This is a genomic window from Granulosicoccus antarcticus IMCC3135 (assembly GCF_002215215.1).
Taxonomy (GTDB): domain Bacteria; phylum Pseudomonadota; class Gammaproteobacteria; order Granulosicoccales; family Granulosicoccaceae; genus Granulosicoccus; species Granulosicoccus antarcticus.
Map to the genome: position 1 here is coordinate 2,402,427 of NZ_CP018632.1, position 230,686 is coordinate 2,633,112.

General features: G+C 53.2%; 200 protein-coding genes and 4 tRNA genes (2 of these 204 only partly in view). 121 read left to right on the forward strand and 83 right to left on the reverse strand.

Translation table 11 applies throughout. The annotated features are described in order from the left end of the window. On the forward strand, nucleotides 1-1,333 hold the 3' portion of the coding sequence (gene ppk1 / locus IMCC3135_RS10485) for a polyphosphate kinase 1 (protein ID WP_257790422.1). 794 nt of this gene lie to the left of the window's left edge; 1,333 of the gene's 2,127 nt are visible here — the last part of the coding sequence; its start codon lies beyond the left edge, outside the window; it ends in the stop codon at nucleotides 1,331-1,333. Between the two features lie 64 nt (nucleotides 1,334-1,397). On the opposite strand, the gene IMCC3135_RS10490 is transcribed toward ppk1, so the two are convergent. From IMCC3135_RS10490 to hemA, 4 genes are read right to left on the reverse strand one after another with little or no spacing between them, the layout of a single operon-like run. Continuing rightward, nucleotides 1,398-2,915: a Ppx/GppA phosphatase family protein gene (locus tag IMCC3135_RS10490; protein WP_088917562.1), complete on the reverse strand. Its 1,518-nt coding sequence runs from the start codon at nucleotides 2,913-2,915 to the stop codon at nucleotides 1,398-1,400. Nucleotides 2,916-2,919: 4 nt separating this feature from the next. Continuing rightward, nucleotides 2,920-3,801, reverse strand: a complete 882-nt coding sequence (prmC, locus tag IMCC3135_RS10495) for a peptide chain release factor N(5)-glutamine methyltransferase (RefSeq protein WP_205738114.1) — start codon at nucleotides 3,799-3,801, stop codon at nucleotides 2,920-2,922. Then, nucleotides 3,798-4,880 (reverse strand): peptide chain release factor 1, encoded by a 1,083-nt coding sequence (gene prfA, locus IMCC3135_RS10500; RefSeq protein ID WP_088917564.1) that lies wholly within the window; start codon nucleotides 4,878-4,880, stop codon nucleotides 3,798-3,800. The genes prmC and prfA overlap by 4 nt, the downstream gene beginning before the upstream one ends. Next, nucleotides 4,877-6,139, reverse strand: a complete 1,263-nt coding sequence (gene hemA, locus IMCC3135_RS10505; RefSeq protein ID WP_088917565.1) for a glutamyl-tRNA reductase — start codon at nucleotides 6,137-6,139, stop codon at nucleotides 4,877-4,879. Before hemA ends, prfA begins: the two co-directional genes overlap by 4 nt. Nucleotides 6,140-6,259: 120 nt before the next feature. Between hemA and IMCC3135_RS10510 the strand changes: the two genes are divergently transcribed. From IMCC3135_RS10510 to IMCC3135_RS10555, 10 genes are all read left to right on the forward strand, one after another. Beyond that, nucleotides 6,260-8,044 carry a tetratricopeptide repeat protein gene (locus IMCC3135_RS10510; protein ID WP_088917566.1) on the forward strand — a complete coding sequence of 595 codons (1,785 nt, stop codon included), beginning with the start codon at nucleotides 6,260-6,262 and terminating at the stop codon, nucleotides 8,042-8,044. Continuing rightward, nucleotides 8,044-8,760 carry a lipoprotein insertase outer membrane protein LolB gene (gene lolB, locus IMCC3135_RS10515; protein ID WP_088917567.1) on the forward strand — a complete coding sequence of 239 codons (717 nt, stop codon included), beginning with the start codon at nucleotides 8,044-8,046 and terminating at the stop codon, nucleotides 8,758-8,760. The genes IMCC3135_RS10510 and lolB overlap by 1 nt, the downstream gene beginning before the upstream one ends. Nucleotides 8,761-8,808: 48 nt before the next feature. Next, nucleotides 8,809-9,651 carry a 4-(cytidine 5'-diphospho)-2-C-methyl-D-erythritol kinase gene (ispE, locus tag IMCC3135_RS10520; RefSeq protein WP_088917568.1) on the forward strand — a complete coding sequence of 281 codons (843 nt, stop codon included), beginning with the start codon at nucleotides 8,809-8,811 and terminating at the stop codon, nucleotides 9,649-9,651. Nucleotides 9,652-9,680: 29 nt separating this feature from the next. After that, nucleotides 9,681-9,756 (forward strand) — tRNA-Gln (locus tag IMCC3135_RS10525). Between the two features lie 56 nt (nucleotides 9,757-9,812). Continuing rightward, the gene (locus IMCC3135_RS10530) at nucleotides 9,813-10,766 is read left to right on the forward strand and encodes a ribose-phosphate diphosphokinase (RefSeq protein WP_169727439.1); all 954 of its coding nucleotides are present in this window, start codon (nucleotides 9,813-9,815) and stop codon (nucleotides 10,764-10,766) included. A gap of 89 nt (nucleotides 10,767-10,855) precedes the next feature. Then, nucleotides 10,856-11,512: a 50S ribosomal protein L25/general stress protein Ctc gene (locus IMCC3135_RS10535; protein ID WP_088917569.1), complete on the forward strand. Its 657-nt coding sequence runs from the start codon at nucleotides 10,856-10,858 to the stop codon at nucleotides 11,510-11,512. 82 nt (nucleotides 11,513-11,594) lie between these two features. After that, nucleotides 11,595-12,197 carry an aminoacyl-tRNA hydrolase gene (pth, locus tag IMCC3135_RS10540; RefSeq protein ID WP_088917570.1) on the forward strand — a complete coding sequence of 201 codons (603 nt, stop codon included), beginning with the start codon at nucleotides 11,595-11,597 and terminating at the stop codon, nucleotides 12,195-12,197. A gap of 15 nt (nucleotides 12,198-12,212) precedes the next feature. Continuing rightward, nucleotides 12,213-13,304, forward strand: coding sequence for a redox-regulated ATPase YchF (gene ychF, locus IMCC3135_RS10545; RefSeq protein WP_088917571.1), 1,092 nt, complete (start codon nucleotides 12,213-12,215; stop codon nucleotides 13,302-13,304). A gap of 132 nt (nucleotides 13,305-13,436) precedes the next feature. Continuing rightward, nucleotides 13,437-14,375: a LysR family transcriptional regulator gene (locus tag IMCC3135_RS10550; protein ID WP_088917572.1), complete on the forward strand. Its 939-nt coding sequence runs from the start codon at nucleotides 13,437-13,439 to the stop codon at nucleotides 14,373-14,375. 88 nt (nucleotides 14,376-14,463) lie between these two features. After that, nucleotides 14,464-14,540, forward strand: a tRNA-Met gene (locus tag IMCC3135_RS10555). 173 nt (nucleotides 14,541-14,713) lie between these two features. Here the strand turns inward: IMCC3135_RS10555 and IMCC3135_RS34695 are convergent. Further along, nucleotides 14,714-15,835 (reverse strand): hypothetical protein, encoded by a 1,122-nt coding sequence (locus tag IMCC3135_RS34695; RefSeq protein ID WP_205737993.1) that lies wholly within the window; start codon nucleotides 15,833-15,835, stop codon nucleotides 14,714-14,716. A gap of 447 nt (nucleotides 15,836-16,282) precedes the next feature. Between IMCC3135_RS34695 and IMCC3135_RS10565 the strand changes: the two genes are divergently transcribed. Continuing rightward, a complete protein-coding gene (locus tag IMCC3135_RS10565; protein WP_088917573.1) occupies nucleotides 16,283-16,870 on the forward strand; it encodes a hypothetical protein in 588 nt (195 codons plus the stop codon). After that, nucleotides 16,867-17,367 carry a hypothetical protein gene (locus IMCC3135_RS10570; RefSeq protein WP_088917574.1) on the forward strand — a complete coding sequence of 167 codons (501 nt, stop codon included), beginning with the start codon at nucleotides 16,867-16,869 and terminating at the stop codon, nucleotides 17,365-17,367. The genes IMCC3135_RS10565 and IMCC3135_RS10570 overlap by 4 nt, the downstream gene beginning before the upstream one ends. Nucleotides 17,368-17,379: 12 nt before the next feature. On the opposite strand, the gene IMCC3135_RS10575 is transcribed toward IMCC3135_RS10570, so the two are convergent. The 3 genes from IMCC3135_RS10575 to IMCC3135_RS10585 all read right to left on the reverse strand — a co-directional run bounded on the left by IMCC3135_RS10575 (nucleotide 17,380) and on the right by IMCC3135_RS10585 (nucleotide 20,770). Further along, on the reverse strand, nucleotides 17,380-17,904 hold the full coding sequence (locus IMCC3135_RS10575; protein ID WP_088917575.1) for an endonuclease V: 525 nt from the start codon (nucleotides 17,902-17,904) through the stop codon (nucleotides 17,380-17,382). A gap of 129 nt (nucleotides 17,905-18,033) precedes the next feature. Beyond that, nucleotides 18,034-19,635, reverse strand: a complete 1,602-nt coding sequence (locus IMCC3135_RS10580) for an HNH endonuclease signature motif containing protein (protein WP_088917576.1) — start codon at nucleotides 19,633-19,635, stop codon at nucleotides 18,034-18,036. Between the two features lie 103 nt (nucleotides 19,636-19,738). Next, on the reverse strand, nucleotides 19,739-20,770 hold the full coding sequence (locus IMCC3135_RS10585; protein WP_088917577.1) for an acyltransferase family protein: 1,032 nt from the start codon (nucleotides 20,768-20,770) through the stop codon (nucleotides 19,739-19,741). A gap of 185 nt (nucleotides 20,771-20,955) precedes the next feature. On the opposite strand from IMCC3135_RS10585, the gene IMCC3135_RS35205 reads away from it, so the two are divergent. Then, nucleotides 20,956-21,081, forward strand: a complete 126-nt coding sequence (locus tag IMCC3135_RS35205; RefSeq protein WP_257790407.1) for a hypothetical protein — start codon at nucleotides 20,956-20,958, stop codon at nucleotides 21,079-21,081. Next, complete coding sequence (locus IMCC3135_RS35475) at nucleotides 21,051-21,191, forward strand: acyl-CoA dehydrogenase family protein (protein ID WP_088917578.1); 141 nt, start codon at nucleotides 21,051-21,053, stop codon at nucleotides 21,189-21,191. Before IMCC3135_RS35205 ends, IMCC3135_RS35475 begins: the two co-directional genes overlap by 31 nt. 44 nt (nucleotides 21,192-21,235) lie before the next feature. Here the strand turns inward: IMCC3135_RS35475 and IMCC3135_RS10595 are convergent, their stop codons facing one another. From IMCC3135_RS10595 to IMCC3135_RS10610, 4 genes are all read right to left on the reverse strand, one after another. Further along, nucleotides 21,236-21,700 carry an aspartate-alanine antiporter-like transporter gene (locus IMCC3135_RS10595; protein ID WP_257790423.1) on the reverse strand — a complete coding sequence of 155 codons (465 nt, stop codon included), beginning with the start codon at nucleotides 21,698-21,700 and terminating at the stop codon, nucleotides 21,236-21,238. Nucleotides 21,701-21,781: 81 nt separating this feature from the next. Beyond that, on the reverse strand, nucleotides 21,782-22,333 hold the full coding sequence (locus IMCC3135_RS10600) for a hypothetical protein (RefSeq protein ID WP_088917579.1): 552 nt from the start codon (nucleotides 22,331-22,333) through the stop codon (nucleotides 21,782-21,784). A gap of 92 nt (nucleotides 22,334-22,425) precedes the next feature. After that, nucleotides 22,426-23,457, reverse strand: coding sequence for an acyltransferase family protein (locus IMCC3135_RS10605; protein ID WP_088917580.1), 1,032 nt, complete (start codon nucleotides 23,455-23,457; stop codon nucleotides 22,426-22,428). A 146-nt stretch (nucleotides 23,458-23,603) separates the two neighbouring features. Next, nucleotides 23,604-23,852 (reverse strand): hypothetical protein, encoded by a 249-nt coding sequence (locus IMCC3135_RS10610; protein ID WP_088917581.1) that lies wholly within the window; start codon nucleotides 23,850-23,852, stop codon nucleotides 23,604-23,606. Nucleotides 23,853-23,992: 140 nt separating this feature from the next. Between IMCC3135_RS10610 and IMCC3135_RS10615 the strand changes: the two genes are divergently transcribed. From IMCC3135_RS10615 to dnaK, 8 genes are all read left to right on the forward strand, one after another. Further along, the gene (locus IMCC3135_RS10615) at nucleotides 23,993-24,736 is read left to right on the forward strand and encodes a Crp/Fnr family transcriptional regulator (RefSeq protein WP_088917582.1); all 744 of its coding nucleotides are present in this window, start codon (nucleotides 23,993-23,995) and stop codon (nucleotides 24,734-24,736) included. A 158-nt stretch (nucleotides 24,737-24,894) separates the two neighbouring features. Next, a complete protein-coding gene (locus IMCC3135_RS10620) occupies nucleotides 24,895-27,273 on the forward strand; it encodes a phosphoketolase family protein (protein ID WP_088917583.1) in 2,379 nt (792 codons plus the stop codon). Further along, nucleotides 27,270-27,821 (forward strand): class I fructose-bisphosphate aldolase, encoded by a 552-nt coding sequence (locus IMCC3135_RS10625; protein WP_088921792.1) that lies wholly within the window; start codon nucleotides 27,270-27,272, stop codon nucleotides 27,819-27,821. Before IMCC3135_RS10620 ends, IMCC3135_RS10625 begins: the two co-directional genes overlap by 4 nt. Before the next feature lie 10 nt (nucleotides 27,822-27,831). Further along, nucleotides 27,832-29,040: a transketolase family protein gene (locus tag IMCC3135_RS10630; RefSeq protein WP_205737995.1), complete on the forward strand. Its 1,209-nt coding sequence runs from the start codon at nucleotides 27,832-27,834 to the stop codon at nucleotides 29,038-29,040. After that, nucleotides 28,932-29,240 (forward strand): acyl-CoA dehydrogenase family protein, encoded by a 309-nt coding sequence (locus IMCC3135_RS10635; protein ID WP_088921793.1) that lies wholly within the window; start codon nucleotides 28,932-28,934, stop codon nucleotides 29,238-29,240. Before IMCC3135_RS10630 ends, IMCC3135_RS10635 begins: the two co-directional genes overlap by 109 nt. Before the next feature lie 158 nt (nucleotides 29,241-29,398). Then, nucleotides 29,399-30,160, forward strand: a complete 762-nt coding sequence (locus tag IMCC3135_RS10640; RefSeq protein WP_088917584.1) for an SDR family oxidoreductase — start codon at nucleotides 29,399-29,401, stop codon at nucleotides 30,158-30,160. Between the two features lie 104 nt (nucleotides 30,161-30,264). Further along, entirely contained in the window at nucleotides 30,265-30,798 is a 534-nt protein-coding gene (locus IMCC3135_RS10645; protein ID WP_088917585.1) for a DUF1269 domain-containing protein, read from the forward strand. 53 nt (nucleotides 30,799-30,851) lie between these two features. Then, nucleotides 30,852-32,771, forward strand: a complete 1,920-nt coding sequence (gene dnaK / locus IMCC3135_RS10650; protein ID WP_088917586.1) for a molecular chaperone DnaK — start codon at nucleotides 30,852-30,854, stop codon at nucleotides 32,769-32,771. 116 nt (nucleotides 32,772-32,887) lie between these two features. Here dnaK and IMCC3135_RS34010 read toward each other — a convergent pair whose 3' ends face one another. The 3 genes from IMCC3135_RS34010 to IMCC3135_RS10660 all read right to left on the reverse strand — a co-directional run bounded on the left by IMCC3135_RS34010 (nucleotide 32,888) and on the right by IMCC3135_RS10660 (nucleotide 34,482). After that, the gene (locus IMCC3135_RS34010; protein WP_205737996.1) at nucleotides 32,888-33,688 is read right to left on the reverse strand and encodes a hypothetical protein; all 801 of its coding nucleotides are present in this window, start codon (nucleotides 33,686-33,688) and stop codon (nucleotides 32,888-32,890) included. 59 nt (nucleotides 33,689-33,747) lie between these two features. Then, entirely contained in the window at nucleotides 33,748-33,897 is a 150-nt protein-coding gene (locus IMCC3135_RS34700; protein WP_205737997.1) for a Dps family protein, read from the reverse strand. Between the two features lie 105 nt (nucleotides 33,898-34,002). Beyond that, nucleotides 34,003-34,482, reverse strand: a complete 480-nt coding sequence (locus tag IMCC3135_RS10660) for a hypothetical protein (protein ID WP_088917587.1) — start codon at nucleotides 34,480-34,482, stop codon at nucleotides 34,003-34,005. A 113-nt stretch (nucleotides 34,483-34,595) separates the two neighbouring features. On the opposite strand from IMCC3135_RS10660, the gene IMCC3135_RS10665 reads away from it, so the two are divergent. Beyond that, nucleotides 34,596-35,414, forward strand: a complete 819-nt coding sequence (locus IMCC3135_RS10665) for a Crp/Fnr family transcriptional regulator (RefSeq protein ID WP_088917588.1) — start codon at nucleotides 34,596-34,598, stop codon at nucleotides 35,412-35,414. On the opposite strand, the gene IMCC3135_RS10670 is transcribed toward IMCC3135_RS10665, so the two are convergent. Further along, the gene (locus IMCC3135_RS10670) at nucleotides 35,377-36,174 is read right to left on the reverse strand and encodes a PRC-barrel domain-containing protein (protein ID WP_088917589.1); all 798 of its coding nucleotides are present in this window, start codon (nucleotides 36,172-36,174) and stop codon (nucleotides 35,377-35,379) included. The two genes, IMCC3135_RS10665 and IMCC3135_RS10670, sit on opposite strands and share 38 nt — an antisense overlap. A 384-nt stretch (nucleotides 36,175-36,558) precedes the next feature. Between IMCC3135_RS10670 and IMCC3135_RS10675 the strand changes: the two genes are divergently transcribed. Together IMCC3135_RS10675 and IMCC3135_RS10680 are read left to right on the forward strand one after the other, a co-directional pair. Then, nucleotides 36,559-37,512 (forward strand): ferric reductase-like transmembrane domain-containing protein, encoded by a 954-nt coding sequence (locus tag IMCC3135_RS10675; RefSeq protein WP_088917590.1) that lies wholly within the window; start codon nucleotides 36,559-36,561, stop codon nucleotides 37,510-37,512. An 88-nt stretch (nucleotides 37,513-37,600) separates the two neighbouring features. Beyond that, the gene (locus tag IMCC3135_RS10680; protein ID WP_236994767.1) at nucleotides 37,601-38,341 is read left to right on the forward strand and encodes a Crp/Fnr family transcriptional regulator; all 741 of its coding nucleotides are present in this window, start codon (nucleotides 37,601-37,603) and stop codon (nucleotides 38,339-38,341) included. A 216-nt stretch (nucleotides 38,342-38,557) separates the two neighbouring features. Here the strand turns inward: IMCC3135_RS10680 and IMCC3135_RS10685 are convergent, their stop codons facing one another. Beyond that, nucleotides 38,558-39,064: an HAD family hydrolase gene (locus IMCC3135_RS10685; RefSeq protein WP_205737998.1), complete on the reverse strand. Its 507-nt coding sequence runs from the start codon at nucleotides 39,062-39,064 to the stop codon at nucleotides 38,558-38,560. Continuing rightward, a complete protein-coding gene (locus IMCC3135_RS10690) occupies nucleotides 39,061-39,297 on the reverse strand; it encodes a hypothetical protein (RefSeq protein WP_088917591.1) in 237 nt (78 codons plus the stop codon). The genes IMCC3135_RS10685 and IMCC3135_RS10690 overlap by 4 nt, the downstream gene beginning before the upstream one ends. A 242-nt stretch (nucleotides 39,298-39,539) precedes the next feature. Here IMCC3135_RS10690 and IMCC3135_RS10695 point away from each other — a divergent pair, with 242 nt between their 5' ends. Further along, nucleotides 39,540-40,853 (forward strand): hybrid sensor histidine kinase/response regulator, encoded by a 1,314-nt coding sequence (locus IMCC3135_RS10695; RefSeq protein WP_088917592.1) that lies wholly within the window; start codon nucleotides 39,540-39,542, stop codon nucleotides 40,851-40,853. Nucleotides 40,854-40,920: 67 nt separating this feature from the next. After that, nucleotides 40,921-41,139 (forward strand): hypothetical protein, encoded by a 219-nt coding sequence (locus tag IMCC3135_RS10700; protein WP_088917593.1) that lies wholly within the window; start codon nucleotides 40,921-40,923, stop codon nucleotides 41,137-41,139. Nucleotides 41,140-41,354: 215 nt separating this feature from the next. Here the strand turns inward: IMCC3135_RS10700 and IMCC3135_RS10705 are convergent, their stop codons facing one another. Beyond that, entirely contained in the window at nucleotides 41,355-41,768 is a 414-nt protein-coding gene (locus IMCC3135_RS10705) for an alpha-hydroxy acid oxidase (protein WP_269467051.1), read from the reverse strand. Between the two features lie 94 nt (nucleotides 41,769-41,862). Between IMCC3135_RS10705 and IMCC3135_RS10710 the strand changes: the two genes are divergently transcribed. Together IMCC3135_RS10710 and IMCC3135_RS35480 are read left to right on the forward strand one after the other, a co-directional pair. Then, nucleotides 41,863-42,768 (forward strand): hypothetical protein, encoded by a 906-nt coding sequence (locus IMCC3135_RS10710; protein ID WP_088917594.1) that lies wholly within the window; start codon nucleotides 41,863-41,865, stop codon nucleotides 42,766-42,768. Between the two features lie 107 nt (nucleotides 42,769-42,875). Continuing rightward, entirely contained in the window at nucleotides 42,876-43,178 is a 303-nt protein-coding gene (locus IMCC3135_RS35480) for a cupin domain-containing protein (RefSeq protein ID WP_418251439.1), read from the forward strand. 32 nt (nucleotides 43,179-43,210) lie between these two features. Here IMCC3135_RS35480 and IMCC3135_RS10720 read toward each other — a convergent pair whose 3' ends face one another. The 7 genes from IMCC3135_RS10720 to IMCC3135_RS10750 all read right to left on the reverse strand — a co-directional run bounded on the left by IMCC3135_RS10720 (nucleotide 43,211) and on the right by IMCC3135_RS10750 (nucleotide 51,963). Then, nucleotides 43,211-43,729, reverse strand: coding sequence for a Dps family protein (locus IMCC3135_RS10720; protein WP_088917596.1), 519 nt, complete (start codon nucleotides 43,727-43,729; stop codon nucleotides 43,211-43,213). A gap of 306 nt (nucleotides 43,730-44,035) precedes the next feature. Beyond that, nucleotides 44,036-45,808, reverse strand: a complete 1,773-nt coding sequence (locus IMCC3135_RS10725; RefSeq protein ID WP_169727440.1) for an aspartate:alanine exchanger family transporter — start codon at nucleotides 45,806-45,808, stop codon at nucleotides 44,036-44,038. A 57-nt stretch (nucleotides 45,809-45,865) separates the two neighbouring features. Next, a complete protein-coding gene (locus IMCC3135_RS10730; protein WP_088917597.1) occupies nucleotides 45,866-47,248 on the reverse strand; it encodes a glutamate decarboxylase in 1,383 nt (460 codons plus the stop codon). A 35-nt stretch (nucleotides 47,249-47,283) separates the two neighbouring features. After that, nucleotides 47,284-48,195, reverse strand: a complete 912-nt coding sequence (gene arcC / locus IMCC3135_RS10735) for a carbamate kinase (protein WP_088917598.1) — start codon at nucleotides 48,193-48,195, stop codon at nucleotides 47,284-47,286. Further along, a complete protein-coding gene (locus tag IMCC3135_RS10740; RefSeq protein WP_088917599.1) occupies nucleotides 48,196-49,197 on the reverse strand; it encodes an ornithine carbamoyltransferase in 1,002 nt (333 codons plus the stop codon). A gap of 38 nt (nucleotides 49,198-49,235) precedes the next feature. Further along, a complete protein-coding gene (locus IMCC3135_RS10745) occupies nucleotides 49,236-50,465 on the reverse strand; it encodes an arginine deiminase (RefSeq protein WP_088921795.1) in 1,230 nt (409 codons plus the stop codon). Between the two features lie 22 nt (nucleotides 50,466-50,487). Next, a complete protein-coding gene (locus IMCC3135_RS10750) occupies nucleotides 50,488-51,963 on the reverse strand; it encodes a YfcC family protein (RefSeq protein ID WP_088917600.1) in 1,476 nt (491 codons plus the stop codon). 402 nt (nucleotides 51,964-52,365) lie between these two features. On the opposite strand from IMCC3135_RS10750, the gene IMCC3135_RS10755 reads away from it, so the two are divergent. Next, a complete protein-coding gene (locus IMCC3135_RS10755; protein WP_088917601.1) occupies nucleotides 52,366-53,214 on the forward strand; it encodes a fibronectin type III domain-containing protein in 849 nt (282 codons plus the stop codon). A gap of 38 nt (nucleotides 53,215-53,252) precedes the next feature. On the opposite strand, the gene IMCC3135_RS10760 is transcribed toward IMCC3135_RS10755, so the two are convergent. Together IMCC3135_RS10760 and IMCC3135_RS10765 are read right to left on the reverse strand one after the other, a co-directional pair. Beyond that, the gene (locus tag IMCC3135_RS10760) at nucleotides 53,253-54,110 is read right to left on the reverse strand and encodes an anti-sigma factor (RefSeq protein ID WP_088917602.1); all 858 of its coding nucleotides are present in this window, start codon (nucleotides 54,108-54,110) and stop codon (nucleotides 53,253-53,255) included. After that, on the reverse strand, nucleotides 54,097-54,687 hold the full coding sequence (locus tag IMCC3135_RS10765; RefSeq protein ID WP_088917603.1) for a sigma-70 family RNA polymerase sigma factor: 591 nt from the start codon (nucleotides 54,685-54,687) through the stop codon (nucleotides 54,097-54,099). The genes IMCC3135_RS10760 and IMCC3135_RS10765 overlap by 14 nt, the downstream gene beginning before the upstream one ends. Nucleotides 54,688-54,955: 268 nt before the next feature. Here IMCC3135_RS10765 and IMCC3135_RS10770 point away from each other — a divergent pair, with 268 nt between their 5' ends. After that, nucleotides 54,956-56,644, forward strand: coding sequence for a sugar-binding protein (locus tag IMCC3135_RS10770; protein ID WP_157735909.1), 1,689 nt, complete (start codon nucleotides 54,956-54,958; stop codon nucleotides 56,642-56,644). Nucleotides 56,645-56,709: 65 nt separating this feature from the next. On the opposite strand, the gene IMCC3135_RS10775 is transcribed toward IMCC3135_RS10770, so the two are convergent. The 3 genes from IMCC3135_RS10775 to IMCC3135_RS10785 form a co-directional block, all read right to left on the reverse strand. Next, a complete protein-coding gene (locus IMCC3135_RS10775; RefSeq protein WP_088917605.1) occupies nucleotides 56,710-57,993 on the reverse strand; it encodes a TRAP transporter large permease in 1,284 nt (427 codons plus the stop codon). Next, complete coding sequence (locus IMCC3135_RS10780; RefSeq protein ID WP_088917606.1) at nucleotides 57,993-58,478, reverse strand: TRAP transporter small permease; 486 nt, start codon at nucleotides 58,476-58,478, stop codon at nucleotides 57,993-57,995. Before IMCC3135_RS10780 ends, IMCC3135_RS10775 begins: the two co-directional genes overlap by 1 nt. A 134-nt stretch (nucleotides 58,479-58,612) precedes the next feature. Next, entirely contained in the window at nucleotides 58,613-59,584 is a 972-nt protein-coding gene (locus tag IMCC3135_RS10785; protein ID WP_088917607.1) for a TRAP transporter substrate-binding protein, read from the reverse strand. A 298-nt stretch (nucleotides 59,585-59,882) separates the two neighbouring features. Here IMCC3135_RS10785 and IMCC3135_RS10790 point away from each other — a divergent pair, with 298 nt between their 5' ends. Next, on the forward strand, nucleotides 59,883-61,322 hold the full coding sequence (locus IMCC3135_RS10790) for a Do family serine endopeptidase (RefSeq protein ID WP_088917608.1): 1,440 nt from the start codon (nucleotides 59,883-59,885) through the stop codon (nucleotides 61,320-61,322). A 64-nt stretch (nucleotides 61,323-61,386) separates the two neighbouring features. Here the strand turns inward: IMCC3135_RS10790 and IMCC3135_RS10795 are convergent, their stop codons facing one another. Then, nucleotides 61,387-62,013 (reverse strand): YqaA family protein, encoded by a 627-nt coding sequence (locus IMCC3135_RS10795; RefSeq protein WP_169727441.1) that lies wholly within the window; start codon nucleotides 62,011-62,013, stop codon nucleotides 61,387-61,389. A 177-nt stretch (nucleotides 62,014-62,190) separates the two neighbouring features. Here IMCC3135_RS10795 and IMCC3135_RS10800 point away from each other — a divergent pair, with 177 nt between their 5' ends. From IMCC3135_RS10800 to IMCC3135_RS10810, 3 genes are all read left to right on the forward strand, one after another. Continuing rightward, complete coding sequence (locus IMCC3135_RS10800; RefSeq protein ID WP_088917609.1) at nucleotides 62,191-63,138, forward strand: hypothetical protein; 948 nt, start codon at nucleotides 62,191-62,193, stop codon at nucleotides 63,136-63,138. Then, nucleotides 63,135-63,650, forward strand: a complete 516-nt coding sequence (locus IMCC3135_RS10805) for a hypothetical protein (RefSeq protein ID WP_088917610.1) — start codon at nucleotides 63,135-63,137, stop codon at nucleotides 63,648-63,650. Before IMCC3135_RS10800 ends, IMCC3135_RS10805 begins: the two co-directional genes overlap by 4 nt. Nucleotides 63,651-63,840: 190 nt before the next feature. Further along, nucleotides 63,841-64,614, forward strand: a complete 774-nt coding sequence (locus IMCC3135_RS10810; protein ID WP_088917611.1) for a response regulator transcription factor — start codon at nucleotides 63,841-63,843, stop codon at nucleotides 64,612-64,614. A 32-nt stretch (nucleotides 64,615-64,646) separates the two neighbouring features. Here IMCC3135_RS10810 and IMCC3135_RS10815 read toward each other — a convergent pair whose 3' ends face one another. Continuing rightward, complete coding sequence (locus IMCC3135_RS10815; RefSeq protein ID WP_088917612.1) at nucleotides 64,647-66,008, reverse strand: ribonuclease J; 1,362 nt, start codon at nucleotides 66,006-66,008, stop codon at nucleotides 64,647-64,649. Between the two features lie 92 nt (nucleotides 66,009-66,100). Here IMCC3135_RS10815 and IMCC3135_RS10820 point away from each other — a divergent pair, with 92 nt between their 5' ends. Beyond that, the gene (locus tag IMCC3135_RS10820; protein WP_088917613.1) at nucleotides 66,101-67,198 is read left to right on the forward strand and encodes a hemolysin family protein; all 1,098 of its coding nucleotides are present in this window, start codon (nucleotides 66,101-66,103) and stop codon (nucleotides 67,196-67,198) included. Here IMCC3135_RS10820 and IMCC3135_RS10825 read toward each other — a convergent pair. The 4 genes from IMCC3135_RS10825 to IMCC3135_RS10840 form a co-directional block, all read right to left on the reverse strand. Beyond that, nucleotides 67,195-68,154, reverse strand: coding sequence for a DUF808 domain-containing protein (locus tag IMCC3135_RS10825; protein WP_088917614.1), 960 nt, complete (start codon nucleotides 68,152-68,154; stop codon nucleotides 67,195-67,197). The two genes, IMCC3135_RS10820 and IMCC3135_RS10825, sit on opposite strands and share 4 nt — an antisense overlap. A 102-nt stretch (nucleotides 68,155-68,256) precedes the next feature. Continuing rightward, nucleotides 68,257-68,559, reverse strand: coding sequence for a high-potential iron-sulfur protein (locus IMCC3135_RS10830; RefSeq protein WP_205737999.1), 303 nt, complete (start codon nucleotides 68,557-68,559; stop codon nucleotides 68,257-68,259). Between the two features lie 156 nt (nucleotides 68,560-68,715). Further along, nucleotides 68,716-68,895 carry a hypothetical protein gene (locus tag IMCC3135_RS10835; RefSeq protein ID WP_088917615.1) on the reverse strand — a complete coding sequence of 60 codons (180 nt, stop codon included), beginning with the start codon at nucleotides 68,893-68,895 and terminating at the stop codon, nucleotides 68,716-68,718. Between the two features lie 264 nt (nucleotides 68,896-69,159). Continuing rightward, nucleotides 69,160-69,471 (reverse strand): hypothetical protein, encoded by a 312-nt coding sequence (locus IMCC3135_RS10840; protein WP_169727442.1) that lies wholly within the window; start codon nucleotides 69,469-69,471, stop codon nucleotides 69,160-69,162. A gap of 293 nt (nucleotides 69,472-69,764) precedes the next feature. Here IMCC3135_RS10840 and IMCC3135_RS10845 point away from each other — a divergent pair, with 293 nt between their 5' ends. Then, entirely contained in the window at nucleotides 69,765-70,430 is a 666-nt protein-coding gene (locus IMCC3135_RS10845; protein ID WP_088917617.1) for a response regulator transcription factor, read from the forward strand. Continuing rightward, on the forward strand, nucleotides 70,427-71,767 hold the full coding sequence (locus tag IMCC3135_RS10850; RefSeq protein WP_088917618.1) for an ATP-binding protein: 1,341 nt from the start codon (nucleotides 70,427-70,429) through the stop codon (nucleotides 71,765-71,767). The genes IMCC3135_RS10845 and IMCC3135_RS10850 overlap by 4 nt, the downstream gene beginning before the upstream one ends. 9 nt (nucleotides 71,768-71,776) lie before the next feature. Here the strand turns inward: IMCC3135_RS10850 and IMCC3135_RS10855 are convergent, their stop codons facing one another. After that, complete coding sequence (locus tag IMCC3135_RS10855) at nucleotides 71,777-72,094, reverse strand: YhbY family RNA-binding protein (RefSeq protein ID WP_088917619.1); 318 nt, start codon at nucleotides 72,092-72,094, stop codon at nucleotides 71,777-71,779. Nucleotides 72,095-72,191: 97 nt separating this feature from the next. Here IMCC3135_RS10855 and rlmE point away from each other — a divergent pair, with 97 nt between their 5' ends. From rlmE to nuoN, 21 genes are all read left to right on the forward strand, one after another. Next, nucleotides 72,192-72,815 (forward strand): 23S rRNA (uridine(2552)-2'-O)-methyltransferase RlmE, encoded by a 624-nt coding sequence (rlmE, locus tag IMCC3135_RS10860; protein WP_088917620.1) that lies wholly within the window; start codon nucleotides 72,192-72,194, stop codon nucleotides 72,813-72,815. A gap of 67 nt (nucleotides 72,816-72,882) precedes the next feature. Continuing rightward, on the forward strand, nucleotides 72,883-74,844 hold the full coding sequence (gene ftsH, locus IMCC3135_RS10865; protein WP_088917621.1) for an ATP-dependent zinc metalloprotease FtsH: 1,962 nt from the start codon (nucleotides 72,883-72,885) through the stop codon (nucleotides 74,842-74,844). 125 nt (nucleotides 74,845-74,969) lie between these two features. Beyond that, entirely contained in the window at nucleotides 74,970-75,743 is a 774-nt protein-coding gene (gene folP, locus IMCC3135_RS10870; protein WP_088917622.1) for a dihydropteroate synthase, read from the forward strand. Nucleotides 75,744-75,772: 29 nt separating this feature from the next. Beyond that, on the forward strand, nucleotides 75,773-77,110 hold the full coding sequence (gene glmM / locus IMCC3135_RS10875; RefSeq protein WP_088917623.1) for a phosphoglucosamine mutase: 1,338 nt from the start codon (nucleotides 75,773-75,775) through the stop codon (nucleotides 77,108-77,110). Nucleotides 77,111-77,161: 51 nt separating this feature from the next. Further along, nucleotides 77,162-77,941: a triose-phosphate isomerase gene (gene tpiA, locus IMCC3135_RS10880; RefSeq protein ID WP_088917624.1), complete on the forward strand. Its 780-nt coding sequence runs from the start codon at nucleotides 77,162-77,164 to the stop codon at nucleotides 77,939-77,941. Nucleotides 77,942-77,972: 31 nt separating this feature from the next. Further along, on the forward strand, nucleotides 77,973-78,344 hold the full coding sequence (secG, locus tag IMCC3135_RS10885) for a preprotein translocase subunit SecG (protein ID WP_088917625.1): 372 nt from the start codon (nucleotides 77,973-77,975) through the stop codon (nucleotides 78,342-78,344). Between the two features lie 62 nt (nucleotides 78,345-78,406). Further along, nucleotides 78,407-78,491: transfer RNA gene (locus tag IMCC3135_RS10890), tRNA-Leu, on the forward strand. A 209-nt stretch (nucleotides 78,492-78,700) separates the two neighbouring features. Beyond that, on the forward strand, nucleotides 78,701-79,057 hold the full coding sequence (locus IMCC3135_RS10895) for an NADH-quinone oxidoreductase subunit A (RefSeq protein ID WP_088921798.1): 357 nt from the start codon (nucleotides 78,701-78,703) through the stop codon (nucleotides 79,055-79,057). A 4-nt stretch (nucleotides 79,058-79,061) separates the two neighbouring features. Further along, the gene (locus tag IMCC3135_RS10900) at nucleotides 79,062-79,538 is read left to right on the forward strand and encodes a NuoB/complex I 20 kDa subunit family protein (RefSeq protein ID WP_088917626.1); all 477 of its coding nucleotides are present in this window, start codon (nucleotides 79,062-79,064) and stop codon (nucleotides 79,536-79,538) included. A 4-nt stretch (nucleotides 79,539-79,542) separates the two neighbouring features. Next, nucleotides 79,543-80,262, forward strand: coding sequence for an NADH-quinone oxidoreductase subunit C (locus IMCC3135_RS10905; RefSeq protein ID WP_088917627.1), 720 nt, complete (start codon nucleotides 79,543-79,545; stop codon nucleotides 80,260-80,262). Continuing rightward, entirely contained in the window at nucleotides 80,255-81,508 is a 1,254-nt protein-coding gene (locus IMCC3135_RS10910; protein WP_236994768.1) for an NADH-quinone oxidoreductase subunit D, read from the forward strand. The genes IMCC3135_RS10905 and IMCC3135_RS10910 overlap by 8 nt, the downstream gene beginning before the upstream one ends. 21 nt (nucleotides 81,509-81,529) lie before the next feature. After that, nucleotides 81,530-82,051: an NADH-quinone oxidoreductase subunit NuoE family protein gene (locus IMCC3135_RS10915; RefSeq protein WP_088917629.1), complete on the forward strand. Its 522-nt coding sequence runs from the start codon at nucleotides 81,530-81,532 to the stop codon at nucleotides 82,049-82,051. Between the two features lie 69 nt (nucleotides 82,052-82,120). After that, nucleotides 82,121-83,410: an NADH-quinone oxidoreductase subunit NuoF gene (nuoF, locus tag IMCC3135_RS10920; protein ID WP_088921799.1), complete on the forward strand. Its 1,290-nt coding sequence runs from the start codon at nucleotides 82,121-82,123 to the stop codon at nucleotides 83,408-83,410. 53 nt (nucleotides 83,411-83,463) lie between these two features. Further along, nucleotides 83,464-85,812 carry an NADH-quinone oxidoreductase subunit NuoG gene (gene nuoG, locus IMCC3135_RS10925; RefSeq protein ID WP_088917630.1) on the forward strand — a complete coding sequence of 783 codons (2,349 nt, stop codon included), beginning with the start codon at nucleotides 83,464-83,466 and terminating at the stop codon, nucleotides 85,810-85,812. Beyond that, nucleotides 85,812-86,828: an NADH-quinone oxidoreductase subunit NuoH gene (gene nuoH / locus IMCC3135_RS10930; protein ID WP_088917631.1), complete on the forward strand. Its 1,017-nt coding sequence runs from the start codon at nucleotides 85,812-85,814 to the stop codon at nucleotides 86,826-86,828. Before nuoG ends, nuoH begins: the two co-directional genes overlap by 1 nt. Before the next feature lie 15 nt (nucleotides 86,829-86,843). Next, a complete protein-coding gene (gene nuoI, locus IMCC3135_RS10935; protein WP_088917632.1) occupies nucleotides 86,844-87,335 on the forward strand; it encodes an NADH-quinone oxidoreductase subunit NuoI in 492 nt (163 codons plus the stop codon). A 72-nt stretch (nucleotides 87,336-87,407) separates the two neighbouring features. Beyond that, nucleotides 87,408-88,019 (forward strand): NADH-quinone oxidoreductase subunit J, encoded by a 612-nt coding sequence (locus IMCC3135_RS10940; RefSeq protein ID WP_088917633.1) that lies wholly within the window; start codon nucleotides 87,408-87,410, stop codon nucleotides 88,017-88,019. A 17-nt stretch (nucleotides 88,020-88,036) separates the two neighbouring features. Continuing rightward, nucleotides 88,037-88,342, forward strand: coding sequence for an NADH-quinone oxidoreductase subunit NuoK (nuoK, locus tag IMCC3135_RS10945; RefSeq protein ID WP_088917634.1), 306 nt, complete (start codon nucleotides 88,037-88,039; stop codon nucleotides 88,340-88,342). A gap of 5 nt (nucleotides 88,343-88,347) precedes the next feature. Further along, nucleotides 88,348-90,300, forward strand: coding sequence for an NADH-quinone oxidoreductase subunit L (nuoL, locus tag IMCC3135_RS10950; protein ID WP_088917635.1), 1,953 nt, complete (start codon nucleotides 88,348-88,350; stop codon nucleotides 90,298-90,300). Nucleotides 90,301-90,327: 27 nt separating this feature from the next. Further along, on the forward strand, nucleotides 90,328-91,824 hold the full coding sequence (locus IMCC3135_RS10955) for an NADH-quinone oxidoreductase subunit M (RefSeq protein ID WP_236994769.1): 1,497 nt from the start codon (nucleotides 90,328-90,330) through the stop codon (nucleotides 91,822-91,824). Between the two features lie 7 nt (nucleotides 91,825-91,831). Next, entirely contained in the window at nucleotides 91,832-93,268 is a 1,437-nt protein-coding gene (gene nuoN, locus IMCC3135_RS10960; RefSeq protein ID WP_088917637.1) for an NADH-quinone oxidoreductase subunit NuoN, read from the forward strand. A gap of 75 nt (nucleotides 93,269-93,343) precedes the next feature. On the opposite strand, the gene IMCC3135_RS10965 is transcribed toward nuoN, so the two are convergent. After that, a complete protein-coding gene (locus IMCC3135_RS10965) occupies nucleotides 93,344-94,339 on the reverse strand; it encodes an exostosin domain-containing protein (protein WP_088917638.1) in 996 nt (331 codons plus the stop codon). 236 nt (nucleotides 94,340-94,575) lie between these two features. Between IMCC3135_RS10965 and IMCC3135_RS10970 the strand changes: the two genes are divergently transcribed. The 4 genes from IMCC3135_RS10970 (at nucleotide 94,576) to IMCC3135_RS10985 (ending at nucleotide 96,677) form a co-directional block, all read left to right on the forward strand. Further along, on the forward strand, nucleotides 94,576-95,562 hold the full coding sequence (locus tag IMCC3135_RS10970; protein WP_157735911.1) for a hypothetical protein: 987 nt from the start codon (nucleotides 94,576-94,578) through the stop codon (nucleotides 95,560-95,562). Between the two features lie 76 nt (nucleotides 95,563-95,638). Next, nucleotides 95,639-95,715: transfer RNA gene (locus tag IMCC3135_RS10975), tRNA-Met, on the forward strand. Between the two features lie 142 nt (nucleotides 95,716-95,857). Beyond that, on the forward strand, nucleotides 95,858-96,337 hold the full coding sequence (locus tag IMCC3135_RS10980; protein ID WP_088917640.1) for an acyl-CoA thioesterase: 480 nt from the start codon (nucleotides 95,858-95,860) through the stop codon (nucleotides 96,335-96,337). Nucleotides 96,338-96,467: 130 nt separating this feature from the next. After that, the gene (locus IMCC3135_RS10985) at nucleotides 96,468-96,677 is read left to right on the forward strand and encodes a hypothetical protein (protein ID WP_205738001.1); all 210 of its coding nucleotides are present in this window, start codon (nucleotides 96,468-96,470) and stop codon (nucleotides 96,675-96,677) included. A 52-nt stretch (nucleotides 96,678-96,729) separates the two neighbouring features. Here the strand turns inward: IMCC3135_RS10985 and IMCC3135_RS10990 are convergent, their stop codons facing one another. Next, nucleotides 96,730-98,655 (reverse strand): hypothetical protein, encoded by a 1,926-nt coding sequence (locus tag IMCC3135_RS10990; RefSeq protein WP_088917641.1) that lies wholly within the window; start codon nucleotides 98,653-98,655, stop codon nucleotides 96,730-96,732. Nucleotides 98,656-98,902: 247 nt separating this feature from the next. On the opposite strand from IMCC3135_RS10990, the gene IMCC3135_RS10995 reads away from it, so the two are divergent. Beyond that, complete coding sequence (locus IMCC3135_RS10995; RefSeq protein ID WP_088917642.1) at nucleotides 98,903-100,147, forward strand: multidrug effflux MFS transporter; 1,245 nt, start codon at nucleotides 98,903-98,905, stop codon at nucleotides 100,145-100,147. Nucleotides 100,148-100,236: 89 nt separating this feature from the next. Here the strand turns inward: IMCC3135_RS10995 and IMCC3135_RS11000 are convergent, their stop codons facing one another. Continuing rightward, nucleotides 100,237-100,665 (reverse strand): response regulator, encoded by a 429-nt coding sequence (locus tag IMCC3135_RS11000; protein WP_088917643.1) that lies wholly within the window; start codon nucleotides 100,663-100,665, stop codon nucleotides 100,237-100,239. Nucleotides 100,666-101,052: 387 nt separating this feature from the next. On the opposite strand from IMCC3135_RS11000, the gene IMCC3135_RS11005 reads away from it, so the two are divergent. Together IMCC3135_RS11005 and pgm are read left to right on the forward strand one after the other, a co-directional pair. Further along, entirely contained in the window at nucleotides 101,053-104,985 is a 3,933-nt protein-coding gene (locus IMCC3135_RS11005) for a CHASE domain-containing protein (protein ID WP_088917644.1), read from the forward strand. Between the two features lie 175 nt (nucleotides 104,986-105,160). Then, nucleotides 105,161-106,810 carry a phosphoglucomutase (alpha-D-glucose-1,6-bisphosphate-dependent) gene (gene pgm / locus IMCC3135_RS11010; protein ID WP_088917645.1) on the forward strand — a complete coding sequence of 550 codons (1,650 nt, stop codon included), beginning with the start codon at nucleotides 105,161-105,163 and terminating at the stop codon, nucleotides 106,808-106,810. Nucleotides 106,811-106,930: 120 nt separating this feature from the next. Here the strand turns inward: pgm and IMCC3135_RS11015 are convergent, their stop codons facing one another. Then, on the reverse strand, nucleotides 106,931-107,386 hold the full coding sequence (locus IMCC3135_RS11015) for an Lrp/AsnC family transcriptional regulator (protein ID WP_088917646.1): 456 nt from the start codon (nucleotides 107,384-107,386) through the stop codon (nucleotides 106,931-106,933). Between the two features lie 138 nt (nucleotides 107,387-107,524). On the opposite strand from IMCC3135_RS11015, the gene IMCC3135_RS11020 reads away from it, so the two are divergent. The 12 genes from IMCC3135_RS11020 to tadA all read left to right on the forward strand — a co-directional run bounded on the left by IMCC3135_RS11020 (nucleotide 107,525) and on the right by tadA (nucleotide 125,921). After that, entirely contained in the window at nucleotides 107,525-111,007 is a 3,483-nt protein-coding gene (locus tag IMCC3135_RS11020; protein ID WP_088921800.1) for an indolepyruvate ferredoxin oxidoreductase family protein, read from the forward strand. Between the two features lie 37 nt (nucleotides 111,008-111,044). Beyond that, entirely contained in the window at nucleotides 111,045-112,208 is a 1,164-nt protein-coding gene (locus tag IMCC3135_RS11025) for an isovaleryl-CoA dehydrogenase (RefSeq protein ID WP_088917647.1), read from the forward strand. Continuing rightward, a complete protein-coding gene (locus IMCC3135_RS11030) occupies nucleotides 112,205-113,809 on the forward strand; it encodes a carboxyl transferase domain-containing protein (RefSeq protein ID WP_088917648.1) in 1,605 nt (534 codons plus the stop codon). Before IMCC3135_RS11025 ends, IMCC3135_RS11030 begins: the two co-directional genes overlap by 4 nt. Before the next feature lie 5 nt (nucleotides 113,810-113,814). After that, nucleotides 113,815-115,842 (forward strand): acetyl/propionyl/methylcrotonyl-CoA carboxylase subunit alpha, encoded by a 2,028-nt coding sequence (locus IMCC3135_RS11035; protein WP_088917649.1) that lies wholly within the window; start codon nucleotides 113,815-113,817, stop codon nucleotides 115,840-115,842. Between the two features lie 334 nt (nucleotides 115,843-116,176). Next, nucleotides 116,177-116,635: a ribosome maturation factor RimP gene (gene rimP / locus IMCC3135_RS11040; protein WP_088917650.1), complete on the forward strand. Its 459-nt coding sequence runs from the start codon at nucleotides 116,177-116,179 to the stop codon at nucleotides 116,633-116,635. A 94-nt stretch (nucleotides 116,636-116,729) separates the two neighbouring features. Further along, on the forward strand, nucleotides 116,730-118,229 hold the full coding sequence (nusA, locus tag IMCC3135_RS11045; protein WP_088917651.1) for a transcription termination factor NusA: 1,500 nt from the start codon (nucleotides 116,730-116,732) through the stop codon (nucleotides 118,227-118,229). Nucleotides 118,230-118,298: 69 nt separating this feature from the next. Further along, nucleotides 118,299-121,253 (forward strand): translation initiation factor IF-2, encoded by a 2,955-nt coding sequence (gene infB / locus IMCC3135_RS11050; protein ID WP_088917652.1) that lies wholly within the window; start codon nucleotides 118,299-118,301, stop codon nucleotides 121,251-121,253. Beyond that, the gene (rbfA, locus tag IMCC3135_RS11055; RefSeq protein ID WP_088917653.1) at nucleotides 121,250-121,666 is read left to right on the forward strand and encodes a 30S ribosome-binding factor RbfA; all 417 of its coding nucleotides are present in this window, start codon (nucleotides 121,250-121,252) and stop codon (nucleotides 121,664-121,666) included. Before infB ends, rbfA begins: the two co-directional genes overlap by 4 nt. A gap of 125 nt (nucleotides 121,667-121,791) precedes the next feature. Then, nucleotides 121,792-122,769 (forward strand): tRNA pseudouridine(55) synthase TruB, encoded by a 978-nt coding sequence (gene truB / locus IMCC3135_RS11060; protein WP_088917654.1) that lies wholly within the window; start codon nucleotides 121,792-121,794, stop codon nucleotides 122,767-122,769. An 86-nt stretch (nucleotides 122,770-122,855) separates the two neighbouring features. After that, complete coding sequence (gene rpsO, locus IMCC3135_RS11065; RefSeq protein WP_088917655.1) at nucleotides 122,856-123,128, forward strand: 30S ribosomal protein S15; 273 nt, start codon at nucleotides 122,856-122,858, stop codon at nucleotides 123,126-123,128. Between the two features lie 105 nt (nucleotides 123,129-123,233). Beyond that, a complete protein-coding gene (gene pnp / locus IMCC3135_RS11070; RefSeq protein ID WP_088917656.1) occupies nucleotides 123,234-125,342 on the forward strand; it encodes a polyribonucleotide nucleotidyltransferase in 2,109 nt (702 codons plus the stop codon). 111 nt (nucleotides 125,343-125,453) lie between these two features. Then, complete coding sequence (tadA, locus tag IMCC3135_RS11075; protein WP_088917657.1) at nucleotides 125,454-125,921, forward strand: tRNA adenosine(34) deaminase TadA; 468 nt, start codon at nucleotides 125,454-125,456, stop codon at nucleotides 125,919-125,921. Here the strand turns inward: tadA and IMCC3135_RS11080 are convergent. Further along, the gene (locus IMCC3135_RS11080) at nucleotides 125,898-127,904 is read right to left on the reverse strand and encodes an LTA synthase family protein (protein ID WP_205738002.1); all 2,007 of its coding nucleotides are present in this window, start codon (nucleotides 127,902-127,904) and stop codon (nucleotides 125,898-125,900) included. The two genes, tadA and IMCC3135_RS11080, sit on opposite strands and share 24 nt — an antisense overlap. Nucleotides 127,905-128,087: 183 nt before the next feature. Here IMCC3135_RS11080 and IMCC3135_RS11085 point away from each other — a divergent pair, with 183 nt between their 5' ends. Further along, nucleotides 128,088-128,801 carry a response regulator transcription factor gene (locus IMCC3135_RS11085; RefSeq protein ID WP_088917658.1) on the forward strand — a complete coding sequence of 238 codons (714 nt, stop codon included), beginning with the start codon at nucleotides 128,088-128,090 and terminating at the stop codon, nucleotides 128,799-128,801. Between the two features lie 51 nt (nucleotides 128,802-128,852). Here the strand turns inward: IMCC3135_RS11085 and IMCC3135_RS11090 are convergent, their stop codons facing one another. Beyond that, a complete protein-coding gene (locus tag IMCC3135_RS11090) occupies nucleotides 128,853-130,373 on the reverse strand; it encodes a sensor histidine kinase (protein ID WP_169727443.1) in 1,521 nt (506 codons plus the stop codon). 155 nt (nucleotides 130,374-130,528) lie between these two features. Between IMCC3135_RS11090 and IMCC3135_RS11095 the strand changes: the two genes are divergently transcribed. The 13 genes from IMCC3135_RS11095 to IMCC3135_RS11155 all read left to right on the forward strand — a co-directional run bounded on the left by IMCC3135_RS11095 (nucleotide 130,529) and on the right by IMCC3135_RS11155 (nucleotide 144,415). Continuing rightward, nucleotides 130,529-132,208, forward strand: a complete 1,680-nt coding sequence (locus tag IMCC3135_RS11095; protein ID WP_157735912.1) for a BamA/TamA family outer membrane protein — start codon at nucleotides 130,529-130,531, stop codon at nucleotides 132,206-132,208. 25 nt (nucleotides 132,209-132,233) lie between these two features. Continuing rightward, nucleotides 132,234-134,009 carry a phosphoethanolamine transferase gene (locus IMCC3135_RS11100; protein ID WP_088917661.1) on the forward strand — a complete coding sequence of 592 codons (1,776 nt, stop codon included), beginning with the start codon at nucleotides 132,234-132,236 and terminating at the stop codon, nucleotides 134,007-134,009. A gap of 62 nt (nucleotides 134,010-134,071) precedes the next feature. Continuing rightward, nucleotides 134,072-134,569: a YqaA family protein gene (locus tag IMCC3135_RS11105; protein WP_157735913.1), complete on the forward strand. Its 498-nt coding sequence runs from the start codon at nucleotides 134,072-134,074 to the stop codon at nucleotides 134,567-134,569. Then, a complete protein-coding gene (locus IMCC3135_RS11110) occupies nucleotides 134,550-134,939 on the forward strand; it encodes a diacylglycerol kinase (protein WP_169727444.1) in 390 nt (129 codons plus the stop codon). Before IMCC3135_RS11105 ends, IMCC3135_RS11110 begins: the two co-directional genes overlap by 20 nt. Before the next feature lie 74 nt (nucleotides 134,940-135,013). Continuing rightward, nucleotides 135,014-136,072: a Gfo/Idh/MocA family protein gene (locus tag IMCC3135_RS11115; RefSeq protein ID WP_088917664.1), complete on the forward strand. Its 1,059-nt coding sequence runs from the start codon at nucleotides 135,014-135,016 to the stop codon at nucleotides 136,070-136,072. Further along, the gene (locus IMCC3135_RS11120; protein WP_088917665.1) at nucleotides 136,065-136,769 is read left to right on the forward strand and encodes an HAD family hydrolase; all 705 of its coding nucleotides are present in this window, start codon (nucleotides 136,065-136,067) and stop codon (nucleotides 136,767-136,769) included. Before IMCC3135_RS11115 ends, IMCC3135_RS11120 begins: the two co-directional genes overlap by 8 nt. A gap of 427 nt (nucleotides 136,770-137,196) precedes the next feature. Then, complete coding sequence (locus IMCC3135_RS11125; protein ID WP_088917666.1) at nucleotides 137,197-138,513, forward strand: ABC transporter substrate-binding protein; 1,317 nt, start codon at nucleotides 137,197-137,199, stop codon at nucleotides 138,511-138,513. A 252-nt stretch (nucleotides 138,514-138,765) separates the two neighbouring features. Then, on the forward strand, nucleotides 138,766-139,635 hold the full coding sequence (locus IMCC3135_RS11130) for a carbohydrate ABC transporter permease (RefSeq protein ID WP_088917667.1): 870 nt from the start codon (nucleotides 138,766-138,768) through the stop codon (nucleotides 139,633-139,635). 12 nt (nucleotides 139,636-139,647) lie between these two features. Further along, the gene (locus IMCC3135_RS11135) at nucleotides 139,648-140,478 is read left to right on the forward strand and encodes a carbohydrate ABC transporter permease (protein ID WP_088917668.1); all 831 of its coding nucleotides are present in this window, start codon (nucleotides 139,648-139,650) and stop codon (nucleotides 140,476-140,478) included. A 48-nt stretch (nucleotides 140,479-140,526) separates the two neighbouring features. After that, a complete protein-coding gene (locus IMCC3135_RS11140) occupies nucleotides 140,527-141,528 on the forward strand; it encodes an ABC transporter ATP-binding protein (RefSeq protein WP_088917669.1) in 1,002 nt (333 codons plus the stop codon). Nucleotides 141,529-141,733: 205 nt separating this feature from the next. Further along, nucleotides 141,734-141,970, forward strand: coding sequence for an SDR family oxidoreductase (locus IMCC3135_RS34015; RefSeq protein ID WP_157735914.1), 237 nt, complete (start codon nucleotides 141,734-141,736; stop codon nucleotides 141,968-141,970). Nucleotides 141,971-141,974: 4 nt separating this feature from the next. Then, nucleotides 141,975-143,480 carry a mannitol dehydrogenase family protein gene (locus tag IMCC3135_RS11150; RefSeq protein ID WP_205738003.1) on the forward strand — a complete coding sequence of 502 codons (1,506 nt, stop codon included), beginning with the start codon at nucleotides 141,975-141,977 and terminating at the stop codon, nucleotides 143,478-143,480. Between the two features lie 29 nt (nucleotides 143,481-143,509). Further along, nucleotides 143,510-144,415, forward strand: a complete 906-nt coding sequence (locus tag IMCC3135_RS11155) for a helix-turn-helix domain-containing protein (RefSeq protein WP_088917670.1) — start codon at nucleotides 143,510-143,512, stop codon at nucleotides 144,413-144,415. Nucleotides 144,416-144,434: 19 nt separating this feature from the next. On the opposite strand, the gene pdeM is transcribed toward IMCC3135_RS11155, so the two are convergent. From pdeM to IMCC3135_RS11180, 5 genes are all read right to left on the reverse strand, one after another. Continuing rightward, nucleotides 144,435-145,145, reverse strand: a complete 711-nt coding sequence (pdeM, locus tag IMCC3135_RS11160) for a ligase-associated DNA damage response endonuclease PdeM (RefSeq protein ID WP_088917671.1) — start codon at nucleotides 145,143-145,145, stop codon at nucleotides 144,435-144,437. After that, the gene (locus IMCC3135_RS11165) at nucleotides 145,142-147,634 is read right to left on the reverse strand and encodes a ligase-associated DNA damage response DEXH box helicase (RefSeq protein WP_088917672.1); all 2,493 of its coding nucleotides are present in this window, start codon (nucleotides 147,632-147,634) and stop codon (nucleotides 145,142-145,144) included. Before IMCC3135_RS11165 ends, pdeM begins: the two co-directional genes overlap by 4 nt. Before the next feature lie 15 nt (nucleotides 147,635-147,649). Continuing rightward, nucleotides 147,650-149,260, reverse strand: coding sequence for an ATP-dependent DNA ligase (locus IMCC3135_RS11170; RefSeq protein ID WP_088921804.1), 1,611 nt, complete (start codon nucleotides 149,258-149,260; stop codon nucleotides 147,650-147,652). Then, nucleotides 149,247-150,305, reverse strand: coding sequence for a ligase-associated DNA damage response exonuclease (locus IMCC3135_RS11175; RefSeq protein WP_088921805.1), 1,059 nt, complete (start codon nucleotides 150,303-150,305; stop codon nucleotides 149,247-149,249). The genes IMCC3135_RS11170 and IMCC3135_RS11175 overlap by 14 nt, the downstream gene beginning before the upstream one ends. Before the next feature lie 132 nt (nucleotides 150,306-150,437). Then, nucleotides 150,438-151,259, reverse strand: a complete 822-nt coding sequence (locus tag IMCC3135_RS11180) for an alpha/beta fold hydrolase (protein WP_205738004.1) — start codon at nucleotides 151,257-151,259, stop codon at nucleotides 150,438-150,440. Between the two features lie 141 nt (nucleotides 151,260-151,400). Between IMCC3135_RS11180 and IMCC3135_RS11185 the strand changes: the two genes are divergently transcribed. The 8 genes from IMCC3135_RS11185 (at nucleotide 151,401) to IMCC3135_RS11220 (ending at nucleotide 161,675) form a co-directional block, all read left to right on the forward strand. Then, complete coding sequence (locus IMCC3135_RS11185) at nucleotides 151,401-152,123, forward strand: HAD family hydrolase (RefSeq protein ID WP_088917673.1); 723 nt, start codon at nucleotides 151,401-151,403, stop codon at nucleotides 152,121-152,123. Nucleotides 152,124-152,227: 104 nt separating this feature from the next. Further along, nucleotides 152,228-153,085 carry a D-amino-acid transaminase gene (locus tag IMCC3135_RS11190; RefSeq protein WP_088917674.1) on the forward strand — a complete coding sequence of 286 codons (858 nt, stop codon included), beginning with the start codon at nucleotides 152,228-152,230 and terminating at the stop codon, nucleotides 153,083-153,085. Between the two features lie 48 nt (nucleotides 153,086-153,133). Continuing rightward, nucleotides 153,134-155,179 (forward strand): M64 family metallopeptidase, encoded by a 2,046-nt coding sequence (locus IMCC3135_RS11195; RefSeq protein ID WP_169727445.1) that lies wholly within the window; start codon nucleotides 153,134-153,136, stop codon nucleotides 155,177-155,179. Then, nucleotides 155,176-155,607 (forward strand): hypothetical protein, encoded by a 432-nt coding sequence (locus tag IMCC3135_RS11200; protein ID WP_088917676.1) that lies wholly within the window; start codon nucleotides 155,176-155,178, stop codon nucleotides 155,605-155,607. The genes IMCC3135_RS11195 and IMCC3135_RS11200 overlap by 4 nt, the downstream gene beginning before the upstream one ends. A gap of 130 nt (nucleotides 155,608-155,737) precedes the next feature. Further along, entirely contained in the window at nucleotides 155,738-157,774 is a 2,037-nt protein-coding gene (locus IMCC3135_RS34020; RefSeq protein WP_157735915.1) for a hypothetical protein, read from the forward strand. A gap of 26 nt (nucleotides 157,775-157,800) precedes the next feature. Next, complete coding sequence (locus IMCC3135_RS11210; protein ID WP_157735916.1) at nucleotides 157,801-158,412, forward strand: hypothetical protein; 612 nt, start codon at nucleotides 157,801-157,803, stop codon at nucleotides 158,410-158,412. Beyond that, nucleotides 158,409-160,835 (forward strand): thrombospondin type 3 repeat-containing protein, encoded by a 2,427-nt coding sequence (locus IMCC3135_RS34705; protein ID WP_088917678.1) that lies wholly within the window; start codon nucleotides 158,409-158,411, stop codon nucleotides 160,833-160,835. The genes IMCC3135_RS11210 and IMCC3135_RS34705 overlap by 4 nt, the downstream gene beginning before the upstream one ends. Before the next feature lie 117 nt (nucleotides 160,836-160,952). Continuing rightward, nucleotides 160,953-161,675, forward strand: a complete 723-nt coding sequence (locus tag IMCC3135_RS11220) for a hypothetical protein (protein ID WP_088917679.1) — start codon at nucleotides 160,953-160,955, stop codon at nucleotides 161,673-161,675. Nucleotides 161,676-161,679: 4 nt separating this feature from the next. On the opposite strand, the gene IMCC3135_RS11225 is transcribed toward IMCC3135_RS11220, so the two are convergent. Beyond that, nucleotides 161,680-163,635 (reverse strand): glycoside hydrolase family 16 protein, encoded by a 1,956-nt coding sequence (locus IMCC3135_RS11225; RefSeq protein ID WP_088917680.1) that lies wholly within the window; start codon nucleotides 163,633-163,635, stop codon nucleotides 161,680-161,682. Between the two features lie 278 nt (nucleotides 163,636-163,913). Between IMCC3135_RS11225 and IMCC3135_RS11230 the strand changes: the two genes are divergently transcribed. Together IMCC3135_RS11230 and IMCC3135_RS11235 are read left to right on the forward strand one after the other, a co-directional pair. Next, nucleotides 163,914-165,068, forward strand: coding sequence for a hypothetical protein (locus IMCC3135_RS11230; RefSeq protein ID WP_088917681.1), 1,155 nt, complete (start codon nucleotides 163,914-163,916; stop codon nucleotides 165,066-165,068). 14 nt (nucleotides 165,069-165,082) lie between these two features. Beyond that, complete coding sequence (locus IMCC3135_RS11235) at nucleotides 165,083-166,030, forward strand: glycoside hydrolase family 16 protein (RefSeq protein WP_088917682.1); 948 nt, start codon at nucleotides 165,083-165,085, stop codon at nucleotides 166,028-166,030. An 11-nt stretch (nucleotides 166,031-166,041) separates the two neighbouring features. Here the strand turns inward: IMCC3135_RS11235 and acpS are convergent, their stop codons facing one another. The 9 genes from acpS to IMCC3135_RS11280 form a co-directional block, all read right to left on the reverse strand. Beyond that, the gene (gene acpS, locus IMCC3135_RS11240) at nucleotides 166,042-166,422 is read right to left on the reverse strand and encodes a holo-ACP synthase (RefSeq protein WP_088917683.1); all 381 of its coding nucleotides are present in this window, start codon (nucleotides 166,420-166,422) and stop codon (nucleotides 166,042-166,044) included. A gap of 26 nt (nucleotides 166,423-166,448) precedes the next feature. After that, nucleotides 166,449-167,186 (reverse strand): pyridoxine 5'-phosphate synthase, encoded by a 738-nt coding sequence (locus tag IMCC3135_RS11245; protein ID WP_088917684.1) that lies wholly within the window; start codon nucleotides 167,184-167,186, stop codon nucleotides 166,449-166,451. 55 nt (nucleotides 167,187-167,241) lie between these two features. Continuing rightward, nucleotides 167,242-167,577 carry a hypothetical protein gene (locus IMCC3135_RS11250; RefSeq protein WP_088917685.1) on the reverse strand — a complete coding sequence of 112 codons (336 nt, stop codon included), beginning with the start codon at nucleotides 167,575-167,577 and terminating at the stop codon, nucleotides 167,242-167,244. A 97-nt stretch (nucleotides 167,578-167,674) separates the two neighbouring features. Beyond that, on the reverse strand, nucleotides 167,675-167,929 hold the full coding sequence (locus IMCC3135_RS11255) for an FAD assembly factor SdhE (protein WP_088917686.1): 255 nt from the start codon (nucleotides 167,927-167,929) through the stop codon (nucleotides 167,675-167,677). Nucleotides 167,930-167,996: 67 nt separating this feature from the next. Then, nucleotides 167,997-168,782, reverse strand: a complete 786-nt coding sequence (locus IMCC3135_RS11260) for a succinate dehydrogenase iron-sulfur subunit (protein WP_088917687.1) — start codon at nucleotides 168,780-168,782, stop codon at nucleotides 167,997-167,999. A 39-nt stretch (nucleotides 168,783-168,821) separates the two neighbouring features. Beyond that, the gene (gene sdhA, locus IMCC3135_RS11265; protein ID WP_088917688.1) at nucleotides 168,822-170,612 is read right to left on the reverse strand and encodes a succinate dehydrogenase flavoprotein subunit; all 1,791 of its coding nucleotides are present in this window, start codon (nucleotides 170,610-170,612) and stop codon (nucleotides 168,822-168,824) included. Nucleotides 170,613-170,635: 23 nt separating this feature from the next. Then, nucleotides 170,636-171,019: a succinate dehydrogenase, hydrophobic membrane anchor protein gene (gene sdhD / locus IMCC3135_RS11270; RefSeq protein WP_088917689.1), complete on the reverse strand. Its 384-nt coding sequence runs from the start codon at nucleotides 171,017-171,019 to the stop codon at nucleotides 170,636-170,638. Continuing rightward, complete coding sequence (gene sdhC, locus IMCC3135_RS11275) at nucleotides 171,016-171,402, reverse strand: succinate dehydrogenase, cytochrome b556 subunit (RefSeq protein ID WP_088917690.1); 387 nt, start codon at nucleotides 171,400-171,402, stop codon at nucleotides 171,016-171,018. Before sdhC ends, sdhD begins: the two co-directional genes overlap by 4 nt. Before the next feature lie 87 nt (nucleotides 171,403-171,489). Beyond that, nucleotides 171,490-171,732 carry a DUF1674 domain-containing protein gene (locus IMCC3135_RS11280; protein ID WP_088917691.1) on the reverse strand — a complete coding sequence of 81 codons (243 nt, stop codon included), beginning with the start codon at nucleotides 171,730-171,732 and terminating at the stop codon, nucleotides 171,490-171,492. A 134-nt stretch (nucleotides 171,733-171,866) separates the two neighbouring features. Between IMCC3135_RS11280 and ygfZ the strand changes: the two genes are divergently transcribed. Next, a complete protein-coding gene (gene ygfZ, locus IMCC3135_RS11285; RefSeq protein ID WP_088917692.1) occupies nucleotides 171,867-172,940 on the forward strand; it encodes a CAF17-like 4Fe-4S cluster assembly/insertion protein YgfZ in 1,074 nt (357 codons plus the stop codon). Nucleotides 172,941-172,944: 4 nt separating this feature from the next. Beyond that, a complete protein-coding gene (locus IMCC3135_RS11290; RefSeq protein WP_157735917.1) occupies nucleotides 172,945-173,259 on the forward strand; it encodes a putative signal transducing protein in 315 nt (104 codons plus the stop codon). A gap of 68 nt (nucleotides 173,260-173,327) precedes the next feature. Here the strand turns inward: IMCC3135_RS11290 and IMCC3135_RS11295 are convergent, their stop codons facing one another. Beyond that, on the reverse strand, nucleotides 173,328-174,224 hold the full coding sequence (locus tag IMCC3135_RS11295; RefSeq protein WP_088917694.1) for a thioredoxin family protein: 897 nt from the start codon (nucleotides 174,222-174,224) through the stop codon (nucleotides 173,328-173,330). 239 nt (nucleotides 174,225-174,463) lie between these two features. Between IMCC3135_RS11295 and parE the strand changes: the two genes are divergently transcribed. The 7 genes from parE to IMCC3135_RS11330 all read left to right on the forward strand — a co-directional run bounded on the left by parE (nucleotide 174,464) and on the right by IMCC3135_RS11330 (nucleotide 184,063). After that, complete coding sequence (gene parE, locus IMCC3135_RS11300; RefSeq protein WP_088917695.1) at nucleotides 174,464-176,356, forward strand: DNA topoisomerase IV subunit B; 1,893 nt, start codon at nucleotides 174,464-174,466, stop codon at nucleotides 176,354-176,356. Then, nucleotides 176,353-177,429, forward strand: coding sequence for an MBL fold metallo-hydrolase (locus tag IMCC3135_RS11305; protein ID WP_088917696.1), 1,077 nt, complete (start codon nucleotides 176,353-176,355; stop codon nucleotides 177,427-177,429). The genes parE and IMCC3135_RS11305 overlap by 4 nt, the downstream gene beginning before the upstream one ends. A gap of 103 nt (nucleotides 177,430-177,532) precedes the next feature. Further along, nucleotides 177,533-178,687: a glutamine-hydrolyzing carbamoyl-phosphate synthase small subunit gene (gene carA, locus IMCC3135_RS11310; RefSeq protein WP_088917697.1), complete on the forward strand. Its 1,155-nt coding sequence runs from the start codon at nucleotides 177,533-177,535 to the stop codon at nucleotides 178,685-178,687. Between the two features lie 33 nt (nucleotides 178,688-178,720). Then, nucleotides 178,721-181,945 (forward strand): carbamoyl-phosphate synthase large subunit, encoded by a 3,225-nt coding sequence (gene carB / locus IMCC3135_RS11315; protein WP_088917698.1) that lies wholly within the window; start codon nucleotides 178,721-178,723, stop codon nucleotides 181,943-181,945. After that, the gene (gene greA, locus IMCC3135_RS11320) at nucleotides 181,942-182,418 is read left to right on the forward strand and encodes a transcription elongation factor GreA (protein ID WP_088917699.1); all 477 of its coding nucleotides are present in this window, start codon (nucleotides 181,942-181,944) and stop codon (nucleotides 182,416-182,418) included. Before carB ends, greA begins: the two co-directional genes overlap by 4 nt. Before the next feature lie 217 nt (nucleotides 182,419-182,635). Beyond that, a complete protein-coding gene (mepK, locus tag IMCC3135_RS11325) occupies nucleotides 182,636-183,205 on the forward strand; it encodes a peptidoglycan L,D-endopeptidase MepK (RefSeq protein ID WP_157735918.1) in 570 nt (189 codons plus the stop codon). A gap of 162 nt (nucleotides 183,206-183,367) precedes the next feature. Beyond that, a complete protein-coding gene (locus IMCC3135_RS11330) occupies nucleotides 183,368-184,063 on the forward strand; it encodes a hypothetical protein (protein ID WP_157735919.1) in 696 nt (231 codons plus the stop codon). Between the two features lie 47 nt (nucleotides 184,064-184,110). Here IMCC3135_RS11330 and IMCC3135_RS11335 read toward each other — a convergent pair whose 3' ends face one another. From IMCC3135_RS11335 to IMCC3135_RS11400, 14 genes are all read right to left on the reverse strand, one after another. Next, nucleotides 184,111-184,305, reverse strand: a complete 195-nt coding sequence (locus tag IMCC3135_RS11335) for a Trm112 family protein (protein ID WP_088917702.1) — start codon at nucleotides 184,303-184,305, stop codon at nucleotides 184,111-184,113. A gap of 71 nt (nucleotides 184,306-184,376) precedes the next feature. Further along, nucleotides 184,377-184,868 (reverse strand): DUF934 domain-containing protein, encoded by a 492-nt coding sequence (locus IMCC3135_RS11340; RefSeq protein ID WP_157735920.1) that lies wholly within the window; start codon nucleotides 184,866-184,868, stop codon nucleotides 184,377-184,379. Beyond that, nucleotides 184,852-186,531, reverse strand: coding sequence for a nitrite/sulfite reductase (locus tag IMCC3135_RS11345; protein WP_088917704.1), 1,680 nt, complete (start codon nucleotides 186,529-186,531; stop codon nucleotides 184,852-184,854). The genes IMCC3135_RS11340 and IMCC3135_RS11345 overlap by 17 nt, the downstream gene beginning before the upstream one ends. 303 nt (nucleotides 186,532-186,834) lie before the next feature. Continuing rightward, nucleotides 186,835-191,235, reverse strand: coding sequence for a PilC/PilY family type IV pilus protein (locus tag IMCC3135_RS11350; protein WP_088917705.1), 4,401 nt, complete (start codon nucleotides 191,233-191,235; stop codon nucleotides 186,835-186,837). A gap of 67 nt (nucleotides 191,236-191,302) precedes the next feature. Next, nucleotides 191,303-191,800, reverse strand: a complete 498-nt coding sequence (locus IMCC3135_RS11355; protein WP_088917706.1) for a pilus assembly PilX family protein — start codon at nucleotides 191,798-191,800, stop codon at nucleotides 191,303-191,305. Beyond that, nucleotides 191,797-192,972 (reverse strand): PilW family protein, encoded by a 1,176-nt coding sequence (locus tag IMCC3135_RS11360; protein WP_088917707.1) that lies wholly within the window; start codon nucleotides 192,970-192,972, stop codon nucleotides 191,797-191,799. Before IMCC3135_RS11360 ends, IMCC3135_RS11355 begins: the two co-directional genes overlap by 4 nt. After that, a complete protein-coding gene (pilV, locus tag IMCC3135_RS11365; RefSeq protein WP_157735921.1) occupies nucleotides 192,965-193,510 on the reverse strand; it encodes a type IV pilus modification protein PilV in 546 nt (181 codons plus the stop codon). Before pilV (IMCC3135_RS11365) ends, IMCC3135_RS11360 begins: the two co-directional genes overlap by 8 nt. Nucleotides 193,511-193,557: 47 nt before the next feature. Next, the gene (locus tag IMCC3135_RS11370; RefSeq protein ID WP_088917709.1) at nucleotides 193,558-194,187 is read right to left on the reverse strand and encodes a GspH/FimT family pseudopilin; all 630 of its coding nucleotides are present in this window, start codon (nucleotides 194,185-194,187) and stop codon (nucleotides 193,558-193,560) included. A 96-nt stretch (nucleotides 194,188-194,283) separates the two neighbouring features. Further along, a complete protein-coding gene (locus IMCC3135_RS34970; RefSeq protein WP_169727580.1) occupies nucleotides 194,284-194,706 on the reverse strand; it encodes a type IV pilin protein in 423 nt (140 codons plus the stop codon). A gap of 152 nt (nucleotides 194,707-194,858) precedes the next feature. Next, nucleotides 194,859-200,492: a PilC/PilY family type IV pilus protein gene (locus IMCC3135_RS11380; RefSeq protein WP_088917711.1), complete on the reverse strand. Its 5,634-nt coding sequence runs from the start codon at nucleotides 200,490-200,492 to the stop codon at nucleotides 194,859-194,861. After that, on the reverse strand, nucleotides 200,492-200,950 hold the full coding sequence (locus IMCC3135_RS11385; RefSeq protein ID WP_088917712.1) for a pilus assembly PilX family protein: 459 nt from the start codon (nucleotides 200,948-200,950) through the stop codon (nucleotides 200,492-200,494). The genes IMCC3135_RS11380 and IMCC3135_RS11385 overlap by 1 nt, the downstream gene beginning before the upstream one ends. After that, nucleotides 200,947-202,038 carry a PilW family protein gene (locus IMCC3135_RS11390; protein ID WP_088917713.1) on the reverse strand — a complete coding sequence of 364 codons (1,092 nt, stop codon included), beginning with the start codon at nucleotides 202,036-202,038 and terminating at the stop codon, nucleotides 200,947-200,949. Before IMCC3135_RS11390 ends, IMCC3135_RS11385 begins: the two co-directional genes overlap by 4 nt. A 47-nt stretch (nucleotides 202,039-202,085) precedes the next feature. After that, the gene (pilV, locus tag IMCC3135_RS11395) at nucleotides 202,086-202,661 is read right to left on the reverse strand and encodes a type IV pilus modification protein PilV (RefSeq protein ID WP_088917714.1); all 576 of its coding nucleotides are present in this window, start codon (nucleotides 202,659-202,661) and stop codon (nucleotides 202,086-202,088) included. Beyond that, nucleotides 202,658-203,275 carry a GspH/FimT family pseudopilin gene (locus tag IMCC3135_RS11400; protein ID WP_169727446.1) on the reverse strand — a complete coding sequence of 206 codons (618 nt, stop codon included), beginning with the start codon at nucleotides 203,273-203,275 and terminating at the stop codon, nucleotides 202,658-202,660. The genes pilV (IMCC3135_RS11395) and IMCC3135_RS11400 overlap by 4 nt, the downstream gene beginning before the upstream one ends. Nucleotides 203,276-203,776: 501 nt before the next feature. Here IMCC3135_RS11400 and IMCC3135_RS11405 point away from each other — a divergent pair. Next, complete coding sequence (locus IMCC3135_RS11405; protein WP_157735922.1) at nucleotides 203,777-204,241, forward strand: DUF3461 family protein; 465 nt, start codon at nucleotides 203,777-203,779, stop codon at nucleotides 204,239-204,241. A 167-nt stretch (nucleotides 204,242-204,408) separates the two neighbouring features. Here IMCC3135_RS11405 and lpdA read toward each other — a convergent pair whose 3' ends face one another. From lpdA to mtaB, 4 genes are all read right to left on the reverse strand, one after another. Beyond that, nucleotides 204,409-206,232, reverse strand: coding sequence for a dihydrolipoyl dehydrogenase (lpdA, locus tag IMCC3135_RS11410; protein ID WP_088917717.1), 1,824 nt, complete (start codon nucleotides 206,230-206,232; stop codon nucleotides 204,409-204,411). A gap of 82 nt (nucleotides 206,233-206,314) precedes the next feature. After that, entirely contained in the window at nucleotides 206,315-207,685 is a 1,371-nt protein-coding gene (gene aceF, locus IMCC3135_RS11415) for a dihydrolipoyllysine-residue acetyltransferase (protein WP_088917718.1), read from the reverse strand. Nucleotides 207,686-207,695: 10 nt separating this feature from the next. Next, nucleotides 207,696-210,380 (reverse strand): pyruvate dehydrogenase (acetyl-transferring), homodimeric type, encoded by a 2,685-nt coding sequence (aceE, locus tag IMCC3135_RS11420; protein ID WP_088917719.1) that lies wholly within the window; start codon nucleotides 210,378-210,380, stop codon nucleotides 207,696-207,698. 305 nt (nucleotides 210,381-210,685) lie between these two features. Continuing rightward, nucleotides 210,686-211,978, reverse strand: coding sequence for a tRNA (N(6)-L-threonylcarbamoyladenosine(37)-C(2))-methylthiotransferase MtaB (mtaB, locus tag IMCC3135_RS11425; RefSeq protein ID WP_088917720.1), 1,293 nt, complete (start codon nucleotides 211,976-211,978; stop codon nucleotides 210,686-210,688). A 323-nt stretch (nucleotides 211,979-212,301) separates the two neighbouring features. Here mtaB and IMCC3135_RS11430 point away from each other — a divergent pair, with 323 nt between their 5' ends. Genes IMCC3135_RS11430 through IMCC3135_RS11440 form a run of 3 tightly spaced genes read left to right on the forward strand, consistent with a single transcriptional unit; the run spans nucleotide 212,302 to nucleotide 218,200 of the window. Continuing rightward, a complete protein-coding gene (locus tag IMCC3135_RS11430) occupies nucleotides 212,302-216,894 on the forward strand; it encodes an OmpA family protein (protein ID WP_157735923.1) in 4,593 nt (1,530 codons plus the stop codon). A 44-nt stretch (nucleotides 216,895-216,938) separates the two neighbouring features. Next, nucleotides 216,939-217,577, forward strand: coding sequence for a flavin prenyltransferase UbiX (locus tag IMCC3135_RS11435; RefSeq protein WP_257790425.1), 639 nt, complete (start codon nucleotides 216,939-216,941; stop codon nucleotides 217,575-217,577). A gap of 44 nt (nucleotides 217,578-217,621) precedes the next feature. Continuing rightward, nucleotides 217,622-218,200 (forward strand): LON peptidase substrate-binding domain-containing protein, encoded by a 579-nt coding sequence (locus IMCC3135_RS11440; RefSeq protein ID WP_088917722.1) that lies wholly within the window; start codon nucleotides 217,622-217,624, stop codon nucleotides 218,198-218,200. Between the two features lie 29 nt (nucleotides 218,201-218,229). On the opposite strand, the gene argA is transcribed toward IMCC3135_RS11440, so the two are convergent. Continuing rightward, nucleotides 218,230-219,615 carry an amino-acid N-acetyltransferase gene (gene argA / locus IMCC3135_RS11445; protein WP_088917723.1) on the reverse strand — a complete coding sequence of 462 codons (1,386 nt, stop codon included), beginning with the start codon at nucleotides 219,613-219,615 and terminating at the stop codon, nucleotides 218,230-218,232. A gap of 142 nt (nucleotides 219,616-219,757) precedes the next feature. On the opposite strand from argA, the gene IMCC3135_RS11450 reads away from it, so the two are divergent. After that, nucleotides 219,758-222,643: a trypsin-like peptidase domain-containing protein gene (locus tag IMCC3135_RS11450; RefSeq protein ID WP_169727447.1), complete on the forward strand. Its 2,886-nt coding sequence runs from the start codon at nucleotides 219,758-219,760 to the stop codon at nucleotides 222,641-222,643. Nucleotides 222,644-222,737: 94 nt separating this feature from the next. Next, nucleotides 222,738-223,973 carry a UbiH/UbiF/VisC/COQ6 family ubiquinone biosynthesis hydroxylase gene (locus tag IMCC3135_RS11455; RefSeq protein ID WP_205738005.1) on the forward strand — a complete coding sequence of 412 codons (1,236 nt, stop codon included), beginning with the start codon at nucleotides 222,738-222,740 and terminating at the stop codon, nucleotides 223,971-223,973. A 73-nt stretch (nucleotides 223,974-224,046) separates the two neighbouring features. On the opposite strand, the gene IMCC3135_RS11460 is transcribed toward IMCC3135_RS11455, so the two are convergent. Next, on the reverse strand, nucleotides 224,047-224,466 hold the full coding sequence (locus IMCC3135_RS11460; protein ID WP_088917726.1) for a GNAT family acetyltransferase: 420 nt from the start codon (nucleotides 224,464-224,466) through the stop codon (nucleotides 224,047-224,049). Nucleotides 224,467-224,579: 113 nt separating this feature from the next. Between IMCC3135_RS11460 and IMCC3135_RS11465 the strand changes: the two genes are divergently transcribed. From IMCC3135_RS11465 to IMCC3135_RS11475, 3 genes are all read left to right on the forward strand, one after another. Then, complete coding sequence (locus IMCC3135_RS11465) at nucleotides 224,580-225,068, forward strand: HugZ family pyridoxamine 5'-phosphate oxidase (RefSeq protein WP_088917727.1); 489 nt, start codon at nucleotides 224,580-224,582, stop codon at nucleotides 225,066-225,068. 89 nt (nucleotides 225,069-225,157) lie between these two features. Beyond that, entirely contained in the window at nucleotides 225,158-225,748 is a 591-nt protein-coding gene (locus IMCC3135_RS11470) for a LemA family protein (RefSeq protein ID WP_088917728.1), read from the forward strand. An 11-nt stretch (nucleotides 225,749-225,759) separates the two neighbouring features. Next, entirely contained in the window at nucleotides 225,760-227,643 is a 1,884-nt protein-coding gene (locus IMCC3135_RS11475) for a M48 family metalloprotease (protein ID WP_088917729.1), read from the forward strand. A gap of 39 nt (nucleotides 227,644-227,682) precedes the next feature. Here the strand turns inward: IMCC3135_RS11475 and IMCC3135_RS11480 are convergent, their stop codons facing one another. From IMCC3135_RS11480 to IMCC3135_RS11490, 3 genes are all read right to left on the reverse strand, one after another. After that, entirely contained in the window at nucleotides 227,683-228,954 is a 1,272-nt protein-coding gene (locus IMCC3135_RS11480; RefSeq protein ID WP_088917730.1) for a hypothetical protein, read from the reverse strand. A 162-nt stretch (nucleotides 228,955-229,116) separates the two neighbouring features. Beyond that, entirely contained in the window at nucleotides 229,117-230,247 is a 1,131-nt protein-coding gene (locus IMCC3135_RS11485) for an extracellular catalytic domain type 1 short-chain-length polyhydroxyalkanoate depolymerase (protein WP_205738006.1), read from the reverse strand. A 211-nt stretch (nucleotides 230,248-230,458) separates the two neighbouring features. After that, nucleotides 230,459-230,686 carry the end of a glycerophosphodiester phosphodiesterase family protein gene (locus IMCC3135_RS11490; protein ID WP_157735924.1) on the reverse strand. The gene runs 603 nt beyond the window's last position, so 228 of the gene's 831 nt are visible here — the last part of the coding sequence; the start codon falls outside the window, past its right edge — the gene reads right to left on this strand; the stop codon is at nucleotides 230,459-230,461.

Consider the following 230,686-nt stretch of genomic DNA (forward strand, 5'->3'; position numbering starts at 1 on the left):
CAACTTTGGTCAGGCAGTGCGTCTGGAGGTGGCTTCCAACTGTCCCAATCGCATCGTGCGATACCTGCAGCGCCAGTTCCAGCTGGAGCACGAAGATGTTTATCGAGTTGATGGACCGGTTAACCTGAACCGCTTGCTGGCCATCCCGGATCAGATTGATCGACCGGACCTGAAATATCCCTCATTCTCGCCGCATGTGTCACCGGCTTATGATTCAGGGGCCAGTATTTTCGACAATATCGCGCAACGCTCGCCGGTCATCTTTCATCACCCCTACGAATCCTATGTACCGGTGATCGACCTGGTTCGTCAGGCTGCACTGGATCCTGAAGTGCTGGCCATCAAGCAGACTCTCTACCGCACCGGTCACGAATCCGCTTTTGTCAGCGCCTTGATGGAAGCGTCGCGTCGTGGCAAGGATGTGACGGTGGTTATTGAATTGCGTGCACGCTTTGATGAGGCGGCAAACATCGAGCTGGCCACGCAACTGCAGGAGGCGGGCATTCAGGTTGTCTATGGCGTGGTCGGGTTCAAGACGCATGCAAAGATGGTGTTGGTAGTGCGGCGTGAGAAAAAGAAACTGGTGAAGTATGCCCATGTAGGCACGGGTAACTATCATGCAACGACAGCACGTGCCTATACCGATATCAGCCTGCTGACCAATGACAACGCCATTACCGAGGATGTGCACAGGGTTTTTACTCAGCTTACCGGGCTGGGGCAGACACTCAACTTGCGCAAACTACTGCAGGCACCTTTCAATCTGCATTCGTCCGTCATTGTGCGAATACGCCATGAGACAGATATCGCCACCCAGGGCGGCAGCGGACATGTCATTGCGCGCATGAACTCACTGGTTGATCCCGGCGTCATCTCCGCCTTGTATGACGCCTCACAGGCTGGTGTCAAAGTGGAGCTGGTGGTTCGCGGTATCTGCATGCTCAAGGCTGGTGTGAGCGGTCTGTCGGAGAACATCAGGGTCGTGTCGGTGCTAGGCCGGTTTCTGGAGCATTCGCGCATATTCTGGTTCCAGAACAAAGGCAAAGGACTGCTTTATCTCAGCAGTGCCGACTGGATGCCGCGTAATTTCTTCAACCGGGTGGAAATTGCCGTGCCTCTGGAAGGCGCGTCGATGAAGCGTGTCAAAGAGGAATGCCTGGATATCTACCTGAAGGACAATACCTTTGCCTGGCAGCTAGACCCTGATGGTACCTATCGACGCCTGGTTCCCGAGCTGCTGGAGGCATCTGAGAATAGCGACGGGGCTGACAATGCATTCTCAGCTCAGCAATTTCTCATGGATCGTTTCGACGGCACGCATCTGGATCACTAGCATCGAACAAGGCAAGGCCGGGAGCCTGTGCGGGGCAAGCAAGCTCTCGGACAGGTTCCGGTTCCTAGGCTGATTTTTCAGCCTTGAGCCTGATATTGACATGCGTCAGACGTTCAGCTTCTGCGAGTAATTCTGCCCAGGTCAGTGGGTGTTCGTCGAGCCAGCGCTGTGGGGCAATCACGGTGATCTGTCCGTCCTTGATCCTCAGGTTGATATCATCCAGTGGTTCATCATGACGGCCGCGGTGCAGCAGTGCGGCCAGGCGCAGCAGGCCCAATAGTCGCAGCAGGCGCTGACGTTCCTCGTCTGGCAGGGTGCTGAAGGCTTCCTTGTCTATCTTGCGCCGGTGATAACGAACCAGTAAGGACAGAGCCTTTTGCTCGGCGAGTGAGAATCCCAATAAATCGGAATTTTCCAGAATGTAGGCACCATGCTTGTGGTATTGCGTATGGGCAATCACCATCCCCAGCTCATGCAAACGGGCAGCCCAGATCAGCAGTTCACGATCTGTTTCCCGGTCAAGCTTCCACGGTTCGGCTGCCAGTTCGAACAGTTGTGTCGCCGTCTTCTCGACCCGGCTTGATTGTCGTATGTCGATCGAATACCGGTTGCTCAGGTTGGCCAGGGTCTGGCTTTGAATATCAGCATGCTCAGCCTTGCCCAGCATGTCGAATACCAACCCTTCGCGCAATGCGACCTGGCTGGCTTTGATTGAACTGATATCGAGTGTGCGCATGGTGGCGAGAAGTATCGCCAGACCACCTGCAATCACCTGAGCACGGTTGGTACTGATGCTGCGCAGGTTCAAGGCCTGCACGCTGCCAGCCTTGATAGCCCGTCTGGTCAGCTTGTCCAGGCTTTCCTGGGTGATGGTACCGTCGCTAAGTCTGAGCTCGGCGAGCATGTTGGCAGCCGCCTTGATGGTGCCCGAACAACCAATTACCTCATCCCAGCCAGCATGTTGATAGGCCACGATCAGTGGTTGTAACTCAAGTTCTGCCTCCATCATGGCTCTCTTGAAGTTGGCGGATGTCAGCTTGTCGTCGTTATTCAGGTAGAGCGTGCTGTAGCTGACGCAGCCCATATTCACGCTCTCCATCAAGGAGGGGGCGATGCCGCGACCAATAATCAGTTCGGTGCTGCCACCGCCAATGTCGATGACCAGTCGCTGATTGTTGTTGCCGGGAAAAGTGTGAGAGACAGCGAAGTAGATCAGCCGTGCCTCTTCGCGTCCGGATATGATTTCAATCGGCTTGCCCAGAAGCCGGTTGGCTTCGCGCATGAAATTATCTGTGTTTCTGGCTCGTCGCAGGGTGTTGGTACCCACCATGCGGATGTGTTTTCTGGGTACATTGCGAAGACGTTCGGCAAATTGGGCCAGTGCGTCCAGAGCCGCGGCTTCCGTTTCAGGGGTAAGCCGCTTGTTCTTGTCCAGACCGGCACCCAGTCGGGTAGGCATGCGCAAGCTGTCGATTTGCCGTATCGAGTTACCTTCAGCCTCTGCAATCATCATGTGAAAGCTGTTGGATCCCAGGTCGATGGCAGCGTAGATCTGGTCTGATACGGGGTCTTCTGTGTTCACGTTTCTATTCCTGCCTTGTGTCGCCTGCAAGCTCAGTCGTCAGAAACCCGAAGCTCACCCGTTCGTGTCCAGCCAGATCCCGTTCTGTCTGAATGTGTTTGAAATTGTACTGACCCAGCAAGGATCTCACTGCATCGCCTTGTTCATTGCCGTGCTCCAGCAGTAGCAGGCAGCCTGGGCGACCCACACGGCAGGTGGCACTGATGATTGTTTCCAGGTCTTCCAGTCCGCTCTGACCGCTAACCAGAGCGCTGAGAGGTTCGTAGTGCAGGGCAGGCAGGTGCGGATCATTATTGGCAAGATAAGGCGGGTTGCTGATGATCATGGCTGCGCAGTCATCGGCCAGAGCGTCAAGCCAGCTACCTTGTACCAACTGAACACGTCCATTGCCAAAGCGACCGATATTACCTTGAGCTACTTTGATTGCAGCGGTATGACATTCCACCGCAATAATGGCGCGATCGGAAATCTCCTGTGCCAGAGCCACAGCGATGGCACCCGAGCCGGTCCCCAATTCGATAATGCCGCCCGCGGGCAGGGTCGATAAACGGGCCAGGGCCTGTTCCACCAGAATCTCGGTGTCGGGTCTGGGTATCAGCACACCTTCACCCAGTTGCAAGGGCAAGGACCAGAACTCCCGTTGACCGGTTATATAGGCCAGTGGCTCTCCCAGACAGCGTCGCTGCAGCAGCGCATCCAGTGCATCCAGCTGTTCCGGGGTCAGTGTGGCCTCCGGAAATGCAAACAGGGAAGCACGAGATTTACCGGTGACATGCTGGACCAGCAGATCGCTATCCAGTCTGGCGGATTCCGGATCAGCCCCCTGTTTGTCTGAGGCGGCGAGCAGCAGGCGAGCCTGCTCCAGCCAGTGTCCTATGGTGTTCAGTCTCCAAACTCTGCCAGCAAGTCGGCCTGATGCTCGGCAATCAGGGGATCAATGACCTCTCCCAGTCCACCGGCCATGACTTCATCGAGTTTGTAGAGGGTCAGGTTGATGCGATGATCGGTTAGCCGTCCTTGCGGGAAGTTGTACGTTCGAATCCGTTCAGAACGATCGCCTGAACCTACTTGCAGGCGGCGTGACTCGGACTCGGCATCCTGCTGTTTGGACACCTCGGCATTGAGTAGTCGTGCCTGCAACAGCGACATGGCCTTGGCCCGGTTTTTGTGCTGCGAGCGTTCATCCTGGCATTCAACCACGACACCGGTTGGCAGGTGCGTCAGGCGTATGGCTGAATCGGTTTTGTTGATGTGCTGACCACCGGCACCTGAAGCGCGGAAGGTATCGACGCGCAGATCGGAGGCGTTGATGGTGATTTCTTCAATCTGATTGGCTTCGGGCAGAATGGCGACGGTTGCTGCCGAGGTGTGGACGCGGCCTTGAGATTCGGTTTCTGGAACGCGCTGAACACGGTGAGCGCCGGATTCGAACTTCAATCTGGAGAACACACGATCACCGACCAAACGGCACACAACTTCCTTGTAGCCACCGTGATCGCCTGCGCGTTCGGTGATGATTTCACTACGCCATTTGTTCAGTTCGGCATAACGCAGATACATACGTAGTAGATCACCGGCAAAAATGGCCGCTTCATCACCACCGGTACCCGCTCGGATTTCCAGAAAGGCGTTGTTCTCGTCTCGTGGGTCACGCGGCAGCAGTAAGGTCTGTAGCTCGCGCTCCTGGCTGTCGAGTCGGCCCTGTAGTCCGGGTATCTCGTCTTGTGCCATGGCGCGCATGTCCAGGTCACTGTCTTTGGCCATCTCTTTGGCGCTGGCCAGCTCCCTTTCAATGTCCTGAAAGCCTGCAAAGGCTGTGACGATGGGTTCCAGCTGCGCATACTCTTTCGAGAGGTCGCGGAATTTATCCTGATTGTTGATGATATCCGCGTCACCCAGCATTGCTGCTATTTCTTCGTGGCGTTCGCTGATGCTCTCAAGCTTGGACTGAATGGAAGCTTTCATGGTTTGGTGGTTGGCAGGTCCAGTAGCGTACGAGCTGCTTCGAGCAGTGTATGGTTGCCGTTCTCGGCGGCTTGACGCAGACGTGCCGTCGGTTGATGCATGACCTTGTTGCTCAGTGAGTGAGCCAGCTGCTTGAGTACAGCTTCCGGGTCTTGACCAGCTTGCAATTGTTTCAGTGATTTTTCCAGCGAACTGGCCCGAATGGCCTCGATCTTTTCGCGATAGGAAAGAATCATATCCTTGGCGCCCAGCGACTGCATCTTGCGCATGAACAGATCCACCTGAGTGGTGACAATCTGTTCGGCTTCAAAGGCAGCTTCCTGGCGCGATTGCCGGTTCTCTTCAATGACGGCTTGCAGATCATCCACTGTGTAGAGAAAAACGCCGTCTATATCGTTGACTTCCGCTTCCACGTCCCGTGGGACTGCGATATCGACTATCAGTTGCGAGCGAAATTTGCGCTGTTTCAGGGCTCTTTGCACAGCCCCCTTGCCCAGAATGGGCAGTTGGGAGCCGGTGGAGCTGATAATGATGTCAGCATGCGGCAGTGCGTCGGGAATATCCTTCAGCTCGATCGCGGTGCCTCCTACTTCCTGCGCCAGTACTGTGGCACGTTCCAGGGTGCGGTTGGCAATACGGATATTGCCGATGCCAGCGGTTTTCAGATGGCGGGCAGCCAGCTGGATGGTGTCGCCGGCTCCGATCAGCAGTGCAGACTGTTTGCTCAGATCGGCGAAGATCTGTCGCGCCAGGCTGACTGCGGCGAAAGCGACGGACACGGGGCTGTTGCCGATGGCTGTGTCGGTACGTACCTGTTTGGCGACAGAGAAGGCTGTCTGGAACAGGACGGAGAGCTCCTGGCCGAGCATGCCGTGCTGGTCGGCATCCCGGTAGGCACTTTTGATTTGCCCCAGAATCTGAGGTTCGCCCAAGATCATGGAGTCCAGGCCGCTACATACACGCATCAGGTGGTGGACAGCGTCGCGATCCTCATGATGGAAAAGGTACGGTTGAAAGCCCTGATCACGCAGTTCAAAATAATGGTGCATCCATTCCACGACAGCTCCGGTATCCTGATGATCCATACCGCAGTAGATCTCGGTACGGTTGCAGGTAGATACGATAGCGGCCTCATTGACACCGCCGACACGTCGTAAAGTGGCTAGCGCTTCGCCTACTTGCCCTTCGGCAATGACGGCGCGTTCTCGGATGTCGAGGGGGGCGGTGTGATGGTTGAGTCCGAGGGCGAGGATGGGCATTGCCTGATTCTAGCAAAAACAGTAGCAAATCCGACTGTATTGGCATCTGATTCGTATGCAAGTGTCGTTACACTCACTAATTGACGACAGTATTGCGTGAACAAACGCACGGGATTGAGAATGAGCAACAATCTGAACGGCAGGGACAGACTCTTGCAAAGGCTGGTATCCGGCGCTTTACCCTTTTTGATGTTGGGGTGCAGCACGGTGCCCATGGGCCCCGGTACGGCGCTGGCGGCGCAGTCCGATGGCGCCGAATCACTGGCGCAGGCACAACCCGAGCCAGAAGCGGTGTCAACGGCCCCGGTAAGCCAGTCGACCATGGACGGGCAATTGATGTTCGAGCTGATGATCGCCGAACTGGCAGGACGGCGTGGGCAGCTGGATGTGGCCATGGCCGGATACCTGCGCGCCTCCAAGCACACAGACGATCCACGGGTCTCAGAAAGGGCCACACGCCTGGCTATGTATGGGCAGCAATGGGCCGAAGCACAGACTGCAGCTCAAAGGTGGCTTGAGCTGGACCCTGATGCCGCAGAGGTCAGGGAGATGCTAGGCCAGACTTTTCTGCAACAGAACAAGACAGCTGATGCGATTGAGATCTACCAGCAACTGATCACTGAGACAGACAATCCTGAGCAAACGATTTATCAGGTTCAGTCTGAATTGCAGGCGGCGAACAACCCGGTGCAGGCTATCGAGGTCATGCAGGCACTGATCAGCGCTGTACCGGATAACTCTCAGGCCCATCTGGCACTGGCAAACCTGCTGATGGCGACCAACGATGAAAAAGGTGCTCTTGCCTCCCTGGAACAGGCATTAAGCCTGGATGCAGGTAACAGCAATGCCTTGCTGCTCAAAGCACGATTACTGATGGCATCAGGTCAGTCGGAAGAGGCGTTCGCAAGCCTTGAAACCGTATTGGAAAAAAATCCTGACAAGTTACTGTTGCGATTGGGCTATGCACAGTTGCTGCTTGATGCCGGGCGAGCGGACGAGACTGGCGAACAGCTGGACGTGGTTTTCCAGGGGGCTGATAACAACCCTGATACGTTGCTGACCATCAGCCTGCTGGCGCTGGACGCCCGCCAGGTGGATCGGGCTGAAACCTATCTGAAGCGTTTGCGCGAGACGGGTCGCTATACCGAGCAGGCAAACTTCTATGAGGCCCGCATCAATGATCAGCGTAAGGATTACGATGCCGCTATTCAGCTTTATGACGCAGTAGGTGAAGGTGAGCTTCAGCTGCCTGCGCAAATTCGTGTCGCTGAGCTTATGGGGATCTCTGGTGATCTGGACGGTGGTCGTGATCGACTGCATCAGTTGATGGTTGCCGTCAGCGACCCCCAGATTCAGACCCAGCTGTTGACCGCTGAAAGCCGGATGTTGCAGGAAGCAGGGCAAGGCGAGCAGGCGGTAAGCGTACTGACTGAGGCTCTGTTGCGCTTCCCTGGCAATGGCGATCTGCTGTACGCACGTGCGCTGGCCGCCGATTCTGCTGGTGATACCGATCGACTGGTTGATGATCTGAATGAGCTGATCAAATCCGAGCCTGACAATGCCCATGCATTGAATGCGCTTGGGTATCACCTGGCTGATAACAACGTGGAGTTGGGCCGGGCAGAGGAGCTGTTGGTCAAGGCCAACAAATTGTTGCCTAATGATCCTGCCATCCTCGATAGCCTCGGGTGGTTGCGTTATCGCCAGGGCAATTACACAGAAGCTGTCTCCATGCTCAAATCAGCCTACAGCCTCTATCAGGACCCTGAAATTGCAGCTCATCTGGGCGAAGCTCTATGGCACGATGGCAGTGAAGAGGAGGCGAGGACTGTGATCGATGATGCATTGATCGAGAGCCCGAAAGATGATCGCCTGCTCAAGATCAAGCAGAAATATACCGAGTAATGAGCACTTCTTTGCGTCAGCTCCTGCTACCGGCTCTTGTTTGCCTGTCGTCAGTCTTGCTCAGTGCCTGCCAAAGCATGGGAATGACTGCACCCGAAGGCACAGATAGCAAAGTCGATGAGGTGGGGCTGGCGGCAAGTATAAAATTGCGGGAGTCTGTTCTGGGTGTGCGTAACGACTTTCGCGTGGAAGGTGGTCTGGGTATCTGGACTGACACGGAAACGATTTCTGCACGGCTCGACTGGCAGCAGAAATCAGATGAGTTGGATCTGACTTTGTCTGGTCCACTGGGCATTGGAACGATGCAATTGACTGATGATGGATCTTTGGTAACGTTGAGTCGTGGTGGTGCCCGCGTTGGACAAGGACCCGTTGCCGATGATGTTTTGCAAAAAGGACTTGGATTGAGCGCACCGGTGCCACTCGATGAGCTTGGCTTCTGGGTCAAGGGCTTGCCCGGTAACGCCACGGCAGTCAGCCGTGATGCGCAAGGTCGCTTGGTCTCATTGCGTTACACCGACGTTCAGGGGACACGCTGGCAGGCACGTTTTCTCCGCTATGTTACTTGGGACAAAATTGAGGTGCCGGAGCTGATTACCGCCTCTGGAGGCCCTTATTCGGTGCGTTTGCGCTTGAAAAACTGGCGATACAATACTACAACTGTTGTGCCGGACAGGCCCGAATTGAACAATAGGCTTCCGATCCCGGGCCGGTAGCGGTACACTGCATTCCGTTTTCATTTAACAGCGAATCAAAGGACTACGTTGACTACAAGATGGCTGGCCCCTGCCAAGATAAACCTCTTCCTGCATGTGACTGGACGACGCAGTGACGGATACCACACGCTTCAAACCGTGTATCAATTCGTCAACCTGTGTGATGTCCTGCAGTTTGCAGTTCGAGAAGATAGTGAAGTCCACCTGAAGTCGGACTTCAAGGAAGTACCGCCCGAGAGCAACCTTGTGGTGCGCGCTGCAAGGGCGTTGCAGGCACATTCAGGTACTCGGGCAGGTACTGACATTACCCTTGAAAAGGTCATCCCTACGGGTGGCGGATTGGGTGGTGGAAGCTCTGATGCGGCGACTACTCTGGTAGCGCTCAATGAATTCTGGCGCCTGGGTCTTAGTATCAAGGAGCTGGCAGAGATCGGTGTAACCGTCAGTGCTGACGTGCCGGTATTTGTCTATGGACAAGCAAGTTGGGCTGAAGGTATCGGCGACAAGCTGACGCCCGTTGCTCCTCTTGAGCCTTGGTACCTGATCGTGAATCCGATGGTGCAGGTCTCAACGGCTGCATTATTTGCTGCCCCTGAATTGACAAGGAACACAAGTCCAGTCACAATACGCGACTTCATGGACGGGAGAAGTACTAATGTCTTTGAAAAGGTAGTGGTGGCACGACATCCAGAGGTTGGTGTGGCACTTGATTGGTTACGTAACAATTACCGCGGTTTTCGCGCTAAAATGAGTGGCACGGGCAGTTGTGTGTTTACAGCCTTTGATTCTCAAGAAGAAGCGCAAAAGTTATGTGACCTTCTGCCGAAAGGTATGAAAGGTTTTGTAGTAAAAGGCAGAAATGCTTCTCCACTTTATGACTTTTCTGGTTAGTTATAGCGTATAGTGTGCGCTTCTGTGATTGGGCCGTCGCCAAGCGGTTAAGGCACTGGGTTTTGATCCCAGCATTCGGAGGTTCGATCCCTCCCGGCCCAGCCATTTTTTATTTGCACCAGATCAGCTCTCTTTATTGAACGCAACGAGTTACTGATCTTATGCATGAGCGCAAACTGATGATTTTTGGCGGAAACGCCAATCCTCGTTTGACTCAAAATATCGCCTCCTATCTGCAACAGCCTATTGGCAAGTTGCAATTGACGCGATTTAGTGACGGCGAGACTGCTGTCGAAATTCTCGAAAACGTGCGAGGCGGTGATATCTTCATCGTCCAGCCCGTTTGCGCTCCCACCAACGACAATCTGATGGATCTGCTGGTCATGGTCGATGCCATGCGTCGCTCGTCTGCAGAACGCATTACAGCCGTTGTGCCTTATTACGGCTACGCCCGCCAGGATCGACGCGTTCGATCGGCTCGCGTACCCATTACGGCCAAGCTGGTTGCCAACATGCTGAGTGTTGCCGGTGTGGACCGCGTACTTACCGTCGATGTTCACGCAGAACAGATTCAGGGTTTCTTCGATATCCCGGTCGACAATGTTTACGCCTCACCGTTGTTGTTGCTGGATATCTGGCGCAGCAAATACGAAAACCTGGTAGTAGTATCACCCGATGTCGGGGGTGTTGTTCGTGCCAGGGCCGTTGCCAAGCAATTGGATGATGCCGATCTGGCCATTATCGACAAGCGTCGGCCTCAGGCCAATCAGGCGCAGGTCATGCACATCATCGGAGAAGTCGCTGATCGTACCTGCGTAATCATTGACGATATGGTTGATACCGCAGGGACCTTGTGTAAGGCCGCTGAGGCACTGAAAAAGCACGGCGCAACTAAAGTTGTGGCTTTGGCCACACATCCGGTGCTTTCCGGTAAAGCCATCGCCAATATTACCGATTCGGAACTGGATGAGCTGGTAGTGACTGACACGATACCCCTGTCGGAAGCAGCTCGTGCATGCGATCGTATCCGGCAATTGTCAGTTGCGGACCTCCTGGGTGAGACTATCCGCAGAATACATGAGGACGAATCAGTCAGCTCCGTCTATATGGACTAGCTATCTGATATACTCCGCCGGCTCTGCCTGGTCGCGGGCAGTGAAACGATGCACCAATTCCGGTGACATCGCCTTACGGAGATTCCGACATGTCTGACGAAAACATCAGCGTCAATGCCACGTCGCGCAGCGTATTTGGGAAAGGTGCGAGCCGCCGCCTGCGTCGTGACAATATGGTACCAGCCATTCTTTATGGTGCCGATAAAGAACCACAAGCTATCCAGCTGAAAGCTAACGAGGTCTTCAAGCACCTTGAGTCTGAAGCTTTCTATTCACAACTGCTGTCTGTCAGCGTTGATGGTGGCGAGCCAGTTCGTTCATTGCTCAAGGACGTTCAGCGTCATCCATACAAGCAGCAAATTCTGCATATGGATTTCGTACGCGTTGTTGCCGGTGCCGAACTTCAGGTTAGTGTATCTCTGCACTTCACAAACGAAGACGCCAGCGTCGGTGTGAAGAGTGGCGGTATCATCAGCCATACAGACAACGAAGTACTGATTGCCTGTCTGCCACGCCATATTCCTGAATATATCGAAGTTGATATGTCCAACATGAACATTGGTGATTCAGTTCATCTGTCCAGTCTGGTTCTGCCTGAAGGTGTACGACTGGTTGACCTTCATGAAGCAGGCGACGATTCAGATCGTCAGGTTGCTGCTGTTAACGCTCCACGCGTTGAAGCTGAGCCTTCTGAAGATGATGATGCAGCACCTGCTGCCAGTGCCGAAGACGGCGCTGCCGAGTAATCAGTTTTCTGATTACTGCAAGAACGCCTCTCTGGGAGCCATGCTCCTGGGGAGGCGCCTGATGATGAGCCTGTAGCTTCCCATGCCTGGTCAACGAGTCCAATTCGAACTGATAGCGGGTTTCGGCAATCCGGGATCAGAGTATGCTGCCACTCGCCACAATGCCGGTTTCTGGTATGTGGATGAACTGGCCCGCCAACTGGGCGCCAGCTTCAACACCGACAAACGATTTTTTGCCGCCGTTGCCACCGCGCAATTCGAAGGCCGCAAGATCATTCTTGTCAAACCCATGAATTTCATGAATAACAGTGGGCAGGGGCTCGGCGCCGTTGCACGCTTCTACAAGATCGAACCGGGCAAGATACTGGTTGCTCATGATGAACTGGATCTGTCCCCGGGTCATATCCGCTTGAAGAACGGCGGGGGTCACGGTGGGCATAACGGTTTACGTGATTCTCTGGCAAAGCTGGGCAGTAGCGATTTCTGGCGCATGCGCATCGGTATCGGCCACCCCGGACACAAGAGTGCCGTGTCCGGCTATGTACTCAAACGGGCTCCGGCAGACCAGCAACGCCTGATGGATGAAGCCATCGAGCTTGCCCTGCGTGAATCGCCCACCATTATCGACGGTGACATCAATGTTGCCACCAAGGCTTTGCATAGCCACAAGCCTCCAACCACCTAACAGGTACGTACTGACATGGGTTTCAAATGCGCGATCGTAGGCTTGCCTAACGTTGGCAAATCAACGTTGTTCAATGCCCTGACCAAGGCCGAAATAGCTGCCGAAAATTATCCGTTCTGCACCATCGAGCCCAATGTCGGAATCGTTCCAGTGCCAGATCTACGCCTGGACGCACTCGCACTAATCGTCAATCCGCAGCGCACATTGCCGACTGCCATGGAATTTGTGGATATTGCGGGTCTGGTTGCCGGCGCCTCGAAAGGGGAAGGGCTGGGCAACAAGTTTCTGGCCAATATCCGTGAGACGGATGCTATCGCCCATGTGGTCCGATGCTTCCAGGATGACGATGTTATCCATGTCGCCGGCAAGGTTGACCCGCTGGACGATGTTGAGATCATCAACACTGAGCTGTTGCTTGCCGATATGGAAACGATCGACAAGGCGTTGCTCAGAATTCGAAAAACGGCAAAATCTGCCAACAAGGATGCCATGGCTGAGCAGGCATTGCTGCAGAGGCTGGCGGACGCTCTGGCGGAAGGGGTGGCTGTGCGAACTCTGGACATGAATGATTCAGAGCGTAAATTGCTGCGCAACTTTCACTTGCTGACAGTGAAGCCCACCATGTATATCGCCAACGTTGATGAGGGTGGTTTCGAGAACAACCCCATGCTGGATGCTTTGCGCGAATATGCTGCTGGTGAAGGTGCTGAAGTGGTGCCGGTCTGTGCGGCGATTGAAGCTGAAATCGTGCAGTTGGATGATGCTGACAAGAAAGATTTTCTTGATGAAATGAATCTGGATGAGCCTGGCCTGAACCGCGTTATCCGCGCAGGCTACGATCTGCTTGGTCTGCAAACCTTTTTCACTGCAGGTGAGAAAGAAGTGCGTGCCTGGACGGTACATGCAGGCGCCACAGCTCCACAGGGAGCAGGGCGTATTCATACCGATTTCGAAAAAGGATTTATTCGTGCAGAAGTTGTCGGCTATGACGATTTCGTTGAATTCAAAGGTGAAAGCGGTGCCAAGGACGCAGGTAAATGGCGTCTGGAAGGCAAGGAATACATCATGCGCGAAGGTGATGTCGTGCATTTTCGATTCAACGTCTAATCTACTGAATCAGATAAATGTCTGAATCTCACTGCGGCATAGACTGCAGTGAGATTCAGCTAGCTTTGTCAGTGAAGCTATGTGAATTGGATCACAATATGTTCAGATAGTTTTGTATCGACAAGAGCATTGATGCGACACCTACAACAACTCAAATATATTGATGCTGTCGCACGTATCGGTTCGATACGCGGCGCCGCAGACACACTGGCCATCACCTCAACGGCTTTGAACCGCCGCATCCTTGCTGTAGAAGAAGACCTGGGAACGCCGATATTCGAACGGCTGCCCAACGGAGTTCGACTCAGCGTTGCAGGTGAGGTGTTCATTCAGTATGTACGGCAGCAACTGTCGGATATGCAACGAGTGCAGTCCCAGATTGCTGACCTGTCTGGGGAGCGACGCGGACAGATTTCCGTAGTCTGCGGCCAGGCGATGATGCTGCAGTTTCTTCCGGCACTGGTATCGAAATACCGAGCCGCTCATCCGGGAGTCTCGTTCAATATCTTCGTCGGTGGACGTCAACTGGCCGTCAGCTCTCTGATCGATTTTTCGGCAGATCTTGCGCTTATTTTCGAACCAGAGCCAAATACTGGCGTACAGGTTTTGCTGGATGTGCCGCAGCAATTGCATGCGCTGATGGCAACCGACCACCCATTGGCAAAGCAGGGCGTCGTGAGGCTCAGCGACTGTGCACAGTTTCCGTTGGCCTTGCCAAGTCAGAGGGCAGGGATACGACACATACTCACGCTGGCTGCCGCCAGGCGAACTCTACCCCTGCACGTTGCCATCGAATCAGACAATGCCGGGTTCCTGCTGAGCTGCATACGCAGTGAGCCCATGATTGCATTCCAGATTCCGATGGCATTCTCAGCCAAAGGTCCGGGGGAGGGAATTTGCGCGGTACCGATCCACCTCAACGACATCGCACTGGGCAGTCTGCAGTTGGCACAGCAACGCGGACGTACACTCCCCGTGGCCGCAGCACGATTTGCCTCATCCATCAGCGATGGATTGACCACACTGATTGACCAATGGAATGAGGGCAAATCGAAAGAAAGGTCCGAATGAATAAAAGATTTAAAAAAGAAGCAATTTTCTTTCAATTGTTCTTGACAGTTACCGTCAAAACGATCATAATTTTTGGCTGAAGTTCGGCGGCTACATAGCTCAGTTGGTTAGAGCACAACACTCATAATGTTGGGGTCCCTAGTTCGAATCTAGGTGTAGCCACCATTTTTAATAACTTCAGTAAATCACAGCGAAAACACGCGCCTGACGAAGCGGCCTGTAGAAAAATGCGACTTATACGCAACCGCTGATAGATTAATCCAAATTATGCAAAGCTGCCGCGGAGTCATTTTTCTTCCGCGACGCCTTACTTGAGATTTCTTAGGCAGTCCTCCAGATCACCATCGCGAAGTCGGAATGAAAATAAGTTCATTCATCCATAGCGACCAGGGTTGCGTCAGGGTGCTTGTAGCGCCATCGGCAGTAATGGTGATCTGTACAGTATCTATGTCACCTGTATCGGCATCGAGTAGCAATGTGTTGTTTGCACCAGCGCTGAGTTCGAGTTTTCCTGTCTCAAAAAGCACGGTGTTATTGGCCAAGCCTACATCCCTGGCAAGTGTCAGATTTTCGCTGACCAGAGCCGTGATGTCCTGATTCCCAGTCCAATCGGCTCGTACCCTGAACCCACCGCTCAGGCTAGCGGAATCAGAGCTGGTGGAAAGTTCCGTGGTTGAATCTTCTATAGCAAAGGAATTGTCACTGCGCTCCAGACTGAAATTCGTATCATCAGTCCACCATTCACGTCTACTTTCACCGGAGCCAGTGCCATGCGCAGTGCGGTATGTCATACCAGAATAACGAATAATCTGAGTTTGATCATCGCTGAAAAATCCCGAAGAAGTGACAATGATAGCTTCAAAGACTGAGCGCTCTATTTGACCATCCAGAATAGTGATTCCGTCCTGGCAATTATCAAATTCAAAGTTCCATTCCAATATATTATCAATCGGATACCCTTGAGACCAAGGCGTAAAGGTTGCGGTACCCCCATTACTGCAAACAATGTCCGCAGTTGTAGATATCAATGCGCCTGACTCATCAGTCAATGGCAAATCGTCGTAGGTTGGATCTGAATAGTCTGGAGCCGTGAGTATCTGGTCCCCGTAATACTTGCCTGAGTAGATGGCAAATACGTTCGCAATCAGCTCAACATAATTATCACTCGTAATAACAGCCGCCTCTTCCTCAGGCTCAGGAGTAGGCTCAGGAGTAGGCTCAGGAGTAGGCTCAGGAGTAGGCTCAGGAGTAGGCTCAGGAGTAGGCTCAGGAGTAGGCTCAGGAGTAGGCTCAGGAGTAGGCTCAGGAGTAGGCTCGGGAGTAGGCTCGGGAGTAGGCTCGGGAGTAGGCTCAGGAGTAGGCTCAGGAGTAGGCTCTGGAGTAGGCTCAGGAGTAGGCTCAGGAGTAGGCTCAGGAGTAGGCTCAGGAGTAGGCTCAGGAGTAGGCTCTGGTCCAGGCACAAGAGTTGGATCGTCTAGAGGGGCAGCAGGCTCTAGTGTTGGATTTTGAGCCGATGGATCGGACGTTACGACCGGTTCTGCCTCGCCATTGCTTCCGCCGCAGCTTGAGATCGCTAGTAATAAGATTGGAGTAAAAACTGCGATTTTCATATATCTCACGCCCTTGATATTGCCTGCGAAGCGAAAAAGGTAACGCATCGCCAGTAACGAACCATTGTCGGGCAATACCGTACCCCAATTATTAGTTGAGGCCCAGTAACACGGTGTGTACATCAAGCTCTGTTCAATTTGAATCAATTTTGAAACAAACGCAGTCAGGTCACAGTTTTCACCGCCTCTGCTGAATCTCGATTGAACCCTGCCCGATACAGCAGGCTGTGTCGTTGGATTTCTGAAATCGCCATCGACGTGCACCTTCATCTCCAATATCGGGCTTGGAAAAGTTATATGAATTCATCGGCAAATGCAGCTGCACAAAACGCAGTCGAAAATCTTGAAGAGATCAGGCTCGATGCGAACGAAATACAAAAACCGGAAGTGATTGTCTCGATCAAGCCTGATGTGATCGCGCTGGAAGGCAAGGGATCTCCGGACTTGCCATTGGCCAAGGGGGAGTTTGTCCTTCTGGATGTCTCTCAGGGCTGGCGAGATCTGGGGCTGTTAGCCAAGCTTGCCCGACACAAAGGACGCCTGATTGTGACCAATCGTCGTGCCCTGGTCTTCACTAAAAAGACCAGAGATTACGAGATTCAGCAGATGCGATTGACTCATGCGGGTTATTTGAAGATGGGGCACAGATTGATGATGCTCAAATTGCTCGGTGCCATCACGGTGATTGTCGCCGGTATCGCTCTAATGCCTACACAAGCGGTGGCAGGTCTGGTCGTGGTGGCATTTGGCGTTATCGGTTTGTTTACAGCAAGACGGCAGGGCATCAGCATTTTTGGCAGCGGTGGCAATCTTGTCTTTGATACCAAGAGTGTCTCCCATATGGAACTGTCCAAGGTACTGACTGTGCTGAACGGGGCCGCATGATCTCAAGTTCGGGGCTCGCTGTCGCCATCAGGAAGGCGATCAGCGTGCAGGCGGTTGGGCTGGCGGCAGTTTTGCTGTTGGGAATCGCCCTGTATCTTCTGGATATGGAGGTGACTGTTCCGGCCCGTCTGGCAGCAGTGCTCATATCACTGATGTTACTGACTGCCTCTCATCTGTGGCTGCCGGATCTGAAACTTCAGTCCGGTCATACACTGTGGGTTTTCATTCTGATTGCCTTGGTCTGTGCCATGGCGGGATCGTTACTGGTTATTGCATTATTGATTTTTGGCGTGGGCCCGCGAGAAAAATTGTTTGTCTCCTTGCTGGCATTGCAGTCGGTGCACCTGGTCCTATACGCTGTGAATTGGTTCTTCTTCGATGAACGCGAGATTATTTCGCACAAAAGTCCAACGGCCATGGAACTTGCGTCTATGGACCTGGGAACCGGGTCTTTGTCGCCAGCACGACAGGGTGAGTCTACGGGTTCGCCCTCGTAGAGCGAGAGTGAATCATGCCGTAGCAACTGGCGATCCCAGAACCGCTCTTGCCTGGCTGTCTACTTCCTTAAGCAGGGTTGGAAATCGATACTGGCCGTGCATTGAGCTCACTCGCTGTGCGGCCAATTGCACATCGTGGGTGCTGCTGATCCACAGTGATTTATTACTATTGCCTCGAGTCACGGGTAATGCCCCTGATTCTGTAAACGGATTTTTGGCAACACCAATTATCGGAATGGCTTCATCCAGGGCTGCAAAAACGTAGCGACCCAGCCCTGGCTTGTCGGATCCCAGATCTACAAACCCATCAATGATGATGGTATCAACCGAATGCCGCTGACATGCCCGCTTCAATACAGGCATCAGACAAGGCAATTCTCGTCGATAGAAAAAACCTGGCTCATATGGTTCAAGCTCAGTGTGGGTGTTCGTCAGGCATTGCTCAAATGAGGAAGACTGCCAATTGTCGAATAAAACGGCAGCGATACCCGCTCGGTCATTTGTATCATCGTACTGAACATCGATGGCTAGCAGCATCGTCTGATACTCCGCGTGTAACTGTATTTATCCATTTAATGGGTTCACTCAGAGTCGAAGGATACTTGCAAGCATCATCCATGGATACCATAAGCTAACCCTATAGGGAGGTGCCAAGGTCGTTTATTTTCAAAAGCAGAGTTCGCTGACACGATAAGGCGGTGCTTTCTCTGCAACGCCCGGCCACGGTGGATAGAAAGATCGCTCTACGCCTGTAGAGTGAGTGTCAGATGGCGAAGGGTTTTGTCTGCCCGACGAATCATTTGTATCGCGTATATCCTGCCCTTCCTGATTTACGACTCGAAAGCGAAATCGTGTAGGAGATAGTTCTCGTACCTTCTCGAAGGAATCATGGCTATTGCGTAACAAACTCTCAATATCGTTGATGTTCTGCCGGGTTGCCTGTTGACGATGGAAAGACTCTTTATAGCCGTCCGGATGATCGTTGATACGTTCAATTCGGTAGCCACCTTTATGTACGATTGTATGATGAAATGCGCACAGACAAGCGCCGTTCTCTACACTGGTAGTGCCGCCATCGGCCCAGTGATGAATGTGGTGAATCTGCAAATGCCGTGTTTGTGTACACCCTGGATATTGGCAATGTTGATCTCGGTTCTTGATGGCGCGAGCCATCGCCGCTGGCCAGAGACGAGACTTGCGACCGATATCGATGGGTTCGCCGTTTTTGAGCGTGACTGTGGAAACGCTGCAATCGCAAGCGAGTCGGCGGGCTGTGTCGGTGGCGATAGGGCCTGCATTTTGAACGGTTGGACGCTTGCCTGGAGTTGAGGCGTTGCTCGTGTTCAATTCTGATTCGTCCACCGAGACGATGACCTGATAGCGATCAGCGGTAGCCATTTCCCGGCCAGCATTCTGCAGGCTGTTCTCTGCCATGAGTACAGCTGCATCCGCCCGACGTTGTGACATGGAAGCATCGGTTTCTTCCAGCTGCGCCAGCGATTGCTCGATGCCATTTAGAAAAGCTTGGGCAACTTCAGGTGGCAGTGCAAGCTTTATGAGCGTGTTGCCATTACTCACGGTGTTCCAGCTGAATGATCGAGTCTCTATCTGTTGCAGACTCCGTGCGTTCTCTCCATCGCTGCTGTATTGATCCGCATCTTGTTGCCAACGGTATTCATTGCAGAGGCGCTCAACATCTGACACTGCGGCATCCAATGCTGTATGACATAGAAGGGCTTCATTGTCTTCATTCGCAACTCGCGAAAGTAGACGCACGATTGACCAGGTGAGCCTGCCGCCACTGAAAAGCGCTCTGGTGATGGGCAGGGCTTGGAGTTTGCGACCTACACGCAAGTATTCCCAGGCCAGAGCTGGACTGATACCCATTTCAAGGTTCATCCAGGCAACACAATGGCGAGAGCCAGATGACTTCCACCCACCCAGATTGTCAAAGCGCACAAGTAGTTCCAGTTGATCGGCCATGCCTGAGGACAGATCTTGTCCCAATTGTTTCAATCGAAGGGCAATGGCTGGCACTTCGTCAGGCATGGCTTTGCCGGCATGCTCGGTTTGCGGAGCAATGGTAGAGCCGTCCGTCAGCGACATGAAGAGGCGCAGGTTACGACCAAAGGATTCCCGAGCTTCGGCGTCGAATGAATCTGTGCCGAATGGAATGTGCGAATTATCTGTTTCTACTTCGATTTCATCTTGAACATGACTTGTAGTGTCTGCGTGTTCATGATGGCTCTGATTAATTGAATCGTCCATGGATTCATGTCCTCTTGAGAGGATTTCAATATAACATTTCGAGTAGTATAGGTCAAAAATAGATACTGTTAATATATATAGTCTAAGTGGACTTGTTCAGATATTAATCCCGTGAGCTTGCGGAGCGAGGTTCAATGGTTTTGCGAAAGCTGTCCGCAGTGTTCAATAGCATCTCACCGCTTCGGCTGCCCAGTATCCGTAAACTGCGATCAAAGACAGATAAGGAGAGTATATAGATCACTAACCATGTCATCAGTACGCAGATCATTGTGGCGGCAACCGGTCCGTAGTGTTCGAATACCAGACCGAGCAATGGGGTTGCCGGTAGCACGAAGAAGCCATGCAGCAAGTAGATGGCAAGGCTGCGTTTTCCAGCTTTGACAAACACGGTGCGCAGCAGGTCCGCTGATGTGAGCAGAGTCCATGTCATGATCGCAGCAATGCCAATCAATAGTGCACGGACGAATACCCCATGGCTGAATGAGACATCCAGAACAGCGAATCCGTTGCTGCCATACAGCCAGCTGGCACCTATGTTTGAATGCCATAATGCGGCAGCGAGCATCAGGCTCGCCGATAATAATATGATGGTGGTCGATCTTGAAATCATGGCAGCTTTATCGAAGGCTGTCTGACCAATGAGGTAGCCCCCCATGAACCAGGGCAGAAAGTACAGGGCGCGATCGAGCGTCGGCACAGACTCAACAATGGGTAGGGCTCCACTGCCCAATCCAATTGCCACGCTGATCAAAAGAGCCAGGCGTGGTGATGCAGGTGCGAGTGTCAGGGTAATGAGCCAGAAAACCATGGCTAGCAGGAACCAGAGCAACCAGAACGGATCCAGCCATGCGAATTGTTTATTGCTGTCCATGAAGGGCAGGTACAAAGAATACAGGCACTGAAATATCACCAACAAACTGACCAGCACCGCGATTCGTCGCTTCACATTGTCAGGCTTGCTCGTCATGCCGGCAAGAAAGATGAACGCAGGCATGTGGAAGGCGTAGATTGCTGTCAGCAAGTAGCGAATCAGGCCATCATCCCAATAGTTGGTAGCTTCCAGCAGGTGGCCTGAAACCACCAACGTGATAAGCATGCCTTTTGCGCTGTCGAGACGGCTGTCACGTGTGTCCATGAACCGAACCCTGTTTCATCGATACAAAATCAGGGTGAAAGCTATCAGCTGCGCTCGTTATCAAAAACAGGTTTGAAAAATTGTATGGAGCCTGAACTGCCTGGGAGCCTATTCCAGCGTTGGTAGGTTGCCGAATTGTCAGCCAGCTATGGCCTGCGTACTGAATATCTGGTAGGCCTCGGCTTATGGATAGTCATAATGAAATGGCCGATCTGCGTGATGCCGCTATATTTTTTCCACAGAAGCTGCTATCTCGAAAACCCTATGCACAGATGTTGCAATGGCAGTTTCTTCGCGCGCGCTCACTCTGATGGGGTCTTACGGGTATACGAGTGAAATGGGCAAATTGATGCGCGATGTCAAGATCATGCAGATTTACGAGGGAACCAATCAGATCGAGCGTATCGTGATTTTCCGCTGAAGGTGATGGAAGTCTTTTTTTAATCAGCCTCAAGATCATTATCTTCAGGACAATATCATCGAAACATAGCCACCTATCAGTGCCAGTACTGTCGTTAATGCATAACTGACTGGATAAGGTACGGCTGCTACAGAACTGCCTGACTCCTCCATGATGGCGTTCAGACCCGGAGTGCTGTTGCGAGCGCCGGTGGAGGCGCCAGCAGCAATGATGGAATTGAGGCCGAAGAATTTTATCCCTATCCAGAAGGCGATGAACGGTGGTATCAATGCGCCGGCAGTGCCGATCAGAGCTAGCCAGAGGATTGTATCGCCGCCCAGGGCTGTGATGACCTTGGGCCCAACGTTGGCAGACAAAACAGCAACAAAAGCATTCAGTCCGAAATCCTGTAGAAAGCTGCGGGCTCCTTCATGCACGGGACCGCCGAACTCTGGATTGCGGCTACGGAAATAGCTGACACCCACGCCTGCCATGATGACACCAGCCGATGTTCCAAGCGCAAATGGTATGCCCCTTCTCGAACCGCCCGGTGCGGACCCGCATGCCGGGTGGTGTGGGAGGGGCCCGACTTCGGTCGGCCCCTATCCTGATCAAGAGTGTGTTGCCGTTACTAACAGTCTTCCAGCTGAATGATCGAGCTTCGATCTGTTGCAGGCTCCGGCGCTCTCTCCGTCGATGCCGTTTTGATCCGCATCATGCTGCCAACGGTACTCATGGCATAGGCGCTCTAAATCAGAGACGGATGCATTCAATGTTGTGTGGCACAACAGGGCTTCACTGTTCTCATCGGCGACTCTCGATAGTAAGCGTACGATTGACCAGGTGAGTTTGCCGCCTCTGAATAAGGCTTGAGTGATCGGTAGGGTTTGAAGTTTGCGACCTACGCGCAAGTAATCCCATCCCAGTGCCAGGCTGATACCCATCTCAAGATTCATCCAGGCGACGCAATGGCGGGAGCCTGACGACTTCCATCTACCCAGGCTGTCAAAGCGTACAAGTAGCTCCAGTTGATCGGCCATGCCTGAGGACAGGTCTTGCCCCAGCTGTTTCAGTCGACGGGCAATAGCCGGTAGCTCGTCGGGAATGGTTTTGCCGGGGAGATCGGTCTCCGGCGCAATGGCAGAGCCATCCGTCAGGGACATGAAGAAGCGCAAGTAATGATGGCGTATCTCGTGCCGTTAAAATCGTGCCTTTACAGGAGGAGATATTATCTTTTCCTGCATCCCTGAAAGCTTTAGTCCCTTGGGCTTGCAGCCACCGGTTCAATTGTTCTGCGAAGGCTGTCAAGCGTGTTTAGAAGAAGTTTGCCGCCTCGACTGCCTAGTGTCCGCAGACTTCGATCGAAGACTGACAACGAAAGAAGGTAGACCAATAGCCAGGTTGCCATTATGCAGATCAGTGAGACTGCAACAGGTCCGTAACGCTCGAACGCCAGACCGAGCCATGGCGTTGTCGGTAGAACGAAGAAGCCATGCAACAAGTAGATAGCCAGGCTGCGTTTTCCAGCTTTGACAAACACAGTGCGTAACAGGTCTGCCGATGTGAGCAGAGTCAAGGTCATAACTGCAGCGATGGTGATCAATAGCGCGCGGACGAGTACTCCTTGGCTGAATGAGACATCCAGAACGGCGAAACCGTTGCTGCCATATAGCCAGCCCGCGCCTACGTTTGCGTACCACAAAGCTGCGGCGAGTATCAGGCTTGTCAATGACAATACCATGGTGACAGGTCGGGAAATCGTCGTAGCTTTATCGAATGCTGCCTGGCCGATGACGTAGCCTCCTATGAACCAAGGCAGGAAGTACAGGGCACGATCGAGCGTGGGCAGGTATTCAAGAACGGGTAGGGCACCGCTGCCCAGCCCAACTGCCACGCTGATCAGAAGAGCCAGGCGCGGCGATGCGGGTGCAAGTGTCATGGCGATGAGCCAGAAAACCATGGCCAGCAGGAACCAGAGTAGCCAGAACGGGTCCAGCCATGCAAACTGTTTGTTGCTCTCCATGAAGGGCAGATACAAAAAATACAGGCACTGAAATATCACCAGCAGGCTGACGAGTACGGCGATTCTTCGCTTCACATTGTCAGGCTTGCTTGTCATACCGGCCAGAAAGATGAACGCTGGCATGTGGAACGCGTAGATTGCCGTTAGCAGGTAGCGAATCAGGCCCTCGTTCCAGTAGTTGGTAGCCTCCAGCAAGTGGCCTAGTACCACCAGCGCAATCAGCATGCCTTTGGCGCTGTCTAGCCGACTGTCACGTGTGTTCATCAAGCGAACCCTGTTTTATCGATACGATTTTGAGGTGTAAGCTAGCAGTTGCACTCGTTAGCGATAACAGGTTTAAAAAATAGTAGGAATCTTATACTTCCTGGAAGCGTATTCCAGTGTCGTAGGGTTGCCGGATTGTCAGTATGTCACGGTCTACGAACGGAGTTTCCACCCGAGATTATGCTGTTGATCAGCGCAGCCACCGCCCTGTGCGTTTCGACACTGCATTCGGAATTGACATCGGATTCGACTACATTTTCATGCGCAGCCGCTGCATCCTCGAGGATGTCCATGATGGCGCTCTCCGGCAGCACTCGCGCGTCGTTGAGCGCAAGAAGCAGCGACTCGCAAATCGAAAGTGCGGCTATTCCCGAATGCGTGTTATGTTCGGACATTGTATGCGGGCCTTTCAGGTGGCGATGCTTGCACAGAGAGCCTGAGCAACGTTTGAGACAGACTGTCAAATAACGAGCGAGTTCGGGCTAATCGACATCAGTCACCGGCACGATTCGTTGAGCAACGCTCAGCGATACCCATGGGAATAGTGCACAACATCAAGAACATGCCATTGGCGCGAAAACTGGGTGCCTTTGTGGCCTTGTCAGAGATTGAGCATACCGTGCTTGAAGGCTTGCATAAGCGCCGTCGCACTTTTTGCGCGGGACGCGATCTGGTGCATCAGGGGCAATCTGGTCAGGCGGCCTATATCCTTGTTTCAGGTTGGGCCTGTTCTTATAAAATCCTGATGAATGGGCATCGACAAATTGTCGATTTCCAGATTCCAGGCGATTTTCTGGGATTGCGCAGCGTTCTGTTGAAGTTATCGGATCACAGCGTTGAGCCGATCTCTGACATCGAAGTGACAGAAGTCAACGTGTCTGATCTGCTAGAGGCCTTTGCAGAGACGCCTCGATTGGCCGCAGCGGTCCTTTGGGCTGTGTCTCGCGATGAGGCCATGGTGGTTGAGCATCTTGTCGACATTGGTCGCCGCAATGCGGCAGAACGTATGGCTCATTTCCTGTTGGAACTCGGTGCCAGGCTGTCTCTCGTCGGCTTGGGCAGTAAGGCAGGTTATGCCTGCCCACTGTCACAGTACTTGCTGGCTGATGCCCTTGGTTTGAGTTCTATCCACGTCAACCGGGTGCTGAGAAAGCTGCGCGAGACTGGCATGCTCACGTTCCGGGAAGGGTATGTCGCATTCGACAATTATGAACAGCTGATCGAATTTGCCGAGTTTGATCCGGTCTATCTGGATCAGGCTGGACCGCTGTTGCCCTGAAACGCTCAGTTTATTGCTGAATGGGCTCTTACTCCGCTTTCGTCTACGTGCGCTGGCGTACAGACGCAAATCAGTGAGTGATTTCTAATGGTTACTTCCAATCCGGCGTTTCGCACGGGAATTGAACCCACAGCAGCGTATGGTCAAAAAGGAACCCTATGCCTACCGATCATAAAACCCTCACGCCCGATCTGCTCGCTCGTATGGACGCCTACTGGCGCGCTGCGAACTATCTGGCGGTTGGGCAGATCTATCTGGGTGAGAACCCTCTACTGAGGCGGCCGCTTGCACTTGCAGATGTGAAGCCCATGTTGCTCGGACATTGGGGGACGACTCCGGGGCAGAACTTCATCTACGTGCACCTGAATCGGGTCATCAAGAAATACGATCTGAATATGATCTATGTCTCGGGTCCGGGACATGGAGGTCCGGCAGTGGTTGGCAACACCTATCTGGAAGGTACCTACAGCGAGGTCTATCCCGACATCAGTCGTGATGTGGAGGGTTTGCAAAAACTGTTTCGTCAGTTCTCGTTTCCCGGCGGAATTCCGAGCCACGCATCGCCCGAGTGTCCGGGGTCGATCCACGAGGGTGGGGAGTTGGGCTACTCGCTCAGCCATTCATTCGGCGCCGCGTTCGACAACCCCGATCTGATCGTCGCCTGTATTGTTGGTGATGGCGAAGCGGAGACCGGGCCGTTGGCCACGGCGTGGCATTCAAACAAGTTTCTCGACCCAATGACTGATGGTGCCGTGTTGCCGATACTGCACCTTAACGGCTACAAGATTGCCAATCCGACATTGTTGGCGCGCATCACGCGCGAGGAGTTGGATCAGTTGCTGCGTGGCTATGGGTGGACGCCATTGTTTGTTGAAGGCTCTGATCCGGCTTTGATGCACGAGGCTATGGCCACAGCTTTGGACGATTCGGTGGAGCAGATTTGCAAGATTCAGCAAGAGGCGCGCGCCAGCGGTCACGCGGTGCGACCACGTTGGCCGATGATTGTACTCGATTCACCCAAGGGTTGGACCGGACCCAAAGAGGTCGACGGCTTGCAGATAGAAGGTACCTTTCGCGCCCATCAGGTGCCGATCAAAGACCCAGCCACGCACCCGGGCCATCTTGCGCTGCTCGATGACTGGTTGCGCAGCTATCGTGCTGAGGAGCTGTTCGACGAGCAGGGCAGGTTGATTCCGGAGCTCGCCGAACTGGCACCCATCGGTACGCGGCGTATGGGAGCAAACCCGCATGCCAATGGCGGACAGTTGCTGCGCGATTTGCATTTGCCCGACTTTCGCGAGTACGCGTTCAAGGTGCCCGAACCCGGTGTTCCCGGCATTGGCGATACGATCGTACTCGGGATGTTTCTGCGCGACGTGATGAAGTGGAACGAGGGGCAACGCAATTTTAGGGTCTTCGGTCCTGATGAGACGCTATCCAACGGCCTGGGGGCTCTCTTCGAGTTCACACCCCGCCAGTGGGATGCCGCGACGGTCGAAGGTGATGAATTTCTTGAACCGACTGGACGAGTCATGGAAATGCTCAGCGAGCATCAGTGCGAGGGTTGGCTTGAAGGCTATTTGCTGACGGGGCGCCACGGTCTCTTCAATTGTTACGAAGCCTTCATCCACATTGTCGATTCGATGTTCAACCAGCACGCGAAGTGGCTCAAGGTGACATCAACGATCCCGTGGAGGCGCAATATCGCTTCTCTCAACTACCTGCTTGCCTCGCACGTGTGGCGCCAGGATCACAACGGTTTCACACATCAGGATCCGGGCTTTATTGATCATGTTGTCAACAAGAAGGCCGAGATCACGCGTGTCTACCTGCCGCCTGATTCGAACTGTCTACTCTCGGTGATGGATCATTGTCTACGCAGTCGTCACTATGTGAACGTGGTGGTGGCTGGAAAGCATCCGGCACCGCAGTGGTTGACGATGGACGCTGCTGTCAAGCACTGCATCAAGGGCATCGGTATCTGGGAGTGGGCCAGCAATGAGGGTGATGAAGCACCCGATGTTGTGATGGCTTGCTGCGGTGATGTACCAACGCTGGAAACACTGGCCGCGGTGTCGATTCTGCGTGAGCATCTGCCGACGCTGAAGATTCGCGTCGTAAACGTCGTCGATCTGATGCGGCTGCAGCCGCAAAGCGAGCACCCGCATGGCCTGATCGATGCCGATTTCGATGCGTTGTTCACGAAGGACAAACCGGTCATTTTTGCCTTCCATGGTTATCCGTGGTTAGTCCATCGACTGAGCTACCGCCGCTGTAACCACGGCAATATTCACGTGCGCGGCTACAAGGAAGAGGGCACGATTACAACGCCCTTTGACATGACGGTGTTGAACGATCTTGATCGTTTCCATCTTGCTATGGACGTCGTCGATCGTCTGCCACAGACCGGCGATCGGGGCCTGGCCTTGAAGCGAAAGCTCCAAGGCAAGTTGATGGAGCACAAAAAGCATATTCGCCTGCATGGCCAGGATATGCCGGAAATACGCAATTGGCGATGGGAGGCGGCTCCGGCATGAATGCGAAGATACTGCGCGCCACGGCGGCTGCTCTGATGGCCGATGACAAGGGCTTGTTGGCAATGGATGAGAGTAATCCAACCTGCAACAAGCGCTTCGCCGCTCTAGGCATTCCACAGACCGAAGAGGCGAGGCGTGCGTGGCGCGAACTCATCATCACGACGCCGGGACTGGCCGACAGCATCAGCGGCGCGATTCTCTACGATGAGACGATCCACCAGTTCTGTCAGGCTGAGGTCACCGCGCAGTTGCTGAACGAGGTCTTCGGACAACTATATGCTCAGGGCGTACTGCTGGAAGGTATGTTGCTCAAGCCGAATATGGTGCTCTCCGAGCTGGCCTGTTCCCACCAGAACAGTGTGGACAGGGTGGCCGATGCTACCGTGATTGCTCTATTGCGCGCCGTGCCCGCGGCCGTACCAGGCATCGCGTTCCTCTCGGGTGGTCAGAGAGTCGAGCTGGCGTTCTGCCGGTTGAGCGCGATGAACCGGTGCTTCGAGGCGCGCCTACCCTGGCCGCTGAGGGCCTCTGGGTCAGGGGTTGGATAATGCTGTTGGCATGGCGATCGCCGAGGCGCACCTGGCGGCACGCTATAACTGCGACGGTCATATGCCCATCGATCACCGCACTTGGGCCCTCGTCAGTGACGGTGATCTGATGGAAGGCGTGGCTGCCGAGGCTGCCTCACTGGCCGGTCATCTGCAGCTCAGCAAGCTCGTTTGCCTGTACGACGACAATCGTGTCACGCTGTCGGCAGGCACCGACATCACGTTCAGCGAAGATCGTGCTCTGCGCTTCAAGGCCTACGGCTGGCATACGTTGGTAGTCGACGACGGCAATGACCTGGATGCGGTGAATGCGGCGTTGGAGCTTGCACGTGCCGAGCAGTTGCGACCTTCGCTGATTCTCGTGCGCACGCACATCGGCTTCGGCTCGCCGCAACAGGACAGCTTCAAGTCTCACGGGGCGCCGCTGGGTGCGCAGGGTGTCAAGAGTACCAAGGAGGCGCTGGGCTGGCCGCTCGATCCACCGTTTCTGATCCCGGCGACGGCCCTCGTACATTTTCGACAGGCACTTGCACGCGGCGCGCAGGCGGAGGCCAATTGGGATACGCGTTGGAAATCCTACGCCCAGGCCTTCCCGGAGCTTGCTGCCGAGCTGCAAGGCCGACTGAACGGTGACCTGCCTGCGGACTGGGATGCTGATATCCCGGTCTTCGCCGCCGATCCCGAGGGCATGGCCACACGGGTCGCTGGTGGGCAGGTGTTGAACACAATCGCGAATCGACTGCCTGCGTTGTTCGGCGGTTCTGCCGACCTGGACCCGTCGACGCACACAGCGTTGCAGGGGCAGGGCACCTTCAACTCGCCGCTGCGCATTGGTGAAGACGCACAAGGCAGCGATGTGGGTGGCTGGAGTCGGGCTGGGCGCAACCTGCACTTCGGCGTGCGAGAGCATGCGATGGGCGCCATCGTAAACGGTCTGACGGTACACGGTGGTTATCTTGTGTTCGGATCGAGGTTTTTAATTTTTCCCGACTATATGCGCCCCGCCATACGTCTGGCTGCTCTCATGGGTTTGCATGTGGTGTATGTGTTCACGCACGACAGTATCGCGGTGGGTGAGGACGGCCCGACGCATCCCAGGCGGTCCAGACAATGCTGGCAGAAACGCAAAGTAACTGCCATCTGGCTTGCCAGGGTGTATATCAGATTGGGCGGCTTGTTGATGCCGGTGAACCGTTCGAGAATGAAGCCGACATGCTGAAGTCTTTTCTTGCACGTTGCGGGTCGAAAATGCTGATTGACTGCTGTCAGGTGGAGGGCGGTCTCGGCATCAGTGAATCCTTACCCAAGGGGGTTCAGGGATCCTTGCCGCTTGCTCGCATGTTCAGGGATATTGTCGGTACGACTTTGCTGGACTCACCGAATGACTTCCCGGAAGAGTTTATTGCAACGAACATTTGATTGAAGAAAAACGTTTTTCTGCGATATCCAAATATGTCAACTATTCGTAGTGTCTGCTGAATTCTGCGGATATCCACAATATGAATGATATTAACCAATCACCATAATAAGTGGGTCAGTGATTCAGCTGACGCGAAGTTATTTTTGAGAACCGGAAAATGGATCTGAAAGGAAAAGTCATTGTGGTAACTGGAGCAGGCCGTGGGCTTGGTCTGAGTATGTCGCAGGCGTTCGCTGCCAAAGGTGCGAAACTGGCACTTGTTGATCTTGACGAAGCAGCTCTTGCTGATGCGGCAAAGCTGTGCCAGCAAGCGGGTGGCGAAGCCCGTTGTTATCGAGCCAACGTAGCTGATGAATCCGAAGTAGTACAGCTGTATACGGACGTGGTGAATGACTTCGGCAGGCTCGATGGTACCGTCAATAATGCTGGCATCACCCGCGATGGGTTATTGGTGAAGGTGAAGGATGGCAAGGTCGTCAAGAAAATGGAATTGAAAGAATGGCAATCAGTTATCGATGTTGATTTGACGGGTGTTTTTCTATGTGCTCGCGAAGCCGCGGTGAAGATGATCGAACTCGGCAAGCCCGGCCTCATTATCAATATCAGTAGTATCTCTCGAGCGGGAAATATAGGCCAGACGAATTATTCTGCGGCGAAAGCCGGAGTCGCAGCCATGACCGTAACCTGGGCAAAAGAGCTTGCTCGCTATAACATCCGTGTTGTGGCGATTGCCCCGGGTTTTGCCAACACGCCGATGGTGGCAGGCATGAAATCTGAAATTCTGGAGAAGGTTAAAAGCGGTATTCCGTTGAGACGCCTCGCAGAAGCTGATGAGATCGCCCTCACATCCGTGTTCCTGTTTGAGAACGACTATTGTACAGGTCGCGTTATTGAAGTTGATGGTGGCCTGCGCCTGTAAGCGGGTTTTATGTGTATGCACTTGCATTGTGCTAGGTGGTGCAGTCGGCTTTTACGATTACCACTAATTCAAAAATATAATTCTACAATCGGAGTATTAATAAAATGAGTGATTTAATTGCGATCGTCCTTGAATCCAAGGACAAGGCACGAGAGGCACGCGCGGCGTTCGTTGCCATGCAGCGCGAACACTTGGTCGAAACAGAGGACAGTGTGGTGGTTTATCGAGATGCGAAGGGCCATATCAAACTCGATCAATCAGTCAATCTGACAAGGACGGGTGCGGCATCCGGAGGGTTTTGGGGTTTGTTTATCGGTATTATTTTCACCATACCGTTCGGAGGCTTTCTAGTACCGTTGCTTGCCAGTGTTTTCGGAGCCAGCATGGGGGCGCTTTCTGGGAAATTGTCAGACTACGGTATTGAGGATGAAATGATGGTTGAGCTCAGTAGCGGCTTGGATGACAACAAGGCGGTGCTCTTCGTATTGCTCAGAAAAGCAACAATGGACAAGGTGTTGGAGCATCTTCAGCCTTTTAACGGAAAAGTATTGAAGACCTCTTTGACACATGAGCTGGAAGACAAGCTGCAGCAGGTTCTGGATAAATCACACGCGGCTACGGCGACGGCTGAAGCTTGATACGACCTTGATATGTACACAACAATGTATTTCTATGCCTGAGGGTAAAAATCATGAGTACAATTATCGGTATCGATCTGGGTACAACCAATTCCTGTGTCGCCGTTATGGAGGGCAAGACGCCTCGGGTCATTGAAAACAGTGAGGGTGCCAGAACAACGCCTTCCGTAGTGGCCTTTAGCGCTAGTGGGGAGACCCTGATTGGTCAATCTGCCAGGAGACAGGCAGTTAGTAATCCAAAAGATACATTGTTCGCCATCAAGCGGTTGATCGGACGACGCTTTGATGATGAGGTGGTACAGAAGGACATCGAGTTGGTGCCTTTCAAAATAATCAAGAATACGAACGGTGATGCGTGGATTGAAGCGGCTGGGAAAAAATTGTCACCTGCTGAAATATCAAGTCGAATTCTTGCGAAAATGAAGCAGACGGCTGAAGACTATCTGGGCAAGCCGGTTACGGAGGCCGTGATTACGGTGCCAGCCTACTTCAACGACTCGCAGCGTCAGGCGACCAAGGATGCTGGTCGTATTGCTGGTTTGGAAGTCAAACGCATTATCAATGAGCCAACAGCCGCTGCACTCGCCTATGGCCTGGACAAGAAACGGGGTGATCAGAAGATTGCCGTATTCGATCTGGGTGGAGGTACGTTTGATATTTCCATCATTGAAATTGCACAAGTGGATGGTGAGCAGCAATTTGAAGTATTGGCGACTAATGGTGATACGTTTTTGGGTGGTGAGGATTTTGATCGAAAGATCATTGCCTATCTCAGTGAGGAGTTCAGGAAAGAGTCCGGTATTGACCTGACAGGTGATCCACTGGCGTTGCAACGATTAAAGGAATCTGCAGAGAAAGCCAAGGTGGAGCTGAGTTCCAATCAACAGACTGATATCAATCTTCCCTATATCACGGCAGATGCGGGCGGTCCCAAACACCTGAACATGAAGCTGACTCGCGCCAAACTTGAATCGCTGGTTGAGGAGTTGGTTGGCAGAACCGTCAAACCGTGCGAGGATGCATTGAAGGATTCTGGACTGGCACAATCGGATATCGATGAAGTTATCCTGGTGGGTGGGCAATCACGTATGCCGCTGGTTCAGAAAATGGTCAAGGAGATATTCGGTAAGGATCCTCGCAAGGATGTTAACCCGGACGAGGCCGTGGCCGTAGGTGCCGCCTTGCAGGGCGCTGTGTTAGCAGGTGATGTCAGTGGTGTCTTATTGCTTGATGTCGCACCACTATCATTGGGCGTCGAGACAATGGGAGGAGTTACGACAAGGCTGATCGAAAGGAACACGACTATACCCACCAAGGCAACGGAGATATTCTCGACCGCTAAAGACGATCAATCTGCGGTTACGGTACATATATTACAGGGCGAGCGTGAACGGTCCGTTGACAACAAGTCACTCGGCCAGTTCAACCTTGAAGACATTCCCCCTGCACCACAAGGAACACCACAAATTGAAGTTACTTTTGATATTGATGCCAACGGTATCTTGAATGTATCTGCAACAGATAAAGCCAGCGGCAAAGCTCAGTCGATTATCGTCAAGGCATCTTCAGGGTTGTCAGAAGCTGATATTCAACGCATGGTTCGAGACGCAGAAGAAAATGCGACGGAAGATCTGAAGTTTCGTGAGCTGGTCGGTGCGCGTAATCGCGCAGATGCGCAGGTACATGCTGCGCGTACCTTTGTGGAAGAGCAAGGTGCGAGCCTCCCGCAAAATTCGATGACGGAAGTTGAGGCGTTGATAGAATCAGCGGAGCATGCTGTCAAAGCTGATGGCAAGGGGGTTATTGAATCTGCAACCTCCAAGCTTGAAGCACTGATATCAAAGCTACTTCAGCAAGCGACGGAAAAACAAGACCAGAAAGCTTCTTCGGATAATGAAAATTCACCGGAAAGCGATGTGGTTGATGCTGAGTTCAAGGATGTCACCAACGACGAGCCTGAATCAGCTCACTAACGGATCATGAGTTGATTCAACACCAACTCTGGTGCGATGAGTAAGAGTGATGTTGAAAAGCTACCTCGTATGATTACGAGGTAGTGGTACGCGTCAGTAAATTACACAGTAAGCCATCAGGTCTCGACCAATTTGATGCCGTAGTAGTTCAGGAAATTCACCTCGAAGTGCTGATCAATCAACACTGAGGCATCGTAGTCCGGGTTACCTTGAATTTTACGACGGTCGACGCCGACATTCACCTGGCGATCGCTCCAATCGATATTCTCTATTGACCGTGGTGATACCAACACCTTCTTGCCTGGCCACCAGTTATTCGTATCGACGACAAGGTAACGAATGTTCCAATCCGTATCGTTGATGAGAAAGTCTTCGACGTGGCCGATCTGGCCATCACTGGCATGGATGTGATAACCGGTGATCGCATCCATGCTACGCAGGTGTACGTCGTCGTGGTCCCGCCGGGCATCGATGATTTCCTCCTCGGCTCGCCAGCCAGATGAACAAGGCAATGCACCACCCATGCCCCCCAGGTAGCTGTAACTACCCAGGTTGCCGATATCGCCCATACAACCGTAGCCGCTGTTCCAGTAAGGGTTGTAGCCGTAGTGATTGTATATCCCGAACTCCATCTGCCTCGAGACTGATCGCTCGGTGTCTACATCCGGGCTGTCCTTGATCTGCTGCATGGTCAGATTGATCGAGCATTGCTTTTGCTCTGAATCGAGATGCACCAATGCTGATGAAGGCAGAAGCTCATCTATCCATTCCTCAATCCGGCTGGCACTGGTGATGTCGCGGTGCTCGTTGCAAAGGTCGTGAACCTCGCGCAAGCTTGTCGCAAGCTTCTTGTTGTCGTCGCGTAACTCGGCCAGCATGCCGTTGGGCTCTACGTACTCCGTATCGTTGTCGAGCACGCGTTGGGTGCGATGTGTCCGATCGAGCGGAGTGTCCGCCCGCCCACTTTGCGAATATGCTAGGCAATCGGATCGCTCATGGCGAAGAGTTGCTCGGCCTGTTCATTGAGCAACAGGTGATAGTCGCAAAAGTGCGAGCCGCTCATGTGCCAGTGGAAGTTCTTGGTCTTCAGATACAAGGCGAATACATCAGCCAAAACTACGTTCATGGCCCCGGATAAGTCCCTTGTGGCGTCTGTCGTTAAATCGGTAGGGGTTGCGAGTGGCATGTTACGCCTTCGCTTGAGTTCCTTAATTTTAGGGTGTAGGCATTTTCATCGTTTTCTCCATGAATTCTGACAGCATGCCCCGAAGACGTCTTTGTGTGGGGCACAGACATTCGCCGTGTGCGAGTACAAGGATGATGCTCTTTTGATAGCCCCGCGTATGTGCGCTGGCAAACAATGAACCTCAAGAGGATCGAGTTCGCGAACCAGTCTGCGGGCAAGGACGCTGCCAGCTGTTTTCTGCCGACGCATCAGAAAGATCGACCTGCGTTCAGCATTCTTGGAAGTATCATACGGCGGGAAAATTGCCCCGATCTTCAGAAACAGAGTGATTGCTGCCGTTATCAGGGACAACACGATCACTCCCATGGCAATCAGGATGACCAGATCGCGTTCCACAAATACCTGCCCAGCCGACAAGGCAATGGGCAGGGTTAGAATGCCTGCGAATGCGACGGTACCGCATTGTCCGACATTTTGTTCTGACTCTTTAGATGTCCATGCCCGCGCGTATGTGTGCTGGCGCACAGACGAGCAGACAGTGAGCGGGTTTCAATGCTGGGGTTTGAGCCGGCTGCTGAATACAACCTGATCGATATCAGTCCCAGCACGTTCTTGTTCACAAACGTTCAGCTATATTCATGGAAGACGAACACATCATCAAGAAGACGGCATTGGCTCGGAAACTGGGGGCCTTTGTTGACTTGTCAGGAGCGGAACTTTCGGTGCTCGAAGGCCTGCATAAGCAACGTCGTACTTTTGTCGCAGGTTGCGATCTGGTGCGTCAGGGGCAATCGGGTCAGTCTGCCTATATTCTTCTTTCAGGATGGGCCTGCGCCTATAAAACCCTGGTGAGTGGTCAGCGACAAATCGTCAATTTCCAGATTCCGGGTGATTTTCTGGGGTTGCGCAGCGTCCTGTTGAAACTGTCAGATCATAGTGTCGAGCCGGTCTCAGACATCGAGGTGACAGAAGTTCTGTTGACTGATCTGCTAACGGCATTCACGCAGACACCTCGGTTGGCCACCGCGATCTTCTGGGCCGTATCGCGTGACGAGGCAATGATTGTGGAGCATCTGGTTGATATCGGTCGCCGTAACGCGGCCGAACGCATGGCGCATTTTCTGCTGGAACTCGGCGCCAGACTCTCCCTCGTCGGCATGGGCAGCAAGGAGGGTTATGCCTGCCCGCTGTCGCAGTACATGTTGGCTGACGCTCTCGGTCTGAGTTCAATACACATCAATCGAGTGCTGCGACAGTTGCGCGAAGCCGGCATGGTCACGTTCCGCAACGGTTTCGTCGCATTCCAGGACTATGACCAGCTGGTTGAGTTTGCCGAGTTCGATCCGGTCTATCTGGATCAGACCAGACCATTACTACCCTTGCAAGCAGCAGGCAAAGTACACCGTACTCACGGCCTGGCTAGCCGGCCCAGTATTTGGCGTGCCCATAGTAATTGAGAAGTCGGTCTTCAGCTTCGCGGCTCATTTTGGCCTGTGATTTGTAGGCAGGAGCGTCCTTGATGGCCTGGCGTGTCATCGAGACCGCAGTCGTCTTGTCAAACCAGTTCACGGCTCCAAACCACTGTGGCGCGATCAGAACCTGGTGTCCGAGCCACCAGTTGCTTGTGTCGACAATGAGGTAGCGCACGGCCCACGTTTGCTCGTCGATCAGCATCCCCGCGACGTGACCGATATCGCCATCGCTTGCGTGGATGTGATAGCCGATGAGGGCGTTGCAGCTGCGCAGGTGTGGATCATCGTGCTCATGCTGGTCTGATTCGGCTTGTTCTATTTCGTGCTGTTTTTTGGCAATTTCTGTGGGTGATCTATGGAATCCAGCGTAACTTGGCATCATCAGGCCAGGATCCATCCCGCCGCCCCAATATCCGTCACCGCTCCAGTAGTAGGGGTAGGCGTAGTAGGCCGAGAAGGTAATCTCGTGCTGTCTGGATACAGGCTTTTCCGTATCAATGTCTGGACTCTTGCTGAGCTGATCCCGGGTAAGCGAAACTGGCAGCAGCCTTTGCTCCCGATTCGGTGTGCCAGCAGCGATCGGTGAAACCAAGACTCTTCGACCCGACAGCCAGCCACCGGTATCGACGACCAGATAGCGTATCACCCACTGTTCGTCGTCGAGGTAGAAATCCTTGACATGACCTATGTCGCCGTCGTTGGCGCCGACGGAATACCCTTCCATTTCCTTTGCGCTGATCAACATGTTTCGATCCTCTTGCTTTTGATGAAAAGACTTTGAGCCGATGATGCCGATCCGTCTGTCTGCTAGCGCACATGCAAAGCGCGCGTAAGCGGGTTCCTGTTCGAAAATGACGTTACTGATACGCCATCTACGAAAGTAGCTAACTTCGGTCAGTGCGTGCCAGGTGGTCTGGATACAGACTCAATGGCGTTCAACATGATCATTTACTGTATCGCCGCGTGTGTGGCGCGACGATAAAACAAATCAGGTAAGCAATCATGACAATGAGCAATCGACTGGCATACATACAAGCGATATATCCTGCATCATTGCAGGTGCGACAAGGACCACGAGGCTATCGATCTGGAAGGCAAGAGGCCTTGCTTGCTAGCACGGGGTTTTGCAATGTCACAGAAAAAATCACTCCATTGGGGTGTTTTACTCGGCATCTACTGTCTGATTGCGTTGGCGCCACTGGCGATGAGTATCGCAGTTGGCATCCCGCCGCCCTTGTCTGGTCTTGAGGAGGCGTTGCACTATCCACCGCGAGCCTGGTACGAAAACCTGGCCAGCGGGCTCGCCCTGGTTGCCTTGCCGATGCTGTTGATGGAGTTCGCGACATCTGGCCGCGTTCAGTTTTTGACTGGGCGTGTCTCCTACCAACGGGTAATCAGGTTACATCGAATCACCGGCATCGTTCTTGGTGTATTCGCACTTGTACATCCATTCATCTACTACATCCCCAGAAGCGTCAAGCCGGTCTATCGGCCAGAGGATCTTTCCCATCTGGCCCTTGAAGGCTCGTCAGGATTGACAGGATATCTGGCGTGGGGCCTGCTCGTCATTCTGATCGCATTCGCACTGGGTCGACGCTCTATCAACTACAGATACGAAACGTGGCGAATCACCCACGTTGTGTTGTCCGTGGCTGTTAGTGGCTTGGTGTTGCACCACGCACTCGTTGGTGGCTTTTATAGCCAGTCGAGAGATCTCTCGATCGTTTGGCTTGTTCTGACGTGCCTGGCAGGCCTGTTGCTGGTCTATGTGTTTCTATGGCTTCCCTTGAAAATGTCACAGCGACCGTTTCGTCTGATGGATAGAAGCGAGCAGGGGAGGGGGAGGTGGCTATTGACTTTCGAACCCGAAGGCTTCGATCCGAAGCCGTTTCAAAAAGGTCAGATGGTCTGGATAAGCTTCAACTCGCCCTTCAGTGTTCTGGAACACCCGTTTACGATTGATTCCGATCCGGGTCAGGGCCCGGGTATCCAGTTCTCGATCCTGGAGACGGGCGACTGGACAAAGCACATCGGTGATCTTCCGCTTGGCTCACACGTGTACTTGAACGGTCCCTGCGGCTGACGAATTCAGGTTGGCCAAGTACCAAGAGCGCTATCTATCTCGGTTTATTCTCAATTACCCACCCATCAACCCCACGGAGGGAAATATCTTGACTATCGCGTATAACTTGCTGGAGAAACAATTACATCCGTTAGACAACCAGCTGCTGGCCTCTCTGCCGCCTGAAGAATGGGCTCGCTGGCAGCCTCTGCTGGAGTGGTCTGACATGCCGCTGGGTCGGGTCCTCTATGAATCCTCGAATCCTCAAAGTCACGTCTATTTTCCAACCACAGCGATCGTCTCCTTGCTGTATGTCATGGAAAATGGATCGTCGGCTGAAATTGCTGTTGTCGGTAATGAAGGTGTGGTCGGTATCTCATTGTTCATGGGTGGCGAAACGACACCGAGCCGCGCTGTGGTGCAAAGCGGCGGTCAGGGCTATCGCCTGAAGGGGCAGGCGATCAAGGACGAGTTCGGTCGCTCCGGGCCGGTCATGCACTTGATGCTGCGCTATACGCAGGCGCTGATCACGCAGATGGCACAGACCGCCGTGTGCAACCGTCATCATTCGCTCGACCAGCAATTGTGTCGCTGGCTGTTACTCAGCATTGATCGTTTGCGTGGCAACGAGCTCGTCATGACCCAGGAGCTGATCGCCAATATGTTGGGGGTGCGGCGCGAAGGGGTGACGCAAGCGGCGCTCAAACTCCAGAGTGCAGGGCTCATCCGCTATTCTCGTGGACACATCACGGTGCTTGATCGTGAGGGGCTGGAAAAGCGAACTTGCGAATGCTACAGCGTGGTGAAAAAGGAGTACGAGAGACTTCTTCCGGGACGGGTTGCGACCTGAGTGTTCCACCCAACTCCAAGGATTTGAGCATCATCTCGTCGGCCGGATCGTTGGCTATATCGCTTGTCACGATGAGGCAATCGGGCTGCGGCGTCGATTGTGCTGGCCGTGTTGTCGACCAGCAGTGGCGAGGTAGCGCTCGAGCGTTCCCGTTTTAAGAGTTTCACGGCTGATGTTGTTGACCCAAAAGCACTGACTGAGTTCTGGTATTGGTGTTCATGGCATCTCCGGAGTCGTGCACGCCTCGTTGGCGGCTTGCTTGATAAGGGGCAGGAGATCGAGATCGGCGAGTTCGCTGATGCTCTCGATTGTGACGTCGGCTGCCGGTTGACCGGTGACCACTGCCGGATCCAGCGCGTAATGGTCCTGGCGCACGAATATGGTAATGAGCTGCTCCTGCCAGATCACTTTCATGGCCGTCAGAATACACAACTTGTCGTCGACTATTACGTAGTGGCGAGCAGGGTAGTCGCGTTTAATGGCGTGCAGCATCTGCTCCTTGTGCACACAGACGAGCGCACGACCCTCCACAGCTTGCCATAGACCCGAACGCTGTAGTTTGCGCGGCTGGAGCACGACGTCGCCATTGGTCAGGAGCACCGTTTGGCCAACGCGGCCCAGGTGTTTGATGACCTCCAGCGCACGCGAATACAGTCGATCGGCGAACGGGTAGTCGATGAGGAACGAGGACACCATTAGTAGTCGTTGCTCATCGACGCTCATCGTTTTTCCTCCGCGGGCTTCTCGAGATGGCCGCCAAAGGCATCGAGCTGCGGGTCCTTCAATAGCGCACCAGCCGTAAGATCGAGCAGGCACGAGTCGATGAGGCTGCCACGGCGCCAGACCTCGGCTACTTCGGGCAGATCCATCTTGTATTGGTAGAGCTCGGGAGCACGCAGCGGTGTGGTCTCAGCATCGCTGGTTTGTAGTTGCTGGCCGATCATTCCCAGTTGCATCAGTTTCTCCTTTGCATAGTGGGTTGATCAACGGCGATAATAATGCGCTCGACACGCGGCACAGTCCGTACGCTGGCGAACAGACTGTGGCGAGTGAGTGGGTTCCAATGGTCGTGCCTGATCCGGTCCCTGTAAACGGGAAATCAACCTGCGAGGGAGCGTAGCACCAGGACAGGCAACAACGCCGCGATCGCCTGCAAGGCTGCCGTCAAAGCCTTTATCAATAGGTCAAAGCCAAACTTATGAACAACTTCGATCGAGATGTCGACATGCTTTCCGACAACACCCAAGCAAAGCCGAGGTTGTCTGGGCCTGCCGAACCTGACGCCTCCGATGATTCGCTGAAGCGGTGTTGCGACACGCTCGCGATGACCGGTCATGAGCTTCGCAATCCGATTGCAGCCATGCATGGCGCGTTGAGTCTGATACGTGACATTAACTTCGAGGCACCTGCCTGCGAGATCCTGCCCCTCATGTCCCTGGCTTTGCAGATCATGGAGCGCCAACTTGAAATACAGACCAGACTGGCATCCGATCTACAGGATCTGGCAGGCATGGAAAGGGTCGAGCTCGACGTGCGTTGCGAGTCGCTCGACCTATTTGATCTGATCTCGCACACAGTGAATGACCTGCGTCCACAAGCTGAAGAGCTGGGCCTACGGCTGAATCTGTCACTTGCTGAATCACCGGTAGGATTGAAAGGTGACCCTGTGCGATTAACTCAACTGATCGGTAACCTGCTGGGCAACAGTTTCAAGTTTACACCGCGTGGCGGAAGCATCAGAGTCGTGATGCAAAGGGAGGCATCGACTGTCATGATCTGCGTGGTCGACACTGGTATCGGCATTGATCCATTACTTCTGCCTGGCGCTTTCGAACTGTACAGCCAATGCAGGAAGGCCTCGAGTAGCAGTCATGAGGGGCTGGGGTTGGGGCTCTATCTCTCGAAACGCATTGTGACCTTGCACGGAGGCACCATCACGATCGAGAGTGCGGGTCTTGATCTGGGCACGGTGGTGTCAGTATGTCTGCCGATTCTCGATGAACACGACCTCGTGCCCTTGCCCTCTTCAGTTCTGGCCTCCTCGAAAGTGCCAACTTGGTCGAAATCGATGATCGATGTTCCAGATCAGGGCGCATCGGGCAGAGCGCGAGTTCGCAGGCGGCAATTCCAGTCCTTTCGTATCATGGTGGTGGAGGACAATACCGATCTCGCATCCACTATGGCGATGGTTCTGACTCGACGTGGACATAGCGTTCTAGTCTGTTGCTCCGGACATGAGGCCTTGCGCCGCGTCAATCACTTCCGCCCACAGGTCGTGCTGCTCGATATTGGCTTGCCCCGCATGAGCGGGCTTGAACTCGCCCGGCAGCTTCGTCGACTGCCGGCAACCGCCACTGCATTACACATCGCACTCAGCGGTCAAGGCTCGGCAGAGTCGCGGCAGCATTCGCTTGCCGCTGGTTTCGATCACTATCTCGTGAAGCCTTGCTGCCTTGGTGAGATCGATGCTTTGCTCGACGATTTTTGTCCAGCGGTGGATTGTGGAGTCTGAAGTTTGGATGATCAAACCGGAAATTCTAAATTGGTGTTAGATCACCAAACGTTGAGGGGAAAATTTCATGGAAAAGATAGAGCAAATCGAGATGGATGCGCATCGCGAACAGCTGACTTCGGACGTGAAGGCACTGGTTGAACGATATCGTTCGGTCTTTGGTTGGGATGTGCCGGAAATCGACCAGGCGCTGGCGGACCTGCTGATTCTCAAGGCTATTCGCGAGGCGGTGGATGGTGTCGAGAGCACTCTGATAAGCAGGGCAGAGCGATGTGTACGTAACTGACGTATGTCGTTTATGTCAGTACGACGATAAGTGATATGGATCTACGCTGTTTCGTGTAGGTTGATTCTGGCGTTTTTGGGCAGTAGTAGTAGGAATGCAGTGTTCGAAATGTATCGACGCATCACCAATGAAAACCCTTATAAGCTGCCGATGCGAAATTACCCGGCAGCGATGGAGATGGAATATGCATCGGTCATTTCACTTTCGATTGTTATTCATGTCGGGTAGGTACCTGGCAGGAGTATGTCTTTGTCAACTGTGCGGATGTCGGTGTGACCACAAAAGGCCATGGTGATATCGAACTCCTTGTGGATGATCTCCAGCGCTTTCGACACGCCTTCCTCACCCATGGCACCCATGGCACCCAGGCCGTAGACCATAGCGCGGCCGATCATGGTGCCGCGCGCGCCCAGCGCCCAGGCTTTCAGCACGTCTTGTCCGCTGCGGACGCCGCCGTCCATCCAGACCTCGATCTGGTCGCCCACAGCCGCCACGATGGCGGGCAGCGCTTCGATGCTGCTGGGTGCTCCATCGAGCTGGCGGCCACCGTGGTTGCTGACCACGATGGCGTGGGCACCACTGGCCACCGCGAGCTTCGCGTCTTCCACATCTATGATGCCCTTGAGAATGAATTTGCCACCCTACTGCTGCTTGACCCAGGCGACATCTTCCCAGTTCAGGTGCGGGTCGAACTGCTCGTTGGTCCACGATGCCAGTGAGCTCATGTCGCTGACGCCGTCCACGTGGCCCACCAGGTCGGGGGCCAGCCATGGGGATGAGACTATTATCGGTAATCTGCGACAACTCTATCGACTCGACAAAGTTGCTTCGGGTAGCCAAATAAGCAACCTCCTCGATCTGGTCAAACCGAGCGAGCTACGCAAGGCATTTCGTGCCCTCCATTCCAGCGCCCAACGTGACAAGGTGCTCGAAGATTTCGCGATTTTCGACAATCGGTATCTGTTGTCCATCGACGGCACCGGACTGCACACCTCGACCAAGATGAAATGTTCGCAGTGTGGTGTCACGAAGCACCGTAACGCAGAGATCGAGTACTACCAACAGTCGCTGGTGGCGGTGATCGTGGATTCTGAGAAAAAGAGCGTGTTGCCACTAGACTTCGAGCCCATCGTGAAGAGTGACGGCGATAAGAAGAATGACTGTGAGAGAAGCGCCGCCAAGCGCCTGCTGCTGGCCATTAACCAGCAGTATTGCAATCGCCCCTTTGTCGTTCTGGAAGATGCACTGGCTGCCAATGACCCGCATATTCAGACACTTATCGGCTACGGCATGGATTTCATCATTAATACCAAGCCCGTCGGTAACGCGCCGCTACCGAACGATGTGAAAAGTTTATTATGTCTCTTAACAGTAATTATAAGGATACCCCCCCCCTGCAGAATACTGATTTATGTTGGGCGTCGAGGTGTTCATCCCTTTCGTTGCTACGAGAAAGGCCCTGATGGTATGCATCCTTCTATCGATCAGATCGAAAACGATGGAGGCGCGGATTTCAATCATTTCATCTCTCACTTGCAAGCAGTCAATGTTGTATTTCTAGAATATTTCTTCGTCAATTTCGGTGTCTGTGATATTGAACGTAGTAAGGAAATGCAAGATCTTTTTTAAGAATGGTTGACTATTTACATGACCTTTGAAGTGGCCTGGTGAGATCAGGCAGCTAACCTTGATTAGTGCGCGCCGAACGGGTGTGATAAAAGCTGAACGTCATAGCCATTTCAGGCGATGCCATTTTCAGGATCGACAGCAAGACCCACAAGGCCAAGGCGGGCAGCGGAATTGTCGTGCCCGCGGGTACGCATCACAACGTGATCTGTACGGGTCATCACGCCCTGAAGCTATACACGATCTGCGGCCCCCCACATCATCGCGACCAGCTGATTCAGAAGACGGAGGTAGAGGCCGAAGCATCTGAAGAGGCGTTCGAGGGGCAGACCACTGAGCCAAGAGCCGAGGTGGTGCGGCTCTGGCACCTTGTGCTTGTGTTATTTTTGATGGAGATACGGTCGTCCCTATAAGGAGCAGGTTGAGCTTATTATTGCACGAGCTCTCAAGATTGCGCGACGCCTCTGTCGTCGTGCTGCGTTGCCTCGACCAGGAACCAGGTGCGCAGTTCCGCCTCATCAATCCACGGCTCAATCAGACTGGCACTAACGATGTCATGATGCTTGTTGCAGAGGTCGTGAACGTTGCGCAAAGTCGTTGTTAGCACCTTGTTGTCGTCACTCAACTCGGCCAGCATGGCAGAGGGTTTTACATACACGACATCGTCACCCAGCTGGGTGCGTGCTTTGTGGCTAATGGAGCATAGTGTTCGCCCACCGACGTTGCAGATACGCTCGGCAATCGGGTCGGTCATGAGGAAGAGTTGCTCGGCCTGTTCATCGAGCAGCTGTTGATAGTTGGCAGAATCCGGTCCAGTCATGTGCCAGTGGAAGTTCTTAGTAGTAAAATACAAGGCGAACACATCCGCTAGAACCGAATTCATGGCCCCGGAGATATCCCGAGTAGCATCATCAGTAAGATTGGCTGAACTCGTGAGTGGTTCGCCAAGCGTAACAGTGGTCATTGGGCTTCCTTATTAGACTGGATAGAGTAACTCGAGCATAGCCACTAGGCTGAACTGAGCTCTTGAAGACTTTCCTCTAAGGGGAAGCTACTATCCTGAGACGTGCCGTCTAGCTCGGTCTGTGCGTTGGCATACATAAACCGAATACAATGTCGCCCGGGACGCGCATCCAGACAAGGGCCTCATGACAGGGCTATGCATGAACTTGGCTGACCGGGCGAAGAGTATCCATACTTTATGAAAGAGCCTGAGCCGGAGTTGACACTCCGCTCAGGCAGGGGGACGTACTGATAACAGGCTGTTATCTCAAGACAAAATCATCGACAAATAGCCACCTATTAACGCCAGTACTGTCGTTAATGCATAACTGACGGGATAAGGTACGGCGGCGACAGAACTGCCAGACTCTTCCATGATGGCGTTCAGACCTGGAGTGCTGTTGCGGGCACCGGTGGAGGCACCGGCAGCAATAATGGAGTTGAGGCCAAAGAATTTGATCCCGACCCAGAAGGCGATGAACGGGGGTATGAGTGCTCCGGCAAGACCGATCAGCGCTAGCCAAAGGATCGTATCGCCACCAAGCGCGGTGATGACCTTAGGGCCCACGTTAGCCGACAGGACGGCAACAAAGGCGTTCAGTCCGAAATCCTGTAGAAAGCTGCGCGCCCCTTCATGGACGGGGCCGCCGAAGTCGGGATTGCGGCTACGAAAATAGCTGACGCCAACGCCTGCCATGATCACTCCAGCCGATGTTCCAAGCGCAAACGGGATGCCCGAGATCGTGACGGTGACGATACCGACCAGATATCCCACCAACATGGCGAGTGAAAGGTAGAGAACCTCGGACTTCATGGTTGGCAGAATGGCGTGACCACCCAGATGTTTTGCCGTTTTCTGGATCGCGGCATCCGGGCCTGTCAGACGTAGTACATCGCCAAACCGGACGTCACTTTTCGGACCAAGCGGCATTTCATTGCCGGCACGAAAAACGGCTTGTACGGTAACGCCTCCGGGTATGGTTTTGCCAAGTTTCGACAAACTTTGTCCGGAAAACTTGTGCGAACCGATATGCACATCGGCAACCTCTAGCGGAATATTTCGCGCCAGCGGATCGTCGGATTCCGGGCCAATCAACTCGCCTTCTTTTAGTATGAGCTGATGTACGTCCGCACGCACCGTGACAATGTCATTCATTTCTACAGTGGGGTCGCTGCTCAAGTCCAGAACTTCGCCGTTGCGGACCAGACGCAGAACAGGGGCTTCGGGGAAATTCTCAGACAGCTGCGATACAGTGCGTCCTATGAAACTTTCGTGCGTGACGGTAAAGGCGCGTAGATCGAAAGGTGAGAAGCCCAAAGTCAATGCGTCAGGAGCGCCAGGCACGGGATGTGTCGCACCACCGCTGAAATCTGATTCTGCCAGTTTCGCATCAGCGACGGCATCACGGCCGAAGATACGCGGAAGATAGCGGATCAACAGAATGATCCCGACAGTGGACAGCACATAGCTTATTGCATAGGCGGCCGCCATGTTGGCACCGACCTCTTCGATAGTCATACCCGCTGGTGGTGTATAGGCCCCACTGGTCAGCGCGCCCTGACCCACGCCCAGGATCGCTGTGATGGTATAGCTACCCGAAATAAGCCCAGTGGCATAGCCTGGCGCCAGTCCTGCGAGGGCGGCGCCGAAGTAGCAGATGACCCAGTTCAGAACCCAGACAATCAGTCCGATGCCGACAAATGCCAGTCCGCCCTGACGCAAGCCTGAAAAGAACTGCGGCCCCACCTTCAGCCCGAGGGCATACATGAAGAGCAGTAGCATGAAGGAGGACAGAATGCTGGGTACCGCGTAGGTGATGCCAAACGAGGCTTCAGCGAACATCGAGAGTACGATGCCGACCAGCAGTGTGCCTGCCGTAGAACCCAGAGAGATGGTCTTGAAGCTGAACTTGCCGATCAAGGTGCCCAGTGTCAGTGCAAGCAGAACGAAGGCAATCGGCTGGTTACCCAGAAGCTGGAAAAAACCATGCAATCCCGCTTCCGTCACGGGCTCGAGTTTTTCAAATATCTGGCCAATCATTCGCAACCTCCAGCGGGCGAGGTCGCCCTTGGGATTGCGGCGTCACAGATGAGCGAATCATCCATGGTGGAAGCCGGGTTTTGCGCTGGAGTTCGGGACAGGGTTTTTCAGCAGATGTTCGATGGCCCGCTTGATATCGACGAGAAGCATTTTAGCCAGATCGCGACTGACTCCATGACGGATCAGAATGCGTTGGACCACGATTTCCTCGCGGTTCGAGGGCAAGGGGTAGGAGGCGATCTGCCAACCCTTCATCCGTACTCGTTCTGACAGGTCATAGAGCGTGAAACCATGATCGGCCTTGGTCAGCTTGTAAGCCACTGCAGGCAGACCGCCATGGCCGTCATAGACCATGTCGAGCTGTTCGAGTTTGGCAAGTTCAGCACCTAGCCATTGAGCGGTGTCTGAGCAGGCCTGTTGAACTGCCGTATAGCCTTCACGTCCCAGACGCAGAAAATTATAGTATTGCGCGATAATCTCGCCACCGGGTCGCGAGAAGTTCAACGCAAAGGTCGGCATGTTGCCACCGAGGTAGTCGACGTAGAAAATCAACTCCTCAGGCAGATCCTGCTTTGATGCCCAGATAATCCAGCCCACACCCAGAGGTGCCAGTCCGTATTTATGACCTGAAGCATTGATGGAGCGGACCCGTTCCAGCTGGAAGTCCCAGACGATGTCGCGTTGGATGAAAGGTGCGATGAAACCACCTGAAGCAGCGTCGATATGCATAGGAATATCAAGCCCCAGGTCACGCTCGATCTCATCCAGTTCACGTGCTAATGCTTCGACAGGTTCGTAGATTCCGGTGAATGTGACGCCCAGTGTTGCCACCACACCGATCGTGTTCTCGTCGCAGTACTTGCGCAAGTCTTCGGGTTTCAAGCCTAGAGCATCGCCTTCTAGTGGTACTTCACGGATTTCAACATCGAAGTAGCGGGCGAATTTTTTCCAGCAAATTTGTACGGGACCGGTGACGATGTTCGGCTTGCTTGTATCCTTGCCCTCAGCTTCACGCCGTTTGCGCCATTGCCACTTGAAGGCGAGGCCTCCGAGCATGGCAGCTTCGCTTGATCCTGTCGTTGAGCAACCGATTGTCTCCCAGGATTTTTCGGCGTGCCAAAGATCAGCCAGAATGTGTACGCAGCGATTTTCCAACTCTGCGGTCTGCGGATACTCATCCTTGTCGATCATGTTCTTGTCGACGGCATCCTCCATCAACTGCTTGACTTCATCTTCGACCCAAGTGGTACAAAAGGTTGCAAGGTTCTGACGAGCATTCCCATCCAGCAGGAGCTCATCGCGAATAAGGGAATAGGCGGCATGCGGCGCTGTACGGCCTTTGGGCAGTCGATACTTGGGAAGGCCTTCTTGCGAGGCCTCGGTGGCATAAATGTCCTGCAGGCTGGATTCGTCGGTTAAATCGACGTGATGGATAGGCATGTCATGGTCTCAATGTATGGGTGATTTGTTTGAAGTCAGTCGGTGTTTTCAATGCGACTACCGGCAACGCCTGTCAGAATGCGCATGGCATCATCAAGGCGTCCGATGCCGGTAAATCCGCCGGTTTGCGCAAATCTGCAAGCGGCTTCTACCTTCGGTTTCATGGATCCTGCTGGCAAGTTCAGAGCTTGTGCTGTCTCAACGTTCAAGCTTGGGATAGGCGCAGAATCTTTAGTGCCAAATCCCTGGTAGATTGCGTCAACATCGGTGAGCAACAGCAAAGCGTGTGCACCGAGCTTTTCTGCCAGCAAAGCACTGGCTGCATCCTTGTCGATCACCGCTTCAACACCATACAGGCTGCCATTCTCACGACGCACAACCGGAATGCCACCACCACCCGCACAAACGATGATTACTCCTTGGTCGTGCAGGAGTTGCAATACGTGCAAATCCGGAATGTCTTTGGGTGCAGGAGAGGGCACAACGCGACGCCAGTGTTCACCGTCTTGCGCGATGCTCCACCCTGCGGCGTCAGCGAGCATCTGTGCTTTTTCATGGGTATAGATCGGACCGATGAATTTGGTTGGGTTCTGAAAAGCCGGATCGTTGATGTCGACAATAATCTGGGTTAATAGTGTTGCTACAGGTTGTTCCTGATCAAGCGCATTTTCAAGTTCTTGCTCAATCATATAGCCGATCATGCCCTCAGACTCTGCCCCGAGCACATCAAGAGGGTAGAGTTCATCCGGCTTGTATGCCGAACCCTGAAGTGCCAGCAATCCTATCTGCGGACCATTTCCGTGGGTGATTACCAGTTGGTGCCCGGCGCGCACGATGTCAGCCAGCGACTTAACCGCGGTGATGACGTTGCTGCGTTGCACGTCCGCCGTCAGCGGCTCGCCGCGCCGCAGCAGCGCGTTGCCACCAAGTGCTGCCACGACGAGCATCTAGGCTCCCAGAGTAGCGACGAGTACCGCCTTTATCGTATGCATGCGATTTTCTGCTTGATCAAAAACGATAGATGCTTCACTTTCAAAAACCTCATCGGTTACTTCCATGCAATCAATGCCAAACTTCTCCTTCATCTCTGCACCTACAGTGGTTTCGGTATTGTGAAAAGCGGGCAGGCAGTGCATGAACATGGTACGCGGATTACCGGTACTGGCCATCACTTCGGTGGTGACCTGATAGGGCGAAAGCAATTCAATTCGTTCGGCCCATTTCTCCTGAGCTTCGCCCATAGAGACCCACACATCGGTGTAGATGAAGTCCACATTTTCAACGGCCGTATCCACATCCTCGGTAATGGTGATCCGGGCCCCGGTTGTCTGGGCAATATCACGCGCCTCTTGCTGGATCTGTGCTGAGGGCCAGCAGGCCTTGGGGGCACACAGGCGTACATCCATACCCATCTTGGCACCGCCAATCAACAGACTGTCACCCATGTTATTGCCCGCATCGCCCAGGAAGGCGTAACGGACCTGGTGCAGCGGCTTTTCTGCATGCTCCATCATCGTCAGAAAGTCTGCGAGGATCTGGGTCGGATGGAATTCATTGGTCAAGCCGTTGTACACCGGCACACCTGAGAAGTCGGCGAGCTGTTGCACTATCGATTGACCAAAACCTCGATATTCGATCGCATCATAGATCCGGCCCAGAACACGTGCCGTATCCCTTACCGATTCCTTGTGACCGATATGACTGCCTGTCGGGCCAAGATAGGTTACGCGTGCGCCTTGGTCGTAGGCGGCAACCTCGAAGCCGACTCGTGTACGAGTCGAGTCCTTTTCGAAGATCAGGGCAATATCCTTGCCCTGTAGCTTCTGGACTTCCGTCCCTGCATACTTGGCCGTTTTCAGATCAGAGGCAAGCTTCAGAAGGAATTGTATTTCACGCGGCGTGTAGTCACGAAGCGTCAGAAAATGTCGGTTTTTAAGATTGAATGCCATGGGGGGTTGTGTTCTCGTTAGGGTTATCTGGGTTCGACTCAAACAGCGTCGCGAATAGTGGGGCAGCTCATGCAATGGCCGCCGCCGCGTCCACGCCCCAGCTCTGCCCCGGGTACGGCCAGCACCTCAATACCCGCAGCTTTGAGTGCCGCGTTAGTGTCGTCATTACGATCATAGCCAACCACCACACCTGGGCGTAGTGCCAGCACGTTGTTGCCATCGTTCCACTGTTCGCGTGCGCGCTCCTCTTCGGAGTTTCCGCCCGTGGATACGACTTGCAGTGTCTTGTACCCCAGCACTTCGGCAACAATGTCGAAGATGTGGCGTGAATCGCGTTGAAATTTCAGAGGCGCGCCTTTGTCTCCAGCACGGATGTCATAGCAGATCAACTCATCCGCTACTTCCTTGAAGGAGGTGACTACGTCGCCACCACATAAGGTAAATACCGTATCCAGGTGCATGGCTGCACGTGATTGGGGAATCTGGAAGGCGAGCACACGCTCAACTGCGCGTGATTCAAGTAGTGCCGTTGCCATCTGCCCAACACCCTGGGGTGATGAGCGTTCACCCATGCCCACCAGAACCGTGCCATTGCCGACAGGCATGATGTCGCCACCCTCCACAGTCGCCAGACCATGGTCGACGGTTGGGTCTCCCCAGTGAATCTTTGCCTTGTTGGCAAATTCAGGATGAAACTTGTAAATCGCGGTGTTCAACAATGTTTCTGGGCGACGGGCTGCCCAATGCATGGGGTTGACCGATACCCCGTCATAGATCCAGGCTGAGTTATCCCGGGTAAACAGTGCATTCGGAAGCGGTGGCAAGATAAACCCGTGATGACCCAGATACCCACCAAAAAGACCCGATGGCTTGAAAGGCAGATCATCAGCGGCCAGGCCGCCCAGTAGGCACTCAGCCAGTGTGTTCCCGGGTAGCTCATCCATCCAGCTGCGTAGCTCAGCGATCATTCCTACACCGATCTGATCTGCAACTATGCGCTGATCCAGCACCCAGGTACGAGCCTGTTTGTTGTTCAATGTCTCGGCCAGCAAGTCATTGACATCGAGTACCTCGACACCTTCATTCGTCATCAATTGCACAAAAACATCGTGATCCTTCTGCGCCTGCTTGACCCAGAAGACGTCATCAAACAGTAACGATTGACAGTTGCTGGGTGTCAGGCGGCGATGCGCCAAACCGGGGCGGCAGACTATTACCTGACGCAGAATTCCGGTCTCCGAATGTACTCCGAGCTTGTATTCACTCATGATTTTCATCCTGAAGTAGGGTTTAAAGAAAGGCGGCGAGGCTGATGACGACAGTAATGAATACCGTGAGAATCAACAGTAGCGGCCAGATAAAGACAAGCCAGCGATCGTAGGAGACGCGGCCAATCGCCAGGCCACCAACGACGACTGCAAATGTAGGGTTGATCAGATTGACCAGGCCGTTGGCGGATTGATAGGCGGTCACCACCAGATCTCGACCGACTCCTGCGAAGTCGGCAAGCGGTGCGAGGATAGGCATCGACAAAACCGCAAGACCTGATGAGGAGGGTACGAAAAAGCTCATGCCCACCTCGATCCAGAACATCAAGTTAATGAATGCCAGCTCAGGCAGCCCACCAAGAGACTGTTCTGCGCTATGCAGAATGGTGTCGGCAATCATGCCTTGTTCCATGATCACAACAATGCCCCGTGCAAGTCCGATGATCAGCGCAACACCCAACAGTTCCCGTGCACCATCAACAAAATTTGCGGTGATGTTTTTCTCTCCCATGCGGGAAACCAGACCAACAAGGATGGCCGAGCCTAGAAACAGGGCGCTCATGCGGGCCATGTACCAGCCTTGTGAGGAGACACCCCAGATCATCACGACGAAGGTCATCGCAAAAATCACGAGTACAATTTTCTGAGTGGTATTGAGCGTGGCGCCTTGTTGATCCTGTTCGTTGTCTTTCAAGAACAACTTACGGTGTGCCTCTGCCTGCTTGGCCACCACCGAGTTTGCAGGATCCTGCTTGACCCGTTTGGCGTAGCGCATGACATAGGCAGCGGATATGGCCAGGCCACCAAGCGCCATTATCGAGCGCAGTACAATTCCGTCGGTGAATGGGATGCCGGCAGAATTTGCGGCAATAACGGTGGCAAACGGATTGATGGTGGAGCCTAGTACGCCGACACCGGCACCAATCAGTATGATGGCTATGCCGGTGACAGCATCGTATCCGGCGGCAATCATTACTGGCACAAGAATGCCGTAGAAGGCGAGGGTCTCCTCGGCCATACCATAGGTTGTGCCACCAATTGCGAACAAGGACATCATGATCGGGATCATCCAGATCTCATGACCCTTGAGTCTGCGCATCGCACTACGGATACCGGTATCGATTGACCCGGTGGCATTGACAATGCCGAGAAAACCACCCAGAAACAAGACGAATAGCGCTACATCTATCGCACTGGCAGCATAGCTGTCAGGATCGTAGAAGCCTGCAACGGGTGCCAGCATGACATCAAAAAATCCCTGAGGATTGGACTCAACCGTCTTGTAGGTTCCGGCAACGGCTATTTCACGACCAACACTGTCGCTCATCGCACGGTCATAACTGCCAGCGGGAATGACCCAGCTCAAAGCAGCAACAAAAATGATCAGCAAAAAGAGGATGGTGTAGGCGGTCGGGAAACGTGATGCGAGTCCAGTATCAGCTTCAGGTTCGGTACTAATGGCATCAGGCTCTTTATCGCTGGACGAAGTGGTATTCATAAGATGCGCTTGTCTGGTTGGTCGAATGGCAAGACTTCTAATGGGTGAGGATGCTGCAGAAACTCGAAAGGCGGTATCGGGAGATGGACGTAGGTGTGGTTCGGGTACTACGTAGAGAGGTCAGGCACACACGTGCGTAACACATGAAAATCATGGATATAAAAATACAGTCATGACCCTGGTTTTCGCAGCTGGCTGCCAATCGTGGGAGACACCGTCGTATTTGGTGAATGTGTGTGGTAGCGAACAGACTGTATTGCGTTCAGCGTTCAGTCTGAAAATCAAGCAACAGCCCTAATGTCAACGCGGAGCACATTGGTGTTACTACCACGAGTGGCTTCGTTTCACTGGCTCGCCAAGTTTTGCGTTGAACCGATAAAACTTTTATCAGGAGAAAAATCGATGAACATCAGAAATACTGTCCTGACAGCCTGCCTGGTCGGATCCGGCTATTTCGCTCCGGCTTTGGCAGCCACTCCGGATGTGACCGGCCTTAGAGCGGATATCTACTCGACGAACTCAGCCGAGCTCTTCTGGGATCGGGTGCCGAACCAGGCACTGACGTATGAAATACTGCGCAACGATGGGCAGTTGAGCACCACCGATGGCACTAGTTTCTACGATTCCACTCGGTCGCCAGGGGTGACGAGCGACTATGCCGTAACGGCGATCGATTCAGACGGAGTACGTTCAACTACAGCGACCACGACGGTGGCGCCCTTTGACCAGGTCAGTTTGCAACCACTGCACCTGCGCGGGGATGTCTACTCCAGCACCACAGCGGAAATTTTATGGGTTCGCGTTCCAAATCGTGATCTCAGTTATGAGGTAGAAAGAGATGGCGTTGTCATGAGCGTCACCCACGGCAATAGTTACTACGATAGTGCGCGCACATCGGGTGCTCCCAACACCTACACAGTGACGACGATCGATGAGCTGGGAATCCGACATCTGCCGGCCACTTTGACGCTAGGCCTGTTTGGCACAGAATCAATCGATAGTCCTCCGGCAACCGGATTGAAGTCTTCGGTGTATTCAGCCACAGCGGCCGAGATTCATTGGGATCGTGTGCCCAATCGAGATCTACGCTATGAACTGCTGCGTGATGATGGTTTGTCGAACATCAGCAACGGCACCAGCTACTATGATAACAAGCGCTTTCCAGGCACCAGCAACACCTATATCATCACCACTATCGATGAAGAAGGTAACCGCTCCAGCGCTGTATCGATCGATGTGCCGGCTGGCTAGTTTCTGCACAATCGTGATGACGTGCTTTGTAGGGAACTCTAGATTGCCTCACTGACTTTTGGAGTCACGACAAAAGTACGTGTCACGACGGGTCCGTGTTCAGGCCCTGGAACGCCGCCCTTGGCTTCCAGGCTGACGGCCAGCTCTGCCGCATCCGACAACGGTCTGGGTAATACCAGACGTCGAACTTCACCGGTTGTATCAGGTAGCAGTCCTACTGATTGCACTCCTTGGGAGTCCTTGAGAACCATCCACATCTGATGGCTTTGCGTGTCGGCAATAGAGGGTTCTCCGACAACCGTGATCAGAAGTTCACCGTACTCATCATCTGCTTCCTGTCCGGTTTTGCGCAGGCTCACAGCCCATAGCGGTACACTCTGTTCATTCTGCAAAACAGCGACCGTGATGGGTACTGTACTCATATCCTGCTGCTGCATGGGTGATGGCTTGAATACAAGAATCGCTGCAAGACAAGCCATTGAAACGACAGAGAATACCGTTGCCATCTGCCAGTACCGAGCCCTTTGACGCAAGAGTTCGACGGTTTCCTGAATCAGCCCTGGCTTCTCCTGCCTGACTTGCTGGCTCACTCGCCTCTGGGCGCTTGGCTGACGGGGCTCGCTGACAGGTGCCCCAAGATTGATATCAGGAATATCAATGGCGGATAGATGCCCATCAAGTTGATCCTGAATTTTATTCCAGACTGTATTGGGTGGCGATACCGGATCAACAAGCTGTGTCAGCGGGTCAAGTCGCTGCTGCCACTCGCCCAGCAGGGATTGCCACTCCGAATCTTGTTTGTATAGCAGGTCCGCTTCCAGACGTTCTGATTCGCCGAGTGCACCTAGTGCATACAGAGCTGCCAACGAATCCTTGTGCTCATCAGTTGTGTTCAACGAAGCACTCCTTGAGACTCTTCAATCCACGCAATATCCAGCTTTTCACCGTGCCTAGTGGGCGATCCACCGAGGTGCTGATTTCCTCTTGCGTGTAGCCTTCGCAATAAATGGCGACAATACATTGTTGTACTTCAGGTCGAAGTCGTCCAAGGCACAGAGAAAGCAGTTCGGATTGTGCAAGTTGCTCGTGTATGGCCGGTAGCTCAGAGGTGAAGGTTTCCACGTCAAGAGAGGAGCGCTTCGAGAAGTCTCCCCCATGGCGCACCAGCTCCCGACGACGCATGTCAAGCGCCTGAAAGCGCGCCAGCGAATTAAGCCAGGCCATCGGAGTGCCTTTGTCTGGATTGTATGTTCCGGAATTTTTCCATACTTTGACGAATGTCTCCTGCAGCGCTTCTTCGGCGAGTGCCTTGTTATTCAGAATACGCAGCTGAAGGCCAAAAAGACGCGCGGAGACTTGTTTGTATAGCAAGGCAAGCGCCTGCCTGTCCCCTGAGGCGACGTCGGCAAGCCACAGGCCTACGCGCTCATCACTGAGCGTTGGGAGGTCGTTCTCGATTGCCGGAGAATTCATTGCAGATTATATGATCGAGGAAAATAACTTATATTGCATCTTTTGTGAAGCTAATTGGGCAAGCACAGCCGCTATCAGCCAAGACTGCCTTCGAATCATATCCCAGAATGAGACCGAGCCGAGTGACCGTGCATAACAGACAATCAATCTGCAAGGCAACGTGAATATTACGCAGTAAGCAGGGTGATTGTTGACAGTTTGTAAGCAAGTGTTCGCTTCATACTGGTGCAACTGCCACGTAATGGCCATTTGTCAGGAACAAATTGGAATGAAAGAATCAGCAACAGTGCAGTCGGGGACAGGCTCTGGAACAGGTAAACATGCATTGACTCTGTTACGGACGGCTGTGGTCACACTTTCACTCGCCTCGCTCGCCGCTTGTGGCGGTGGATCTTCGGATTCCTCACCTGCTGATGCAGGCGATGCTTCGGGTATTGATCCGACTTCACCACCACTGGATGACTCGCAGAATCTGCGAGCACTGAATGTCTCTTTTACAGTCCCGGACAGGCTGCAATTGATTGGATCTGCGCTGACAGCGACAGTTACCGCGGGTGGCAGTGAGCAGAGTATGCAGACAGTAGGTGCAGGCTTTGAGTCCACTCTGAATCTGCCTAAAGAACAGCAGCTTCAGGTGTACGTCGGGATACGTCGAGCCGAGGATGGCCTGCTGTTAGCAGCGGCGGACACCACTGCCTGGCTGGGTGATCAAAGTGCTGCGGTCAGCATGCCCGAACAACGTTTCAGTTACGAGTTCGATGACGATGGAGATGGAGTCGACAATATTGTAGAAATTGAACGTGGCACTTCGCCAACCACTATCAGTCTGGATTTCGATGCAGATGGTCTGCCGGATGATAGTGATCAAGACGATGACAATGATGGTATTGCCGATTCTGCCGATGCGTTTCCCTTCAATGGGCAAGAATTCGAAGACACCGATGGCGATGGCATCGGTAATAATTCGGACAACGACGATGATGGCGATGGCGTACTCGATGAGAACGACGCATTTCCAACTGATGCCACTGAAATCAGGGATAGTGATCTCGATGGCATAGGTGATTCTCGGGATACAGATGCTGATGGAAACGGCATTGAAGATGATCAGGAAGATTCAGATTACGACGGTGTACCTGATCCCATTGATTTGTTTCCAAACGACTACAGCGAATCGGCGGATGCTGATGGCGATGGTATCGGTGACAACGCAGATCAGGATGACAACAACGACGGTATTGAGGATTACAGAGAAGGATCACAGATCATCGTGCCTTATGTTGACAATGCCAGCATCAGTATTGATGGTATTTGGGACAGCGGCTATTCAAACAACACCTATTACGATGAGTGGGGCAAGGCCGCTGACAATGACAACTATGGCTATAGCCTCAGGTTTGGAAATCTGCTAGTCGATAATACGGACCGCTATAACTACAATAACTACAGCAGTAATTATTTCGAGATGATGCACGACGGTGAGTATCTGTATATCAAGATCACGATCGGCGGTGAAGAGCTCGAGAACTGGTTCAACGATTCTGCAGATATCTGGGAAGATGATTCGGTCGAGCTGTACTTCGACGTAGGTTACGACCAGTTGGACGCTTATGGTGACGATGATTTTCAGCGACTATTCCGCTTTCGGGACAGTGCCGATGATCCGACCATTGATGGCTTCTACTCAGCCAGCGGTATGGAGACGAGCTATGCGACCAGCTATCGGCATGAGAATAATGCAAGCTCGGTCTACCAGCATCTCTACGAGATAAAGGTAAAACTGTCATCAATCGGTCTTGAGCCCGGCGACACCTTCGGTTTTGAAGCCGGATCCAACGACGATGACGACGGTGGTATACGTGATACGAAGTGGGGCTGGTTTGCTCCGATCGGTACTGATGAAGCCTGGCAGCGTCCTAGTGTCTTCGGCAAGGCCAAGCTGCAGCCTAGTGATTGATAGGAGGTAGGAATTTGAGTTCAGGCGCAAGGATGCGCCTGTCTCGAATGCCATTCAGCCTGTTTTCAATACCCCAGTAAACGTGGCAAGCCCAGAGATACGACTGGAATATAGGTTGTCAGCAATAGCGCTACAAGAATGGCCAGGTAGTACGGCCAGATGGTTCCGATAACATGTTCGATCCGAACCTTGGCAATTGCGCAACCTACAAACAGGCAACCGCCTACCGGAGGTGTGGTCAGACCCAGCCCCAGGTTCATCATCAGCAACATGCCGAACTGGACGGGGTCCATTCCCAGAGAAATGGCAACTGGCAGAAATATTGGCGTGCAGATCAGAATCAGTGCTCCCATATCCATGAACATGCCCAATGCCAGAAGCGACAGGTTAATCAGCGCAAGCAGTACGTACTTGTTATCTGAAATATTCTGTAGCCCTTCCAGAATGGCGGCGGGAATCTGATACAGGGCAATGAAGTAGCTGAATGCCTGAGCGGTACCAACCAGAATCATGACCATGGCTGTGGTACGAATGGCTTGCACCACACTTTCCCAGAACAGGGCGAAGGTCAGAGTGCGGTAGAAGAACACGGTGACGAAAAGAGCGTAGATGACGCCAATGGCAGCCGACTCTGTCACAGTGAATATGCCAGACACAACACCACCAATGATGACCACCGCGGTGAAAAAACCCGGTATTGCAGAACCAGCGGCAAATACGACAGCGCGCCATCCGGGGAAAACCCCAACAGGGTACTGACGTTTGACTGCCACTGTGTAGGCGGCAACGGAGAGGCATATGCACAGCAATATTCCGGGCACAACACCGGCCAGAAACAGGGACGTTATCGATATGCCGCCACCTGCGGCAAGAGCGTATAAAATCATATTGTGACTCGGCGGTATCAGAACTCCGGCTATCGAGGAGGTGACCGTCACATTGACCGAATAATCATCGTCATAACCGCGTTCGCGCATCATCGGAATCATCACGGAGCCCAACGCCGAGGTGTCTGCAACGGCAGAGCCGGAGATGCCTCCGAACAACATGGACGTCAGCACGTTTACAACGCCAAGACCTCCACGCACCTGTCCTACCAGAGTTTCGGCAAACCGGACCAGGCGAATTGCGATGCCGCCTCGCATCATGATCTCCCCGGCAAAGATGAAAAATGGAATGGCGAGCAATGAGAATACGTTGATGCCTGCCACCATTCGCTGGAAGACAATGAGCGTGGGGATTTGCTCGTAAAGTGCGGTTGCAATGGCTGCCAGACCCAGTGCAAATGCGATGGGGATGCTAAGCGCTGTGGCTAGCGCAAACACCAGAATCAGTATGGTCAGGCCCATCAGGATTTCTCGTCTGTTTCTGTCGTTTTAATGGCAAACCAGATTCGCTCCAGCATGAAGGCGGTGATGAGAGCGCCACTGAGCATCAAGGGAGCATATTGCAAGCCCTGAGGTAAACCGATCAGTGGTATATCACGTCCCCAGGTACCTTTGACCAGAGGCCAGGAACCGAAGATCATCATCATGCCGAAGCCTCCCAGAACAAAGGCATTGAAGATCTCGCACCAGCGTTGTAATCGAACTGGCAGCAGCTCGACGAGGTAGCCTATACCCAAATGAAAGTTTTCTCGCAGGCCTACTGCGGCCATAGGTAAGGTTACGAACAGGATCAGCAGCAAGGCCGCTTTCTCTGTCCAGGTTGGCGTGTCGTTGAGAACGTAGCGCCCCCATACTTGCCAACCGGTGAAGCACACAAGCAGAATCAATGCGTTTGCACTGATGAATATGACTGCCGTGGACAGGTAGTCGAAGGCTTTCCAGCGCATAAGCAGGTTCTATAGGCAGGCAATACCGGGAAGTATCCAATGCCGGAAGGGTTTGAAGAGATAACTGTCGCGAGAACATTCAGAGCATTAACCGACTGACTCTTCGGGAGTTGCTCGCGACAGGTAGTGGACTGTCAGTCAGTTGCCTGGATACGCTTGAGCAGGTCCGCTATGACGGGATCCGAAGCAAATTGCTCATAGACAGGCTGCATGGCATCGCTAAATGGCGTTTTGTCGTCGACGGCGACAATGATCGAGCCCGCTTCTTCCACGATTTTCCGAGATTCGGCTTCGCGTGCAGCCCATAGTTCTCGCTGATAGATCGCTGCTTCCTGAGCGGCTGTCCGGATAGTTTCCTGATCCTCTGCGCTGAAGGTATCCCAGGTCGTTTTCGCAAAGATGATGCCTTCCGGAACAATGGTGTGTTCATCGAGAATGTAGTATTTGGCTACTTCAAAATGACGCGTCGACTCGTAAGACGGCCAGTTGTTCTCAGCACCATCGACAACGCCTGATTGCAGCGCTGTAAATACCTCACCAAATGGTAGAGGCGTGGCATTCGCACCCAGTGCTTCAACCATGGCCACATTGATGTCGCTGTTCTGCACGCGAAATTTAAGGCCAGCAATATCTTCCACTGTATTCAGTGGTTCATTGGCATAGAAGGAGCGAGAGCCACTGGCAAACCAGCTTAGAGGAACCATGTTGGCCTCGTTCATGGCGGTTGCGATGTCCGCGCCTACTTCACCTTCCATGACGCGAAACTGGTGCTCGGGTGACTTGAAAACATAGGGTAGGGAGGCAACCCCCAGTTCCTTGACTGTATTGACCATGGGTGCTGTGGAGAAAATGCCGTAATCGAGCGCACCAAATTGAAGTTGCTCAGTCGCAAATTCACCTTCACCCAGTTGTGCCGAATGATAGTTGGTCAACGTAATGCGATTATCGGTGCGTTCGGCCACCAATTCACTGAAACGATCGAGAGCAACCGAAACCGGATAGTCAGGCGGATGAGTGTTCCAGCCGCGATATTCCTTGGCTGTTGCGGTAGTGGCGATACCGCAGAAGATTGCCGCCAATACCAGCGGCTTGCTTGCTAACTTCATTGTTCAACTTCTCCATGAGGACCTGCACAAGGCAAAGGCCACACATACAAAGCCAGAAATGAGAGTTAAGGTCAAGAAAATTATCGGGCGATGTTCTTGTTGACAATCAATAGTTCACGATGTACCTGATGCAATGCACTTCTGTATCTTGCCGGCTTGAGCAGGCGAATTAATCTCTGGCAAGGCGCGGCATTCCAACATTATCCTTGCAAATTAGTAATGCGGCTGCAGTGGAACCTTGTGCCGGTTCGACAGGTCAAGTCTATCGAGTTGAATAAACCGCTAACAGGAAACAAGTATGTGGGATTCATCAGAAAGTAGATTTAAACAAGGCGGCAGTGCCGTCAAACGAGCCATTGCCTCTACGGTGATTCTGGGTGCAGTGCTGGGTAGCTCCGTATCGGATGCCGCAGGACTTCCGGATTTCGAGAAGCTGGTTGAGGAGCAGGCAGATACCGTGGTTAGTATCGCGGTGCTGCGTGAGAGTCTGCAACCGACAGCGGCGGTGAATCCGCAGTTGCAGCAGTTGCCGGAGGAGCTACAACGATTCTTTCAGCAGGATCCGCGTAACGCTCCCTCCGAGCCTCGATCCGGTCGTGGTGTCGGCTCAGGTTTTATTGTCTCTGAAGATGGCTATGTGGTGACCAACGCCCATGTCGTTGAGGGTGCCTCCGAGATGATTGTAACGCTCGATGATCGTCATCAGTATCCAGCCACTCTGGTCGGTCTGGATGAGGCGACTGATATTGCCTTGCTGAAGGTGGATGCAACGGGTCTGCCGGCGGCTGAGCTGGGTAATTCCGATGATGTAAAGGTAGGGGAATGGGTGCTTGCAATCGGCTCACCCTTCGGGCTTGACCATACGGCAACCCAAGGGATCGTGTCGGCCGTCGCGCGCAACCTGCCATCGGGTGGTTATGCGCCTTTCATACAGACTGACGTGGCTGTTAATCCGGGTAATTCCGGAGGACCTCTTTTCAATACAGAGGGTGTAGTGATTGGTGTTAACTCGCAAATCTACTCAAGCTCAGGTGGTTATCAGGGGCTGTCTTTTTCCATTCCCATTAATGTTGCCAAGCATGTTGTCGATCAGTTGAAGGCGACCGGTCATGCAAGTCGTGGCTGGTTGGGTGTTGCCATTCAGGATGTGGATCAAGGGCTGGCTGATGCATTCGGGCTGGACTCTCCCACTGGCGCCCTGGTTTCCAGTCTGGCCGATGCAGGGCCGGCATTGGCGGCTGGTATTCAAACTGGCGATATCATTGTCGAGTTCAACGGAGCGCCGGTCAATCGTTCAGGTGATTTGCCGCCACTGGTCGCATTGGTGGCGGCCGGACAGAATGCTACGGTTTCGGTATTGCGTAACGGCGAGCCACAAGAGATTGAGGTGAAAATCGGCGAATTTGATTCTGAGCAAGTAGCCTCTAATGCTCCTGCAAGTTCAGCTGCCGATCAGTTGGGTCTGGTGGTCGGTAAGTTGGATGAGCAAATGATGCAGGAGCTTGGCATCGATCATGGTGTTCGTGTCATGCAGGTGTTGCCTTCGGGGGCTGCGGCTAAAGCATCCATCATGACCGATGATGTTATTCTGTCACTCAATGGCAAGGCGGTTTCTGATCCGTCTGAGTTTGTTGCACAGCTCGGCAAACTGGAGGCGGGCAAGAGCGTCGCGGCACTGGTCATGCGTGGGCAGAATTCTCGCTATATGGCCATTGAAATTCCTGATTCTCACGAGTAAACGCTGAACAGTAGTTACGATTCGACGGGGTCATCGTCCATAAAGGTTGATGACCCCCGGTAATTCAGGCTTGCAGGTAGTAGAACAATGCTGCGCCGACAGCAAGCATGACCATGGCCCAGCCCACACGCTCCATATTGCGTTCGATTAGCGGTGCAACGGCAGGTCCGGCGCGTGCAACCAGGTAGGATTCCAGAAAGAATCGTGCCCCGCGTCCAATCACGGATGCTGCCATGAAGGGGGCAAAAGCCAGCCCCAGAACGCCGGCTCCGATGGTGAACAGTTTATAGGGAACCGGTGAAAACCCTGCGATGAACACCGCCCAGAAACCCCAATGTGAAAACCAGCTCAGCACCAGGTCAAATTGATGTTGCCAGCCGATTTTGACAATAAATGGTCGTATGAGATCGCCTCCGTATATACCGATCATGTACCCCAGAATGCCACCTAGAACGGAGAACAAGGTAGCGATCAAGGCGTATCGCATGGCACGTTTCGGTTTGGCCAGCGTCATGGGAATGAGCATGGTATCGGGTGGCAATGGGAAGAACGAGGACTCGGCGAAGCTGACCAGTGCCAGCCATCGCTCGGCATGTCGGTGACCTGCCCATTGCATCATTTTGCGGTAGATCGACCCGAACAAACCGGCATTGACGCTGGTTGAGGGAGTGGGGCCTGGTAGTGCGGTCATTATGTGGGTAAGGTCTGGTTGTAAAGCGGCATTCTAGGGCATCAAACTGACGAAACGCTGACGATTTCATCTGTATTTCGTCATTTCCGGGCTTTTTCAGGTAACCGGATTATCCTTCAAGTGCCGTAAATATTTATAGTATGATGTGGGCTCGTTCACAAACTGGAATAGACGCAGGTGTCTGACAATTCCAAATCCAAAACACTGCACTATCTGCGCTCCGTGCACGATGGTCAGCCCCGCAATATAGAGGCATCCATTCGTCTCATGCTGCGCCGCCGGCGTGTCTGTAAAGACACGGAGCTGGATCCTGGCGATCAGTCGATCATGCGCATTCAGCACCGTCGGGTGTCTACTTCAAACAATCCGGTTCTTTTGCATCTGGTCAAGTATGTGCCGGGTGAGAAAGCTGCAACGCTGGATCCTGAGCCCGAAGGAGCCGAGGATGAAGAAGGTGCTCAGCGACCACCTCGTGGCAAGGAGTTCAAGGCCGGTGAATGTTTCATGCTGGTCAACGATGCCGACGTCATCTTTTGTGCCAGTGGCATTACCCAGGCTGCAGCCAGAGTGTATTTTCGGCAATTCTTTGCGGAGTGTGGTGTCGAGAAAGAAATGTGCCTGTTCGATTTGCTGCCTGCCGCAGATCTGGACCGGCTCGCGATCATCCGCAAGCACGGCGTGGGGTCCATACAGTTGGGAAGCGTTGCCTACGAGGCCAGTCGCAAACTGTTGCCGGACAACTCGACCATGGGGCGACGTTTACTAAAGAGCGTTTCTGATCAGGTAGCCGCTCTGGTTGCCAAGGATGACACCGTGCTTGAACAACGCGCCATGGAGGATCTGATTGTGAACGTGGAGTTGAAGCTACAGGGCAATACTCATGCAGATATCGAAGCGCAGCGTTCGATTGACAAAATCGCGGTTGCCATGTTGTCTGATGAGCAAGGTAGCGAGGGTTTTACCATCGTGACGCGCGATGGCAATCGCCTGTCAGATCTCTCGGTCAAGCTGCACAAACGCATCAAAGTGACGTCATACAATAACTCTGTAGAGCATACTTCGGTCTGGACGGCATTGAGCAACTATTACGATGAGCTGAAGGAGGGTAAACTGCTAGAGACATGAACCTATCTGACATCACGATTGACTGGCCGCGCATTTCCGGTTTTGTACTGGCTGCGGTGGCGTCGTGTGTGGCTGGTTGGTACGGACAGCCATTGGTTCATGGCAACGCCGAAGCGTCACGCATCATAGTCAACGTGTTCTCGATCATGGCCGGGGTTCTGATAACCATCATGACCTTGTTGGGAGAACCCAGCCTCTATCGTGGCAGAAACTGGCGTGCGGATGCGGTGCGACGCAGCAATGTGTATCGTCGCCTTGTTCGCCAGAAAATTCTGTTCGTTCTCTATCTGGTCACCCTGGTGTTGGTATTCCTGTCCAGTCTGTTCAAAGGGGAGTACAGCAGCCTTGCCGTGTTGCGATACATTGAGATTGCCTACTTGTCCTGTGCCTGTATGGCATTCATTCTGTCGATGAATCTACCGGGGCGATTGACCAGTTTGCAGCTGGCCAGATTTGACGAAATGGTAGAAGCACGCCGCAAGGCGGAGAAGCCTCGCAAAGAGGAAGGTTGATCGTTCCCGGCATTTGTAAACCAGCGTGACATGTCATGCTCTGCTGCGGATATGCTCTAAGTGATGTGTATACTTCGTCACATATAAATGCGCACGCGCAGTTGCACTCCAGGCTTTTGCTGACTGTAAAAACCATCAGTTTATTTTAGATGAGTTGCGTCTTTTTCTCACCAGATGCCTTGAATCACCCATGGTTGACAACGGTATACATCGATTGGCCAGCGAGTCCGGATCAGTAGCATCAATGAGTGACAATGGCGAGGTTCTGGTCGTTGCCACAAGGCAGGCCGATGCCATCAGATTATGCGATATTCTTTGCCTTGCCGGTTACAGGCCGCACTGGTGTCCCGATTTTTCTTGTTCTGAGCGACTGCAATCCAACGGCAAACTGGCTACCAGCATCGTAGCCATTGTGCTGTGCCACAGGGTTCAAGCGCAACCAACCGGAACAGGCCCCAGTGGCATCAATCTTCCCAGCGAGCTGCCTAATCAATTACGCTGCCGAAGGATCATTGCGGTATCGGATTGCACGGCTGAGCAGACCGTTGTTTCCTTGCTGGATGATGGCGCGCATCATTGCTTCAACTTGTTGGAGAGTTCCTCTGTACTGCAAGTGCGGTTGGAGGCAGCACTGCGTCATCATGGTCGTCCCATCAACGACATTCTGACGTCCGGGAATATCAGCTTCGATCTGCTGAAACGTCGAGTGACGCACTCCGGTTTTGTTGTCGATCTTTCACCGAAGGAATATGAGCTGGCCTACTACCTGTTTTCGAATCGGGACCGCCTGGTAGAAAATGGAGAGTTGCTGACTTCAATATGGTCTTTGCCAGCGGGAATGGAGACGCGTCGTATCGATACGGCAGCGTGCCGCGTGCGCAAGAAACTCAAGCTGACAGCAGAGCATGGCTGGGAGCTGAAACGTCAGAGACGTCTCGGCTACCGCCTGGTTCGAACACACTAGTCGTTCTTTCTGTGCCGTGCAATGATCGCTTGTCAGGCGATCTTCTCAAGAGCCTTCTGGCCTACGCCGAGTCGACCGACTGGAACGGCATTGCGTCGAATCGACGTATTGGGGCCAATCACGAAAAGATCACCATTGCGGCCATTGAGTTGGCGGGCAATACCAGCTGACTTGGCGACATCGACCTGGGCATCAAGATGAGCGGGCTCGCCGTGTACCGGAATTACCAGAGATGGTCTGACCCAGCTGTAGAGTTTTTCCAGTTCCTGTCTGCCCGGATGTCCGGATGCATGGATAGGCAGCTCAGAGGTGTCCGGTGTCACGATGATGATGCCCCGAGCTTGTAGGCGCTCGATAAGCATTTCGATAGAACTTTCGTTACCCGGAATAGCTCTGGCGCTGAAGATAACGGTATCTCCTTCCTGCAGTGCCAGGTCCCGGAAGCTGTCGTGGCTGAGTCGATGCAGTGCCGTGCGAGGCTCACCCTGGCTACCTGTTGCCACCAGTAGCAAGGATTCACGAGGCAGATAGCCCAGGTGGTCCGACTCGACCAATGTGGGAATGTCCGGCCACAAGCCGCTAGCCTTGGCGGCACCCGCCGTATTGATGAGAGATCGGCCCAGCAAGCCCAGATGTCGTCCGGTCTCTTTGGCTATTCTTGCGAGCGTGTGCAGGCGTGCAATGTTGCTGCCGAAGCAGGCGACAACCACTCGGCCAGTCGCGTTAGTGACATGATGATGCAGTCCATCGTAGAGCGCGCTTTCAGATAGTGAATGTCCGGGCTGATCTGCACAGGTTGAATCACAGACCATGGCCTGAATCCCCGAGTCGCCCAATGCCCGGTAGATTGACTCATGGTAGTGATGGCCAATAACAGGGTTGGGGTCCAGCTTCCAGTCCGCGGTATGGAAAGCGCTGCCTGCCGAGGTACGAATTGCAACACCGCATGGGCTGGGGATTGAGTGGGTGTTGGGAATCCATTCCACGTCGAAGGCACCGATACGCATGCGGTCTCCGGGCTCGACTAGCGTGATCACGGCCTTGTTGACCAGACCGTGCTCTGCCAGCTTGCGTCGTAACATTTCTGCCGTGAAAGCCGTCGCATAGATTGGACAACGCAGCTTGCGCCATAAATGGGCTACCGCGCCGATATGATCCTCATGAGCATGTGTGAGCAGCAGGGCTTGGAGTTGCTCACGTCGCTCTGTAATGAAGCCAGGGTCGGCCATCTGTACGTGATAGCCACTGCGGTTGCTACCATCAGCGTCACGGAATGTGACACCGCAATCCACCATGAGCCACTGGTCGTCGTGACCGTAAAGGTTCATGTTCATTCCGATTTCGCCGCAGCCACCCAAGGGCAGAAACCAGAAATCACTTGCATCAGGTGTCATGTATTCAGTAGTTTCCCGGAAAAGTGTTGGCAGACATCAGGTACCATCGGTGCCTATACGCATCTGCTAAAGAATAGGTTTGAACTCGTTTCATGTATACCCTACTGATTGTATTTCTGCTGTTGTCCATCATCTTTTCGTTCCTGTGTTCCATCTGGGAGGCGGTGTTACTGAGTGTTACCCCCTCGTTTACCCAGATGCAGATCCAGGAAGGTAACGAGCTTGGCGATTCATTGCAGGAGTTCAAGTCAAATGTTGATAGGCCGTTGGCGGCTATCCTGACGCTCAATACCATAGCGCATACAGTCGGTGCTATTGGCGTCGGTGCTCAGGCAACGAAGATCTGGGGTGCCTCTTTCATGTCAACCGCCGTTGTTCCGGTGCTCATGACGCTGGCCATTCTGGTGTTCTCTGAAATCATACCCAAAACCATTGGTGCAAATTACTGGCGTGAGCTGGCTGGCTTTACGGTTCGCAGTCTGAAGCTCGTCATGTGGGTGTTGGCGCCATTGGTCTTTGTCAGTCAGATTATCACCAGTGCTCTCAAGAAGGACAAGGAAGCATCGGTGTTCAGTCGTGCGGATTTTGGCGCCATGGCGGAGCTGGGCTCCCAGCAAGGCGTGTTCGATGAAGATGAATCCAATATTCTGCGTAACCTGTTGCGCTTCAATACCATCTTTGCAAAGGATGTCATGACGCCTCGCACGGTGATGATCTCCGCAGACGAAAGTACGACGATTAGTGACTTTCACGATCAGCACCCGCATTTAAGGTTCTCTCGCGTACCGGTTTACGAGGGAAGTCAGGACAAGATTACAGGCTATGTTCTGAAGAATCAGGTGTTGAAACACCTGCTGGACGGCAAGGGTGACGAGCCTCTGTCTGCTATTCGACGCGAGGTGCTCGCAGTCAAGGAGTCTTACCCCATTCCGGAGTTGTTCAGCCACTTCACGGCCAAGCGCGAGCATATTGCCGTGGTTGTCGATGACTTTGGCGGCACGGCTGGAATTGTCTCGATGGAAGATGTCATCGAGACGCTATTGGGATTGGAGATAGTGGATGAGACCGATAATTCGTCAGATATGCAAGAGATGGCGCGCAAGCAGTGGGAAGAGCGGGCACGTAATATGGGCTTGCTGGAATCTGGTGATGACTTGAAAAGTGATCTTGACCCGAAAGAGCCGGTCTAGTCTTTCTTGCCCCGTAGTTTCTGGTAGCCCATGAAAAGTACCAGAGCTGCGATTCCGGCTAGAACGCCAACAGTGGTATTCAGCAGAGTGGTTGTCAGCTGCTCTGCGAGGCTGCCGATGCCTTTGATGTCTGTAAATACGGGTAGTCCGGAGACGCCATCTGCTGCGCTCTGGATTTTGACAGCCAACCAGTGAAACCCGTGAGTGAGAATGCCGCCTCCAACGATGAACATGGCGGCGGTGCCAACGACTGAAAGGAATTTCATCAGCTTCGGTGCAAACCACAAAATGCCTCTGCCTACCGCCTGGCTGAAGGCGCTGGGCTTGCTGCCATCAGCAGGGGCCGTCAAGTGAAGACCCGCATCATCAAGCTTGACGATGCCAGCGACCAGGCCGTAGACGCCGATAGTCATGATGGCGGAAATAGCAATAAGGGTTGCGACCCTCACGCCGAACGTGGCGGCACCGACGGTACCCAGAGTTATGACAATGATTTCTGCGGAGAGGACAAAGTCGGTACGAATGGCGCCCTTTATCTTGGTTTTCTCAAGTTCAACAAGATCTACTTTCTCGTCGGCCAGGGCTTCGAGTAATTGTTTTTTCTCGGCGTCGGCTTCTGCCGGGTGCAGGAACTTGTGAGAAAGCTTTTCCACACCTTCGAAGCACAGGTATAGCCCACCCAGCATCAGTAAAGGGGTGATAAGCCATGGGGCGAGGGCGCTGATGGCAAGGGCAACGGGAACCAGTATCGCCTTGTTCATGGCAGAGCCTTTGGCCACCGCCCAGACAACAGGGAGCTCACGATCAGCTTTGACACCTGTCACCTGCTGAGCATTCAATGCCAGATCATCGCCCAGGACGCCAGCCGTCTTCCTGGTGGCGATTTTCGTCATGGCAGCAACATCGTCGAGTATCGATGCAACATCGTCAAGCAGAGCAAGCAGGCTGGTTGCCATGAAATAGGTCTCAAAGGTTCAGATCATTGGAAACGGTACTGTACAACCAAAAACGCCCGCCACAAGGGCAGGCGTTCAAGTTACATCGTGCGGATGTATTAGTTATGCTTTTGGTACAAAAGCACTACACCAGCCAGCGGAATGTACAGCACTTCCTGGAAACAATGGGCAAGGGCCCATTTCTGAGTCAGCAGCACCGGTATACAGTGTGCATGTGCCACAACTCTGGTCAGCCTTCTCGCTTACAGCAACATATTGTAACGCTTGAGCCTGTGCTGACTCTGGGTCTACGGCAGGTGTGTCGTCGGCACGACTGGGCAGGCTGGCTACCAGTGCGCTAACAGGAATTACTGCCGCACTCACACCCATCAGTGAGACGAATTTACGACGTTTGATATCAGTCATCGGATTTTTACCTGTTTCCAGAGAATAGAGACGTGTACAGCTGTCGTCATAATATACGAGCAGCTTTATCTTTGGATGTGTAAACCGAGAAAGATTGCAACGTTAATTGATAAAAATCAATCGCTTAACATGATTGATAATCATTCTCGTTAGCATTCAGCCGGCGACGGGCGTCGTTCGTGCCGCCGCGATCAATTGATCGTATTGTCGTTGGAAGTGGGCAATGAGCTGCACATGTCGAGTCAGTACCTCGGCGCTGCAATTGGCTTTGACAGCAGGCAAGGTCTTGATGAGGTTGCGCAAATTACGCGTAACATTCTGCAAATTGTTTTTCATGGGATCACTCCGTACAGATCTGGGCAGTTTTCAGGGCCGCAGAAACAGTTTTTATTGGTCTTGGCCAAAGTTATAGATCTATTCTGTGCGAATACAACGCAAAAGAATGCTCTATTGGCGACCATTACGTTAGTGAAATGGAGTTACTTACGGAAATTTTCATTCAAAAATCCGAAAATGAGCAATCTGCGTAGACCCCATACTGTCTGAACAAGACTTATTGCAGTATGGTTTTGGTGGCCATACTGCGTTTGTCTCGGCAGATCAGTATTCATCCTCGGATCGAGGATCATCCATGACATCGTCCAGAATGAAGGCTTCCCAGTCTTCCAGTACTTCCCGAAAATGCTTGAACGCCAGTGTGTAGCTGGTGGGCTCAGCAGCAGGGCTGCTGTTGTCATCCTCGCTCTCGACAATCGGTGTCAGCGTCACGCCTTGTGGGCCGATCAGCACCTGATGAGCGTTTCCTATGAATTCACGGGATTCATCTGAGCCATCTTCGATGGCGGTCAGATCATCCATGAGGTCGCCACAGATGTGGTCACTCCCCTGGACGTCAGTTTCCAGAAAAGTCATTAGCATCTTTTCAGCTGCAGGTCCGCGAGCTTTGGGATTGCCGTCCTTGTCAAAAAAAAACTTGTGATTACGAGCCATCTTTACCGAGGTGCTGTTCGTTAGACATAAGGTGTGCACACGAAGAGACTATCCTACTTAATATCCAAGGAAATACCAGCGCTATTGATAGGGGTTTGAAAAATAGTAGTGTTACAGGTGGGCAGACCGCAAGGTAATACATAGTAGGGCAGGGGGTAAAGGCTCCAACAGGTCTATACTGGGCTAACTTGCTGTTTGCTGAGTAAATCCTAATAGTGCGGCTTCTGGTTGTCGAGGACGATCCCGAACTGGTGTCTTATGTGCGCAGTGACCTCATGCGCGCAGGGTTTGCTGTGGATGTCTCAGACAACGGTGTCGATGCGGAGCATCTGGGTAACACCGAACCTTACGATGCGATCGTACTGGATCTGGGCTTGCCTCAGAAACCAGGTATGGAAGTGCTGCAGGCCTGGCGCCAGGCTGGCAATCGGGTACCTGTCATCGTGTTAACGGCCAGGGATGCCTGGTACGAGCGGGTTGATGGGTTCAAGGCTGGCGCCGATGACTATCTGGGCAAGCCCTTTCATGTGGAAGAGTTGATTGCACGGATTCGCGCACTGATCTACCGTCGGCATGGCAGGAGTTCTCACAAGATCGAGACCCGCTCACTGCGACTGGACGAAGATGTTCAGCAAGTAGAAGTGGGAGAGGTTACGCATCAGCTGACAGGCACAGAGTTTCGTCTGCTTCGTTACATGATGCTCAATAGTGGTCGGATACTCTCCAAGACTCATTTGTCCGAGCACGTCTATGATCAGGATTCCGAGCGCGACAGTAATCTGATTGAGGTGTATATCCGTCGGCTGCGCGAAAAAATCGGTAATCAGATGATTCTGACCAAGCGCGGTCAGGGTTATATATTCAACGACCCCTCCGTGTGAACTCGCTGGAGCGCAGCCTGCAGATAGGGCTGATTGGTAGCCTGTGCGTCATCCTGTTCGTTTTCTGGTGGACGGCGACTCTGAGTAGCCGCATGCTCACGGAGAGGTTTGTTTTTGGTCGACTGGCAGTCAAGGCCAGTAATATCGAATCTATTCTTGAGTTTTCCGATGTCCCTGAGCCCTCTGTCCAACTGGGCCGGTACAAGCTTGATCCTGCGTATGGGCTTCCAGCGTCCGGACATTATTTTGTTGTGCGCACAGACGATCGGTTGCTGATGTCTCGATCGGCCTGGGAGCAGTTTTTCGAAGTACCGGTGCTGGTTCCCGGGGAAAAGCGCCTGCTACGGACAACAGGTGTCAGCGGAGAGGCCTTGCTGCTCTGGTATGGCGGTTTCTCTGAAGGTGGGCAGGAATTCACGATTGCTGTGGCTGAGAATGTAAGCCCGATCAAGGCCAAATTGCAGGTGTTTCAGTGGTTTAGTGCCATTGTCGCGTTCGTGCTGCTGGTGGGGATGCTGAGTGTGCAGCGATTGATCGTCAAGCATTCGGTAGACAAACTGGAAACCATTCAACGTGACATGCAGCGCCTGGAGCATGGCCAGGCAGTCTCGTTGTCAGAAGATGTTCCCGACGAAGTCTTGCCGCTGGTACGTGAGTTCAATCGGCTGCTACGTCGTTACGATCAGCGATTACGTCAGTCTCGCAATGCTGCGGGAAATCTTGCACATTCGCTCAAGGGGCCATTGAACTTACTGTTGCGTTGCACCGAGTCAACCCATATTGGCCGCGCTGAACAGACGCTCATTGGCCAGAATGCGGAATCCATTCGGCAATTGATTGAGAGTGAATTGAAGCGAGCCCGGCTGGCCGGGCGGGGTACCGTCGGGCAGCGCTTTGTGGTGGATGAGGAATTACCGGCTTTGATCGGGTTGCTCGAGCAGGTCTATTCCGACAAGACAGTGGATGTGCGCTACAACATCGGTCCCGGGGTTGAGCTGGTGCATGATCGGCAGGATATGCTGGAGCTGATCGGCAACCTGCTGGATAACGCGGTCAAGTGGAGCCGCTCTGTGGTTATCATCAATCTTCGCAGTGCCGACGGCATCTTGATGGATGTCGAGGACGATGGACCAGGATGCTCCCCTGAAGAACTGGGAAGACTGACGGAGCGAGGTGTCAGAATCGACGAATCCGTTGCCGGGCACGGACTGGGCCTGTCGATTGTCAAGGATATAGTGGACTCGTACGAGGGGCGCCTGGAGCTTGCGACCTCAGCCCGGCTGGGAGGGCTGCGCGCCAGTGTCTATCTGCCCTCTCGCAGCTTGTCCAGAGATTAGCGTTCGGGACTAACGCTTGGCAAGAGAGAGGTCGATGACCGGCTTCTTGTCATTTCGACGATAAAGTGTGGCCGTGTGGCCTATTTGCTGCACACTGATAGCTCTGACGGATTGACACAACAGATTCAACTGGTTCAGGCGAGCCTCCTTTTCCGATTCACTCAGTTTGACCTTGACCAGCTCGTGATGACTGAGTGCGCCATCGAGTTCTTTGGTAACCGCTTCGGTCAGGCCATGCTGGCCCAGACGAACAACAGGCTTGAGAGCATGCGCCAGAGAGCGCAAGTATTTGAGGGCTGCCTTGTCCAGTTCGCGTTTTTTGTTCATTGAGTACGTCGGGTTTTGTGGCTATTGACTAGAAACGCCCTACAATCGGAAGCTGTAGGCCGTCGTCGGAGGGTCATTCTAATAGGGTAGGAGTATTGTGGGTCGAGCAAACAGCAAAAGCAGCAGTCGCTGGTTGCAGGAACATGCCAGTGATCAATACGTCAAGCAGGCAGCCTTGGATGGCTACCGCTCGCGGGCTGTCTACAAGCTCATCGAGCTGAACGAGAAGGATAAACTGATTAGGCCCGGTAGTGTGATTCTTGAGCTCGGAGCTGCACCCGGTGGCTGGACTCAGTATTTGTCACGCCAGGCGGGTGAATCGGCCCGAATCGTTGCCTCTGATATTTTACAAATGGATTCATTGCCAGATGTTACTTTCGTTTTGGGCGACTTTACCGAACAGTCGACGGCCGATGACATCAATTTGGCGATGGAAAATCGCAAGGCAGACCTTGTTTTGTCTGACATGGCTCCCAACTTGAGTGGAGTAGGTGTGTCCGATCAAGCCCGAGCAATGGGTCTGGTCGAGCTGGCATTGGTTGCCGCAACGGAATTTCTGGCACCAGATGGTGCCTTTGTGGTCAAGGTTTTCCAAGGTGAAGGCTTTGATGCCTATATTAAGGAAATACGAAAGTGCTTTCGTAACGTAAAGATTCGAAAGCCGGCTGCTTCCCGGGCGCGTAGTCGCGAAGTATATGTAGTAGCAAGGAACTTGATATGATGATGGAAACCCCGTCATCTAGTAGTTAACGGAACAAGCGGCAATCGCCGAATTGCGAGGTAAGTCTTTGAGCGATCTATTGAAAAACGTGTTGCTGTGGGTTGTGATTGCGGTCATTTTGATGACTGTCTTTCAGAATCTGGGCGGCGACCGGCAGGCAACGGATACCATCGCGTATTCGGACTTTCTGCAAAGCGTCAACAGCGGCCAAGTCGACCAAGTCAAATTTGACGGCGTTGAAATTACCGGTAACCGAAATGGTGGTCAGGCATTCACCACTTACAGCCCGGAAACTGATTACAGCTCGCTGATTGGAGAGCTTAACCGTGCGAAGGTGAATTTCGAGCGAGTGCCGCCTGAAAACCCAAGCATGCTGTTGAGTATTCTCATCAGTTGGTTCCCCTTCATCCTGTTGATTGGTATCTGGATTTTCTTCATGCGACAGATGCAAGGTGGCGGTGGCGGTCGAGGGGCTATGTCCTTTGGCAAGAGCAAGGCACGTTTGCTGAGTGAAGATCAGATCAAAGTGACGTTTGCTGATGTTGCAGGTGTCGAAGAAGCCAAGGCTGAAGTGTCGGAACTCGTTGAGTTTCTGCGCGATCCAGGCAAGTTTCAGAAACTGGGTGGCAAGATTCCACGCGGCGTTCTGATGGTGGGTTCTCCGGGTACAGGTAAAACGTTGCTGGCCAAGGCCATTGCGGGCGAGGCTAAAGTGCCTTTCTTCACCATCTCGGGTTCTGACTTCGTCGAAATGTTCGTCGGTGTGGGCGCCAGTCGTGTCCGTGACATGTTCGAACAAGCCAAGAAGCATTCCCCTTGCATCATCTTCATCGATGAAATTGATGCCGTGGGTCGGCATCGTGGTGCCGGTCTGGGCGGTGGTCACGACGAGCGTGAGCAAACCCTCAATCAGTTGCTGGTCGAGATGGATGGATTTGAAGGTAACGAGGGCGTCATCGTCATTGCTGCAACCAACCGTCCTGACGTGCTGGATCCAGCGTTGCTGCGTCCCGGTCGTTTTGATCGTCAGGTTGTTGTTCCTTTGCCTGATGTGCGCGGACGTGAGCAGATTTTGCGTGTCCACATGCAGAAAGTGCCGGTTGCAGATGATGTGCGTCCAGAGCTGATTGCTCGTGGTACTCCAGGGTTCTCCGGTGCCGACTTGGCAAATCTGGTTAATGAGGCGGCCTTGTTTGCGGCTCGTGCCGACCAGCGACAGGTCGACATGGGTGACTTCGAACGGGCCAAGGACAAGATCATGATGGGCGCCGAGCGCAAGTCCATGGTCATGAACGATCAGGAAAAGAAACTGACTGCCTATCATGAAGCTGGTCACGCCATTGTCGGGCGTCTGGTGCCTGAGCACGATCCGGTCTACAAGGTCAGCATCATTCCTCGTGGACGGGCGTTGGGTATCACTATGTTCTTGCCTGAAGAAGATCGTTACAGCCATAGCAAGCGCAAGCTGCAAAGCCAGATTGCGACCTTGTACGGTGGTCGTATCGCGGAAGAAATCATTTTCGGTGCAGACATGGTAACTACCGGTGCCTCCAACGACATTGAGAGAGCGACAGAAATCGCTCGTAACATGGTGACCCGTTGGGGCTTGTCCGACAAATTGGGACCTCTGGCTTACAGTGAAGAGGAGGGTGAAGTTTTTCTTGGTCGTGCCTCTTCAAAGCAGAGCCCCATGTCTGGTGAGACAGTCAAGTCAATCGATGAGGAGATTCGCAAGCTGGTCGATGATAACTATATCGCTGCTGAAAAAATCCTGAACGACAACCAGGACATTCTTCATGCGATGGCTGATGCATTGCTGAAGTATGAAACTATCGACCTGGGGCAGATTGACCGCCTGATGGATCGTCGTGAGCCAGGTCCACCGGCTGATTGGGGCGGGGATGATTCCAGCGGAAAGTCAGCAGGCAAGAAGGCTTCGCCTTTGGATAAAGAGTCAGACAAGAAGGCTAGTGATGACTCTGATGAGGATGTAAGCGATCCAGCTGATCCATCGCCAAGTCTGCATTGATCTGCTCGTAGTTTCCATCAAGGCCCGTCACTGTTGACGGGCCTTTTTCATTTCAGGACGTCCTTTTCGTGCATTTTGCCCTCCAGTGTGGTCCCCGTTTGTTGAGTCTTGAGAAGCCTCGAGTCATGGGTATTCTCAATGTCACCCCCGATTCCTTTTCCGATGGTGGTCGGTTTGACACGCTGGACAAGGCACTGGCGCAGGTAGAAAGCATGCTGAGCGCTGGTGCGGATATCATTGATATCGGCGGTGAATCCACGCGTCCCGGTGCCGCGGCGGTGAGTGAGCAGCAAGAGATGGATCGCGTGTTGCCTGTGATAGAGGCTATCAGCAATCGCTTTGATACGATTGTCTCTCTGGATACCAGCAGACCCACATTGATGCGCGAAGGTGCTGCTGTGGGTGTTGGCATGATTAACGATGTCAGGGCCTTGTGTATGCCGGGTGCGTTAGCGGCTGCAGCCGCAACGGGATTACCGGTATGCCTGATGCATATGAAAGGTGAACCGCGGACCATGCAGCAGGAGCCGGTCTATGCTGATGTGCTGGTCGAAGTGGGGCAGTTTCTTGCTGAGCGTCGACAGGTTTGCATTGCAGGAGGTGTTGCAGAGTCGTCGATTGTTCTGGATCCGGGGTTCGGATTCGGCAAGACTCTGAAGCATAATCTGACCTTGTTGAAATATCTGAGCAGGCTCGGTAATGGCTCGCCATTGCTGACGGGCCTGTCCAGAAAGCGTATGTTTGCGCAGATACTGGGTAGTGATTCGGTAGATAGAGTAACGGCTTCTGTGAGTGCTGCCCTATTGTGTGTGCAGAACGGAGCATCTATCGTGCGTGTGCATGATGTGGCGCCGACTGTACAAGCGCTGGCGGTTTACCGCGCCGTGCAAGAGTGTTGATAGTCTAGACAATTGGATTGAGTAAAATAATGGCAAGAGAATTCTTTGGTACTGACGGCATACGTGGACGCGTAGGCCAGTATCCGATGACTGCGCAAACCGTGATGAAGCTGGGTTGGGCTGCTGGCAAGGTGTTGGCATCCAAGGGTAATCGCGAAGTGTTGATCGGCAAGGACACCCGGATTTCCGGCTACTTGTTCGAATCAGCGCTGGAAGCCGGTCTGGCCTCGGCAGGTATCAATAGCCGCATGCTAGGCCCCATGCCGACACCGGCAGTGGCCTATCTGACCAGTACTTTTCGCGCGGCGGCCGGTATTGTCATCAGTGCTTCGCACAATCCGTTCTATGACAACGGGCTGAAATTTTTCTCCACAGAAGGCAGTAAATTGCCGGATGAAGTCGAGCTTGAAATAGAAGCCATGATGAAGGAGGAAATGACGACCGTTGATTCCAAGGATCTGGGGCGTGCCCGTCGGGTTGACGATGCATCTGGTCGCTACATCGAATTTTGTAAAAGTACGTTTCCTTCCACCCTGCGGTTGGATGGATTGAAAATCGTCGTCGATTCAGCAAACGGTGCGGCTTACCATATCGCTCGAGAAGTTTTTGACGAGCTGGGTGCCGATGTTGTGTCCGTTGGAGCCGATCCAAACGGCATGAACATCAACAAGGATTGCGGTGCCACGGCTCCTGACAATCTGCGAGCCCACGTTTTGCTTGAGCGGGCAGATGTCGGTATTGCGCTCGATGGTGACGGCGACAGAATCATCATGGTGGATCATCGCGGTGAGATTGTCGACGGTGATGAAATTCTTTATGTTCTGGCGAGCGCCTGGCATGCCAAAGGCACGCTAAAGGGCGGTGTGGTCGGTACTCTGATGACCAATCTGGCTCTGGAGCACGCTTTCGAAGAAAAAGGGATTCCGTTTGCTCGTGCCGGTGTTGGCGATCGCTACGTCATGGAGCTGCTGCGTGAGAAAGGCTGGCAGCTGGGTGGTGAAAACTCTGGGCACGTGATCTGCCTGGATCGCGTGACGACGGGTGATGCGATTGTTGCAGCTCTTGCCGTGCTGGCAGTCATGCGCGAAAGTGGAGAGTCGCTAGCCGGATTGCGAACGGGGATGAAGCTGTATCCACAGGTTCTGATCAACGTGCCTGTGTACAGTAAGGTGAATCTGGATGGTAACGATAAAATTCAAGCTGCTCTGCTGCAGGCCGAAACCGATCTTGCAGGAAGTGGACGAGTATTGTTGCGTCCATCAGGTACCGAGCCATTGGTGCGTGTCATGGTCGAGGGTAAGGTTGCCAACGATGTGCAGGCAATTTGCCAGCGCGTTGCGACAGCTGTCGGTGACGCACTGGACTAAATGGTGACTTGCGGGTATCCTTCTTCGGTTATCGTTCAGGGGTAGGAAGCATTGGTCAATCGACAGCCACTTATTGCAGGCAACTGGAAGCTTAACGGTTCACGCTCATCGGTAGTGGCACTTGCCAAAGCCGTTGCTGCGGGAGTTACGTCTCCGGTAGTTGAAGTTCTGATCTGCCCGACATCCGTCCATTTGGCGGATGTGCTGGGAGTTGTCGGAAATTCTCCCGTTCACTTGGGAGCGCAGAATTGTTCTGATGCCATATCCGGAGCCTTTACCGGTGAAGTGTCGGCTGAAATGCTTGTTGAGTTCGGTTGTGAGTACGTCATTCTGGGTCACTCTGAACGACGGGCGATGTTTCACGAAGACAGTGCATTGGTTGCGGCGAAATGCCTGACTGTGCAAAAGGCCGGTCTGACGCCCATTCTGTGTGTCGGTGAAACGCTGGAACAGCGTGAAGCCGGACAGGTAGAAGAGGTCATTGCCGGACAGCTGGATGCATTGCTGGACGCAGGTGGCGTTGATTCATTTCGTCAGTTGGTAGTAGCGTATGAACCTGTCTGGGCCATCGGTACCGGCAAGACAGCAAGTCCTGAAGAGGCGCAGGCAGTCCATGCGCTGATTCGGGAAAGAATTTCTTCGCACGATGCCGCTATTGGTGAGGCATTGCGTGTTCTGTACGGTGGCAGCGTCAAGGCCGATAATGCGGCTAGTCTGTTTTCACAGGCTGATATAGACGGTGGCCTGATTGGTGGTGCTGCACTTGATGCGGCGTCATTTTTAGCGATTTGTGAGGCTGCTGCCTCTACTGTTGGTTCTTCTGCCGCTTAAGAGCGGTTTTTAAAGAGATATTTGATCAAGTATGCAATCCTTGGCGTTAGTTATTCACGTGGTGTTGGCCGTTGGTGTTATTGGCCTGGTTCTTATCCAGCATGGCAAGGGTGCCGATGCGGGTGCTGCGTTTGGTAGTGGTGCTTCAGCCACTGTTTTCGGCGCGAGTGGATCTGCCTCTTTTCTTACCCGTGCGACGACCATCCTCGTAGCATTATTTTTCACGACCAGTATTTTTCTGTTCTACCTCGCAGCTCATCGTGAGGGTGGTGTTCAATCGGTAACTGATGCTCCAGGCCTTGTAGAAGAAGCTCCAGCTCCTTCCACTGACCTGCCAGGTGGCGTTACAGAACTGCCAGCTGCTACAGAAAATGAAACTGACTTGCCAAAAGCTGCTGAGTAGCACCACTTTGCCGCAGATTTGCGTTATTATCTGCGGCTGGCCTGGTTAGGCTTTTTCTAATTGCCGACATGGTGGAATTGGTAGACACGCTATCTTGAGGGGGTAGTGGCGTAAGCTGTCCCGGTTCGAGTCCGGGTGTCGGCACCATTAGAAAATTTAGGTTTTATTGTGAGTACGAGAATAAAATTTCTCATTTACCGAGAACGTTCAGGTGATGAGAATATCTGCGATAATTCACAAGTTCTTTCAGTTCATGTAAACGTCTGCTACGGTTCAGTGGCAGGTGCAAATACCTCTGTATCTAACCACATTCAGCCAGGTAGCCGCCTATCGGTGGCTGCATGCGGAGCCCAACGATGCTAGCAAACTACTTTCCAGTATTGCTGTTTATCCTGATAGCACTGGGTATAGGTATTGTTTTGCTGACCGCCGGTCGCCTTGTCGGCCCGTCAAATCCTGGTAAAGACAAGAACTCCCCTTACGAGTGTGGATTCGAAGCGTTCGAAGATGCGCGCATGAAGTTCGACGTGCGCTATTACCTCGTCGCCATCCTGTTTATTATTTTTGACCTGGAAATCGCCTTTCTGATTCCGTGGGCTGTCACGCTTGACGCCATCTCTGGCACGGCGTTCGCGGCCATGGGTATTTTCCTGTTCATCCTGGTTATCGGTTTCATCTACGAGTGGAAGAAAGGCGCACTCGAGTGGGAATAGCATCATGGGAATAGAAGGCGTACTTGAGGAAGGGTTTGTTACCACTTCCGCTGACAAGCTGATCAACTGGGCCCGAACTGGCTCCATGTGGCCTATGACCTTTGGTCTTGCCTGTTGCGCGGTAGAAATGATGCATGCCGGCGCGGCACGCTACGATCTGGATCGTTTCGGAATCATTTTCCGTCCGAGTCCAAGGCAGGCTGACGTCATGATCGTCGCAGGCACACTGGTCAACAAGATGGCCCCGGCTTTGCGCAAGGTCTACGATCAGATGCCCGATCCAAAGTGGGTCATCTCCATGGGCAGTTGTGCCAATGGCGGCGGGTATTACCACTATTCTTATGCAGTGGTCCGAGGTTGCGATCGAATCGTACCGGTTGATGTCTATGTGCCTGGTTGCCCGCCGACGGCGGAAGCGCTGCTTTACGGCATCCTGCAACTGCAGAACAAGATTCGTACAACCAATACCATCGCGCGCTGAGACCATGACAACACGTGCAGACAGAATGCTGGAAACGTTGCAGGCCGCGTTTCCTGACAATGAAACGATCGCACCTTCACTCGATCTGATCGTCATGGATGTAGCTCCGGCGGAGCTCATAGAAGTTGCCCGGAAGTTGCACGATGACCCGGCGCTGTCCTTCAAGCAAATGAGCGATCTGGCTGGCGTTGATTACGCAACTTACGGCAAGGACGAGTGGGCTACCGATACAGAAAACATGGCCAGCTTCAGTCGTGCGGTCAACTCTGCATCGACGGGAAGTCTGACCTTCAATACAGGTCTGGACCTGCCCGAATCTGATCGTCCTCGGTTCGTGGTGGCTTATCATCTGTTATCGCTTGATCACAATGTGCGACTCAGATTGCGCTGTGCGGCCGCCGACGATGCCATGCCGATCATTCCTTCGATCATACCTGTGTGGAACAATGCGGATTGGTATGAGCGCGAAGCGTTCGACCTGTTCGGCATCCTGTTTGACGGTCATCCGGATCTGCGTCGTATCCTTACAGATTATGGTTTCATTGGTCATCCTTTTCGCAAGGATTTTCCACTGATCGGTAATGTGGAAATGCGCTACGATTCAGTCAAGGAACGGGTGGTGTACGAACCCGTGAGCATTGTGCCTCGAGTACTGGTCCCGCGCGTCATTCGTGAAGATTCACGCTATGTCGCTGGCGAAACACCGAAGAAAAACGATGCCTGAGATACGCAATTACACGCTGAACTTTGGTCCGCAGCATCCGGCAGCGCATGGCGTTTTACGTCTTGTGCTGGAGATGGATGGTGAGGTTGTAGAGCGAGCTGATCCACACATTGGCTTGCTGCACCGGGGAACCGAAAAGCTGGCAGAATCCAAACCATACAATCAATCTATTGGTTATATGGATCGTCTGGACTATGTCTCGATGATGTGTAATGAGCACGGCTATGTGCTTGCTATCGAAAAGTTGCTGGGCGTAGATGTGCCTTTACGGGCCCAGTACATTCGGGTCATGTTTGATGAGATCACTCGCATCCTGAATCATCTGATGTGGCTGGGAGCTCACGCTCTGGACATTGGTGCAATGACTGTTTTCCTGTATTGCTTTCGCGAGCGGGAAGATCTCATGGATTGCTATGAAGCTGTGTCAGGGGCACGACTGCATGCCACCTATTATCGTCCTGGTGGTGTTGCGCGCGATTTACCTGATCACATGCCACAGTACGAAGCCTCACGGTTCACCAGCAAATCAGCTGCAGGAAAGCTTAACGAGGCCCGGCAGGGATCCATGCTGGATTTCATCGAAGACTTCGTTCAGCGTTTCCCGAAATACGTTGATGAGTACGAGACCTTGCTCACCGACAACCGTATCTGGAAGCAGCGTACCGTTGGTATCGGCGTTGTGACTCCAGAGCGTGCCTTGCAGCTAGGTTTTACGGGACCGATGCTACGTGGCTCCAACATCGAGTGGGATCTGCGAAAAAAGCAGCCTTACGAAGTCTATGAAGAGCTGGATTTTGACATTCCGGTCGGAACCAACGGTGACAGCTATGACCGTTATCTGGTTCGCGTCGAGGAGATGCGCCAAAGTAATCGCATCATCAAGCAGTGTATCGATTGGCTGCGTGTCAATGATGGTCCGGTACTGACCGAAGATCACAAGATAGCACCGCCTCGCCGCAGTGAAATGAAAGGTGATATGGAATCCCTGATTCATCACTTCAAATTGTTTACTGAAGGATTCTGTTTGCCTGAGGGTGAGGCTTACGCAGCCGTGGAACATCCTAAAGGCGAATTTGGTTGTTTTCTGGTATCTGACGGTGCGAACAAGCCTTATCGCCTCAAGGTACGGGCGGCAGGATTCCCGCACCTGGCAGCGCTGGATGAGATGGCACGCGGACATATGCTGTCCGATATCGTGGCGCTGATCGGTACCCAGGATATCGTGTTCGGTGAGATTGACCGCTAGTATGTTTGCCGGAGAATATTGATGAGTTCTGTACCTGCTGATGTCAACTTGCCCGATCCAGAATCGGTGTTGAGTGAGCACTCGATCGAAGAGATCAATGAGTGGATGACACGATTCCCGGATGAGCGAAAGCAGAGTGCTGTGCTGGCTGCACTGAGCATTGCTCAGCACCAGAATCAAGGCTGGTTGTCTACCGAATTGATGGATGCGGTGGCAGCCAAGCTGGAAATGCCACCAATTGCTGTCTATGAAGTGGCCAGCTTCTATTCCATGTTCGAAACCCGGCCTGTGGGTCGCCACTGTGTGGCGATCTGTACCAACATCAGTTGCATGCTGATGGGCTCTGACAACATAGTGAATCATGTCGAGAAGAAGTACGGCATCAAACTCGGCGAATCTACCGAAGACGGAAAGATCTACCTGAAGGTCGAGGAAGAGTGTCTCGCGGCTTGCTCGGGCGGTCCGATGATGCAAGTGGATCACGTTTATCACACCCAGCTCGATCCGGGAAAAGTAGACGAGATTCTGGATGCGCTTGACTGAAACTTCGACGAACAGGACAATCAGGATTACGCCATGAGCGATCAACAATTGCCTGCATCCCTGGCCCCGATGAACCAGGTTTGCTATACGACTTTACAGTTTGACGAGCCCTGGACCTATGAAAACTACCTGAAGATCGGTGGTTATCAGGCGTGGCAGAGAATTCTCGATGAAAAGCTGTCCCCCGATGATGTGGTGCAGATCGTCAAGGATTCTGGCCTTCGTGGTCGTGGTGGAGCAGGGTTTCCGACAGGCTTGAAGTGGAGTTTCATGCCCAAGAATGGCGGGCAGAGCTACTTCGTCATTAATTCTGATGAGTCCGAGCCGGGTACCTGTAAGGATCGCGATCTGATTCGCTTCAATCCGCATGCGCTGGTAGAAGGCATGTTGATCGGCAGCTATGCCATTCGCGCCTCGGTCAGCTACAACTACATGCGTGGCGAATTCATGGATGAGGTTTATAGAAACTTCATGCAGGCCATCAAGGATGCCTACACCAACGGTTGGGCCGGTAACGATATAAGAGGTAGTGGCATTGATATCAAGGTAGTTGGTACCTTGGGTGCTGGTGCCTATATCTGCGGCGAGGAGACCGCCTTGCTGGAATCACTGGAGGGCAAAAAGGGTCAACCTCGTTTCAAGCCGCCTTTTCCAGCAGGTTTTGGACTCTACGGTCGTCCGACCACCATCAACAACACCGAATCCGTTGCCAGTGTGCCGGCGATCATTCGCAATGGTGCGGAATGGTTCAAGGGCATGGGTATTGAATCGGCGGGTGGACAGAAATGCTTCTCCGTGTCTGGTCATGTTGCCAAGCCCGGAAATTTCGAAATCAACCTCGGGACGCCATTCGCTACTCTCATGGAACTGGCTGGCGGAATGAAGGATGGTATTCCTCTGAAGGCGGTCATTCCGGGTGGTTCTTCTGTACCGGTTGTGCCCGGTGAAATCATGATGGCGACCAATATGGACTACGATTCCATCTCCAAGGTTGCAGGCTCCATGCTGGGCTCTGGTGCGGTCATCGTCATGAATGAAACGACTGATATGGTGCTGGCTCTGCGTCGAATCTCACGTTTTTACTATTCGGAGAGTTGTGGCCAGTGCACACCTTGCCGTGAAGGCACGGGCTGGCTATATCGTATGCTGAGCCGCATTGTCGACGGCAAGGGTCTGCCTGAGGACATCGAAAAACTTGAAGACGTTGCAGGCAAGATTGCCGGACGCACCATCTGTGCGTTGGGTGATGCCGCGGCCATGCCTGTGCAGAGCTTCGTGAAGCATTATCGTCACGAGTTCGAGTATTACATCCAGAATGGGCGCAGTATTGTGTCCGACCAACTAGGGGCGGTTGCCTGACGTACAATCAGGTCCAGTCCCACCTCTCGTGTTATCCCGACGAAATACCTTAAATGAGTGACGACACAATCCAGATTACCGTCGACGGCACATCGCTGACGGCGAAGCGTGGTCAAATGCTGATCGAGGTTACCGATGCTGCGGGCATCGATGTGCCGCGTTTTTGCTACCACAAGAAGCTTTCGGTTGCGGCCAACTGTCGCATGTGCCTCGTGGAAGTCGAGAAGGCACCCAAGCCATTGCCGGCCTGTGCGACACCGGTCATGCCTGACATGATTGTGCATACCGCCTCGAAGCTGGCGCGTGATGCGCAAAAAGGAACCATGGAGTTCCTGCTGATCAACCATCCGCTGGATTGCCCTATCTGCGATCAGGGTGGTGAGTGCGAACTGCAGGATGTGGCCATGGGCTACGGCAGTGGCGCTTCTCAATATACCGAAGGCAAGCGGGTCGTCTTTGACAAGTACATTGGACCTCTGATCGCAACCGAAATGACTCGTTGCATACACTGCACGCGCTGCGTTCGGTTTGGCGAGGAGATTGCCGGCATTCGTGAGCTTGGAGCAACAGGGCGCGGCGAGAATGTCCGTATCGGCACCTATATTGAAAAATCAGTGGTTTCTGAAGTCTCGGGCAATGTCATCGATATCTGTCCGGTAGGAGCCTTGACTGCCCGGCCTTCACGCTACACAGCACGTGCGTGGGAATTGTCGCAACAGCCCTCTGTATCGCCGCACGATTCTGTCGGTTCCAACATTTACGTACATATGGACGGCTCTACGGTCAACCGTGTGGTGCCTCGCGATAACGAGTCTATCAATGAAGTCTGGATTGCTGATCGCGATCGATTCAGCTATCAGGGATTAAAAAGTGCCGATCGATTGCAGTCACCCATGGTTCGCATTGATGGGGCTCTACAGGCGACTGATTGGCCAACCGCTCTTGCGGCCGCGGCGCTGAAATTGAAAGATACCGATCTGGGTGTGCTGGTTTCGCCCAGTATCACGCTGGAAGAGATGTATCTGGCTCAGAAGCTGGGTCGTGAGCTGGGCAGCAATAATATTGACCATCGACTTGGGCAAGCAGATTTTTCTGCTCAGGATGCAGCCCCCGGTATGCCATGGCTGGGTATGGGACTGAATGATCTTGAAACTCTGGATGCAGCTTTACTGGTCGGGTCCAATATTCGCAAGGACCAACCGATAGCAGCTCTGCGTTTGCGCAAGTCGGCGCTGAAAGGGGCCTCCATCAGTTTTATCAACCCTCGACACTTTCCGCTGCACTTTGATGCCGCCGAAAACATTGCCACTCGTTATGACAGCATGGTGTCAGAGTTGTTCTATGTCGCCAGCGCGGCAGGTGCTGAACTGGGCAATATGCAGAACAAGCCTGATAGTAAGGGTGATGAACGTCATCAGCGCATCGCAGACGCCCTGAAGAGCGGTGAACGTGCGGCGGTGTTCCTCGGAAATATATCGGTTCAACACCCGCAATTTGCACAACTGCAGTATCTGGCCAATGCACTGGCCCGTGCAACGGGTGCCACTCTGGGCATGTTGCCAGAGCGCGCCAATACCGCCGGTGCCTGGTTGGCCGGTGTGGTGCCGCATCGCCATGCGGGTGGAAAGTCTGCGGCTGGTGCTGCGGGGCTCAATGCTCGCCAGATGCTGGATACACCATTGAAATCCTATCTGTTGGTAGGAGCCGAACTTGAATTCGATGCAGTAAACCCATCTCAGGCCATGAAGGCGCTTGAAGGTGCAAACGGTGTGGTTGCCATCAATTCCTATATGAGCGACAGTCTGTCGCAGTACGCTGATGTCGTACTGCCGGCGGCAACGTTTACTGAAACGTTTGGTACCTATGTCAACGCTACCGGTAACTGGCAGAGTTCTCGGGGTATTACCAATCCGCCTGGTGAGGCCCGACCTGCCTGGAAAATATTTCGGGTTCTGGCCGACGAGCTGGAGCTGGATGGGTTTGGTTACGATAGTCCGGAAGATATCACGCGCGAACTGCAGGCCAAGTGTGGCGATATACAGCTGGGCAACCTGACTGATTTTGCAACGGTGCCAGATTTCACCGCGCCACAGGATGGCGTGATGCTCAGGGCAGGGGAGACACCAATCTATGCAACTGATCCGATTGTTCGTCGCTCGCAACCATTGCAGAAATCACTCGATGGCAAACAGGCTTTCGCCTCGATGGCGAGCTCCGAATTGCAGAATTTGTCGTTGAACGAAGGTGACTCGGTCAGCGTTCGACAAAATGGCTCAGCCGTCACGTTGCCGGTGAAGCTGGATAACAACGTACCCGTTGGCTGTGTCTGGGTGCCGATCGGATTGCCCGAGACCGCTGCATTAGGCGAAGTATTCGGCGCAATCGAGGTGAGTAAAGTCTGATGGATGCACTGATTCTCACTATCTGGACGCTGTTCAAGATCGTTCTGATTCTTGTGCCTCTGATTCTGTGTGTTGCCTATCTGACGCTGGCAGAACGCAAAGTCATCGGCTCAATGCAAGTCAGAGTCGGCCCCAATCGAGTCGGTTATAAGGGACTGGGGCAGCCTTTTGCAGATGTATTCAAATTGCTGTGCAAGGAAATCATCATTCCGACCAATGCATCGCGATTTCTGTTTCTGACAGCCCCCATCCTTTCGCTGGCTCCGGCCTTTGCAGCCTGGGCGGTTATCCCGTTTGCGGATGGCATGGAGCTGGCCAACGTCAATGCCGGTCTGCTCTATGTGCTGGCGATGACCTCTATCGGGGTTTACGGCGTCATCATCGCAGGCTGGGCCTCCAATTCGAAATATGCGTTTCTTGGTGCCATGCGTTCCGCGGCACAGATCGTTGCCTACGAAATTGCCATGGGTTTTGCGCTTATTGGTGTACTGATGATGTCAGGTAGCCTGAATTTAGGAGATATCGTGCGTTCTCAGTCAGGCGGTTTCTTCTACTGGAATCTTTTTCCATTGCTGCCTCTGGCTGTGGTGTATTTTATATCGGGTGTTGCAGAGACTAACCGGGCGCCCTTTGATGTGGCAGAAGGCGAGTCTGAAATCGTCGCCGGTTTCCACGTGGATTATTCAGGCTTTGCCTTTGCCTTGTTCTTCCTGGCTGAATACGCGAACATGATCATGATCGCAGCATTGACTGCGATTCTGTTCCTTGGTGGCTGGATGTCACCGATCGATGGTGTCGGCGATGGCATCCACTGGTTTCTGATCAAGACCGCAGCCATGCTCTTCATGTTCTTGTGGCTCCGGGCAACATTTCCACGTTATCGCTATGACCAGATCATGCGTCTGGGTTGGAAGGTTTTCATTCCGGTTACCATCGTCTGGATTGCCGTGGTCGGATTTGCCATCTACTTCGAAGTAGGTCCCTGGTTCAGCACTGTGCGCTCTGGCGTTCTGTAGAGTCGAGAGTCAAACATGACAGGACAAATCAGTAAATACATCAAGAGCTTTACCCTTTGGGAGCTATTGAAAGGCTTGAGCCTGACGGGCAAGTACTTCGTGTCCGGCAACATCACCATTCAGTACCCGGAAGAGAAGACTCCTCAGTCGAACCGTTTTCGTGGATTGCATGCTTTGCGTCGCTATTCAAATGGAGAAGAACGGTGTATTGCCTGTAAGTTGTGCGAAGCGGTCTGTCCAGCGCTGGCTATCACCATCGATTCAGAGCAGCGTGACGATGGAACTCGTCGTACCACTCGTTATGACATTGATCTGTTTAAATGCATTTTCTGCGGATTCTGTGAAGAGGCCTGCCCGGTTGACTCGATCGTTGAAACACGAATATTCGAATATCATTTTGAAAACCGTGGTGAGCAGATCATGACGAAGGACAAGCTTCTGGCGATTGGTGACAAGTACGAAGCACAGATTGCTGCCGATCGGGCTGCCGATGCGCCGTTCCGGTGAAAAGTTCATACTCATGCCCAACCAGTGCCAGCGAGCTTTACTCTGCATGGCCAGACCTGAAGGACCAAACCAGTGACGTTTGAACTGATCATTTTTTATGTGTTTGCGGCGATCATGGTTTTTGCTGCAGCGCGCGTCATAACGGCCCGTAATCCTGTGCACTCGGCCTTGTTTCTGGTACTGACATTCTTTACCTGTTCGGGTATCTGGTTGTTGCTGGAAGCTGAATTTCTGGCAATCGTGCTGGTAGTGGTTTACGTCGGTGCCGTCATGGTGCTTTTCCTTTTTGTCGTCATGATGCTGGATGTCAATGTCGAGCCACTGCGCGAAGGCTTTGTAAAATACTTGCCGGTTGGTTTGTTCGTCGGAGTGATCATGTTGGTAGAAATGGTCTTTCTCATCACACAGCGCTACTTCAAGAATGATCAGTACCCTATCCCTGAGCGTGCGACTGCTGAAGCCATGAGCAACACCGAGTCACTCGGGCGTTTGCTGTATAGCGAGTATCTCTTCCAGTTCGAAATTGCTGCCATCATTCTGCTGGTAGCCATTGTTGCCGCGATCGCGTTAACCATGCGTCGTCGGCCGAATACCAAGTATCAGTCGCCATCAGAGCAGGTTCAGGTACGCAAGCAGGATCGATTGCGTATCGTTCAGATGCCTTCCGAAAAACGTTCTTCCTGAGGCCAAAACAGACACTCATGATTACTCTGTCGCACTATCTGGCCCTTGGCGCCGTGCTGTTCTGTCTGAGCGTGGTCGGTATATTCCTGAACCGGAAAAACGTCATCATTCTGCTGATGTGCATCGAGCTGATGCTACTGTCAGTCAACATGAATTTCGTGGCGTTCTCTCATTTTCTCGGTGATGGGGCAGGGCAGATCTTCGTCTTCTTCATCCTGACCGTTGCGGCAGCGGAGGCAGCTATCGGCCTCGCTATACTGGTGGTGTTGTTTCGCAACCGTTCGACCATCAATGTTGCCGATCTAGACGCACTCAAAGGCTAGCCAACGTGAAGTTACTCTACACACTCATTCCGCTGGCACCGCTTCTGGCAGCAATCGTTACTGGCCTGTTTGGTCGACGTATCGGTCGTGACAATGCTCACCGTGTGACCATTGCAGGTGTTGCTTTCTCTTTGCTGTTGTCGGTGTACGCCTTCTTCCACGTCGTGGTGGGTGAGGCTGCACCGTTCAACGAAACGCTGTACACCTGGCTGGTCAGTGGCAACATCAAGTTTGAAATCGGTTTTCTGGTCGACAATCTGACGGTGATGATGCTGCTGGTTGTCAACTTCGTCTCACTGATGGTGCATATCTATACCATCGGTTATATGCATGACGATGACGGATATCAGCGTTTCTTCAGCTATATCTCGCTGTTTACCTTTTCCATGTTGATGCTGGTCATGTCCAACAACTTTCTGCAGTTGTTCTTTGGCTGGGAAGCGGTGGGTACGGTGTCCTATTTGCTGATCGGTTTCTACTACAAGAAAGAGACTGCCATCTTCGCCAACATGAAAGCCTTTCTGGTCAACCGGGTTGGGGATTTCGGCTTCGTTCTGGGTATCGCCGGTATTGTCATGTATACCAACAGTCTGGCTTATACCGATGCGTTTGCGGCAGCCCCCGGGCTGGTCGGTCAGACCATCAACATTGTGGGCAGTTCAGAGTGGGATGTTCTGACTGTGCTGTGCATCCTGCTGTTCATTGGTGCGATGGGTAAGTCGGCACAGGCGCCACTCCATGTCTGGCTGCCAGATTCCATGGAAGGACCTACACCTATCTCGGCACTGATTCACGCAGCAACCATGGTGACTGCCGGTATCTTCATGGTGTCGCGAATGTCACCACTGTTCGAACTCTCGGAAACTGCTCTGAGCTTCATCCTGATCATCGGTGCATTCACCGCCTTCTTCATGGGGCTGATCGGCATGGTGCAAAACGACATCAAACGGGTCATCGCCTATTCAACGCTGTCACAGTTGGGCTATATGACCGTAGCACTGGGCGTTTCTGCGTACTCGGCTGCCATGTTCCATCTCATGACGCACGCCTTCTTCAAGGCTCTGCTGTTCCTGGCCGCTGGTTCTGTGATCATAGCGATGCATCATGAACAGGACATCCGCAAGATGGGTGGACTGCGCAAGATCATGCCGACCACTTATTGGACATCTCTTATCGGATCGCTGGCACTTATTGGCTTTCCGGCGTTCTCCGGATTCTATTCCAAGGACATCATTATTGAGGCAGTGCACGCCTCGAGCATTCCAGGGGCACATATTGCTTATTGGGCGGTGCTGGGCGGCGTCTTCGTGACCGCGTTCTACTCTTTCCGTCTGTTCTTTCTGGTTTTCCATGGCAAGACACGGATGGATAAACACACCGAAGAACATGCCAAGGAATCTCCGAAAGTGGTTACCGTACCGTTGATCCTACTGGCCATTCCATCGCTTATCATCGGCGCGTTGACTGTGACGGCCGTGGTGTACGGTGATTACTTCAAGGATGTTATCTATGTGGCACCGGAACATGCCGTACTGGAGCAACTGGGTGAGGAGTATCATGGTCCCTTGCAGTTCATCATTCATGCATTTAATGCCCCTGCGGTTTATATCGCGGCGGTCGGTGTGGCGACGGCCTTTCTGTTCTATATCCTTGCTCCGTCCATTCCGACATTTCTTGATTCAAAGCTGGGTTTTTTGCGTCGCATACTGGACAACAAGTACGGTTTCGACGATTTCAACCAGGCGGTCTTTGCCCGTGGCAGTGTTGCCCTTGGTCGTCAGCTTTGGCAGAAGGGTGACATCAAAGTGATTGATGGTGCTCTGGTTAATGGAGCGGCCAACAGTGTGGGCTGGCTGGCTGGCATTTCGCGCAATATCCAGAGCGGTATGTTGTTCCACTATGCGTTTGCCATGATCCTCGGATTACTGGCTATGCTGACCTGGTTTCTTTTCGTCTGATTATCACGCCCGATTGAGATCGATACATTGAGCTTTCCTATACTGAGTCTGACGATCTGGTTGCCCATACTGGCTGGGGTGCTGATCATTGCCCTGGGCGATCGGCCGGCACGCAAGCTGGCGGGTGTGGCCTCCATACTGACCTTGCTGGCCAGCCTGCCTCTTTACTTTGGTTTTGATTCCGGTACGGCTGAGATGCAGTTTCAGGAGTCGTTGGCGTGGTTGCCGAGTTTCAATATCAACTATGCGCTTGGCGTGGACGGTATCTCCATGCCGTTGATCATCCTCACCACGATGATCAATGTGATCGTGGTGATTTCGGCATGGCAGGTGATCAAGGATCGTCCCGCGATGTACCTGGGTGCCTTCTCGATCATGACGGGTCTGATGGTTGGTGTTTTTTCCTCATTGGATGCGATGTTGTTCTACATCTTCTTCGAGGCCACACTGATCCCGATGTTCCTGATTATCGGAATCTGGGGTGGTCCAAAGCGTGTCTATGCAACCGTAAAATTCTTTTTGTACACCTTTCTGGGCTCGGTCTTCATGCTGATCGCCCTGATTTATATGTACAAGCAAGGCGGCAGTTTCAGCATCCTGAGCCTGCATGATCTGCCACTGAACCAGGACCAGCAATACTGGATATTCCTGGCTTTCCTTGCAGCTTTCGCGGTCAAGATACCCATGTGGCCGGTACATACATGGCTGCCAGATGCTCACGTTGAAGCGCCGACTGCAGGCTCTGCCGTTCTGGCTGCTGTCATGTTGAAGATGGGCGGTTATGGCTTTCTGCGATTCAGCCTGCCGATCACACCTGATGCCAGTGCCCATATGGATACCTTCATGATCGTCATCTCTCTGGTCGCGGTGGTGTATATCGGATTTGTGGCTTTGGCGCAGCGAGACATGAAGAAGTTGATAGCCTATTCATCCATTTCGCATATGGGGTTCGTCACGCTCGGTATCTTCATTGCCTTCCGTCTCATTGCCAAAGGCGATGATGCGGGTGTAGCGCTGGGACTTGAAGGCGCCATGATCCAGATGATTTCACATGGATTCATCTCTGCTGCCATGTTCCTGTGTGTCGGTGTCATGTACGACCGTGTTCATAGTCGCGAGATTGCGGATTACGGCGGTGTCATCAACACCATGCCTATCTTTGCAGCTTTCATGGTGTTCTTTGCCATGGCCAATGCAGGCTTGCCGGGAACCTCAGGTTTCGTGGGGGAGTTCATGGTCATACTGGCAAGTTTCAAGACTAACTTCTGGATTGCGTTCCTGGCCTCACTGACCCTGATACTCGGTGCTGCCTATACGCTCTGGATGGTCAAGCGCGTCATCATGGGGCCGATTGGCAACGACAAGGTGGCCGCATTGACTGATATTAATTCCCGCGAGTTCTGGATGCTGGCGCTGTTGGCAATGATGGTATTGCTGATTGGTGTCTGGCCGAATGTTATCGGTGGCGTCATGCACGCCTCGGTGGAGAACCTCGTGCAACACATTTCAACCTCCAAGTACTGAGCGCCTCATGGACAACCTGCAGATCGCGACGCCCGAGATCTTTCTGCTGGCGGCCACCTGTGCGGTGTTGGTCGTCGGCCTGTTTGTACAGGCGAAATCAAACACCGTTTACTGGCTGTCACAACTGACACTGGTTATCACACTGATCATGTCGTTATCGCAAATAGGCGATGATGCGGTGACTGGTCTGAGTGGTGCCTATACGGTTGATGTACTCAGCGCCAGCTTGAAAAGCTGGGTGCTGGTCATTGCCATAGGCATCTTCTTGTATTCACGCGACTATGTCGGTAACCGCAAGATTGCCCGTAGCGAGTATTTCGTACTGGGTTTGTTTGCTGTCGCCGGGATGATGATCATGGTGTCAGCCACTCATATGCTCAGCGTCTATCTGGGACTGGAGCTATTGGCATTGTCCCAATACGCCATGGTGGCCTTGCATCGTGACAACGGTCTGGCATCAGAGGCAGCCATGAAGTATTTCGTGCTGGGAGCTCTGGCTTCGGGCATGTTGTTATATGGCATGTCCATGATTTACGGGGCAACCGGTTCACTGAATCTCACCGTTATCGGTGACGTTCTGGCGGGCAACTCGGAAACACTCTCTGCAGAGCGCACTATCGGTGCACGCTTCGGCCTGACCTTTCTGATTGTCGGTCTCGCCTTCAAGCTGGGAGCTGTGCCATTCCATATGTGGGTACCAGACGTATATGAAGGTGCCCCCACCTCGGTCACCATGTTCATTTCGACAGCACCCAAGATTGCCGCATTTGCCATGTTGGTTCGTTTGCTGGTCGGAGGGTTGGAAACGCTGAGTGCTGATTGGCAGCAGATGCTGGCGATTCTCTCCGCACTATCGATGGTGGTTGGAAATCTGATTGCCATCGCGCAGACCAACATCAAACGCATGTTTGCCTACAGTACGATTTCGCATGTCGGCTTTCTGTTGATGGGGATCGTGGGTGCGACGAACGAAGGGTATAGCGCGTCCATGTTCTACGCCATTACTTATGCGTTCACCACACTGGCAGCCTTTGGCGTCATTCTGGCAGTATCTCGAGCAGGATTTGAGGCCGACCAACTGACAGATTTGTCCGGACTGGGCAAGAAGAACGCACTGTTGGCTGGTGTCATGTTGCTTGCCATGATTTCACTGGCAGGTGTTCCGCCGGCTGTTGGTTTTTACGCCAAGTTGAGCGTGTTGGAATCAGCGGTGGGCGCCGGTTTTACCTGGTTGGCCATACTCGGGGTGATCATGTCAGTGGTTGGCGCGTTCTATTACCTGCGTATTATCAAGATCATGTTCTTTGATGATCCGGCGGATGATATCGAAGTCAATCCTGCAGGTGATGTGACTGCTGGTCTGGCAATAAATGGTCTGGCTGTCATTGGTCTGGGTCTGGCCCCGGGTCTGATCATGGGGGCTTGTATCGCGGCCTTTGCCTGATTAAGGGTCTGCTTGCCTTTAGTGATGAAAACCCCTGGCTAGTCCGGGGGTTTTTGTTTAAGCCCTTAAGTAAACTCAGGCTTTTCGAGAGAACATTCTGCCAAGAAATGAGGGGCGCGGAGCAGGGTCGCTCGGTGTCGGTTTCAGTTGATTCCGAAGCTTCTGCTCTGCGACAACCGCCCATTTCATCGTGTTTGCTCGCAAGGTGGGTTCAGGAAAAGGTGATTGTTTGCGAATACTCTGTATTGCCAGGCCCATCGTATTGAACATCCTGTTCGGCGCATAGGACGTCTCCCAGGCGCGACGGGCTGCTTCGCCTCGTTCTTGCCACTGTGGTTCCAGCTCCAGCAGTATCTTTGGTATATCCGAAGTACGGGATTCGGGAACGCGTACAGCGAAACTCCAATCGACTTGCGGTGGTGCGACCCAGGAATCAGAGATGATGACGGGAACCCGACCTGATTCCATCGTTTCATAGAGGCGTAGCGAGGCCGGTCCGATACCCCTGGGGCAGAGGATGAACTTACTGCCAGCCATGGTTTGTGTATACAGTTTCTGGAAAGCGTACTTGGACGTCTGTATGGGATCCCATGTGCAGAAGTCCGATGTATCGATGATCCGGGCATTGTCATCCTTGAGCCTCAACACAGGTTTGCGGCAGGCGTGACTGGCAGAGCCAACAAAAGAGTAGAGCCATTGGCGTTCTGCCTTGCTGTGATAGATATCTTGTACACCTGAGTTGGTTGCTGTCAGGTAGGGGAAGGCGACTTGCTCTTCAGGATTGGTCAGTTCGCTCCCTAAGCTGCAGTAGAGTCCATGTAGTAAGGGCCATGCGCGGTCCATTTCGTTGTACATGAATATTTTTTCAGGATACATCCGGATCAACGGATGCTCCATGAGTGTATTGAAGCTCATATCCTGAAATTGAGTATTTTCGACAAATACGATGGCATCCGCCTTGTCGGGGTTGCGGGTCACCGTAAAGTTGCCTTGATCATCCAGCCTCTGCAACTGACGTACACGATCGAGGCAGGGATGGGTCGAGTAGGCAGAGGTGAAAAGCAGCTTCATCAAATCCTTCCAAAATGTAATGTTCAGTGCAATTTAGCACTTAGCCACTGAATTGGGCTCGGTATAGTTACCACTCGAATTGAGCCGTGAGATTTGCAACTATCCCCACTGCAGACGGTCGTCAGTAATTTTCAAACAAATACGAGCTGTCTTTTTGTACAGTTCTGGCAGCTCCTGCTTGTCTCTTTTGCTCTGGATGTCCTTACATTGGTAATCCGGTTACACAGGAAGCTCACATGGAGCGTAGACATTCAAATGCTGCAGGACAGGTTCGGGGGGTTAGCCACTTGTTGCCAGGATTGTTGGGCATCCTGTTGCTAGTCGGATGCTCGGAGGGTGAATCAGAGGTCGATACAGAGCCAGATAGCGATACTGAGGCCGGGTTTGATATGGCTGTCTCCAGCCGGTATCCCGCTGATAGCGAAGGGGATGATCCCGCCGGGATGATCGTGACTGGACTTGACGAACTTGATGCCTCGCAAACAGTGTCTCCATGGCTTGTCTCTATTCGTCAGTTTCGCAACACATCAACTACGGCTACTTTCTCGGTAGAACTGACGCGCTATGCCGAAGATTTTCCTGTGTCAGCGCATATTCGGTTTTTTAGTGAAAGCCTGGATTCCTGTCTGATTCGAGACTCGCTGGATGAAGAGAGCCTGGATCTGGGCAATCCTCCCCCTGGAGTTATCGACGGGGGCACTTCGGTCGTTTTCAATACAGCTTCAGGTCCGCAGTTTTCGATGCCTAGAACACGGCTGTCAGATGGACAGTTCATGTACGGCCCGCAAGATGAACTGTCTGGAACACTGCCAGATGGAGCAACACTCTCCATCCCGGGTGGGGCGTTTCCAACGGTGGCGGCCTATTCGGTATTTGAACCAGAGCCGGTGGTGCGTTTATTACCCGATTCTTCGCAGTTGATCACGGCAGAATCGGACTTCAGCTGGATCCCGCTCAATCAGTCGGACCATGTGAAGATCGATTTCATGGCCTTTGACAAATCAGGTGAGTTCCTGGAGTACCCGGTTAGCTGTTGGGTCGAAGATGACGGTGCTTTTGAATTGCCGGATCTGGTTGTTGAGGCATTGGAACCTGAAGAATCGGGAGATGATTCGAGTGTCGCTATTCGCGTTCGTTACTCTCGTGTCTATTCGCGTGTGGACGTAAAGGACGGTATTGTCTTCCATCAAGTGATGGAGGTCACAGAAACAGAGGCAATGTGAAAATAAATCGAATTATTTGATGCCAAAGGTTGTGAAGACGACTTTAACGCGATATACTTCTTCGGGTCAGCACAGGTGCGGGGTGGAGCAGTCTGGCAGCTCGTCGGGCTCATAACCCGAAGGTCGTAGGTTCGAATCCTACCCCCGCTACCAATTAGTGATGACAGTCAATTTAGCCGCTTAACTGCGGCTTTTTTGTGTCTGATGAAAATGTCCGGTCATCATCACCGGTTCCTTGTTCGATATACAACAGACTGGCGATTGAGATAACAATCTGTTCGGTCAAGGAGTGGTAATGGATTCACGTCAATTGGAGATGACCGTGCTGATGACGCCGGATATGGCGAACTTTAGCGGCAAGGTCCATGGTGGCGCTCTACTGAACTTGCTTGATCGAGTGGCGTTCTCTTGTGCCTCCCGGTTTTCCGGTATGTATGTTGTGACCTTGTCAGTTGATCAGGTAACTTTCAAGCAGGCGATCAACGTTGGAGAACTGGTGACTTTCCGGGCTAGCGTGAATCACGCCGGGCGTACGTCTATGGAGATCGGTATTCGGGTCGAAGCGGAAGACATCCGCAAGGGCGTGCGGCGTCATACCAATTCGTGCTATTTCACGATGGTTGCTGTTGACGATGATGGCAAGCCCGTCAAAGTGCCACCCTTACAGATATCATTGCCGGTTGAGCAGCAACGCCAACGAGCCGCCAAGGCACGCAAGGAGCTCAGGCTGCGTTTCGAACAGGAAATGCGACAGGCGTCTGAGGAGAGTAAGTAGGCATCAGTGATGCGTGGTGCTGTTGTTCAGTGTTGCAGGATACCTCGCACCGGGTAAGTGCGTGAATGTGTTCAATGCACATTGAAAGAGCAGGTGTGGCAGTAGATCTCTGGCTGTTGAAGGTGCGCTGTTGAGTGCTGCTGATCCGCACGCAGCTCAAGGTGATTCAGAGCTGTCAGGAACTGCTATCGAGACCTCTATGACAGGTCTTGTCCAGGTCGTACTGCACAAGGCGGACGAAACCGCAGGATCACCATTAGAAGGGCTCGATTACCCCTTGCTTGAAACAGACACTGAATGGGTGGGTGCATGGTTTCAGCTATTCCAACTATCTGGATGAGTTGGGTGAAACGGCTCAGAGCGATATCTATGTATATGAAGGATGGGGTCTTTCACTCTTTCAGACGCCCTTGTCTGAATTCGGTTTCTCCGTCGTCTGCATTCAGCTGGCGTATACGCACTGGTCTTCCCGCCCGGTCCAGCTGTACATCGCCGATTCCCGAATGGTTCCACAGCCGCTCGCCAGCATTACGCCCTTCGGGCAGGCGAGGGTAGATGTGGAATGATCGCCGCTGGGTCAGCAGATTCAGCGGCGACCAGGGTGCGAACAGCCATCGGTTCAGGCGGTCCAGCCATTCAAGCAATGTTGCTGGAAACTCGTTCTTGATGCCACTGCTGGTGATCTGCCAGATATCGGGTGAATTCTGCTGGTGACGCAGATGGACATCGTAGGCGAAGGAGTAGTGCACATCGCCGGATAGCAAGACGAAGGTCTGCGGGGTTCGACGATGATCGAAGATACTGAGCATGACCGTGGCGGCTTCGTGATGGGCCATCCAGTTCTCGGCATCAACCATCAGTGACTGGCCGAAGAATGTGAAGATTCGCTGGACGATCTCGATGATCTTGACACCGAATACGGGGGCGGGTGAGACGACGATGACGGCGGAATGATCCAGAATATGATGCTGGAAGTCGCTCAGTGCTTCCCAATCCATAAGTCCTGATGGTCGGGAGGGTTTGTCAGGGCGGCGCCAGCGGTGAGTGCGGGTGTCGAGTACCACGACGGGAGGTGTTGTCGCCAGGGTGTACTGCCAGCCGCGAAAATCCAGCAGCTTGTTGATCAGTGCGTCTTGTAAGTCGGGGCTAAGGCGTCGCTGGTTATAGGCTGCTTGTCGAAGTACGTTTTCACAGTCAGGCATGATCTGGGACAGAGACGCGGGGCCATTGCCCCAGCCTTGGCACAGTGCATAAGCGATCAGGGCGTTGCCAACTATGCGTCGTGAAAACGGGTGCTCGTAGGCAGTCTGTTCCCATAACAAGGACAGGTTCCAGTCATCGGTAATGTCATGATCATCGAACATCATATAGCCAGGCACATGACACAGTGCACGTGCGGCTTCCGGAAGGCCTGCCACGAATTTGTTGATGTGATCGGTTTCGCGCTGATAACGTTTGAGTAAAGGTTGCGGCAGGTCGGGTTCTTTTATGTCCACTAAGCTCCAGGGAATAGGGGACCAGACCAGCAGGTACATGGCCAGCATCTCCGATAACGAAACCAGGTGATTCTCTGCGCTGGCGGTCGTGAAAACAGGTTTGCGTGCGCCACCGAAGAACCGGTCAATTAACGTGGCATTGGATCTGGTGTTCGGCAGCAGGCGAGTCCGCCCGTAATAAGTATGTTCGTGTTGCATCAAAGCGGCACCACTATCGATAACAGCACCGCTGATGACCTCATCGATCAATCCGAGCCGGTCACCAAGTTGATGGATGGCATATAGCATGGGGCCAGCTACATCATCCACATAAACCTGGTCGCCACTCATCATCAGCAATGCGGGTCTGTTTTCGCTGGACGTTCCACAGGCTCTTATTTCGGCATCAACACGACGCAGTCCGTCAACGGCTGGATGGTGTGGTTTTCGACAAGAGCCGTGCAGAATGCGATCGATGTGACTCTTGATCACCATATGCGGTGACCGCTGCCCCTCGTGGCACAGGTGAGGTGCCCAGTTGCTGATCCATCGCCAGTTGCTCTTGCCCTCAAAAGCAAGGTCGTAATGCAGTATGCAATCTGTTGGCCACGGAGTATCGGCGCGAATATCGAGTAACTGGATAAACGCATGCTTGCCAATGGGCAACTCTGTTTGCTCCTCAGTCGTCAGGTCACGTTCCTGAAGCGGACTGTTTGCGTAATGCAGGCGAAATCGCCAGGTGGTGGGGCGGGTCGTAATCAGCCACAACAATAGTCTGTCGGTATGCACATGTCGCAACAAGGGTCCGACCAGTACCTGGGGTAAATCGGGGACAGATTTCATGCTTCTGATAGAGGGTCATGCGCTTGCCCTGCGCCTTGTTGATGAAGGCGCCGACAATCTGTTGTGGGGGGGGAGCAGAGGCTTTACACGCTAAAGTGTAGCGCGCATTTGCCTGTCGTTAGCCTGACAAGCCAACTATACAAGGGGATGTTGCTCTTCGATCATTGCGCTTGTGATGACCCTGAAAGTGGCTTGACAAGCACCGTTAGGGTGCGCACTATTTCGCTGTTATTGACAAGGCCTCACCATGACTACCCAAAACACTGCCAAATTGCCACATCCCGGGCTTAGCTTTGCTGCGTTCGTGACTCTGATGGCAGGCTTCATGGCCCTCAACGGCTTGGCGGTGGACACCATGTTGCCAGCACTGCCGGCAATCGGAGATGAGCTGGGTGTTACGGATCCCAATGACAGGCAGTGGGTGATTACCGCCTATTTCCTTGGCTTCGGTATCTTTCAGCTGTTCTACGGTCCTTTGTCTGATCGCTTCGGACGTCGTCCGGTTTTGTTATTCGGTGTATCGGTCTACGCTTTTTTCAGCATTGTTACTGTCTTTGTCAGCACTTTCGATGGCGTTGTCGTTACGCGTTTTCTGCAGGGCGCCGGGTCGGCTGCGACCCGCGTGCTGGTGGTTGCCATTGTGCGTGATTGCTACTCGGGCAGGCAGATGGCCAAAGTCATGTCGCTGGCCTTCATCATCTTTCTGACTGTACCTGTGCTGGCGCCAGCCATTGGGCAAGGCATCATGCTGTTTGTTAGCTGGCACTGGATATTTCTGGGTCTGGCATTGTTTGCAGTTGGATTGACCGCATTTGCATGGGTGCGTCTGCCAGAAACTCTGCATCCTGAATATCGATTGCCTCTGTCGATGAAACGTGTACTGACTGCTTTTAAAGTGGTTACCACAACGCGGCAGTCCATCGGATATTCCATTGCCATGACACTGGTTCTGGGCCCCTTGTTTGGCTATATCGCGTCGGTACAGCAGATTTTTGCCGATGTATTCCAGGTAGAGGCACTGTTTACCGTCTATTTTGCAGTGACAGCCATCAGTATGGCGATAGCCTCCTTTGTCAATTCACGGGTTGTGGAGCGTCTGGGAACTCGCCTTGTATCTCATTCGGCAATGTGCGGGATGCTGGTATGTGCGTTGCTGGGAATTTTGCTGGAGACGCTGGGTTATCAGAATCTCTACACATTTGTCGTACTGCAGTCGGCCATCATGTTCTGTTTTGGACTGACAGCTCCCAATTTTGGATCCATGGCAATGGAGCCGGTAGGTCATATTGCGGGTACGGCATCATCGGTTCAAGGCTGTATCACAACGGTAGGAGCCGCGGTGCTGGGGTTTCTGATTGGTCAGGCCTTTGATGGCACAACCTTACCCCTGATCGGTGCCTTTGCCTTGCTCAGTGCATCAGCAATCGTTGTTGTGCTGATAACGGAAGGGCGGTTGTTTCAGCCGCTGCATGAGGCGCCCGTTGAGAGGTAGTGCAAGCGGGACTTGCTGAGCACTTGTCAGTGCTGAATGCTTGTCAGTGTTTCAGGCATTCGGGTCTGGGAAATCGATGTGCAGGAGAATCAGGAAGCATCAGGCAAGCGGCATAACTCAGGATTGTTCAGAGTGTTGATCAGAGTCGACACTGTCGCAACGGTTATGGGCTTGGTGACGCAGTCGCTGGCACCTGCTGCGATGAGTCGTTCATGGACCTCACTGGGTACATCACAGGACATCATGACAATCGAGAGCTGCGGAAATGATTTATGGATGATGCCCAGTAGTTCTTCGCCGTCACTCATGTCGGGCATTCTGAGGTCGCAGATGACCAGATCAAAGGTGGTTGATGAAAGGGCTGCCATTGCCTCTTTGGGGCCTTTGGCGGCCTCTACATCACAACCACTACGTTGAATGATGCGTGTAAAAAGCGACAGCATGATGTCGTCATCGTCAATCAGGCAAACGTTTGGACGTCGTTGAGTCGAACTCTCATCAGTGTGTTCAATATGCATTGTGGCCTCCAATGACCTTGAAAAAGCCTTGCTCAGGCTGCTTCTCTTCCTTGTGAGTCGTGTGATTTCACCCGCTCAATCAGCTATCGGATGACAATCAGAATTGTTTCAGGAATGAAACAGTGAACAATCTCTATGAAATGCATTTGTGTGACGGGCTTATCGCAGTGTCCGTAATTACAGCGTGAACTGGCCCGTCTTGAGGTGTTGAAGGTTAGCTTTGTAACAGTTGCAAAACAATAATCTAACCATTCGGAGCCTGTAAGTGATTGAACCATAAGGGGGCAGGCATATCAAATGCTAACGACTAGGTACAAACGCTTTAGCGATGCTATTTAACGAATAGGTTTTTCGCTTATTGAAGCCAGGTAGCGACGGAAGCGAACCATGTCAGAATTCAGTGCCCGAAAACTGTTTATACCGGTGGGTATATTCATCCTGCTAGGTACCATGACAGTCGTTGGTTGGCATTTTGCTCGTGAAACGCTTGAAAGCCAGTCTCGCGGGCGGTTCGAGCTGGAAACCAACTATCTTCAAGATCAGATACAGTCGCGCTTTGATACCTATGCTCAGGTTTTGCGTGGTGGAGTCGGGTTGTTCTACGGTTCCGAGTACGTCAATCGTCGCGAGTGGTATCACTATGTCAATGGATTGAATCTTCCCAAATATTTTCCGGGCATTCAGGGGGTTGGATTCAGTGAGTGGATAGGATCGAGCAGAGATCTCGTCTCACATGAGAAACGGATGGTGGCCCAGGGGTTTCCGGACTACTCGGTAACACCTGCCGGGAATCGTGACGAATATACCGCAGTGGTTTTTCTGGAGCCGTTTGACTACAGGAACAAAAAGGCTTTTGGGTTCGACATGTATTCAGAAGATACACGTCGTTTGGCGATGGAGCGTGCAAGAGATAGTGGTGAGGCTGCCTTGTCAGGCAAGCTTGAGCTAGTGCAGGAAATATCGTCGAACAAGCAGGCTGGTTTTCTGCTCTACCTGCCGGTGTATTCAACCGACGAAACACCCACGACAGTCTCTAAGAGACGCACTAACTTGTCGGGTTTTGTTTACAGCGCCTTTCGTGCCAATGACCTGATGAAGGGCATATTACTGCCCGGTTTTTCAACGATCAGCTTTCAGATATACGACAAATCATCAGAGTTTGAAAAATCCATCCTCTATGACGGAGAGGTACAACTCCAGTTTGATCGTCAAGGTGTTCCACCTCAATTTCAAGCCTCCAGGATACTTCAGATCGCAGGTCGACCCTGGCATATCAAATACTCATCAACCCCGTTGTTCACGAAAACGACTGACTCTGTGCTTCCCTGGGTATTACTGGCAGCTGGTTTTACTCTGAGTCTGCTGTTATCTATTGTTGCGTGGATGCTACTGTCAGCCAGAAGGAGGGTGGAGCAAAGAACGGTTGAGCTACGCAAACAGGAAGATATAAATTCGGTACTTCTGGAAAATCTGGCGGGTGGTGTGGCAGCCTGCGATGCGAATCACAAGGGCATCATTTTCAACAAGAAATCGCGGGAGTGGTTTGGCGTGCCGTCTGGCACTCCTGATGATCTGATTGAAGCGGGGCGAACCACGCTATTCGAAAAGGATGGGGTGACGCAGATTCAACCCGGCAAAAGCCCTCTCTTGCGAGCGGCTGCAGGAGAGATAATAAGGGATGAAGAGATCTGCATTATTTCAGTGGGGCAGCCGCTACGATACGTGCTCGCGACCGGTGGGCCGTTGCCAGACAGGGATGGTCGGAAATCAGGTGCTGTTATTTCACTGCGGGACATAACCGAGCATAAATACGCGCTGGAAAATATCAAGCGACAGCAGAACTTTCTGCGCGATGTTATTGATAATATCCCGAACCTGATCAATGCCAGAGATCGAAATGGAAATTATGTATTGGCCAACAAGGCGTATTCCGAGATTGTTTATGGAATATCGCCAGAGGAATTGATCGCCAATGGCAGTATGGAGATGCTGAACGGGCTTTCGGACGATGATAGTGAAAGACGCGAAAATCTGGTCGTCATTGATGAAGGCACCGAGCTGAATTCAGTCAGGCAGAAGTCGGCGTTCAATGGAGAAATGCACTGGTTCAGTATTGGCAAACTACCCATAGGATCCAACGAGAGTTCTGAGCTGATTGTACTGACTGTTGCTACTGATATCACTCAATTGAAGGTCAGCGAAGATCGGGTCAAGACCATGAATTTGGAACTTGAAAGCCGGGTTTTGCAAAGAACTACAAGTCTGGAGGAAGCTAATCAGCAATTGGAGATTGCCAAGCAGCTGGCTGAGAATGCCAACCTTGCAAAGTCATCCTTTCTTGCAGCGATGAGTCATGAGATTCGAACTCCCATGAATGGTGTCGTGGGGATGGTCGAAGTGCTGATGAACGAATCGCTGGATGTGGAGCTGAGGAAATCCCTGCAAATGGTGCTGGACTCGGCATTCTCCTTGTTGGGAATAATTGACGATATCCTGGATTTTTCGAAAATTGAAGCAGGCCACTTCGAGCTGGAAAAAACAGAAGTCAATCTGACCGAACTGGTAGAGAATGTCACCCGAGCGACGGTGCCGCTGGCAAGAAAGAGCCATGTCACATTGACTTTGTATATCGACCCGGAGATGCCAGAGTGCGTGTTGACAGATATCACTCGTATTCGTCAGGTGATGACCAACCTGATTGGTAACGCGATCAAATTCAGCGGCAACCAGGTTGATCGGCAAGGGCAGGTGAAGGTGCGGGCAGCTGTGAAGCAGAGCCAGCCCCTGATCCTTCAGCTGGATGTCCTGGACAATGGTGTTGGCATGTCCTCTGATACCGTTGAGCATATCTTTGAATCCTTTGTGCAGGCGGAATCATCCATCACACGGCGCTTCGGCGGATCCGGTCTTGGGCTTGCGATATGTAAGCGGATAGTTGCCATCATGGAAGGCGAGATATTGGTGGAAAGTGAGCTGGGTCGGGGGTCCAGATTCACCGTCATGTTGCCGCTGGAGGCGTTGCCTGACAAGGAATCAACTGGCAGTGACAAAGCTCTGGATGGCGTCAGCTGTATTCTGATTGACTCTGATGAATACGACACCTCGGATATCACGGTGTACCTGGAATCTGACAGGGCAAGCGTACATCGTGTGGATGATTTTCTGGCGGCTGTCGAAACAGTGGCAACGCTGGGTAGTCCGGTTGTGATTCTGCATTCAGCCGCACATTTGAAGCAATCGGACATCGGTTCGGAATGGTCCTTGCCCGCTGATACGGGTCATGTAGTGCTCAGTAGTAACGAGAGCACTCTGGGGATTGATATGAGGCGCGTATCCCTGATCTACGGGGAGCACAACAACTACATCAGTGCGGTTGTGGTCGACTACAATGCGCTGCGAAGAAGTACTCTGATAGAGGCAGTTGCGATCTCCATAGGTCGCGCTTCACCTGGGATTCTGCATGCTCATGCTGAAGCGAGCATGACGGTGGAGCAGGTTCCTTTGTCTGTGGAAGAGGCCATGGCCGCAGGTAGTCTGATTCTGGTCGTCGAAGATGACTCGGTAAACCGGATGGTCGTGCAGCGACAGTTGAAATTGCTGGGCTTCACTGCCGATTTTGCCAACAACGGAAAGCAGGCATTGAAAATGTGGCGTGACCGGCAATACGGTCTGGTGTTGACAGACTTGCACATGCCCGTTATGGATGGCTATTCACTGACACGGGCTATCAGAAAGGAGGAATCAAAGGGCAGCCGAATTCCGATTGTCGCCTTGACGGCTAATGCGATGAGTGGCGAACCAAAACGAGCAGCCGATGCGGGTGTCGATGGATATTTGACCAAACCACTGCAGTTATACACCTTGAAAGATGCTGTTGATCGCCATCTGGTGTGTTCCGAGGGTGTGGTAATTGAGCAGGCGGAAGCGATTCAATTCAATACTGGCGAGATCAAGGAGTTTGATCCGAAGGTGCTGCCGCGTCTTTTAGGTCAGGATCGGGAGATCATTGTCGAATGTCTTGAGGAGTTTCTGATATCTCTGGGAAAAGTCGGGGATGAACTGGTGAATTCAATCCGTCAGGGTGACTGGGTCTCGGTAGATCAGCTTGCTCACCGGCTCAAGTCATCTTCTCTGTCGGTAGGGGCATTGGAGGTCTGGTCACAGTGCAAGGCGGTCGAGTCTGATCGAGTGGACGGTGTCGATATGTTAGCTGCTGGCCACGCAGACATGCTGTCTCAGACGATTGAAAGAACAAATGCTGTCATCACGGAGTACATTGCCGAGAACCTGTCTGACAAGCCGATACTGAAGGCCTCCTGAAGGTGGGCAGTGTCCGAAAGGTTCGCCCAATGCCATGATCAGATTGAATTGAAGGTTTGACGAGGTGAGCAGGAGCTGCTGTAATCCTGAGGGAGACTCCAAAAGACTCATAATTCGTTATAACCAAAGCGCAAGTTCGGTGTCCCGACCAACGGCGTGATCAGGGAAATACAACATGGCACAAAACATCAGTCCTCTGGCCGGCAAGCTGCCACCGGAATCAATGCTGGTCGACGTTGACAAGCTGATTGCCGCGTACCATACGCTGCAACCCGACCCCTCAATTGCAGCGCAGCGTGTGGCCTTTGGTACCTCAGGTCATCGCGGCTCTTCATTTCAGACATCGTTTAACGAACACCACGTGCTGGCCATTACGCAGGCAATGTGCGACTGGCGTGTGCAAAACCGGATTACCGGTCCGTTGTTCATGGGTATCGATACCCATCCTCTCTCAACGCCAGCCTGCATCACTGCTCTTGAAGTGCTGGCGGCCAACGGGGTTGAAGTGATGCTCTCCGAAGGCGATGAATACACGCCAACGCCAGCCTTGTCTCATGCGATTCTCACCTATAATCGTGGCAGGACGTCAGATCTTGCCGATGGAATTGTCATCACTCCATCACATAATCCGCCCGAGGATGGAGGCTTCAAGTACAACCCCACTCATGGCGGACCGGCTGGTAGTGATATTACCAAAGCGATTGAGCAGGCGGCCAATGTCATTCTTGAAGGCGGATTGACTGATGTCAAGCGTATGCCACACGCCCAGGCGCTGCGTGCGTCGACAACGCACCGGCATGACTACCTGAGTGCCTATGTCTCCGATCTGGTCAACGTTGTCGACCTGGATCTGGTGCGTGATGCCGGCTTGCATTTAGGCGTTGATCCACTTGGTGGTGCCGGTGTGAACTACTGGGGGCGCATTGGCGAGCAATACGGGCTTGATCTGACGGTAATCAACAAGGGGGTAGATCCCACCTTTCGCTTCATGACAGTGGACTGGGATGGTCGTATCCGTATGGACCCATCCTCGTCGTATGCCATGCAAAGTCTGCTTGATGTGCAGGACAAATTTGATATTGCATTTGCCTGTGATACCGATCACGACAGGCACGGCATAGTGACTCGCGGAGCGGGCTTGCTTAAACCCAATCAGTATCTTTCTGTTTGCATCGATTATCTGTTCCAGAACCGGCCACAGTGGTCAGATAAGGCGGCAGCGGGCAAAACAGTGGTCAGTACATCATTGATTGATCGTGTTGTCGAACGTCTGAATCGCAGACTTTACGAAGTGCCGGTCGGTTTCAAATATTTTGCACCGGGACTGGAGGACGGCAGTCTGGGATTTGGCGGCGAGGAAAGTGCCGGAGCATCGTTTCTTCGTCGTGACGGTAGTGTCTGGACGACTGACAAGGATGGTATTGCAACTGCACTGCTGGCTGCCGAAATTACCGCGCGTAGTGGGCGTGATCCTGGTGAGTATTATGCGACGCTGACCGCCGAGCTGGGCGAATCTTTCACCGATCGTGTTGATGCACCTGCAAACACGGCGCAAAAGAAGTTGCTGGGAAGTATCAGTGCGGACCAGCTTCAGGATACCGAGTTGGCGGGTGAGAAAATTACCAGAGTGCTGACTAAAGCGCCGGGCAATGATGAGTCCTTCGGAGGTATCAAGGTCATGACGGACAAGGGCTGGTTCGCAGCTCGCCCATCAGGCACCGAGGATATTTACAAGATTTACGGCGAAAGCTTTGAAAGCGAGCAAAGCTTGCAGCGCATATTCGATGATGCTCAGAAAGTAGTGGATCGAGCTATCGGCAAGTAACACGGTTGTATTGACACTGCATTGCAGAGGCCGGCTTGAATAACAGGCGGTCTCTGCAGCTACGAAGAAGCCTGTCGAGTGGCTTCCAATCACAAGTCATGTATCGAGTGATGCCAAACTTCAAATTGGCAGGATAGAGCTGTTCTTGATCTCGCTCATTGCAAACGATGAGTTTAGCGTGCCGATATACGGCAAGCTCAGAAGATCCTTTTTGAGTAATCTTTCGTAGGCTTTGACTGAGCCAGCGACGACTCGTAATAGATAATCCTGTTCACCAGACATGGTGTAGCACTGCAAAATATTGGGATGTGCGCGTGCTCCCTCTTCAAACGCTTCCATGCTGGCTCGATCGTGTTGCTTCAAGCGGATGAAGCAGAAGACCGTTATATGTAGACCCAGGGCATCGGCATCCAGTACCACATTACGTCCGCTTATCAACCCATCCGCTTCCAGCTTCTTCAGACGTCGCCAACAAGGGGTGTGGCTAAGGCCGATGCGTTCACCCAGTTCGGCAACGCTTAGTGAGGGCTCGCTCTGCAGCACTCGCAGTAGTTTCAAATCTATTGAGTCTGGCATGGTTTTAGGAAAATATTTCTTTATATGATTATTCAGTAGGATGCAGTATGCGTGAGTCTGGTTTTATTTCGTGAAATAGCATCACTTTTCCTATGAATTGGGTGCAAACTGATGACAAGTATTGTTAAGGAGAAAATCATGGGTAAATCACACAACCTCGACGATAAATACACAGCGCAAAGCGGTAGTGTCTTTATGACAGGCACTCAGGCGCTGGTGCGTTTACCCATGTCGCAAGTCCGACGCGATCGAGCCGCAGGTCTCAATACGGCCGCTTTTGTCACCGGCTACCGAGGATCGCCACTCGGGGCCTATGATCAACAGTTGGAGCGGGCCAAAAAATATCTGGATCCCTACGATGTACGGTTTCAGCCGGGAGTCAACGAGGACATGGCAGCCACGGCTATCTGGGGTACCCAGCAAGTGCCTCTGTCAGCCAAGGCCAATCGGGACGGCGTGGTTGGATACTGGTACGGCAAGGGGCCGGGTGTTGATCGATGTGGTGATGTTTTCAAACACGGCAATGCCGCAGGCTCCTCGGCTCACGGTGGTGTGCTGTGTCTGGCAGGTGATGATCATTCTGCCAAGTCCTCCACGCTGCCGCATCAGTCGGATCATGCTTTCATGGCGGCTGTCATGCCGGTTCTGTATCCATCGTCGATTCATGAGTTCATTGAAGTCGGCTTGTTTGGCATAGCCCTGTCACGCTATTCGGGGTGCTGGGTCGGCTACAAGGTGATATCGGATACGGTAGAAACCAGTGCCGTGGTCTCCCTGGGTGATGAGCTCAAGCCCTTTGTCATGCCAGAGGATTTCGACATGCCAGAGGGCGGATTGAACCTTCGCTGGCCCGATCCTCCGCTGGTACAGGATGACCGACTGCAGGAACACAAGGCCTATGCTGCACTGGCATTCGCCAAGGCCAACAAGATCGATCGAGTCATTCTGGACTCACCACAGGCTCGCTTCGGAATTGTTGCCACAGGCAAGGCGTTCGAGGATGTTCGTCAGGCGCTACAAGAATTGGGTATTCATGAGGCCGAGGCTCGTGAAATTGGTTTGCGACTCTACAAGGTGCGCATGCCATGGCCGCTTGAACCTTCGGGTATTCGTGCTTTCTCCGAAGGTTTGGATGAGGTACTGATTATTGAAGAGCGTCGCGAGATCATCGAGAACCAGATCAAGCAACAATTGTTCAACTGGCGGCCGGATGTCCGGCCACGCATAATTGGCAAATTCGATGAAAAGGATCGACCTTTTCTGCCACTCTCCGCAGCCTTGTCCACCTCGCGTGTGGCGCGTGCCATTGCAACGCGGCTGCTGTTACTGCCATTTGATGAGTCGCTCAAAAAGCGTATACAGGAACGACTGGCTTACCTGCAACGTCGGGCCGATGAGCGGGCGAACCACAAGGCTCCGATCGAACGTCAACCCTGGTTCTGTTCAGGCTGTCCGCACAACTCCTCAACCAAGGTGCCGGAAGGTTCGAAGGCGATGGCTGGCATCGGTTGTCATTACATGGTGCAATGGATGGAGCGTGATACGGATACCTTCACGCAGATGGGGGGCGAAGGTGTGCCCTGGACTGGGATCAGCCACTACACAGATGAAAAGCATCGCTTTGTGAACCTGGGTGACGGCACTTATTTTCACTCAGGACTATTGGCCATACGGGCCTCGAAAGCTTCGGGTGTGAATATTACCTATAAGGTTCTCTATAACGATGCGGTTGCCATGACGGGCGGGCAAACCGTTGATGGAGAGTTGTCCGCAGAAATAATTGCGCATCAATTGCATGCTGAAGGCATTGCCCCTATCTACATCGTCAGTGATGAGCCAGAACAGTTCTCTGCAAAGGAGCTGCCACCGGGCGTACAGATTCGTCATCGGGATGATCTGGATCTGGTGCAGCGTACACTGCGAGAGTGCCAGGGTTGCAATGTAATTATTTATGCTCAAACTTGTGCAGCGGAAAAGCGGCGTCGTCGCAAGCGTGGTCTGATGGTTGATCCGGCTCGTCGCGTGGTCATCAACAGCGATGTGTGTGAAGGCTGTGGTGATTGCTCCGTTCAATCCAACTGTGTCTCCATCGAGCCGCTTGACACCGATATGGGGCGCAAACGCAAAATCAACCAGTCTTCATGCAATAAGGATTTTTCCTGTCTGAACGGTTTCTGTCCTTCATTTGTCACGATTGAGGGAGGGCAGCTACGCAAGAAAAAGGTGGTGGTCCCGGAAGCCGGACTGGAGCAATTACCATTACCGGTCATCCCCTCACTGGCGGATAAGCCCTGGAACATAGCCATTACCGGCGTGGGTGGTACCGGTGTGTTGACTATTGGTGCGTTGCTGGGGATGGCTGCACATATGGATGGTCACGCCTCCATGATTCTGGATATGGCAGGACTCGCTCAGAAAGGCGGAGCTGTGATGAGTCATGTGCGGCTGGCTCGAGAGCCCTCCATGGTCACCAGTCCGCATATCGTGGCGGGCAGTGCAGACTTGATGATTGCTGCAGATGCGGTCGTGGCAGCTTCTCGTGACGGTGTTGTTCTGTGTGATCCGGAGCGAACGGCTGCTGTCATGAACACCACGACCGCGCCGGTGGCAAGCTTTGTACGGCATCGTGATATCGACTTCAAATACAGTGCCGTTGAAGCTCGAGTCGCGCAGCACGTGAAATCGGCTTCGCATTTTCATCGCTTTGGTTCGGCCGCCGAACAACGCCTCGGAGATTCGATTGCAACGAACATCATGATGCTCGGGTATGCCTGGCAGTGTGGTTTGGTGCCATTGAGTTTCGAGTCTCTGGATGCGGCACTGGCTTTGAACGGGGTGGCTGTGGAGGCCAACCGTCGGGCATTCCATTGGGGGCGTAAGCTGGCGCTTGAACCATCACTGTTTACCGTTGATGTGCAGCCGAAAAGTAGTGCCGTGGTTGAAAGCAAGGCGTTGGATGTCAAGACGCTGGAGGGTTTGATGGCTCACCGAGAGCGTCATCTGACAGCCTACCAGGGTGCCTCCCTGGCCAAAAAATATAGCGAGCGTGTCGAGCGGTTTCGCCTGCATTGTGAATCCTTGGGGCTCGATGATACTTTGCCATTACAGGTGGCCGCCGAATATGCTCGATTGCTGGCCTACAAGGATGAGTATGAAGTGGCGCGCTTGTATTCATTGCCCGAGTTTCGTGAGAATCTTGAGCGTTCATTCGAGGGGGAATACGCTGTCAAGCTGCATCTTGCACCGCCATTTCTGGGAGGCACGGGAACGGATGGTCGACCGAAGAAACGAGCCTTTGGTACTTGGATTCTGTCAGTGTTCAAGCTATTGCAGCATGGCAGCAAGTTGCGTGGAACGGCATTGGATGTGTTCGGATACACCACAGAGAGGCGTGCCGAGCGTGAATGGATAACGCACTACGAGCAGGATATGGATACGGTTCAGGAAGGCCTGAGTGCTGACAATGTGGAATTGGCCATGCAGGTCTTGTCGGTATCGGTTGCCATTCGTGGTTTTGGTATCGTCAAGCACAAGGCAATGGACGAGGCTGGGCTTGCTCGTTCAGCAGCATTGTCCGGGTTTGGTGCAAAGCAGAAAACTGCAGCTCGACGTGCAGCGTGATTTTGCATAGGCTATCGATAAACAAGAGGTCGTAAGCATGTTTGATTCTGGAATGCGGTTCGGTTTGGGCGAGGAGATTGAGGCGCTGCGCGAGATGGTTTCCCGGTTTGCACGTGAGCAGATTGCTCCACGGGCAGCGGAAATCGATCGCAGCAATGATTTTCCTTCCGATCTGTGGGAGGCCATGGGCGAGATAGGCTTGCATGGTATTACCGTCCCTGAGGCGGATGGCGGGGCGGGCATGGGCTATCTTGCTCATTGTGTGGCGATTGAGGAAATCAGCCGTGCCAGTGCATCGGTAGGTCTGTCCTATGGCGCCCATTCCAACCTGTGTGTCAATCAGATCAATCGTAACGGTACGGCTGCACAGAAGGCCCGGTATCTGCCGGATCTTCTCTCGGGCAAGGCGGTTGGTTCACTCGCCATGTCCGAATCAGGTTCGGGTTCGGATGTGGTGTCCATGAAGCTGAGTGCCACGGCAGACGGGGATGACTATGTGCTCAATGGCAACAAGATGTGGATCACCAATGGTCCGGATGCCAGTACCCTGGTTGTCTATGCCAAGAGCGATGCGGCCGCAGGTGCACGTGGGATTACAGCGTTTCTGATCGAGCGTGATATGCCCGGTTTTTCCACCGCCCAGAAGCTGGATAAGCTTGGCATGCGTGGTTCCAATACCTGTGAGCTGGTATTTGATAACTGTCGGGTGCCTGCTGCCAATGTGCTGGGTGGCGTCGGCAAAGGGGTCAATGTTCTGATGTCGGGCCTTGATTACGAACGTGTCGTGCTGGCCGCCGGGCCATTGGGCATCATGGCCGCCTGCCTGGATGTCGTCGTGCCCTATGTGCATGATCGCAAGCAGTTCGGTCAGGCAATTGGAGAGTTCCAGCTGATGCAGGGCAAGCTGGCAGACATGTACTCGACCACAACAGCCTGTCGAGCCTATGTCTATGCGGTGGCTGCCGCGTGTGATCGTGGAGAGACCAATCGCAAGGATGCAGCGGGTTGCATTCTTTACGCCGCTGAAAAAGCTACCTGGTGTGCGCTTGAAGCCATCCAGACGCTCGGTGGAAACGGATACATCAATGACTACCCGACAGGCCGCTTGCTGCGTGATGCCAAGTTGTACGAAATAGGCGCAGGCACGAGTGAAATCCGCCGTATGCTGATCGGACGTGAACTGTTCAAGGAGACTCTGTGAAGCTTCATTCTGCGGTTGATACTCATGGCTCCGAGTATCAGGTAAATCGACAGGCGCTACTCGATGCTATTGCAGGGGTCGAGACCGCAGCGCAGCAAGTCAGTCTGGGTGGTAATGAGCGCACGCGCGAACGACATGTCTCGCGCGGCAAGCTATTGCCTCGTGATCGAATCGCTGCGCTGATCGATCCGGATTGTGCGTTTCTGGAGATTGGCCTGTTTGCCGCGTGGGGTCACTACGATGATGAAGTGCCTAGTGCTGGCATCATTGCAGGGGTTGCGCCGGTCTGCGGTCAGGATTGCATGATCATCTGTAATGATGCCACCGTGAAGGGGGGCACCTACTATCCCTTGACGGTAAAAAAACATTTACGCGCACAGGCGATTGCCGAACAGAACAATCTGCCCTGCATCTATCTGGTTGACAGCGGTGGTGCGAATCTGCCTAATCAGGATGAGGTGTTCCCTGATCGCGAGCACTTTGGGCGCATCTTTTTCAATCAGGCTTCAATGTCGGCCAAGGGCATCGCGCAGATAGCGGTGGTGATGGGCTCGTGCACGGCAGGAGGCGCCTATGTTCCGGCCATGTCGGATCAGACCATTATCGTCAGAGAGCAGGGCACTATCTTTCTGGCAGGTCCGCCGTTGGTCAAGGCTGCCACCGGAGAGGTGGTCAGCGCTGAGACTCTGGGTGGTGGGGATACTCACACCCGCTTATCCGGGGTCGCTGATCACCTTGCCGAGGACGACAGTCATGCCTTGCAGCTGGCTCGCGATTGCATTGCCACGTTGAACCAGCGCAAGCCTGAGACGGTGGTAACCCGGCCGGTCATCAAGCCTGCTTATGATCCTGATGAATTGTTGGGGATCGTGTCGGCTGATGCGCGCAAGGCGTTTGATGTTCATGATGTGATTGCCCGGCTGGTGGATGGTTCGGAGTTTGATGCCTTCAAACCTCGGTATGGCGCTTCTCTGGTCACCGGGTTTGCGCATCTGCACGGTATGCCGGTGGGCATATTGGCGAACAATGGTGTGCTCTTTTCCGAAAGTGCCTTGAAGGGGGCACACTTTGTGGAGCTATGTTGTCAGCGCCGCATTCCTCTGATTTTCCTGCAGAACATCACCGGCTTCATGGTGGGGCAGGCGGCAGAGGCTGGTGGTATTGCGAAGGATGGTGCGAAGCTGGTCATGGCTGTGAGCAATGCGGCGGTTCCCAAGCTGACGGTCATCATCGGTGGTTCCTACGGTGCCGGTAACTATGGAATGTGCGGCAGAGCCTTTGATCCTCGTTTCTTGTGGATGTGGCCGAATGCGCGTATTTCCGTGATGGGCGGCGAGCAAGCTGCGGATGTACTGGCCAGTGTTCGAGAGGCTGGTATCGTGCGTCAGGGCAAGCCGTTTGGAGATACTGAACGCCAGGCGTTCAAGCAGCCCTTTGTCGATCAGTTCGATGCTCAGTCACGTCCCCTCTATGCCTCCTCACGATTGTGGGACGATGGGGTAATCGATCCACGTGACACTCGCGATGTGCTGGGCCTTGGCCTGTCCATCAGTCTGAATGCTCCCATACCCGAGACACGCTTCGGCGTGTTCAGGATGTAGCCCCCATGCGATCACTTCTTATCGCCAATCGTGGCGAAATAGCCTGCCGTATCATTCGCACTGCGAAACGTCGAGGACTGCGTACCATTGCGGTCTATTCGGACGTTGATGCCGGTGCTCAGCATGTGCTGCAGGCCGATGTGGCTGTTTGTATCGGTGCCGCAGCGGCAGCCAGTAGCTATCTTGATATCTCTCGCATCATCGCTGCCGCCAAGGCGACTTCGGCGGATGCCATTCATCCCGGATATGGATTCTTGTCAGAAAACCCGGCGCTGGTGGATGCCTGTGTCGAGGCCGGAATTATTTTCGTCGGCCCTGACAGCCAGGCGATGCGGGCCATGGGCCTGAAGGATGCAGCCAAGCGGCTGATGCAGGAGGCTGGTGTGCCTGTTGTGCCCGGCTATCACGGCGAGTCTCAGGAGGACGGATTGCTGTTGCATGAGGCGCAGTCAATCGGTTATCCGGTTCTGATCAAGGCTCGGGCCGGTGGGGGCGGCAAAGGCATGCGGCGTGTCAATGCGCCCGAGGATTTCCCTGCTGCGCTCGCTGCCGCCCAGCGTGAGGCACAGGCCAGTTTTGGTGACGCCCACGTGCTGATAGAAAAATACGTTGCCGCACCCAGACATATTGAAGTTCAGGTGTTTGGTGATTCTCATGGCAATGTTGTGCATTTGTTTGAACGAGATTGCTCGTTGCAGCGCAGGCATCAGAAAGTGATCGAAGAGGCGCCGGCGCCTGGTATGAGTACGGCTGTGCGTGCGGCCATGACGGATGCTGCGGTAAAGGCGGCTCGAGCCATCAACTATCAAGGGGCCGGGACAGTCGAGTTCATTGTGGATGGCAGTCAGGGTCTGCGTCCGGATGGTTTCTGGTTCATGGAAATGAATACGCGCTTGCAGGTGGAGCACCCCGTGACGGAGGCCATAACCGGTGTCGATCTGGTGGATTGGCAATTGCGAGTAGCCGCTGGTGAAGCGTTGCCGTTACAACAATCTGAGTTGCAGATAAATGGACACGCTGTTGAAGCCAGGCTATATGCCGAAAACCCTGCAACCGGTTTTTTGCCGGCCGTGGGTGAGCTGGCTCGATTTCAGCTATCGGACATCGGTCGCACCGATAGTGGTGTGGTTGAAGGTGATGTTGTCCTTCCCTATTACGACCCTTTGCTGGCTAAATTGATCACGCATGCTGACAGTCGAACCACAGCCTTCAATGCTCTGGCCCGACAGTTGGCGGATTCTGTTGTTCTGGGGGCTGTGACCAACAGAGAGTTTCTCTGGCAGTTGGTCAGTCACCCGCAGGTGCTTGACGGTCACTTTGACACTTCTTTCATCGAGAGCCACCTGGCGGATCTTTTGTACAGCGAGCAGTCATATGGCTTGCTTGCTGTGGCAGCTGCCAGTCTTGTGGCGGCAATGGGCGAGGTTGCACCCATTGCAGACAGTGGCTCCGTGGCTCGCAAGCTGGGATCCTGGCAGATTTGGGGTGCAGCGCGACGACAGGTTCGCATCGAGCTGCCCGAGGGTTTTCTGAGTGGCGCCCCGGACAGTTTTCTGACAGTCGAATTGCAGGCGCTTGCCGGTTTGCACGGTAGTGATGGTTGGTGTGTGCGTTGCCCGGAGCTGGAAGGTTTTCCGGAATCTGGAATCACGGTCATGCCCGCCGGTGCTGGTCGTATTCGTGTCGATGAGTGCGATTACCGACTGGACCTGCACCGTCAGGGCGCTGAGCTATCTGTGCAGCTAGGGCCATGCGCGGCACAGTTCACAGTGGTAGTGCCTGGGCTTGCCGGTGCATCTGGACCTGCGGGCGACACCATCACCTCTCCCATGCCGGGTCGAGTGGTCGGTGTCAATTGTGTGTCAGGAGAGGTTGTCAAGGCGGGACAGTCGCTCATCATTGTGGAGGCCATGAAAATGGAGCAAGAGTTATGCTGCGAACGTGATGGTGTCGTTGATACAATTTCTGTGAGAGTGGATCAACAGGTGGCGCAGGGTATGGAGCTTTTGCGGTTAAAGCCTGTGGATGCTTGATTTCAGACGCTTTGGGCTGTCTGATTGTCAAGTGGGTGGTCGGTAAATGTGTGCAGATTAACGCTATCTGATGCTCGCTGGGCATCACCCTTGCAGCAAGGATTGTTGTTGTGAAGGTTTAAACGGTGGCGAGGTTCAGATCGTGCTGTTATAATCCGTGCAATTGCTGACAGCGAACTCCCTGCGTGGATACTTCTGTATCCATCACTAGTAGCGTTGTCCCAGCCGGCTGTGAAGTGTTTCAGTCGAGTTAGTCATCTCCAAGTTTGATATAGGGGCTCCCAAGGGAGCCTTTTTCATTGGTCAGGTTTCAGAAGTCAATCGGATTCAAGGCATGCAACGAGCCAGTACACAAGTAGTGAACGTGATCGAACCGGTCGTTACCGGGCTCGGTTACGAGCTTGTGGGCGCGGAATTCGGGCAGGCCGAAAACGGCACTACCCTGCGCATCTACATAGACAAGCCTGAGGGTATCCTCATGGAAGACTGTGCAGCAGTCAGTCGGCAGCTCAATGCCGTGCTGGATGTTGAAGACACCATCAAAAGTGCCTACTTATTGGAAGTGTCGTCACCCGGAGTCGACAGGCCTCTGTTTACAGAGCCTCAGTTTGCTGCGCAGATCGGCCAGGAAGTCAAAGTGAAGTTGACTGATGCCGTAGGTGGCAGACGTAATTTCAAAGGACCACTGATTGCTGTCAAAGATGGTCTGGCAACTGTGGAAGTAGATGGGATCGACTACGATCTGGCTATTTCCGATATTGAACAAGCTCATATCAAGGGGCGTCTGACGTGATGATTGCGCAGGCGAACACGAATTTTCCAATTGATAGTGTGAACGTTAATCAGGAACGCATTTGTGTGTTCTTCCGTATTGAGGCTCAGTTGAAATGAGTAAAGACATCCTGCTCGTCGTTGATGCGGTGTCCAACGAGAAAGGCGTTGACGAGGGCATCATATTTGAAGCACTCGAAGCGGCTCTGGCATCTGCCACTCGTAAGCGCCACGGTGGTGATATCGAAGTTCGTGTAGCCATTGATCGAGAGACTGGCGACTACACAACCTATCGTTGTTGGGAAATTGTGGCAGATGATGCCCAAATGGAATTTCCTCTGCGCCAGATTACAATTTCCGCTGCTCAGTATGATGCGCCGGAACTGGAGCTGGGCGGATTTGTTGAAGAAGAGATTGACTCGGTAGATTTTGGTCGGATAGCCGCCCAGACAGCCAAGCAGGTTATCGTGCAGAAGGTTCGCGAAGCTGAGCGTGAGCGTGTGGTTGACGCCTACCGAAGCCGTGTTGGCGAGCTGGTCATGGGTATTGTCAAGCGTCTTGAGCGCGGCGGTGTCTATCTGGACTTGGGAAGTAACGCGGAAGCCTATATATCCCGCGAAGACATGATCCCGCGAGAGGCCGTTCGTCCGGGTGATCGATTGCGCGGTTATTTGCGTGAAGTGCGTAGCGAGCCCAGAGGGCCGCAATTGTTCGTCACACGTACAGCACCAGAATTTCTGATCGAGCTGTTCAAGCTTGAAGTGCCGGAAGTCGGACAGGGTGTTATCGTTATCAACGGTGCTGCCAGAGATCCCAGTGCACGGGCCAAGATTGCCGTGTCATCGCTGGATCCACGTCTGGATCCCGTTGGTGCATGTGTTGGTATGCGTGGTTCGCGTGTTCAGACAGTCTCCAACGAGCTGGCTGGAGAGCGTATTGATATTATTTTGTACAACGAAAATCCGGCGCAGTTTGTTATCAACGCCATGTCGCCTGCTGAAGTCAAGGGCATAGTGGTTGACGAAGACAAGCGCAGCATGGATATCGCTGTAGAAAACGACAAGTTGTCTCTGGCCATCGGTCGGGGCGGGCAGAACGTACGCCTGGCTTCTGAGTTGACGGGTTGGAATCTGAACGTCATGGATGAGTCCGCGGCGGAAGAAAAGAGCGAAGAAGAATCGAAAGTCACATTGCAGATATTTGTCGACCAGTTGGACGTTGATGAAGAAGTTGCTTTGATCCTGGTTCAGGAAGGCTTTACCACCGTAGAAGAGGTAGCCTATGTACCTCGGGACGAACTCCTTGATATTGAAGAGTTTGAAGAGGACATCGTTGACGAGCTGAGAAGTCGCGCTCAGGATGCGCTTCTGACCAGGGCTATTGCTACTGAAGAGAAGCTGGGAGGCAATACGCCGACTGCTGAACTGATTGCGATGGCAGGTATGAGTGAAGAGCTGGCGTTGGAAATGGCAGCTCATGAAATATTGACAATAGATGATCTGGCCGATCAGTCGGTCGATGATCTGATGGTTGTGCAGGGAATGGACGAAGAACTTGCAGCAACCTTGATCATGAAAGCACGTGAGAGCTGGTTTGCCGATGCCGAGACTGAATAGGTAACTGGTAGACGCAGACAGGTAGCACCTTCCGGGCGACCGGTCGTACGGGAACATACAAGAGAAGCTATGGCTGAAGTTACAGTAAAACAGCTCGCGCAAGTCGTTGGTACGCCAGTGGACAAGTTGCTTGTGCAACTTGGTGATGCGGGCATCGCCAAGACGAGCGACACCGACATGATCTCCGATTCGGAGAAACTGACCCTGCTCACTCATTTACGTGAGTCGCGCGGGCAGGGTGCCGCTGGGGGTGCAAGTAAGAGGATTTCCCTCAAGCGCAAGCGCGTCAGTGAGCTGCAAACGGATGCTTCTGGCCGCAAGAAGGTCAATGTTGAAGTGCGGGCGCGACGGACCTATGTGAACCCTGAGACGGGTGAAGCTGTTGCAGGTGAGGCATCTGAAGCGGCTGAAGTGCCGGCTGGCGAAGCGAGCGTGTCCGATGCGGTGGCTAGTGCAGAGTCGGTCAGTGTGACGACAGATGACAGTACAGTTGATGCTGGCAGCACTACAAGCTCGGAAGAGATCGTGGCAGAAGCTCCGGCAGCTGCCGCACCACCGGTGAAAGTCGTCAGTGCAGCAGATGCAGCAGCAGCGGCAGAACAGGTGGCAGCGCAAGTTGCGGCTCAGGCATTGCAGGCAAGCAAGCGGGAAGCTGCGGCTGCCGAAAGTGCTGCCAAGGTGTCGGCGGCAGATGCCGCTGTTGAAGCAGCACGCCAGGCCGAAGCTCAGGCAATGGCTGCAGTAGCTGCTGCTACGGCAGAGGCTGCCAAGGTGCCAGAAGCAGCGGCACCTGAAGCGCCCAAGGCTCCTGTGAAAGAACAGAGTCCGGCAGAAAAAGCCAAAATGATCCGCGAGGCTGAGAAGCGCCTGGTGGCTGAAACTGCAGCACGTGCTGCAGCTGAGCGAATGGCTGAGAAGCAGGTTGCTGCACAGCGTCGCCAGGAATCTGATGACAACGCCAAGCGTGAGAAAGAGCGTCGTGAGCAGGAGCGAGTCGCTGCTGAACTACAACGACGTGCTGCAATGGAAGCTCAACAGGCTGCCAGTAGCAATGATCGTGGTGGTGCTCGTAGCCCTGACAAGCCGAAAGGTAAAGGTCGCGGCAAAGGTGCCGGTGGCGGCGGTGGTGGAGACAACCGTTTTGGTGGTCGCAACCAGCTGCATGTTGCCAAAGGCAAAGGTGGTCGGCGCAAGGGTGGCGGTAAGGCTCGTCGTGCGCAGGGTAATGTTGAAGCCAAGCATGGCTTTGAGAGACCAACAGCTCCAGTCATACGTGATGTAGAAGTTCCAGAAACCATTACGGTTGCTGAACTTGCCAACAAGATGGCAGTGAAGGCGGCTGAAGTCATCAAGGCGATGATGACCATGGGCGTCATGGCAACCATCAACCAGCTCCTGGATCAAGACACCGCGATTCTGGTCGTGGAAGAAATGGGCCACAAAGCCATTCCAATGGGTGCGGATGATGTTGAAGCTGCACTGGCAGCGCTGGTTGCAGGAGATCGTGAGGGTGATGCGGTACCAAGACCGCCAGTTGTCGCTGTCATGGGTCATGTCGATCACGGTAAGACCTCACTGCTGGATTACATCCGACGTGCACGAGTAGCCTCTGGCGAAGCCGGTGGTATCACGCAGCATATCGGTGCCTACCAGACAGAAACCGAGAATGGTGTCATCACCTTCCTCGATACACCGGGACACGCGGCATTTACATCCATGCGTGCACGAGGTGCTCAGGCAACGGATATCGTTGTTCTGGTTGTCGCTGCTGATGATGGCGTCATGCCTCAGACTGTTGAAGGTATTCAGCACGCCCGGGCAGCCGGAGTGCCGTTGATCATCGCGGTCAACAAGATGGATAAGGAAGGCGCTGATCCTGAGCGTGTTCGCAATGAGTTGTCACAGCACGAAGTCATCTCAGAGGAATGGGGTGGGGACACGCAGTTTGTTCCATTGTCAGCCCTGACCGGTGAAGGCGTCGATCAATTGCTGGAAGCATTGATTCTGCAGGCAGAATTTCTTGAGCTGAATGCCGTACCTGAAGGTAATGCTTCCGGTGTCGTCATCGAGGCATCATTGGACAAGGGTAAAGGCCCTGTCGCCACCATCCTGGTTCAGGAAGGTACGCTCAAGCGTGGTGATAGCTTTATCTGCGGTCAGGAAACCGGTCGTGTACGAGCCATGTTTGATGAAAATGGCAAATCGGTTGACGAAGCAGGCCCATCTACACCAGTACAGGTGCTGGGACTGTCTGCAACTCCAAACGCCGGCGATGAAATGCTGGTGGCAGCTGATGAGAAGAGTGCGCGTGAACTGGCAGAACTTCGTTACGGTAAGCACCGTGATGCAAGACTGGCAGAGCGTCGTCCGGCTCGAATGGAAGACGTGTTCTCACAAATCAAGGGTGTTACACCGGTTGTCAACTTCGTTGTCAAGGCCGATGTGAAAGGCAGCTTTGAAGCCATTCGTGAATCACTCGAGAGATTGAGTACCGATGAGGTAGAAGTCCGAATCGTCGGTGGTGGTGTCGGTGGTATCAACGAGTCTGATGCAAATCTTGCATCCGCCTCTGGTGCGATTCTGGTGGGCTTCAACGTCCGTGCAGATACGGCAGCTCGTCGATTGGTGCAGGAACAGGAAACTGATCTTCGCTACTACAGTGTCATCTACGAACTAATCGATCTGGCCAAGCAGTTGGCTGGTGGTCTGTTGGCTCCGGAAGTACGCGAGCGCATCATTGGTAACGCCAAGGTGGGTGAAGTGTTCACATCACCGAAGTTTGGTCTTATCGCCGGTTGTATGGTTGTTGACGGTGTGGTGCGTAAAGACGAGCCCATTCGTGTTCTACGGGAAAACGTGGTTATCTACGAAGGCGAGTTGGAATCATTGCGTCGCTTCAAGGATGACGTCAAGGAAGTCCGTATGGGTACCGAGTGTGGTATCGGTGTCAAGAACTACACTGATGTCAAACCGGGCGACATAATCGAAGTGTTCGAGCGTACTGAGGTAGCACGTACACTGTGACCAGCGATTACCCACGAAGTCACCGAGTGGCGGATTTCATCCAGCGAGAAATCGCTGGATTGATCCGCACAGAGGTTAAAGACCCGCGAGTCTCACCGATGCTGACGATTGCATCGGTAGAGGTCTCGCGCGATCTGTCGGTTGCGAAGATCTATTTCTCCCTGTTCGATCCGGAAGAACGCAAGGAAACTCAGGATGCGCTGGAACGTGCCTCCGGTTTCCTGAGACGGAAGCTGGCCAGACAGATGAATACGCGTTCTGTACCTATTCTGCGTTTCTACTATGACGACTCTGCCGAGCGCGGTGCGCATATGTCGGCAATAATCGCCGATGCAGTCGCCAGTAATACAACAGACGATGAACAACCGTCAGAAGATGATGATGTAGCCGGTAAGGCAGCCTCTTCAGACTGAGAGCCAGACGTGACAGGTGGGCACAGCCGTGGACACAGTCGTGGACAGTGCTCATGGCAGTGCCCGCCTTGTCAGTTTTCTCGCTTTCCTTCCCCCCCCCCCCATTTTTCTAGTGAGTTTCCATTGTGAGTCGTCGAAATCGCAAGGGCCGTGCGGTTCACGGCATCCTATTGCTGGACAAGCCTGCCGGTGGCAGCTCGAACCATGCATTGCAACGAGCCAAGCGGGTATTCGGAGCGAAGAAGGCAGGTCATACCGGCAGTCTCGATCCGTTGGCAACCGGCATGCTCCCCATCTGTTTCGGGGAAGCAACCAAGCTCAGTGCGTTTTTGCTTGATGCTGACAAGGGCTATGAGACCACTCTGCAACTGGGTGTGACAACGAATTCGGCAGATGCTGATGGTGAGGTGCTTGAGACACGCCCGGTACCCACTGAGTTGACGCTGGAATCCTTTACCGAAATCTGTAATCGTTTCAAGGGGCCTCTGCAGCAGATACCGCCAATGGTGTCCGCTATCAAGATCGATGGTCAGCGGCTGTACAAGCTGGCGCGCGAAGGCAAGGAGGTGGAGCGACCACCCAGAGCCATCACCATTCACGAGCTTGAAGTGCTTGAATTCACCGGCACCACTGCACGCCTGGCTGTTCGTTGCTCGAAGGGCACCTATATTCGATCACTGGTGACAGATATTGGTGAGGCGATTGGCTGTGGAGCTCACGTAGCGGCACTGCGACGCACTTTCGTATCACCGTTTGATGCCTCATTTCCGATGGTTACGCTTGAGACGCTTGAGCAAATGGCAAGTGCGGCTGGGACCGATGATGAAGCGAATGTCGAGCAGTTCGATGAATTGCTGTTGCCGCTGGATGCAGGTCTGGCTCATTTGCCGTCTGTTGCCATCGATGAGACAGGTGAGGCAGCCTTTCAGCGCGGGCAATCCGCTATTTGCCTCGTCAGTGATCTGACACATTCCAATCAGTCTGCACTGGATGTTGACGTGCCTTGTCGGGTTTATGACGCGGCAGGTCGACTGGTGGGACTGGGAGAGTTGACAGAATCTGGTGAACAAGTCGCACCCCGTCGAGTGCTTCAATGGGAGTGAACTGTTATAATGACGGGTTAACTGCCGTTAACTCTGTCAGTTGAACCACATCTATTTTTTAACCCGTATTTGGAAATTTATACTACATGTCTTGTCTTAGCCCAGAACGAAAGGCGGAAATCGTCAAGGAACACCAAGTTGACTCTACGGACACAGGGTCTCCAGAAGTACAAGTAGCATTGCTGTCTGCGCGAATCTCTCATCTCACAGAACATTTCAAAGAACACAAGCATGACCACCATTCACGTCGTGGTTTGCTGAGAATGGTCAATCAGCGCCGTAAGTTGCTCGATTACCTGCACCGCAAAGATGCCAGCCGCTACCAGAACCTGATCAAGCGCCTGGGTCTGCGCCGCTAAGGGCGGCTCCAAAGGAGTCCATCGCCCATCAGCTGGCAGCGACCATCTGGTGGCAGTGTAACGAGGCCTCTTCATTGAGGCCGCTTACCTTCTCAGGAACACTTTGTGACCATATATTCAAAAACTTTTCAATTCGGTAATGAGACCGTTACCTTGCAGACAGGCGAAATCGCCCGTCAGGCAAGTTGCGCAATCGTTGCCAGCATGGGCGATACCGTCGTTCTGGTAACCGCGGTTGGCCGTAAAGAGGCCAAGCCGGGTCAGAACTTTTTTCCTCTGACTATCAACTACCAGGAAAAGACTTACGCTGCGGGCAAAATCCCCGGCGGTTTTTTCAAGCGTGAAGGTCGTCCAAGTGAATCAGAAACTCTGATTTCACGACTGATCGATCGACCGCTGCGTCCATTGTTTCCAAAAGGATTCATGAACGAAGTTCAGGTCATTGCAACAGTTATGTCTCTGGATCCTGAAATCAGTGCTGACATTCCGGCTTTGCTGGGTGCTTCAGCCGCACTGGCTTGCTCAGGCATGCCATTCGCTGGCCCTATCGGTGCAGCAAAAGTCGGTTACATCGACGGCGAATATGTACTGAACCCTACGGTTTCCCAGATGGAAGAATCTCAACTGGATCTCGTGGTTGCCGGTACTGATTCAGCTGTCTTGATGGTGGAATCAGAAGCTGATCAGCTGTCTGAATCCATCATGCTGGATGCGGTCATGTTCGGACATGAGCAAATGCAGACAGCGATCACAGCAATCAACGCTCTGGCCGCTGAAGTCGATGCTCCTTCCTGGAACTGGTCTGCGCCTGAAGCAGACGCAGCTCTGGCTCAAAAAGTTGACGACGCCTCTCGGGCTGATCTGACGGCTGCCTATCAGGTTGCTGACAAGATGGCTCGTCAGGATGCTGTTTCTGCTGCGAAGGACAAGGTTGTTGCAGCGTTGGCGGCGGCTGAAGGCGAAGAAGGCTATAGCTCAAGCGATGTGAAAGCAGCGTTTGGCAAGCTGGAAAAATCCATCGTACGGACTCGCATCATTGCCGGTGAGCCGCGCATCGATGGCCGTACAACCGATACTGTTCGTCCTATCTCGGTTCACACTGGTATTTTGCCGCGTACTCACGGTTCTGCCGTGTTTACTCGTGGTGAAACTCAGGCTATTGTTGTTGCAACTCTGGGTACTACCCGTGATGCACAGATCATCGACGCGCTGAGCGGCGAGACTCGCATGGCGTTCATGCTGCACTACAACTTTCCTCCGTACTCGGTTGGTGAGACGGGTTTTGTCGGTTCTCCGAAGCGACGTGAAATCGGTCACGGCAAACTGGCCAAGCGTGGCGTTCAGGCAGTTATGCCATCTGACGAAGATTTCCCATACACCATTCGTGTTGTATCAGAGATCACTGAGTCAAACGGTTCAAGCTCCATGGCGTCTGTGTGTGGAACCAGTCTGGCGTTGATGGATGCTGGTGTTCCTTTGAAAGCTCCGGTTGCGGGTATCGCGATGGGTCTTATCAAGGAAGACAACGGCTACGCAGTTCTGTCTGACATCCTGGGTGATGAAGATCATCTTGGCGATATGGATTTCAAGGTGGCAGGTTCTGCTGGTGGTGTTACTGCATTGCAGATGGACATCAAGATCCAGGGTATCACTCGCGAAATCATGGAAAAGGCACTGGAGCAGGCTAAAGGTGGCCGTATCTGGATCCTCGGTGAGATGGCTAAAGTCCTTGACGAGCCTCGCAACGACCTGTCTGAGCATGCACCACGATTTATCACTATCAAGATCAACCCTGAGAAAATCGCAGCGGTTATTGGTAAGGGCGGAGCTGTTATCCGTGCTCTGACTGAAGAGACAGGCGCCACCATCGATATCGGTGATGACGGCATGATCAAGATCGCTTCCAGCGATCGTTCAGCCGGTGAAGAAGCTCGTCGTCGTATCGAGCTGATCACTGCTGATATCGAAGTGGGCACTATCTACGAAGGTCGTGTGCAGAAGATCATGGACTTCGGTGCATTCGTCAACATCCTGCCTGGCAAAGATGGTCTGGTTCATATCTCTCAGATCTCTGAGCAGCGTGTACAAAACGTTGCTGATGAGCTGTCTGAAGGTCAGATGGTCAAGGTCAAGGTTCTGGAAGTGGACAAGCAAGGACGTATTCGTCTGAGCATGAAAGCAGTTGAAGAAGGTGAGTCTGTCAGCGAGGGCTAAATAGCCCTGCGGCAAGTCTGACTTGCCGGACAGTCGTTGGAAAAGGAGGCTTCGGCCTCCTTTTTTATGTGCGATAGAATAGTAGTCACGATATTTCAATAGCAAAGCAAGATGATCTCGGCTAATCAGCAACGCATAGATGCAGGCTATATGGCGCAAGCCCTGGAGCTGGCAAAGCGTGCCGGAGAGTCAGATGAGGTGCCGGTTGGAGCTTTGGTTGTGCTGTCTGGCCAGGTTCTGGGGGTTGGCTATAATCGCTGCATTATCGACCATGACCCCTGTGGGCATGCTGAAGTGCTGGCATTGCAGGCCGCTGCAAAAAAACTGCAAAGCTCACGACTGGACGGCGCGACACTGTACGTCACCCTGGAACCGTGTCTGATGTGTTGTGGTGCTCTGTTGCAGGCGCGTGTCGCCAGATTGGTATTTGGTGCCAGGGAGCCTCGTACCGGAGGTGTTGTGAGTATTCATGAGGCCTTGCGGCTACATGGCGTGGATCACCATATAGCGGTCACTGAAGGCGTTGCGGCAGACGAGGCAGCGTTGATGATGCAATTATTTTTCCAGCGCCGGCGTTAAGCCAGCTTCTGCCAATACATCGTGGTTGTCGCCAGTATCTGCGCTGTTTGCAAGCAGTGATTTGTAGCGCCCGTTTTCATAGGTTGCCGACGCCCAGCTCGAATGAGCCACAGCGATGTTACTGATGCGTGAGTCAGGCTGGCGTTCGTCTACCAGGTGCGTACCGTTAAAAGTAAAGCATTGAGGATCCATGCCTTTTTGCAAAATGACGACCTCATCATCTTCCATATACGCTTGTATGGCGTTGAACTGCATGATTGCTCGCCCTGGAACATCATCGGCCAGTTGTGTCAGGTCTCGCCCAGGCATGGGGTTAAGACCCTGAATGCCTATCAGGGATAGTAGAGTGGGTGGTAGATCTGACTGGCTGGCAACTTTGTTGTAGTGCTGAGGTTTGATGCTGCTGCCCAGAACCACCGCGGGGATATGAAATCCGTTGATCGGTACCAGATCAGCTCCGTGTACTCGAGAGTTGTGGTCGGCAACGACCAGGAAAACAGTATTGTCCCAATAGCTTGATTGACGAGCTTTGGCGAAGAATTCACCGACAGCGTAATCTGCGTATTTGACAGCATTGTTGACTGTCTGTTTTTCCTTATCGAAAGGCTCAATGCGCCCATCGGGATATTCAAACGGCGTGTGATTGCTGGACGAGAAAACCAGTGAGAAGAAGGGTTTGTCTCCCATGGCTTCGAACGTCTGGTGAGCCTTTGTCAGCAGGTCCTCATCCGATACCCCCCAGGAGCCGGTAAATACCGGATCGATATAATCCTTCTCATCAATAATGGTATCGAAGCCGTTGTTGACGAAAAAGCGTCTCATGTTGTCAAAGTGCGCTTCACCGCCGTAGATGAAACTGGTGTCATAGCCCTGTTCCTTGAGCATCTGTCCAAGGGTGAAAAAGTTGCGCTGGGATTTGCTGAGTTTGACAACGCTGCGTGAAGGGGTTGGCAGAAAGCCTGTGGTAACTGCTTCGATGCCACGAACCGACCGGGTACCGGTCGCGTACAGTCTGTCAAAGCTCAAGCCTTCTTCTCGTAATGCATCGATATTAGGTGTCAGGTCCAGACCACCCATTGAGCCGACGAACTCCGCGCCCAGACTCTCTTGCAAGATAATGACAAGATTAAGTGGGCGTGCTTTTGCATTGCCTGCGCCGGCCTCATGCCATGTTGTGTATTCATCAACAAAGGCTGATTCTGGTATGTGCGACTCACGACGCACAATTGCCAATGCGTCTTCATCAGACATGTTTCCATAGCGTGCACCGCCTTGTTCCTCGTGTCGCATTTCATAAGCGGCATAGGCAACACTGTAGGTTGAATTGAGTGCCAAATCATTGATCAGAGCATCATTGGTTCGAGCAACGGTGGAAGGGTTCACCGCTCTGTGAGCAAGTGTGGAACGAGCCGCCATCACGCAGATGAGTAATAATACGAATGCCAGAGGCATAGCTACGAATGGTGACAAAGGCACTGCAGCCTGCATTGATTTTTTAACGACTAATTGCGCGCACCAGCCTAATGCCAATACGGAAGGTATGCCGAGTAACAACTGTCCGCGATAGGCACCCCAAAGAGTTGCGAATATTTCTTTGGGGTGTTCGAAGTATTCAAAAAACAGGATATTGGGACGGGCATCGAATTGTTCGGCAAATGCCGGTGTCGACATTTCCATGAAAGCAATCAACGAGAATGTCAGGGTTGCATAAATAATCAGCACCATGCGCCAGGCAGGAAACATCAGAGAAGAGGTGCTCAGCAATGGCATCAGTAACACCAGTGGCACGAGCAGCATTCCGAGTAATACCGCATCAAAACGTAGCCCCTGGCCAAGGATGAACCCGAAAGCATTGCTTTGTTCGACACGGGAGTACCAGAGACTGATCAATGCCAGTCGCGAAATACTGAGCAGCAGCAGGATCGATACGATCATCAGAGCGAATGGACGCAAGTTGTTAAGGATATTGCTGATGTTGCCCATTTCACTTTGATGACTCTGCTTGTTGAACCATGGAAGATAGATTCGCTAGCTGAGGTCTTGCTTAAGGGCAACTGAGGTTTGGCTGAATATCAGTCTGGGTATTTGAGTTGTTCAGACTGATGACTTGATCTGTTCGCTGTGACAGGGCAAAGTGCTGTCACTGTTTATTGAATAGACGAGATCATGAAGCTGCTTCTGGTTGAGGATTCGCACCGACTACAACGTTCTCTGGGTGCGGGTCTGCGTAATTCGGGCTATGTACTGGATCAGGCTTATGATGGTGAGCAAGCCTGGGCATTCCTGTGTGGTTCCGAATACGACATTGTGGTTCTGGATCTGATGATTCCCAAGATCGATGGTCTGACTCTTCTAAGTAAGCTTCGACGTGGGGGCATTCAGGCTCAAGTCATCATTCTGTCGGCCAGGGATACCACTGAGGATCGCATCAAGGGCCTGGATGCTGGCGCCGATGATTACCTGGTAAAGCCTTTCTCTTTTGACGAGCTTTTGTCTCGATTGAGAGCGCTGTCCCGCCGGCCAATATCGGCACAGGCTTCTCTGAACTCAGAGATCCAGATACTCGGTGTGGTCATCGACATGAAAGATCGAACCGTGATGTACGATCAGCAGCAAATCATTCTGACGCCTTCCGAATACAATATCGTGGCTTTGCTGGCTCAACGTCGGGGGCAGATTCATACACACGATCAACTGATTGATCGACTATACGACTCTAGCTCTGATGTTACCCGCAATGCCATAGAGGCACATGTCAGTGCATTGCGACGCAAGCTCAAAGCGGCTGGCGCCCCGGCACTGGTGGAAAACCGGCGAGGGTTCGGATATTTCATTGCGGCCAAGACGGCGGGGGAGTCAGCTGCAAATCAGGCGGAATAAGGGCGTTGGCAATCAGTTGCACACAGCGAACTTATAAACGTTCCACTGTTGTTACGCAAGGGCAGGTGCAACAACCAGGATGGTCAGTTTGTCCTGGCTCAACGTCGCTTTAACCTCGCCACCGATCTGTTTTGCACAGGAGCGTACCAGCGCCAGGCCCAAGCCACTGTGCAGGCTTGAAGTTCGTGATGTGTCTTTTTGCCAAAGTCGTTCGAACATATTGTCCAGATCCGACTCGGTGAGGTTGCTCGTCTGGTTGGTGACGCTGAATTGAATCAGTCCGTCAGTGGCTGGCTTCAGCTCAATGTCTACCTGGCTGCCTTCAGTGGCGTATTCAACGGCGTTTTCCATCAGGTTGCCGCAGATCGACTGCCATTGATCCAGACCGATACAGCCTATGGCAGTGTCAGTCATATGTACTTGCAATGTGATGCGTTTGTCCTGTGCGGCTTGTTCGAGTTTGCCTGCGCAGTGACGGACCAGCTCGGTCAGATCCTGGCAGTTTATGAGCAGGTCGAAGCCCTGTTCGCTCCTGCTTAATTGCAACAGCGTTTCCACGATACGTTGCATGCGATCAGTCACGTCTCTGACGTCGGTGCTGAATGTCTGTTTTATGGCAGGATCGTCGGGCCAGCGCTCGGTTACATCCAGCAAGGTGCGCAACTCGGCGAGCGGCGTTCTCAGCTCGTGAGCAACGTCGCCTGAGAAGCGGCGCTCACGCTCGAATGCGGCATCAACGCGGCCCAGCAGTACATTGACGCTTTGCGCCAGATCATGCAATTCGTTCACATTACTGTCAGTGCGTAATCGCTCATTGAAACGCTGCTCGTCAATGTCGTGAAGCTCGACTGCCATGACTCGAAGGGGTTTGACCGCTTTGTTAATGCTCCTGCGTGCAAGAAGCACGATCACCAGCATGATGCTTAGCCCTGTGAGCAGTAGTACCGAGTGAACCTTGTAGAGCAGGGAGTCCAGAGAGGCACGTCCAACCGCAAGCTGCAGGGTCAGAGGCTGGCGTTCGATGGTGATGGGTTTGTTGTCGGGTTCGACAAGCTGTTGTATTCGAATAATGCCGGGTTCGCCCGGGAAGTCCAGAAACTGGGCATCCATTTCCAGTGGAAATCCGAATGCACCGTCTTCGTCATAATCCAGTCGTGGCACAAAACGTTTTCTCAATAGTCGTCCTGGACGGCCATCTGGCAGCGTGACGCTGAGTAATGCCTGGTTATCTCGCTCATTGAGTCCGGGAAACGGATGACCGGAGTCTTCCCAGTAAGACAAGGAGGCAGAGTTGATCAGCGCCTTGCCACTATCATTGACCAGCTGAAAGTACTCGGCGTTTTCTGCCAGAGCATAGTTTGGCAAGGTGACTTCGTAGTTCTCCATTTCGACACCGTCATCACCATCCTCAGCCAGCGCTATCAAGCCCAGTGCTTTGGCAATCATCAGTTCGTCGAAATCTTCTTCCAGCCCCTCGGTAATCAGTACATCGAGCACCACGCCACCGGTCAGCAAGACCAGCAAAATCGTCGGCACGACGGATCGGAACAGTGCTTGGGCGAAGTCTTTCATGCGCTGATAGTACAACACAGATGACGTACTGCGCTGGCTGGTCATTCAATCCGGTGGCGCTTGAGCTCAGATCTTCAGCCAGTCTTCAGTTTGGTTTCAGCGAGTTCTCAGTTTCGCTTCAGCCGATGCTCAGTCAAGGAGTCGATCATGGTGACATGAAAGATACATTCTCCCTGCACATCGTTACTCGGCACTCCTTGCAGCCTCTCAGGCTGTCTGTTGTGCTGTTGGCGGTATTTATCAGTCTGTCCAGTCACGCAGATGATAATCGCTGTGTTGCCTGGCAGCCAGGTGGTGCCGAGGCTCTGGAAAGCAACTCCGGGCAAGCTCTGGTATTTGGTCGCATCACGATAAGAACGGGCGACTTGTTTGATTTGAGTCGTGAGTCTGAAAATGCATTTGTGCATTCTGCGGCAAATTCCCTGCACCTGAATACTCGACAGGGCACGGTTTTCAATGCGTTACCGTTTGCCGAAGGCGATGTTTTCTCTGTCGAAAAAATGCTGGAAGCCGAGCGTATTCTGCGTGGAAAACGCTACCTTCGCGATGCACTCGTCACAGCTCACAGGCTGTGTGAGAACCGGGTCGACGTCGAAGTCAGGACGGTGGACAACTGGACGTTGACACCGTCTGCCTCATTTGGCTCTGCCGGTGGACAGACACGCTATTCATTCGAGATCCAGGATATGAATGTACTGGGTCTGGGAAAGGAATTTACCCTGCGTAACTCTCGTTCGGGAGATGAACAGAAAACCTTATTCCAATACGGCGACGACAATGTATTGGGTAGTCGATATCGGCTGGGTGTCCAGTTCTCGGACATGGACGGTGAGCCGGGGTATTCGTTGGAGTTCGGATTACCGTTTTATTCCCAAGTCGCTACACATGCCTGGCAGATCAGTGCCAATGAGTCGACACGTTCACTTTCCAGTAGTGGTGCTTACGACGATCAGCAAGTGCCCGAGCTATCGCTGCAGAGCACGCGCTTCGAGCTGCAATTTTCAAAACGTCTGCCAGATTCGGATCTGCCTACAGCCCGACTCGGTGGGGGTATTCGTATTGATCAGGAGCAGACTCTAGCGGCGATTGATGGGCAGGACATTGACAGTGCGACTGACTATCAACAGGCATATCCCTTTCTGAGCGCTCAATGGAGTGAGAGTCGCTGGGTGAAGCGACAGAACTATATCGGCATTCGCAATATCGAGGACATTGATCTGGGGCTGAGTGTGTCTGCTGAAGCGGGTCTGATACTGCGGGGGCTAGGTAATGAGGAGGATACGTTGCGTTTGTCGATTGATCTTGACAAGGGCTGGTATGCCGGCAATTCATCGCTTCACAATTTCAGCTTTCATCAGCTGCAGTACTTCGGTAGCCGCGAGCTGGAGCGCAAGGAGATCAGTGTGCGTTATCAGTTCTTCTACTGGCTGAGTGATGTCGATCAACTCGATCTGCGGCTGAGTGCGCAGATGCGAGACGGTTTCTCAGCTTTCGATAACTTCGCCGTCGGTGGTGCAGATGGGCTGCGAGGATATCCCACTCGGTTCCAAGTCGGCGGCCGACGTGTTCTCGGGGTTGCAGAGTACCGCCATATCACAGCCTGGTCGCCCTGGTCGTTGGTTAACACCGCTGTCACCGGATTTATTGAGGGTGGGCGAGCCTGGTCTGAAGATGAGCAGGCAGACACGCTTGCCAATATTGGCGTCGGCCTGTTACTGGCTCCTACCCGAAGCTCACGTTCTGCGGTCAACCGGTTTGATATCGCAGTGCCCTTGAGTAGCAATGAAGATCTGGATGCTTTTCAAATCTTCATCGGCACACAAATCAATTTCTAATTAATACAGTCAATCAACAGGAATAATGAATAATACAACTGCAGTGTACTCGGGCAAGCTCGAAAATCCGTCGGCGAATAATAATCGAGGCCAGAAGGTCTGGCGATTGAGTCTGTCAGCACCGCAACTGATCGTACTGATTGTTTTATGGGTATGCCTGGTTGATAACGTTGCCTTGTGGTCCGAGCTGTACAGTCGTCTTTCACCGATCGGTGCGAGTGCCATCGGTTATGGCCTCAGTCTGCTTGCACTAATGGTGATGCTGCTGGTCATACCGATGCTGCTGCTCGGGCAGCGCTACGTGCTCAAACCCATACTTGTTCTGTTACTGATTGTATCGGCCATGCTTGCCTACTTTACCCGCAAGCTGGGCGTTGTCTATGACATGGAAATGATCAGAAATATCACAGAGACAGTCAAGGACGGAAATACGCAGGAAGGTATGGAGCTTCTGTCGTTTTCCATGGTTCTGTTTCTGATTCCAACTGCGCTTGTTCCGGCGATGTTTGTTTTGTTCACGAAAGTAGACTACGGATCATTCTGGAGAGATAGCACAGGACGGATAGGGTGGGCGGCCGCGGTGGTTGTAGTGGCGGTGGTCATGGTGATGTTCAACTTCAAATATATAACTTATTTTTCTCGGGAGAATGCAGATCTGGAAGTGTATCTGACGCCGTTTTTTCCGATCAAGACAACTTCGCAATTAATTCAGAGAAAGCAGGAAGCCAGTAAGTTCGTTTTTACAGAGCTTGGTGATGATGCCCTCAAGCCGGTGACCAGTGCCGCTCGCAAGGTAGGTATCATGGTGGTTGGCGAGACAGCACGCAGGGGCAATTTTTCACTCAATGGCTATCCGCGAGAAACCAATCCCGAGCTCTCTCAACGCAACATCATCAACTTCGATAATGTGACCTCTTGCGGTACATCAACTGCCTTCTCGGTACCTTGCATGTTCTCGTTTCTGGGGCAGAGTGAGTACACGCCAGAGAAGGCTGCTCAGCAGTCCAACGTTCTGGATGTTCTGGAGAAGGCGGGTGTCAAGACGGTCTGGGTTGATAGCAATTCGAGTTGTAAAGGGGTCTGCAATAGAATCGAGAATACCAACTTACTGAAAAATGCCGATGTCAGTAATCCCCTGTTTGTCGATGGGGCCTGGCATGACGAGGTACTGCTGGAAAATGTGGATCAATACCTGGATTCAACTCAAGGGGATGTGCTACTTGTCTTGCATACCATGGGAAGTCATGGGCCAGCCTATTATCGACGGTATCCGGAATCCTTTGCACGCTTCACACCTTTTTGTCAGAGCAAGGCACCTCAGGATTGCAGCTCCGAAGAGATAGTCAATGCCTATGACAATACGATTCTCTATACCGACTACATACTGGCTTCACTGATAGATCGTCTTGATGCCAGAAATGACAGTAGTTTTTTGCTGTATGCCTCGGATCATGGAGAATCGCTTGGGGAGAATGGTATCTACCTGCATGGGCTTCCAAGGTTTATCGCACCCGCAGTACAGCAGGAAGTCCCCATGCTGGCATGGCTTTCACCTGAGCTGATGCGTGAGCGAAACTGGTCGATTCTGCCCAACGGGGTAACTCAGGTGCAGCTTCCCTTGACGCATGACAATATCAGTACAAGCTTGCTGGGTCTGTATGAGATCAGTAGTTCACTGTACAAGCCAGAACTGAACCTGTTCAACGATGATTTCATGGGACAAGATATGAATAAGGTTGCATCGGATAACTGGTCTGATAGTGAAAGGGCGCAATCGTACAGTCCCGTTGTCAGTCAATGACCCCTGGCTCCCTCAAGGAGTGTGCTGGAGAGGCTGTCCGACAGAGTTTGTCAAATACCTCAGTGAGATTGTTGAGATGGCAGCGATGGCGATTGCGGCTCACCAGTGAGCGTGGCTTGATGGGGTGGGCGGCATTGGAGGCCAGTGTTCCCATGTTGCCCGTCGAGCTTGTACTGGTACGCTTGACACAATCGCGGCCCGCGGCCGCCATATACCTTGCCATGCTGGCAACGGTGTTTTCAGGTATTGGTGCCATCTACGGTTACGCTCTGGGCTTTCTTGCAGAGAGCTATCTGCCGTGGGACAAAATGTATACGACAGGTACATGGCTTGAGCGCTTGATACATGGCATTGATCACTGGGGGGAAGGGCTTGTGTTGTTGGCAGCCTTTGTACCTGTACCATTGGGTGTTTTTTCTTTAGGGGCGGGACTTCTGCATATAGGTCTGCTCCCGTTTATTTTCACTGTCGTTCTGGGCCGGGCATTGCGCTTCTATCTGGTGACCTTGCTGACAGCTCATTTTATTTCCGGAAAACCGAATGTCAATTCAGAAAGTTGAAAAGTGCGTGCCACCAAAACACTCGGGCCTGACCCGTATCATCAAGGCAGGGGGCTATTCGTTCAAAGGCATGTCATCTGCCTGGCACAGCGAGGCGGCATTCAGGCAGGAGTGCTTACTGGCATTGCTTCTCGTTCCCGCCTTCCTGTTAATGGACTTGAGTAGCATGGATCGTTTCATGCTGATCATGGCTACCGGCTTTGTGCTGGTTACCGAGTTGCTTAATAGTGCTCTTGAATCGGTTGTCGATCGAATTGGTGCTGAATATCACGAGCTTTCGGGCAAGGCCAAGGATATTGGATCGGCTGCTGTTTTCATCGCTCTGTTGGTCTGGGGTTATACCTGGTTAGAGGTGCTGTTTTTCTCATAGACCAGTCAAAGTAAGACAAGGTGGGAGTGCGATGGCATCATTGCACTGTGTTCCGTGTTGTACTGAAGCCTTGCATGACTGTACTCAAGATAGCTGTTGTAGGAGCTGGGCTTATTGGTAAAGCCCATATACAGACCATAGTCAACAGCTCTGAGTGTTGTCTTGCAGCCATCGTTGAGCCATCCGACTCGGTGGGTGAACTGGCGGCACAACACGGGGTTCCGCATTTTCTTTGCCTGCAGGATTTGCTGGATGCTGCGCACCCCGATGGGCTTATCCTTGCGACACCCAATCAGTTTCATGTCAGCCAGGCTGGCTTCTGCCTGAACGCCGGTATACCTACGTTACTGGAAAAACCAGTGGCTATAAACTGTGAGGAAGGCTTGCAACTGGCGGCTCAGGTCAGGCGTACCGGCATACCTTTGCTGGTAGGGCATCATCGCGCACATAGCGCAATTATGGCTCGAGCCTGCGCTATTGTTGCCAGCGGGCAGTTGGGACAGCTGGTCTCCATGATGGGAAGTGCGCAGTTCCCCAAGCCAGCCGACTACTTTCTGGAAGCACTCTGGCGTTCGCAGGCAGGCGGTGGGCCCATTCTCATCAACATGATTCATGAAGTTCATAATCTGCGGATGCTGATGGGCGAAATCACCCATGTGCAGGCGATGAGTTCCAGCGTCGTCCGAGGCATGCCGGTGGAGGAGACGGTTTCCATGAGCTTGCGCTTTGCCAGTGGTGCACTGGGTACATTCCTGCTCTCCGATGTTGCTGCCAGTAGCCACAGCTGGGAGCAGACATCAGGCGAGAATCCTGCCTACGCTCGCTATCCTGACAATGATTGTTATTTCATTGCTGGCACTCGCGGTAGCTTGTCCATACCCACGATGAGAATCAGACGTTGTATTGAGGGGCAGAACGCATCATGGTGGGATCCGCTGGAGCAGGAGATAGTCACACTCGATAGCATCGATCCTCTGATGTCTCAGCTTGCTCATTTTCTCCAGGTGATACGCGGAAAGGTGAGTCCAGCGGTGAGTGTGGTTGATGGTCTCAACAATCTGCGAGTTGTGGAAGCAATTGCCCAGGCTGTACAGACAGGCGCGCTGGTAGAGTTGGAACAAACCCATGATTGATATTGCAATGAAAAATCCGACGGTTCCTGATGCTGCGCTTTTCGATATGGACGGGCTTCTGATTGACACAGAAAGATTGTCTCTGGAGAGCTTTGCGCAAACCTGTACCGAATACTCACTGGGCGATCAAAGAGCTCTGTTTCTGTCTCTGGTCGGCAGTAATGAGGCATCTCTGATGTTGATTCTGCAGCGTGGTATTGGAGACAGGGTTGATGTCAAAGGTTTTCGAGGTCATTGGGCAGAGCGTTATCATGTGCTCATTACTGAGGGCGAGCTTCTGTTGAAGCCAGGTGTGCCTGAGTTGCTGGCATGGCTGGCCCTGAATCGCGTGAAACTGGCGGTGGCAACATCCAGTGCCACCTCGATTGCCACGATGAAGCTCACCCGGACGGGCATCATCCATTGGTTTCAGGAGATTGTCGGTGGAGATACGGTTCGAAACAGTAAGCCTGATCCCGAAATTTTCCTCAATGCGGCGGCAGTCGTGGGGGCGGACAAGACTCGCACCATCGTATTCGAGGATTCAAGCAATGGCGTGAAGGCTGGCGTTGCTGCTGGCTTTGCGGTCTTTCAGGTGCCTGATCTGGTTGAACCGACAGCAGAGCTGTTGTTGTTGCAACATCGCGTCTGCAAAAGTCTGCACGAGGTTCTGGATATTCTGAAAAGTGGCGAATTTCAGTTCAGTGGTCAGGTTTAGATCCGCTTGACTCGTGTCGTCCAGGCGAGCTGTCGAGGATTGATTCCGACCTATCCTGCAAAGAAGGGCGCATGAGTGAAGGTCACATCAGTTTGTGCAACATGATGCCGATACCGTCATCTGATTCATCACTCTAGTGTTCGTTATTCAGCTGGCACGATGTTTCTGTCAATCCGTGCCGCGTCCTTGATACAGATGTGGTCATTATGTATAAATGAGTAACAGGTATCATTCCATTGCAGTGATTATGTATTTACCTTCACAATTAAACCTAACTCGAACTGCGCGTATTTGTATGTGTTTTTTTAATAGTGCAAAAAAAACATAGAAACTAGTTACTTTTGTACTGTTCAAAGACTTGTGACGGACGTACATTGGTCCTGTTGCAAATACCGCAGCAATCTCATGTAACTCCCGGAGGAGAACTATGCGAATGCAGAAAAACGTCATCGCTTTGACCGTAGCCGCCATGGCAGCAAGCGTCTCGTTGGCAGCTAGCGCAGAAACACTGACCATCGCTACCGTTAACAACGGTGACATGGTCCGCATGCAAAAATTGTCAGGCGAATTCACCAAAGCCAACCCGGACATCGATCTGGAATGGGTAACACTGGAAGAAAACGCACTGCGTCAGAAGGTCACGACTGATATCGCTACTAAAGGCGGACAGTTCGACATCATGACTATCGGTACATACGAAGTGCCTATCTGGGCCAAGCAAGGCTGGTTGCTGGAACTTGACGGATTGCCTGATGACTATGACACCGACGACATCCTGCCAGGTATTCGTGGTGGTCTGTCAATGGATGACAAGCTGTTTGCAGCACCATTTTACGGCGAATCTTCCATGGTCATGTACCGCAAGGACCTGATGGAAAAGGCCGGCATGGAAATGCCTGAAGATCCTACCTGGGAATTCATTGGCAAAGCAGCTCGAGCCATGACAGACAAGGATGCTGGAACCTACGGTGTCTGCCTGCGTGGTAAAGCTGGTTGGGGTGAGAACATGGCGTTTCTGACTGCAACAGCCAACTCTTTCGGTGCACGCTGGTTCGATATGGACTGGAAAGCTCAATTTGATACTCAGCAGTGGGCTGACACACTCAACTTCTACGTTGATCTGATGAACGATGCAGGCCCTCCAGGTGCTTCTTCCAACGGCTTCAACGAAAACCTCACATTGTTCCAGAACGGCCAGTGCGGTATGTGGATCGATGCCACGGTAGCGGCTTCTTTCGTTACTAATCCTGATGATTCCAAAGTCGCTGATCAGGTAGGATTTGCATTGGCACCGGACAACGGTCTGGGCAAGCGCGGCAACTGGCTGTGGGCTTGGTCTCTGGCGATTCCTGCCGGTACAGAAAAAGCCGAATCTGCGAAGAAGTTCGTAGCATGGGCAACCAGCAAGCAGTACCTGGAACTGGTAGCGTCCAACGAAGGCTGGGCTAACGTACCACCGGGAACTCGTAAATCTCTGTACGAAAATCCTGAATATCAGAAAGTACCTTTTGCCGCCATGACGCTGAAAAGCATTGAGGCAGCTGATCCAACTAACCCGACTGTTGATGAAGTGCCTTACGTTGGTGTGCAGTTCGTCGCTATCCCTGAATTCCAGGGTATTGCAACTTCAGTTGGACAACAGTTCGCAGCAGCTCTGGCCGGACAAGTTAGTGTCGAAGATGCACTGAAAAGCGCTCAAGCACTGACAACACGCGCCATGTCCAAAGCCGGCTACCCTAAGTAAAAAGCTAGTACCCCTACAGTGCGCCGGTTACCACCGGTTGTATTGTGAGTGATGCGGATGACACCCTAAAGGGGTGAGGGCAGGGATGCCCGTTTCGTCCTGTCGCGTTCCGTCAGAAGTGCATTAAGCAACGATAGATGCAGTTGTTACAGCATGATCGAGTTTCGAAAGCACAAGGAGCTTGATCGAATATATGTATGAGCATCCCCTAACAGGTTTGCTTCCTATTCGAACGGATTGACGGAGGAAATCATGTCAACCACTCACTCGCGCACCGCTGGGAAGGCGATGCTCTCGCCGGCGGTCATCCTGCTTTTTCTATGGATGATTGTGCCTCTGGCGATGACTTTGTACTTCTCGTTTCTTCATTACAACCTGTTGACCCCCGGGACCTCTTTCGCCGGGATCGCAAACTATCAATACTTCCTGACTGATCCGGCTTTTTTTGAAGCCCTGGGCAATACGCTCGCCATTGTCGGAGGTGTACTTATCATCACCGTAGTTGGTGGAACGTTGCTGGCACTTCTATTGGACCAGCCCATGTTTGGCCAGGGTATTGTTCGCCTCTTGTTCATCGCGCCTTTCTTCGTCATGCCCACTGTTACGGCGCTGGTATGGAAGAACATGTTCATGAACCCCACCAATGGACTGTTTGCCTGGTTGGCGAATACTCTGGGTGCGACACCCATCGACTTTCTGGGACATCACCCGCTCGCCTCGATCATCATGATCGTGTCCTGGCAATGGCTGCCCTTTGCCACATTGATACTGCTGACTGCCATGCAGTCGCTGGACAGTGAGCAGATAGAAGCAGCCGAAATGGATGGTGCGAGTGCTGTATCGCGTTTCTTCCATATCATTGTGCCGCATCTGGCACGTGCCGGAACGGTTGTCATCCTGATTCAGACAATCTTCCTGCTATCGATCTTTGCTGAGATTCTTGTGACCACCAATGGTGGACCAGGCTATGCCTCAACGAATATCCCCTACCTTGTCTACATGCAATCGCTGCTGCAGTTCGATGTGGGTGGTGGTTCAGCAGGCGGTATTGTCGCTGTCGTTCTCGCCAACATCGTTGCCATCTTCCTGATGCGCATGGTCGGCAAGAACCTGGACCTATAGGAGAATACAGTCATGGCAAGACAAGTCACACTCAATAGACGTTTGATTAATACGGGCGTAGCCTGGGCATTCGGGATACTGATATTTTTCCCGATTTTCTGGACTATCCTGACGAGCTTCAAAACCGAAGCAGAGGCGATATCGCTGTCGCCATCGCTGTTCGATTTTGATTGGACGCTGGAGAACTATCAGGAAGTCAACAGTCGTTCCAACTACCCGCGCTACTTCATGAACTCGGTCATCATTGCTGTCGGCTCAACGCTGCTGGGTCTGATCATCGCAGTACCTGCGGCCTGGTCGATGGCCTTTGTGCCATCCAAGAAGACACGCGGCATTCTTTTGTGGATGTTATCGACCAAGATGTTGCCACCGGTCGGTGTTCTGATTCCTATCTACCTCATCTTCAGGGATTGGGGCATGCTGGATTCACGAACAGGTCTGGTTATCGTTTTGACGATGGTGAATCTACCTATCATTGTCTGGATGCTGTTTACCTACTTTCGTGAAATACCGGGTGAAATCCTTGAGGCGGCTCGCATGGATGGTGCCGGTCTGAAGTCCGAAATATTGTATGTGCTGACTCCCATGGCACTTCCAGGGATTGCATCAACACTGTTGTTGAACGTGATACTGGCCTGGAACGAAGCGTTCTGGACCTTGGTATTGACGACAACAAAAGCAGCACCGTTGACGCAGTTCATTGCCAGCTATTCCAGTCCGGAAGGTCTCTTCTACGCAAAGTTGTCGGCGGCCTCCACCATGGCAATAGCGCCAGTGCTCATCCTTGGCTGGTTCAGCCAGAAACAATTGGTCCGCGGCCTGACATTCGGCGCGGTTAAGTAGTTCTTTGCCGGCGGCAAGGAACGAATCGGATAATTCGAGGAAAATTTCATGGGAAGCATTACACTCAAGCAGGTTGTCAAACGTTTTGACGAGACAGTCGTCATTCCTCCGTTGGACCTGACAATCGAAGATGGTGAGTTCGTGGTATTCGTCGGCCCATCTGGCTGCGGAAAATCCACACTGTTACGCCTCATTGCAGGTCTGGAAGATGTCACAGAAGGCGTCATCGAAATTGACGGTGTCAATGCGACAGATCTGCCACCTGCAAAGCGTGGTCTGGCGATGGTCTTTCAGTCTTACGCACTGTATCCGCATATGTCGGTGCGCAAGAACATCGCCTTTCCATTGAAGATGGCAGGGATGGATCAGGCCGCAATCGATGCCAAGGTCAACTACGCAGCATCAACGCTCAACCTGGCTGATTACATAGACAGACGGCCCGGGCAGTTGTCGGGTGGTCAGCGTCAACGTGTCGCCATCGGTCGAGCCATCGTACGGGAGCCCTCAGCGTTTCTGTTTGATGAACCTTTGTCGAATCTGGATGCAGCTCTGCGCGGCAATATGCGCCTGGAGATAACCGAGTTGCATCAGACGCTGGCTACCACCATGGTCTACGTTACACACGATCAGGTTGAAGCCATGACCATGGCCGATAAGATTGTTGTGCTGCGAGCCGGTTACATCGAGCAAGTTGGATCGCCACTGGATCTGTACCGTGAGCCTGCGAATGTCTTTGTTGCCGGTTTTATCGGTAGCCCTGCCATGAACCTCATCACAGGGAAGAATGCAGAAGATCATGGCGCGACGACGATCGGAGTTCGCCCCGAGCATTTTTCACTGTCCCACGAAAGCGGTCAGTGGAGTGGTGTCGTTGGTGTCTCCGAGCATCTGGGGTCTGATACATTTTTACGTGTGAACGTGGAAGGTATTGGCTACCTGACTGCCCGGGCGGATGGTGAATTTCCAGCCCGTCATGGAGACACGGTCTATCTGACACCGGATCCTGAGCGTATACATCGCTTTGATGAGGCAGGTCTTCGTATCCGTTGAGGATGTAGCAGGCAGCGTGGAGCAGCGCGCGAAGTAGATCGATTGCAGGGAAGGTTGCAATGATTACGGGTGCTGCTCGAGAGGTGTAGGTCTGGCGTTTGCCGAGGCCTATGCCCGATAAGGATTCGGGGTTGTAATCGCAGGTATCAATGAGAAGGCGGCTAATCAGGGCTGCCTTGTCCAACGCTGATCAGACTGATTTTTTGTGACACGAGATGTCGCAGATCAGGTCTGCATCGAAGCTGCAGTTGAGGCTCGGCATAGCCGTATCGATATCCTGCAACTTGGTGAAAAAAAACGCCAGGCCGGGGCTTCTGTGCCCATTGGCCGAATGGCTACAGCGTCCGACCTGGTCGGCATGGCTGTTTTTCTGGCATCTAGGGATGCCGACTACATCGTCGCACAGACATATAACGTCGACGGTGGAAACTGGATGAGCTGACAAAGTGATTGACACAGATAATAGAACAGAGCAGAGCGTGAAGCTGTCACTGGACACACTGTCGCAAATACCTGCAGATGTCAGCAGACCTCTGTATGAACGCTCGTCACTGAGCAAAGGTATTCTGCATTTTGGACCCGGAAACTTCCATCGCTCACACCAGGGCGTCTATCTGGACCGACTGCTGAATCTGGGCCTGGATCTTGATTGGGCGATCGTAGGAGCCAGTGTCATGCCTGGGGATGCGCGCTTGCGCGACGTCATGATGCAGCAGGATCTGCTGTCAACGGTTGTCACGCAGTCAGCAACAACCAGTGAGGCTCATATTTCCGGCTCCATGATCGATTATCTGCCTGTGGGTGATACGCAGGCAATTCTTGACACCTTGGCGGATCCTGCTATTCGCATTGTTTCATTGACCGTGACGGAAGGTGGTTACTTTGTAGATGCGGCCACCGGCAAGTTTGACAGTGGTCATGTGGCCATTGTTGCTGATGCGGCTAATATCAGTGCACCCAAAACGGTTTTCGGATGTATCGTTCAAGGCCTTGCGGGCCGACGCGATAGAGGCGAGGCGCCGTTTACGGTCATGTCCTGCGACAACTTGCCGCACAATGGTCATGCCGCCCGAGCCGCTGTTGTTGGTCTGGCAAAACTGGTTGATGAGTCTCTGGCCGAATGGATCGATACCAATAGCCGGTTCCCCAATGGCATGGTAGATCGCATTACACCAGCAACAGGGGATTTCGAGCGTAGTCGTGTGCGATCACTGTTCGGTGTTGCCGATGACAGTCCCGTATTCTGCGAGGACTATATTCAGTGGGTACTGGAGGATGATTTCGTAGCGGGGCGTCCGGCTCTGGAACGTGCCGGTGTGCAGATCGTGCCTGATGTGGCACCTTACGAGGCCATGAAAATTCGTATCCTCAATGGTGGGCACGCTGTGCTTGCCTATCCTGCGGGATTGTTGGGTATCGAATATGCTCATGAGGCCATGCAGAATGAACTGATCAAAGGTTTTCTCGAGAAGGTACAGCTGACAGAAATAGTGTCTGTGGTACCTCCGGTACCGGGTGTTGATCTGGGTGAGTACCGCGCAAGTGTTATTGAGCGTTTTGCCAACCCTGCGATCGGCGATACGATCACTCGTTTGTGTCTTGATGGGTCCAACCGACAACCGAAGTTTATCGTGCCCACCCTGGCTGACCAGCTTGCTGCTGGTGCCAGTATCGATGGCCTTGCCTTGTCGTCAGCGTTCTGGTGTCGGTATTGCGAAGGCGTTACCGAAGCCGGGGAAACGATCGCGCCTAATGATCCTTCATGGGACCTGTTGCAAGCGACGGCCAAGGCATCCGTGGAGGATCCAGTGGCATGGTTGAAGATGCGCGATGTCTACGGAGATCTGGGCAATGATGCGCGTTTTCAGGAAAGCTTCACACGCGCGCTGACCGGTATCCGACGCGATGGCGTGGTGGGCATGTTGACCCGTTATATCAAGGGTGCGGAGTGAATACTCATGAGGCTACCGGGTAGCATTTAATGTCGTTAGCAGTACGAAGCGGAACCTCGACGACCCCCGAATTCGAGTTGACTGATGGCACCGATCGTTCGGTTCATTATCTCGAGCATGGTTTCCCGTGTCCTCTGGTGCGCTGGCATTATCATGATGATTATGAATTGCATCTGATTGTTGCCAGCACCGGTAAGGTTTTCATTGGGGACCATGTCGGTCGTTTTGGGCCTGGTCATCTGGTGCTGACCGGGCCTCGTCTTCCGCACAACTGGATCAGTCAGACCGAGGAGGTCGTCGAGCTGCGTGATCTGGTGGTGCAGTTCCGCATGAATCTGGTCTCCAGCATGGCAAAATATGCACCTGAACTGAGTGCCATATTGCCATTGCTGGAGCGGGCTCGGCACGGCATTGAATTCATGTCATTCGGAACCGAGCACGCGGAGCAGGCGCTGCGTGGAATACGTGATTCGTCGGGTGCTCTGCGCATCAGTCGTTTGCTGGAATTACTGCATGCTCTGGCAGCTGAGCAGGAATATGTACTGCTGTCCACTCTGGCCATTCGATCGCGCGCCGACCAGGCCTCGCAGGACAAGATTCAAAAGGTAACGCAGTACATCAGCGAGAACTTCTCCAATGAAATCACGTTGAATGACATGTCCACTCTGGTGGGAATGAACGACAGCGCATTCTCGCGTTTCTTTGCGAAGGCTACCGGCAACAGTTTTATCCGATTCGTCAATCGGGTTCGTATCAGCAAGGCCTGTGAGTTGTTGTCAGAAACAAAAATGCCCATTACCAATATCTGTTACGAAACCGGCTTCAATAATGTCGCTAATTTCAATCGTCGTTTTCGCGAACTCAAGGACATTACGCCACGCGAGTATCGTCAACAATCGCGGTTGAGGCACGGTGCACGTACTTTGGGTGACTGAACCTCAGAAGCAGTGCTGATTACCTGCGGCGCTGAGCTTGGCCGATGTTCAGGGCGTTGGCTGGAATGGGGAGCACGCAATCCTCGCCAACCATATACAGCTGATCTTTCTTGCTGTCAGGCACTATGTTCATGCCTCCGGTGAAAGCTCCATAAGCAGGTAGTACCGCGTATTGCTCGCGAAACCAGAATACGGGTGCTCTTACACTGCCATGGCCGGTCGCCATCAAACGCCATGTTGGGTGCAGGTGGCCTGAGAGCACATATCCATCGACATTGTTCTGGGGTTCGTGCTGCAATATGAACGGGCCGTATTGCAAGGGGTTCTGGTGCCATACGATGCGTTTGTCAATCATCGACTGACCCGGCGCTTTGTCGTGATTGCCGGTCATGATGTGCATGTCCAGCTGGGGCCGCTTTAGCAGCAGCTCACTCAGCGTAGTGAGCCAGCTTTCGTCTGACAATGGCGTGGTATGCATGAAATCTCCCAGCACCATCAGTGTGCTGGCCTGAACAGCATCACACAGCGTGAACAGACGATATAGTCCCTCATCGCTGATTCCACCGGGTATTGCGATACCCGAGCGTGCAAAGGCGTGTTCCTTTCCTGCATGTACATCGGCGACAAACAGAGTGCTACGTGCTGGCCAGTACATGACGCGTTGTGGGTGTAGCCACAGTTCTTCGCCAACACAATTGATCTTCAACGATTTGCTTTCAAAGTCGTTCATGTTGTCTGCAGCGTATCATCAGAGGCACTTTCCAGCGCGTCGAGCATGGCTTGAATGCGTTGCTGAAAACTTTGCGATGTGATGGTCTGGCTGTTGAGACTGTCCGCCCAGAGTGGGAAGGAGAGAGGCGTGAGCCGCTCCGGGCGCTCCAGTCGCCATTGCCGGCCTTGCAGGTTTTGCATCGTCGTTTTAAGTCTTTCAAATTCCAGTTGCTGATCCAGAACTTCGCGTCGGGCCTGATCCAGTAGCAGATTGTCCGGATCGTGGTTCTCGAGTACGTCGAAAATCAAACCGCTGGAGGCTTGCAACTGTTTTGCCGTCTTGGCCCGGCCCGGGTAGCCATCGAAAACCAGTCCCGAGATTCGGGCAATGTCACGAAAACGCCGTTTCGCTATCTCGCTGGTGTTGATCGAATTGAGTATGTCTGCAAGCAGATGATCGACACTGAAGGCTTGCCGCAGCTGATCGAGATCAAACTCGACAGGCTCCGGGCTTTGCAGCTCGAAGCCATAATCATTTACCTGCAGCGTGAAGGTTGAGGGCGTCAGAGCTGACAGTCGTGAGGCGACCACCATGGCCAGGCCTTCATGTGCCAGGCTGCCGGCGAAGGGGAAGCAGAACAGGCTATAGCCTTCTTGAGTACGAATATATTCAATTAGAAAGTCGTTTGGCCCGGGGAGGTATGACCACTGCTGTTGCAGTTTCAATGTGGCGTCGATGCTGAGTAATTCTGGTGAGCTTAATTCACCTTGCTGCCAGAGATGCAGAGTCTGAAGCACGCTATCAGCCAGAGCACTGGTCAGCGGTAACTGCGTGCCTCCCCAGCGAGGTACGACGCGACTTCTTTTAGTGGCCTTGCGCACGTAGGCCGTCATTTCACGGATACGGATAAATTCAAGGTGACGCCCGGCGAATTGAAAGGTGTCTCCTGGCTTCAGGCGCGCGATGAAGCTCTCTTCAGCAGTGCCGAGGCGTTTGCCTCCCTGAAAAACCACGCTAAGCTGTGCATCACTGTTGATGGTGCCGATGGCCATGCGATGGCGTTGTTGAATCTGCTCATTCATGACACGATGCACACCGGCAACTTGCAGCACCTTGTGGTATTGCGGATACCCCTTGAGTGCCTGGCCGCCGCGGGTAATGAAGTCCATGACCCACTGCCACTGGGCATCTGTCAGCTCGGCAAAACTATAGGTATCGCGAATTTCATTCAACATGTCCTGTTCGATGAATCCGCTTCCCATCGCTATCGTCACCAAGTGTTGGCACAGTACGTCCAGTGAAAGCTGCGGTGTCTGGCGAGCTTCGATTCGCTTCTCTGCCAGTGCATTTCTGACGGCAGTGATTTCAACCAGTTCCAGTGCATTGCTAGGCACACACAGAATGCGAGAGACGGCACCGGGTCGGTGTCCCGATCGGCCCGCCCGTTGCAGTAGTCGTGCAATGCCTTTCGGACTGCCAACTTGCATTACCTGGTCCACCGGGCTGAAATCCACGCCCAGATCAAGCGATGATGTGCAGACCACGCAGCTCAGTTCACCTGAGCGAAGTTGATCTTCGATGCGCACACGGAGTTTTCTGTCAAGCGAGCCGTGATGAAGTGCAACCGATTCGAGCCAGTCAGGCCGAGCATTGAGCAAGGCCTGAAACCAGAGTTCTGCCTGTGAACGGGTGTTGGTGAAAAGCAGCGTTGTGCCCGCATTGTCTATCGCTTGAATGACGGGCTTGATCAATTGCAATCCCAGATGCCCGGACCATTTGAAGCTGGCAGGGTCTGTAGGGAGAATGCTGCATACTTCGACAGAGCGTGGCACCACGCCACGAATCAGCGTGCCCTCCTTGCCTGGCCCCAGCAGGACGTCACGGGCCTGGTCCAGGTTTGCCAGAGTGGCCGAGACACCCCAGATGCGCAGGTTTTTACACAACTTGCGCAATCGGGCAAGGCACAATTGCAACTGCACGCCCCGTTTGCTGCCCAACAGCTCATGCCACTCATCAACGACAACCGTATGGATGTTGGCAAGTCCGATTTCAGAACCGGGATAACTGAGCATGACCGACAGACTTTCAGGTGTCGTGACCAGTGCAAAGGGTGGCTGCTGACGTTGCCTGGTTCGACGACTGCTGGATGTGTCACCGGTTCGGATCTCCACGCTGAGTCCAGCTCCCAGAGCATCACTGACTGCTTCCAGATTATTGCGCGTATCGCTCGCAAGTGCTCTGAGTGGCGTGATCCACAGTACGCGCAGCGCGGGATCGCCGCCGGTTGCCTCCGCGGTTGATCTGCTCATTGCATCCTGTACAGGCCCGAGCCAGGCTGCCAGTGTCTTGCCACTTCCGGTTGGAGAATGGATCAGACCGGATTGATTCTCATGCCAGGCCTTCCATGCCTCTCGCTGGAAGTCGAATACCGTCCATCCTCTGGACTCATACCAGCGTTCGGTATGATCCATGGCCTGCTGCAGGTTCATGCTTGATCTGTCAGGCATTGTTCATGAAGGTTGTTAAGTCTTGCTGTCGGGCGAAGGCTGGTTGATGAGTCGTTTTATATCGTCAAGGGTATCTGCATCGGCAGGTGCCAGATCTTTGCGCCACCGGGCGATGCGAGGAAAACGCACGGCAATACCTGACTTGTGGCGTGTGGACAGGTTGATGCCTTCAAATGCAAGTTCAAATACCTGTTCGCTGGCAACTGATCGTACCGGGCCGAAGCGTTCAATCGTATTGCGGCGAATCCATTTGTCCAGGGCATTGATTTCGCTATTGTCCAGTCCTGAGTAAGCCTTGGCTACCGGCACCAGAACTCCTTCCTGCCAGACACCAAAAGTGTAATCGGTGAACAGATTGGCGCGTTTTCCGTGTCCTGCCTGAGCGTACAACATGACAGCATCAATAGTGTAGGGCTCTACCTTCCACTTCCACCAGAAGCCACGCTTGCGACCAGTCTGGTAGGTGGCGTCAACGTGTTTCAACATCAAGCCCTCGACCTGGCGTTCACGTGATTGTTCGCGCTGTCGTGCCAGTTCGGCCCAACTGCGAGCTTCCAGAGCATTCGACATCTGCATCTTTGACGGTGATAGAGAACCTATCATGGATGTCAGCAGTTCTCGGCGCTTAGATAGCGAAAGATTGCGTATGTCCTTGCCTTCATACTCCATCATGTCATAAGCCAGAAACAGACAAGGCACATCATGAAGCAACTTCTTGCCGACTGTTTTGCGGCCAATTCTTTTCTGTAACTCGCTGAATGGCATAACGCCGTCATCGTTCCAGGCAAGTATTTCGCCATCCAGCACGGTTCCCTCTGGTAGCTGTTCGGCAACATCCGTGATTTCCGGGAAACGAGCGCCGATCAGTTCTTCGCCGCGTGACCACAAGTAGGTTTGCGACTGGCGACGAATCAGTTGTGCGCGAATTCCATCCCACTTCCATTCCGCGATCCACTCCTCTACCGGGCCCAAAGATTCTGTCTCTTTTTCCAGTGGTGATGCCAGACAGAACGGGTAGGGGCGTGAGCTTACTGTTTCACCGGAATCTTCATCAATCAGTGATTGCCAGAATTTTTCATCTGGTGTCCATTCACCCATCAGTCTATGCAAGACCAGCGCTCTGGGTAGATCGGCATGGGCGGCAACTGCCCTGGCCAGCAGTATCTGTGAGACGCCGACACGCAGGGCACCGGTCATCAGCTTGTTGATGATGTAGCATTGCTCGTAACTTTGCTGGTGCCACCATTGCACTACCTTTTTACGCTGCTGCTCCGAGTCCTGGTTGCGCAGACTTAGCAGACCTTGTTCAATCCAGTCTGCCAGTGAACGAGATTCGAGGCTCTTTCCAGGTTTTGCAACCAGCAAGGCGATAGTCTCTGCAAGATCGCCGACACTGGCATAAGCATCATCAACCAGCCATTCAGGCAGATCGCATTCCTGTCTCAACCACTCTCGCAATAGTGCGGATCCCACCAGTCGCTTGACTCGGCGACCACTCAGAAAATAGACCGTCCAGGCTGCATCGCGCGCGCTGGCCTTGTCGAAGTAGCTGACCATGGCAGCTACCTTTGCGTTGGTGGATGTTGTCTGGTCCAGTGTTTGATAAAGCGTACTAAACGCTTGCATCGCCATCTTCCTCCTCACTGAAACGGGTTTCCAATGCCGCCGCATCCATGCCCCGTTCGCGCAGTAGTCTGACCAGAGCTGTGGAGTTGCCATGAGTGGTGAGAATGCGGCGTGCCCCCGTCTGTTCGATGGTCTGCAGCAAGCCTGGCCAGTCAGCATGATCGGATAGTACAAAACCGCGATCATAGCCTCGGCGTCGCCGGTTGCCTCGAACACGCATCCAGCCACTGCAGAACCCGGTAGATGCCCGCGGGAAGCGACGCATCCAGGTAGAACCGCTAGCTCCCGGTGGTGCAATGATCAGTTCACCGGAGTAGTCACGTTGCTTGTCATCCAGGTCAATAGGCAGACCCGGCAACATGCGGATGCCGGCTGCTCGGTAGATCTCAGTCAGTGGGTGGACGGCGCCGTGCAGATAGACAGGTTTGTCACAAAAAGCTGTTAATTCGCTGAGTACCCTTTGTGCCTTGCCCAGGGAATAGGCAAACAGTACGGCCGGGCGTCCTTCGGATTGCATGTCTTGCCACCATTGTGCGATCTCTGCTGCGACCACGGCTCCGGGTTGCCAGCGGTATACCGGCAATGCAAAAGTGGCCTCAGTGATAAAGGTGTCGCAAGGCACTACCTCGAAGGGTTCACAGCTCGGATCGTGATCTCGCTTGTAATCGCCGCTGAAGACCCAGACTTCGGAATCACTTTGTACCCGCACCTGAGCTGAGCCAAGCACATGTCCTGCCGGATGAAACGAGACGCGAGTCTGACCCAGTTCAAAGGTCCGGGAATAGGGTACACCCCGAATGTCCAGATTTTCCCCCAAGCGTCGTTTCAGCAGTGGTACTGATGATTCGCTTGCATAGTAGACTTGGGCTACCGGTCGAGCATGATCAGCATGCGCGTGTGAAATGAGCGCTGTGTGGGTCTCTTTCCAGGGGTCGATGACAAAGTTGCCACGGCGACAGACAAGGCCCGTTTCCGTGGCTTGTATCAGGTCATCTTCGCTTGGCTCAGTGTGCAGGCATGCGCCCGCCTGAATTCTGGAATGCATCGGCCCACCAAATGCAGGCAACTCCACCTGCCTCCTGTTCAAGTGGTTCGAATATACGACAGAGCGATGCGGTTTCGAGCGCTTTGTAGATTCAAGCCCAGAGGCCAGTTGAACTGGCAGGTTGATCTACGGCTATTTTCTCAAGCTTGCAAGATCCATGAGCTCGGCTGCAAGCATGCGCAATGATCGTTCATCCGACAGGCGGTGATCTGCGCGATGCAGCAAGGTCAGGCGTGCATCATCATGCGTGATGGCATCCATCAATCGTATGGATAACTCATAGGGCACATCTTTGTCGCGGGTGCCATGCAACAAGCGGACGGGGCAGGATAATTCAGCCAACGAGGGCTGATCGGGGAGTGCCGGTGAGTTGAACAGGGAAAGTTCCCGGCCACTGTTCAGCAGCGCCTGAGTGATAGGGTGAGGCTTGTCGTAGTCGTTCTCAATCAGCACTACTTTGTTCTGCTGCAGATCCCAGGTCTGGGACGGGCCGAGCCTGGGTGTTATCAGCTCTTGCAGGAAATCCGGAGCCGCCGCCAGTAGCACCAGGCCCTTGACCTTGTCGGGTCTGCGCAGTGCCGCCAGCGTTGCCAGCCAGCCTCCCATCGAGGATCCCACCAGCAGCACAGGGCCCGGCAAGCTGTCCAGAACATTCAGGGTGTCCTCCAGCCAGTCCTGCAGCGTCAGATCCTGTGGTCTGCCATCAGATTCGCCATGTCCGCGATAGTCGAAGCGTGTAAAGGACCATTGTCGAGCCTTGCAGAAATCTGCCAGGAAATTTGCCTTGGTTCCCAGCATGTTGGAATGGAAGCCGCCGCAGAACATCACATTCAGGCGCGCGGATGCATCCTGTTGAGGGTCAGGTTGCAGGGAGAGATGACGGATTGCCACACGTTGCCCCTTTGATCCCTGATAATCTGGAGGGCCGGCGTCCACTGCTATGTTGGTATTCATCAGCGAAGTATAGTGTGTTGATCTGAGTTAGGGATTTATGGAGTTTGTCATGCCTTCAGTCGATTTGCTCGTAATCTGCCTTGTGGATCTGCATCGACCCATTGTCGGGTTCGCCGCTATGTGTTTATCTGAGCACGTGGCATGAGCGTGTTAGAGGTTGATATTGCCCCCGCGTCGTTGACATCTGTCAAGGCGATCTCTTTCGATCTTGATGACACTCTGTGGCATTGTGCGCCAGCCATTGCCAAGGCTGATGCGGCTCTGTTTGACTGGTTTCGAGAGAAGACTCCGAGTATTGTCGCAGTACATAGCCCTGGCAGTCTGCAGGCCTACCAGTCCACAGTACGGCAGGCCAACCCTGACGTCACACGCTGTGTTACGGCCACCAGAATGGTGGGCCTGCGTACGCTTTTACGCGAGTTCGGGTATGCAGAATCACTGGCGGAGGAGGCGTTTGCCGTCTTCTACCGGGCGCGCAGCGAGGTGGAGCTGTACGAGGGGGCGCTGGATATGCTCAAACTACTGAAAAGTCGGTACTTGCTGGCAGCGATTACCAATGGAAATGCGGATCTGGGTCTGATCGGTATTTCAGATTATTTCGATGTGGTTTATGCTGCCAATCTCCAGCTGGCACCCAAGCCAGAACCCGATATGTTTCATCGCTGCCTGACAAAACTGGATCTTCCCGCATCGGCCTTGCTTCACATAGGGGACAACCCTGTGACGGATGTGGTCGGCGGACTGAACGCCAGCGTGCAGACACTGTGGTTCAACCAGTATAATGTGGACTGGCCGGAACATTTACCCCAACCGCACTTTCAGGCGCAAACATTGTCAGATATCGTGACACTGCTCATACGCTAGATTGTCAGTACGGCATCCTGACGATGCTGTTCATGCCCACGTCTGGTAGCGAGCCAACGATTTTCTGCCATCCATCAAATCTGTGACAAGGATCAAAGGTCATCATGAGTCGAACGTTTTATGTGAATGGGGACTTTGTCGCCGAAGAGAATGCCAAGATATCCGTTCTGGATCGAGGCTTTCTATTCGCCGACGCTGTGTACGAAGTATCTACTGTCCTCAAGGGCAAGCTGATCGATAACAAAGCGCATCTGAAGCGTCTGGCAAGATCCATGTCCGAACTGTCTATGGCGCCGCCTTGTTCGGAAGCGGAGATAGAGGCTGCACAGCTTGAACTGATAAAGCTTAATGAGTTGGATGAAGGCCTGTTGTATTTACAGGTATCCAGAGGCGTGGCAGATCGCGACTTTGCTTATCCTGCTAAGTCCAAATCGTCACTGGTCATGTTTACTCAAGTCAAGAATCTCCTGAATTCGCCCATGGCGGAGCAGGGACTGCATGTTATTTCCATACCTGATATGCGCTGGAAACGTCGCGACATCAAAACAGTCGGACTATTGGCGCCTAGTATGGGTAAGCAGGCCGCGCTGGATGCCGGAGTGCACGATGCATGGATGGTAGAAGACGGATTGGTAACTGAAGGCACGTCCAATAATGCTTATATAGTTACAAAAGATCGAAAAATACAGACTCGGCATCTAGGTCATGAGATCCTCAGCGGAATAACACGGCATGCCGTACTCAAATTTGCTGCTGAGGCAGGTTACACAATCGTAGAGGAGCCTTTCACCATCGAGGCAGCGCGGCAGGCAAGTGAAGCCTTCATTACCAGTGCTTCCACCTTTGTCATGCCTGTCGTCAATATCGATGGCGTAGAGCTGGGTGATGGCAAGCCGGGTCCTGTGAGTAAACAATTGCGACTGATCTATATCAAAGCAGCGTTAGAGCATCAAGACCTGTAGAGTTCTTTCTGTCACTGTAGGGATCAGGAGTACATGGAGTCCTTTTGTATGCGTCCGCGTTTCTTGAATTCGCTGGTTATAGCTATCGCTGGCATTTTGCTAAGCGCCTGCGGTTCCGGAGGATCGTCCGGCAATCCGGTGGTGGACACTGATCCTGTCGTTCTGGATGAGCCTGTGCAGACAGTTTCGCCCGTTTTTTCGGGATCACTTGAAACTGAGGGTGCGCAGAGTTTTCGTCTGAATGAAGATGCAGTATTGCGTGGGCTTTTCTACAAGTCGAGTGACAGCCCGGATACGTCAGCAAGTATCAAGTCCTTGCCTCAGCACGGCTTGCTGACTCTGGAGCCTGGTGGTGAAGTATTTGTCTACACGCCAGAGGCTGATTTCTGGGGCGAGGACGGCTTTGTTTACGAAACATCCGGTGGCGTCAGGCTAACGGTGAGTTTCGAGGTAATGGCAGTCAACGATGTGCCCGTAATATCAGCTGAATTGCCTCGGGTTGCTGCCCAGGGGCAGCGATTCACACATCAGCTGATTGCCTATGACAGCGATGGCGATGAGCTGAGCTTTTTTGCTACCGGTTTGCCATCATGGCTTTCTCTGGACTCAGCCACTGGTGTTCTCTCTGGTTTGCCGACGCAGGCGGACATCGGGTTCTCGAATGGGATCACACTGACGGTTACCGACAGTAGTGGCTTGAGTGCCGAGTTGCAAAAGGTCACCTTTGAGGTTATCGATGTCAACGATGCTCCGACACTGAATCTGACTCAGTTACCTGCAGAGCTAAAGGCCCGTGAGGTCATTTCCGTGCGGCTTTATCCGGATGATGCGGACGGTGAGCCTGTAACGCTGGATGTTGAAGAAAACGACTTCATAACGGGGGAGGCCAAAGGGGGCACTGTGACGCTCACTGCCAGTGACGTCAATGAGGTCATGGATGTGAATATCGTGATCAGGGCAACTGATGACAGAGGACGCATTTCCAGAGAAATCGTACCCTTCACGATCTATCCTCTGACAGCCTCCGGGCGAGGTCTGACGCTCGCTGGCATCAAGGATGGGCGTGCGGTGCATGTCGTCATACTGGGCGATGGTTATACGATCGATCAGCAGAATCTGTTTCGCGAACATGCCGACACGCTGATAGAAAACCTGCGTGAAGACGCTGGTATCGTTGCGCATTTTGATGCGTTGAGTTTTCACACCATTTATACCGAGTCGAAGTCAACTAACGCGGATGACAGTGACCTGGTTGATGCTCGTGATACCTACTATGACAGTGCCTATGGCTGTGGCTCTATTCAACGGCTTATCTGCGCTAATAATCTTACTTTGCTGCAGACAGCAATTGAAGAGTATCCCGATTTTGATCAGGTAATCCTGCTAGTCAACGACGTTCGATTTGGTGGAAGCGGCAACAGTGGTAGCAGTACCGCCATAACCTCTGCGTATTTCCCCGAAATTGCATTGCATGAAATGGGGCACAGTCAAGCTAATCTGGCCGATGAATATATCGATAATCTGATTGTGGAAACGGCGGGTTTGCCAGCGTTTGTTGAAGGCAATTTTGCCAATGTGACGGCAATTTCAGATCCTGAACTGGTGCCTTGGGCACACTGGATTGACCCGGCAGAGCCGTTGCCGCAAATGGACGGCGACCAGGGCGTTGGTATATTTGAAGGCGGACTCTATCGTGACAAGGGGATTTATCGTGCGACTTATGACAGTCGCATGCGTAATTACAACGCAGAGTTCGGACCGGTCAACAGTGAACGCTGGATCTTGAGTCTTTACGAAGATACCGATGGCGGAATCCATGGGTTCCTGCCGGTGACTCGTTCTGTCAAGCTTGCAAGTGGTGAGTCTCAGACGTTTGTGGTCAGTCCGATATTCGAGCAGAATGTACAGAAGGTCGAATGGGTGCTGGATGGAGAAATTCTGGAGCCAGGGCTTGACCCTAACAGTCTGACCCTGACGCCAGCCACAGGCCGCCATGTATTGAGTCTTACCGTGAGTGACATCAGTGGTGCCATTCGCAAACCTGCGCCTCATCCGGGCGTGTTCAGCTGGACCTGGGTCGTGGAGGTCCAATGATGCGTCAATGGACATTGTTGGTACTTTTCATGGGTATGTCTTTGTGTGGTGCTGCCCATGCTGATCTCAAGGTACTGCTCACATTCGACAGTTCGGGTGTCAAGGTCAATCGAGTGGTGGAAATTGCAGACTCTGGGGAAAATTACCTTGCCTCGTTGGCAGAATTGGCGGATGCCGCTCCAGTAAACATGGTTATCATGAAATGGCTTGGTGCGGACGGACAACCATTGGCGATTACACGGATAGCTGATCCCCGTGTGGCTAGTTCGCCTGAGCATATGAATCCATCGGTACGATCCAGAGTCGGATTGAACGGAGGGGCCTGGGTATGCGATGGACCCGATGGCACAGAGTCAATTATTATCGATTTTCCAGAGAATGCTGCTCTGGGGTTGGTAGCAGAAACGTGGCCCGTGTCTCTTCATTAGGGCGAATAGGGAATTAGACTGCGCTGAACCGTCACAATATTCCAAATATTGAGGGCGCCCTTTTCGGCTATTATGGCCGTTCGTCCCAAATAGGGCCATCTGCCTACCCGATGGCGCCCATGTACAGCTTATGTCGGAACCAGAATCAGATCGCAAAGATCCGGACGCAGAGTCCATGTTCGACTTCCTCGCGGAAGAGGGCGCAGAGAAGCAACGTCGAAAAAAGCGTTCAGAAGCCGCGACTGAAAGGCCTCTGCCTATCATCCGCAGACCTGTGCCGGTGTCTCAATCCGGTCCGCTATTGCCTCCAAAGCCAGGTGCACCGGTAGCACCACCGCCTGAACTGACCAGTGGCTCCAGCACTACGTCTGATACAGACGATCTGGATTTTCTGGACGATATGCCCGCGCGCAGGCCGGTCGCCAAGACGCGTAAACCCAGAGCTCCGGAATCTGATTCGGACAGCAATATTACGCGCCTGGACTCGCGCAGCAAACGAACAAGAACTGAGGCTGATCCGACTGCGGTAACTCGTCGGGTCTCCAAACCCGCTCGATTCAATGAGAGTGATGACTTCGACGACATCCAACTGAATCTGGATGACAGTCCAGAATTTGGCAGAGGCCGAGGGGTTGGCCGAACCGTTGTCGAACCGGATGATTTTGACGAAGAAACAAGACCCGGGCGAGGACGTTGGCTGGCTCTCGCACTGGTGCTGATTGCGGCTGGTGCCGGGTCGTTTGCCTTCACCAACTCCCCTGAACTGCGCGCTTTGCTGACCGGTTTCGGCCTGCCGGATGGTTCATCCTCTGGAACTGACGATGTAATCGTCAGCACAGACGATACCGTTTCGCCGGACGATAACAGGGTGGTTTCCGAACCTTCTGAAATGATGCAACGGTTCAGTGAGCAGTTGAGTCTGGTCGAAGGCTTGATTGACAATGGTGATCTGGATGATGCCGAGCAGGCATTGTCCTCCATGGATAGAACGGTCTATGGATACGGCGCTAGAGAATTTGGAGAGCTTGAAAACCGAATCGAACAAGTGAGATCCGGAGTCGTTGAGCCGGCAGTCAACGAGACCAGTGCTGATGATCAGCTTGCGGAAGCAGAGGCTGCACGACTCGCTGGTGAACGGGCGGCGCAAGCTGAACGTGAGCGGCTTGTCGCCGCAGAGCAAGCCTCCAGAGATGCCGCCGAAAGAGCGAGGATTGCAGAACAGACCAGAGTGGCAGAACAAGCCAGAGCAGAACAGGCTAGAGCAGAACAGGCTAGAGCAGAACAGGCTAGAGCAGAACAAGCCAGAGCAGAACAAGCCAGAGCAGAACAAGCCAGAGCAGAACAAGCCAGAGCGGAACAGGCTAGAGCGGAACAGGCCGCACTTGATGAGCAAGCTCGTATTGACGCGGAGCAGCAGGCTCAGGCTGAGCAAGCAGAAGAAGCGCGGATTGCTGCGGCGGAACAATCCGTCAGGCAAGAGCAGTCCAGCACGGCGGCGACTCAGGTGGAGCAGGCTGCTGCTGCTGCCCGACAGGAAGCGGCACGCCTGGAACAATTACGCCAGGAGCAGCAAGCGGCTCAGATTGCCAGAACATCCGATTGGCCAGCTCCAGATAGAGATCGGCAGGCTACGGATAGAAGAATTGCCGAAGAGCGTGCAGCATTACAGCGTCAAGAGGCTCGTGAACAGCGTCTGGTAGAGGCCAGAGAGCGGGAAGCAGCTCTTGCTGCTCAGGCAGAGAGTGCTGTCCAGACAGAGAGTGAGGAGTCGACGGAGGCATATGTTGATATTCCACCCGTGGTCGATGCTCGCGAGGAGCAGACAAGCAAAGCCATTGATGATGATGAGCTACAGATCGTGTATCGTCGGTTCATTGAATTGCAGCGAGCTATCAGCGGTCGCGATATCAATGCGGTCGTAGGTCTGACCGAGCGCTCAGGAGTACGAGTGCAGCAGTTCATGCAGATTTTCGAAAACAGTACTCAGATAGATGCCCGTATTCGTAACGTTTCAACAAACAATGCGACTGGCGAAATCAAGGGTACTTTGCAGATCAACAGAATCCAGCGCGCTAATGGTACGTTTGTAGAGCCACCTTCGGCTTTGTCATCCATACCTTTGTCGAGTACGCGGGAAGGTGATGGCTGGTCGGCCATCGTCTGGTAAACAGATAACAGTCCGAGATATTTACTATGCAGTTCTTGATTCGACAGCGGATGCTGACGAGCGCAGTGGTTGCCTTGCAATTGTTCATGCAAGTCATGCTGGTGATGCCTTCATCCTCCTGGGCACAAACTCTGGACACGGATCCACCGCGGATCGATTTCAAGCCGGTGGTGGAGGGCTTGAAAGGTGATAGCCAGGTTTTTTCCGCAACGGTCAGTGATGACCAGGAAGTGTCAGCTGTCATGTTGCACTATCGTCTCGATAATGAGTCGGTGTATCAGAATCGCACGATGTCGCCAATTGGTTCGACGGGTATTTTTTCAACCACGTTGAAGGTCGACAAAACCGTCGAAGTCATTCAGTACTATATCGAAGCGACTGACAAGGCAGGTAATCGCACATTGCAGGGGTTCGCATTCGATCCAATCGAACGCAAGCTGCTTGATCGTCAGGTGCCAGCGGCACAAACGACGGACGTTGTACCTGAGCCAGGAATGTCTACCGGACGCAAGATTCTGTATGGCGTGCTAGGACTGGTCGTTGTCGGCGCAATTGCTTCGGCTGCCGGTGGAAGTGATAGCGGTGGAAGTAGTGCCCCGGACGTGCCCGTAACCATTACCGTGAGCCCTTTGCCATGATTTGCCTCGACTCGGTGTCAACAGGTCAGTCAAACTCGTACCTGAAGGGAGCTTTGCGTTCGCTGGGCGTGCTTGCCTCAGTGGCTCTTCTGAGCGCTTGTAATCAGTCAGATGATAGCGGGAAGGTGGATGTAGTCGATGGGCAGGCCAGCATGGCCTTCAGCGCACCGGTATTTCTACAGACGCGCAATATTGATCGAAGTAATCTGGTGCTCGAGGTGGCTTTTAATGGCGTAGCGTTCCCGGCAGCTTTTCCTGGTGAAGGCGAAGAATATGTTCTGGAGGCGACTCGTCCAGCCAATTCATCCACTGAGGTGAGCGTCACGTGGTCAGAAGACATTGGTGAGTTGCGCCTGCCTCTGGCAACTGCAACAAAAACACTGTTAGTCGGATCCGAGTCCAGTCCTGCTTCACTGGGATTTGCCAGTGAAGAGTTCAAGCGTGATGAGTTTGATCTGGATGAGGATGGCTATTCGAACTACTTCGAACGGCAATCAGGTGATGGAACTGCCTTCAATGACGACACAGTGCCTGAGAATCCTCCAGGAATAGTCACCCTGAACGTCGAGTTTCAGATGCCGCAAGGTGTTGCTAACGCTTCCGCCGACATCCGTGCTCTGATCAATGCCAAGGCGGAAGTCAATGGCATCTCTCTGGAACTCACCCGTGATAGTGATCGTGATCTTTGGCGTGGCGCAACACAGGTGGCACAGAGTACGTCGCCGCTGATTACGATCGGTTTTTTCTCAACGCCTGAGCGTTCTATCCAGATTGCCTTCAGGCAACGCAGTGTGGAGGATGTGGGAAGTGGTGTGACATCCATCTTCGAGGCAAATATTTATGAGACAGAGCAGTATCAGGATGATGCTGATGGAATCAGCAATATTGATGAGATTGCCAACGGAACCGATCCGAGAGATACCAGCGATCCGGCACCGGATAGCGATAATGATGGCGTGATCGATGTCAGTGACAATTGCCCGGCGATCGCCAATCCTGATCAGGCAGACAGCGACCGTGACGGTACAGGCGACTTGTGCGACGACAGTAATGGTCTGGATCCGGATAACGACGGGATCAATTCTGCTGAAGATAACTGCCCGTCTGTAACGAACGCTGATCAGGCTGACGTTGACAGTGATGGAGTGGGCGATGCCTGTGACAATACCAATGGTCTGGATGCCGATGGTGACGGTATCAACAATGCTGATGATAATTGCCGGAACGCGGCCAATCCTGATCAAAACGATTCGGATGGTGATGGTTTTGGTGATGCCTGCGATCAGTCAGATGGAAACGATGTAGACGATGATGGCGTGGAAAACGGTGTCGATAACTGCCCTGTTGATGCGAATTCGAATCAGGCCGATAGTGATGGTGATGGCGTAGGTAATGTCTGTGACGATACCAATGGTCTCGATACAGATGGTGACGGCATCGAGAATGATGACGACAATTGTCCCGCTGTCGCCAATTCGAATCAGGCCGATAGTGATGGTGATGGTGTCGGTAACGTGTGTGACGATACCAATGGTCTCGATATGGACGATGATGGTATTGACAATGATGACGACAACTGTCCCGTTGATGCCAATGCGAATCAGGCCGATGACGATGGTGATGGTGTCGGTAACGTGTGTGACGATACCAATGGTCTCGATACTGACGAAGATGGCATCGAGAATGATGACGACAACTGTCCCGTTGATGCCAATGCGAATCAGGCCGATGACGATGGTGATGGTGTCGGTAACGTTTGTGACGATACTGATGATTCGGCTCCGGATGTAGATGGTGATGGAGTCGACGATGCCGATGATAATTGCCCGAGTGTGGCCAATGCCGATCAGAGCGATGAAGATGAAGACGGCGTGGGTGATGTCTGTGACGTGCCTGATGGCTCGACTGATGGAAGCACAACGGGCTCAGGCACCGGCACTGATTCGGGAACAGCCGGTGCGACCGATGGAACCACGGGTACCGAGACAGGGGCTGACACGACAACAGCCGGTGCGACCGATGGAACCACGGGTACTGAGACAGGGGCTGATACAACAACAGCCGGTGCGACCGATGGAACCACGGGTACTGAGACAGGGGCTGACACGACAACAGCCGGTGCGACCGATGGAACCACGGGTACCGAGACAGGGGCTGATACGACAACAGCCGGTGCTACTGATGGTACGGACACGACGACAACGGCAGGTAATACCGATAGTGGAACAGCGACTGCCGGAGATGATAGTGGACTGGCGGATGCGGGCAATACCAGCGCTGGCGCGACGGACGGTAGTGTGACTGGCGGAGCGACTGATGGTGGTGCTTCTGATGCCGGAACGACGGGTGGCGACACCGCCATGACGGGTACGACGACAGCCAGAGCATTTATAAGTGGTGTGGTTTTCCCACTTACAGCCTGAGTGCTGCGGAAAGCAAGTACCTTGCAGTTGGTAGGCAAACTGCATTTTTTACTCCCGGTTTCGTATTCTGAGTGACCGCTCTCGGTATGAATCCGCCGCAATTGTCATCCTTACGACATGCGAAGCCTAGTTATTATCCCGATTTTCATAGCCTGCCTGGCCACCGGATTGTTTGCAGCCGGAGTGGACGTCAGCCAGTTGCTGCCCGAGCGAATACAGTCCGTCTGCTGTAGCGCCGGTGTGTCAGATGATGACAATACCTCGAACGATCTACAGGGAATCCTGAGCGGCACGAGTATCGAATTGTTGCTCGATATCGAGCCTTATGAAGATGCCGGCTATGGTTTCAGCATGGCGATACCGGCGGGGTGGCGCAGAATTGTCACCGCGGAGGTGTCGGATGCCGTTGATTCTCAGACCGAGGTAATTGCAAGTATGCAGGCCGCGGAAGCGGGCTTTGATTCCCTATGGCTGGAGCCTGGCTACGCTGTCGGGTTCGAATCAGCACAGCAGCATGCTGACGATCAATTTGCAGATTATATTCTGGTAGAAATACTACCAGGCGATGCATCCGGTCTGTTTGCCGCTGATGCGAGCCGTCGCAAGCGGGTGGTTATTGATGGACGGCCTGCCTCATATGATCGCTTGGAGATCAAGCAAGCCAGCTCCGGCCTGACAGATGTGGATCTTGTCATCTATCAGGCCGAACTGTCCGGGGTGGGCTATACCGTGGGTTTGTATTCCATCGGCGAGCGTGGCAGTGAGAAGATCATGGCCATCGCGTTTGAAGTCATGCTGCAAACATTCCGGATTGATAATCCCCCGTTTTCAATCAGCTAAGTCTCTATTGCGCGTGAGGGTATCCAGCTGGCCATTGTGCTGGCGTTGGTCGGTGATTGGGGATGGCAGATCCTGGAATCTCATCAGCGAAAGGAATACCCGTCATGTCATCATTGAATAGCACGTCGTCATAAGGTGTGGTTCTTTGATACACACGAATGTAATCGATCATGAACTCGCCAGGAAATGGCGTTGTCTCATCCGGATCGCCAGCCCACCATCCGCCCATCGCGGTATTGGCAATGACATACATCGTCTGCTGTGAAACCTTGGGATCAACGACACGGTGTACTTCTATACCGTCCACGTAATAGATGATTGTTCCCGGTTTCCATTCCACTCCGAAGGTGTGGAAGTCCTCGGAGTAGTCGACTCCCGGAGTCGGCTGTGATTTCGTTGAGCGTAGCTCGCCATTCTCATCGTAGTAATGATAGGTGTGGTAAACCACATCCTGATCATGACCAATGAATTCCATGATATCGATTTCCGGGTCATCACCGCCTTGGCCATAATAGGCGTTGAGCAACCAGAATGCTGGCCAATAGCCTCTGCCGAAAGTGACTTTGGCCCGTGTTTCCGCATAGCCGTAGATGAATTGCAATGCGTCATAGCTGGTAATTACGCCTGAGAGGTAGGGTTGGCCTTTCGCTTTTTCTGAAAGTTCGCTTGGCGTTTTTATGGAGTTGATGGTCAGGTGTTCACCATCGAATGTAAACGGATTGAATCCGAAATCCGGTTTGTTGTTGATGTCGACATAAAACTGTACTTCACCGTTGATGATGATTTGGTCTCCCCAGAGAAGTGCAGTATTCCATTTACTGGTATCCAGAGTACTGCCGGTGAATTCATCTGAGAATATCAGCTGGTAGTCGTTCAGGAGGTCTGCTTTCGCTGTGGCACGTGATGAGTCGACTCGGCCAGCGGATCGTACTTTGACGGTCAGTCCGGTTGCGTTGTACCAGTAGATTTTCTTGGTCTCGTCGAACGACTGAATCTCATAGTAGTAGTTCTGATCGTAGAGATCGGTTTCCACGTAGCTGTTTTCCCAGACTGTGGTGACATACTTTCCTTCGAGGTAGACGTTATAACCAAGTGCTCCAGGCTCTACCTCCCAACTGACCTGAATACTGTCGTCAACTATTTTTCCAATGAAGCCTGCCGTGGTGTGTGAAGAAAAGTTGTTCTCCGCCTCGGCTTTCGACTGCTCGGTTTCACCAGAATCAGCCGGATCGATGGCAACTATGCTGTCAGTGCTATCTTGTTCGGCAGTGTCGTCTGAGGATTCCTCAGCAACATCTGTTTCCGGAGCGCTGTCGTCCGTTGTTTCCGCATCCTGGGTATTGTCGTCCGTGGATGCCTCCGTGTCAGTGGCTGCGCTGTCGCTGTCATCTACATCGGTTTCCGCTAGGTCTGTATCGCCATTATCGGTTGGTGAACTCTGTGAATCCGCCACGCCCGTTTCAGGTGTTTCGGTTGACTCCGGAGAGTTGTCGGCTGTGTCGAGCTCAGCTTCGCTATCGGCTCCAGCGTCTGAGCCGGTGTTGCCATCTGTATCCGAATCACTGTTTGCCACCACTTCGTCCGGACTGTCATCCGGCTCACTTTCCTGTTCTTCATCAGGCTCGCTTGTCGGTTGTGGCACAGGCGTAAATGGATTAACCACGATCGGGGTCGGTTCGGGGGTTGCTGCAGCCACGTCGGGGATTTCCACGACAGTAGGGTTAGCCTGAGCAACGACAACACTTTGGGGCTGGCTCAAAGAATCGGAACCATCGTTAGTTTGGCTCGTAGGACTAGAGGGGGTAGCGCTTGAGGTTTGGGTGTCAGAATCTGCAGTTTCGCTACCTGAGAATGGCGATTCGCTACAGGCCGTCAGACTTCCCAGAATTGCAATGTGAACGGCGAATACCGACGCACGACGCCACATCGGGGTCGTGTGTGTCTGTTTCGAATTGTTCATAAGTTGTTACCAGAATGCCATCGCAGGCGTTGAAAGATGCACATCCTTTGCATGGTTCGCGAGATGAATCCGAATGTGCTGAGAGCTGAATAAAAAACCCTTGCTCATGTATCGGATAGGGGAACAGGTGCTTGATTCGGCAAAGCAATTATTGGACTTGGTTCCGTTTGCCTGACTGGCATGTTTACTGAATTGTGATGGGGTGTACTCGATTTCTGGAAATTTCCATGCGGCTCTATTTAGTGAAATCCGCTGTTGCGCTCGTTTTGTATTCCTCGATGAGCATATCGGCTGCTGATGGCTCATCGAATGAGACAGTTGGCAGTAACGTTGTAACCATTGGTGGTCAGCGATATGTACGGGCGAATGAGCAGGCCAGCGCAGCAGGCGGCGGCATCTCCAGTCGTATCATTCTGGATGGCAAACTGTACCTGTTGGATGATGGCAAGCTGGACCCCGCCACGGTTTTCAGGGAAACCACTAACGGGTCTTTGGCTGCCTCTGCAAAAAACATCAAAGCCCCGGTAATTGCTTCTGAGGGGGCAAAGAAGGCAGCTTCGAGCGAGCAACAGTCCCGCTCACAGGCCTTTGATGAGCAAAGACGACGGGATGCCCGTGCTACATCTTTGCAGATTGCCGTGGAACGACAACGAGTGAGCCGCCTGCGAGCTGAATTGTATAAAGATCAACAAGTGATCGATGTCGAAGCACTCAACATTGAAAAAGCAAGGCTGGAACAGATGTCTGCCAGTAGGGCCATGGCAGCACTCAAGGCGGCCAATGAGCTGGATGTTGAAAATGCTCGTACCGAGCAGTCTGTATCAATCGTGCAAGTATTGCCAACTGAGACGACAGACACCGATCATTCACTGATACCCACTTTAAGTGCGGCCTCTCCGCTCACTGAAACTGCCCATCACAAGCCACTCGCCCCGATCGAAGGGGGGCAAAAATTCAGATACCTGGAAGTATTGCTGGTGAACTATGACGTCGGTGGCAATGGCGTATTGCTGGAGGCCAGTGGTTCTGGTGGGTCACGAGTCAACTTCTTTGGCAAGTTAGGTGTTACTGACGAGTATCAGGAAATACTGGTGGGTGGTGGTTATTATCTGAAACCTGCAAGAGTTGATCGACTGACCTTGGCTCTGTTAGCTGGTATCGAGTATGGAAGCTTTGAACTCGTCGATAAACAGTCACCCAGTGTCGCGATCGATTTCAGTGATTCAGGTTTCTATCTGGCGGCCATGTCGCGACTGATGCTCACCAGGCGATTCGAAATCAATGCCGGTGTCGGCTACAGCAGTTTTTTCGAAGGTGATGCCTTGTTATTCGGAGGTGCGAATTACCAGATCGGCCGGAAACTGGACCTGCTTACCCGGTTTGAACTTGGCGATAACGACTTGCTCGGTATCGGCTTGCGTTACTACTATTGATAAAGGAATCAGAGATGAACAAGCATCAAACGGCTTTATCAACATCAGCGGCTATCTGTCTGGTAGCACTGTTGCTATCAGGTTGTGGGGAGAGTGACCTTCTGAGTCTGCAGGAGCAGGAGCTGGAGGCGGCACGGTTGGAATCCGGTGAGCTAGCCGCTGATCCTGCAAATCCTGATGTGGAAAATGGTAGTCAGGAAGATGTGAGTAATCCTCACATGGAGCTGAGTGACTATGAACTGGTTTTTGCGGACGATTTTCGTGATGACTCACTGGATCCGAGCAAGTGGAATACGACCTTGAGCTGGGGGCCGGATTTGCTCATCCATGATCAGTTGCAGTATTACGTTGATAGTCAGACGAATCCGGGTTTTGGCTACGATCCATTTTCCTTCGACGGTGAGCAGTTAAGCATTCTGGCCAGTGAAACACCTGAGAGTCTGCGAGCAAGTGCTAACGAGCAGCCGTGGTTATCAGGAGTATTGACTACTGCTGGCAAGTTCGACTTCCAGTATGGTTATGTGGAAGCGCGTATGCAGGTTCCGCAGGGGCAGGGAGTCTGGCCTGCTTTCTGGATGCTGGGGTCAGACTACACTGACGTAAAGCCGGAGCTCTATGTGATGGAGTTCGATGGTTCCAGGGCTGAGAGTATCTTCCTCAACTACCGTTACGAAGACGAGAGCGGCCAGATCAACGACACCCTCAGATGGGAGGAGTCATTTGTAGCAGCAGCGACCGGTTTTCATCAGTATGGCGTTGCCTGGAGTCCCGGGGAGCTGCTGTTCTATATAGACAGGCAACCGCGTTACCGGATTATTGGTGAGAGGGTTGCCAGTCAGGATATGTATCTGATTCTGAATCTGGCAATGGGCGGTGTCTGGCCGGGGCCAGTGGGCCAGACTACGGGTTCACCAGTGGCGCTGGTGATCGATTATGTCAGGGCCTATCAACTGAAAGAGTAGGGCGCTCGCTCTCATCCCAGTTCCAGCACGACAAAGGCGGCAACGGTGTCGCCTTCGTCGCTCAGGCTAACCCAGAAACCTGTAATGCCCCTCTGTTCGCAGAGCTGCTGCGCGGTGCCGCTCACTCGCAGCAGGGGTTTGCCCAACTTGTCGTGTTGCACATAGAAATCTTTGAGCAATACACCCTCTCGCTCTCCAGTGCCCAGTGCCTTGACAGCCGCCTCCTTGACAGCGAAGCGCTTGGCAAGGAAACGTTCCGGTGCTGCATGTTTCAGATACTGCGGTATTTCTGATTCGTGAAGAAAGCGACGGGCAAAACGTAGTCCAAAGCGTCGATGCACTCTGGCAATGCGACTGACGGTTGCCAGATCTACACCAATACCAGCGATCATGTGAAGTGTCTCTTGTGGCGCATGTTTTAGCGATGACGGGCTTCCACCATCAAGCGTTTCATCTTGCTGACTGCTGTTGGCAAGCCCCAATATAAGGCGCGTGCGATCAGGCTATGGCCAATAGTCAATTCGCTGATGGATTCGATTTCGGCGATCGCTTGCACATTGTCATAATGCAGACCATGACCGGCATTGACAGTCAGTCCCAGGCTGAAGGCGTAGTCGCAGCACGAGACAATACGTGCCAGTTCTGCCGTTCGTTCTGCTGCGCTGACAGCCATTGAGTACCGACCCGTATGCAGTTCAACTACCGGAGCACCAACTCGGGCTGCCGCTTCAATCTGTGCCTCTTCCGGGTTGATGAACAGGGCTGTCTGTATGCCAGCCTGCTGCAGGCTGCCTACGTATTCAGTCATGAATGAGAGATTGCCGACTATATCCAAGCCTCCCTCAGTACCGAGTTCTTCTCGGTTTTCAGGCACCAGAGAGACATCTCTGGGCATGACTCTCAAAGCGATTTCACGCATTTCGTCTGTTGCTTCAACCTGCAGAATCAACTTGGTCTGGCAGCTCTGTGCAAATCGTTCAACATCGTGATCCTGAATATGATGGCGATTTCTGCGCAGTTGCATGGCGATTCCGTCAGCGCCTGCCAGTTCTGCCTGCAACGCAGCATGTACCGGGTCAGGCCAGGTGGACTGGCGTGATTGCCGGACGGTAGCTACGTGATTCACATTGACGCATAGATGGATCGGTTGCTTCACGGGTAATGCTCCAAGGCGGTGTGAGACGAGCAGTCTAGCGTACTCTTGATCCGGATCAGCTGATCAGGTCATTGAGCCAGGCTCTGGGAGTGCGCCGGACAGGTGGTTCGGCTGCGAAGGCTAACTGCTGATGTAGGTAGCTGAACTGTCGAGCGGTGAGCTGGTCCTGCCAGATGGCAACTCGGTGCAGGCATGAGTCCTCGGACTGGATGACGGCAATGATGAGCCATGCACTGCGATAACCTGCCTGGACAAGCACGCCTGAGTGGCTGCTTGCAGAGTGAGTGTGTCGCATGATCCAGCCTTCGCTGAAGTGAGACAGTTGCAGCTTGCCCTTGCGGTAGTTTACGGCCAGCTGGCCGAGTAGCAATATGAGCAGCAGGGCCGCCAACAGCAGGCAGACCCAGAGTTCGAACGGCAGACAGAGCAGGGCAAGAACTGCGCTAGCACCTATGATCAGAAACAGGCAGTTTCCTATCCGCCCGTGACTACGTTCGGCTTGCCAGAGTAAAGGACATCTTGTCGAGAATGATCTGATAGCGGGCCTCCTTGGCCTTGCCACTGATAAGCTTGAACAAATCGGGATCCTGCAAGTCCTGCAGTTCCTCAAACAGCGCCTGCTCATCGGCAGACGCTGCTACGTAATGATCATCCAGATAGGCACGCATGGCCTGATCCAGCTCGCGCATACCGCGCCGGCAACGCCAGCGCAGTTTGGAGAGCTTTTCTGCCTCGACGTTCATGAACAATGCTCAGGATTCATATTGCTATGGCCATGGGTAAGGGGGCGTGTCTGGATGCAATCAACAACTACAGGCGACGCTTGACCAACATCTTCTTGGTCTCGGCGATAGCCTTGGCAGGGTTCAGGCCTTTTGGGCAAACCTGCGCGCAGTTCATGATGGTATGGCAGCGATAGAGCTTGAACGGATCTTCCAGATCATCCAGGCGCTCGCCTGTTGCATCATCTCGACTATCAACCAGCCAGCGGTAGGATGCCAGCAGAGCTGCAGGGCCCAGATAACGTTCCGGGTTCCACCAATAACTAGGGCAACTGGTAGAGCAGCAGGCACACAGAATACATTCGTAGGCACCGTCGATCATTTCGCGATCTTCAGGTGATTGCAGACGCTCTCGGTCAGGTGGCGCAGGTGTATCTGATTTGAGCCACGGTTCGATCGAGGCGTACTGTGCGTAGAAGTTAGTCAGATCTGATACCAGATCCTTGATGATAGGCTGGTGCGGCAATGGGTAGATAGTGATATCACCCTGGATATCCGCGATTGCCGTGGTGCAGGCAAGGCCGTTAGTGCCATCGATATTCATGGCACAGGAACCACAGATGCCTTCCCGGCAGGAGCGCCGGAAAGTCAGAGTGGAGTCCAGTTCACTCTTGATCTTGATGATGGCGTCGAGCACCATCGGACCGCATGAGTCCATGTCGACATCAAATGAATCGACACGTGGGTTTTCACCACTGTCTGGGTCGTAGCGATATACCTTGAAGCGTCGAGTGTTGGTGACACCGGCAGGTGCAGCGAACTGCTTGCCGTTCATCTTGACGATCGAGTTGGTCGGTAGCTTGAATTCTGCCATGGGAAATTTCCGTAGTGTTCTGGATGGACGCTCTGCGGATCAATACACGCGTGGCTTGGGCGGTACGACTTCGCACTCGTCCGACAGTGTGTACATATGAACCGGGCGGTAATCGATGGTGACGTTGGCACGTTCGTCAGTCCATGCCAGTGTGTGCTTCATCCATTCTTCGTCGTTGCGATCCGGGTAATCATCACGAGCCTGAGCTCCACGACTCTCCGGACGGTTGTGTGCGCCATGGATGATGGTCTGGGCCTGCATCAACAGATTTTCCAGCTCCAGCGTCTCGACCAGGTCGGTGTTCCAGATCAGGTTCTTGTCATCGACCCTTACATCGTCGAATGAATCAACGATGACGCGCATCTTGTCGATGCCTTCTGCAAGGCTGTCCCCAGTACGGAATACCGCGGCATGCTTTTGCATGGTGCGTTGCATGTTGTCACGGATATCAGCAGTACCCGTGCTACCTTTATTGAAGCGAATACCGTCAAGATGACCGAGGATCGGATCCATGGCATTGTCTTTCAAAGGCTTGTGCGGAGCACCGGGCTTGACCAGCTCTGCGGCACGAATGGCAGCAGCACGCCCAAAGACGACGATGTCGAGCAGGGAGTTACTGCCCAGGCGATTGGCGCCGTGAACCGACACACAAGCAGCTTCACCGATGGCCATCAGACCAGGAACGATCGAGTCAGGATCACCATCTTTCAAGGTGACGACTTCACCGTGATAGTTGGTTGGAATACCGCCCATGTTGTAGTGAACGGTAGGTATGACCGGAATCGGGTTTTTTGTGACATCGACATCAGCAAAGATTCGGGCTGATTCTGAAATGCCCGGCAAACGCTTTTCAATGACTTCACTGCCCAGATGCTGCAGGTTCAGGAAGATATGATCGTTGTCCGGACCTACCCCACGACCCGCATTGATTTCCATGGTCATGGAACGACTGACGACATCTCGTGAAGCCAGATCCTTTGCGTTGGGTGCATAACGCTCCATGAAACGTTCGCCTTCGCTGTTGGTCAGGTAGCCACCTTCACCACGTACGCCTTCAGTGATCAGTACGCCTGCACCGTAGATGCCGGTGGGGTGGAACTGGACGAATTCCATGTCTTGCAGTGGCAAGCCCGCACGCAGAGCCATGGCATTGCCATCACCGGTACACGTATGAGCCGAGGTAGCAGAGAAGAAGGTACGACCGCAACCACCGGTAGCCAGAACAACCTGGTGAGCGCGGAAACGATGCAGTTCGCCAGTGGCCAGATCCAGAGAGACGACACCACGGCAGACACCGTCATCCATGATGAGGTCGGTGGCAAAATGCTCGATGTAGAACTCGGCGCCGTGTTTCAGAGACTGCTGATACAGGGTGTGCAGAATCGCATGGCCGGTTCGGTCAGCCGCTGCACAGGTGCGTTGCGCGGGGGGGCCTTCGCCAAATTTGGTGGTCATGCCGCCAAAGGGGCGTTGATAGATCTTGCCTTCTTCGGTTCGAGAGAAAGGCACACCGAAATGCTCCAGTTCGACGACAGCAGGGACTGCCTCGCGACACATGTACTCGATAGCATCCTGGTCGCCCAACCAGTCAGAGCCCTTGATGGTGTCGTACATATGCCACGTCCAGTGGTCTTCGCCCATGTTACCCAGTGAGGCACTCATGCCGCCTTGAGCGGCAACAGTGTGCGAGCGGGTCGGGAATACCTTGGTGACACAGGCTGTGGAAAGGCCTTGAGCAGCCATGCCCAGTGTGGCTCGGAGGCCTGCGCCGCCAGCACCCACGACAATAACGTCGTAGGTATGATCGATGATTTTGTATGCGTTGGTCATAGTTGCTTGTCAGTGAATACCAGTCAAGAGGCCAATGCGATACGCAGGACCGAGAAGACACCGGTAACCCCAAGGGCTGCCGCTGCGAAGTTCACACCGATAATGGCGACGGTGCGTGGCCCATGCGAGCCGATGTAGTCTTCAATAACGACTTGAAGACCCAGGCGAGCGTGATAAAAGCCTGCAATCATGAACAAAATCATGACAATGCTGTTGAACGGTTGTGAGAGCCATTCGCGGATGGCGATGTAATCCATGCTGGACAGAGCTGCCACTGAAAAACCCAGCCACAGTACCAATGGAATCAGTGCAATGCCCGTCAGGCGTTGCATCCAGAAATGACCGGTTCCTTCTTTGGCTGATCCCAGACCCTTGACGCGGGATAACGGAGTTCTGAAGTTGCTCATGCTGCTAGTGCCACCATCCAGGTTATAACTGAAAGTACGCCTGCGACTGCCATGCATGCGATGCCGGACTTTCTTGCTGTTTCCAGCTCGAAGCCGTGACCGACGTCCCAGAAAAGGTGTCGTATGCCATTGGCCATATGGTAGTAGAGGCTCAATGTGAAGCCGAACATCGCAAGCTTGCCGAACCAGGAGTTGGCTATCCCGGACATGAATTCGTAATTTTCAGGAGTACCTGCAGCGCTGGCGATGAGTAAAACCAGTAAGGCAATGGCTACGCTGTTGATTATTCCCGCCGCACGGTGCGCAACGGAAAGGTAGGCGGTGAGTGGCAGTTTGTAGTGCTGAAGGTGGGGAGAAAGCGGTCGGGTGTCGTTCCAGGCCATGATGAGGTTCCAGTTTGTTGCTCGGCGGCAGTAAATCGCGTAAGAAAGTGTTATTTTCGCTTTTGAATGCAGAACGTCCGGTCAGTACTAAAAATCGGTGCAACGACCTTTCTTTTCCCAATCTCCATAGCGGGTAGGCTCGAGTCCGGCTTGACCGCCATGCTCTACAGGACGTTCGTCTGACAGGTCGTGTTCGGGTGCGACAGCATTCTGGGCGACATGCTGATGTTCTTTCGGAGAGACAGGGTCCGTCTGGGTACTGTCATTGCCCGCGATAGCCACAGAAGTGGCGTTTTCAGGGGCTGAACGGTTATTTCCAGATGTTGTCATATAGTGCTCTGCATTAGGAAAACGTTAGTTGCGTAGCAATTGCCACAATAATAACAAGGGATTATGGCTCATTTCACTCTAATACGAGAAATGTGTCGTAATTTCTGTGACTTCAAGGATCAGGAATTGTTCACATGAGTAATCAATGGGCGGAAGCACTGCAGGCAAATGGCCTGTCTGACAAGGTCTGCGACCAAGCTGTAACACCGGTCGTGGCGAATGATTTGGCCGATAAATCGCAGTTGGTGGATCTGACATCACTGAGTATCATCGACTTTACCGGTACTGATGCTGCCGCATTTCTGCAGGGGCAGTTCTGCAATGATCTAACCAAGGTCTCTGTTACCAGGGCGCAAATAACCGGTTACTGCACCCCTAAAGGCCGGCTGCTTGCTCTGCCTGTCATTGTTGGCATCGCCGATGGGTATCGTTTGCTGGTACCGGCATCCATTAAGGATGGATTCCTCAAACGACTGACAATGTTTATCATGCGCTCCAAAGTCGTGGTCACAGAGCGCACTGACTGGGCTTGCCTGGGACTGATCTCCGATGCCGCAGGGCACACAGGAGAGGCGGGACAGCAGCTGGGTGCCTTGCCACCTTCTGCCATGGATGTGGCTACCAGTGAGGCGCAGCAGCTGATCTGCTGGCCGTCGGGTAGCGATTCACCGTCGGCGGTACGTTACCTGGTCATGGCCAGCATCAATGATCAGATTGCACTGTGCAAAAACTCTGGCATAGCGTTGCAGGCCAGCAATGCTGTGTGGCGTCTGGCTGATATTGGCGCTGGAATGCCAAGCGTGACGACGGCAACGCAGGAATCATTTGTGCCGCAAATGATGAATCTGCAGCTGATCGATGGGTTGAGTTTTACCAAAGGTTGTTATCCGGGCCAGGAAATTGTGGCGCGTATGCAGTACTTGGGAAAGCTGAAGCGGCACATGCGCCGGTTCAGCGTATCCCCGGACGCCTCCGGCAAAGTGGCAGTGCCGCTGGCGGGTGCCTCGTTGCAGGCGGGTGAGGATGTTGATGCAGGCGTTGTGATCGATGCGGTTCTGGCAGCTGATGGGCGGGCGCAACTGCTGGCGGTAATCAAGGTTTCCGCAGCGGCTACTGCTTTCAGTATCGACGGACAGCCATTGCAGCCGCTGGAACTGCCTTATGAGCTTCCTTCTCAGCAGGCCGAAGCAGCCACAGGGGCGGGTTGACACCATGCCACTGATATATCGGGCCGCCAGTCTGGTTGAGGCGCAGCTGGTGGTTGACGAGCTGAAAGCGGGTGGCATGCAGGCGCATGTGACCGGCTCCTACCTTAGTGGTGCGATCGGTGAATTGCCACCCTCAGATGTGATCGGTGTCTGGCTGGACGAGAGTCAGCATCGTGATCGTGCACGTGCGCTCATCGACGATTTTGAGGCGGCTCGCCGGCATCCGGAAAAAGACTGGTGTTGCGCAGGCTGTCAGGAATGGGTGGGCGGCGCGTTTGGAGCGTGCTGGCAATGTGGCCAGGCACGCCCTGTCGATTAAGGCGGTCGTGAACTGATTATTTCACGACCTATGACCCGCGAAATCAGATCGCAGGGTCAGGGGTTACATCAATGCAGCAAGGCAAACAATTTGCGGCGGTACTGGCCGACCAGAGGGTCATCACCGAGAACATTGAATAACGCCAGAAGCTTTTCTCGTGGTGCACCTTCATTGTAGCCAGGCTCGGTCTGCACCAGCTTGAGCAGGTGATCCATTGCCGCTTGAATATTACCTGCCAGCGCCAGAGCAATGGCCAGCTTGTAGCGGTTCTCGCTGCTCGATGGGTCTTTTTCCAGTTCGGCCTCCAGTGTTTGTGGGCTGATGCTGGCATCACTTTCCTTTGCCAGTTCCAGAATGCCAGCCAGTCGCAAGCCCTGAGCACCGGTACGATCCGACTCTGGTAGAGCATTCAGGCAGCTCTCTGCGGTTTCCAGATCACCCATGCTGATGCAAACCTGACCCAGTGAGAGCAGAACTTCAACATTCTCCGGGTCTTCGGCTTGTGCCTGTTGTAGCAAGGTACGAGCTTCTTCGGCCTGGCCTTGTTCGAACAGGTTCATGGCAATACTGACCTGGCTGTCGTCGGTATCTTCTTCGGTTTCTTCAGGGGTTGCAGGCAGTGCCGGGCCAATATTGGCCTCGATGAAAGCACGTACTTCGCTTTCTGGCAGGGCGCCCATGAACTCGTTGACGAGTTGTCGATCTTTGAACAGTTTGACCGTTGGCAGGCTGCGGATGCCCAGTTGCTGGGCAATGCCGGGGTTGGCCTCGGTGTCCAGCTTGGCCAGAATAAAGGCTCCGTTGTACTCGATTGCCAGTTTTTCGAGTATCGGCATCAGTGATTTGCAAGGGGCGCACCAGTCAGCCCAGAAATCGACCAATACCGGTGTGGTGTCGGATCCCTCAACCACAACCTGCATGAAATTCTGTTCGTCCAGTTGGACGATATGGGGAGAGTCGGCCATGTGTTTTTGTTGTCAGCTCGTAATTGAATGATGCAAGTGTGTCGTCTTGCTCGCCTTAATTCAAGGTAGGCGAGCATCTGATACGAGCAGGCAAGAGGGTAAGGCCGCACGCAACGCTGCCCACACAGGGCAATGGCATACGCTACACTTCAGGCTTAAGTGCTCGTGAGACGATAATTTATCAGTTTCAGTCGCTCTTTGCCCTGCCGACAATCAACAGTTAACAGAAGCCCTCAATCGTGAGTGATCAATACAACGCCTCCTCGATCGAGGTGCTCAGTGGTCTGGACCCGGTACGCAAGCGTCCCGGCATGTATACCGATACGCAGCGTCCGAACCATCTGGCGCAGGAAGTTATCGACAACAGTGTGGACGAGGCGCTTGCCGGTCATGCCTCCGACATCCGTGTCACTCTGTTCAAGGATGGCTCGCTGGAAGTGATTGATGACGGGCGCGGTATGCCTGTCGATATGCACCCCAAGCTGAAGAAGCCCGGTGTCGAGGTCATTCTGACCACGCTGCACGCTGGCGGTAAGTTCTCCAACGACAATTACCGTTTCTCTGGCGGATTGCACGGGGTGGGTGTTTCGGTAGTCAATGCCTTGTCGAAAAAGCTGGAAATTTCCATACGCCGTAACGGCAAGGAATACCTGGCAACGTTCAAAGGTGGCGAGGTCAATGACAAGCTGAAGCCTGTGGGCACGGTAGGGCAACGCAATACCGGTACCCGCATTCGCTTCTGGCCAGACAAGAAATACTTTGATACCGACAAGATGTCGCTGACTCGCCTGCGGCATCTGCTGCGTGCCAAGGCGGTTTTGTGTCCGCGCTTGCGCGTACGTTTGCTGGATGAGGCCAGTGGCGAGAAAGATGAATGGTTCTATGAAGATGGGCTGGTCGATTACCTGACAAGCGCCGTCGAAGGTTTTGATCGCCTGCCAGAGCAGCCGTTGTCCGCGAGTATGAGCTCCAGTACCGAAATGGCTGACTGGGCCGTTGTCTGGTTGCCAGAGGGTGGCGATGGTGTGCACGAGAGTTATGTAAACCTGGTGCCTACGGCGCAGGGCGGCACTCATGTCAATGGTCTGCGCACGGGCCTTACCGATGCGATCCGGGAGTTTGCGGATATTCGTAACCTGTTGCCACGGGGGGTGAAAATCGCCCCTGAGGATGTCTGGGACAAGGTCAACTATGTCTTGTCTGTCAAGCTGGAAGACCCGCAGTTCTCAGGCCAGACCAAGGAGCGGTTGTCTTCGCGTGAGTGTGTCGTGTTCATAGCCGGTGTGGTCAAGGATCATACGGCTCAGTGGTTGAACCAGCACTCCGAGACGGGAGACCAGATCGCGCAACTGGCGATTGCCAGCGCTCAGGCACGAGCACGTTCAGGCAAGAAAGTGGTGCGCAAGAAGCTGACTAGTGGGCCGGCTCTGCCTGGTAAGCTGGCAGATTGTTCGTCAACCGATCTGAGCCGGACCGAGCTGTTTCTGGTCGAAGGCGATTCTGCCGGTGGCTCGGCCAAGCAGGCACGGGACCGGACCTTTCAGGCCATCATGCCGCTGCGCGGAAAAATTCTGAACACCTGGGAAGCTGATAACGATCAGATTCTGGCTTCGCAGGAGGTGCACGACATCTCTGTGGCGATCGGAATGGATCCCGGCTCGCAGGATCTGAGCAAGCTGCGTTACGGTAAAATCTGTATTCTGGCCGACGCAGATTCGGATGGGGCGCATATTGCCACGTTGCTATGTGCGCTTTTTGTTCGTCATTTTCGCGAACTGGTGCAGCAAGGGCATGTTTATGTGGCCATGCCGCCGCTGTTTCGCATTGATGTCGGCAAAGCGGTGTTCTACGCGGTGGATGAGGATGAGCGAATTGGCATCATGTCTCGCATCGAGGCTGAAAAACTGAAAGGCAAGGTCAGTATTACTCGCTTCAAGGGCCTGGGTGAGATGAACCCCTTACAGTTACGTGAAACGTCGGTTGCCCCTGATACCCGCCGACTGATACGACTGACCATTCAGGACGGTGACGATACCAACAAGACCATGGACATGATGTTGGCCAAAAAGCGTGCCCCGGATCGTAAGCGCTGGCTGGAAAGCAAGGGTGATCTGGCGGACGTGCAGCTGTGAGTGTTCCGGATATCAGTCCCACATCGCCTGACTATCTATTTGATTCTGTGCCTGCGCCTGCGGAGATTCGATCAGTTTGCGAGGGTATTCAGTGGATACGACTGCCACTGCCTTTTGCGCTGGATCATGTCAATTGCTGGTTGCTGGGTGAACCAGGTGAGCAGGTGCTGGTGGATACGGGGGTGGCGACATCAAAAAGCCGGGCCTTGTGGCAGCAACACTGGGGCGCCAAGGGTGCTGATGGATTGGCGAGCGTGCCGGAAAAGTTGCTTGTTACGCACTTTCACCCGGATCATGCGGGGCTGGCAGGCTGGTTTGGTGAAGCGGGGTCACAGTTGTATGGCAGTGCCGTGGAGATTGCCCTTTCACGCTCAATCTGGTCAAGGGACGATAGCGAGTATGCTCAGGAATATGCTCGCTGGTATGCCGAGAACGGAATACCGGAGGAGGCCATCTCACAGGTGTTGCAAAAGCCGAACAGCTATCGCCTGATTGTCAGCGAACCGCCAGCCGCAGAGCTCTGGACATGCCTTGAGGCGGGCCAGGTCGTGGAACTGGGTGGGGCGCAGTATCGCGTACTGGTTGGACGGGGGCATGCTCCTGATATGCTGATGCTGTATCGCGAATCGGATCATGTGCTGATTGCAGCTGATCAGATTCTGCCGCGCATTTCGCCTAATGTCAGTGTCTCGACGGTGTTGGCAGATCAGAACCCCTTACAGAGTTTTCTGGATACTCTCGACGAGCTGAAGGTGCTGCCTGAAGATACGTTGGTGTTGCCTTCGCACGGCATTCCTTTCAGAGGTTTGCACGCTCGCATAGGCGCATTGCAAGCACATCACGAGGACCGGCTGGCGGAGGTTTACCAGGCTTGTCGGCAGCCCGCCTCGGCGTATGACATGTTCAGTGTGTTGTTTGCGCGCAAGCTGGATGCTCAGCAGATGTCGTTTGCATTGGGCGAGAGCCTTGCTCATTTGCATTTTCTGGAACATCAGGGGTCTTTGACCAGGCAGAGCTGCGATGGTGTCGACCAATTTGTCCAGGTTGAGCAGGAAACGAAGCTAGACAAGTAGGGTTCAAAGCCCTTATAATTAGAGAAATTTGGTGACGGGGAAAACTGGCTAATCAAGCAGTTTTCCCCGTTTTTGTGTGTGCAACGCTGGAACCCTCAACGCCGTGTCCCGACCTGCCATCCTAGTACTCGCCGACGGCACCTGTTTTGATGGAATTGCCATCGGTATCGATGGGCTGTCAGTAGGTGAAGTCGTATTCAATACAGCTATGACCGGTTATCAGGAAATCCTGACAGACCCGTCATATGCCCAGCAGATTGTCACGCTGACCTATCCCCATATTGGCAATACCGGCGCCAATACGGAGGATATGGAATCTGACTCTGTTCACTGCAAGGGGCTGGTTATTCGTGATTTGCCGCGATTGCACAGCAACTTCAGAGCAGAACAAAGTCTGGAAGCTTTTCTGGAGCAGCACAAGGTCGTCGCTATCAGCGACATCGACACACGTGCACTGACGCGTCATCTTCGCGACAAGGGGGCTCAGAATGGCTGCATCCTCGCCGGTGATCATCTGGCTTCCGAGCAAGGCCGCGCTGCAGGTATCGCAGCGGCACGCGAGGCAGCAACGGGCTTTCCCGGATTGGCGGGCATGGATCTGGCCAAAGAGGTGACCTGTGACGCTCCTTACGAGTGGACGAAAGGCACCTGGTCGCTCGATCCTTCGACTCATACACCGCCTGTCAGTTTGCCTGGCCGGCATATTGTTGCCATGGACTTTGGCGTCAAGCAGAATATTCTTCGTCTGTTCATTGATCGCGGTTGCACAGTCACCGTGGTACCTGCGACCTGGACGGCGCAGCAGATTCGCGAACTGAAGCCAGATGGGTTGTTTCTATCCAATGGTCCGGGTGATCCAGAACCTTGTGATTACGCGATTCAGACCATTACCGAACTGCTGGCAGAACGCTTGCCTACGTTCGGTATCTGTCTGGGGCATCAGCTATTGGCTTTGGCCTCCGGTGCGCGATCGGTCAAGATGAAGTTCGGTCATCACGGTGCCAACCATCCGGTTCTTGATATTGCCACCGGGCGAGTCATGATCAGCAGTCAGAATCACGGATTTGCCGTCGATGCCGACTCTCTCGACAATACTCTGGCCATTACACATACTTCACTTTTCGATAATTCGTTGCAAGGTATCCGCAGACTGGACGTACCCGCATTGGGATTTCAGGGGCATCCCGAAGCGAGCCCCGGTCCGCATGATGTGGTCGAACTCTTCGACGATTTCCTGAAGCTGCTACCTGCCGCATAACGCGCAACCTCGACTGACGGTCTCAAGTTAACCATGCCAAAACGCACGGACATCAAAAGCGTCCTGATCATCGGTGCCGGTCCCATTGTTATTGGGCAGGCGTGCGAATTCGACTATTCTGGCGCGCAAGCATGCAAGGCGCTGCGCGAAGAAGGTTACCGGGTCATCCTGGTGAATTCCAATCCGGCTACGATCATGACGGATCCATCGATGGCGGATGCCATCTATATCGAACCTATCGACTGGCGTGTTGTACGCACCATTATCGAGAAGGAAAAGCCCGATGCACTGCTACCCACCATGGGAGGGCAGACAGCTCTGAACTGTGCGCTTGATCTGGATCGTGAAGGCGTCCTGAAAGAGCATGGAGTCGAGATGATCGGTGCTCGTCCCGAGGCCATCGACATGGCTGAAGATCGAGACAAATTTCGCATGGCGATGGCAGAAATTGGCTTGGATACGCCCAAGGCTGCGATTGCTCACACGCTTGAAGAAGCTTGGGCAGGACAGGCAGATATCGGTTTTCCCTGCATTATTCGCCCATCATTCACCATGGGTGGCAGCGGCGGCGGTATTGCCTACAACCGTGAAGAATTTGAAGAGATCATCACGCGTGGGCTGGATTTGTCTCGCACCACGGAAGTGTTGTTGGAAGAGTCCGTTCTTGGCTGGAAGGAATACGAGATGGAAGTGGTTCGCGATAACGCGGACAACGTCATTATTGTCTGCGCGATCGAAAACCTTGATCCAATGGGAATTCATACCGGTGATTCAATCACGGTAGCACCTGCCCAGACACTGACGGACAAGGAATACCAGATCATGCGTGACGCCTCCTGTGCGGTGCTGCGCAAGATTGGCGTTGACACGGGCGGTTCGAACGTACAGTTCGCAATCAATCCGGAAAACGGTGCCATGATCATCATCGAGATGAATCCAAGGGTGTCCCGTTCATCAGCGCTGGCATCGAAAGCGACCGGTTTTCCCATTGCACGCGTTGCTGCCAAGCTGGCTGTTGGTTACACACTCAACGAGCTGAGAAACGAGATAACAGGTGGTGCTACGCCGGCCTCGTTCGAGCCCAGCATCGATTACGTTGTTACCAAGATTCCACGCTTCACATTCGAAAAATTTCCGACCGCTGATAATCGACTGACCACGCAGATGAAATCTGTGGGTGAGGTCATGGCGATCGGGCGTACCTTCAAAGAGTCATTCCAGAAAGCCTTGCGCGGTCTGGAGATCGATGTCTATGGCCTGGATGAAGTGTTGCCATCGGACATGCCGGCGACTGAACGCTCTGCCATTATTGATGCTGAAATGCGGCAGACTCGTGAGCGACGCATCTGGTTTGTTGCAGAAGCATTTCGTGATGGGCTGTCGATAGACGATGTTTTCGATGCCACGGCAATTGATCGCTGGTTCCTTTGCCAGATCAAGGAAATTGTCGATGATGAATTGGAGCTGCGAGGCAAGGCTCTGGAGTCTGTGGACGCAGCCGGCATGCGCAAGCTCAAGCGTGATGGTTTCAGCGATGCTCGTCTTGCGCAGTTGCTGAATGTGACAGAGCTGGAGTTTCGTACGCGACGTAAATCACTGGATGTCCATCCTGTTTACAAGCGAGTGGATTCCTGTGCGGCTGAGTTTTCCAGCAATACGGCCTATATGTATTCCTCGTACGAGCAGTTCTGCGAGTCTGATCCTTCTGACAAGAAGAAGATCATGGTGCTGGGCGGCGGGCCGAACCGAATCGGGCAGGGCATTGAATTCGATTATTGCTGTGTGCATGCGGCACTGGCGCTGCGCGATGATGGCTATGAAACCATCATGGTCAACTGCAACCCCGAGACTGTTTCGACCGACTTCGATACCTCTGATCGTCTGTATTTCGAGCCGTTGACACTAGAAGACGTGCTGGCTGTGATCGATGTGGAAAAACCGGTTGGAGTCATTGTGCAATACGGCGGACAGACTCCATTGAAACTGGCTCGTGACCTGCTTGCTGCGGGCGCACCCATTATTGGTACCTCCCCGGATTCCATTGATCTGGCGGAAGACCGTGAACGTTTCCAGCAACTGATCGAGGAGCTGGGTCTGAAGCAACCGCCAAATCGTACGGCACGTACCCCGGAAGATGCTTTGCGTCTGGCCGAAGAAATCGGTTACCCCCTGGTGGTGCGACCCAGCTATGTGTTGGGTGGGCGAGCCATGGAAATCGTGCAGGAACCCAGCGACCTTTCCCGCTATATGACAGAAGCGGTGAATGTGTCCAATGACTCTCCGGTGTTGCTGGATCGATTTCTGAATGATGCTGTTGAAGTGGACGTGGATGCCATCTGTGATGGAAAAGACGTCGTCATTGGCGGCATCATGGAGCACATTGAAGAGGCGGGTATTCACTCCGGTGACTCAGCGTGCTCACTACCACCATTCACTCTGACCGAAGAACGTTGCGCGGAGCTATCAGAGCAGGTCACAAAAATGGCCAAGGCGCTTGGCGTTATCGGTCTCATGAACACGCAGTTTGCGATTCAGGGAGAGACTATCTACGTACTGGAAGTCAATCCTCGTGCTTCACGTACTGTGCCGTTTGTTTCCAAGGCGACAGGTGTGCCATTGGCCAAGGTGGCTGCGCGCTGCATGGCGGGTCAATCGCTGGCTTCGCAAGGTATGCTGACACTGCCAACTCCGAGTCATTTCAGTGTCAAGGAGTCTGTATTCCCGTTTGCAAAATTTCCTGGGGTTGACACTCTGTTAGGGCCGGAAATGAAGTCCACGGGTGAAGTCATGGGCTCTGGGCGCACCTTTGGTGAAGCATTCTATAAAGCATCACTGGGGGCATCATCCGAGTTGCCAGAGTCAGGCGTGGCGTTCATCAGTGTGCGTGATCAGGACAAGTCTGGTGTTGTCGATGTGGCACGTAGTCTGGTGCGGGCAGGTTTTACCATCATTGCAACAGATGGTACGCAGAGTGCCATCAGTGCAGCGGGTATCGAATGCAAACGCGTCAACAAATTGCAACAAGGTCAACCGCATATTCTTGATGAAATCAAGAATGACGCCATCAGTCTGGTCATCAATACGACTGGCGGCAAGCAGGCCATTGCTGATTCTTACTACATTCGCCAGCAAGCTTTGGGGCGCAAGGTTCCCTACACGACGACGTTGTCGGGAGCTATCGCGATCTGTGCGGCCTTATCGTACAGCGCGAGTGGACCGGTTTACCGGCTCAGTGACATACATTCGGAGTTAGCATGATCAAGGTTCCCATGACCAAGCGCGGCGAAACATTGCTGCGGGAAGAGTTGGCTGATCTGAAGGGAATTCAACGTCCACGAGTCATTCAGGCAATTGCCGAGGCGCGTGAGCACGGAGACCTGAAAGAGAATGCGGAATACCATGCCGCGCGTGATCAGCAGAGTTTTATTGAAGGTCGTGTAAAAGAGCTGGAAGCCAAGTTGTCGACGGCTCAAGTGATTGATGTCCTGCAATTGCCTAAGTCAGGCAAGGTGATTTTCGGTGCAACCGTGAAATTGCTTGATCTGGATAGTGATGAAGAAATCACCTATCAGATAGTGGGTGATGATGAGGCGGATCTGAAAGCACGTCGTATCAGTGTCGGATCACCTGTGGCCAGGGCTCTGATCGGCAAAGAAGCCGGTGATGAGGTCAGTGTGACCACGCCTAAAGGTATTCGTGAATACGAAGTTCTGGAAGTCAGCTACATCTGAATCCAGTCACAACCCGGATACGCTGTTGTCGCATGAACAAACGGTCATGCGACGCAGGCCCGCTTGTCTGGCAGACGTTTTATGGCACAATGCCGCGTGGATTTGACTGACGAACCGCAAGTACTCCGTCCGATTTCCTTCGAGTAGTCAGGTAGTGAAGTGTATTGACCTTATGACGCCCAGTTCAAAAGCCCGAGTATCTTCAAGACGCCGTTTCATGAAACAGGCAGGAATGCTTGGAGTGGCAGTCTCGTCAACGTCCCTGACCAGCACCGTGCTGGCTGCCGTGGGAGCCAAGCAGAATCTTGTGCCACCGATTGCCGTCATAGATCCCATGGCCTCACGCCGTATCCATCTGGTCAATGCGCACACCGGGGACGATCTGAATGTCGTGTATTACACGCACGGCATCTATATTGATGAAAATATAGAACAATTGAACCACCTGATGCGAGATCGTCGGGCCAACGCCACCATTGATATGGATACTGCGTTGTATGATCAATTGCTGGGCGTACAAACGATACTGGGCATCCAGAAGCCTGTGCATATATTGTCCGGCTATCGAACGGCTGAGACCAATGCAAAACTACGCCGCAGGTCCTCAGGTGTCGCCAAGTTCAGCTTGCACATGGAAGGTCGTGCAGCAGATATCTTCATCCCCAGTGTGCCCGTGGACAAGCTGCACGAAGCCGCTGTAAAAATGCAGGCGGGTGGCGTCGGTCTGTACAGCAACTCCAATTTCGTTCATTTGGACACTGGTGCCTTGCGCCATTGGGGCAGTTAAATGAGGTACAGGCAGCAAACCTGTACTGCTGACTGTGAATTGTCCCGCAGCTGAGTTCGATACAAAGTCACGCACAATCCCGACTGTCATAGTATTGGCAGTAGAACGTGAATGGTCAGAATGCTGACGTTTCACGATGACTCAAGTCGTTGGGAGAAAGCTGTGAATACCAGGAATACACCACGGACGCCGGTTCGTAATCGAATTGCAAGCCACCTCAAGCCACTAGCACTGTCCGTGCTGGCAGCATCAGCTCTGGTGGCCAGTCTGTCAGCCGAAGCCACTCAGTTCGGGGTGAGGGTGGTTAACGATTCAGGCAAGCCGGTGTCTGGCGCTTCTGTCTGCATAGGTCTGCCGGGTAACTTCAAACAATTCGGGGCACTCTTCACAGATGCCGATGGTATGGCTCGGGTTGATGTTCCCAACGTGCCTCTGGTTGTCACCATATCCAAAACACGCTTCAGCGGAATGCGTATCAGTGAGCCTGCTCGCGGTTTCAATCTGGTCAAGCAAGTGACACTCAGTGACGGAATACCAGGCCCCAGGTGTCGTGCAGGTAGTACCACCGCGGGTGGCCCGGCCATTGCGATCGACAGTGTCGATGTTATCGAGGTTGCAGATACGACAACACTGAATATAAGCGTATCCGGAGCACCTAGTCATTATCGGGTGGCGACTACTGATGCATTTGATGGCGCACGCTGGCAGCAATACCAGCCGTCAGTTGAATTGCCTCTTTCGCTGGCAGAGCAAGGCCAGATATTCCTGCAGCTGCGTCGTTACGAAGAGGTATCAAAGGCCTGGCTCGAAGCTCGCTCTACGGTTGTCGAGGTGCGTCTGCCCATCGCAGCGCGCTGATCAAGGGCATATAGAGCTTTGAGAGGGAAAAAGGGCCCTGCCTGTACTCAGCGAGCGTCCTTTTCCAGCGTTTCAATCTCGGTAACAGTCAACGAACGGGCTTCACCTTCGAGCATCACGGGAATGCCATCACGGATGGGGAAGGCCAAAGCGGCCTGGCGCGACCACAGCTCGTCATCACGTTTGATCAGTTTGCCCTTGGTTACCGGGCATACCAGAATATCCAACAGTCTCTTGTCCATATCGCAGAGTCTAGCGTAACTCTGCGATATTGGGGTGGATCCTCACCACCACATTCAGGCTTGTTCTGAACTTATCCGGCAACGGGCAGAGCATAGCTGGGTTGATAGTTGACGCGAAAACGCGACAAAATCTGTTTCACCAGCAATTCGTCCGGAGCCTCGGTAAATTCGAAGGCGTCGATACCGGCACGTGCCATGAACAGCAATTGGTCAGGTCTGATATCGCCACTGGCACGCAGTTCGCCGGAAAAGTGAAAGTGATCGCGCAGCATTCTTGCCTGACTGTAGCCGCGACCGTCAGTGAATTTCGGGAAATCGATGACAATCAGCTGAATCCGGTGCAGATGACCGGCAAGCAGTTGCACGTCATCTTCCGGAGCCAGGTAGACGCCAGAGACCGTGTGACTACCGACGGCTTGCAGCGCCAGAAAACGCGTCAGACTGGCAAGTACAGGCGCTTGTGCGGCTGATGCATCTGTTGACTGTAGAGGGTAGTCTGCATCGTCTTCGAGGCGGACCCATGGGTTCTTGGACACTAATTGGCCATTACGCAGCAGTGGCATAAACTCTCTCCTTGAATGGGGTTGTACCCAGACGCATGACGACGTCGTGAAATGATTCTTCAGGTTGGCGGCAGGCCACATAGGCCTCCAGCAATTGTTCAATGGCATTGGCCACTTCAGACTTGGCAATGGCCTTGCCCAGGCGTAGACCTAAATAGGCCTTGTTACCCGCATGTCCACCGATGGTGAGCTGATACCACTCAACACCGCCTTTATCGACACCCAGTATTCCGATATCGCCGACATGATGGTGGCCGCAGGCGTTCATGCAGCCAGATATCTTGATGCTGATATCGCCCAGTTCGTGCAGATAATCCAGGTTGTCGAAGCGCTGGTAGATCTGGTCGTGAATTTCCAGCGTGCCTGCATTGGCCAGAGAGCAATAGTCCAGGCCGGGGCAGACGATCATGTCGGTCAGCTTGCCCAGGTTGGGGGTCGCCAGCTTGATCTGCTTGAGTTCAGTCCACAGCTCGAACAGTGAATTGACGGGCACATGAGCCAGCACCAGGTTCTGTTCATGCGTGCTGCGGATTTCTCCCAGGCTGAATTGCTCTGCCAGTTCGGCAACCTTTTCCATCTGATCGGCGGTGATATCACCAGCCGGTTGATCGGATGACTTGAGCGACAGGTAGACGATGCGTCTGCCACTGTCACGATGAGCCTTGGTATTGGTCTGGTACCACTGATTGAACAGAGGGTTGCTGAACATCTGATCTGGTTGTTCGCTGTTGCCTGCGCCTTGCTCGTCGGTGACATTCAGGGTGCCGAGCAGAGGTGCTGCAGGAAACTGAGCCTTGAGTGCTTCAATCTGTTCTGTTGTAAACGTGTCATCAACATTGCGTGACTGAGCCCATTGCTGTTCAACTTTTTCACGAAAGACATCAATACCCAATGCATTAACCAGGATCTTGATGCGCGCCTTGTAGAGGTTGTCGCGTCGACCTTCCAGGTTGTAGACACGCAGAATGGCTGATATGTATGTCAGCAAGTGTTCCGTTGGCAGAAACTCGCAGATCACCTGGCCGATGTAGGGGGTACGCCCCAGACCACCGCCGACAAGCACTTCGAAGCCGGTTTCGCCAGCTTCATTCTTGACAAGGCGCAAGCCGATATCGTGTACCTGAACAGCGGCGCGATCACTTAATGCGCCAGTCACCGCGATCTTGAACTTGCGCGGCAGCCAGTTGAATTCAGGGTGCAAAGTCGACCATTGTCGAATGAGTTCACACCAGGGGCGCGGATCTTCCAGTTCATCACCGACTGCACCTGCCAGAGGGTCAGTAGTTGTGTTGCGGATGCAGTTGCCACTGGTCTGGATGGCATGCATATCCACATCGGCAAGCTCTTGCAGAATGTCCGGAACCTGTGCCAGTTCAGGCCAGTTGTACTGGATATTCTGACGTGTGGTGATATGCCCATAGCCTTTGTCGTACTCGCGTGCGATGTGACCCAGGGTCTTCATCTGCACACTCGACAACATGCCGTAGGGGATAGCCACGCGCAGCATGTAGGCGTGACGTTGTTCGTACAGGCCATTGCGCAAGCGCAGCTGTTTGTATTCATCTTCGCCCAGCGCGCCACTGAGGCGTCGTTCAGTCTGGTCGCGAAATTCGGCTACCCGTGCCTGCAGGAAATCACGGTCATATTCTGTGTATTGGTACATGATCAGGCGGCCTCGGTTTCGTTTAACTGAAACAGAGCGCAGGGTCGTGCACCAATGTATGCGACATCGGTTTCGATTGCCATGTTCTGCCTGTTAGCCCCGTAGTTCATAGGGCTATTGGAGCAGGACTTGACGGGTTTGTTTAAGGCTTTTTCGCTATGTCCTTATACGCTTTTTGCATAAGGCTTGATGAGGCTGTCAAACGCAGGAGCTGAAAGGGCTGATTTGTTGATTCCAGAGGCTCTCAGGCGGTCAGGGTCATGATTCTGACCGTCTGAGAAAGAGAGAAGGCGTAAGAAAAAACTACTCTCCGACTTCTGCCGTGATCTCGTCGGGGCTCAGATTGCCTTGTCCATTGTCCTGCCAATAGGTGCGTTGTGTCAGATTGTCGAAGTCCACATCAACTTTCTCGGTGCTCACCAGGACTGTGGTGCCTATATTTCCATCGGTCTCTGTGATCAATGCGGTGGGTGAGGGTGGGATACCATCCTGTTGCAGTGTCACTTTCCGATCCTCCTTGGACAGGCTGCTGCTGCTGTAGTTGGCCAGAACATTCGAGTCGTCATCCTCGTCCGTTTCGTCGGTTTCATCAGTGTCGCTGCTGTCCTCGTCACTGTCATCCAGATCAACAGTGGGAGCACCGTTCAAGACGTTGACTACATACACAGAGCCACCACCAATGGCAACTGAACAGGAGTCCCCAGTGGCCGTGGGTTCATAGGATGTGAAAATAATCTGATTGTTGATGGTTATGCTGCTGCTGATGACCTTTTCGCCGCTGTCTTCCATCTCCAGCATCCAGCCGTAGTCGTTGAGTTCCGGGTCCAGATCGTCGGTCACATTGACCAGGTCGGCTTCTGTAATCGGTTGCCAGGAAGGTGTGGCCTCAGTGCCTGTATTCTTGCCGTAATCATCCGGTCGTAAATAGATGCTGTTGGAACGAATCATGTAGAAACGATCCTCGACGCGCTCGTTCAGAGGGTGGGCCCGCCATCCCGAACCAAAACTGACCGACAGGAAGCGTTCTCCCTCACTAGAGACCAGCGCGACATCTGGCTCGTTATAAAAGCGACGTGCCTCGCTGGCACTGCCGCCATTGAGTTTGGCCATGACTCCCCCATACACCAGCGTCCCGGATTGATGGTAGGGCTGGAAGTCGAAGCGCCATAGTTGGCCACCCATATCTCCGACATACATCTGATCGGCAAGACCATTGCCGTCTATGTCAATGATGCGAATGTCGCTGGGTATGCTGTAATCCATATCGGTAAACAGCGCATCACCACCGGCGCTTCCCTGGCCGACCCACAGTCGCTCGCCCGTATCGGCGTCGACGATGTATATCGCATTGCCGATTGAATCTTCTGTTTGCGTCGCAGCCAGGTTGGCTGTATTCGGATCCTGATTGGTGTCATAGCCACCGGCAAAGATGACCACTGCACGCTCATCACCATTGTAGGAGATAGTGGTGGGAATCGGTTTTGACCAGCTTTGTCCCAATTGCTCGAAGTCACCCGTGCCACCGTCGATTTGCCAGAGTAATTTCGGATTGAGCCGGTCAGATACGTCAAAGGCATAGTAATGATTACCACCACGACGCATGCCCAGGTAGAGTTGGGTTTTCTCGCCTGCATCAATCAGCACATTGTTGTTCTGATCATCGTGCAAGACAGATATGGACCCATCGAGGCCGTAGAGGTGATTGGTTGCCTGCTGGTTTTCGTAGAACTCATTGAGGTTCGGCAACAGTTCCTTGGGTATGAAGGAAAATAATTCTGTGCCGTTTTCATGCTCGATGGCGTGCAGAAAACCTTCATTTGTTCCCATAAAAATGGTGCTTTTGGTACCGCCTGTTTCATTGTAATTGAGTATTACTGGTTGCGAGTGCATGGGATCACCGAGGTGTTCTCGCACATCGTTTTCATAACCATCGTTATCCTCATCCTTGACATCGACTCCGCGTGCCCATTTCAGAAGCTGGATTCGGCGCAAGGTGTCGGTTATTGTATTACCGCTGTTCAAACCAAGATCACCGGTCGTAATTCTTGAGTTGTTCTCATCCAGCTGCTGGGCACTGGCGTTCAAGATCGCGCCATTGGCAGGTATATCATCGTCCACGAAAGTGAAAACCCTGCGATCGGAATAACCTTCCGGGCCATCAAGAGAGACTTGTTCGGCGGCGCCACCTAATTCAACGGATCCACCATCAACTGTATCGCTCCACCAGCTATTGGCGGTATCCAGAAAAAATCCGGACTCATCATCCACAGCGGCGTTCTCGTTTGAATCCTGAATGACTACATTGCCCTTGTCGTCGGCACCGACGTAATAACGTTTCAGGTTACCGGACCAAGTCGGTGTAGAGTCTGGTTTGAAAAGCGCAAAGTAGACATCGTTTCTATTGGTCAGCCTGTTGAACTGATTGACTGTTGCACCCGGGGAGACAAAGCTGGTATCAACTGCCAGTACATTGACCAGAATATTCTGGAATGCAGAGACCAGATCCTCGGAAGAAGAGGCATCGTAATACCTTCCACCGCCTGATGCTGCCAGATCGGCCAGAAAGCTGCTTTCGATATTGAAGCCGACGGTATGGGTGCTGATATTCTGATTGCGAGACATGTTCTCATTGTGATCTGTCTCGTTCAGCCAGGTCGCCAGCTCACGGCCACAGGTTTCGAGTCCTGTCACGCCTGCGCTGGTGCAAGAGTCGGCGCCAATCAGATTCTTGATCTTGGTGGTAGCTGTATTACTTGACGGTTCACCATCTGAAAGGAACACGATATGATTGGCCTGACAACTTTCCGCCAGTGGTGTTATGTAAACGGGGTCACCCTGGATATTCTCGGATATGCAATTTGTACTTTCAGGGTTGGATTCGGTGCAGCCCGGGTCAGCCGACACCGTGCCGCCGGTATAACTGTCCGGATGAGATACGCGATGGTACTGCCTGCCGGGGCGGGAGCTGTCGCCGCGCTGCCTGCCGTAGTCAACTTCTTTCCCGAGCATGTATTGCACAGCCTCATAGTAGGCTGACACGATCGGGGTGCCGTCGTAAGCGGTCAAGTTATCGACTATTGTTTTCATGTCGTCGCGGGCAGTCCGGAATGCCGCATTACTGATCACGTCGTCACCCAGATTGGCCTTGTACGTTACCCGTAGTTTGGGAGCTGCCGCTTTTTCATCGTCATACGATTTGAATTGACGGTAGTTGCTGGAGTAACCAGACCTGCTGATGACGATGGCGATGTCGTTATCCATCTGCCAGCCAGGGCGATTGATTATGCTTTGCACCTGCGCGGCAAGATCCGGCGAGGTGACCTTGGTATCGTCTGCCCATTCATCCGTGATTGTCCAGGTAACCGGGTTGGAGACCAGGGACTGGCCGCTGATCCAGTAGGAATTCGCCTGGAAATCAGGAGCGCTGTCTGTATTTTCGGCCTGCAGGTTCAACGCAAGACTGCCGGTTCTTCTTTTGTCGACCTCGAATTCCAGTACGGCACTTTCGACTACTGCTCCTGTCGGGATGGATAGCTCTCTGAAGTGCAGGCGTGTCAGTACAGGTGTGCTGCTGTTTTCGCCTCCGCTCATCGGCAGTTTGACGGGCTTGAATGAATCGACGGATCCACCGCTGACGACTTCATAGGCATCATCAGCAGAATTATTGATCTGCGCCAATGCGGAAAATTCACTACAGCCTTTGTCTTCCGGGATGGTTGTTGAATCGTAGGTGATCCGCAACCGCGGGGCTTCACTGGTGCTGTTGGAGGAGTAGGCGTAGGCAGCTCTCTCACCGCTGCCGTCGACGATGAAAGCCATTGACTGGCCACCACACCAACCCGGACGATCGACAATCTCCTGCACGATATTCTTGATATCGGGTGATTGATATTCGTTGTCAGTAAACCAGTAGCTCGGTTGCCAGTCTATATGGGCAGTGGTTACAGGAAGGTCGCGCAGATAGTAATCCGTAGTACCGATCGTAGGGGCATCGTCAGTATCATGGCCTCTTATCGTAAGGTTTGAATTAGTGTAACCGCCCGAATAAGCCGTAAACTCCAGTTCTGCCGCGGTGATCTGGACACCCGCCGGAATATCCAGGTCCTGAAACCTGACGCTGACAAGTTGAGGATTTGAGGTTGTGGTTTCGGTGGATCTTCTCCTCCCCCTATTGTCGTAGTAATAGGATGTCGAAGTTGTTGTGTAATCACCCAGGCTCAGAATCGTACCGTTAGGTGTCATCTCTCCATCGGATATGGTCTGCTCCATGTCGTCATTGTTGGCCTTGACCTGACTCGACAGGACAACGTTTCCGCAATCATTAATGGTGCAGGTCTGCTCGTCGATGCCTGTGACCGGGTACAACACGGCACCACCGCCCAAATGACCATTGAACCTCATGAGGCCGACGTTTATGTTCGAGGAACTGTCCAGTATCTCGTTGAGAGCAATTCTCATACGTTCCAGGCGCGTTCCTGTGTAGCCAACATCGGAAAAATCCATGGAACCAGAAGTATCCAGAACGAACATCACATTCGGATAGATATTTGTCGATGAATCAACCTGTCCGAAGAAGACTTCCGTATCGTCTGCGTAGGCACTGGAAAATGCTGTCACAAGCCCCAACAGTCCGCCTTTGAGCAGGCCACTCAAGTTCTGGCCCTGGCGTTGATATCTGACGGAGTTGTACTGATTGTTGTTCATGCAGATACCTGGATGACGTTGGGATCCCAATACAGGAGTTGTGGGTTTACCTTGTTCGGAGAAAAGATCAGTTGGCCGGGACAATTCGATAAGCTCCTTGTTCAACAGTAGATTGCGAACGCACTGCCTCAATTGCACTGACGCCCGTTGATACGTAATACAGACCTTCAAACCCTGAGGTGCCTACGCCCATCGAGTAGCCCGGGGCTGCGCCGGTACCGACCCACTCCAGGACTGAGCGCGATTCCAGTCCGATATCGCTGCGCACTCCGTCGATATCCAGAACCAGCTCTTCGTTGACACCTGCCACGTAGGCTCTGGTCAGATAGCTGGATTTGTTCAAGGCAAGATTCGAGGCAGATTCGGCAGCCTGGAACGTGGTTGCAGTCTGAATGGCATTGCTTGCCATGCGCTTCTCAAGTGTAGAGCTACGCATGACTGAAGCGCCCATGATGGATAGCATGAAAATCATCACCATCGCAACGAGTAAGGCTGCGCCGCGCTGTGTGGCGGGCCGTCGGCCCGGGCCACACGCAGCGTCGAAAGTATTCTGATGTTGTATCACTGTCGAGTACGCCGGTTACGAACCTTGACGGTTGTGTTGAAGGCCAGGCGAAAACGCTTGTCACCGGAGTGGGTGCCAGCAGCATTGCTGGAGGAGCTGTCTTCGGGTTCAATCAATTGGCCGGCGATCACATAAGTATTGGTGTCGTCGTTCTGGGAGATGCGATCAAAGGAGTTGAGCAACAAGCCGATTCGAATGCTCTCTACCTGTCTCGGGTTGTACAAGGAGTCTGATGCAAGAACATAGGTCAGGCTCTCGGTGCCTGTGCGAATACCGAATGAAATGCGCATATCTTCCACACCTCTGACAACCTCGATTGCCGGGTTATCAGGGGTGTTGTAGGGCAGAGATTGCCGGTAGAGCGAGGTAATGGGGTCACCATTGCTATTCGTCAGATCAGTCTCGCCTACGTAATAGACGCTGGACACAAAGCGCATGAATTTACTGGTCGAGTTGCTACCACCTGCGTAGATACGGCTAAATGAGCCGCTACTGTTGGCGCTAGCCCCATGCTCGATAGTGGCGGTATTGCTACCATTGGTCACCTTCGTTATTTGAAAGATATCGGCACCGTTGCAGTCGCTTATGATGCCAAATTCGCCACTGCTCAGATTGAATTCTTCACGGCTGATACCCGGTGTGGTGTCAACCACTACCGGACCGACTGTATCGGGCACGCCGGCGCTGCCCACCGCTTGCACCAGAGGGTAGGTGGCTGGCGATCCGAACTGCAGGGTCAGTGCATGGGTGCCGGGTATGGCTTCATGGTTGCCCGGCACGAAACCTGTTGGCGGAGAGGGCGCCCACAGGTTGCCATTGCCAATGATCGAACCCATGGCAGCGGTCGCTTGAAGGTCTGTCGTTGGAAGCCCGTTGCCAAGTAAGGTTGGCGTTACAAAGTTCAGATCCATACACCCCTGAAAACCAGACATGCGAATTTCACTGGCAATACTGTTCATGGCAAAGCGTGCATTTTCCTGAATATCAGCCATGGCAGAATTGAGGTCTGAACTGCGTTTGTTGCCTGAAAATACGGCGATCATGCCTGCGATCAGAATCAGGCCTATAGCCATGGCAAGCATGAGTTCAACCAGCGACAGACCTCTTGTCTTGACGGGCGACGGTCGGCCTCGGGCGATTATTGGCATTTCATGAGTCAAGTGATCAGTCATGGCTTTCTTCCAGCGCAAACTGAATCCTTAATTCCTGTTGGTTGTTTTCGCCCTGTATGACTTCACTCCAATTCATGACAACGGCGTAAACACCGTCGTCCATTTTCTGGATCGTGCCGCTGGCTGGTGTGGTATCGGTGCCAGGCAGGGCAGGGATAAATGAACTGGCACCTTGCAGGGAGTGCAGGCTGGAACTCCAATCATGAATATCCTGGAGTGATAAACCCCGAGGATTGCAGCGGTTGGTATTACAGCCAGGGTCGTCGGCATCAGCACTGGTCGTCTTGCCATCGTAGAAGCCTTGCTCGACGCCCGGAATATTGCTGCGCATTCTGTCAATCATGTCGCTGGCCATGAAGTAGGCCTGAGACTGGAAGTAGGCACTCTGGCTGAAGCGCATGCCTTCGACCTGCATCCGGGCTGCGGCCAGAAATCCGACCGACATGATCACGACGGCAATCAGGATTTCCAGTAGTCCGACGCCACGCTGGTGCGCGGGCAGCAAGACAGAGTCAGGCTTGCAAGTTACATTGCTCAAGAGTGAGGGTTTGAGTTGGATGTCATCGACGAGCTTGATCGGATACATCATGGTGTATCGCAATAGTGGCTGATGGAGCGGTTGAAGACGTCGCTTGGGGCCGTATTGTCGCCAGCGACGCGACCACGCCGAATATCACCGGTAAGCACAACGTTGATTGAGCGAGAAAAGTCAGCTCCTCGTTCCGTATCGCAAACGACTACCGAGCCACTGGACCATTGGGCGCCGCCTGTCTGCAGGTAACGAACGAAACCCACCTCACCGGCATTGCTTGCTGTGTTGGTTGGCGAGCTAATGGCCATGATGGTGTTGCCACCTTTAAGCTCTGACTCCACCGCAATGATCTCGTCGTCAGCATCTATTTTTGCGGTGGTTTCTCCCTGGACGGTTGTGCGATCAATGAACACCAGCCATCCGTTTTTCCAATCGTCCTTGTCACCGCAAATCTGGGCCCCTGCAGTTTTGCGCGGGCAAACAGTGATTTGGGAGGCACCTTTGACCGCTTCAGAGCGCGCCAGGTACAAGGAACCAACCATGGTGTTGTATTGGGAGCTGATGCGGCTTTCCTTGATGGCGTTGGCAAAGCTGGGAACACCAATGCCAAGCAGAATGCCTGCAATGGCAATGGCTACCAGCAGCTCGATCAGCGTAAATCCATGGGTGGGTTTTCTATCCATGTTCTGAGTATCGGCATGGTTAGATGTAGGTTAAGCGAGCATCTTGCACCAGCTCACCAGATAGAGACATAGCCTCCAGTTTCTCAGAACTTCACTTTATCCCGGCCAGCAAGTGCTGGTGTCCGGGTCGGGTGTGCGTACCCCCAGATTGCTGATTGACATCACCTTACACTCAGTATCGTCAAGCTGACGATTCTGGCCTGTCGCTGTGACAGTGAACGTGCTGCTCGTGCTTTCGAGTGAAATCAGGTAGTAGTTTTCTGGTGAGTGGCCCAGCGAGACAGTGCAGTTGGCGTATGAGTAACTGGTTGATTTACAGCGCTCCAGTGACTGGATTTCTTGCATCAATGCCAGATGTCCATCAGCTCTGCGACTTTTCTGCACAAAGCTTCCGTATTGCGGATAGGCAATACCTGCGAGTATGCCGATGATTGCCACTACGACCATCAATTCAATCAAGGAGAAACCACTTTGAAATGGCTTGCCTGTTTTCTGCAGTTGTCTGACGGGGTGCAACATGAAGCTCTCCAGCCTCTCAGGGCAGGTGATACGATCCCTCAACATGAGGTGTTTCTGTATAACCTATCGGCCGTGTAAGCAATTAGCTTGAAAATACTGACGATGTCAGACTCCATAAAAGATAAAGACGCAGCAGGTGCACTGTTTTAAAACTACAGGCTGTTTTCCTCTATTTTTTCCTGCCAGAAAGTGCGGCGTCGTAATTCACCAAGATTGAATTCATCGATTTTTTCGGTACCTATTACCAGACTGGCGTTACCGCTCTCCGGAAAAAGAACAGATGCCGGTGGTGGAATCCCGGCATGTAAAAGCAGGCGTGATCGGTCGTCAGCTGTCAGGTCGGTATCTGAACCAGAGTTATTCAGGTCAAGAACGGGTGAGCCGTTCATGACATCAAGGGCATACACCGCACCACCACCTTCCGCCGCAGAGCAGGCTACGGAATCCACTTCAGGTAGGTAGGAGGTGAACAGGACCTTGTTGTCCGCGGTCACACTGGAACTGAGAACCTTTTCGCCTGTTCCTTCAAGGTCGATGAACCAGCCCTTGCTATTCACTGGCAATGTGGGGCTGATGATGTCGCTGACATCCACCAGGTCAGAAGTGGCATGAGTTACAGTCTGATACTCGACCTGGCCAAAACTGTCGATCGGCTTGCCATAGACGTAGGGTGAACGCAAACTGTAGAAGCGATCCTGTACAACATCGTCCAGTGGATGAGCACGCCATCCGGAGCCAATGGAGATGGCAAGTTGCTGATACCCATCAGTTGCGATAATAGACACATCAGGGGGGTAGTAGAAGCGCCGTGCATCTTGCGCAGCAATGCCAGCCAGCTCGGCAATCCGGCCTCCGTCAATGCGCTCGGCGAGAGAGTCTGTCAACGTTGAGTCATTGTTAATATCGAGGCGCCAGATCTGCCCCCCCATATCGCCGACATAGAGCTGATCTGCCAGCCCATCGAAGTCGATATCGATAACACGAACTTCTGATGGAATACTGTATTCCATGCTGGGGAAGTCGGTCGTACGGTTGGTCTGCCACATGTGGGCACCGGTTCGAGCGTTCACGATGAAAATCGCGCGTCCAACACCATCAGTGGACCTGCTGCTACTGGTGTCGCTGTCGGAAGTAGAGACTGTCGGGTCCTGGTTCGGATCATATCCACCGCCGAATACCAGCACATCAACGACAGATGAGCCGTCACGGACGCGTGTCTTGATGGGGCGTGACCAGGTATCTCCGAGCTCTACAAAATCGCCATCGGCGGTGCTCAGATCAGTATCAAGTGTATTGGTTCGACCCTGAATGCTCCACAAGTATTTGGGATTATTGAAATGAGATACATCGAGCGCGTAATACTGGCTGCCACCGCGTCGCATGGCGACGTACAGATAGGCTTTATCGCCGTCGTCGATAATGCCATTGTTGTTGTCGTCCTGAATCCAGGTAGTCATGCCACCGTCGAGACCATAGGGACGACTTAATGTGGGCTCATTGGCCATGAGCTTGTTCATGTTCTTGAGTAGTTCTTTCGGCACGAAGGCGAATTTCTCTTTGCCGGTATCGGTGTCTATGGCATGCAAATAGCCATCATTGGTCGAAACGAATACGATACTATCGACGTCGGTGCCGCTGGCATAGTTGAGCAGCAAAGGTTGAGAGTGCATGGGGTCGCCCATCTGCCCGCGAGGCTCGTCAGTATTCTCGTCTCCGTCGACGTCCAGAACGTCCTTGCCGTGCGCCCAGTCAACCAGATTCCGGTAGTAGTCGGCATCGGCGGCCAGACTGGGAGAAAGAGAAAACCAGTCAGGATCAAGCTCGTCATTGTCTGGCAACAGCTGATTGTCGCTGTGTGTCAAATCGGTGGTTTTGCCTGTATATGTATAGACATTCCGAGACAGATGCGAGCTGCCATTGTTTCTGATCTGCTCAGCCGCACCACCGAGTTTGACACTGCTGCCATCGACGATACTGGACCAGAAGCTCTTTGATCCAGGTTTGATGTTGCCAGTGGTGTCATCGATGACGGGTTCAAGCTCTTGATCCACAATGCTGGTCAGTTCATTCTCATCGCCTTTGAGCTTGTATTTTTTCAGATTGCCATTCCAGCGGGCGGTGGATTCGGGTTTGAATACGGCATAGTACAAATCGTCGCGATTCTTCATGCGATTCTGTTGACTCAGTGTCACAGCAGGTGCAACAAAGCTGGTGTCGGTCTTGCTGACGTTCAGAAAAATACTCTGAAAGGCTGTCAAAAGTGAACTTGTCGAGTCGGCTGAATAAGCACCACCGCCACCTAGCTCGGCCAGATCTGCCAGATAGCCTCGGTCCGATTCTGCAAGATTGAACGCAATGGTATGGGTCGTTATATTCTGTAATCCGATCAGAGTACTGGAATGATCTGTAGTGTTCATCCATGCGGCTAATTCTCTACCACACTGTTCGGCACTGGAGTAGCTGTTGTCGCAACTGCCCCCCGTCATTGCCTGGATTCTGGAAGAGGCAGAATTGGAGGTGGCAGAACCATCTGAGAGCAAGACAATATGGTTAGTCTGGCACTGGCTTTCCAAAGGGGAAATATAGGTGGCAGTTGAGCTGTTGTTGTAAATGATCTCTTGAATGCAGGCATCTGAATCGAGATCTGCGTCCGAACAGCCTGCAGGTCTTGACAGCTCACCGCCGGTGTAGGAAAACGGATGACTGACTCGGTGGAATCTGTCCGCCCATGCACGTTTCCCACGCTGTGTGCCATAATCCACCGGCTCTCCACGAAAGTACAGAGCGGCCTCGTAGAGAGAGGAGGTGATGGGAGTACTTCCCATTGCGACCAGCTCGTTCACATGTTGCTTCAGGTTATCTCGAAACCGGGTGCCGGGACTGGTCCTTTCAGATTCGAAATAGATGATCAACTGGGCAGAGTTCGCCTCATTGACATCAAAGGATGCGAACGATCGAGGTTTGTCGAGCTGAGAAGGTTCAAGCAGAAAAGCCATGGCATTGCCACGCTGCCAGTTGGAGCGAGTCACTACCTTCGATACCAGTGACTTCAGGTCGCTGGTAAAGATACTTTCATTGGCAGCTACTGGAGGGGTGCTTTCCCATGTAGTGTCGCCGGACCATTTTCTGGAGCTGATATCCTTATTGCTTGTTGAGAATACACTCGCATTATCTTCATCCTCCACACTGATCTTGAACTGGGCTGTGTCCGCAATTTCCTCGTTGGTCGTCAGTCTCAGTGTCGCGCTGACGATCCTGGTATCGTTAGGGATATTCACATCGTCAAATCGCAGGCCCAGGATCTGCTTGTCCCCGGTGCCGTTATTGTTGCTGTCGCTGTTTAGTGATGCACCGTTCAGAGTGACCACGTTGCTACTGATGTTTTGCACGGCATCACCACGTGCTTCGCTGAGCAATGAGACAACGGAACTGTTGGAGCAATAGGCACCCGTAGGAACAGAATCCGGGGCATAGGTGATTTGTAGTGTGGGAGCATCAATGGAATTTGCATCAGCGCTGACAGCGACACGCTCACCCGAGCCTGAGAGTATGAATGTCATCGGGTTTCCGCCACACCATTCAGGCTGGTCGGTAAGCTCCTGGACGATACGGGTAAGGTCTGGCGTGTCGTAAGCGGTACCGACTGTCAGCCAGGGGTCGACCTCCCAGGTTTCCTGTGCGGTAGTACGATCGCGTGAACCGATGTTGTTCGAGCTGACAGTCAGCGGTTGCGAGCTGGCAATTTTCTCGGCAGAAATGTCCAGACTGGTGGCTTCATCATTGGCTTTGGCTGAATGAAAAACGATCTTTGCACTCTTGATCTGTGCGCCAGGCGGAATATGAACATAGGAGAAGCGAATCGCTGTCTTCTGAGTTTGACCTTCATCATCGGTGTCCGTATCGCTGGGTTCCCAGGTAATGCGCAATTCAGGTTTTTCGCTTGCAACGGCTGTGAGTAAATGGCGGCTGTTATCTGCTGAGTTGCTGTAATCCTCGGTGGCGCTCAAGCGCAGGGATATCGAATTGCCTGAATTCCAGTCTTCCAATGCAATAACATCAGAGACCAGTGCTGAGATATCCGGTGACGACATGCTGGTGTCAGGTGCATCAGGGATGTTCTCCCAGGGGATGAAGGTAGAACTGTGTGTACGCTCATCCAGTACGGTTGAACCATAATTTTCGGGAGACGCACTCAGTTCAGCATGAATATTTATGGAAAGAGTCGGGTTGGCTGCGGCAGAGTCTGGTTCGTCGGGAGCGGTAACGACTGACGAATCAGCGGGGTCTGTATCGGTTGATAAATCAGCAGGGTCTGTAGAGGGATCCACACTGGATGAATCAGTTTCGTCCGGTATCACCTCGTTGCCACTGCCCTCTACCGTGGTCCAGTCATCATCAGGAGACAGGCTTGCACTTTCAGAGGCTGATGTCATTGTCAGATAGGCATTTTTTATGATGGCATCTTTAGGAATGGAAATATTGTCAAAGCGCAATGCCAGTTGCCTTGGATGATTGCTGGAGCCAGCATGAAACAATTGTGATACTTCGTTTTCGCTGTTGCGACTGACGACTTCTGTATTCTGTTCGGTCACCTCATCGACATGCGCAGAAGCATTCAGCACGCTGGTCATGAGGTCAGGGTTGGGAGCTTCATGGTAGGTATAGCTGAGGAGCGGTACCCGGTTGGCGGCGGCTACACTGCCATAGAATTCGCGTATATCTGCACCAGTGGCCGAGTAGGAGTCTACCGGGGAGAGCAGAAACGACATGCTGCCGCCTTCAGCCCAGCCCGGCTGGCTAACAAGTTCAGCCACCACCGAGGCAATCTCGGGGGTGTCAGCCTTGATGTCGGTACCTGTTGCCGGAGGGGTACTTGAGGCGCTGTCCGGAGGGATAGGCTCCCATCTGACCAGTGCCTTGGTTCGTCGCAAGGGATCAATACGCTCTGCCAACGACAAAGTTCCATTGGAACTTGTCGGGTATGCCTGTGGGAGCGGTGTTGCTTCGGCACTGATGTAGGCTGCCACATCACCTGACTGGTTTGCTGAGTTGGTCTGGGTGAAGGTAATGGTTGCGGATGTGACCGTGGCACCTGTTGGAATTTGCACATCGTCGAAGCGATACGCAAAAAGAGAAATACCATGTTCGGCAACGCCGTCGTGGAACCAGCGATTGGTTAGTTGGTCGTGCTCGTTTACAAGCGTGCTGGCATCAGTCGGAGAGTACTCCACAACTTCTGTGGACGCTGTGGCAGTCCCTGTGGTTTCAATGACTTCTGCTTCGCTCGTATCTTCTGTTGCACTCTCGACATTGGCCATGACCAAAGTTGCAGAGTGCAAGGATATTTCTTTTGAAATATCGTTTTCAGTACCATCGTTGCTACCGCCATCCGGGCGTGCCACGATCAGTTCATCAGGGCATATACCGTCGCATAGTTCAGTGCTTTCGGCCTCCAGATAACCGATTGGATAGCGGATTGCTCCGCCATGATCACGACCCTGAAAAGCCATGAGCCCTACGTTGAAGCTACTTGATTGGTCAAGCAGGGAACTCATGGCCGTTTTCAGTCTGTCCATCCGACTGGTGTCACCGAATCCGGCATCCTTTGCGGTCATTGACCCGGAGTTGTCCAACACAAACAGTATGTTGGGGTTGTTGTTGAAAGCGTCGTCGGCCTGGCCGAAAAATATTTCAGTGTCGTCAGCCTGCAAAGTACTCAGTGCAGCACAAGAGAGCAGCAAGCCAGCCCAGAACGCTCCGGTATGGCGATGTTTCAGCGAATTCATCAACAGTCTCCAGTGCTGTCGGCAGCACCGATCAATAGCATGCCCTGCGCAATGCTCGTAGATGTATTGACGTCGGGAAGTGTGGAGGTGCCGGTGACGACAAATCGCCTGGCACTGATGCCACTGCCCAGTGAGTAGCCCAGCACTGCAGCCTGACCGGCGTATTCCAGCACCGATCCGGTATTCTGTCCCGTGGCTTGACCAAGCGCATTCTGCTCGAGGTTTTCCTCGATATCGCTGCAAATGATGGATTCAAGTTTGCCCTCCAGGGCCAGTACCGAATCCGAGGCTGATTCGGCAGCCTGGAAGGTCATCTCCTTGTGTACCGCATTGCTTGCAAGTTGTCCCTCTAACGATGCCTCACGCATAGCTGAGACACCCAGGACAGACAGCATGAGAAGCATGATCATGGCAATCATCAAGACCGCGCCACCTTGTCGTTCGAAAGGGTGGTTCATCGTCTATTCCTGATGCTGACGGTGGAGCCGAACGCCAGGCGCAAGCTTCGATCCGCGATATAGTGAGTGCTTGCACTGGAGCTGCTGCTTCCGGGGGACAGAGTAGTACCTGCCAGCAGGTAGGCTCGGTTGTCTGTATCTGCTGCAACCTGTTCAAAGGATTGCATCAGAATACCGATTTCGACACTTTCGACTCTGCCACTGGCTGCAGCTGAGTCTTCGGGACTGACGTAGTTCAGATTGCTGTTACCGTCAGGGTTGCGAAAGCCGAGACGTACCTTCATGTTGGATACGCCTTCAACCATCTCTACGGGAGGGCGATCGTAGGGCCAGCTCTGTCGATACAGTGCGTAGACCGGTTCACCAGCAGCATTTGTTCGCTGAGTATTGCCGACATAATAGATATTGGCTTCAAAACGCATTATGCGTGCACGTTCATTGCTCGTTTGGCCGTAAGGGGCGGACAATCTGTTGTTGCCACCATTGCCAACTGCGGCATGCTTCAATACGCCATTGGCTGCATTGGTAACCATGAAAATATCAGCCACCTGACAGTTGGAAATAAGAGCGAGGTCCCCGGTAGTCACGATCGCAGGATCAGAGCCTGCTATAACGACATCGGTGGACACATTGGCCATGGCCTGAATCTGGCGCGTCTCAGGACTGCCGAACTGTACTGATAGAGCATAGGTGCCCGGAAGCGGACTGCCTGCCGTTGTCGGGGGCACAAAATTCAGGGGTGCCGCTGGAGCCCAGCTGCCATCGGCATTGATCAATGAGCTGGAAATATTGCTCAAAGAGAAGTCACTGGTGGGTGCCAGAGTTGCGCGAATTCGCGCCTTGATCCGGCTGTCGGTGCAACCTTGAAAGCCAGCCAGGCGCACATCACTGACCATCGAACTCAATGCAAAGCGACCGTTTTCCTGAATCATGGCCATGGTTTTATTGAGTTCGGCACTGCGTTTTGAGCCAGCAAAGACGGTGATCATGCCCCCGACTAGTAGCAAACCGACCACCATGGCTATCATGATTTCGATGAGTGACAAGCCCTGTTGCGCATGTATCGTCTGCAATGTGCTGTTGCGCAACAGTCCTCTTCCAGGTGATGAAACTGTCCTGAGCTGCACTGGTAACTTCACGGGAACACCTTGACAGTCAATGATCGCAAAGTGTCAGTTCCCTCGACCATCTCGCTCCATTGCACACCAACATGGTAGGCACCTTCGGTAGCGTCATAGGTAATGCTCCCCTTTGCAGGTATGGTGCTTGAGCTGGGTAAAAGAGGAATGAAGCCCGTCGAATCGGCAGAGGCATACAAGCTCTGACTCCATGCATGTAGATCTGCGACAGCAATGTCAGCTGGCGAGCAGGCAGTGGTGCTGCTGACACATGCAGGGTTTGAGGTTCCCGATTGCGTATATTTACCCTTGTACGCATCGCCTTTCATACCGTCGCGATTGACACGCATACGTTCTGTCATATCCAGCACCATGAATTTTGCCTGTGACAGCGTGTAGGCACTCTGGCTGTAGCGCATGCCTCCAACCTGCATGCGTGCTGTTGCGAGAAATCCGATCGATAGCAGAATGACTGCAATCAACACTTCCAACAAGCCAATACCGGACTGGCGAGCGAACCCGCGAGCGAACCCGCGAGCGAACCCGCGAGCGAACCCATGGCGGCGGCCGGGTCGTGAATCTGCTGATCTCATGCGTCGCTGCTTTGCGTTGTACAGCTCAGAGCCGTTCCGAAGGTGTCGTATCGGATGCCGCTACCGTCGGCGCGGGCGTGTCTGACATCGCCGCTCATTGATACGTTGATAGCACGCGCAGCACTGGTGCCGCGCCCATCACAGAAAGTGAAGGTGCCTGAGCCACGCCAGTTACTCAGGCCTCTGGGGCCAAACCTGACATAAGAGCGTTGCGTGGCTTCTGATGCTCCCTGCACGATGGCCGTGTTTTTAACCCTGAAACCACTGGGCAGTGAGGAGGCAACCTTGAGTACGCTTTCCGATGTATCGATCACGCCCGGGGTTGCTCCATTGTCGATAAATACGATCCAGCCCTTGTCCCAGTTGGTTCCGCAGCTGGTATTGCTACTACGAGCGCAAACACTGATTCGCGACGAGCGCTTGATGGCCTCAGAGCGCGCGTAATAGAGTGCACCTGTCAATTCGTTCACCCGGCTTTCCTGTTTAGATTGCTGTATCAGCGATTGAAACCCAGGTGCGGCGGTGGCCATCAGGATTGCAGCTACTGAAACGGTTATAAGCAACTCCATCAAGGTAAACCCCCGAGCCTGGTGGCGATCAGGTCCCAACTTCATTGATTGATCCATTTTTTGCGCCAACTTGTGAACGGTTAGCGGCACCGTCTGCCATTTGTTCAGTCGGCAGGTTTACATCGACGCTGCGTTTATCGATAGTCAGGGTTATTCGCCAGCAATTCTCGTGCAGCGTGAGTGATCAAGGCTACGGGTGCGTGAGCGTCAGGCTGATGGGAAAGGCTGGCAGGCAGGCCGTGATAACGTGCGAATAACACTCGTCAGGCAAGAGACAACAGTAAACAAAGGTGACCAAAGCGTATTTTTCACAAGCCGTATCAGCGCCACAGCAATAGGGCGAGCAGCCAGAATGTCCTGACAGAGGTGGGTTTGCGGGATTTTCGGTTTTCAGATAACTCCAGATTCATTCAGCAGCGTGTCATCACTTGTTCCATTAGCGATGTTGCAGTGCAGCATGGGAGGCCTATATTCGCCGCAGACATGGCCGATAGCTATGTCTCTTTAGAAATTCTCTGGTTTTAAATGTCATTGGAAAATACAAATATGTCTGCAAATCTTGCTGAAAAAATCGCCGATTATCCTGCACTCGCGGAAATGGGCATCGTTCGTTTTCATGAAATTTCCCACTACAGCCTGCGTCAGGACGGTGCGGACAAGGATGTGCTTCGAGTTATCTACAAGCGTGCCAAAGGTTCTTTTCTGCCACATACCCGCAAGTACAAATTCGGTCGTTCAATGAAGACAGTCATCGCTGATGGCGGTACTTCACGTATGGAACACACCTACGAAATTTCACCATTCCTGCTCAAAGCCGTGGCTGAGCTTGATTCTCTGGTTGAAATCAATCAACACGACACCAGCAAGGTGACCAGTACTGATCTGAAGGCGGATCTGCTGGCTGAAATGAATGAGCTGAAGCTATTGGTTTCCGGCTCTGCGACACCCGAAGGGCAGAGCGCGGTAAACGCAAAGCTGGACAGCGTGCGCAAGCACATCGAAGCGTTGTAACGCTTCCCGTGTTCGCAAGGGTAAGCAGGCGGTAGCAGCAAGAACCATGCGTTGCGCATGGTCGCTACCGCCTGTACTGGAGTATCAGGCCGTCGATTGCAGATTTACAAAGTCTGAACGGCAGTGCCGGCTATATCAAGGCTGATGCAGCTGATCCGATGAATGCTTCAGCGTTTGGGAATGTAGATGTCTGTCACAGTTCCCTCAGCAACTTCTGCTGCAAAGTTGAGTGTCTCCGACAGAGTCGGATGCGGATGTATCGTCAGCGCCAGATCTTCCAGGTCTGCGCCCATTTCCAGGGCCAGAACGGCTTCTGCGATCAGCTCACCGGCATTCGGGCCGACAATGCCGGCTCCCAGAATTCGCTTGGTTTGCGGATCATAGAGAACCTTGGTCAAGCCATCACTGCGTGCCATGCTTAGCGCACGACCGCTGGCAGCCCAGGGGAAAGCACCTTTTTCATAGCTGATTCCCTGATCCTTGGCAGCCGTCTCGGTTAGTCCCATCCACGCAATTTCCGGATCGGTGTAGGCCACGGAAGGAATCGTCTTGGCATCGAAATAGCTCTTTTGACCGGCCGCCACTTCGGCAGCAACCTTGCCCTCATGCGTCGCCTTGTGAGCCAACATGGGCTGGCCGACCAGGTCGCCAATGGCGAAGATGTGTTGCACATTGGTTCTTTGCTGTGAGTCGACAGCGATAAAACCCCGCTCATCAACCAGCACCTCAGCCTTGTCTGCGTCCAGTGCATGGCCATTGGGGCTGCGACCGACTGCCAGCAGCACCCGATCAAATGTATCGCTGGCAGGTGCCTTGCCACCTTCAAAGGTGACACTCAAGCCCTTCTTGGTGGACTCTATGCCGGTCACTTTCGCACCAGTAAAGATATTCTCGAAATCTTTTTTCAAGCGCTTTTCCAAAGGTCTGACCAAATCACGATCACAGCCGGGCATCAGTCCCTCAGACAGTTCCACGACGGTAACAGCTGATCCCAGCCCTGCATAGACACAACCCATCTCCAGGCCTATGATGCCGCCGCCAATGACCAGTAGTCGCTTGGGTATATCGGCCAGTTCCAGCGCTCCGGTAGAGTCCATCAGGCGCTCATCGTCATAGGGGAAGCCTGGTATACGGATACTTTTCGAACCTGCGGCAATAATGGCCTGATCAAAGCTGACAAGTCGATCGGCCTGGTCGGCGCCTTCTTGCTGCTCAGGATTACTGATGGCGATCAGGTGGCTGGAACGGAAGCGGGCGAAGCCGTGTGCAACCGTCACTTTTCGCTGCTTAGCGAGTCCGGCGAGCCCGCCTGTCAACTTGCCGATCACCTCTTCCTTGAAGCTGCGTAATTTATCGATATCGATCTCGGGTTTTGCGAAGGTAACCCCGTGCGCACTCATGCCCTGTGTTTCCTGAATGATGGCCGCCGTGTGTAACAAGGCTTTGGAGGGAATGCAGCCTACATTCAGGCAGACTCCGCCCAGATCGGGATAGCGTTCAATCAACAGAACCTTGAGTCCCAGATCTGCGGCGCGAAAGGCTGCCGTATAACCACCGGGGCCTGCTCCGAGCACGACCAGGTCATGATGTTCGTCGGCGGCTTGCCGGTTCTCTTCGGAGGCTCCTGCAGCATCAGGGGCTGTGGTTCTTGTTGTTGGTGGTGGTTTCTGACTGCCCTCTGAAGCCGAGTCTGCTGTTGGAGTTGCCTGGGCTGGCTCGCTAGGTGTGGGTGCCGGGTTTGAGGCCGCAGCCGCAACATCCAGTACCAGTATGTCACTGCCTTCGGATACTCGATCACCGGTTTTCACCAGCAAGGAGGTAATGACACCTGCAGCGGGGGAGGGGATCTCCATGCTGGCCTTGTCACTTTCGACCGTGATGAGGGAGTCCTCCAGTCCAATGGTGTCACCCACGGAGACTAGTACCTCGATGATTTCGACATCATCCACATCTCCGATGTCGGGGATCTTGACGGTTTCCAGCTCACTCATTATCGATTCGCTCTGCGTTCACGTGCATGTGTTTGCCTGGTTCGAAACTGTCCACACGGTTTCGCTGGGCACTCAGGTTGCCTTACAGTGTCAGTCGTCGAATATCACTGATCTGACGCACATAAAAGGCCATGAAACGGGCTGCATCAGCCCCATCGACCACTCGGTGGTCATAGGTCAGGTCCAGTGGGCACATGAGCCTGGGTATGAATTCCGAGCCGTTCCAGACAGGCTGCATGGAGGCACGGGTAATGCCCAGAATAGCGACTTCCGGTGGATTGACGATGGGGGTGAAAGAGGTGCCGCCAATACCGCCCAGGCTTGATATGGTCATGCTGGCACCCTGCATTTCATCGGGTTTCAGTTTTTTCTGCCGCGCACGAGTGCTGACGTCAGACATTTCTATAGCCAACTGATGAACACTTTTCTTGTCCACATCACGGAACACAGGTACCACCAGGCCGTTAGGTGTGTCCACTGCAATCCCGATATGGTAGTAGTGCTTATAGAACAGGGCCTCACCATCAGCCGATAGAGAGCTGTTCAGTTTGGGGAACGCCTGTAGACTTTTTACCAGTGCTTTCATGTGGAAGGCAAGCCCGGTGACCTTCGGATCATCCTTGCCTGATTCTTCTTTCAATTGCTTTCTGAAAGCTTCCATCTCGGTGACATCAGCCAGATCGTGATGCGTCACCATGGGCAGATTCAACCAGGCCCGATGCAGATTTGCGGCACTGAGTTTGTTGATACGACCCAGCTCGACCCTTTCGATTTCTCCGAATTTGGAAAAGTCGACTTCCGGGATAGGAGGAATGCCGGCCCCACCAGAGACAGCCGCACCGGAGCCACCACGGTAGTTTGAGCCCATGCCTTCCAGGGCCTGCTTGATAAAGGCGGTGACGTCGGTCTTGGTGATGCGTGCTTTGGGGCCCGTACCTGTGACCAGCGACAAGTCGGCACCGAGCTCCCGGGCGTAGCGTCGCACTCCAGGACTTGCATGCGCTTTACGCATGTTTTCATCATCGAGATGGGCCGTCGGAGAAGTACTCTGGCTGGAAGGTGCCGGTTTGACGGGTTCAGCCGGACTCGCTGGAGGCGGGGTCGGTTTGTCGGGCTTGGCAGCTGCGGGTTCTTCCGTTTCTCTGGCTGGCGTCTCAGCTTCGGCAGCGGCTGGTTTGTCACTGGATTCAGAGGCTGCGCTGTCTGCGATACTCATTGTGCCAATAACAGCGCCTGAACTGACGCTATCACCGATCGACACAGTCAGAGATTTGATAACACCAGCGCTCGTGGCTGGTACTTCCATGCTTGCCTTGTCACTTTCCAGCGTCAGCAACGAGTCGTCGTTGCTGACCTGATCACCAACGGCGACCAGTATCTCGATGATCTCGACACTTTCCGAGTCGCCGATGTCAGGTATGACAATATCTATGGTTTTATCGGATTCGCTCATGATTGTCCCCTCAAGCTGTCGCCGGATTCGGTTTGTCAGGGTCGATGCCATACTGCTGCACCGCCTTGGCTACCGATACCTTGTCCATCTTGCCGTCCATGGACAAGGCATGAAGTGCAGCGATGGTCACATAGCGTCTATCCACTTCGAAAAACTCTCGTAGTTTTTCGCGAGTGTCGGATCGACCAAAACCATCTGTGCCCAGTGCCGTGAAGGTGGCAGGCACATACTCGCGCACTTGATCCGAGTAGGTCTTCATGTAGTCCGTCGAGCTGACAACCGCTGAGTCATCATTGCCCAGTATCTGGGTGATATACGGTACACGGGGTTCGTCGTTCGGATGCAGCATGTTCCAGCGTTCCACTTCCAGGCCGTCGCGCGCCAGTTCGTTGAAGCTGGTAACGCTGTAGATTTCGGCACCGATGTTCCAGTCTTTTTCCAGCATTTCGGCTGCAGCAATGACCTCGCGAAGAATGGTGCCACTACCTAGCAGGCGTACTTTGCCGGTCAGTTTTTTAGCCGCTTTTGCATCGCCGTCCGCTACTTGCCGCAGCTGGTAGATACCCTTGATGATGCCTTCTTCAGCACCTTCAGGCATGGCCGGATGCAGGTAGTTCTCGTTCATGGCGGTGATGTAGAAATAGACGCTTTCCCGATTGGTCAGCATGCGGGTCATGCCGTGATGAATGATCACCGCCATCTCGTAGCTGAAGCAGGGGTCGTAACTGATGCAGTTAGGGATGGTATTGGCCAGTACCAGCGAGTGACCATCCTCGTGCTGAAGGCCTTCGCCGTTGAGGGTTGTACGTCCTGCCGTACCGCCAATCATGAAGCCACAGGCGCGCATGTCTCCTGCCAGCCAGGCCAGGTCACCAATACGCTGGAAGCCGAACATCGAATAATAGATGTAGAACGGCAACATGTTCACGCCATGTGTCGAATAGGAAGTGGCTGCTGCGAGCCAGCTGGCCATCGCGCCAGCTTCTGTAATGCCTTCTTCGAGAATTTGCCCGGACTTGTCTTCCTTGTAGTACATGATCTGGTCACGATCCTGCGGCTCGTATAGCTGACCAACAGAGGAGTAGATGCCCAGCTGTCGAAACATGCCATCCATACCAAAGGTGCGTGCCTCATCGGGTACGATCGGTACGATGTTCTTGCCGATCTTCTTGTCGCGAGTCAGGATGGTCAGCAAACGCACGAAAGCCATGGTCGTGGATATTTCACGATCGCCAGAGCCTTCCAGAACCGCTTTGAAGGCCTCCAGTGGTGGCACTTCCAGTGGTTCCGCAAATTTCTTGCGCTGTGGCAAGTAGCCGCCCAATGCCTTGCGACGTTCATGCAGGTACTTGATTTCGGCACTCTCAGGATCAGGCAGAATGTATTCGTAGTTTTCGACTTGCTCGTCGGTCAGCGTCAGACCAAAACGATCACGCATCTTCAACAATGAGGCAAGATCCATCTTCTTTTGCTGATGGGTCGCGTTGGTGCCTTCGCCGGACTCGCCCAGTCCATAGCCTTTGACGGTCTTGGCTAGTATGACGGTTGGCTGGCCTTTGTGATCGACAGCTTGTTTGTAAGCTGCGTACAGTTTGTGTGGGTCATGACCGCCGCGGTTCAGGCGCCAGATATCTTCATCGGTCATGTTGGCAACCAGGGCCTTGGTTTCAGGGTACTTGCCGAAGAAATGCTCGCGGGTATAGGCGCCGCCCTTGGCCTTGCAGTTCTGATACTCGCCGTCGACGGTTTCCATCATCAGCTGCATCAGCTTGCCGGATTTGTCCTTCGCTAACAGTGTGTCCCAGTACGAACCCCAGATGACCTTGATGACATTCCAGCCGGCACCTCGAAAGACGCCCTCCAGCTCCTGGATGATCTTGCTATTGCCACGTACCGGCCCGTCAAGTCGTTGCAAATTGCAGTTGATGACAAAGTTGAGATTGTCCAGTTTCTCTCGTCCTGCCAGTGAGATTGCACCCAGTGATTCTGGCTCATCCATTTCGCCATCGCCGAGAAAGGCCCATATCTGGCGATTGTCAGTGCGTGCCAGGCTCCGGTCCTGCAGGTATTTCATGAATCGCGCCTGATAGATCGAGGTCAGCGAACACCAGCCCATGGAGACGGTTGGGAACTGCCAGTACTCGGGCATCAGCCAGGGATGGGGGTAGGAGGACAGACCCTTGCCATCGACTTCACGACGAAAGTTGTCAAGCTGCTCGACTGTCAGCCGTCCTTCGAGAAAGGATCGGGCGTAAATACCGGGTGAGGAATGACCCTGCATCATGACGACATCACCGCCGTGATCGTGTGTCGGTGCCTGGAAGAAGTGATTGAAGCCCACATCGTACAAAGTGGCTGCCGAGGCAAAGCTGGACAGGTGACCACCCAGGCCGGAATCGTCGCGCTGGGCACGCAGCACCATAACTGTGGCATTCCAGCGAATCATGGATCGCAAACGATGCTCCAGCTCATGATCGCCAGGGCTTTTTTGTTCCAGATGAACGGGGATGGTATTGACGTAAGCGGTGCTTGCATCGTAGGGCAGGTTAGCGCCAGATCGGCGTGCCTTGTCGATCAGGCGTTCGAGCAGAAAGTGAGCACGCTCGGGTCCTTCATGTTCGATAACTGCCTCAAGCGCATCGAGCCACTCCTGCGTTTCAATCTCGTCGGCGTCAAGCATCGGGTTAATAGCCATGTGTGATTCTGTCGTCCCGTGGTTGGTATCGCAATGCCTTAATAGTACCCGTTTATAGTAACTATTGGCAGCGAGTGCAAGAGAGGGTATGCCCGCTATTCGTGGTATGGATGTTAGCGGCGACAGGTCATGTAGACTGAAAAATAATGCACTTTCATTGGGTGCGCTGCGGCATGAGTGCAGGTGAAATGAATGAAATTCAGATCGGCAGGTAGCACAGAGTTAACGCCAATGCGTACTCTGGCATTCCTGCTTCAGTATTATTGTTATTTTGCGATGCGGTATCTACGCGCCCCGCACGGACATTACATCTGCGAAGTGCCCGTGAGCTTGCCATCCTCAATGCCTGTCAATTTGACGGGCAAAATACGGTTAGCCAGGTTCTCATGGCTTTGGGTGCGCACACGTTGGTAGTTGGGCGTATAGCCCTGATGAGTCCAGATGCTCTGGCCCTGTTCGTTGCTTGTCTGACGACCACGCTCCCACAGCACATCTGCCACGGTTCCGATTGAACGGCTGAGTTGTTCGTTCTTTAGTTGGTCGCCAAGCTGATGCAATTGTCGGCTGCGTTGCTGGCGTATTTCCATGGGGACCGAATCCGGCAATGTCGCCGCTCGGGTGCCGTCACGTTCCGAATAGGTGAACGCATGAATATGCCCGAAGCCTTGTGTTGCGATGAAATCCATCGAGTCGGCCCATTCCTGCTCTGTCTCACCGGGAAATCCGGCGATGATGTCGGTCGTGATGTTGAAGTTCGGGACAGCCTCGCGAAGTGACTGGGTGAGGGCGTTGAAATCTACCGTCTTGCAGCGGCGAGCCATGCGTCGCAGCACGGTATCCGAGCCACTTTGCAAGGGTAGATGCATATGCGGCTGCACTCGTGGATTAGCAAACAGATCGAGAAAGCCTGGTGACAAATCCCAAGGCTCTACCGAGGCGAAGCGGATGCGCGGAATGTCTGTATCGTCCAGCAGAGCCTTTACCAAAGCTTCAAGATTTGTATCCAGGTCGGAGCCATAACCACCCACGTGGACACCGGTCAGTACCACTTCACGGACTTCATCGGCTTCCAGTGCGCGTACTTCCTCAACGATGTCTGCGATGGTGCGGCTTCGTTCGGCACCACGGGCAACGGTTACGATACAAAACGTACAACGGTAGCGACAGCCATCCTGAATCTTGATGAATGCCCGATGCCGGTTACGGGTGAACAGGGCAGCATTCGCCGGCAGAGTCGCCGCCTGAGGCATCGATAAGTCGGCAAAGGCATGTCGAGTCAACGTTACCAGCTCGTCCTTGCGGGTGTTGGGAACAATCAGGTCGACACCCAGCTCGGCTAATGCATTAGCGGGTTCAAGCTCGCTGTAGCATCCGCTGACGACCAGTTTCGCCTGAGGATTATCCCGTTGCAGCTTCTGTAGTTTCTGACGTGACTTGCGGACCGCCTCGCGTGTGACTGCGCAGGTATTAAGTACGAGCACGTCTGCTTCTGCGGGTTCTGTGGCAATCTGGTCACCAGCTTTGGTGAACGCGGTGGCCCATTGTTCAAGCTCGGCCTCGTTCAGACGACAACCCAAAGCACTGAGATGAATACGCAAGTTTGACTGCCTCTGATTTTTTGTGTCATGTGATTTACATTCCAGCCTCACGAGTCTTATATACTGGCGCACACTGCGCTATATCAGGGCTCGCATGGTAATACTCGTGCATCACTGGAATATGGTGGAGTGTGTAGTTTACTGAAAGCTCTGCCGAAATACGTGTTTTCCTGCGTACCGAGATTGTGGCGACTGGGTGTTTTCGCTACGATGGGTGCTGCGCTCCGCATTTACGTTGTCCGATCCTTGTCCCCGGAACCGAATTCATGTTCAGAGAGTTTGAGAAAGCCCCGAGTAGATCTTCCTATCAGTTGAAATTCGTTTTGGCCGCTCTAGCGCTCATAGCGTTGGTCGCTGCCTGGATTTCCCGATCCAATGTCGAGCACGATCTGAAGAGCACGCAGCTCGATCGAGATCGTGTGAGCCTGTTGCTGGATGAGCGCAATGGGGAGTTGGAAACAGCCAGAAGCGGCATTGCCGAACTGGAAGCTGAACAGGCCGAGCTGGAAGTAACAATTGCTACTGGCGAGTCCAGTCTTGCCGAGCTGCGCACCCAGTTGTCCGAACTGGACGTTGAGCGCACCGATAACCAGAGCTTGCTGGCTGACGTCAGTCAGAGCAAGACCGGGTTGGAGGAGCAGGTAGCCTCCTTGAGCGCTGAGCTGGAAGTTGCTCAAACGCGCATGGCTGAACTGGAAGCAGAGCGCGAGGCCGCGACGACTCAGCTACAGGATGTTATTGCCGCGATTGATGTTGAAACTGACAAACGCGTACTTGAACTGAAGTCCGAGGTTGAAGTCGCCGGTCAGCAAGTGGTCGAGCGCGATGCTCGCCTGGCTGAATTGAATACTGAGATTGAAAGTCTGCGTGCCGAGATTGAAGCTTCCACGCTGGAAGTGGCCGATAGAGATGCTAAGGTTGCCGAGCTGAACGAGCAAATGGCGAGCTTGCAGGCCGAGATGAGTGCCTCGGGTCAGCAATTTGAAATCAAGGATGCCAAAGTTGCCGAGCTGAGCGAGCAGATCGCGAGCCTCAAGGATCAACTGCAGGTACAAGAAGCACAGATTCAGCAAAAGAACGCCGCTCTTGCCGAGCAGGAAGTGGTTGTCAACTTCGCTCAATCAGAAGTTCAGTCATTGCAATCAGCTTCCAGCTTTTCAGGTGGCGCACTAGAAGATGCACAAGCCAGTTACAACTCGCTGTTGGCTGTATACGACACTGATGTGGCTCAGCTGAATGCAGATATTGGTGATCTGGAAGCACGCAAGTCGGCATTGGCATCAGAGCTGACGGCCATGCAAAGCCACGTGGAAGCGGTAGAAGACGAACTGAGTACTACGCGGGATCGCCTGGTAGTCACCGAAACGACTTTGGCAGACACGCAGCTTGAACTTGAAGATACCCAGTCCCGTCTTTCTGATACACGCGGGAATCTGGCCGATCTACAGACTGAACTGGATAACCGTACTAACGAACTGGCCTATGTGAAAAATGAGCTTTACACTCAACAGGTATCACTGGAAACCGAGATAGAACAGAAGTCAATAGCTCTTCAGGGGCTGTTAGGTGAGTACGACTCGCTGAACGAAAGCTTTCAGACAGCACAAATGGCTATTGCCCAGCGTGAATCCAGCATGGGTGAACTGAATACACAGGTTCAGTCATTGCTGTCTATGTCCACCGATCAGGACGACAAGATCGAAGCGGCACAGGAAGGTTATCAGTCTTTGCAGAATCAGTTTGATTCAGAAGTCGTTGCACTGAATGTGGAGCTGGGCGAACTGGAAGCACAGAAGCAGGCATTGTTGCTGGATGTTGACAGTCTGACGGAGCAGGGCGATGTCTTGCGATCAGAAAAAACTGAACTGCAACTGTCTCTCAACGGACTTCAGGATCGGCTTGAGCTGGTACAAAATGAAGCCGCTGAAGAAGTTGAAACTCGTACTTTCCAGATCCAGAGTCTGCAGGCACAGGTCAGTGATCAGACTGAAAGTATGGAAAGCCAGGTTGCTCAGCTGCAAGCAGATGTGACAGAGCTTCAAGCCACTCGCGATACTCTGACGAGTGAGCGTGATGCCATGCAGGTTACGCTGAACACACTGGAAGCCGACAAGACGGCACTCAGTTCAACTCAGGCAAGTCTGGAAGCCGAGCGTAATACAGCAGCAGAAACACTGGTCGAGCTGGAAGCCGAAGTCGGTGAACTGCAGGCCACTGTCGATGTTCAGAAACCAGCCATTGCCGAATTGCGCAAGCGTAACTCGAATCTGGAAGAGCAACTGGCAGCTGCCCAGGCCGTAGCCGATGAAGAGAAGCAAGTATACGAAGAGCAACTTGCTGAACTGCAAGCGACTATAGAACTGCAAAAGCCGGCACTGGCTGAGCTTCGTTCACGCAGCTCGGAGCTGGACGTACAGCGAGCGCAGATGGCAGTCAATGTCAGTACTCTTCAGGCGCAGTTGAGCGAAACCGAAGCTGCTCAGGGAGAGGAGCTTGCGACTGTTCAGGCAGAAGCTGATGAGCTGCGTGAGCGCAGCGTAACTCTGGAAACAGAACTGGCTGCTCGTCAGGCAGAAGTTGAAGAGCTGCAAGCCACCATCGATCTGCAGGTTCCAGCCATTGCGGAGCTGCGAAGCCGCAGCGCTTCACTGGAAGCTGAACTGGCTGCCCGTCAGAGTGAGGCTGAAGAATTGCAGTCAACCATTGATCTGCAAGTACCGGCAATATCCGAATTACGTGGACGCAGCACTTCACTGGAAGCTGAGCTGGCATCACGCCAGGCACGTATTGACGAATTACAGGCAACTGTTGCCGAGCAGGAAGCTTCCCTGGCTGAACTACGCACTCGCAGCAGTTCGCTGGAAGAGGCGATGGCAGGCAGAGAGGCAGAAATGGCCGAACTGCAGGCAACCGTTGATTTACAGAATCCGGCAATTTCAGAATTGCGACAACGTGCCGGTGATCTGGATGTTCAACGCGCTCAGATGGCAACCCGAGTATCGATTCTCCTGAGTCAGCTGGAGTTCGCCGAATCTGCCCCTGCCGATAACGAAGCATTGGCTGCACTGGAAACTCAGAAGCAAGAGCTGGAAGGTCGTGTAAGCGAAATGCAGACGTTGTTTGATGCCAGTGCGAACCAGCCTAATGAAGAAGTGGTCGCTCTCACGGAAGCCAGGAACGAGTTGACATCGGTCAACGAGGAATTGACAGCCAGAAACATCGAGTTACAGGCTGCCGGTGGCGATATGGAAGCAGCCAATGAGTATCTGAAAGAGCGTGTTGAAACATTACGTGCTGAGCGTGAAGGCTCCCTGGAGCAGCTCAGCGCTCTGGAAACTGAGCAAGCGGCACTGAACCAGCAAGTTGCAGATCTGGAAATTCAGAACGGTGATCTGATCGAACAGGTCACGGATCTGGAAACACAGAAAGCCGGTATGGGTGAGCAACTGGCTGCTCTGGAATCGGAGAAGACTGTTTTACAGAGCGACCTGGAAGCAGCCACTGCTGAAATTGGCGAAGCTTCAAGTTCCAGCGATGGGCTGCAGGTGCAGATTCAGGATCTGACCGGCGAACTGGCGACACTGACAAGCAATCGAGATGAGCTGGAAACCCAGGTCATCGAGTTAGGTGCGTTGGTAGGTGATCTGGAAGCTCAACTGTCAGTCTCCAATGAGTCTCACTCAACTGATGCTCAGGCAATCGAGTCTTTACAAGGCGAATTGGTCACCGTTCAGACACAAGTAACCGATCTGAATACAGAACTTGCCAATGCCCGTGAAGCGTCTGTAACAACCTCTGCGACGATGGCAGATGTCGAGCAGTCTCTGGAGGCAAGCAATGGACAGAAAGCCGCTCTCGAGCAACAGCTGACCGAATCCCAGGCGCAGATTGCCGATCTTGAAACGCAGGTAGCGGATGCCGCAGAACGTCGGGCAGCGCTGGAAGCGGAACTGGCCAGTACGCAGGGCGAACTGGTCAGTGCACAGGATGAGCTAGGCAATGCGGGTAGTCAGGTGCAGAGTCTGCGTTCGACGCTGGAGGCCGATACTGGTGCTCTGAACGAAAGTCTTGCCGCTTTGAACACTGAAAATACCGATTTGCAAACGCAATTGCAGGCAGCCACTGACGCCCGTACTTCGCTGCAATCAGATGTCAGCTCGGTTCAGGATCGTGTCGCCGAGCTTGAAGCTCAGCAGCTCACGCTCTCAGAAGAGAAGCAGGCAATCGAGGCCAACCTGGCTGAATTGCAGACCGGCAAAGAAGGTCTGGAAACTCAACTGAGTGAGCTGAGTTCTGCCAAGGAAGACCTGGAAGCTCGTTTGAGTGATGCCGAAACAGCGTCTGCCACATTGCGTGAGCAACTGGCTGCCAGTAATCAGGGAGCCGCAGAGCAGCTCTCACTGGCCGAAAACCTGGCTGCCAAGCTGGCAGGTCTGCAGAGTGAGACCGATTCAGAGACTCAACAAGCTGCGTCGTTGCGTGACACGCTGGAGTCAAACCTGACTGATAACGGTGTTGACAATGTGACAGTCACTATTCGTGATGACAATGGCGTTGTTGTGAACCTGCCGAGTCAAGCGTTGTTTCTTTCCGGACGTGCTCGCCTGAGTGCTTCTGGTCGAGACCTGATGACTCGGGTAGCTGAGGCACTGAAAGGGCTTGACAACAATATCGTTGTGGAAGGGCACACTGACAGTATTCCTGTCTCGGGTGAGCTGATGACCTTTTTCCCAAGCAACTGGGAATTGTCAGTGGCTCGTGCGGCAAATACCGTCAACTTCCTTGAGTCACAAGCGGGTGTCCGGCCTGAGCGACTCTCTGCTCTGGGTTATGGACAGCAACGTCCAGTGGCACCTAACGACACACGTGAAGGCCGTGCACTGAACCGTCGAGTGGAGTTGGTCGTACAACCTTGAATACTGAACCGGGTACCGTGAATGTGGTTGATATCGAAACGGGACTGGTACCCGAGCCAGTAAAAGCACACCAGTTTGACAAGACCATCTGTGTCGCGATGACAGGGGCATCGGGCATTCAATACGCTTTGCGGCTGATTGAATGCCTGGTGCAGGCCAATTGCGAGGTCTACGTACTGATGTCAAAGCCTGCCCGTATTGTCATGGGGATGGATACAGACATCCCTGTGCCGGCTCGAACGGCGCAGGTGCAGTCGCAGTTTTCAGAAATGTACGGTGCACGGGAAGGGCAGATAAAGGCATTTGGTCAGGAAGAGTGGACCGCACCTGTGGCCAGTGGCTCTGGCGTACCCGACGCCATGGTTATCTGTCCGTGTACGACAGGCACGCTGGCATCAGTGGCTGCCGGCACCTGTAACAGCTTGCTGGAGCGTGCGGCTGATGTGGTGATCAAGGAAGGGCGCAAGCTCATCGTCATGCCACGGGAAATGCCCTTCTCTTTAATTCATCTGGAGAATATGTCCAGGTTAGCCCGAGCTGGCGTCGTGATCATGCCGCCCAACCCGGCCTTTTACAATTTACCCCAAAGCATCGACGAACTGATTGACTTCGTTGTTGCCCGGATCATGGACCAACTTGGCGTTGCTCAGAGCATCATGCCTCGCTGGGGTATTGAAGATTAGACAACCGCAGCACTCCTGCTGAGTGAGTGCGAACTACCCGCCTTATGCAATTACCTCTTTTTCCGCTTTCAAGTATCGTTCTACCCGACGGCTTCATGCCGTTGCGTCTGTTCGAGCGGCGCTATATCGATATGGTGAAGGAGTGCTTCAGGAACGATACGGGCTTCGGCATCTGTCTGATCAGACAAGGGCGTGAAGCGGGTGAAACCTCCGTGCCGTATCCGTTGGGAACTCACGTATCGATCGTCGATTTCGATCAAGGCGCGGATGGCTTGTTGCACATAACTGCCAAGGGGCTCGAAGAGTTCCGACTCCTCGACTATATATCATCGGATACCGGCCTCTTGATTGGACAGGTAGAGCTCTTGCCAGCCAGCCAACCGACGCCCATGTTGCCCGAATACGAATTGCTGGCACAGAAACTCGAGCTTATTCTCAGTTATCTGGACACCGATATTCGTTTCGAGGAAAAACGTCTGGATGACGCAGACTGGATCAGTCACCGATTACTCGAAGTCCTGCCATTGACCCCTGAGGCAAAGTTCGAGCTGTTACAGCTGTCGAGCAATCAGGAAAGGCTGAAGGCGCTCAGCGCCCTGCAGATTGAAATCGCAGAACGCTGAAATCAGTAGTCGACAGTGCCGTATTGATATTACAGGCGCTTTTGATAGATCTTGGAGTTTCGTGCCTGGTTGTAACTTGCCCGGCGGTTGGCAGGCAAATCCTCGAGCGCTAATTCCGAATAACCTCGGGCGATGAACCAGTGGCCGGTATGCGTGCTGAGTATTCGGGCGTGGCGGAATGATTGTCGGCGAGCCTGTTTTTCCAGATGTGTCAGTAGCTGGTCAGCACGGCCTTGCCCGCGGTAATCAGGATGGGTGGCCATACAGGCTATTTCTGCGGTGGACGAATCGTCTTCCAGGTACATGGCGGCACAGGAAACAACCATGCCGTCGCGTTCGCTGACGACAAAACGATCGATATCGAGTTCAAGAGCCTCGCGCGACCGGCTGACCAGCGTGCCATTGGCCTGTAAGGGGGTAATCAATTCAATGATGCCACCGACATCTGAAATGGAGGCCGGGCGAATATGATCCCAGCGCTCAGCGGTTATCAGTGTGCCACTGCCATCTCGAGTGAAAAGCTCGCTTAACAAGGCATCAGGGTTATCGTTGGCCAACAGGTGAACCCTTTGCACGCCATGCAGGCAGGCTTGCACGGCTGTGCCCAGAATCTGGTCCAGACTGGTATCTCCAGTGCCTTGTGCGGTTTCCTCTGGCTCCTTGTCAGGGCTCTGCTCAGTCTGTGAGATTACTGTTGCTTCAGAAACGCCATAGAGTTTTTGAATCTGATTGGCACTGGCCTGGCGTACAACCGAGCCGTCGGTGTCACGAGGTAGTGCATTCACCAGAAAAACCAGCTTGTCTGCCTTCAAGGCAATGGCCGCGGCGCTCGCCACTTCGGTGGCAGTGACATTGAATACATCTCCAGTGAGCGAGTAGCCCAAGGGGGGCAGCAGTACCAGATGACCTGCGTTGAGCAAAGCCTGAATGGCGTTTTGATGAATTTCACGAACCGAGCCGGTATGTTGAAAATCCAGGCCGCCATGCACGCCGAATGGCTGAGCGGTGACAAAATTACCCGATGTGACTGCGAGCCGGGCGCCCGCCATGGGGGTATTTGGCAAGCCCATCGACAGTCGGGCTTCCAGATCATTGCGAACCAGGCCGGCTGCGCTGATGATGGCTGAGAGCGCTTGCGGGTCTGTGACTCTGCGACCTGCGACGATATGACCTTTGATATGGGTCTGTGCCAATTGCTCGTCTACCTGCTCACGAATGCCGAAACACAGAACCAGACGTAAACCAATATGACTTAACAGTGTCAGATCGTGAGTGAGTGTTGGCAGGAGTTCACTTCTAAGCGCACTGCCAGGCACGCAAATCACCAGCGTCTTGCCTCGGTGAGCATTGATATAGGGTGAGGCTGCCCTGAACCAGTCGATGGCTGCTTCTGTCCCGTTGATCTGATTCGTCATGAAATGCGGTAAAGCCGGTGTCGGTTATGAAACGCAGTACGCGTCGTTGTGTGTTGTACAACCTATAGTAAACCGGAGGGATGTTGCAAGGCGAAGGATTTGGAACACTTGTTGCGCACCATTTGAAAGCAAAGAGGAGTTAGTGTTAGTGACATTTCATGTGACAAATTGCCAGATTGCGGGTAAATCCAGACAGCTTGTTCTGTCATTGTCGCTACTGAGCTGTCTGTTCGGTAGTCTGGGCGTCAGCATTTTACCTTCGACGGCGCAGGCTGCCAGCGAAGAGGACAACTGGGCGCGAACAGTGTCGCGGGTTGCCGATTCGGTGGTTTCGCTACAATTGTCGCAGCTGCGTAACTTCGATGATAACGAGCAGGGAGGGAGCAGCGCCACAGGTTTTGTCGTGGATGCCGAGCGCGGAATCATTCTGACCAATCGCCATGTCGTAGGCTCTGGACCTATCCGAATATCTGCAACTTTCCAGAACCAGGAAAGAGTGGATGCAGTCCCTTTGTATCGGGACCCCATTCATGACTTCGGTTTCATTCGTTACAAACCGGCCGATCTTAAATACGCAACGCCAGAATCATTGCAGTTACGGCCAGAAAAAGTCAGCACGGGCATGAACATCCGGGTCATCGGCAGTGATGGTGGTGAGCAACTCTCCATTTTGCCCGGCACCATTGCCCGGCTTGATCGGGAAGTCCCCTCGTATGGTCGCTACGGTTACAACGATTTCAACACTTTCTATCTACAGGCAGCCTCGGGTACTTCTGGCGGCAGTTCGGGCTCGCCGGTTATTGATCTGGATGGCGATGTGGTTGCCTTGAATGCTGCTGCCAATACCAAGACGGCCAGCAGTTTCTTTCTGCCGTTGGCGCGCATTCAGTACGCACTGAAAAAATTGCAAGCCAATGAGCCGATCGATCGCGGCGGTTTCGAAACTCTGTTTGAGCATCAACCATTTCGTGAGTTGCGTCGCCTGGGTCTGGATGAGGATACCGAATCGCTAGTGCGTGCAACCAACTACGGAACTACCGGGATGTTGACGGTAGAGCAAGTCATCACTGGTGGCATTGCCGATGGTCTGTTGCAGCCTGGTGACATTCTGGTCTCTATAGACAAGGCGATGGTCACCGATTTTCTCAGTCTGGAAACGCTGCTGGATGCCTCCATCGAGCAGACTCTGGAGGTGGAGCTGATACGCCAGGGTGAACGCACGACAAGCCGTGTCAGTGTGGTTGATCTGAATGCTCTGGCTCCTCACAAGTTTCTGGAGCTTGGCGACACCATCTTGCAGAACATGTCCATTCAGCATGCCCGTGCCATGAATCTGCCTCGCAAAGGCGTGATTGTCATGCGTCCCGGCTACGCACTCACCAGTGCCAATGTTCCCCAAGGAGCCCTGATCACCGAGCTTGAAGACATGCCTATAGAGGATATTGATGGTTTTCTGGCAGCATTGAATCAATCCAGAAACAAGGATAAAAAGCGTGTGCGCTACATTGTCCCTGGACGCGAGTTCAGCTCCGAACTCGCTCAGATCCAGATTGACACGCATTGGTTCGGGCAGCGTGCCTGCACCCGGGTTGACGATGTCCGGTTCTGGGATTGCTCGGTGGTAACGCTGGCAGAACCTGAGCCAGATAGCAGTAAGCAATTAGTCAGCGTGCCGAACTACAAGGACGCCTTGCTGGACAAGGTGGCTCCTGCCATGGTGCATGTGGATTTCGACATACCTTATTCGGTTGACAACGTCTATGCGCGCCATTTCAAGGGTGTAGGGATAGTGATTGACAAGCAGGCGGGCCTGGTCGCCGTTGATCGAAACACGGTTCCCATTGCGCTGGGTGATGTTGAACTCACCTTCTTCGGCTCACTGGTGGTCCCGGCAACGGTGGTTTTCCTTCACCCCCGGCACAACGTGGCTCTGGTGCAATACGATGCCTCGTTGCTGGCTGATGCACAGTTTGACGCACTCACACTCAGTGAGCTGGAAACCGAGTTGCCACAGAATCTGACAATGGTTGGCTATCGGGCTGATGGTACCTTCCGTCGCCATGCCATCGACGATATCAGTCATCTCACCATCGGCTTCAGTGCGCCGGGTCTGCCAAGGTTTCAGCAAGCTTCACTGGATGTCTATGGCGTGCCTAATGTTCCACCTTCACTGGGTGGCCCACTGGTGGATGAGAATGGTGATGTGCATGCCGTCTATATGTCCTTCGCCTACGAAAAAGATCGGCAGATCAGCCAACGTGAGTGGGCGATGCCGGCTGCTGTCATTCGGGAATCACTGCGTATGTATCGTTCGCAGCAACCTTACTATTCGCTTGATGCGCACCTGTCTTACCAGCCATTGTCGCTCGCTCGTCAATATGGGCTGCCGGATAGCTGGTTGTTGCGTTATAACGAATTACCTTCGGAAATGCGAAGAGTCTTGTCTGTATCGCGGCAGCTGCCAGATACCGACGCGGCTGAGAAGCTACGCTCGGGAGACGTGTTGCTGGCTATTGATGGTGAGCTGGTCTCAGAGCTGTTTGTGGCGGAAACACTCTCGCAACGCTCCGAGCTTGAACTGACTATTCTGCGCGCGGGCAAGGTTATTCAGGTGCTACTGAAGCCATCAATGCTTGATACGCGTGGTACGCAGCGCATTGTCAGCTGGGCGGGTGCCACTTTCGAGAATGTCTTTTCAGATATTGCCTACCAGAAGTCTGTGAGCTTTCCCGGCGTCTATATTGCTGACACCGAAGATGGCTCACCGGCCTTGTGGGATTCCCTGTATCGAAATCGTTTTGTGGTTGCCGTAGATGGTTCGCCGGTCAATGATCTTGATGATTTTCTGACACTTGTCAGCCAGCGCGAGCAGGATCAGATAACCCGTCTGACAGTGGTTTCCATGAGTGGCCGCAAGCAGATCGTGACGGTTCAGCCGGAATACAATTTCTGGCCTACCTTCGAGGTCAGCCAGAGTCCGGAGACCGGATGGCAACGTATCGAGCATGGTGTAGTAACGCCCCAGTAAAACGAGCGTTGAGTCGCGACCAGGCATCATAGGGTTTAGTTGGCCAGTACAGCCTCAGATTTCGTATCATTAGATAAATACAGAGGCGACTGGCATGACTATGCAATCAGAATGTTCATTCGACTACGACGTGGTGATCGTGGGTGGTGGCATGGTCGGAAGTATGCTGGCAGCGGCATTGGCCACACAGGGTTCCCTGAAAGTGGCGGTGCTGGAGCAGCAAGAGCCCGAACCCTTTGCCCCCGGCAGTGAGCCTGAGCGTGATATCCGTGTTTCGGCTCTGAGCATCGCCACCCAGCGTATGCTGGAGAAGGTCGGCGCCTGGCAAGGCATCATCACCCGGCGTGCCTGCCCCTATCGCCAGATGCTGGTATGGGATGGCGAGGCGGCAGGGCAGACGCACTTTCGAGCCAGTGACATCGGCGTGCCTGAGCTTGGGCATATTGTTGAAAATCGAGTCTTGCAGCTGGCGTTACTCGATGTCATCAAATCAGCCGCAACGGTAGATTTCTTGTGTCCGGCAAGTCTGGTCTCGTATCAATGTCATGCGGGATATGTTCAGTGTGAGCTGAGTGATGGGCAGAGAGCCATTTCAACGCGGCTACTGGTAGGGGCCGATGGTGGACGCTCCACGGTTCGGGATCAGGCGGGTATCCAGGTTGATCGCTCGCCATACCCGCATCATGCACTGGTTGCCACTGTTGAGACCGAGCTTCCCCAGCAGGACATTACGTGGCAGCGGTTCCAGCCAACGGGCCCGGAAGCCATGTTGCCACTGACAGGGCACCATGCCTCACTGGTCTGGTATCACGATGCCGAGGAAGTGAAACGTCTGAAAGCTCTGAGTGAGGCTGATTTCATCGAAGCACTGCACCGCAGCTTCCCGCCTGAGCTGGGTGCCATCAGAAAGATTCTGGAGCGCAGCAGTTTTCCCATTGTGAAGGCGCATGCGCAACATTATATTGCTGAACGGGTTGCCCTTATTGGCGATGCAGCTCACACGGTTCATCCGTTGGCAGGGCAGGGCGTGAATCTGGGTATGCTGGATGCTGCAGCCTTGGCGCAAGTGCTGATAGAGGCCGTTGACAGTGGGCGGGATCTGGGCAGCCGTCGCGTGTTACGCGGCTATGAGCGCTGGAGACGCGGTGAGAACGCACTGATGATATCCATACTGGATGGTTTCTATCATGCGTTCAAACCACAGCCGAGCGGGGTGAGAACGGCCCGTTCGGCGGCGTTGAACATTGCCGATCGTGCAGGGCCTGCCAAATCTCTGGTGATGCGCTATGCCATGGGAACAGCAGGAGATTTACCGGCTCTGGCGCAATAGAAGCTGAGAAGCAGGTACTGCTAATCAGGCAGGCGTGGCCAAGGGGTCTGCCAAACCCCGTCATCGGCTGAGTTCAGGCGTCGGGTATGAGGCGTTTGCCCATGCTCACACAGGCATCGGTACTGAAGCCGATCGCTTCATAGAAGGCGATGACAGCATCGTTGCCATGACGAATCTGCAAGTTGATCTTGGGGCAACCCAGTTCAAGCAGGCGCGCCTCTACATTGATCATCAATTGTTTGCCCAACCCGCAGTGGCGGGCACTGGGGGCGACGGCCAGATAGTTTATCCAGCCACGGTGGCCCTCATAGCCAGCCATGACGGTCCCGGCGATCATGCCATCCTTTTCGCCCACCAGAAACAGATCGTCATCAAGAGCTGACTTGCGCTGGATATCCAATGCTGGATTATTCCATGGACGGGTCAGTGCACAGGCTTCCCAGAGCATGATGACTTCATCGGTATCGCGTGTTTCAAAGGGTCGTATCTTCATGTGCCGTGGTTTATCATGATTCAAGGGTCCGTGAACTACCGAAATGGACAGACAAGTATTTTACGAGCCCTGACATTATCGTTCATCTTTATTTTTCAGGAGCCAGCTTGCCAATGAGCAAGGAAGAGAATCCCGCCCAAGTTCTGGCTGATCTGAAAGTCACGGTGAAAAGTGTCTTGCTGGCAACACTGGGTGAAGATGGTGAGCCGCACTCGGGCTATACCCCGTTTCTACTGGATGAGGGGGATGTCATCATTTTTGTCAGTCAGCTTGCCCTGCATACTCGTGACCTGTTGGCCAATGGTCGAGCGTCAGCAATGATCATCAGCGATGAGGCTGATTCTTCCCAGATTTTCGCTCGTACTCGGGTCAGTTACCAATGCGAGGCAAAGGTGGTTCGCAAGGAAGATGAGCACTATGCCCCCTTGCTGGATCGGTTTGAACAACAGCACGGCAAGATGATCAACCTCTTGCGTCAGCTTCCCGATTTTGTACTTTTTCGGCTGGTGCCGCATCGTGGCCAGTTTGTGATGGGCTTCGGCAAGGCGTTCAAGCTCACAGGTCCAAAGCTGGATGAGTTCGAGCACGCCAGATCAGCTTGATACTCTGTTTTCGGGAAAAAATATAACCGATCAAGTCAAGCTGGTTCGCCGCCGGCCGATAGCTCTTCGATTGAACTCGGAGATTTTCTATGTCGACAGGCATGCTCGGTTTGATCATTGTCGCAATTATCTGCCTCGTCGTTGTTCAGCTGTACAACCGTCTGGTGAGCTTGAGAAACCGCTTTCTCAATGGCTTCTCGCAAATCGAGGTTCAGTTGCAGCGCCGCTATGAACTGATTCCCAATCTGGTGGAAACAGCGAAGGCCTATATGAACCATGAAAGCGAGACGCTGGTGGCCGTCACCGAAGCTCGTAACCAGGCATCGCAACGTTGTGCGGATGCGGCCGTCGATCCGCAGAATGCCTCTTTGGTTGAGGCGCTTGCTTCTGCTGAAAATACTCTGAGTAGCGCGATGGGGCAATTGAATTTTGTCATGGAAAGCTACCCTGAACTCAAAGCCGATACCCAGATGCTGGAGCTGCAGGAAGAGCTGACGTCGACGGAAAACCGAGTTGCATTTGCCAGGCAGGCCTACAGCGATGCGGTCATGCAATACAACACCGCACGCGAGCAATTTCCCGCCATCATTATAGCCAACACCTTTTCTTTCAAGGAGGCGGACTTGTTCGAAGTGTCAGAGCCTGCCATGAAACAGCCGGTTACAGTGTCGTTTGCCTGAACTGAGGCGTCATGAATTTTTTCGATCAACAGGCTTCAAAGCGTCGGCAGTCGTTTGTATTGCTGATACTGTTTCTGCTGACCATGGCAGCCATGGGTGGTGTGATTCAGTCCATTGTAGTGGGGCTGTCAAAACTGCTCGGTGAACAGAGCAGCTTTCTGGAACCTTCAGCACCGGCTCTGACATTAATCGGACTGGTCTGGTTTACGGTGCTGGCTGGTGGCTACTTTCGCTACCTGGATGTCAGAAGTGGTGGCGCGATGCTGGCCAGGCGCTTTGGTGCAGTACGGGCCTCGGATCGTGCGCGTTTTGACAAGGAGCAGAGGTTACTGAATATTGTCGCTGAGATGGCGATTGCCTCGAGCACGACGCAGCCGGACGTCTACATCCTGCGTAATGAGAGCAGCATCAACGCGTTTGTTCTTGGGGCTGAGGATGAGCGGCATGCGATGGTCGTTACCCAAGGCGCTCTGGACGCATTTGATCGAACGCAATTGCAGGCAGTTGTTGCCCATGAGTTTGGTCACATTAAAAATGGTGACTTGCCAACGAACATGCGCTTGCTGATTGCTTTGGGTGGCTTGATGGCAATTGATGAGGTTGGCCGTTTGCTGATTGGTGATTCAACGGTATCGCGGGATGACCCGATATCATTTCATCCCGGTGTTATCGTCGGGTACGTCTTGCGTGCCATCGGCAGTGTGGGTGTGTTTTCCGGGCAGCTGATACGCTCTGCTTTCTCCAGGCAAAGAGAGTATCTGGCAGATGCCTCGGCGGTTCAGTTCACACGCGACCCTGTGTCACTGGCCAGCGCGCTGGATATTATCAGGCAACGAGAAGATGAACCGGCGTTACACAGTCTGCATGCGCAGGAGCTGGCACACCTGTGTTTTCAGGCCAATACGGCGCTAGTCTGGTATCGGCGATTGACAGCCAGCCATCCCGATATACAGTTGCGGATACAAACCATTGAACCGCACTTCTCGGTCAAGCGGCGCAAAAGCAGCAGAGCTTCGGGTGAGTCTGCCAGTAATCGTGGTAGTGCCGATTCGAGTCCGGTGTCAATGCCTGGCAGTATGGGGGCTCACCATTTGTACGGCACAAACATGGTCGTGGAAGAAGTCACTCGCAAGCCGCCATCCGACCGCCTATTGCTGCTACTGCCTGATGAGAGCAGTTGTCTGGCCGTATTGTTTGCTTTGTTTGTCAGTGATGATCCAGACAAACGGGAGCAATATCATGGAGCTCTGTCACGCAGCTTCAATGAAGGCTTTCTGGAACGAGTTCAAAGCGTCTGTGCGTTGATTCCAGGAGAGCTGCGTAGTGATCGTCTGGGGGTCATCGAGCATGCTTGTAGCGTACTCAGTGGCTCTATCAAGCAGGAGAGTCGCCAGCGTCTATTGCTCAAGCTAGAGCGGTTGTTACGATCGAATGACGAATATGACCTGATGAGATACGCCAGCTTGCAGCTGATCAGGCGCAGATTGGGCGTTGAGTTTCCCATGATCGAATCGATTGTGAATGGTGATTCCGGGACCGCTCAAGCCAGGCATGTCAAAGCGTTTGAATCAATGGGCCGTGAGTTTGCCCTGTTACTATCATTGATGGTTGAGAGCTCGGGTGCATCAGCGCAGGTGCTGGATGCTGAATTTGAACGAGTACTCAAGTGTTATACGACGACCCGTTATCCTCGCCGCACAGCTCGGGAGGAGGGCATCATCCAGGAGCTTGAAGCGGCTTTCCAGACTTTGTATGTGCAGCCGAAATCCATTCGAATGGCATTCGTTCAGCACTGTCTTGAAATCGTGGAACACGATGGCTATGTCGCACGGGCAGAGCGTACGCTGCTGGATCTGTTTGCAGCCAGTCTGGGCTGTGATGAATTGGCAGCCTAGATCAGGAACGGCACCACTCGATATGGTGCCGTAGTCACATCAGTATCCTGATACTGAATTGAACGTAAGGCTGTCGGACCACAACGACCATGGCTGAGTAAACGTGCTGGTAGTGCCGTCAGCGGTGATGGTGATGTCAACGGTATTGACGTCGCCGGTGTCTGCGTTTAATACAAGCCTGTTATCCGGACCAGCACTCAGTTCCAGCTTGCCTTTGTTATCGTCGGGACTCAGTGTATCAAAGGGACTCGGTGTCTCAAGAACCTTAACGGCGATTATGTCATCCCCGGTCCAATCTGCTTGCACCGTGAACTGCCCCGAAATTGTTGTTGAATTGAAATCGAACCCAGCCGTAGAGTCCTTGACGATGAGGGAGTGATTGGCACTTTCCAGGCTGAAGTTCATGTCGGTGGTATACCAATGCTCAAGACTCCGTCCACTGAGATAGCCAGAATACTGAAGTACTTCAGTTTGATCGTCGCGTCTGAATCCGGTTGAGTCAATAACAATGGACTCATAGATTCCACGTGAAATCTGTCCATCCAGCATGGTTATTCCATCCTGGCAATTCTCAAAACCAAAATTCCAGAATAGCAGGGTATCAACGCCTTCTGTCTCAGGCACGAGAGAGACGGTGCCCCCATTGCTGCACACAATATCAAGGGGTTCAGAGATCAGTTCATTCGTTGCATAACTGAATTCTGGCCAGTACTCAAAAGCCGGGTTGGTATAATCTGGAGCGGTGAGAATGTCATCACCATAGAGTTTGCCTGAAAAGATGGCGAGTACATTTGATACAAGTTCGACGTGATTGTCTGTTGTAATGACTGGAACGCCAGTTTCAGGCTCGGTTTCTGGTGGTGTTTCATAATCACCTTCAACATTTATATTCTCAAAACGCTGCCCTGTTGTGTGATTGATAACAATGTAGTTGCCCGGTTCGACGTTACATGACTGAGCACCTTCGCAAAAAGAGGTGAAGGTTGCGGCATTCTGCACCTGATACCACCCATCATCTGGCCAACTGATGACGTTACCGGACACGGTGACAGATGATGCAGGTTCGCTGTCACCAGTAACCTTGACGCCCTCAAATCGTTCGCCAGTTGAATGGTTTACTACAATATAGCTACCCGGTTCAACCGCGCAGAAACGTGTGCCGCTACAGATCTCTGTATAGCTCTGTTCATCCTGCACTTGATACCACCCATCATCAGGCCAGCTGATGGTGTTGCCAGTAACCAGCGGGGCTGCTATCGCTGCTGAGCTTGAAAGGAATAACGCGGTGCAGCCAAGAAGTTGATTTTTCATCAGTCCCTTCAATGGTTTGTTTGTTTGAGCAAGAAGCATATCAGTCAGACAAAAGTAGTTATATTGGTTAAATTACCAGAACGAGCAATCCGGTAACTGGCGGATCACGGTTGCAGCTGAACTGCGGCCAGGTGGGAGGTGACTGGTTCTTTGTAACCTGTTTCAGGACGCAGCTCGCATCTGACGTTCAAAGAAGCTCCAGATGAGGCGTGAGGTGTCAGGACCCGCAGCGTCGCTGAACCGTTGTTTGCTGTCGCCACCACTCCAGCTGTGGCCCAGTTTATCGATCTCATTGAGGCTGACCACGATACGCCTGCCAGCACGAAAATCAGTCACCGTACTGGTATAGCGTTTGCCGCGTTGAACCTTGCGTGGCGTGCTCTCTCTGGCGCCGAGTGAGCTGGCCCACAACTGAGCTGCAGCGTGTGCGTTACTGATGGCGACCACTCGATCCCTGCGACCATGCGCGATCAATAGTGGTGGCCATGGATGAAGGCCGCCGGGGGCTGTTGATCGCTGGAGGCCGCGCATGGCAGCTACCGCAGAGGCCGCTGAGCGTGCGCTGCCCGGAGGCACGCCCGAGTGCATTGCTACGGCACGGAAACGTGCAGGATGCAGGGTGGCGAGCAGGGCTGCCATACTGGCTCCTGCCGAGAATCCTGCGATAGCGACGGCTTCGCGATTGACCGGGTAGCGTATACAGACCTGATTGATAATGCTCATCAACGTAGCAGCCTCGGCATTCGCCTGACCGCTTTTGGTGTCGTACCAGTTCCAGCAGCCTTGCGGATTGAAGCGCAGATCCTGCTCGGGATAAAGTACCAGCGCACGTGATCGTGCGGCAATCGTATTCATGCGTGTGCTGAGTGCGAAATCGGGCGCATTCTGACTACAGCCGTGCAGCATGACAAGCAGCGGTAAGCTTTCGTCAGCCGATACGCCGTGGGGACGGAAAAGGCAGTAGCGCCGTGGCCCGCCAGCACCGATAGCATGACCTTTGATCCAGTCGCCAGCGCTAAAGGGTGGTTTTGATTGCGCCGAAGCTGAGCTGACCGACTTCTTGGCTATTTTCTTTGTTGTTTTTCCGACGGCTTTTTTTGCGGTCTTTTTAACAACCTTTCTGACTACCTTCTTGACGATCTTGCTGGCAGTCTTGTTAGCCTTTTTTTTGACTGTTTTTTTAGTTGCCTGCTTGACCGTTCTTGAAGCGGCGGGCACCGAGATCCCCGTCATTGTCTTTAGCAGGCGTCGCATTGCGGCACTGGGAGTGAGCTTACGTCGTCGGCTGCTCATCGGCGTTGCATGGGGGTGGACCACATAGGGCGTATGTGCATCTGTTACTCTTTGGTGACGCTTGGCCAACGGCGGGATTGTCGACGTGATGACAGCATTACCGATAGATAGGCGATTAGCAGAAGCGAGATGTTAACGCACTATTTTTCCAAATCTGATGATGTGACGAAACATGTAAAGTTGACCAGTGAGCGTTGCAGCTTGACAGTATTCAGTCTGATTCTGTAGGTGTTTTGCCCAAGAGCGTGCAGGCAAGATCAACCCGATCAGTCACGATTCCGTGAGCGCCCCGAGCAAGCAACAATTGCATCGCCTCAGTCGTGTTGATGGTCCAGTAGACAACGTTGATGCCACGGGATCTGGCTGCCTGGATAAAGCTGTGGGTCGCTAAAGGTATGCCAAAATAACTAACGGGAATTTGCAGAAATTGAAAGGGTAG

Bases quoted from the DNA above. Each gene is read 5' to 3' on its own strand.
- prfA (WP_088917564.1), bottom strand. From the start codon at position 4,880: ATGAAAGCTTCCATTCAGTCCAAGCTTGAGAGCATCAGCGAACGCCAC.
- hemA (WP_088917565.1), bottom strand. From the start codon at position 6,139: ATGCCCATCCTCGCCCTCGGACTCAACCATCACACCGCCCCCCTCGAC.
- IMCC3135_RS10510 (WP_088917566.1), top strand. From the start codon at position 6,260: ATGAGCAACAATCTGAACGGCAGGGACAGACTCTTGCAAAGGCTGGTA.
- lolB (WP_088917567.1), top strand. From the start codon at position 8,044: ATGAGCACTTCTTTGCGTCAGCTCCTGCTACCGGCTCTTGTTTGCCTG.
- IMCC3135_RS10530 (WP_169727439.1), top strand. From the start codon at position 9,813: ATGCATGAGCGCAAACTGATGATTTTTGGCGGAAACGCCAATCCTCGT.
- IMCC3135_RS10535 (WP_088917569.1), top strand. From the start codon at position 10,856: ATGTCTGACGAAAACATCAGCGTCAATGCCACGTCGCGCAGCGTATTT.
- pth (WP_088917570.1), top strand. From the start codon at position 11,595: ATGCCTGGTCAACGAGTCCAATTCGAACTGATAGCGGGTTTCGGCAAT.
- ychF (WP_088917571.1), top strand. From the start codon at position 12,213: ATGGGTTTCAAATGCGCGATCGTAGGCTTGCCTAACGTTGGCAAATCA.
- IMCC3135_RS10550 (WP_088917572.1), top strand. From the start codon at position 13,437: ATGCGACACCTACAACAACTCAAATATATTGATGCTGTCGCACGTATC.
- IMCC3135_RS10565 (WP_088917573.1), top strand. From the start codon at position 16,283: ATGAATTCATCGGCAAATGCAGCTGCACAAAACGCAGTCGAAAATCTT.
- IMCC3135_RS10570 (WP_088917574.1), top strand. From the start codon at position 16,867: ATGATCTCAAGTTCGGGGCTCGCTGTCGCCATCAGGAAGGCGATCAGC.
- IMCC3135_RS10575 (WP_088917575.1), bottom strand. From the start codon at position 17,904: ATGCTGCTAGCCATCGATGTTCAGTACGATGATACAAATGACCGAGCG.
- IMCC3135_RS10580 (WP_088917576.1), bottom strand. From the start codon at position 19,635: ATGGACGATTCAATTAATCAGAGCCATCATGAACACGCAGACACTACA.
- IMCC3135_RS10585 (WP_088917577.1), bottom strand. From the start codon at position 20,770: ATGGACACACGTGACAGCCGTCTCGACAGCGCAAAAGGCATGCTTATC.
- IMCC3135_RS35205 (WP_257790407.1), top strand. From the start codon at position 20,956: ATGGATAGTCATAATGAAATGGCCGATCTGCGTGATGCCGCTATATTT.
- IMCC3135_RS35475 (WP_088917578.1), top strand. From the start codon at position 21,051: ATGGCAGTTTCTTCGCGCGCGCTCACTCTGATGGGGTCTTACGGGTAT.
- IMCC3135_RS10600 (WP_088917579.1), bottom strand. From the start codon at position 22,333: ATGTCCCTGACGGATGGCTCTGCCATTGCGCCGGAGACCGATCTCCCC.
- IMCC3135_RS10605 (WP_088917580.1), bottom strand. From the start codon at position 23,457: ATGAACACACGTGACAGTCGGCTAGACAGCGCCAAAGGCATGCTGATT.
- IMCC3135_RS10610 (WP_088917581.1), bottom strand. From the start codon at position 23,852: ATGTCCGAACATAACACGCATTCGGGAATAGCCGCACTTTCGATTTGC.
- IMCC3135_RS10615 (WP_088917582.1), top strand. From the start codon at position 23,993: ATGGGAATAGTGCACAACATCAAGAACATGCCATTGGCGCGAAAACTG.
- IMCC3135_RS10620 (WP_088917583.1), top strand. From the start codon at position 24,895: ATGCCTACCGATCATAAAACCCTCACGCCCGATCTGCTCGCTCGTATG.
- IMCC3135_RS10625 (WP_088921792.1), top strand. From the start codon at position 27,270: ATGAATGCGAAGATACTGCGCGCCACGGCGGCTGCTCTGATGGCCGAT.
- IMCC3135_RS10630 (WP_205737995.1), top strand. From the start codon at position 27,832: ATGGCGATCGCCGAGGCGCACCTGGCGGCACGCTATAACTGCGACGGT.
- IMCC3135_RS10635 (WP_088921793.1), top strand. From the start codon at position 28,932: ATGCTGGCAGAAACGCAAAGTAACTGCCATCTGGCTTGCCAGGGTGTA.
- IMCC3135_RS10640 (WP_088917584.1), top strand. From the start codon at position 29,399: ATGGATCTGAAAGGAAAAGTCATTGTGGTAACTGGAGCAGGCCGTGGG.
- IMCC3135_RS10645 (WP_088917585.1), top strand. From the start codon at position 30,265: ATGAGTGATTTAATTGCGATCGTCCTTGAATCCAAGGACAAGGCACGA.
- dnaK (WP_088917586.1), top strand. From the start codon at position 30,852: ATGAGTACAATTATCGGTATCGATCTGGGTACAACCAATTCCTGTGTC.
- IMCC3135_RS34700 (WP_205737997.1), bottom strand. From the start codon at position 33,897: ATGAACGTAGTTTTGGCTGATGTATTCGCCTTGTATCTGAAGACCAAG.
- IMCC3135_RS10665 (WP_088917588.1), top strand. From the start codon at position 34,596: ATGGAAGACGAACACATCATCAAGAAGACGGCATTGGCTCGGAAACTG.
- IMCC3135_RS10670 (WP_088917589.1), bottom strand. From the start codon at position 36,174: ATGTTGATCAGCGCAAAGGAAATGGAAGGGTATTCCGTCGGCGCCAAC.
- IMCC3135_RS10675 (WP_088917590.1), top strand. From the start codon at position 36,559: ATGTCACAGAAAAAATCACTCCATTGGGGTGTTTTACTCGGCATCTAC.
- IMCC3135_RS10685 (WP_205737998.1), bottom strand. From the start codon at position 39,064: ATGAGCGTCGATGAGCAACGACTACTAATGGTGTCCTCGTTCCTCATC.
- IMCC3135_RS10690 (WP_088917591.1), bottom strand. From the start codon at position 39,297: ATGCAACTGGGAATGATCGGCCAGCAACTACAAACCAGCGATGCTGAG.
- IMCC3135_RS10695 (WP_088917592.1), top strand. From the start codon at position 39,540: ATGAACAACTTCGATCGAGATGTCGACATGCTTTCCGACAACACCCAA.
- IMCC3135_RS10700 (WP_088917593.1), top strand. From the start codon at position 40,921: ATGGAAAAGATAGAGCAAATCGAGATGGATGCGCATCGCGAACAGCTG.
- IMCC3135_RS10710 (WP_088917594.1), top strand. From the start codon at position 41,863: ATGTCGCTGACGCCGTCCACGTGGCCCACCAGGTCGGGGGCCAGCCAT.
- IMCC3135_RS10720 (WP_088917596.1), bottom strand. From the start codon at position 43,729: ATGACCACTGTTACGCTTGGCGAACCACTCACGAGTTCAGCCAATCTT.
- IMCC3135_RS10725 (WP_169727440.1), bottom strand. From the start codon at position 45,808: ATGATTGGCCAGATATTTGAAAAACTCGAGCCCGTGACGGAAGCGGGA.
- IMCC3135_RS10730 (WP_088917597.1), bottom strand. From the start codon at position 47,248: ATGCCTATCCATCACGTCGATTTAACCGACGAATCCAGCCTGCAGGAC.
- arcC (WP_088917598.1), bottom strand. From the start codon at position 48,195: ATGCTCGTCGTGGCAGCACTTGGTGGCAACGCGCTGCTGCGGCGCGGC.
- IMCC3135_RS10740 (WP_088917599.1), bottom strand. From the start codon at position 49,197: ATGGCATTCAATCTTAAAAACCGACATTTTCTGACGCTTCGTGACTAC.
- IMCC3135_RS10745 (WP_088921795.1), bottom strand. From the start codon at position 50,465: ATGAGTGAATACAAGCTCGGAGTACATTCGGAGACCGGAATTCTGCGT.
- IMCC3135_RS10750 (WP_088917600.1), bottom strand. From the start codon at position 51,963: ATGAATACCACTTCGTCCAGCGATAAAGAGCCTGATGCCATTAGTACC.
- IMCC3135_RS10755 (WP_088917601.1), top strand. From the start codon at position 52,366: ATGAACATCAGAAATACTGTCCTGACAGCCTGCCTGGTCGGATCCGGC.
- IMCC3135_RS10765 (WP_088917603.1), bottom strand. From the start codon at position 54,687: ATGAATTCTCCGGCAATCGAGAACGACCTCCCAACGCTCAGTGATGAG.
- IMCC3135_RS10770 (WP_157735909.1), top strand. From the start codon at position 54,956: ATGAAAGAATCAGCAACAGTGCAGTCGGGGACAGGCTCTGGAACAGGT.
- IMCC3135_RS10775 (WP_088917605.1), bottom strand. From the start codon at position 57,993: ATGGGCCTGACCATACTGATTCTGGTGTTTGCGCTAGCCACAGCGCTT.
- IMCC3135_RS10780 (WP_088917606.1), bottom strand. From the start codon at position 58,478: ATGCGCTGGAAAGCCTTCGACTACCTGTCCACGGCAGTCATATTCATC.
- IMCC3135_RS10785 (WP_088917607.1), bottom strand. From the start codon at position 59,584: ATGAAGTTAGCAAGCAAGCCGCTGGTATTGGCGGCAATCTTCTGCGGT.
- IMCC3135_RS10790 (WP_088917608.1), top strand. From the start codon at position 59,883: ATGTGGGATTCATCAGAAAGTAGATTTAAACAAGGCGGCAGTGCCGTC.
- IMCC3135_RS10795 (WP_169727441.1), bottom strand. From the start codon at position 62,013: ATGACCGCACTACCAGGCCCCACTCCCTCAACCAGCGTCAATGCCGGT.
- IMCC3135_RS10805 (WP_088917610.1), top strand. From the start codon at position 63,135: ATGAACCTATCTGACATCACGATTGACTGGCCGCGCATTTCCGGTTTT.
- IMCC3135_RS10810 (WP_088917611.1), top strand. From the start codon at position 63,841: ATGGTTGACAACGGTATACATCGATTGGCCAGCGAGTCCGGATCAGTA.
- IMCC3135_RS10815 (WP_088917612.1), bottom strand. From the start codon at position 66,008: ATGACACCTGATGCAAGTGATTTCTGGTTTCTGCCCTTGGGTGGCTGC.
- IMCC3135_RS10820 (WP_088917613.1), top strand. From the start codon at position 66,101: ATGTATACCCTACTGATTGTATTTCTGCTGTTGTCCATCATCTTTTCG.
- IMCC3135_RS10825 (WP_088917614.1), bottom strand. From the start codon at position 68,154: ATGGCAACCAGCCTGCTTGCTCTGCTTGACGATGTTGCATCGATACTC.
- IMCC3135_RS10830 (WP_205737999.1), bottom strand. From the start codon at position 68,559: ATGACTGATATCAAACGTCGTAAATTCGTCTCACTGATGGGTGTGAGT.
- IMCC3135_RS10835 (WP_088917615.1), bottom strand. From the start codon at position 68,895: ATGAAAAACAATTTGCAGAATGTTACGCGTAATTTGCGCAACCTCATC.
- IMCC3135_RS10840 (WP_169727442.1), bottom strand. From the start codon at position 69,471: ATGACTTTTCTGGAAACTGACGTCCAGGGGAGTGACCACATCTGTGGC.
- IMCC3135_RS10855 (WP_088917619.1), bottom strand. From the start codon at position 72,094: ATGAACAAAAAACGCGAACTGGACAAGGCAGCCCTCAAATACTTGCGC.
- folP (WP_088917622.1), top strand. From the start codon at position 74,970: ATGGGTATTCTCAATGTCACCCCCGATTCCTTTTCCGATGGTGGTCGG.
- glmM (WP_088917623.1), top strand. From the start codon at position 75,773: ATGGCAAGAGAATTCTTTGGTACTGACGGCATACGTGGACGCGTAGGC.
- secG (WP_088917625.1), top strand. From the start codon at position 77,973: ATGCAATCCTTGGCGTTAGTTATTCACGTGGTGTTGGCCGTTGGTGTT.
- IMCC3135_RS10895 (WP_088921798.1), top strand. From the start codon at position 78,701: ATGCTAGCAAACTACTTTCCAGTATTGCTGTTTATCCTGATAGCACTG.
- IMCC3135_RS10900 (WP_088917626.1), top strand. From the start codon at position 79,062: ATGGGAATAGAAGGCGTACTTGAGGAAGGGTTTGTTACCACTTCCGCT.
- IMCC3135_RS10905 (WP_088917627.1), top strand. From the start codon at position 79,543: ATGACAACACGTGCAGACAGAATGCTGGAAACGTTGCAGGCCGCGTTT.
- IMCC3135_RS10910 (WP_236994768.1), top strand. From the start codon at position 80,255: ATGCCTGAGATACGCAATTACACGCTGAACTTTGGTCCGCAGCATCCG.
- IMCC3135_RS10915 (WP_088917629.1), top strand. From the start codon at position 81,530: ATGAGTTCTGTACCTGCTGATGTCAACTTGCCCGATCCAGAATCGGTG.
- nuoF (WP_088921799.1), top strand. From the start codon at position 82,121: ATGAACCAGGTTTGCTATACGACTTTACAGTTTGACGAGCCCTGGACC.
- nuoG (WP_088917630.1), top strand. From the start codon at position 83,464: ATGAGTGACGACACAATCCAGATTACCGTCGACGGCACATCGCTGACG.
- nuoH (WP_088917631.1), top strand. From the start codon at position 85,812: ATGGATGCACTGATTCTCACTATCTGGACGCTGTTCAAGATCGTTCTG.
- nuoI (WP_088917632.1), top strand. From the start codon at position 86,844: ATGACAGGACAAATCAGTAAATACATCAAGAGCTTTACCCTTTGGGAG.
- nuoK (WP_088917634.1), top strand. From the start codon at position 88,037: ATGATTACTCTGTCGCACTATCTGGCCCTTGGCGCCGTGCTGTTCTGT.
- nuoN (WP_088917637.1), top strand. From the start codon at position 91,832: ATGGACAACCTGCAGATCGCGACGCCCGAGATCTTTCTGCTGGCGGCC.
- IMCC3135_RS10965 (WP_088917638.1), bottom strand. From the start codon at position 94,339: ATGAAGCTGCTTTTCACCTCTGCCTACTCGACCCATCCCTGCCTCGAT.
- IMCC3135_RS10970 (WP_157735911.1), top strand. From the start codon at position 94,576: ATGGAGCGTAGACATTCAAATGCTGCAGGACAGGTTCGGGGGGTTAGC.
- IMCC3135_RS10980 (WP_088917640.1), top strand. From the start codon at position 95,858: ATGGATTCACGTCAATTGGAGATGACCGTGCTGATGACGCCGGATATG.
- IMCC3135_RS10990 (WP_088917641.1), bottom strand. From the start codon at position 98,655: ATGAAATCTGTCCCCGATTTACCCCAGGTACTGGTCGGACCCTTGTTG.
- IMCC3135_RS10995 (WP_088917642.1), top strand. From the start codon at position 98,903: ATGACTACCCAAAACACTGCCAAATTGCCACATCCCGGGCTTAGCTTT.
- IMCC3135_RS11000 (WP_088917643.1), bottom strand. From the start codon at position 100,665: ATGCATATTGAACACACTGATGAGAGTTCGACTCAACGACGTCCAAAC.
- IMCC3135_RS11005 (WP_088917644.1), top strand. From the start codon at position 101,053: ATGTCAGAATTCAGTGCCCGAAAACTGTTTATACCGGTGGGTATATTC.
- pgm (WP_088917645.1), top strand. From the start codon at position 105,161: ATGGCACAAAACATCAGTCCTCTGGCCGGCAAGCTGCCACCGGAATCA.
- IMCC3135_RS11015 (WP_088917646.1), bottom strand. From the start codon at position 107,386: ATGCCAGACTCAATAGATTTGAAACTACTGCGAGTGCTGCAGAGCGAG.
- IMCC3135_RS11020 (WP_088921800.1), top strand. From the start codon at position 107,525: ATGGGTAAATCACACAACCTCGACGATAAATACACAGCGCAAAGCGGT.
- IMCC3135_RS11025 (WP_088917647.1), top strand. From the start codon at position 111,045: ATGTTTGATTCTGGAATGCGGTTCGGTTTGGGCGAGGAGATTGAGGCG.
- IMCC3135_RS11035 (WP_088917649.1), top strand. From the start codon at position 113,815: ATGCGATCACTTCTTATCGCCAATCGTGGCGAAATAGCCTGCCGTATC.
- rimP (WP_088917650.1), top strand. From the start codon at position 116,177: ATGCAACGAGCCAGTACACAAGTAGTGAACGTGATCGAACCGGTCGTT.
- nusA (WP_088917651.1), top strand. From the start codon at position 116,730: ATGAGTAAAGACATCCTGCTCGTCGTTGATGCGGTGTCCAACGAGAAA.
- infB (WP_088917652.1), top strand. From the start codon at position 118,299: ATGGCTGAAGTTACAGTAAAACAGCTCGCGCAAGTCGTTGGTACGCCA.
- rpsO (WP_088917655.1), top strand. From the start codon at position 122,856: ATGTCTTGTCTTAGCCCAGAACGAAAGGCGGAAATCGTCAAGGAACAC.
- tadA (WP_088917657.1), top strand. From the start codon at position 125,454: ATGATCTCGGCTAATCAGCAACGCATAGATGCAGGCTATATGGCGCAA.
- IMCC3135_RS11080 (WP_205738002.1), bottom strand. From the start codon at position 127,904: ATGGGCAACATCAGCAATATCCTTAACAACTTGCGTCCATTCGCTCTG.
- IMCC3135_RS11085 (WP_088917658.1), top strand. From the start codon at position 128,088: ATGAAGCTGCTTCTGGTTGAGGATTCGCACCGACTACAACGTTCTCTG.
- IMCC3135_RS11090 (WP_169727443.1), bottom strand. From the start codon at position 130,373: ATGAAAGACTTCGCCCAAGCACTGTTCCGATCCGTCGTGCCGACGATT.
- IMCC3135_RS11095 (WP_157735912.1), top strand. From the start codon at position 130,529: ATGAAAGATACATTCTCCCTGCACATCGTTACTCGGCACTCCTTGCAG.
- IMCC3135_RS11100 (WP_088917661.1), top strand. From the start codon at position 132,234: ATGAATAATACAACTGCAGTGTACTCGGGCAAGCTCGAAAATCCGTCG.
- IMCC3135_RS11110 (WP_169727444.1), top strand. From the start codon at position 134,550: ATGTCAATTCAGAAAGTTGAAAAGTGCGTGCCACCAAAACACTCGGGC.
- IMCC3135_RS11115 (WP_088917664.1), top strand. From the start codon at position 135,014: ATGACTGTACTCAAGATAGCTGTTGTAGGAGCTGGGCTTATTGGTAAA.
- IMCC3135_RS11120 (WP_088917665.1), top strand. From the start codon at position 136,065: ATGATTGATATTGCAATGAAAAATCCGACGGTTCCTGATGCTGCGCTT.
- IMCC3135_RS11125 (WP_088917666.1), top strand. From the start codon at position 137,197: ATGCGAATGCAGAAAAACGTCATCGCTTTGACCGTAGCCGCCATGGCA.
- IMCC3135_RS11130 (WP_088917667.1), top strand. From the start codon at position 138,766: ATGTCAACCACTCACTCGCGCACCGCTGGGAAGGCGATGCTCTCGCCG.
- IMCC3135_RS11135 (WP_088917668.1), top strand. From the start codon at position 139,648: ATGGCAAGACAAGTCACACTCAATAGACGTTTGATTAATACGGGCGTA.
- IMCC3135_RS11140 (WP_088917669.1), top strand. From the start codon at position 140,527: ATGGGAAGCATTACACTCAAGCAGGTTGTCAAACGTTTTGACGAGACA.
- IMCC3135_RS11155 (WP_088917670.1), top strand. From the start codon at position 143,510: ATGTCGTTAGCAGTACGAAGCGGAACCTCGACGACCCCCGAATTCGAG.
- pdeM (WP_088917671.1), bottom strand. From the start codon at position 145,145: ATGAACGACTTTGAAAGCAAATCGTTGAAGATCAATTGTGTTGGCGAA.
- IMCC3135_RS11165 (WP_088917672.1), bottom strand. From the start codon at position 147,634: ATGCCTGACAGATCAAGCATGAACCTGCAGCAGGCCATGGATCATACC.
- IMCC3135_RS11170 (WP_088921804.1), bottom strand. From the start codon at position 149,260: ATGCAAGCGTTTAGTACGCTTTATCAAACACTGGACCAGACAACATCC.
- IMCC3135_RS11175 (WP_088921805.1), bottom strand. From the start codon at position 150,305: ATGCATTCCAGAATTCAGGCGGGCGCATGCCTGCACACTGAGCCAAGC.
- IMCC3135_RS11180 (WP_205738004.1), bottom strand. From the start codon at position 151,259: ATGAATACCAACATAGCAGTGGACGCCGGCCCTCCAGATTATCAGGGA.
- IMCC3135_RS11185 (WP_088917673.1), top strand. From the start codon at position 151,401: ATGAGCGTGTTAGAGGTTGATATTGCCCCCGCGTCGTTGACATCTGTC.
- IMCC3135_RS11190 (WP_088917674.1), top strand. From the start codon at position 152,228: ATGAGTCGAACGTTTTATGTGAATGGGGACTTTGTCGCCGAAGAGAAT.
- IMCC3135_RS11195 (WP_169727445.1), top strand. From the start codon at position 153,134: ATGCGTCCGCGTTTCTTGAATTCGCTGGTTATAGCTATCGCTGGCATT.
- IMCC3135_RS11200 (WP_088917676.1), top strand. From the start codon at position 155,176: ATGATGCGTCAATGGACATTGTTGGTACTTTTCATGGGTATGTCTTTG.
- IMCC3135_RS34020 (WP_157735915.1), top strand. From the start codon at position 155,738: ATGTCGGAACCAGAATCAGATCGCAAAGATCCGGACGCAGAGTCCATG.
- IMCC3135_RS11210 (WP_157735916.1), top strand. From the start codon at position 157,801: ATGCAGTTCTTGATTCGACAGCGGATGCTGACGAGCGCAGTGGTTGCC.
- IMCC3135_RS34705 (WP_088917678.1), top strand. From the start codon at position 158,409: ATGATTTGCCTCGACTCGGTGTCAACAGGTCAGTCAAACTCGTACCTG.
- IMCC3135_RS11220 (WP_088917679.1), top strand. From the start codon at position 160,953: ATGCGAAGCCTAGTTATTATCCCGATTTTCATAGCCTGCCTGGCCACC.
- IMCC3135_RS11225 (WP_088917680.1), bottom strand. From the start codon at position 163,635: ATGAACAATTCGAAACAGACACACACGACCCCGATGTGGCGTCGTGCG.
- IMCC3135_RS11230 (WP_088917681.1), top strand. From the start codon at position 163,914: ATGAGCATATCGGCTGCTGATGGCTCATCGAATGAGACAGTTGGCAGT.
- IMCC3135_RS11235 (WP_088917682.1), top strand. From the start codon at position 165,083: ATGAACAAGCATCAAACGGCTTTATCAACATCAGCGGCTATCTGTCTG.
- acpS (WP_088917683.1), bottom strand. From the start codon at position 166,422: ATGATCGCTGGTATTGGTGTAGATCTGGCAACCGTCAGTCGCATTGCC.
- IMCC3135_RS11255 (WP_088917686.1), bottom strand. From the start codon at position 167,929: ATGAACGTCGAGGCAGAAAAGCTCTCCAAACTGCGCTGGCGTTGCCGG.
- IMCC3135_RS11260 (WP_088917687.1), bottom strand. From the start codon at position 168,782: ATGGCAGAATTCAAGCTACCGACCAACTCGATCGTCAAGATGAACGGC.
- sdhA (WP_088917688.1), bottom strand. From the start codon at position 170,612: ATGACCAACGCATACAAAATCATCGATCATACCTACGACGTTATTGTC.
- sdhD (WP_088917689.1), bottom strand. From the start codon at position 171,019: ATGAGCAACTTCAGAACTCCGTTATCCCGCGTCAAGGGTCTGGGATCA.
- sdhC (WP_088917690.1), bottom strand. From the start codon at position 171,402: ATGGCCTGGAACGACACCCGACCGCTTTCTCCCCACCTTCAGCACTAC.
- IMCC3135_RS11280 (WP_088917691.1), bottom strand. From the start codon at position 171,732: ATGACAACATCTGGAAATAACCGTTCAGCCCCTGAAAACGCCACTTCT.
- ygfZ (WP_088917692.1), top strand. From the start codon at position 171,867: ATGAGTAATCAATGGGCGGAAGCACTGCAGGCAAATGGCCTGTCTGAC.
- IMCC3135_RS11290 (WP_157735917.1), top strand. From the start codon at position 172,945: ATGCCACTGATATATCGGGCCGCCAGTCTGGTTGAGGCGCAGCTGGTG.
- IMCC3135_RS11295 (WP_088917694.1), bottom strand. From the start codon at position 174,224: ATGGCCGACTCTCCCCATATCGTCCAACTGGACGAACAGAATTTCATG.
- carB (WP_088917698.1), top strand. From the start codon at position 178,721: ATGCCAAAACGCACGGACATCAAAAGCGTCCTGATCATCGGTGCCGGT.
- greA (WP_088917699.1), top strand. From the start codon at position 181,942: ATGATCAAGGTTCCCATGACCAAGCGCGGCGAAACATTGCTGCGGGAA.
- mepK (WP_157735918.1), top strand. From the start codon at position 182,636: ATGAAACAGGCAGGAATGCTTGGAGTGGCAGTCTCGTCAACGTCCCTG.
- IMCC3135_RS11335 (WP_088917702.1), bottom strand. From the start codon at position 184,305: ATGGACAAGAGACTGTTGGATATTCTGGTATGCCCGGTAACCAAGGGC.
- IMCC3135_RS11340 (WP_157735920.1), bottom strand. From the start codon at position 184,868: ATGCCACTGCTGCGTAATGGCCAATTAGTGTCCAAGAACCCATGGGTC.
- IMCC3135_RS11345 (WP_088917704.1), bottom strand. From the start codon at position 186,531: ATGTACCAATACACAGAATATGACCGTGATTTCCTGCAGGCACGGGTA.
- IMCC3135_RS11350 (WP_088917705.1), bottom strand. From the start codon at position 191,235: ATGAACAACAATCAGTACAACTCCGTCAGATATCAACGCCAGGGCCAG.
- IMCC3135_RS11360 (WP_088917707.1), bottom strand. From the start codon at position 192,972: ATGACTGATCACTTGACTCATGAAATGCCAATAATCGCCCGAGGCCGA.
- IMCC3135_RS11370 (WP_088917709.1), bottom strand. From the start codon at position 194,187: ATGGATAGAAAACCCACCCATGGATTTACGCTGATCGAGCTGCTGGTA.
- IMCC3135_RS34970 (WP_169727580.1), bottom strand. From the start codon at position 194,706: ATGTTGCACCCCGTCAGACAACTGCAGAAAACAGGCAAGCCATTTCAA.
- IMCC3135_RS11380 (WP_088917711.1), bottom strand. From the start codon at position 200,492: ATGAATTCGCTGAAACATCGCCATACCGGAGCGTTCTGGGCTGGCTTG.
- IMCC3135_RS11385 (WP_088917712.1), bottom strand. From the start codon at position 200,950: ATGAACCACCCTTTCGAACGACAAGGTGGCGCGGTCTTGATGATTGCC.
- pilV (WP_088917714.1), bottom strand. From the start codon at position 202,661: ATGAGATCAGCAGATTCACGACCCGGCCGCCGCCATGGGTTCGCTCGC.
- IMCC3135_RS11400 (WP_169727446.1), bottom strand. From the start codon at position 203,275: ATGAAGTTGGGACCTGATCGCCACCAGGCTCGGGGGTTTACCTTGATG.
- IMCC3135_RS11405 (WP_157735922.1), top strand. From the start codon at position 203,777: ATGTCTGCAAATCTTGCTGAAAAAATCGCCGATTATCCTGCACTCGCG.
- lpdA (WP_088917717.1), bottom strand. From the start codon at position 206,232: ATGAGTGAGCTGGAAACCGTCAAGATCCCCGACATCGGAGATGTGGAT.
- aceF (WP_088917718.1), bottom strand. From the start codon at position 207,685: ATGAGCGAATCCGATAAAACCATAGATATTGTCATACCTGACATCGGC.
- aceE (WP_088917719.1), bottom strand. From the start codon at position 210,380: ATGGCTATTAACCCGATGCTTGACGCCGACGAGATTGAAACGCAGGAG.
- IMCC3135_RS11440 (WP_088917722.1), top strand. From the start codon at position 217,622: ATGCAATTACCTCTTTTTCCGCTTTCAAGTATCGTTCTACCCGACGGC.
- argA (WP_088917723.1), bottom strand. From the start codon at position 219,615: ATGACGAATCAGATCAACGGGACAGAAGCAGCCATCGACTGGTTCAGG.
- IMCC3135_RS11455 (WP_205738005.1), top strand. From the start codon at position 222,738: ATGACTATGCAATCAGAATGTTCATTCGACTACGACGTGGTGATCGTG.
- IMCC3135_RS11460 (WP_088917726.1), bottom strand. From the start codon at position 224,466: ATGAAGATACGACCCTTTGAAACACGCGATACCGATGAAGTCATCATG.
- IMCC3135_RS11465 (WP_088917727.1), top strand. From the start codon at position 224,580: ATGAGCAAGGAAGAGAATCCCGCCCAAGTTCTGGCTGATCTGAAAGTC.
- IMCC3135_RS11470 (WP_088917728.1), top strand. From the start codon at position 225,158: ATGTCGACAGGCATGCTCGGTTTGATCATTGTCGCAATTATCTGCCTC.
- IMCC3135_RS11475 (WP_088917729.1), top strand. From the start codon at position 225,760: ATGAATTTTTTCGATCAACAGGCTTCAAAGCGTCGGCAGTCGTTTGTA.
- IMCC3135_RS11480 (WP_088917730.1), bottom strand. From the start codon at position 228,954: ATGAAAAATCAACTTCTTGGCTGCACCGCGTTATTCCTTTCAAGCTCA.
- IMCC3135_RS11485 (WP_205738006.1), bottom strand. From the start codon at position 230,247: ATGAGCAGCCGACGACGTAAGCTCACTCCCAGTGCCGCAATGCGACGC.